This is a genomic window from Rubricella aquisinus (genome assembly GCF_014199445.1).
Lineage (GTDB): Bacteria > Pseudomonadota > Alphaproteobacteria > Rhodobacterales > Rhodobacteraceae > Rubricella > Rubricella aquisinus.
In genome coordinates this window covers 370893-597898 of record NZ_JACIJS010000001.1, presented here as the reverse complement: position 1 = coordinate 597898, position 227006 = coordinate 370893, and the positions used below count along the sequence as shown (strand labels likewise).

Genomic DNA, 227006 nt, shown 5'->3' with positions numbered 1-227006 from the left:
CCCTGATCCGCAGTCCGCAGCAGGCCTCAGACGCCTATGTCGCGATGGTGGAGGAGAATGAGATCCGCGTGGGCCTCTCGTATTTCGAACGCGCCCGCATCGTGGCCCGCGCGGTGGAGGAGGGTGTTTATCCCACCACCAAGGCCGCGTTGCAGGATCTGTTCGCCTCTGCCTCCCGCACCAAACGGTCCAAGATCAAATCGTTTCTCACGGTGGTGGAGGAGTTGGGCCCCGTGCTGACCTTCCCCACCGCCTTGGGGGAGCGGATGGGGCTTGATCTGTCCTCCCGGTTGGAAGAGCCCGGTTTTGCCGCCCGCCTGCGGGAGGCATTGGGCAAGGAAACCCCCGACACCCCGGAGGACGAGGCCAGCATCCTGACCCGCGCGCTGAAGGCAAATGTTTCGCGCGCGAAACAAATGGACCGCCCTGCCCCCGATGAGGTCGCCCCCGGCATCTATGTCAAACCGGTGAAAGACGGGGTGCAGATCACTGGCCCGAACCTGACAGAGGCGCATATCGCGCATATCCGGGCGATCCTTGAGCACAGCTAAAATGTTTCGCGCGCGAAACATTTGGGCGTGGGCCATCCGATCGCCCGCGCCTTGGGGCTGCCGTCCCTCCCTTTGACCGTCGCCCATCACCGCGAGATCACCGCCCGCTTGGGGGAGATGTTTCGCGCGCGAAACAAATGACAGGGCAGGGGTGGCTTTAAAGGGGCGCGCCGGGCAGGGGTGGCCTGCCCGGTATGGGGTGGCCAAATCCCCCAAATGTTTCGCGCGCGAAACATTTGGCAGCGGGCGGGCAGGGCGCAAAACCTGCCAAAAGCCAGTTAAGTCATTGAAAAATTTACATTTTTTCTAAATCAGCACAAAACCCCATTTGTTTCGCGCGCGAAACATTTGGTCTGATCCACCGGGCCAGCGCCTCAGGTCTGCAAGAACCGCGCGCCCGCCGCGCTGACATGCACCGCCGTCAGATGCCCCGTGGCATAAGCACCGGTATCCACCGCGATGCGGCCCTGTTCGGCGCGGGCATGTTCCACGATCGTGTGGCCATGCACGACCCAGATGCCATCCTTGCGCGTAAGGTGACGAAAATCCCGGTGACCCCATTTCAGGACCCGTGGGTCCTGCTCGGTGATCGGCCGGTCCGGGTCGGCGCCTGCATGGACCACCGCGACATTGCCCGATTGCCAATGCGTGGGCAGGGCGCGCAGCCATTCGATCAGATCATCGCCCATCGCGCGGGCAAGCGCGTCGCGCGCGGCGCGCAACTCCGCCCCCCGGCTGGTATCGGACACGCCCCCCACGCCAAAACTCGCCATGGTCTGCAAACCGCCATAGCGCAGCCAGCGCGCGGCGCGGTCCTCTGGCGCGTCGAGGAATTTCAGGAGCATGTCCTCATGATTGCCCGTCAGGAACGTCAGCGGCCGGTCCGGCGCGCGGTCCCAGTCGCGGATGCGGCGCAGCACCGCCGCGCTGTCCTCCCCACGGTCGATATAATCGCCCACCAGCACCACATGGGCGGCAGGGTCCTCGGCGCTGATCTTCTCCATCAGGCGGGTCAGGAGCGCGTTGCAGCCATGCACATCCCCGATGGCATAGAACGGCGCCTCGGGGCGCATTGGTGCATCAAAGGGTGCGGCGGCAGGTTGGGACCGCGCGCCCTTTTTCAGCCAGTCGAGAATGCCCATGGTTTTTTCATCCGTTTGGGGATTAGTTGGTCACGGCGCTTACACCTGTCGTGATAAGCGATGGGATCGATTGGCTGATTGCACGGTTCCAGCGGGTGATCGGCTGTTCGGCCACGAAAATCACGTCATTGGGGCGCAGTTCCATCCGGGTGGCGAGCACGAAATTCGTCGCGTCCTCGGCATCAAGGTGCCAGGCCACGATCTCATCCGCGCGGGCCGGATCGGTGGAGGCGCGCAGCACATAAATCTCCGACGGATCGGCGGTTTCCAGCAATGCCCCGCCCTGATCGTAGAACGCATCGGCGAGCGTCGCCTGACGGCCAAAGGGCAACAGGAAGCGGCTTTGCTGGCGCACCTCGCCCGAGAGATAGACATAATCGCGCGGCACCGCATCGAGCGTCACCTGTGCCTGGAAATTCGCGCGCTGCTCTTCGAGCACAGCGCGGCGCAGATCGACCTCGGTGTTTAGCTCATTGAGCGCCTGAATGCGGGATGACTGGCGGAACTGAGCCAGTTGGATCTGTTCGGTGAAATAGGCCTGCGCCTGTTCCAGCTCGAAATCGGTATCAACGAAAATGCTGTCATCGGCCTGAAGCCGGATCGAATAGCGCGGCAGGTCCCGCAGCGGGAGCTGGTATAGCTGCCCATCGCGGTAGAGCCGGATCGTCACGAAATCCCGGTCCGGGGCCACCACACCGCCCGCCACGGCAAGCACCTCTTGCAGGAACAGGGGCGTCAGCGTGATCGGGGCCACGGTCGGGTTGCGCACCGCCCCCCCGATGGAGACGCGCTTGGAATTAAACTCCGCGATTTCAATGCTGAAGGTGGGGTCGATCTGGCTTTCCACAAGGCGCTGGAACAGGGCGGCTTCGGCCTCCTCCAATGTCAGACCCGCGATCTGGACCCGGCCCACATCAGGGATCGCGATCGCGCCATCATCCTGCACGGTATAGCCCTGCCGGCGGCTTTGCGCGGCCAGAAGGCCCGACAATTCCTCCACCGTGGTGCCGCCCTGACGGGTCGCGAGCACCACCACATCGCCGATGCCGATCTCATAGGGCGTGCCAAGGACGGGCGGCGGCAAGCGGGTCTCGACCGTGCCGGGGCGGCGCTGTTCGCTAAAGGCCGGGCTCGGCAGGCGGCCGGTCTGGGCCTGCATCGCGTTCACATCGCCGGTGGTTTCGAAAAACGCGCCGGGCAGGGCGCGCGGCTGGTAGGGGGTCGCGTTGGCGATCCGCACGCTTTGCGCGGTCAGCGGGATCACGCGCACATTCTCATTCTCGGCAGGTCCGGGCACGGACGGAGAGATATAGGCCGCGCCACATCCGGTCAGAACGAGGCCCAGAGCGAGAAAGAGAGGTTTCATATGGGTATTGCCTTTACTGTGGTCCGCGACGTGATCCGGGCGGGCAGGGGAGAGAGGCCCTCTGCCTGTCTCCGGCCCGGTCTGTTGCATTACCGATAGCAGAGGTCACCCCCCCACGCAAAGGCATAGGCGCGGGAAAACAGGGGTCTGTGGGCCTCTGACGTCAGTTGTCGTAATAGCCCTGATAGTCCTTATAGCCCTTGCCATAGCCATAGCGGCGCATGCCGCGCAGATTGATCTGACCGAGCACAAGGCCGCTGACGCGGATGTTCACACTCTCCAGAGAGCGCAATCCTTCAGACACCTGCTGGCGGGAGGTTTCATCCCATTTCACGGTGTAGAGGATCGCATCCACCCATTGCCCGATCACCCGCGCATCCGGCACGGCGAGCACGGGCGGCGTGTCGATAATGACATAGTCATATTGCGCGCGCATGTCGCGCAACAGGTCCTTGAACCGCTGGGAGGAGAACACATCCGTGGCGTTGATGTTGGATTTCTCACCCGTCAGGATATCGGCGCCAAGCTGGTCATTATGGGTGATCGCCTCATCAAGCGTGACATCGCCCGCCAGCACCGCCAAGAGCCCGTGATCCTTGTCGATGGAGAAATATTCGCTGAACACCCGGCGGCGGATATCGCCCTCAACGAGCAGCACTTTCTTGCCCAGACCCGACAGGTTTTGTGCCAATGCGATGGATTGGGTTGTCTTGCCCTCCCCGGGGACCGACGAGGTGGACATGATGATCTGGGTCGTCTGATCCATATTCGACAGCAGCAGTGAGGTGCGCAGGTTGCGAATGGCCTCGGACGCGGCGGAGGTCGGCTTTTCGCTCAGATAGTCGAGCACGCCGCGCCGGTGCCGGGCTGGGATCTGCGGGATCTGCCCCATCACGGTGATGCCAGTATGGCTTTCCAGATCCTCTGCGGTGCGGAACGTGTTTTGCAACAATTCGCGGATGATCAACCCGGCAGAGGCCAACAGCCCGCCCATCACAAGGCTGATCATCATAAAGACCGAATGCCGCGGGGCGGACGGGCCCCCCGGGATCACCGCGCGCGACAGCACCCGGCTATCGGCCTGCTGGATGCCCTGCTGCACGCTGGTTTCCTTCAGGCGGTTGAGGAAAAACTCATAGATCAGGCGGCTGGCTTCGGCCTCCCGCTCCAATTGCTGCAAGGTCACAAGATCGGCCGATTGCCGGGTGATCTGGTTTTCCAGTTCCGCAATCGCAGTGGTCAGGGTCGCGATCTGCTGGCGCGCGCGGGCCTCTTCTTGGCTGATGCGGGTGCGGATCTGGTCGATGCGGGTCGCGATGGCGGCCTCCGCGCCCTCTTGCCCATTGGCCTGTGCGGTCAGCAACCGGTCAAAGGTGCGGTCTTCGGCGATGCGGGCAATCTCGGTCAGATCGTTCGTGCTGATCGCGGCATTCAGGGTGGTCAACTGCCCCTGTGCGGCCACCTGTGCTGCGCGGATATCGGTCAGGCGGTCGCGCTGTTCCTTGAGCTGGCGGTTCAGCAGCGACAGGGTTTCGGGGCTGATCAGATCGGTTTCGGCGTTGAAATCCTTGACCGCGCCCACGGCATTTTCAAGGGCGGCCTGCAATTCGCTGACCCGGCCAGACAGCCATTCGGTGGCCTGCTCGGTCGCCTGAAACTTTGCCTCCAACTGGTCAAGAATATAGAGATCCGCCAGCGTATTGGCGATCAGCGCGGATTTTTCCGGCGATTGGGTGACGGCGGTGATCTGGAACACATAGCTTTGGCGCACATTGGCGACCGAGATCGTGCCCAGCACGTTATTGACCACGCCATTCAGGATGGTCTCTTCGCTGACCGGCTCTGGATCGTCGTCACTGCCCAGAACCAGCCCGATCACCCCACCGATGGAAAAGCGGCTCGGCTCTTGCAGATAGCCGTTGAATTCCGGGTCGTCGATCAGGCCAAGCTCATCGACGAGTTTGCGGATCAGGCCGCGCGATTGCAGCACCTCAACTTCGGTGTTGATCGTCAACTGATCCCCGCCCAGCCCGGTGACGACACTCTCGATATCGACGACCTGTTCCTGACGGCTTTCCAGCATCACCACGGATGTGGCGGTGTAATAGGGGGTCGCGATCCGCAGCGTGTAATAGCCGCCAAGCGCGAGCCCGATCAGCGCGGCCAGCACAATCCAGAATTTGCCATTCCACAAGGTCTGGAGCAGAGCGGAAATATCCACTTCATCATCAGGCAATGTCGTTGGATTTTCCAAGTCACGCATGGGCGGCTCTGCTTTCGTCGTGTTTTACCGAAATATTTTGCGGCTTTTCCATATTACTGCCCTGAAATCAATGTCTCTTTGGCCGGGCGGGCCGTCCGTCAGGTATAAAATGTCGTGTTATCTATGGTACTTGCCTAAAGGGGGGCGAGTTCGGTAGTTTGGCCTGTGTTGAAAGTGGACCGGCGCGTATGAGGCCGCGGGAAAGGATATCGGACGATGACATTTCCGTCGCCCCTGAATTGGTCACGTCCAACGAAACGGCTGGTGTTTTTGTGCGCGGATACAGCGCTTGTTCCGATCAGCCTCTATCTCACTTTTTCGTTGCGATACGGGACTTTAACACCCTTTCCGATGGTTCAGTCCTCCTGGGCGCTGTTTATGGTGCTGACGATGGCCGCGCCGCTTTTGGTGATTGCCTACCGGACCCATCGAATCAAACTCATCACATTCGAGACCCGCGCGATCATGCAGGTGGGGATGATGGCGCTGTCGCTGGCGCTGGTGGCGGTGCTGACAAGCTATCTGCTGCAATTGTCCGGGCCGCGTTCGGTGCCGATGATTTTCGCCGCGATGTTTTTCCTCGGGGCTGTGTCGCTGCGCATTCTGGGGTTGCAGCTTTTGCTGTTGTGGGACTGGCGCGAAACCAAACGCCAGCCGGTGCTGGTCTATGGCGCGGGGGCGGCGGGCATCCAGCTGGCCTCTGCCCTGCGGCAGGCGCGGGAGGCACGGCCCGTGGCCTTTGTCGATGACAATCCGACATTGCACGGGCTGATGGTGGCAGGCCTGTCTGTTCATGCGCCCAAAGCCCTGCCGTCCCTGATTGCCCGGCACAAGATCGCGCGCATCCTGATCGCGATGCCCTCGGCCAGCACCGCGCGCCAGAAAGAGCTGATCGCAGCGCTTGCGCAACACGGGCCAGAGGTGCAGGTGCTGCCGTCTTATGTGAACATCATGAATGGCGAAACCGGGGGAGAGGCGCTGCGCACCGTCTCCCCGGATGAGCTTTTGGGCCGGGACAAGGTTGATCTCGATATCCCCGAGATCGCCAAGACCTATGCCGGGCGGGTGGTCATGGTCACCGGGGCGGGCGGGTCCATCGGATCGGAGCTGTGCCGCCAGTTGATCAACTGCAAGCCCGCGCGGATCGTGCTCTTTGAGCAGGGCGAGTTTCAGCTTTATTCCATTGACCGGGATCTGCGCCCACAGGCCGAAGCCGCGGGGATCGGGGTCACCACCCGGCTTGGCTCCATCACCAACAAGGCGCGCGTCACCGGCGTGATCGCGGAAGAAGGGGTGGAGATCATCCTCCATGCCGCGGCCTATAAGCATGTGCCGCTGGTGGAGGACAACGAGCTTGAGGGCGCGCGCAACAATGTGCTGGGCACGCAAGTGGTGGCCGAAGCCGCCTATGCCGCGGGGATCGAGCGGTTCATCCTCGTCTCCACCGATAAGGCGGTGCGCCCGACCAATGTGATGGGGGCCACCAAACGCATGGCCGAACTGGTGGTGCAGGATCTGCAAACCCGCTCCCAGACCACGAAATTTGCGATGGTGCGCTTTGGCAATGTGCTGGGCTCGTCAGGCTCCGTGTTGCCGCTCTTTCAAAAACAGATCGAAGCGGGCGGTCCGGTCACCGTCACCCATAAGGACGTGACGCGGTTTTTCATGACGATCCCGGAGGCCGCGCGTCTGGTGCTGCTGGCGGGGTCTTACGCGCGGGGCGGCGATGTGTTCGTGCTCGATATGGGCAAGCCGCGCCGGATCATCGACATCGCGCATCAGATGATCGCGCTCTCTGGCCTGTCGGTGAAAGACCCGGTGAGCGGGCAGGGCGATATCGAGGTCCGGGTGACCGGCCTGCGCCCGGGCGAAAAGCTCTATGAAGAATTGCTCATAGACGATGAGAGCCTGCGCCCCACCCCGCATCCCAAGATCCTGCGCGCCGAAGAGGCGATGCTGTCCCAGATCGAGATCGTGGCGATGATCCGCGATCTGCAAGGGGCCATCACCGAGGCCGACACCGCCCGCCTGCGCCGCCTCATCGAGGCCCGGGTCGAGGGCTATCATGTGCAGGAAATCCCTCAGCCGAGACTGGGATGATCGGACACCATGTCCAGCACTTAGGCGCTGGCGCGATGCAGTACATCGGAGATGACAGCAATGGTTTTGTGCATCTCATCCGCGGTTAGGGTTGGATGGACCAGAAACATTAAGCTCGTGTCCCCCAATTCCACGGCGACGGGCAGGCGCTGGGGCGGGCGTAGGCCAGTATCGTCAAATGCCTTTTCCAGATACATCTCCGAGCAGGAGCCCTGCATCGCGGGCACGCCCGCGCCACTGATCTCTGAAACGATACGGTCGCGGTCCCATCCGGGGGCGAGGTTTTCGGGGCGCACGAAGGCATAATATTTATACCATGCATGGCCGCATCCCGCGCCCGCATCGCATGTGCAGTCCGCACATCGTGGCTGGGGCACGCGGATAGGACCACTCGAGTTGGCAAATGGGGTGAGTGCCTGCGTGATAATGGCTGCATTGGCCGTGCGCGCGGCGTGCCACTCCGACATCCGCGCAAGCTGGATACGCCCGAGCACTGATTGCAATTCGGTCATGCGCCAATTGGTGCCGAAGCTTTCATGCAGCCAGCGAAAGCCGGGCGGGTGCTGGCGCGCGTACACGGCGTCCCAACTTTTGCCATGGTCCTTATAGGCCCACATTTTCTTCCACAGGGCCTCATCATCGCAGGTGACCATGCCGCCCTCGCCGCCGGTCGTCATGATCTTGTCCTGACAGAAAGACCACGCGGCCACATCGCCAAGGCTGCCCACCGGGCGGCCCTTGTAGGTGGCGCCATGGGCCTGTGCGCAATCTTCGATAAGGCGGATATCCCGGTCTCCGATCACGGCGCGGATCGCATCCATATCACAGGGCCAGCCTGCCAGATGCACACACAGGACCGCGCGGGTGTTATCGGTGATTGCGGCCTCCACCGCCTCTGGATCAAGGTTCTGGCTGTCGCGGTCCACATCCGCGAACACAGGCCGCGCACCGGCGGTCACGATGGAGGACGCAGACGCCATGAAGCTGCGCGGCGTCACGATCACCTCATCACTGGCATCGCCGCCATATTGTGCGCCGATGCCTAGCCCCTGAAACGCGAGATCGAGCGCCAGCGTACCATTGGCCAGAGCGATGGCGTGTTTCGTGCCTGCAAAGGTTGCAAACTCACGCTCGAATTCACGGCCTTCCTGCCCGGTCCAGTAATTGACCTTATTCGACAAAAGAACCCGAGAGACGGCATTGGCTTCTTCCTGCGTAAAGGAAGGCCAAGGGGAGAAGGGACCATTCAGCATGTCAAGGAAACCTCTATATCTCGCGTGCGGGCACGCCGCCCACACGGGTACCATCGCTCAGGTCTTTCACCACGGCAGCGCCCGCGCCGACCATCACATCCGCGCCGATCTTTATCCCGTTTCGCACGGCCGCGCCAATCCCGATCCAGGAGCGTGGCCCGACACGGACCCCCCCGCCCAACCGTGCACCAGGGGAGATATGGGCAAACGCCCCGATCTCACAATCATGATCAACACTGCACCCGGTGTTCAGGATCACCCCGCGCCCGATCCGGGCATCTGCGTTCACCACAACACCCGCTGCGATCAGCACGCCCTCTGCGATGGTGGCGGAGGGAGAAACAATAGCCGAAGGGTGGATCAGGCTCACCAACTTGCGTCCGGCGCAAGTGGCCTCCCGGGTGGCATTTGCCCCGATGGCGCAAAACACGTCCCCCCCCGTGATCTGATCAGGTGTGCCGATCACGCGCCATGCGCCGATCTGAGTATGGCCTGGATAACGGCCATCGGCAAAGCACACCGGGCCAAGACCCATGGCTTCGGCCACTTCGGCGGCCACCTTGCCATGTCCGCCCGCACCAATGATCGTCAGCCCGCTCATTTCGAACCCGTAAATTTCGGCATGGTTGCCTCGCCATCGGCAGAGATGCCGTCGCGTTTGAGCACCTTACGCACCGTCAGCCAGAGGATTTTGATGTCCAGCCAGATCGTGCGGTTTTCCACATACCAGATGTCGAGAGCAAATTTCTCATCCCAACTCAGCGCATTGCGGCCGTTGATCTGCGCCCAGCCTGTGATGCCGGGGCGCACATCCATCCGGCGGGCCTGCTCGGGGCTGTAGAGGGGCACATATTCCATCAGAAGGGGGCGCGGCCCCACAAGGCTCATCTCCCCTTTCAGGACGTTCCACAATTCCGGCAGTTCATCCAGCGAACTGGAGCGCAGTTTCGCGCCCAGAGGCGTGATCCGATCAGCGTCGGGCAGGGGCGTGCCATCGGGGCCGATCGCGTCGCGCATGGAGCGAAACTTGACCATCTCAAAAGGCTGCGCATTGCGGCCCGGGCGTACCTGCCTAAACAAGACCGGCTTGCCCATGTCACGCGCAATCTTCCACCACAGCAGGATTAGAACCGGCGAGAGCAGAATGAGCCCGGTGAGGCTGCCTATGATATCAAGAAGTCGCTTCATGTGGTGAGGTCCATATGAGAAATCATCTGCGCGTTCACCAAATCAACATCGTATTTTGCTAGCGCCATCTCATAGCTGGCTTGTCCCATCTGTGCCCGCAGATCCGGGTCTTGAGCAAGCTGTTCCATTGCCGCTTCAAGCCGGGGCACATCGCGCACGGGCACTAGAAGGCCAGTAACACCATTTTGTACCGTTTCCCGGCAACCCGGCGCATTCGTGGTGATCACGGCGCGGCCCATGGCCATTGCCTCCAGAACGGAGCGCGGCGTGCCCTCACGATAAGAGGGCAAAACATAAACGCTGGCTTGCGCGAGGTACGGGCGCACATCATGTGTTGGGCCAAGATATTCGAGCCCTGCCGCGCACCAGCCATCAAGCTCCTTTTGTGTGATCGCATCCAGCCCGTCATCCATATACCCCACCAACAAAAAGCGGGCTTCGGGCATTCTCGCCTTGAGCGCTACCGCCGCGTGGGCATATTCGCGGACGCCCTTTTCCCCCATCAAGCGTGAAATCATTAGGAAAACAGGGGTATTGGGCAGGGGTGCGCGGTCGAAATGGGCCATGTCCACGCCAGAGCCATTGGTCATACGCACCTTGCTGGGATCGCTCAGGCATCCTGATGCGATGAAATCATCCCGGTCATCGGGGTTTTGAAATATGACCCGCGCGTTATAGCGGGTTGCCTGCCGGTAAAGCTGCCGTCCGATGGCGCGAATGATCCGGCTTTTGAGTGGTCCCCCTTTGGCGGAGAACGCATAGCCTAGCCCGGTCACACAGGCGATAGACGGCACGCCCGCCCGTTTTGCGGCAAACGCGCCCCAGATATTAGGCTTGATCGTGTAACTCACGAGAAGATCGGGCGCAATTTCGCGTAACCGTGCTGTGAGTGTCCTGAGGGTATTGATATCTTCCGTCGGGCTGATCCCACGTCGTGAGAGCGGGATATCATAGCATGTTACGCCCCATTCGGTGAGTTGTGAGCGGGTCTGGGCGTCAAACTCAGGCGCAAGTGCACTGACCTGCACGCTCTGCGCGCGCAGGGCCTGAATGAGCGGACCACGAAAATTGATCAGGGATGGGGCAAAAGACACCAATATGGCAACGTGACGGGGTCTCATTCAACTGTCCGCTTATGCAAACGCAGTCGCGCGCGCAGTGCTGTGCGCTCATGTGCATAGCTGCGCGACATCGCGATCAACACCACCACCACAAAAGGAAGCACCATCCATTTCTGACGGGCTGCGAGGCCAAGATTGTAAGTGACATTGCCCAACAGCCACCAACTGATCACGGCATAGGACAACAGAACCATCTTGCCTGGCAGATCAGGGTCATGGCGAAAGCCCTTTCGAGCTTTCAGCAGGATCAGCAGCATAAATGTGACAAGGATCGTGTTCTCGATCCCGGCCACCAATGCGATTGCATTGCCTCCTTCAAAAATCAGCGGTCTGAACAGAAAGGCAAACAGTCGTGCGGGCCATACCATCTCGGACAGGATGATACTGGAGCCGCCCTCAATGATTTCCTGCCGACTTTCGATATATTGCGCAATATCGTTCAAGTCGCTGCCGATGTTGAATAAATCCATCAGTGCGGGCAACAAGAAGGCGACCAAAAGGACACTCAGAAAGGTAAATCCGATCTTTGCTATGAGACTCATCCGCCCAGTCAGTATGTTCCCGACCCCCAATGCGATCAGGAACATCAGTGCCATGTGTGGGCGTACCAATAGCATGATTGTTAAAGCTGAAAGCAGCAGCATCAGGTGCCGCGATGGGTTTTTAGCAAACCACAAGAGCATCCCGGTGGCGAGCATCATCAGAGAATCTTTGCTAATGGATGTGGTCCAAAAATGGAGGGAGGGCATAAAAATGAACACTATTGCGCAAAACTGGACAAACGGACCGCGGCTTTCTGCTAGTGTTCGGATTACCCTGTCTATCAGGATTAACCCGGCGCATGATAGTGCTGCGAATACTATATTGGTCCCCAGGTAGGACAGATCGAATAACTGAACAGGCAGGTAACCCAGCATGGAAATCGCGGGTGTGCCGATACCAAAGACGACATCGCCATCTCGGGCCGATGCGTAGTAAGTTGCAGAATCAACGCCTCCGCGGCTAGTAAATGATGTAAATATCAGACAGAAAAAGCTGTGATAGACATAAATCGCTGTACAACGAATTGTCGATGTCCCGATTTTCTGCCCTAGGAGCATTATCAAGAAACCCCCTAAGATCCAAATAGATGTTGATGTAATTACATCGCCAGGGGTATCAAAGAAATTTAACATACTTTCCCCAAATATTAATTGTCAAAACTGGATTTTAATTAATAAATTTTAATATTTTTTCCATGCCTGAAACATCAGCACGGTCCAAAGTTGGTGATGCCAGCGACGGCGGCCGGTTTTATGTTCTTGCCAGAGTGCGCGCACTGCCTTTGTATCAAGATAACCCGTGTGATTAAGCGCTTCCTCGCTCAGTAGGGTTTCGGCCCAGTCCCGGAGCGGTCCGCTCAACCAATGCTCGATTGGAACGCCAAAGCCCATTTTAGGCCGTTCAAACAGATCGCGCGGGATGTGGCGGGACAACACTTCGCGCAGTGGCCATTTTTGTTGGCCTTGGTTGATCTTCTGCTCCATGGGCATTGACCATGCATATTCAATGACCCTGTGATCCAGCAAAGGCACCCGCGCCTCAAGGCTAACAGCCATGCTCGCCCGGTCCACCTTGGTTAGGATATCTCCTGGCAGATAGGTGAGCGTGTCAAGATACATCATGACCTCGCGGTAATCGGCCAAGTCGGGCCATTCATCCGGTTGACTGAGAAGCGTTTCCGCTTCCACCGCCCCGCGCACAAGCTGCGACGGATTTTGAAACTGGGACACGAGCTCCCGGTAACATGCAGCCCCTTCAGAGTGGGACAGGATATCTCCCAGCTTGCGCAGACGGTCTCCAAGAGCCGGGTAGCGCAGCCGGCGGGGCATGGCCTGCATCATCACGTCAATCGTATGGGCTGGTACGTTGGCCAAGGATAGGGCAATGCCGCGTCGTACCGGCCCCGGCAACCCGCGCAGCCGCCGGTACAGATTATTGCCTTGTTTGTAGCGATTATAGCCGCAGAATAATTCATCTCCACCATCCCCCGATAGGCTGACGGTGACATGTTCACGCGTCATGCGCGATAACAGGAAGGTCGGAAGTTGAGAGGAATCCGCAAAGGGTTCATCATACATATGTGGCAGGTCCGGCACCACATCCAGCACATCCTGAGGAGAGACGTAGATCTCGGTATGCTCAGTGCCCAGATGGGCCGCGACTACCTTTGCGTGTTCTGCCTCGTTATAGCCTGGAACGTTGAAACCGATGGTGAATGTTTTGACCGGTTTGCTGGCTTGCGCCTGCATGAGGGCCACCACGAGGGAGGAATCGATACCGCCTGACAGGAACGCGCCAAGGGGGACATCCGCTTCCATCCTCAGGCCGACCGCGTCCATCAACAGCGCTTCGAGCCCGTCGATTGCCTCTGACGCCGAGCGTACGTGTCTGGGGGCTGTCGCGTGGTCTTTCAGCGCCCAATAGCACAGGGGCTCCTCAACACTGCCCTCCCGGATTTCAACCCAATGGGCCGGGGGCAGTTTGGCGATCCCGCGATAGATGCAATGGGGATCGGGCACATAGCCGTGCCGCAAATAGGAGGCTAAAACAGTGCGGTCAATTTCCCCCGTCCAACTGGGATGCACCGTCATGGCCTTCAGTTCTGACCCGAAAAGGAACGTGTTCCCCGATGTGCCGTAGAAGAGGGGTTTTTCGCCCGCACGGTCCCGTGCGAGGCTCAGCACCCGCTGTGATCTGTCCCAGACAGCAAAGGCAAACATCCCATTGAGGCGCGGTAATGTTCCTTCAACGCCCCAGACCTGAAGCGCGGCGAGCAGGGTTTCGGTGTCGGAATGGCCCCGCCATCCGGCGTCCCAGCCCGTGGCCATAACCTCCTGCCTCAGGGCCGCATGATTATAAATCTCTCCGTTGAACACCAGCACCAGCCGTCCATCGGCAGACATCATCGGCTGATGCCCTGCCTCACTCAGATCAAGGATGGCCAGCCGCCGGTGCGCCAGCACGATTCCGGCTTCCGTATCACTCCAAACGCCTGCACCATCGGGGCCACGATAGGCGATCTGTTTGGCCATATGCCGCGCCAGTGGCTCAGAAACTGCTGTCGCATGATTTATAAATCCGGTGATGCCGCACATTAGTGAACGTCCTTTGTTACGGATCGATACAAAGAGACATAGCGTTCCACCACCGCTTCTATTGAAAAATGAGTGACGATCCGCGCACGGGCGTGCTCTCCCCGCTCTTTCAATGCGGCGGGGGAGGTGGACAGCGCCTCCTGAAGGCAAAGGGCCAACTGCTGTGGGTCGCGGGGTGGGGCGACCCAGCCGGTATCGCTCACGATGCTACGTGCATCCCCCACATCGGTGGTCACGCAAGGCACAGCAGTAGCCATCGCCTCGCCAATCACATTGGGAAAGCCCTCAACCTGAGAAGACAAACAAAGAACATCAAACCCCTGCATGAGAGTTTGGATATCTGTACGCTGACCCAAAAACTTCACGCGGGCTGGATCGAAACCGGGGCGCTCCAGATCACGCCCGACCATCACGAGACAGGCCTTGTCAGCGAGGTGTTGGAGCATCCCAAACGCATCAAGCAGGTTGTCTGGATCCTTATCCGGATGCCTGCGTCCGACAAAGCCGATGATGCGCGTACCAGGTGCGATCCCCAGTTCGGCCCGCAACCGCGTTTTCTCTTCTGGATCCGGGTGCCAGACCGCTGTGTCGAACCCATTGGGCAGATAGTGCGCGTTCGTGTCTGAATATCCGATGCCTACATATTGCGGAATCGCTTTTTGCGCATTGTAGATTACCGCATCCGCAGAACGTGAGATCCGTGCGCCCAGTTTTGTGAGCGCCCGCGTGCTGGCTCTCATACTTTCTATACCTTCCAGAGTGCGTCTGATGTTCCAAATCAAAGCATGCTGGCCAGTGCACATTTTAGATTCAAGACTGGCCGCGATATTACCGTGGATCATCCACCCCTGAAGAATCCCGAAAGGGTGCTCTTTTACCGATTTATGCAACCTCCAAAGTGCTACCGGTGTCGGTCGCCCAGGCTGCATGTTGATGCAAGTCACCTGAATGCCCTGCTCTCGCAACAGGGGGCCATAGTGCCCCATATCAGTGAGGGAGATCACGCGGTTCTCAAACGGTCCCTCCAGCCCATTGGTGAGCAAGTTGAACAAGGCACGCTCGGCCCCGCCCACATTCAGGCCTGTTATGATATGGGTGACGAAGCTCATTTGGCGATCAGCCCCCAGCATTTAGTTTTTTTTGCAGTATACCGCTTAGGATGTTTTTTAGTGTGGTGCGATCCTCAGTCTCCAAAACGAAAATCCACCCTGTACCCGAAATAACCAAAACCCCTGATATCAGGACCAGTTTGGATGACATCCCACTAAATACGGCTTCTGCATATATGGCTACCAATCCAACTCCCATTGTTATGACAAAAATAGATATAATCTGGCCATATTGCCATGGCATCTTATAGCTGCGCTGCGCCAACCAAGAAGCAAGCAGAGCTTTAACGATATGGCCGGCCAGAACCCCCAATCCAACGCCAAGCAATCCATAGATTGGCGCAAGCAACCATATGCCGCTCAGGGTTACGATAATCATCAGGGTATAGGAGTAAATGGTCAGATAGCTACGCTTGGATAGGGTAATCCCTATCTCCGTGATCCAACTGGTCGCCTGCACCACCAGCCCAAACACCAGCGGGAACACCACCACAGATGCGGTAGCATATTTGTCTGTCGCAAGCAGGGTGATCAGGAAATCTGAGATCAGGGTTAGGGTCAGCGCGCCAACACAGGTGATAATTGCAAAAAGCTTCAAAACCAAATTATAGGTTTGTGCAGCATCTGCTTGTTTATAAAGCGAAAGGGAAAATGGACCCCAAGCGGTTTGAAACGCACTTACGATCAGGCCAATCAGCAGGGCAATCTTTGTCGCGACGGCATAAAGGCCCAACTGCTCTGTCCCAAGGAGTGTATCGGTAAGCATTCGTTCCAATGTGGGGGACAATGCCCCTACGACACAAATAATACCAAATGGAATCGCAAACGGCAGCATTTCTCGAAGGAATTTAAAATTTTGTGGCCGCACTAGCCATTTTTTGATCAGCACCAGACCGAGGATGCCAAATACTACACTGTTGATCAGGCTGGCGATCAAGACGCCCGTAACTTCCACTTCGTAGCCATAAAGCGCGATCAAAAGTAGGCCAGCCTGCCCCGCAGTGAATCCCACGGACATGATCAGAAACTTCGTCCGCTCGAAGGTCCATTTCAGCAGGCCTTGGGAAAAGCTGATCAATACCATGAAGGGCAGGTGCAATAGCACGATCCGGAAAAGGGTCGTGCGATCCGGCGCGTCGACCATGAAACCAGTGATCCAGTCCGCAGCAAACCACAAAACAGGTAGAAACCCGACAATGCCCGCCATCTGGAAGGCCAAAGACTGAGAGATCAGCTGCTGACGATCCCGCGTGTCCTCATATTCGTAGTAATAGCGGGCAACCGCACTGTCCTGCCCGAAAACAAACAGAATCGTCAGAAAAACGATCAGGACCATGAAGAAATCGAGCACCCCATATTCCGCCACCGTGAAATGCCGCACCAGCAAGGGTAGGGTGATGAGCGCAAATGCCTTACTCAATGCCGCGGCCCCGCCATAGAGTACGGAATCTTTGAACAGGAATGCCAACCGGCCCTCTTGGCTGAGATGTTCTGGTGTCTTTGACATGGCTTATGCGGCGCCCTTGTCTGTTTTGACACTAGATTTCAAAATGGCTAGCCACTCTTTCGCCAGAGCCAACCCGTTACGAGTGTTGAACCATGTTCGGGATGCCTCTCCGATCTGGCGCGCCTGTACCGGGTCATTGGTGATAGACAGAAGATGGGCCAAAACATCGTCTTTGGTTCTGACCTTCAGAAGCGGTGGAACAGGATAGCCATATTGCTGCTCGAAGGCGTCATCCTCATAGAGATACCCTTGTATCAGCGGCTTACCGGCCGCCAGCGTTTCCCAGCCAGTGCCGCCCCAGATGATTTTCTCCGAATAGAACTCTCCGATCCCGGCATCACACCATGACAGGATAAGTGCGATATCCTTCCGCGCCATGGTGGGCAGCCACAGGACATTGTCTTCAATACCTAGTTGTGTGCAGAGCGCCTTGGACGCTGGGGCGTCTTTCCCATAGTCAAAGGTGATCAAAAGCGGTGATCTGTCCTTTCGCTTTTCCAACAGCGCCGCAAAGGCTTCAAAAACCCAATGATTGTTTTTGCTGGTCTTTGAGTGTTCTTGCGGCGTCATCCCCTTCAGATGTTGCCAGAGATGGCGCGCATGGGACACGAAGGCCACATCATGTTGGCGGATCCGCTCATGGACCGACTGCAAATGGGCGGGGATATCTGCTGGGATGTCCTCCAGATTATAGAACATGGGCAGCGCGAGTGTTTTTCCTTCACGCCCGATGTCTTCTTTAAATGTCTGCAGTGAGGCTTCGCCATCTGGTGAGACAAGCAGTTTTGTCTTTTTGAGCGCTTGTATCTGCCGTTTGCGGCAAAGCTGATAGAAGGGATATGTTGCCCAAAAAGCCAGTTTGGATCGACCAGTGCTCACCTGCTCATCGACACAACCAACCCCTTCCACACCTGTGGAATAGGGGTAAAATATGGTGAGATCCCGACCTGCTTTCGCAAAAATGGCAGGCGCGTAGCCAGAGCCTATCAAGACATCATAGCTTGAGAGCAGCCGCTCAATTTCTTTAGATGCACCGTGTTTTGGTGGCTTGTAAACGACGGCATGTGGGATCTTTTTCACTTTGGCCGCCCAATACATCGCATAAAAAGCGATACGCGCAATCACGTTCCCTCCTAAAACATCGGACATGTGATTGTGGATAGGCGTTCTGGTGATATGGGCGTCGTATTTTTCGGGAAAATGCGTATCGGATGTATGCGCAAAATGCGCCGCAGCAAACCGCCCGTCTTCCTCATAGAGGAACAGATGTGCATCCACGCCCAGATCGCGAAAATACCTCAACATGGCAAAGTTGTTGTTGTTCATATTGCCGATCAGGGCGACTTTCATGGCAACACCTTGCGAAGTGTCTCGGGCGAGGGGAAGTTGACCAAAACCCCCATCCCCTTCTTTTGAAATACGACCGATGCGCCAAGGGCTACGGCAGAGGCGCCACCCTCATGCACCGCTTTTGCGATATCAACAGGGCCAGCAGCGCCGCCATGGGCGATCACGGGGATTGATACGGCGCTGTTGATCTCCTGAATGAGGGGAATGTCAAAGCCGCTCCATGTCCCTTCACGGTCCACCGCTGTCACCAGCAATTCACCCGCGCCAAGCTCCTCCATCTGCCGGGCCCAGTCGACGGGGGTGGTGGATTGCCAGCGTTTTCCGCCATGGGAGACAAGCTGCATTCCCTTCCACAAGTGTTTTTTCACATCCACCGACACCACGACCGCCTGCGCGCCATAGACATTGGCGATCTCGGTGATCAGGGCAGGGTTGGCATAGGCCGCGGTGTTGAGGATGATTTTCTCAAATCCCGTGTCAAACACCCGCTTGGCCATCTCTAGGCTGTCGATCCCACCGCCATAGCTCAAGGGCATGAAGCATTCGGTCGCGATATCGCGCAGCACGTCGAAATCCGGGCCAGAGCGGGTGCGCGCGGCCTTGATATCGAGAAAGCTCAGTTCATCGACCTCCAATTCGTTGAAGATGCGCACCGTATTGGCCGGGTCTCCGATATACTGGTATTTCCCGAAGCGTTCGGTTTTCACCAGGCTTTTGCCATGCAGCAGCAGGGCCGGGATGACGCGGGTTCTCAGCATGGGACCTCCGCAAATCCTTTCAGGAGGGCCATGCCGAATTTATGGCTCTTCTCCGGGTGAAACTGCGCGCCATAGATGTTGCCGCGATGAAGGCCCGCATCGAAATCCAGCCCGTAATGACAGCGCAGCATCACATCCGCCGGATCGTCGGCTTTGACGTAATAGGAATGCACGAAATAAAACCGCGGCTCGGGGGGCAGGGGGGTGGTCAGGGCCGTGGGATGGGTCACGCTGACTTCGTTCCAGCCCATATGCGGCACTTTCAGCCCCTGCACACGGGGAAAGCGCACGGTGTCCGCCGGGATCAGATCAAGCCCCTTGGCGCCCGGGCTTTCTGCGCTGGAGCGGGTGAGAAGCTGCATGCCAAGGCAGATGCCCATGAAGGGGATCTGCTCCTCCAGCGCCTTGGCGCGCAGCACCTCGCGCAGGCCAAGCGCGTCGATCCGGTCCATCGCGGCACCAAATGCCCCCACACCGGGCAGCATGATTTTGCGCGCCTGCCCGATGGAGCGCAGGTCAGAGGCGACCTCGCTTTGCACCCCGATGCGGCGGAACATGTTGATCAGTGAGCCGATATTGCCCATGCCATAATCGACGATGGTGACAACATTTGAGGAGGCCATGGCTCAGCCCTCCGTCTTGGTTGGGAAACAGTATTTCAGATAGAAGGAGCGCGGCACCAGATTGGCATCCGCGAGCACCTTGAACACCGGGCGCATCCGCTCAAACCGCTGTTTATAGGTCGGGAATTCGTGCCAGGATTTCGGCGGCTCCGCCATGATCGAGGCATATTCGTTTTCCGACAGGCCAAGGCGCTTTTGGAAATAGGTGACCAGCTCTTCTTCGATATGGGGCGGCTCGTTATATTTCGCCCATGCCTCCGCGCGGTCCATCTTGCCATTGCGCACCAATGCCGACAGCGTGTTGTTGCGCAGGTCAGACTCGAATTTTTGCGGCATATAGACGGAGTGATAAAACGCCGTCATCCGGTTCTCCAGATGATGCCCACCGTAATATTGCCAGCCATATTCCCGCTCCAACAGCGCGCGGGCGTCTTCCTTGTTATAGTCGAGATACCAGAATGGGCGGATGTTCTTGATCCGTGCGACGATAGTCCAAAATAGGAACCTATTAAAAGTCATCAATGGATAGGACGATGCTGACATCGTGCCAAACATCTTATGGATAGAGGAGATATATTTCCCGTCGAAATAGTTGCGACCCACTGGCGTAATTCCTTCAGTGACGAAGGAACTACCCTCCATCACATAGCGCACTTTATATTGCCATGCTGCCCGGTACATTGTTTCACGTAAGGCAAGATCGGTAGAACCTTCGATCTCAGCCACGGAGGCGCGGAAGAAGGACAGAAAAATGTCATCGGCTTCCTCATTATTCACCACGTGGGTGTATAGATCCACATTTAAGGGAAGCAAAACCTTTGCGATATTCTGTGTGGCAATTGCGGAATTCCATGTGTTGTCATAGTGAACTGCAAGCGGGCGCAGACCCCAATCCGTCACCGCCTTATGTACAAGGTAGGAACTGTCCGTGCCGCCAGAGACGCCGATGATGCAATCGTATTTCTTGCCCCGCCCGGCCGCCTTGATCTCATCCAAAAGGCGCTCGAATTCCGCAGCACCCTCGGGCCGTCCGGTATTGTAATCCTCGACCAGACCATCAAGCTGGCGGCAGTAATTGCACACGCCCGCTGCATCAAAGGAGATCATCGGCACGCGATCATCATAGATGCAGCGCGTGCACACGCGGCGGGTCGGGTCGAGGTCATAGCCAAGCGTCATTGGTCAGCGTCCTTTGGTGCATCAGAAGCGATAAGCCGCGCCGGGCAGCCCGCGAGTTTCGAGCCCGCCGGAAAGCTGCGATTGACGAAGCTTTGCGCGCCCACCACGCAGCCATCGCCAAGGGTCACGCCCTTGGCCACCACCACATTGGGCGCGAGATAACAGTTATTTCCGATCACGGTGGGGGCATGGGTGGCCGGCTCTTGCCCGCCGGATATGGCCCAATTCACCGTATCATGGGTATAGATCTGCACCCCCGCAGAGATCGAACAATGGCTGCCGATCCGCAATCCGCCGCCCGATCCGTCCAGCACCGTGAAAGGGCCGATCCATGTATTCTGCCCCACCGTGACATCGCCAAACACATGGGCGCTGTCATAGATGCTCGTGCCCTCCCCAAAACCGAGCGCGCGTGCCTTTTCCCAGCGATCCGAGATGTAATCGCCAAAGGGCAGCACCCGGTTGAACTGAGATTGCATCTCAGCCCGTCGGTCTCTCAGAAAAGCTAACAATGTGGGGAGGAACAGGCTCATATTGTATGCCCTTGGTGTTTTCTCATCCAAGGAGCCAGCCGGCGGCTTAGCAGCTGATCATCATATCGGGATTGATGACCATCAATGATACCAGCCATAGTTTCATCGAAGGATTTGCCTTTTAAAATATTTCCGACCTTGGGCAACCATCTGGAATTCGAGGCTGTCCAGTCTCGCACCAGAAGACGTCCATCCCCGCAAGAGACCAGAAACTCCCCGGTCAAAAACACTGTCTGGATTGCACCCGGCTCGGCGCTCACCACATCATCAAAAACCTGACAGCGCCAGAGCCGTAAATCCATATCACCAATAGACGTTTGTAGGCCGGGATATGGTCGGGTCAGAGCTCGAGCATGACGAGCAATAGTTCTAGCAGGCAGGTTCCAATCAACCCAGCCATCCTGTGGGCGCCGTTGCGGCAAATAACGTGCCATACCGTTTTGAGGCCGCGCCGTATCGAACATCGCCGGATTGTTTAAAACCTCACAGACCATATCTGCGGTGGCTATCGACGCGCGATAATATGAGACAACAATGTCATCCTGCTCTTCGTAGAAAAAAGATTGCTCCGCGATTACATCGCCTTCATCCACTCCGGGTGTGATCCGGAATAGGGCAATGCTGAACTGACGGCATCCCAGTATGAGGGCCCAGTTCTGAGGAGAACGCCCACGCCCACCTTGAATGCCATCCGGGCTGCCATGGCTGCCCAACGCCCCTAAAGGCGCCATTTCAATCAGCCATTTCGGGATAAGCCGTTGCCACCCAGCCACCCAAATCAGATCGAAATCCAGCTTATCAAACAGCAGGCGATCTCCTTGTTGGGAAAGCGTGTAACTCTGTACAAGATATGCGGGCAGATCATTCTTCGTGCAGAACGAGCGGATATCAACATATCCACTGATAGCCGTAGGATCGGCCTGATCAGGGTGTAGCCCGACAAGCCCAACCACATCATTCGTCTGACTTAGCACCGCCTGAACAGCATCAAGCCCAGTGGATACTGTACACAAGATCAGAATACGGAGAGGACGATGTGTGGTCATGACTGGGCGCCTTGTTCTGCCAAAGCCTCTAAACCAGCGACGAACGCGGCTTGCAGGCTGGCTATGTTACCTTGATTGCCAGACAAGATTGCATGATCAGTCTCCTCAAGGGGGATGCCTGCCTGATTAAGGGATCGCAACAACCCCGCGGCGGCAATCCCATGATACCCAGCAAGCCAAAGGGATGGTAAGCGCGCGGCCTCCTCTCCAGCAAGGATTGCTTCAATCTTATCGATGTTAAGGGGCAACCCGGTTCTATTGATCCGGTTGCCTCGGCGCAAAAGGGCCTGATATCCATCCCAGCAGTCCCTGATACGCTGGTCCATAATCTGACACAGCTTTTCAGCAGGTTCTGCATCTGTTGCGTGCCACCATTCAGGATGCGTCAGCACCTGCAACCGGTCATGGCCTGCTGCAAGAATCGCGTCCCATGTACGGTGAATCCAATAGCCGTTGGAATCAGAAGTATATTCACAAGCATCCTGTAAGATCCCCGCATAAGCATTGCGCAGTCCAGCGTAATGGGAGGCACGGCAGCTCATCGTAAAAGGTGTTGTATTATGAAACGAGAACATCTTGATTTTAGCTGGGCCAGCATCATCTACCAAAAGGCGGCTGAGTATATCAGCTTCCCAGATCAGCGCATCATCCATCTGGGTATCATCGTTGATTTGGTGATAGGCCGCATCGAAATGCAGACCAATGTCGTGACCAAGTGCCCGAATTTCTTGTAAAAGCGCACGGGTCCCGGCCTCAAAAGGGCTGTAGAACTCGCCTGTTAGTAGGACCGTGTATGTCGCGCGCACCCCCAGATCAGCCTCAATCCGCGCTGTTTCCAGAGCCTGCTGAGGAGACATATCAATGTCATGTCGCAAGAGGGCAAACCGCGGTGGCAGGGCCGGTGCGTCTAATACTTCAAACCCGAGACAGGGGTAGGCTGCCGCGGTGCGGGCAACAAAACCACGATAAGCATCCAGCGTCATATCGCTGGTCTGGGGATGGGTGAGTGCTTGCACTGTCATGATATAGCCTCCATCCATTGGTTGACGTTCAGCAGCGACCAGATCAGCAGGCGGCGGTTCTGCTCCCCGTTCAGGTGATCCTGGACCAGCCCGGTCGTGGCCTCGTAATCCAGAAGGTCATAGATCGGGGCGCGTTTGTTGAGCAGACGGTCGCGGACAAAATCAATGCTATCGCCCTTGAACCAGCTTGCATCCGGGGAGGAAAAGCCCTGTTTCGCGGCCTTGGTGATGGTGTCGGGGATATATTTGCCCATCATGTCGCGCAGGATCTGCTTTCCGTCATTGGTTTTCTGGAAATATTTGCCGCGCTTGTCGCCAGGGTCGTTTTCGTTGATGCGCACGACCTCCGCGAGGTTGTTGAGCTTCAGATCGACCGGGCAGCGCATCGCGAACTCGACCAGATCATTGTCCATGAACGGCACGCGCGTTTCCAAGGAATGCGCCATCGACAGCTTATCCTCGACGACAAACAGACCATGCAGGAAGGTCTTTGCCTCGAAATAGAGCGACTGGTTGATATAATCCTCGGGTGTCTCAGGCACGCCCTCATGCGCCTTCAGCACGTCGCGGAAAATGTCGCGGGTCCAGACATTTTCCACATCCCCTTTGATCGGGGCGAACATGCGGTGCAGGTCCTTATTGTCCGCCAGCCGCTGCCAGAAACCGTAATACTGATCGACATAATCGTCGAAATCATTGCACACGACCGCGCGGTAATAGCGCCATGGATAGCCGCCGAACAATTCATCGCCGCCCGCGCCCGACATCACCACCTTGACGAATTTCGACGCCAACTGGGCGGCATAGAAATTCGGGTAGGATTGGCCGACGCGCGGCTCCTCCAGATGATAGGCGAGCCGCGGCAGGCACCGCTCCATATCGCCCGCTTTCAGCACCATCTCGTAATGCTCGGTGCGGAACCGGGCCGACATCGCCTCCGCCGCGACCCGCTCGTCAAAGGCAAGCTCGATGCCCGAGGCGGAGCTTAGGTCAAACCCGCAGGTGAATGTCTTGAGGTCAGGAATGGATTGCGCCGCCACTGCCGTGATGGAGCCAGAATCCATGCCCCCCGACAGATACGATCCCAACTCCACATCCGTGACCAATTGCCGGTTTACCGCTTGCGCGAACAGCCGGTCCAATTCCTCGATATATTCGCGGCGGTCGGCCTTTTCGGTGGGGTTGGTGAAGTTGAAATCCCAGTATTGGGTGGATTTCAGACGCGGCGTATCCTCGCGCGTGTCCAGCACCGCATAATGGCCTGCGGGCATCAGGGTGATGCCTTTGACCAGCGTGCGGTTGGTAAAGAGGTTCTGGAACGTGAAATATTCCAAGAGCGCCTCACGGTCCACGGTGACGGAGGCACCGGGACGGGCCAGAATGGCCTTTTGCTCAGAGCCGAAGGTCAGGCCTTCGGGCGTCTCAGCGATATAGAGCGGCTTGATCCCGTAGCGGTCCCGCGCCAGCGTCAGCGTCTTGTCGGTGCGGTCCCAGATCGCGAAGGCGAACATGCCATTGAGCCGGTCAAGCGCCTTTACCCCCCACGCCGCCCATGCGGTGAGCAGAACCTCGCTGTCGGATTGGGAGCGGAAGGGATACCCCAGCGCCTCCAATTCGGTGCGCAATTCGCGGAAATTGTAGATCTCCCCGTTATAGCTCAGCACATAGCGGTTATCATGGCTCATCATTGGCTGATGGGCGAGGGGCGACAGATCAATGATCGCGAGGCGGCGATGGCCGAAGCCAACGCCCTCCTCGATCCAGTGGCCTTCCCCATCCGGCCCGCGATGCGCGATGGCATCGGTCATGGCCTGCAAAACAGGAGGAGCCACGGGGGCGCCTTTGTAATTCACGATCCCGGCGATGCCACACATGGCGGTGTTTCCTTCGTCTTAGACAGGGGCGGTCGCGCGCACCGTGTCGATCACATGGGCCTTGTCCGCATCGGTCATGCCATGGAACAGGGGCAGGGAGATCGAGCAGTCATTGGCCGCCCGCGCATTGGGGAAATCCTCAGGCTTGAGGTCATATTTCTCCGCATAGAAGCTGAGCATATGCACCGCATGAGTCGCCGGACGGGTGGACACACCTGCCGCCTGCAACGCCTCCATCCAGTCATTGCGCGCGGCGTTCACTGCTGCCACTTGGGCCGGATCAGCCGCCGCCTCGGGCCGGAACAGGCACGGATAGCTTTGATAGCCATGGCCATAGCCATCGGGGGCTTTGGGTGTGCGCAGCCATGCCATATCGGCAAAGGCGGCCTCAAACTCCGCCGCAATCCCGCGCCGCTCGTCGATGATCGCGGGCGCGCGGTCCATCTGCATATTGCCAAGGGCCCCTTGCATATCGGTCATGCGCTGGTTGTAGCCTGCATGGATATGATCGGCCAAAAGGTAAGGTTTCGGCCCCAGATGGCGCTGAAGGTCCGACATCACCGCACCATGATCGCGCAGCTGCTGCACTTTGGTCGCAAGCTCTGCGTCGGCTGTGGTGACCATGCCGCCCTCACCGGTGGTGATGGCTTTGCGCGGGTGGAAGCTGAACGCGCCTGCATTGCCGAAATGGCCCACATGCTGCCCGCCATAGGTGGCGCCAAAGCCGCAGGCCGCATCCTCGATCACCCACAGGCCATGCTTTTTCGCAATCGCCATGATCGGGTTCATATCAGCGGCAAGGCCAAAGAGATGCACAGGCATGATGCCCACCGTGCGCTCGGTGATGAGGCCCTCGATCCGGGCCACGTCAATGTTGAACGTCTCCAGATCAATATCGCAAAACACCGGGGTCGCGCCCTGATGCTCGATCACATTGGCGGTGGAAATCCACGTGAGGGCCGGGACGATCACTTCGTCCCCGGGGCCAAGATCAAGGGCGGCAACCGCGAGATGCATTCCGGTCGTGCAGGATGTCACGGCCAGCGCATGGGGCGCGCCGGTAAAGGCGCACCATTTTTCTTCAAAGGATTTAACCTGCGGGCCTTGCACCAGCCAGCCAGAGCGCAATGGCCCCAGAACACTGGTGATCTCTTCCTCCGTCAGGGAGGTGCGGGCGATTGGGACGGAATGCGCCATGGTTCAGAGCCCCACTTCTTTCCGGCGGGTTTCCACCTCGGCCTTATGGGCCGCGCGCCAGTCGATGAGACGGCGCAGACCTTCATCAAGGTCGATATCCGCGGTAAAGCCGATCTCTTCGGTTGCCTTGACCGGGGAGCCGATACGGTTCTTCACCAGCGTGGCTTGGCTGCGCGGCGCGTATTGGATTTCCTTGTTGCACCCGGTGAGGTTCAACAGCTTTTCCGCCAACTCTTTCAGCGAGGTCCGCTTGCCAGTGCCGACATTGTAGAATTCATCGGTGGCATTGGCTTTCATGCCGCAGACATTCGCCTTGGCGCAATCTTCCACGGCCACGAAATCGAACGCCTCGGAGCCGTCGCCCATGATGGTTGGTGCCTCGCCCCGGTCGATCGCGTCGAGCATCTTCATGATCACGGCGATATAGGCCCCGTGGTAATCCTGACGCGGGCCATAGACATTCATGTAGCGCAGGCCGACATATTCCAGACCATAGCGGTGGTGGAAGGAGCGCAGCATCGCTTCGCCCGCGATTTTGGTCGCACCATAGAAGTTCTTGTTGTTGAACGGGTGGTCTTCTTCCATCGGCTCGGTCACGGCGTCGCCATAGACGGACGCGGAGGAGGACCAGACCAGCCGCTTGATGTCGTTCTTCACGCAGGCTTCCATCACGTTGAAGGTGCCCGCCACATTGGTGTTGAACGCAGAGCGCGGGTAGTCGTGGCACTGCAAGAGCCACAGGGCTGCAAAGTGGAACACACCGTCGATCTTACGATCTTTCATCGCAGCATTCAGGATGTCGGTTTGCAGGATGTCGCCGCCGACCTCATAGACGCTGACGCGCGGGTCTTTGAACGCGTCGGTCAGGTTCTCGGTCCGGCCACGGGTGAAGTTGTCATAGATCGTGACGGAGCCCACATCCTCTGCGAGGAGTTTGTCCACCGTGTGAGACCCGATCAGTCCGGCGCCGCCGATGACCAGAAGGTTCTTGCCTTGAATATCCATGGGTCAGCCTCTCATGCTTGTTGTGTCTGGGGCGCCGCAGCGCTCAATGTGTCGATGATATGGGTCTGGTCTGCCGCCGTGAGATACGGAGAAATCGGCAGGCTCAGAACTTCTTGCGCGGCCTTGTCGCCGACGAGCACATGCGCGTCGCTCGCCACAGCCGGTTGGCGGTTCAGCGCCAATGGGTAATGCACCGCCGTGGCGATGCCCGCCTCTTTCAGGGTGGCTTGCACCCGGTCGCGATCCTGCACACGCACCGTATATTGCGCCCAGGCCGACAGGCGGCCCTCACGCACGGTGGGCGGGATCACGGCATTCGATCCGGCAAAGGCCGCGGTGTAGCGCGCCGCCACAGCGTCCCGGCCTGCGATCTCATCATCAAGGATGTCCATCTTGGCCAACAGCACCGCTGCCTGAATGGTATCAAGGCGCGAATTCACGCCCACCCGGATATGGTGATAGCGCCGGTCCTGCCCGTGGCGCGCGACCTGACGCAAGATCACCGCAAGATCGGGATCATTGGTGAACAAGGCCCCGCCATCCCCGTAACAGCCCAAGGGCTTGGAGGGGAAAAAGCTGGTGGAGCCGATGGTGCTCAGCGCGCAGGATTTGGTGCCATCGGCCTCCCGCGCGCCGAAGCTTTGCGCGGCATCCTCGATCACCGGCAGATTATGGGCGGCTGCCACCGCATTGATCGCCCCGAAATCCGCCACTTGCCCGTAAAGCGAGACGGGGATGATCGCCTTGGTGCGCTTGGTGATCGCATTCTCAAGCTGGGACACGTCGAGCGTATAGGTCGCTGGGTCCACATCCACATAGACGGGCGTGGCCCCCAGAACCGCCACGGTTTCTGCCGTCGCGATATAGGAGAAGGCGGGCGTGATGACCTCATCGCCCGGCCCGACGCCAAGCGCCATCAGCGCGATTTGCAATGCATCCGTGCCATTGGCGCAGGTGATGCAATGGGCCGCCCCAGTATAATCGGCAAGGCGCTCTTCCAACTCGGCCACTTCGGGGCCAAGGATATATTTGCCATGGTCGAGCACGCGGGCAATGCGCGCATCAATATCCGCGCGCAACCGCGCCTGCTGTGCACCAAGGTCAAGAATAGGGATCATGCGGCCTCCGTCATGCTGAGCGTTCCGTTGCGCAAATGATAGGTGGCGCCGGTATGGGGGCAGGTGGTGTCCGCGTCGCCCGTCAGCGGCAGATCAAGCTGTTCGCCATAAGCGCTCATCCAGCCGATCTGCCGCCCCGGCACACCGACCATCAGCGCAAAATCCGGCACGTCTTGGGTGATCACGGCCCCGGCGGCGACAAAGGCGTGATCGCCTATGCGCACGCCACACACGATGGTGCAATTGGCCCCCAGCGTGGCGCCGCGCCCGATGCGGGTATCACGGTATTCGTCTTTGCGCTCGATGAGCGCGCGCGGGTTATAGACATTGGTGAACACCATGGAGGGGCCGCAAAACACGCCCTCCGCCAGATGCACATTGTCATAGACCGACACGTTGTTCTGGATCTTGCACCGGTCGCCAATAGTGACCTTATTGCCCACGAACACGTTTTGCCCCAGCGACACGCCCGCGCCGATCACGGCCCCGCCGCAGACATGGGCGAAGTGCCACACGCGGCTTCCCTCCCCGATCTGGGCGCCGTCATCGACGATGGCGGTGTCGTGTTGGTAATGGCTCATTTTGTCAGCCCTGCAAGGAAGGGATGCGGATCGCTCGGGCTTTCGGTCACCGCGGCATTGCGGATCGTGGAGACGGCCTCGATCGCGGTGCGGTTCTCCTCCAGCCCGAAACCCCGACCCGCGAGGATTTCCTGATAGGACAGGGTGTGCAGATCGGTAAACCCACCGGAGAATTCGATCTCCTCGCCATCCACGGTGATGGAGCGATAGGTGCGCTGCCCTTCCGAGCGCGGCCCCTCGGGCACGTCATTCACATCCAAGGACATGAACCAGCGCACGCGCGCGTGCTCGTATTCCAGATAACCCGCCGCCTTGATGGGGGAGGTGTAATGCACCTCGATCCGCTGCAACGCGCCAAAGAGGAAATGCAGCATGTCAAAGAAATGCACGCCGATATTGGTGGCGATGCCGCCCGATTTGCTCTCATCGCCTTTCCAGCTTTGCAGATACCACTGCCCGCGGGAGGTGACATAGCTCAGGTCCACTTCGGCCTTGGTGTCGCGCGGGCCTGCGGCGAGCTTATCGCGCAGGGCGATGATCGCGGGATGCACGCGCAACTGAAGGATCGTGTTGATCTTGCGGCCCGTGTCGGCCTCGATCTCGGCCAAACCATCGAGGTTCCATGGGTTCAGCACCAAGGGTTTTTCGCAGATCGCATCCGCGCCCGAGCGCAGGGCAAACCGCATATGGCTGTCATGCAGATAATTGGGCGAACAGATCGAGACATAATCAATCGCCTGACCCGCGCGGCGCATCTTGTCCACATGCCGGTCGAACCGCTCGAATTCGGTGAAGAATTGCGCGGTGGGGAAATAGCGGTCGATGATGCCAACACTGTCATTGGGATCGAGCGAGGCGACCAGATCATGGCCGGTCTCATGGATCGCCTGCATGTGGCGCGGTGCGATATAGCCGGCAACGCCGATCAGGGCAAAACGCTTCATCTCGTGGTCTCCTGTCACAGTGTTTGCTAAAGCCGCAGATCGCTGGCGCTGGCGGGGAACATGGATTTGAGGTCGTAGAACACGGCCCCCTCCCGGCCATAGGCGCGCAGGGCTTCGGCCCCGGCTTGGGCATATTCGCTATGGCTCACGGCCAAGATCACCGCGTCATAGGTGCCTGTCTCTGGTGTGCTCACCAGATCGAGCCCGTATTCATGCTGTGCCTCTGCCGCGTCGACCCATGGGTCATGCACATCGACCGACAGGCCGAAGGCTTCCAGTTCCGCGATCACATCGACAACACGGGTGTTGCGCAGATCGGGGCAGTTTTCCTTGAACGTGAGGCCCAGCACCAGCGCGCGGCCTCCGTTGACGGTGAGGCTTTGGCGCAGCATCGCCTTGACGGTCTGGTTCGCCACATAGGCGCCCATCCCGTCATTCAGACGACGGCCCGCGAGGATCACCTCTGGATGATAGCCGATCGCCTCGGCCTTATGGGTGAGGTAATAGGGGTCCACCCCGATACAGTGCCCACCAACAAGACCGGGGCGGAAGGGCAGGAAATTCCACTTGGTGCCCGCAGCCTCCAGCACATCCAATGTATCAATGCCCATCTTGTTGAAGATCAGCGCCAGTTCGTTGACCAGCGCGATATTCACGTCCCGCTGGGTGTTCTCGATCACCTTGGCGGCCTCGGCCACCCGGATAGAAGGGGCCAGATGGGTGCCTGCGGTGATGATCTCCTGATAGAGCGCGTCAACGAATTGACCGATCTCTGGCGTGGAGCCGGAGGTGACCTTCATGATCGTGGGCAGGCGGTGATGCTTGTCCCCGGGATTGATCCGCTCGGGGCTGTAGCCGGCGAAGAAATCTTCGTTGAATGTCAGCCCGGAAGTGGCCGCGACGATGGGCACGCAATCCTCTTCGGTCGCACCAGGATAGACGGTGCTTTCATAGATCACGATATCGCCCTTGGAGATCACCCGGCCCACCGTTTCGGACGCTTTGCGCAGGGGCGTGAGATCGGGCTGGCGGTGCTGGTCGATGGGGGTGGGAACGGTGACGATATAGACGTTGCAGTCCCGCAGATCCTCCAGATCGGAGGTATAGCTCAGATGGGTCGCGGCCCGCAGATCCTCCGGCCCGGTTTCCAGCGTGCGGTCATGACCGCCCTGCAATTCAGCGACCCGGCCCTTATGGATGTCAAACCCGACAGTGGGCAGCTTCTTCCCGAATTCCACGGCAAGCGGCAGGCCCACATAGCCCAGCCCGATCACGGCGATTTTTGTGGTCTCGATCCTGTGCATGAATACTCTCAACAGTCGTAATAGTCGCGATACCACGCGACGAAATTGGCGACACCCTGACGGATATCGGTTTGCGGGCGGTAGCCTGTGAGGCGTTCCAGAAGGGAGGCATCGGCCCATGTCGCGGGCACGTCACCAAGCTGCATCTCCATGTAATTGCGCACGGCTTTTTGCCCCAGCTCCTCCTCGATCGCGTCGATGAAATCCATCAGGCGCACCTTGTCGGAATTGCCGATATTGACCACCCGCCACGGGGCCACGGGCGACAGGCTGTCGCCCTCGGGCACGATGCCATCCGCGGGCGCCTCGGGCACGGCGTCAATCAGACCGCGAATGCCGCGCACCAGATCCTCCACATAGGTGAAGTCGCGGTACATCTCACCATGGTTGTAGATGTCGATCGGGGTGCCCTCAAGAATACCCTTGGTGAACTTGAAAAGCGCCATATCCGGCCGCCCCCATGGGCCATAGACGGTAAAGAACCGGAACATGGTCACGGGCAGGTTGTAGATATTGGCATAGGAATGGCCCATCGCCTCATTTGCCTTTTTGGTGGCGGCATAGAAGGTGAGGGGGGTGTCGGTGTTCTTGCGCTCGTCAAAGGGCATTTCGGTATTGGCGCCATAGACCGAGCTGGTGGAGGCCATCAACAAATGCCCGACGCTGTGCTCCCGCGCGGCCTCCATCACATTGAAGGTGCCCACAAGATTGCTGTCGAGATAGGCGCGCGGGTTCTCAAGGGAATAGCGCACGCCCGCTTGGGCCGCGAGATGGACAATCGCTGTGGGCTTGAAATCCCCGATGAGGCGCATCACCGCGTCCGCATCTTCCAACTGCACCTCATGGGCGCTGAAATTGGGGTTCTGCATCAGCATCTGATGGCGGCGCTGTTTGAGGCGCACGTCGTAATAATCGGTCATCGCATCAAGGCCGCACACGACATGCCCCTCTGCCAGCAACAGCCGGGCCAGATGGAAGCCGATAAAGCCCGCGGTGCCCGTGATAAATACCCTATGGGTGGTTTGCTCGCTCATCTGCCTCTCACTGTTTGATGTGGTCTTGATCGAGCAGGGCCTCTTCGGCCTCCAGCTCTTCGATTTCGGCTTTGATGCTGTGATATTCTTCTTGCTTGCGCTTGAGGAAATCCCGCGTCAGGGCGAGCCGTTTTTGCACGCCTTTGGGGGTCAGCACATAGATGTATTTCATGCGGTTGTCGGAGGTGCGAAAGTTTTCGATCTTCACCTCACCCTTGGCCACGAGCGCTTGCAGACAGTAATTCACCGCGCCCAGACTCCAGCCTGTTTCGCGCGCCAGATCGCGCTGGGACAGCGACGGGTCGCGTTCCAGAAAGCGCAACAGACGAAACGTCTTTTCATCTTGAGAAGAAAGAGGCATAGGGGGGGACACAAGGCGCCTTTGAACAATCTCCTGCTCTTTACGCGCTCTTGACATTACGTTCAATATTGAACGCACTCGACATGCAGATAAATTTCCCCAGATGCAGCTTGCTCACCCCAGACGGGCCGGGCCTACCGGATTTTCCGTAATATTTAACATAATAAACATTATAAGTATTGCTGAAAGTCTCTATGCATCTTAAAAGGCTCAGCCGCGTTGGCAAAATCACCAAAGCCGGGACTGTCCTCAAGATCAGCATCGCCGCCGAATATGGCCGCCGCGATCAGGACGGGAACTTCCAGCAGAACACCTACTGGAACACCATCACCCTCTTCAACGACGCAGCCATCACCTGGGCCGAGGGCAACGTCAAACAGGGCCATCTTGTCCGGGCCACGGGCACCATCCGGGAGACCGCTTACGAGAAGAATGGGGAGACGGTCTACGGGGTCACGCTCGCCGCAAACACCCTCGACGACTACACCCGCGCCGTCCGCAACGCCGACGCCAAAAAGCGGAACTGACACCCGAAAGGCCGCTCTCAAGAGCGGCCTTTTTACCAAGTTAAGCGTGGACCGAGTGTGGACCAAGCGTGGACCACGCCTTTTAACATACTGATATTATGAGGAAAATTTCCTGTACCACCAAATTTTGTGCAAATATCTATATAATCTGTTTATAATCAATGCTTTAGCATTGATTGCGGCTTGCCGCGTTGGTGTCACCCCTTAGACCGGACCAGAGGTCCGGGACATACAATATCAGACTTCTTTGGGGCGCGCAGAGGCACAAAGACGCTTCCCGTCATTTGCGGCAGCATCGTCAAAATCACCGCTGGCACAGCGGGTGGAGGCAGGCGCTTTTGCGACGGCGTCCACGCAGTTTCCTCATCCGCTGCAAAAGCCATCTGAGGACTCTGGACGGCCCTCCTTTTATCCGGCACCCTTGGGACATGACCATCGCTCAACGCACGCTCCGGCCCCTCTCTGTAGCGCTCCTGACCGGGGTTCTCGGCATCCCCGCTCCGGCTCTCGGACAGGGGAGTTCGGTGGAGCGGATCACATCCCTGACCCCGCTTACCGCACCGGAATTTGTGTCCGCCTCCGACTTCGGATTGCAGTCTTTCCAGTGGGGAGAAACAGCGCCGCAGGAGGGTGCAGATCGCGACCAAACCAGCGCAGCACCTGCCCCTTCCCTCCGGCTCGACTTCGCGCCCGCAGCACCGATCTGGGCCGGTCTGCCCACCACCGCCGGACGCTCCCACTATGAAGGCTATGCGGTCAACACGGCCCACATGGCGCCCCCCAAATGGCAAGCACCCTCGCTGAGGCGAAGGCGCTCTGTCGGGCTTGACGCGAGTGCCCGTCAGGCGATCGTTGCGGGGGTGTTGGCATTGGGGTATTGCGGTTTTAAGCAATGACTGGCCTGCTCTCATATGGTGGCCGCAGACCACGCATTAGGGGACACATGGCACCGCATCCTGACCCGGTTGGAAAAGCCCAGTTGTGGCATTTGGTCCGGCGCGCTGCGGTTGTGGCGCTGCTGACGGCGAGCTGTTCCAGTGCCGCACTGGCGGCAGAGCAACCGTTCCTGCCGACGCTTGGCACCTATGGCACGACCGGTCTGATTGACATGCCAACGGCACAGACACAGCCCGATGGGGAACTAACCACGACATTTTCCAACTTCGCGGGCGAGACGCGCTCAACCCTGACCTTTCAGATCACGCCGCGCCTGTCGGGCAGTTTCCGCTATACCATAATCGAGAATTACCAGAATCCGACTGCTACAGCTGGTAGCACTAACTATGACCGCAGCTTCGACATCGCCTATCAGATCATCGACAATTCGCGCTATTTGCCGGACGTTGCCATCGGCCTGCGGGATTTCATCGGGACCGGGCTTTATTCCAGCGAATATATCGTGGCCACACAGCAGGTCGGGCCGCGGCTGGCGATTTCGGGTGGTATTGGCTGGGGCCGGCTTGGCTCGTATCAGAGCTTTACCAATCCGTTCAGCGTCATTTCTGATCGGTTCAATACCCGCCCCGGGCGCTCTATCACCAACAGGGGCGGGACTGCGAACTTCAATCAATGGTTCCGGGGGCCAGCGGCCGCGTTTGGCGGGCTGTCCTATGCGGTGAATGACAAGCTGACGCTCAAGGCCGAATATTCCTCGGACGCCTATCCGCGCATGGCCGCGATCCGAAACAGCTTTAACCGGCGGCATCCGATCAACCTTGGTGCGCATTACCGGATCGACGACGAGATCAGTCTTGCCGCGAGCTATCTGCACGGAGATGCGGTGAGCCTTCAGGCGTCCTTCGCGCTCAATCCGCTGCGCTCGTTCCAAGGGGGGAGCATCGATCCCGCACCTGCCCCGGTCACGCAACGCGCGGACCCGGAGGCGACGCCCGCCTCCTGGACCTCGCGCTGGATGGCCTCGCCTGACGAGATCGCGCAGATCAAGGAGGACGTGAAGCGGCGCCTTGAGGCAGACGAGCAGGTCTTTGAATCCCTGTCGCTGGTGGAGGATCGCGCGGTCCTCTATTTCCGCAACGAAAAATACGACATCGAATCCCAGGCGATCGGGCGCGCGGCCCGTATCCTTGCCGATGTTCTGCCGCCGAGTGTGGAGCGGTTCGTGATCGTCCCGGTCATCAAGGGGATGCCGACCATTGCCGCCGCGATGGACCGCAGCGATATCGAAACGCTGGAATATGATCCCGACGGGACAGAGCGCCTGTTGGCAAACACGATGTTTGGCAGCCCGCTCAGTTTCGCGGACGAAGCCCCGAATGAGACGGAGATTTATCCGCTCACCGAATGGTCATTGTCGCCGTCCTTCTCGGCCAGCCTGTTTGATCCCGACACGCCGTTTCGCGCGGGCCTATCCGCGCGCCTTGCCGGCAGTGTGGAGGTCTCTGACGGGCTGATCCTGTCTGGCGCGGCCATCAAGTCGATTGCGGGCAATCTGGGCACGGTGACACGGACGACCACATCCGCCCTTCCTGCCGTCCGCAGCGATTTCGCCCAATACCAGAACCAGGGCGATCCCGCGATTTTGCGCCTGACGCTCGACAAGTTTGATCGGCCCTTCACCGATATCTACACGCGCGCCACCGTGGGCTATCTTGAGCGGATGTATGGCGGTGTGTCGGGGGAGGTGCTGTGGAAACAGCCCGACAACCCGCTCGCGCTGGGATTTGAGCTGAACTATGTCCAGCAGCGGGATTTCGACGGAATGTTCGGCTTTCAGAGCTATGATGTCGTGACCGGCCACGCCTCGGCCTATTACGATTTTGGCAATGGGTTTGAGGGGCAGGTGGATGCCGGGCAATACCTTGCCGGGGATGTTGGCGCGACCTTTGCCCTGAAGCGGACCTTCCGAAACGGCTGGGAAGTGGGGGCCTTCTTCACGCTCACGGATGTGCCGTTTGCCGATTTTGGCGAAGGCTCGTTTGACAAGGGCCTGACCTTCCGCGTGCCGCTTGGCTGGATGGCGGGCCGGTCAACCCGGACCGAAGCCAATTTCGACCTGCGCCCGTTGACCCGCGATGGCGGTGCCCGCCTGAGCGTGAACAACCGGCTCTACGACATGGTCAAGGATTATCAGACGGATCCCATATCTGACACATGGGGGAGGTTCTGGCGATGAGCATAAAACCCCTTCTTCCGCTTCTGGCGGTGGCGAGCCTCAGCGCCTGTGGAACGGACACGGCGCTCAGCTCCAGCTTTGAGATCACGCAATCGGTGTTCACCTCGGCCCTTCAGAACATGTGGGGGCCAGAGCCAGAGCCGATGCGGCTCAACATCTCCCCGGCGGATATCGCGGCGATTGACTATGATCTGATGCTGGTGCGCGCGGACGAATCGGGTGCCCTTGCCACCCTTCCCGTCGAAGATGCGCCCAATGGCGTGAAAACCTGGGCGTCCGCCGATGGGTTCAGCCTGACCACGCGAGACGGTCAAATCATCGGCACACGCGGATTCGGGGCCGATATTCTCGTAGCGGATGTATCGGCTGCAATCGCCACCCTTACGCCTGAAAGTGATGGCGGCTCTTATTCACGCGTTTATTCTTATCTCGACAGTGAAAATAAGATTTCTGAGGCCGCGCTGGTCTGTGGGTTGGAAAAAATCGGTGATGCGGGCATCAGTATTCTAGGCACACCCCGCGACACGATCCGATTCACCGAAATTTGTGCGGATGAGACCGTTTCCATCACGAATCTATACTGGATCGACCGCAGCGATGGCTTCATCTGGCAATCCAGACAATGGATTTCTCCACAAATAGGATCACTCTCCATACAAATACTATCACGGGACGCCGAGCAGTAGGGCCTGACGCAGCACCTTTTTTTGGCAATATGATGACAATCCCTGCAAAAAAAGGGCTTTCACCGGATCACTGGCGCGTTGACAGGGATAATCGCGGTCTCTATCTTCTGACTTAACGTTATATGGAGTAACCAAACATGACTCGTTTTATCACGATTGCTGCAGCAGCAGCTCTTACCGCTGGCTCCGCATTCGCGGCAGACGATTTTGTCGCACCGGATCAGTTCATTGATACCGCAGCGCTCGACATGAACAGCATCCTGTTTATGCAGGCACCTGCTCCAGCGGCTGGTGTAGGCGCGGGCGGCGGTGCTGGTGCCGGCGCGGCTGGTGCAGGCGCTGGTGCAGGTGCAGGCGCCGCAGGTGCAGGTGCGGCAGCTGGTGCAGGCGCGGCAGCCGGCGCAGGCGCAGGCATTGGTGCAGGACTTGGTGCAGGACTTGGTGGCCTTGCTGGTGCAATCGGTGTTCCCGGTATCGTCGCCGCTGCCTCCGTTGTTGTGACCCAAGTGGTTGCTCAGGAAGCAGAGAACTCTGCCGCCACCACCACCAACTAAGGTTGGGTTCAATATTCTGAAAAAGGCGCGCTTCGGTGCGCCTTTTTTATTTTTGGAAGGTCCGCAAGAATGATCGCGCCTGACATCAGCGGCGCAGCCCGCCCCGGCCTTTGCACGGATTGTGGCATTTCCCGTATCGGGGATGGCAAGGCATGTGGCCGCGCCTGCCAATTCATCCAGCCCGACTATCCCACGCTTGAACGCGCCACGCATGGTCAGCCCACTGACGCGCCGACCGCAGACCACCCATTCTTTGGCCCGCATAAGTCAATGCACCGCGCCCGGCTGAAAACACCCCATCCCGGCGCGCAATGGACCGGCATCACCACGCATATCGCGGCTGAGCTGCTCCGCTCCGGGCGGGTGGATGCGATCCTGACCATGGCACCCGACCCGGACGACCGATGGAAACCGCAGCCCGTCATCGTGACCGACCCTGCTGACCTTGCGAACTGCCGTGGCATGCGCATGGGATACGCGCCCCTTCTGGCGCTGATGGAGCCCGCGCGCGCAGCGGGCCACACCCGGCTCGCCGTGATCGGGATACCCTGTCAGGTCTACGCCCTCCGCGCGCTGGAGGCAGAATGGGGGTTTGAGCGGCTCTATGTCATCGGCACGCCCTGTTCCGACAACACGACGACCGCCAATTTCCACACGTTCCTCAATCTGCTGGACGAGCGGCCAGACACGGTGAGCTACCTTGAGTTTCGCGCCGACTACCAGCTTGAGCTGCGCTTTGACGATGGCCGCCCGGCCCGGACGATCCCTTTCCTGAAGCTGCCTATTTCGGACCTGCCTGCCGATTTCTTTCCCATGACCTGCAAGACCTGCGTGGATTACACCAACAGGCTTGCCGATATCACCGTGGGCTATATGGCCGGGGATGGCGATCAATGGCTGATCGTGCGCAATGATCGCGGGCAGGAATTGCTTGATATGATCCGCGCTGACCTTGCCGAGATGCCGTTCACCAATAAGGGCAAGCGGGACGGCGCGGTCAAAGGCTTCCTCGCCAATACGGAGGCTGCCGCCGGTGGCCTACCCCTGCGGCGGATGCCCGATTGGGTTCGGCCCATTGTTGCCTTCCTCCAGCCGCGCATAGGGCCACGCGGCCTTGAGTTTGCGCGCGCACGGGTGGAGATGAAAGCGATCGAGACGATCCTGCACCTGCGGCGCGCCCATCCCTCCCGGATCAAGAACATGGTCCCCCCGCATGTCTGGGCCGTCGCCGCGCGCTACGGACTGACCCCCACCGCCGAAGAACAGCGCAAGGACTAACCGCCGCTTGCAGCCGCCCGCCTGCTGCCCCATCTTGGCCCCTGACCGAGTTTTCCAAAGGATGCCGTGATGACCAGCACCGATGCTTATGCAGCCCTTATGTCCCATTTCCGTGAAATCGCGGCCCTCGGGCAGGCGGCGATGGTGCTGGGCTGGGATCAGGAAACCACCATGCCGGAGCGGGGCGTCACCCAGCGGGCAGAACAGCTTGGCGTGCTCGAAGGGATCAGCCACCAAAAGCTGACCGATCCGAGGATTGGCGATTGGCTCGCCGTGATTGACCGCGCCGCGCTTGATCCGGTGCAGGCCAAAAACGTGACGGAGGCCGAGCATCGCCACCATCGCGCCACCCGCATTCCTGCCCGCTTGGCCGAGGAAACCGCCCGGCTGTCCGCCCATGCGCAAGGGATCTGGGCCGATGCGCGGGCGCGATCCGATTTCGCGGCCTATGCGCCAACACTCAGCCAGATGGTCGCGCTAAAGCGGGAGGCTGGTCAGGCGCTCCGCGACGCGGATGAAAGTGCGTATGACGCCCTGATACAGGATTATGAGCCGGGCATGAGCGAGCGGGAGCTGTCCCGCATCTTTGGCGATCTGCGCCCGGCCCTCGCGGATCTGCGCGCGCGCATCGCGGACAGCCCGGTCAAAGCGCCACCGCTCAAAGGCCCCTTCGCCAAGGAGGCCCAGATCGCCCTGTCCCGCGAGTTGGCGACCGCTTTCGGCTATGACTGGTCCGCGGGGCGGCTGGATTTTGCGGTGCATCCGTTCTCATCCGGCAACAATGGCGATGTGCGCATCACCACCCGCGTGACGGAGGAGGAGCCGTTCGGCTGCCTCTATTCCACGATCCATGAGGTTGGCCATGCGGTCTATTCCCAAAACCTTGACCCGGCGCTGATGTTCCAGCCCGCAGGGGAGGATGCCGGGATGGGCGTCCATGAAAGCCAATCCCGCAGTTTCGAAAATCAGATCGGCCGCAGCCGCGCGTTTGCCGAATATCTGTTCCCGAAAATGCGCGACGCCTTTGGCGATTTCGGCGCGGCTGACCCGGAGGCGCTTTACCTGCAACTCAACGCGGTAGAGACCGGCTTTATCCGCACCGAGGCCGATGAGGTGCATTACAACCTGCATGTCATGATGCGCTTCGATCTGGAACGCGCGCTGATCTCAGGCGATCTCGATGTCGCTGATCTGGAGGCGGCATGGAACGACCGCTTCACCGCCGATTTCGGCGTCACGCCCCCCGATGCGCGGCGCGGCGTGTTGCAAGATGTGCATTGGGCGCATGGCTTGTTCGGCTATTTCCCGACCTATTCCTTGGGCAATATCTATGCGGGTGAACTGGTCGCAACGCTCCGGCAGGACATCCCCGATCTCGATAGCCAGGTGGCGGGGGGCAACATGTCCCATTTTGTCGGATGGATGAAGGAGAAAATCCACCATCCCTCCCGGCGTTACATGCCGCGTGACCTCATCGAACGGGCGGTCGGCCATGCGCCAAGCTCAGCACCCCTTGTCGCGTATCTGGAGCGAAAGTTCACCGACCTTTACGACCTGTAAGGCAATTCACTTTCTCCAAATATACCCCGCCGGAGGCTTCCGCACTCAGTCAAGCGCGCCTCCGGCCACAGCGGATCACCGCCCGCGGATATGAGGATCGAGCGCATCGCGCAGCCCGTCACCGATATAGTTCACCGACAAAACCGTCAGTGAGATGGCAAGCCCCGGCCAGAACACCCGCTCTGGCGTCAGCGTCAGGAAATCCTTGCCGTCAAACAACAGCCGCCCCCATGTCGGAAAATCGGGCGGAAAACCGAGGCCAAGGAAACTCAGCGCGCTTTCCGTGATGATCGCATTCGCCACGCCCAGCGTCGCGGACACCATGATCGGAGAGATCACGTTTGGCAGGATATGCCGCAGAATGATCCGCCGCGATGGCGTGCCGATGGATCGGGCTGCGAGCACGAATTCCCGCTCTTTCAGCGCCAACACATCACCGCGCACGATGCGCGCGGTCTGCATCCACGACGTGATGCCGATGATGAACACGATGAGAAAGAATATCCCCGTCTCCGGCCCAAAAGCCTGCCGCAACGTGTCGCGAAACAGCATGATGATGACCAGCAGCAGCGGCAATAGGGGCAACGCTAGAAACAGATCGGTAAACCGCATCAGCGGCCCATCAAGCCGCTTATAATACCCCGCCAGCACCCCGATCAGCGCCCCCAGAAACAGCGCCAGAAGCATCGCCGTGATCCCCACGGCAAGACTGACACGCCCGCCCTGCAACACTTGCGCAAAGATATCGCGGCCAAGGTTATCGGTCCCCATCGGATTGGCCCAACTGGGCGGCGCGTTGCGCAATCGGATATTCATGAAACCCGGATCGACCGTGTGGATCATCGGGCCGAAAATGACCGCCAGCACGATAAGGGTAAAGATGACCAGCCCCGCCATCGCCCCGCGATGCACGCGAAACTGGTTCCACACATCACGCGACAGCGAGGATGCTTTCGGCATTTCCTGAAGGGAGGTGTCACTCATAGCGGATCCTCGGATCAAGCATGCCGTAGAGGATATCGGCAATCAGGTTGAACAGCACAATCAGCGCGGCAAAGATGAATGTCAGCGTCTGCACCAGCGGAATATCCGCCCCCACGATCCCGGTGATCAGAAGTTGCCCGATGCCGTTCACCCGGAAAATCTGCTCGGTGATGATCGCACCGCCGAAAATGGTCGGGATGTTCAGCGCGATCACGGTCACGACCGGGATCATCGAATTGCGCAGCACATGAACCAGCAGAACCGTCTGCTCCTTGAGCCCCTTGGCACGGGCAGTACGCACATAATCCTGGTTCAGGTTATCGAGCATGGAGGCGCGCATATACCGGCTGATCTGGGCTGCCGTGAACAGAGCCAGCACCATCGTGGGCATGATCATCTGTTTGATCTGGAACACGAAACTGTCCCAATCCTCAACCACATGATTGGTGTCATAGATCGACGGGAACCAGCCCAAATTGACGGAAAAGATCACGATGAACAAAAGCCCGGTGAAAAACGTCGGCACCGAAAACCCGATCATGGAAAACAGAGTGCCAAGCTGGTCGATCCACGAATACTGCTTATAGGCGGAGATCACGCCAATCGGCACCGCGATCAGCACAGCGATGATCTGGCTCATCCCCACGACCCAGAGCGTTTGCGGCATCCGCTCCGCGATCAGGTCCACCACCGGCGAACGGGTGGCCCAGCTTGTCAGCCGCAGCCGGTCGCCCTCCCCGATGGTGATGCCAAAACTGCTCTCTATGAGGTTCAACGGCTCGGTAATCATGAACTGCTTGAGCCACAGGAAATAGCGGATGATGAACGGCTCATCCAAGCCAAGGGTCGAGCGGATCTGTGCACGCACTTCGGGCGGCACGGTCATCGGGAGGGAGGCCGTCGGATCACCGGGTGCCAGATCGAGAATGGCAAAAATGATGAAACTGATTACCAGAAGCGTCGGGATCGCGAACATCAATCGTCGGATCGTGAAATTCAGCATGGGTGGCGCCTCGGGTTAGCAGTCTTGCAACGAAAATGGGGCGGCGCGAACGCCACCCCAAATGTCAGATTAGTTGGAGCGGGTCCAATCGGCGGCGTTCCACAGCTCGCTGTCCCACTCGTTCATCAAAACACCCTCAAGGGAGTTTGCCCGGGCAGACACACCACCCCGGTGAATAAGCGGAATGATCGCGCCTGCGTTCATCAGCATATCGTTCATCGCGATGGCGATGCGCGCACGCTCCTCCAGTGCAGCGGTGCCGGACAATTCGGCGGCCAGCGCGTCATATTCCTCGGAGCAGAAGCGCGGCATGTTCATGCCAAGCCATGCGTTATCCGGGCTGGGAATTTCGGCGCAGGTCCAGTTGCCCATATAGGCCTCTGGGTCCGTTCCATCGAAATTGTTGGTATACATTTCGATATCGGCAAAGAACTTCTGGAACGTGTCCGGGCTGGACTGATCCCCACCAAAGAACACGGACGCGTCGATGTTGCGCAATTCGGTTTCGATCCCGATGGCTTCCCACATCTGCTTGATCAACGCCTGTGTGCCCTGACGCACAGAGTTGGTGGAGGTCTGATAGAGCACGCTCAGGCGCACGCCGTCCTTGGCGCGCACGCCATCGGACTGCATTTCCCAACCGGCCTCATCAAGGATGCGGTTTGCCTCATCCGGGTCGTAATTCTTGCACCATTCGTTGTTGGGGGAGGCAAACGCCGCAGGTGCCGGGAGCACGTTGCAGGTTTCCTGCCCGGCAGAGCCATAGCCCGCGATCACGAGGATTTCGCGGTCAATCGCGATGGACATCGCGCGGGTCACAGCCGTGTCCGTCAGGAACGGATGTGGATGCGCCACGGTCGCGCGCTCATCGCCCAGCGCCGGGTCAGGATTGGTGAAGTTCACCATAAGACGTTCCACCGAGGTGCCGAATGCGGAGATGATCTCCCCCCGGCCTGCGGCTTCCATCGCGGTCAGGATCTCAGGCTCGACCTGAAGGTTCCACGCATAGTCAAACTCACCCGTTTCCAGAACGGAGCGCGCAGCCGATGCCGCATCGCCGCCACCCTTGAAATTCACGGTCGCGAAGGCGGGCTTGTTCGGATCGCGGTAGTTTTCATTCGCGGCAAAGGTCGCGACATCGTTCGCCTTGAAATCGGTGACGACAAAGGGGCCGGTGCCAATGGGCGCGAAATTCTCATCCGAGCAGGTCACGGCCAGCGTGCCGACGCAGTTTTCAAACTGTGCTTTCTGGATAATCGGGGACTGCGCGCCGACAAACGGGCCATAGGGGAATGGTTTGGGGACGGAGAATGTGATTTTCAGCGTCTGGCTGTCCAGCGCTTCCATGCTCTCAACGTCGGAGAAATTGGTGGCCTGCGCGCAGCCGCCTTCGGGATGCGTACAATACTGCCACGTGAAGATCGCATCCTCAGCCGTCAGCGGCGTGCCGTCGGACCACGTGATGCCATCGGAGATTTTCCAGGTGATCGTCGTCAAATCCTCGGACACGCCGCCGTTTTCCACGGTCGGGATCTCATCAACGAGGAACGGCACCATCTGGCCCACTTCGTTATAGCGCGCGAGCGGCTCAATCACGAGCGACGCGGCTTCCAGTTCTTTGGTGCCGCCCGACAGATACGGGTTCAGCAGGGACGGGGCCTGCCAATAGATGATGTTGAGCTGACCATCGCTGGCACGCTCGGCATGGGCCGACGTCGCAGCGACAAGGGCGGTCGCCCCAATCAGAATGCTTCGAAGTTTCATTTTTTACTCTCCTTGTTGGATAGGTTTGGACGCTTTTGCGCCTCTGGTGGTTATTCAGCGAAATGGCAGGACACAAACCGCCCCGGTTCGATCTCTCGCCAGTCGGGGGACACTTGGTGGCACAGGGGCTGCGCCACCGGGCAACGGGTGCAGAAATTGCAGCCTGTGGGCGGGTTTGCCGGGCTTGGCACGTCGCCCTGAAGGATGATGCGGTCGCGGCGCGATTCCTCTCGCGGGTCCGGCTCTGGCACGGCGGACAGCAGCGCCTTGGTATAGGGGTGTTTCGGGTCGGAATAGAGTTGGCCGGACGGCGCCAATTCCATGATCTGCCCCAGATACATCACCGCGACCCGCGTCGCCAAATGGCGCACCATGCTCAGATCATGGGAGATGAACAGATAGGTCAGCCCCATCTTTTGCTGCAAATCCTCCAACAGATTCACGACCTGCGCCTGAATGGACACGTCAAGGGCCGCAATCGGCTCATCACAGACGATAAACCGGGGCGACAGGGCCAGCGCGCGGGCAATGCCGATCCGCTGACGCTGCCCGCCGGAAAATTCATGCGGATAGCGATTGGCGAAGGTCCGGTTCAGGCCCACCGCATCCATCAACTCCCCCACCCGATCGGACCGCTCTTTGGCCGACATGCCCTTGCGGTGTTCGATCAATGGCTCGGAGATGATCCGCTCCACCGTCATTTTCGGGTTCAACGAGGCCTGCGGATCCTGAAAGATCATCTGCATATCTGTCCGCATCTGGCGCAGATCATCTGTGTTGAGCGACGCAATGTCCGTCCCATCAAGGATCACCGACCCATCCGTCGGATCATAAAGCCGCAGGATCGCCCGCCCGCAAGTGGACTTCCCACAACCAGACTCGCCGACAAGGCCAAGGGTCTCCCCCTCATGCACGGTGAAACTCACGTCATCGACGGCTTTTACCTGACCGACCTGACGGCGCAGGATGCCTTTATAGATCGGAAAATACATCTTGAGGTTTCGCACCTCAACGAGCGGTTTGCCCTCTACATCGTCGCGCATCAGGCAGCCCCCCCCTGTGTCGCGTCCCACCAGCAGGCGACGTCATGGCCTGCTTTCACCTCCCGGCGGGTGGGGTTTTCGCGGTGGCAACGGTCCATCACCTGACGGCAGCGCGCGGCAAACGGGCAGGAGGTCAGCTTTGCACCCAAAATGGGCGGTTGCCCGTCGATGGAGCGCAGACGCTCCGGCCGCTCTCCCGTGAGGCTCGGCAGGGTTTCCAAAAGCGCAATGGTGTAGGGATGCTGTGGGTTTGCGAACAGCTCCTTGACCGGTGCCTGCTCCACGATCTGCCCGCCATACATCACCATCACCCGATCCGCGATCCCGGCCACCACGCCAAGGTCATGGGTGATCCAGACGATGCCCATGCCCATTTTCTGGCGAAGGCCCTTCACCAATTCCAGAATTTGCGCCTGGATCGTCACATCCAGCGCGGTCGTCGGCTCATCCGCGATCAGGAGTTTCGGATCACAGGCAAGCGCCATCGCGATCATCACCCGCTGCCGCATCCCGCCCGAAAACTGGTGTGGGTAATCATTGAGCCGCGCTTTCGCATCGGGAATACCGACCAGCGACAGCATTTCTGCCGCGCGGGCGCGGGCCTCTTTCTTTGATTTCCCCAGATGCGTGCGCAGCGCTTCGGTCAACTGATACCCAACCGTGAACACCGGATTGAGCGATGTCATCGGATCCTGAAACACAAATCCCACATCCCGCCCGCGCAGCACACGCAGCGCGTCGTCGGACATATCGCGAATATTGCGCCCCTCGAAATTGACCGCTTGCGCCTCGACCCGTGCCGAACTGGGCAAAAGCCCCATCAGCGACATCATCGTCACAGATTTCCCTGAGCCACTTTCGCCCACAACGCCAAGCAACTCGCCCGGTGCCACGCTAAAACTCACAGAATTGACCGCGTGGACATCCCCGCCACGGGTCTGAAACACAGTGTGCAAATCCACAACATCAAGAAGTGGAGCGATCTCATCGCGCATATAATCGTCCCTGTCGAACGCCAGGTCGTTTTTGACCGTTTGTTAAAATCAGTAAACACGGCTCTTATCCCTCTGGCAATCTGTAAACGGGCGTTGACCTTACGTCGCGCATGGGGGCAGCTTGGCATCAGATCAACGCGAGGAGCGCGCAAGATGCCCACGGCCTACACACCAAAAGAAATGCTTGAAAAACTGGTCTCTTTTCCGACCGTCTCGGATCAGACGAACCTGCCGCTGATTGAATTCGTGGAAAGCTATCTGGCGGATCATGGCATCACCGCAACGCGTGTGCCCCACCCGACGGAGGACAAAGCGAACCTCTACGCCCATATCGGGCCGGATGTCGCGGGCGGGACGATTCTGTCAGGGCATTCCGATGTCGTGCCCGTCGAAGGACAGGCATGGGACACCGATCCATGGACCTTGGTTGAGCGGGATGGGCGGCTCTATGGCCGTGGCTCTTGCGACATGAAAGGCTTTGTCGCCACCGCCCTCGCGCTCGTCCCTGACATGCTTAAGGCCGGTCTGAAACGCCCGATCCAGATCGCGATTTCCTATGATGAGGAGGTCGGCTGCACCGGCGCACCGCCGATGATCGACCATATGAGGGAACAATTACCGCCCGCCGCCGCTTGTATCGTTGGGGAGCCGACGATGATGAAGGTTGTGACAGGGCATAAGGGCTGTTTAGCGGTCAACACCACGGTGCATGGATATGAGGTCCATTCGTCGATGGTGGATCAGGGCGTGCCGGCGGTCATGGTCGCGGCAAAGCTGATCTGCTGGCTTGATGCGCGAATGGCGGAAAACCGCGCCGCGCCGTTCGATGCCCGCAATGAGGGGTTCATTCCGCCCTACACCACGCTGCACGCAGGCACGATCGCGGGCGGCACGGCGCATAACATCACCGCGAAACACTGCGAATTCATGACCGACATTCGCACCGTCCCGTCAGAGCGGCTGTCCGATTGGCTGATGCGTTATCAGGCAGAAGTCGCCCGGATGGAGGCCGAGATTCAAGCTATCCGCCCAGAGGCCCGCATCGACGTCGATATCGTCGCCATGGTCGAGGGCTGCGCGCCCGAAGAAAACGGCGCGGCGGAGCCACTCGCCCGGCGGCTCACGGGGGATAACACTGACACCCGCGTCGCCTATGGCACCGAAGCCGGGCAATTTCAGGAGCGGGGCTTTTCGACCGTGGTCTGCGGCCCGGGCGATATCGCACAGGCCCACCAGCCCAACGAATTCATAGAGATATCTCAGCTTGATGCGGGAGAGACGTTTATCCGGCGTCTGATTGCGGACCATGCCGCGGCCTGAACCACTGGCTGGATTAGGGTGGCGCGAATGGCGGGTGGTGATCGCCCGCGTCGCGGCGTCCATCGGGCAGAACAGGCTCAACCTGATCTCTGCCGGGATCGCCTTTTTCGCGATGCTCGCGGTGTTTCCCGCAATCGGTGCCGTGATCGCGATCTACAGCTATGTGGCGGATCCGGCGGTGATCCTTGATCATATCGCGATGCTCGCCGCGTTCGTGCCGGAGGAGGTGCATGATCTCCTGACCGCGCAGATGGTGCGCATCCTGCTGAGCGAGCAGGGGAATTCCGGGCTGGCCGGGCTGATTGGTCTGGCCTTTGCGATGTGGTCCGCAAGGGCGGGTGTGGCCGCGCTGATCGACGGGGTGGCGATTGTCCATGGCGGGGCGGAGCGACGCCACTTTTTCGCGCATCTGGCCATCGCGTTTATGCTCACAGGGCTGTTGGTCGGCGTGGTGCTGATCGCCTTGGCCGCTGTTGTGATCACGCCTGCGGTTCTGGCCTTTCTCGCACTTGGCCCGTTTGCGGAATTGGCGGTGCAATTGGTGCGCTGGGCCGTCGCGATCACGGCGATCATCGTGGGGATCGGGGCGCTCTACCAGTTCGGACCGCGCCGCGCGCATCGTGCCTCAGATGTGTGGATCACCCATGGCGCGGTCATGGCGAGCCTGCTTTGGATCGCGGGCTCCATCGCGTTTTCGCAATACCTGTCGAATTTCGGGAATTATAACGAGGTTTACGGCTCTCTCGGGGCGGTTATCGCGCTCATCATGTGGTTTTTCGTCAGCGCGTTTGCCGTGTTGCTGGGCGCGGCTCTGGACGTGGAGATTGCAACGGTGCGCAAATCTAACGCGCAGACGGAACCGGCGCCCGACCTGTCGGGGTCAGCAGAAACGCAGCCCGACCTTCAAACACCACGGGACTGAGCGGCCCGCCAAACGCCGCCCCGGTATCAAGCCCGATGCGCGTGCCATGGTGCACAACCTCCTCCACAGGTGTATGCCCATGCACCACGACCGGCCCATGATCATGGGTGTCCATCAGGAAATCCTCCCTGATCCAGAGCATATCCTCGACCGTCTGCTCCGGGATCGGCACACCCGACCGCAACCCGGCATGGACAAAGAAAAGCTCTCCCATGGCCTGCGTCAGGGGGCGCTCACGGATGAAGTTCACATGAGACTGGGGAACGCGCGCCCGCGCCTCCCGGTGCACATCTTCCGGCGGACCGGTCGGATCAATGCCATAGGAAGCAAGGGTCATCTGACCGCCAAGCCGCTGGTGCAGCCATGAAAGGCCCTCGAAAAGCTTCGGATCATGGCGCGGCTGATCCTCCAGAAACCACGCGAACATCCGGTCATGATTGCCAAGGATCACCCGATTGCGCGGATCGCGGGCCACGGTTTCGATGACGTAATCCATCACCTCGGCACTGTGCGGCCCGCGATCCACCAGATCGCCCAGATGGATCACGGGCGCATCATTGCCCGTCCGATCCCGGTCCGCCGCGATCAGGTCATGGGCCGCGCGCAGCTTATCAAGGTGGCCATGGACATCGCCAATGGCATAGGCGGTGGTCATCGGGAGGGCTGCTTTTGCCGCATCAGAACTCCACGACTGCGCGGATGGATTTGCCCTCATGCATCAGATCAAAGCCGGTGTTGATCTCCTCCAGCTTGAGCTTGTGGGTGATCATCGGATCAATCTCAATCTTGCCGTCCATGTACCAATCCACGATCTTTGGCACGTCCGTCCGGCCCCGCGCGCCGCCAAAGGCCGTGCCGCGCCAGCTTCGCCCGGTGACAAGCTGGAAGGGGCGCGTGCTGATTTCCGCCCCGGCTGGCGCCACGCCGATGATGATCGATTCGCCCCAGCCCTTATGTGCGGATTCGAGGGCCGCGCGCATCACCTGCACATTGCCCGTCGCGTCGAACGTGTAATCCGCGCCCCCTTTCGTCAGCGCCACGAGGTAGGGCACCAGATCGCCCTCTACTTCCGTCGGGTTGACGTAATCGGTCATGCCAAAGCGTGTCGCCATCTCAACCTTGCCGGGATTGATGTCCACGCCGACGATCTGATCCGCACCTGCAAGGCGCAGGCCCTGAATGACGTTGAGGCCAATACCGCCCAGCCCGAATACAATCGCACGGCTGCCGATTTCGACCTTGGCGGTGTTGATCACTGCACCGATCCCGGTCGTCACACCGCAACCGATATAGCAGACCATATCAAACGGCGCGTCCTTGCGAATCTTGGCCGCAGCAATCTCTGGCATCACCGTAAAGTTGGAGAAGGTGGAGGTGCCCATATAGTGGTGGATCGGATCACCATCGAGCGTGGTAAAGCGGCTGGTGCCATCGGGCATCACGCCTTTGCCCTGCGTCTCCCGGATCGATTGGCAGAGGTTCGTTTTGGGATGCAGGCAGTAATCGCATTCCCGACATTCAGGCGTATAGAGCGGAATAACGTGATCACCCACCTCAAGGGAGGTCACACCGGGGCCGACCTCCCGCACGATGCCCGCACCCTCATGACCAAGGATCGCAGGAAACAGCCCTTCCGGGTCAGCGCCAGAGCGGGTGAATTCATCCGTGTGACAGATACCCGTCGCCATAATCTCGACCAGCACCTCACCGGCGCGCGGGCCGTCAAGGTTCACTTCGGTCACTTCAAGCGGTTTTCCGGCCTGATAGGCCACGGCGGCGCGTGTACGCATGGATCGTCTCCCCTAAGTCACTTTTGAATGTAGCGTGGGGGATTTGCGCGCATGGCGCAAGCGGCGATCAGGGTCACGAGCCATTCCCGCCACCCTGATGCTTGCGATGCTAAAGGTCGAAATACAGGACCATCTGATCGAAATGGTCCTCATCCTCGGCATGGGTGACGAATTGAAACTCAACGGGCTTGCCGTCCACCGTCAGGCTGTTGGGGCTGACATGGGTGCTGATATTCTGAAACCCATCCTGATTGCGGATCTGGAAGGCATAGGGGCCAGAGGGCAGCTCATTATTGGTGTAGTTGGCCGGATTGCCGGGGCTGGCCATCCCGTCGAAATACAACGTACCGGACGAGGTGTTTGACCTGAACGACACCTCGACACCGCCAGAATTTCTGGCATCAATCGTGAAACTCACACTTCCCATAACAAACGCTCCTTCTTGTGGGTCAGCGCGACGGTCGCGCGCCACGAGCCTAGGCTATGGGGCCGCTTGGGTGCCGTGAGTTATGAGTGAATAAAGCGTTAAAGCTACGACAGGTCCGTGCCGTAGCGTGCCAGAAACGTTTTGACCGCCTCATGGGCGATCTGGTCCATTTCGACCTCTGTCATGCCATCGCTCATGTTGAGCATGATCTTGTAGAAGCAATCGGATTTGCAAAGCTCGGCAAACTGGTCTGCCGCGACGGCACAATCGTCAATCGCTAACTCCCCACGCTCTATCGCGGCGTCGAAATATTCGATCATCCGCTGGCGGGATCGGCCCGGGCCGGATCTGTAGAACTCATGTCCGATCTCGGGAAAACGCTGGCTTTCCGCGATCACCACCCGAAACATATTGAGCGCGATGGGGGAAGCCAGAAACCGGACGAAGCGTTTTGCCTCCTGCAACAGGGCGGCAGACGGTTTCACGTTGTCATCCACGGCAAAGGTCAGTTGCGCCTGCCGGGCGCATTCCTCCTTCAGCACTGCGATGAACAACAGGCGTTTATCCGGGAAATAGCTGTATAGCGTGGCCTTGGACACATTGGCGACCCGCGCGATGTCATCGACGCTGGCACCCTCGAACCCCTGCTCCATGAACACCTGACGCGCGCCGGCAATCACCTGATCGTGTTTGCGGCCTTTTGGCTTTTCGATATCGGTGTCGGTTGCGGTCATGGCCTTTGGAATTTGTTGCTTGGGCTGACGCGATCACGCCTAGGTGAACACCGTACTGTTCAGTTCAGCATGGGGCAAGCCTTCTCCCACCTCATGAAAAGGCCGGGCACCGTCAGGCGCCCGGCTGGGTCGGATAGTCGGTTGGGAAGCAGATCGAGATCAGTTGTCGAGTGCGATCTTGCGTGCTGCGAGTTCCGCAAGGGAAAGCGTCCCGCACTCCGCGCCGGTCACCTGCACGGACATCTCCAACTGTGTGCAGCTCGCTGAGTCCCGGCCCATGGCCTGTGCGCTTGCGATGGAGGGAACAAGAGTGGCGGCAAAGGCAGCCGTGGCAAGGATTGCAGTCGCTTTGGAAAGGGAAGTCATGGGGTATCTCCTTTTGTTAAACTGAACCGTTTGGTTCGCCGTTCATATATGAACTGTACGGTTTAGTTTATCAAGGAAACACATCGTTTCCATGCGCGACCTTGATTGATCGCGCATCTATCCCCAGTGCAGGAAGATGTGTTCTTAGCCTTTGAATTCTTTGGTTAAAGCGCTGCCAGCGGATGCGATCAACGTATGCTCCGACCCCACAACAAACACGTTTGCCCCAGCACGGCGCCAGCGGCTGGTATCCTCACCCGGCGCACAATAAAGGCCCGTCGCGGCCCCATTGGCCCCTAGAATCGTTTCCGTCATATCGCCAACTTCGGGTGCGAAGAAGTCGTCATACTCATAGGAAACCGCCAGATCGGCCCGCCCCACGAACAGCGCATCAATACCCTCAACCGCTGCAATCGCCGCGTGATTATCGACCCCTTCGGGGTCTTCGATCTGGGCCATCAACGTGACTTCCGCGAGGGGGCTGTCCTTATGCGCCGTGAGGGATCGCGTGGCATATTCCGCCGCGCGGGTTGTTCCGGCAAAACCGCGCCCGCCGGGGCCATACCGGACCTCCCGCACCAGCGCCTCTGCTTGATCGGCGGTCACGACATGCGGCACCATGATCCCCGCAGCCCCCGCATCCAGCGTGTTGAGAATCCATGGCGTCTGCCCCACCGGCACCCGCACGATGCACGGAATACCCGCCGCACGGCCCGCAATCAGGCATGTATCCAGTGTTGTGCGGTCAAACGGCGCATGTTCCGCATCCAGCACCAGAAAGTCGTACCCGGCGAGCGCCATCACCTCGATAATGATCGGATGAGGGGTTTTGATGAACGCCCCGATGACCGGCACGCCGCTTGTGACTTTGGTTTTGAATTCGGCATTCGTGGTCATGATACGCTCCCCGGTGTTTTTGGGAAGCGTAAGCCAATTTTGCACGCGTATGCAATCCGCCCGCTTGGAGCGGTTTCCGCGCTACCCCAACCGCGCCAAGGCCCGCTCCTGCCGCGTGGCCAGCGCCTCGATCTCCGCGATTGTGGCGGCGGAGAGTTTCGGCCCCGGTGCGCGCAGCGCGCCATCTGCAATCGCGCCCCGTTTGGCCAGCGTATATTTGCGAATCGCAAGGCCCAGACCCGGCTGGCTTTCATACCGGACCATCGGCAGATACGCGTCAAAGATATCCCGCGCGCGGTCCATATCGCCCGCATTCGCAGCCTCGACGATCTGCGCCATCATCTCAGGATAGGCAAAGCCGGTCATCGCGCCATCCGCGCCGCGCGCCATCTCTTCGGGCAGGAACAGCGCGCCATTGCCACACAAAATGGAGATGCGGCGCGCGCCCTCATCCGAGGCTTTGCGCAGGGCGCTGATCTTTTCCAGACCGGGCCAATCCTCATGTTTGAGCATCACGCATTTCGGACACTCCTCCACGATTTTCAGGATCACTTTCGGCGCGATCTGCACGCCGGTGACAAGCGGGAAATCCTGCAACACCCATGGGGCATCGCCCACGGCCTTTGCCGCGTTCTGGTAGTACGTGACAATCTGATCATCGGTGCGGACGCTGCCGGGCGGGGCGATCATGACGCCAGCCGCACCTACCTCCATCACCGAGTCCGACAGGGCCGTCATCGACGCAAACCCGGGGGAGGACACGCCCACCACGACCGGAACGTCTGCGCGCGCGACCACGCGCTTGACCACGCTCAGCGATTCCTCTGCCGTCAGCTTCCCCGCTTCGCCCATCATGCCAAGCACAGTGAGCCCGGTCGCGCCCTTTTCCAGATAGAAATCGGTCATCCGATCCACGCTATCCAGATCCAGCGCACCATCGGATGTGAACGGGGTCACGGCGATGGTAAATACGCCCTTTGCAGTTTCATCAAGCATTCTGAACTCCTCCCATCAGCGTCACACGCGTGATCGCCATGCCAACTGCGGCCTGACACGGCTCAATCACCGGCAGGCCAATATCCTGTTCAAGCTGGGCGCGATACCGGGCCATTCCGGCGCATCCCATGATGATGCTGTTCGCGCCATCCGCGCGCAGCCTTTGCCCGACCTCCGCCATGCGGGCCACGGTGCGATCCGCGTCGGCCAATTCGGCCACGGTCAAATCCAGCGGGTAATCCCCGACCAGCCGGTCCAGCACGCCCATCGCCCCGAACGCCCGATAATGGCGCGGCACCGACCGCTCAAGGATCGCAATCACGCCAAACCGTTGGCCCACGGTCAGTGCCTGCATCACCGCGCATTCCTGAATGCCCAGAACGGGCACGGTCATCTCATCCCGCATCGCATGCAGACCCGGATCTCCGAAACAGGCCACGACAAAGGCGGATGCCTCAATCCCCGCCGCCAAGTCGAGCATCGGGGCGATGACCCGGTCTGCCTGCGCCTGCGTCTCAATCCCCGGTGGGCCGTCCTTAAGTGTCACGCATTGGATCGGCACGCCCAGCGCACGCAAGGGATCGACCGCCGCGTCGATCCCTTCTGTCACCTGTTCTGAGGAGTTGGGATTGAGGAGGATGATGGGTTTCATGCGCCGGGCCGTGTTGCCGTCTGTACCTCGATCTGCCAGCCTTCGGGATCGTTGAACACGAAGGCGCGGATGCCGATCTCATCATTCACGAACAGTTCCGACAGGCCATCGACGCCGACCTCCTGCACATAGGCATACCACGCATCCACATCCGGCACGCGGATACACAACTGCACGGGCTTGATCGGCTCGGAATTGTGCATCCCTTTGGTTTCATCGACGAGGCCGACATGCGCGCCGCCGCCGATATGCATGATCTTGGCCCAGCCCTGATCAATGGCGAGCGTAAAGCCCATCACATCGCGATAGAACGCCTCAGCCCGCGCCAAATCCTTGTAATACCAGAATGTAATGGTGAGTTGGACGTCACCTTCGGGGCGTTGTGCCATGGTCAGTCTCCTAATACGGCGCGGGCTTCGCGCGCGGGTGTGCCAAGGGGCTGCGCCCCGGTGCGGGCGCGGTGCAGGAAGTGGCCAGAGCCGGGGGCCGCGTGGCAAGCCCCGTCGGACACGATCACCTCACCGCGCAACAGCACCGTTTCGGGCCATCCGGTGACGCGCCGCCCGTCCCACGGGTTATAGCCCACATTGTCATGCAGATCGTCCGCGCCGTAGGTATGGCTGCGCGTCGGATCCCAGATCACGATATCCGCGTCCTTACCGGGATCGAGCGCGCCTTTATTCTCCAGCCCATAAAGCGCGGCGGGGGCCGTTGACGTCACCTCCACAAACTTTTCCGGGCCAAGGGTGCCATGGCTGACCATCGCGTCAAACATCAATGGTTGGCGGACCTCCAGACCCGGCAAACCGTTGGAGATTTTGTGGAACGGCGCATCCGCCCCCTGCGACAGCTTTCCGGTCTCGTCATACCGGTAGGGCGCGTGATCGGAACTCACCACCTGCAAATCGCCAAGCCGCAGCGCCTGCCAAAGGGCCGCTTGATCTGCCGTCTGCCGCTGGGGTGGGGAGCACATCCATTTGCCGCCATCCGGGTGGTCAAGCACCGTCTCTTCCATGAAAAGGTAATGCGGGCATGTCTCCGCCCAGACGGGCACGCCGCGCCCCCGCGCCGCACGCACGGCAGCCGCCCCTTCAACGGTGGAGATATGGAACAGCATCACCGGCTGGTCGAGGAATTCGGCAAAGCGGCACATCCGCTCCACCGCTTCGACCTCCGCCAATCGGGGATGGGAGAGAGCGTGGGCCGCGGGCTCCGTCCGGCCAGCAACGATCAGCCGGTCCTTTGTCCAGCCGATCAGGCCGTCATTTTCGGCATGAACGCAAACCAGCGCGCCGCGCGCCTTCGCGATGGTCATCACATCCAGAATGGCGCGGTCACTCACCGCAATGTTGTAGGTCGTAAAGAGCTTGATCGAGCGGTGGCCCGCGTCAATCATCGCGGCAAGGTCATCGGCAAAATCCGGCGCCTCCACATCGGAGGCGATCATGTGGAACGCGTAATCCACCAACGCGCCCCGCGCCGCCCGCGCGCTGTAATCGGCCACCACATCGCGCATCCGCATCCCCTTATGCTGCGCGGCAAAGGAGATGACGCTGGTCGTCCCACCCATCGCGGCGGAGCGTGTCGCAGTCTCGAACGTGTCGGCATTCATTTGGCCCATGCCCGACATCTGTTCGATATGGCAATGGGGATCGACACCGCCGGGCATGACCATGCGGCCCGTGGCATCGAGCACCCTCTGACCCTCAAGCCCCGTGCCAATCGCGGTAATCTTTCCATCCGTCACGGCGATATCGGCCATGAACCGGCCCTGTGCCGTCACGACCTCCCCGCCACGCACAACCAGATCGAATGTCATCAGAACCTCCCTGTCACCGGGGGGATGATGTGGCGGGATGCAATCCGTGGCAAGGGGCGGTAGGCTCGCGCCATGAAACGCGTGTTGCTTTTTTGCCTGTTGATACCCGGTCTGGCGCTGGCGCAGAATTTTGTCGGCACGACCGGATCGCTGGCCGGGCAGGGGAGCCTGCAATTCGCGTCGCAGCGCCCGCCCGCGTTCCTTGGCTCGATCCTCACCCGCGATGCGGGGCCGGGGCAGGCCGATCCGATGGTGTTGCGCGGTCTGCGCGATCTGGTGGCGGAGGTCGAGGCGGGGCCTGCGGGCTATAACGCGGTGGTGTTGAGTGCCGTCATCAAACCGCCAAAGCGCCCGACGGAGATGACCCTGCGCGACGTCTTTGCATGGATCGACGCGACACCGGGCCAGAACCACGCAATCGGGCGGTATCAGTTCATCCCCACCACGCTCGACTATTTGGTGCGGCGGACAAAAACGCCATTGTCTGCGCGGTTCTCCCCCGCGTTACAGGATCGGTTCGCGGATATCCTTCTGCATCAGGCGGGCGCGGGGGAGGTGAGCTTCGGGCGGATCAGCAACGACCTTTTCCTCGATCAGCTTGCGCAGGTTTGGGCAGCGCTGCCGATGCGCGACGGGCGGTCAGCCTATCACGGGGTGGGACGGAACAAGGCGCTGATGAGCCGTGCGGAGTATCGCGCGAGGGTGGCCGCGATCCTCGGCTAAGCGCGCGCTTTCGCGATCTGCACCGCGAGAATGCCCGCCATGATGATGACAACCCCGATCAGATCCCGCACCTGCAAAGCCTCCGCCAGGATCAGGGCCGCGATGGCGACGCCGATGAACGGATTGAGGAAATGGAAGGTCGCCGCCCGCGTCGCGCCTACTTCGCGCACAAGAAAGAACCACGTCACCGTCGCCAGCAATCCCGGCACCAGCGTGGTGTAGGTGAAGGCGAGTATCAGCGGCAGGCTCCAGTTGACCACCCATGTCTCCAACAGGAGTGATAGGGGCAACAACGTGGCCGACCCCACCAGCATTTGCAGCCCGACGATCATCAGCACATTGTCGCCCGGGTTCATCCCCCGCAGGGTCAGCGTCGCCATGGTGAGGGCCGCCAACCCCCCGACGCACATCGCGATGCCAATCGGATCGGCCCCGCCCGACAGGCGGTCCCCCATCACGACCAGCACCCCGGCAAGGCCCGCGACCATCCCGACAACACCCAAAAGCGGCAGCCGCTCGCGAAACACGAGGAAGGACGCAAACGCCACGGTGATCGGCAGGGCAGACGCGATGATCACCGCGATAGAGGCGTCAATGGTCTGGACGGCGGCGAAGTTCAGCCCCAGATAAATCGTGTTCTGGCAAATCCCGAACACCACGACCGCGACCCATTGCGCGCGGCTCAACCGGATGCGTTGCCCCATCAGATAGGCTATCCCGACGCCCAGCGCGCCGGAAATCAGGAACCGCACGCCAAGGATCATGAGAGGCGGCGCATAAGCCACCGCGATCTTGGCCGAGGTGAAGGCAGACGCCCACATCGTCACAAAAGCCACGCCCATAAGGATTGCGCGAATGCTCATTCCGTGTCCTTCTACCCCGCGAAACGAGCCGGGCTTATCATGGGGATGGGGGAGTGTCTTGTCCGATCTGAAATCACTTCTGGAGGCGCGGCGGTCCGTCCGGGCCTTTACCGATGAGCCGGTGGATATAGTGCGGCTCACCGCGCTGATCGGGGCGGCTGCCCGCGCACCATCGGGTGGAAATGTGCAGCCATGGCATGTCTATCTGTTGGCAGGGGAGCGGATGACGGAGTTTCGCGCGTTGATGCAGACCCGCATCGCGGATGGGCAGGCCGATACGCCCGAATACCCGGTCTATCCCGCAAAACTGGGGGAGCCGTACCGCTCCCGCCGTTTCAAGGTCGGGGAGGATATGTATGCCCGCCTTGGCATCCCGCGCGAGGATAAGGCAAAGCGGCTCGACTGGTTTGCCCGCAACTGGCAATTCTTTGACGCGCCCGCCGGGCTGTTCCTGTTTGTCGGGCGCGAAATGGGAGCGGCGCAGTGGTCCGACCTTGGCATGTTTCTGCAATCCCTGATGCTGCTGCTGGTGGAGGAGGGATTGGCCTCCTGCCCGCAGGAGGCATGGGCGATGCATCACAGTGCTGTGGCGCGGTTTTGCAACGCGCCGGAGGATCAGATGCTGTTCTGTGGCCTTGCCATCGGATATGAGGACCGGGCGCATCCCGTGAATGACCTGCGCACCACCCGCGCTCCTCTGGATGAATGGCTGACGATCCTATGACCCCTCAAGCTGTCGTGTTCGACATCGGCAATGTGCTGATTGAATGGAATTACGAACCCTATATGCGCGCCCGCTTCGGGGCGGAGCGGACATCGCGATTTCTGGAGGAAACCGGGATCGTGGAAGTGCATTTTCGCACCGATGCCGGAGCACCCTTTAGCGAAACCATCCGCGCACACGCGGCCAACCACCCGGATTTTGCCGACATGATCCACGCCTGGGTCGATCATTGGCTTGATCTGTGCGGGCCTGTGATTGGCGGCATGGCAGAGATCATGGCGGATCTGCGTGCGCGCGGCGTGCCTATCTTCGCGCTCTCGAATTTCGCGGCGGAAAACTATGAATGGACGAAAGAGGCGTTCCCGATCCTGCAAGGGTTCGACCGTGAGTTCATCTCAGGCCGCATGATGATGGCAAAGCCTGATCCGGCGATTTATGCCGCGGTGGAGGACGCAACCGGACTGCGCGGGGATGAGCTGTTCTTCACCGATGACCGGGCGGAGAATATTGATGCGGCCCGCGCGCGCGGCTGGCATGGGCATCTGTTCACCGACGCACCCGGTTTGCGGCAGGAGCTGTCCGCACTCGGATTGCTCTAACTCATATCCGTCAGGGTCAACGTTACCCGATCCCCGGCGAAATGCGTGGTGCCAAATTCCACTGGCGTGCCGTCGAGATCGGCGTTCACGCTGACCGTGCGCAGGATCGGCGCACCGGGTGTGAGCCGCAAATGACGAGCCTGCGTGACATTCGCCGTTTTCGCCGTCAGACGCGTGGAAATGCGGGTATAATCCTTCAAACCACAGATCGCGAGAGCCTTCGTCACGGACCGTGACAGTTCGATCGCGTCGATAAGGCCGGGAAACCGGTCTGCGGGAAACACGCTATGCGTTAGGGCAATCGGCACGCCATTGCCCAGCGACAGCGCCTCAAAACAATGCACCTGCGTGGTGGCGCTGATGTTGAGCACCTCCGCCTCGATCGGCGTCGGGCGGCGGGTGATGAGCTGCAATATCTCCCTAGCGGGCATCTGCCCCGCGGCGGCAAGGTTCTGGTGATACCGGACCCGCTTGCCCAATGGGTATTCCGTCGGGGAGGCAGTCACAAAAACGCCCGAACCGCGCCGGGAATAAACCAGCCCATCCTTGGCCATTTCCGCCAGCGCACGGCGCACGGTGTGCCGGTTCACATCAAAGCGACGCGACAGGTCCGCCTCGGTCGGGAGCTTGTCACCGGGAAGGTGCAGGCCGTCGGCGATCTCCCCGGTCAATTCGGACCGGATCACCTGCCAGATGGGTTGTGTTTGTATGGTCATGGATACTTAGAAAGATAAAGATATGTTGTCTAGTTGTTACATTAACCAGCTTAGTTTAAAAATGCTAACTCCTGCAATCCTAATTAGACAAATTTGTCGTCAATCAAGAAAACGTGAGCATCATTCGTGACGGAAGTTGCATCTAAGACATTCGACAAATCTCCCATCGGGTCGCTCACCCATGAGGCTGAGGCTCGAAACTTTAAGGGTTTTCGGGGTTTTTTCGGCAAAATGCGTCTGTAAAGCCGTCAAATGACGATTATCCGATACCGGCCCGGTCAGCGTGATGTGGAACCGGAACGCCTCCAAAACATGCGGGTATCCCCATTGCTCAAGGTTCTGGCGCAAGGCAGGGCTGAGCCGATCCGGGCGACGGCGGGCGCGATCTTCGTCCGTCAGGGGGGCGCGAAATTTGTCGAGGTGACGCACCGTATCCGCCGCCATGTCGCTCAGATCGGGTTCCTCCTGCTGAGGTGTGAAGGCGAAAAAATTCCCGATCCGCGCAATCCCGATATCAAAGGCGACAGGCGTCCTCCCGGCACAAAACCGGGTGAGGGCCGCGCGCAGATCGGCCTCATCATACGGATCGGCAAGGCGAAACGGTGCCTTGATCGTCGCGTGAAACCCATATTTCCGGGGCCGCGCCGTGATATCGGAAATCTGGGGCACATCTGGTTGAGCGACATCCCGCCCGGCGCGGGCGTCCCAGCCCAGCCACGCCGCCCCCGCGGCTGCGAATTCGGCTGGTTCTGGCATGACATAGACGGCATAGCGGGTATAACGCACAAAGACCCCCTCACTGGTTACGGAGCGCAGCATGTCAGAGCCTGAAACCTTCGCCAATGCGCGACTTGTGTTGCGCGATGAGGTTGTGCACGGCTCCATCCGGGTTGAGGGGGGTCGGATCACCGCACTTGATCAGGGCGGCTCCGTGCCTGCCGGGGCGGTGGATTGTGACGGGGATTTCCTCTGTCCGGGTCTGATCGAGTTGCACACCGACACGCTGGAGCGACATCTGCGCCCACGCCCCGGCGTGCACTGGCCGCACCTGCCCGCCATCGCGGCGCATGACGCGGAATTGGCCAGTGTCGGCATTACTTCGGTTTATGACGCGATCCGCGTCGGCTCCATCAGTGATCGGGCCACAAGGCACTACGGCAAATATGCGCGCGAAATTGCTGATCAGATCGCGCAGATGCGCCGTGCGGGCGCCTTCAAGATCACGCATCATTTGCACCTGCGGGCAGAAATATGCTCGGAAACGCTGCCGGAGGAGTTGGCGGAATTCGGGCCAGAGGATGACATCGGCATCCTGTCGCTGATGGATCACACACCCGGCCAACGGCAATTTCGCGATATCTCCAAATTTGAGGAATATGTCTGCGGCAAGCACAACATGCCCAAGGCGGAATTTGATCCCTATTGCGCCTTTCTGATCGACCTGCGCGCCCGTGTCGGTGCGGCGCATGAGGCCGCCGCGATCAACGCGGCGCAGCGGTTCGGCGCGACGCTTGCAAGCCATGACGACACGACGCGCGCGCAGGTCTCGACGTCCCGCGATCAGGGCATTCGACTTGCGGAGTTCCCCACAACGATTGAGGCGGCGGAGGCCTGCCGCGAGGCCGGGATCGCCATCATCATGGGGGGTCCGAACCTTGTGCGCGGCGGCTCCCATTCAGGCAATGTGGCCGCGATGGATTTGGCGGAGCGCGGTCTGCTCGATATCCTGTCGTCCGATTATGTTCCGTCCTCTCTGTTGCTCGGTGCGGTTATGTTGGGGCAGGCATGGGGGGATATGGCGCGCGGGATCGGCACCGTGACCCATGCTCCGGCGGAGGCCGCGGGCCTCACGGACCGTGCGACATTGGCCATCGGCCAGCGCGCCGATCTGCTGCGCTTCCGGCTGATGGGCGACGTTCCCGTGCCGCGCGGCGTGTGGGTGGACGGGCACAAGGTCGCCTAATTCGCGACGCCAAACACGCCCGATACCGGCGAGGGAGCAAGGCCGCGCTCCACCAGAAATCGGGCAAGGGTCTTGCGGCTGATGGTTGATCCGTTGGGGGGCAGCGCGTCTTTTGACGTGCGATAGGGCCGCTCATCCAAATCATTGAGGAAGCCGCACCGGGCGACAATCACGGTGCAGGGGCAAGTGGACAAGGATTGCTCCATCCGCGCCGCATTTTGCACCACGCGAAACACAAGCGTCCGCAACACCCGATCGAGAAGGCGCGCGGGCGGAAACAGCAGCGCACTTGAGGTGACAATGACGGTGCTGATCCCAGCCCCTTCGACCGCCCGAATGATCGACCGCGCGGATCGCGGATATACCGAAAGCGCCTTTTGCGTCGGGCGACGCCCCCCAAGCGTGGAAATGATGACGTCATGCCCCTGTGCGACTTCGGCCAGAAACGCGGGATCGCAGGGATCACCGACCCGTACGGTCAGGCGCGGATGGTGTGTCGCTGGCTGTTTTGCGTGCGACCGCACAACCGCCGTTACCCGCGCCCCGGCGTCCAGCGCGTAGTCGACCACATGCGCGCCCGTCTGCCCATTCGCACCCAACACCAGCACATGCTTCGTTCCGTCCATCATCATCGCAGCCCCTTGCAGCTTACCGGGTTTTTGCCCGCATCCATGGTGTATCCATGCGTTTTTCGCTGGTAAATTGAGGGAATTTGCAGGATGAGCATACATAAACCGATGACTGGAGCGGTCATGTCCTTCGACTGGAACCATGCAAAAGCCTTTGTCGCCGTGGTCGACGAAGGCTCCCTATCCGCCGCGGCGCGTGTGCTTGGTCAGACGCAGCCAACGGTCAGCCGCCAGATTTCAGCTTTGGAGGAGGCGCTCGACATCACATTGTTTGAGCGGACGGGACGGGCGGTTCACCTGACGGCAGCAGGGGTTGAGCTGTTGGACCATGTCCGAACGATGGCGGCGGGGGCGGATATGGTCGCGCTTGCGGCATCGGGCCAGTCCCAATCCATTGAGGGGCAAGTCAGGGTCACCGCATCCGAAGTGATGTCGGCCTATATCCTACCACCCATCCTAGGCACCATGGCGGAGATCGCCCCGCGCCTGAAGGTGGAGCTTGTCACCGACAACTCGGTCCGGGATCTCACCCGGCGCGAAGCAGATATCGCCATCCGCCACAGCCGCCCCGAGCAACCGAACCTGATCGCGCGGCGCTTGCGCGATCTGGAAATGCGGTTTTATGCCAGCGCGCCATACCTTGATCGGTGCGGGATACCCGAGATGACGGACCTGTCCGGGCATCACATCATCAGCTATGCCGAAGTGGATCAGATGATCGGCTATCTCAGCCCAGCCGGATTTGCCGTCAGCGCGGACCAGTTTCGTCTGTCCACATCCTCCCAATGCGTCGCCTGTGAAATGGCGCGGCGCGGCATGGGCATGATCATCCTGCCCAAACGGGTCGCCGCAGAAATGCCCGACCTCACGGGCGTTTTCTCAGAGGCAGAGCCGTTCACCGTGCCGACATGGCTTGTCACTCATACCGAATTGCGCACCAGCCGCCGGATCAGGTTGGTTTTCGATCATCTGGCCGCGCATCTTTAGGTTAGGCCGATCTGGCGCGCACGATGATGAGCGGCAGCAGCAGGCTCAGCACGATCAGACGAAACACATGGTGAGCGGCGACAAATGCGGGCTCCAGCCCGGTTTCCACGGCAATCGCGGCCATCACCTCGACCCCACCGGGGGCAAAGGCCAACAGCAGCACCGCAGGGGGCAACCCGACCAGTCCGGCGGCGAGCCACGCCCCCACCGCCGCCACCAGACAGGCCACAACCGTGGTGACGATCCCCGCGAGAAACGCCTGACCAAGCCCTTTGCGCTCAATCCCGTGAAACCGTGTGCCGATGAGCGTGCCCATCGCCACGAATGCCGTCAGGGTCAGCCAAGATGGCATCACGCCGGGCGTCAGATCGGCACCATGCCCCACTGCCGACACAAACATCGCGCCCAGCAGGATCGGCGCGGGAATTCCCAACCGCTTGAACACCAGCCCAAGCGCCAACGCGACCGGAAACACCATGAGAAGCGTCAGCGGCAAGATGGTCTGCTGATCGGCAAGGGTCGCCGTGCCCTCCACCCCCCAAAACGCGATCAGAACCGGTACGCAGACCGTCAGCATCAGCACGCGCATCGTCTGCACAAGCGCCAGTTTCGGCACATCCGCCCGCACCTCCGCCGACAGGCCCAGCACATAGCTCAGATGCCCCGGCGTTGCGGCAAGCAGGGCCGTCATCCGGTCATAGCCAAAGCCCCGCATCAAAACCGCCTTGCCGATCAGCAGCACAAAAATGAGCGAGACGGACAAAACGGCCAGCGATAATGGCCATGTCAGCGCAGTGGAGATCACCTCCGGCGTGACCGTGCTGCCGATCTGCACGCCCAGCACCAGAAAAACCGTGTCACGCAGCAAGGGTGGCAGGGACATGCGCAGGCCCAAGAGCGACGCGACCGACACTGCCACCGCAGGCCCGGTCAGCACAGCGACAGGAAAGCCGATCAGCCAAAACAGAGCGGCCCCCGCCGCACCGATCAGCAGCGTCGGGACCGTCTCCCGCCACATCGTTTCAATCGCCGTCATAGGTCCATCTATACTCTGGTGGGGTTGGCCCCTTGTTGCGGCCCCCCTGCTCCATCTGTTCCCATCCATGGGCCAGAATACCGACAGAGCGGGACAATCCGAAAAAGCCGCGTGCCAATGGGGCAGGGCAGCCCAACTCGGCATAGATCACCGCCGTGGCCCCGTCGATATTCATCGGCACCGGTTTGCCGCGTTCTTTGGCAAGGTGGCTCTCTATCGCACGTCCGATCCCGGCATAGGCACCCGACACCGCACCAGCCTCCGCCGCCGCATCAACGAGCGCAAGCAGGCGCGGGGCGCGGGGATCAACGGGTTTGTGAAACCGGTGGCCAAAACCGGGGATGAAACGGCCATGATCGGCACGCCATGCGTTAAGCGTGGGCGGAAGCCCATCCGGCCCGGCGGCCTCGCATTGGCGGTAGAGCGTGATCGCCTGCTCCCCCGCGCCGCCATGCACGTCACCGAGCATGTTCAGCCCCGTGGCCATCACCGATTGCAACCCAATCCCGCAGGTCGCTGCCATCCGCGCTGCACCGATGGAGGGCGCTTGCGGGCCATGATCTACGGCAGACACGAGAGCGGCCTCAAACAGGGCCGCCCGCGGGCCAGAAATCTCCTCCCCCATCACGAGGAGCCAGATCATTTCCGCAAAACCAGTGTTCCCGATCAAATCCTGCACGGGTTTTCCGCGCAGATGGATCCGACCCGGCTCCATGTCGATGATGCGGGTGCGCCACCAGTCGGATACATCGTTTCGGACCGTCATATCACACCTTCATCTGCCAGGGTCTGGCGCTCATCTTCCGTCACGCCCAGCGTTGCGAGCAGGCGCGCGGTGTCCTGTCCCAGTTCAGGGGGTGGCGCGTCCACGGCGGGGCGCTGCCCGTCAAGCATCGCACCGATGGACACAAGATCAATATCACGCGCCACGCCCGGCACATCCTCAAATCGACGGACAAAATCCCGCCCCGTGATCTGCGGATGGGCCAAGACCTCCGGCACGGTCATCACGGCACCAGCGGGCACGCCAAGCGCATTCAACTCCCGCGCCCAGTCGCGCGCGGGCCGCGTGGTCAATACCGTTTCAAGCTCTGCCTTTAGGGGCAGGCGATGGGCGATACGGTCCTGCCGGGTCGCAAATTCGGGGCGGGTCAGGAGGTCCGCCCGGTTCAGATGCGTCGCCAAAAGCTGCCATTGCTCATTCTTGTTGGCGGCAATGTTGATCAGCCCATCTGCGCATTGGAACGCGCCAGAGGGGGCGGATGTGGGATTTTCGTTGCCATTGGCGCGCGGCGCTACCCCGCCCACAAGGTGGTTGGACACGACCCATCCCATCGTCGCCAAAACCGCCTCCAGCATCGAGACGTCGATGAATGTCCCGCGCGGTTTGGCATTCAGGGCGGCGCTGATCGCCATGGCCGCGGTCAATCCGCCGATCGTGTCGGCCAAAGGATAGCCAACGCGCAACGGGGCGCTGTCCGCGCTCCCGGTGATGGACATGACGCCGGACACGCCTTGCACGATCTGGTCATAGGCCGGGCGGTCTTTCCACGGGCCGCTTTGGCCGAAACCCGAAATCGCACAATAGACGAGATCGGGTTTCACCGCCTTGAGCACGTCGTAACCGAGGCCGAGCCGATCCATCACGCCGGGGCGGAAATTCTCTACCAGCACATCGGCGGTCTCCACCAACCGTTTCAAGAGCGCCTTTCCCCGTGGGTCTTTCAGATTAAGGGTGAGGGACGCTTTCCCGGCATTCTGCGCCAGAAAGCTGATCCCCATCCCCTTGGCCGACAGGGCCGGATCGGCACCAAGGTTGCGCGCCAGATCACCGCACCCCACGGCCTCCACCTTGATCACCTCAGCGCCCAGATGGACAAGCTGGTGACAGGCGAACGGGCCTGCGAGCACATTGGTCAGGTCAAGAACGCGGATTCCGGCCAGCGGCGCGGGGCGCGGCTCAGTCCCCATCCGCCACGCCCTCTGCCCGCTTGCGCGCACGCCGCGCCCGGAAGCTGGGCAGCAACACCAGAACCAGCGCCAGCACCAACAGGCCCAGCGTCATCGGCCGCTCGATAATGAAATCAAGCCCACGGTAAAGCTGCATCGACCGGGCGAAGTTGTCCTCCAGCATGGTGCCAAGGATGAAGCCGATCAGGAGCGGTGCCAGAGGATAATCCGCAAACCGCAGGATCGTCGCCATCACACCCAGACCGACCAGCATCAAAAGTTCGGTCGCGTTGTTCTGCCCGATATAGGCCCCCATCAGCGTGAAAAAGAGGATGAAGGGGATCAGGTAATTGCGCGGAATGGCCAGAACCTTGGCGATATAGGGGATCAGCGGCAGGTTCAGGATCAACAGCACAAGGTTGCCGATGAACATGGAGATGATGACAGCCCAGAATACCTCTGGCGTGTCCGTCATCAGGCGCGGGCCGGGTGTCACGTTGAGCGCGATCAGCGCGCCCAAAAGGATCGCCGTGGTGCCCGAGCCGGGAATGCCAAGCGTCAAAAGCGGCACGAAAGAGCCGGTACAGGCGGCATTATTCGCACTTTCAGGGGCGGCAAGCCCCTTGACCGAGCCTTTACCGAATTCCGCCTGCTCCTCCCCCTTGGCGATGTTGCGCTCCACCGCGTAGCCAAGGAAGGAGGCAATCGTCGCCCCGGCCCCCGGCAGCACCCCGATGAAAAAGCCCTGCACGGATTGCCGCCCGATCACGGGCGCCATCGCTTTGGCTTCCTCGCGGGAGAAGCGCAGATTGGTGATCTTGTTCGACGAGCTGCCATCGGCATTCGACCCCCGCGCGGGATTGAGCACCAGCATCAGCGCCTCCGGCAGTGCAAACATCGCCATGGCGAGCGTGATGAAGGAAATACCCGATTGCAAATCCATCATCCCAAGGGTGAAGCGGGGCATGTTGAACAGCGCGCCTTCCCCCACCGTGGCGAGGATCAGGCCAAGGATGGTCATCATCAGCGCCTTGGCCACCTGCCCCGTGCCGGCAAACGCGGCGATGGCCGACAGGCCCACCACCATCAGCGCGAAATACTCCGCCGAATGGAACAGCAGCGCGACAGAGGACAGCGCCGGGGCAAAGATCATCAACAGGATCGCCCCGATTGTCCCCCCGGCAAAGCTGGCCACGGCGGCGATGGTCAGCGCCTTCCCAGCCTGCCCTTTGCGCGCCATCGGATAGCCGTCGAAACTGGTCGCGACCGTACCGGCTACACCGGGGGCGTTCAGGAGGATGGAGGACGTGGACCCGCCAAAGATCGCACCGTAATAGACACCGGCCAATAGGATCAGCGCGGCGGTCGGATCGCCCAGCGTGATCGCGACCGGGATCATGATCGCGATGATCGACATCGGCCCCAGCCCCGGCAGCATCCCGATAAACGTGCCGATCAGGCACCCGGCAACAACCATCAACAGGTTCTGGAGAGAGAACGCGGCCGTCAGGCCAATCATAATACCTTCAAGCATCGCTTAATTCCCCATGAAGAACGGATAAGGCCGCAGGAAAATGCCAAGCACCTCCTGCACGAGATACCAGACACAGCCCGCCGCCAGCACGGAGACGGGGATCATGATGTACCACTTACGCTCCCCCAGAATGGCACTGCCACCCGCAAGGAACAGCGTCGTGGCAAGCAAAAATCCGATGGGCCGCAGCGCCAGCGCATAGGCCACCATCAGCGCGAGCAGCATCACCGCCTGACCGAGCTTGTATTCGTGCAACCGGCTGAGGTTGATATCCGTCGCGGATGGCTCTCCCTGTTCGGTCGGTTTCTCAAGCCCGAGCACAACGATCAGCCCGACGACCACGCCCAACACCGACAGGATTTTCGGGAAGGTGGACGGCCACACCGGATTGCGCTGCATGAAAGGCGGCAAAAGCTGATCCATCGTGAAAAAGGCCAGATAGCCATAGGCGCAACAGAACGCGATAAAGATAAGTGCCAGCCAGCGGTCAAGCGCCATGGCGGTGTCCTCCCCAGGATAAAGGCTGATCTCATGGCACCGCCCACGGATGGGCGATGCCTGAAAGGGCACCCGGCGCGCCTTATGCGTGGCGTTGTGGCGCCGGGTGCGAAAGGTCGTCCTCTTAGAGGAAGCCCAAAGTGCGCATCAGATCACCGATTTCGGTTTCCTGCGCTTCAAGGAAGGCACGGAAATCATCACCGGGGTTCCAGATGTTCACCCAGCCGTTGCGGGCGCGGACAACTTCCCAAGCTTCGGTGTCATACATCGCCTCAAGGGCAGCGATGTATTGCGCGACCTTCTCATCAGAGGTGCCCGGTGCGGCAAAGAACCCGCGCCAGTTCACAAAGGTCGTGTCAATGCCCTGCTCCATGAAGGTCGGGGCAGCGTCATAGGCAGGCACACGCTCGGGCGCGGTCACGCCAAGGATGCGAACCTCGCCCTGCTCAGCCAATGCGATGGCTTCGGAGAAGCCGGTGGACAGCGCGTCGATCTCACCGGACAGAAGCCCGGCCATTGCCTCACCACCCGCGTCATAGGGGATGTAGTTCACGGCAATCGGGTCTTCGCCCGCCGCCTGCATCACCATCGCGGCGACAAGGTGGTCCATCCCACCGGGGACGGAACCGCCGCCCACTGCGAAATCCGGTCCCTGCGCGCGATAGGCGTCCAGCAGGCCCGCCATATCGGCAACGGAACTGTCTGCCGGCACCACGAGCGCCGCGTAATCCCCGATGGTGCCCGCAACCAAGGTCAAATCCCGGAAGCTTTGCGGGAACACCCCGGTCAGGGAGCGGATCACGATCGGGGTGGAATTCACCATCAACGTGTTATCGAGGCTCTCGGCGTTTTCGATCATATAGGCAATCGCCTTACCGCCGCCGCCGCCGGACATGTTCTCATAGCTTGCCGATCCGACAAGCCCAGCGCCGGTCAGCGCCTCACCCGTGCCACGCGCCGTGCCGTCCCAGCCGCCGCCAGCGCCGCCCGGAATCACGAAATGCAATTGGTCGAGCACCTGATGGCCCCCGGCATGGCCAGCCCCGGAAAGCGCGATTACGGTTGCCGCCGCCGCCATCACGGCGCGGCGAGTCATGGTCATTTTCATACTGTATCCTCCCATTTGACAGGCGATCGTCTGCCGCCCATGGTCGTAGATCACCACACAAAGCTGACAGAAGCCTGACACGGGACAATCGGGGGAAACGGGTGCGATACCTTTTAGTGGAGGATAACGTCGAATTGGCGGACGCGGTGGTCAGTCGGCTGGTGCTGGATGGGCACGCTGTCGATCATGCGGCCTGCCTGGCGGATGCGGAGGATTGCCTTGCATCCGCGAAATACGATCTGATCCTCTTGGACGTGATGTTGCCCGATGGGGATGGGCGGGAGTTTCTGGCGCGCAGCCGTGCGCATCTTGAAACCCCGGTGATCGTGCTCACCGCCCGGTCGCATGTGTCGGACCGTGTCGGCGCGCTGGATCAGGGGGCCGATGACTACATCACCAAACCGTTCGATTTTTCCGAGCTAGAGGCCCGCTGCCGTGCAGTGCTGCGGCGAAGGGGCGGTGTTGCGCGAAATGACATCGCGCTTGGGCAGGCGGTTTTCGATCCTCTGGCGGGGACGCTCCGCCACGGCAGCCAAACCATCGACCTGCGCAACCGGGAAATCCGGCTTCTTGAGGTGTTCGCCCGGCATCAGGGACAAATCCTGTCCAAGAGCCACCTGATGGACCGGATGTTTTCCTATGATGCCGAAGTGACGGAGAACGCCATCGAGGTATATGTCGGGCGCCTGCGCCGCCGGATCGAAGGCAGCGGTGTGCGCATCGAAACGGTGCGCGGGCTGGGCTACCGGATGGAGACATCCCAGCCGTGATCGGCACTGGCTCCATCGGGCGTCGATTGACGTTCCTGCTTGCCGGTGTCGCAGCCCTTTTGTCGGTGCTCAGTTGGTGGATGGTCACCGGGCTCGCACGGGAAGCCGCCGAGCGGACACAGGATAACGTGCTTGCCGCATCGGCAACCGCGATTGCGGAAACCCTCCGCTCTGAGCAGGGGGAGGTGCGGCTGGAACTGCCCTATTCCGCCTTTGCCATGCTGGGCGCGATTGGTGAGGACCGGGTGTTTTACCGCGTCATGGCGGGTGACGAATTGCTGACCGGATATGCCGATCTGCCCGCTCTGTCGGATCCGCCCCCACCGGGGCAGGTGCGGTTTGACACCGGCACCTATAGCGGGGAGACGATCCGCATGGCGTCCGTCTCCCGGCTGGTGCTGGCGGGGGCGCAGCCGCTGCCTGTGACGGTGACCATGGCGCAGACCGGCAATGGGGTCAGCACGATTTCTGCTGAGTTGTCGCGGCTCGCGGCGGTCATGGCGGTCGCGTTTTTCGGGGTGGCGGTGATCCTGTCCTTCTTTGCCGCGCGCGCCTCCCTCAGGCCATTGAACGAGATCGCGGCGGCCGTGTCCCGGCGCGGGCCATCCGATCTGCGGCCCCTCAAGCGGGACGCGCCCGCCGAATTGGCCCCCTTGATGACATCACTCAACCGGTTGATGGAGCGGCTTGGCCAGTCCATCCGCCGGTCAGAGGATTTCATCGCCGAAGCCGCCCACCGGGTGCGCACGCCATTGGCCGTGGTCCGCACTCAGGCGGAAATCGCGCTCCGCTCCGTCGAGGATGAAGCGGAAAAGCGCAGGTTGCGCGGGATCATCCGGGCGGTCGATGAAAGCTCCCGCTCGGCGGGGCAACTCCTTGATCATGCGACGGTGACCTACCGGGCGGATGATCTCACGCGCGCGCCCGTCGATCTGGCGACCCTCGTGGAGCAGACCAGTGCCGCACTTGAACCCACGGCAGCGATGAAAGACATCACGCTCACGCGCAACACCATGCCCGCGCAGATCATGGGCGATCCGGTGTTGTTGGACAACGCGCTGCGCAACGTTCTGGACAATGCGATCAAATACTCGCCCGAGGATACCGAGGTGGTGCTTGCCATCACGACAGAGGGGCGCGAGGTGCGGATCACCGTCACAGATGAAGGCCCCGGCCTTGGCGATGGGCCGGTGCGCGCGCTGACCGAACGGTTCCGCCGGGGCAGCAATACGGGCGATATCGTCGGCTCCGGCCTTGGCCTGACAATCGTTGAGGATGTGTTGTCCGCGCATGGCGGGCGGCTCGAACTCCACACAAGAGAAGGAGAACGCGGCGCATGTATCACGCTGGTCTTGCCATTATCCTGACCCTTTGGGCCACCATGGCCCATGCGCTGACGATTGAGGATCACCGGCTTTACCCCGGCACGGGAGATGTGACGTTGCGCATTCTGTCGACCGCCGATCTTGAGGTGTTTGAGCCGTATCTGCTGGCGTTTCAGGCGGAGCAACCCGCCGTCACCATCGACTATTCCGTCGTGTCCTCGGCTGAGTTACACCGCGCAATCACCGATGGCGCGTCCTTTGACCTTGCGCTGTCCTCTGCGATGGACCTTCAGTTTCGGCTGGCCAATGATGGGTTTGCGCAAAGCTATCGGTCGGACGACACGCAGGCGCTGCCGGATTGGGCGCGGTGGCGCGATCTGGTGTTTGCCTTCACTGCCGAGCCAGCGGTGGTGGTGCTCTCGACAGATCGGTTCGAGGGGCTGGAGATCCCGACAACCCGTCAGGAACTCATCACGCTTTTGCGTGAGAATGCAGCGGACTTCGCGGGGGCAGTCGGCACCTATGACGTGCGCGAAAGCGGGCTTGGCTATCTGTTCGCCACCCAAGAATCCCGCTCGACCGATGCGTTTTGGCGGCTGTCGGAAGTGATGGGCCGGCTTGATCCACAGCTTTACTGCTGCTCGGGCCAGATGATCGACGACGTGACGGAGGGGCGGCTGGCGCTGGCCTATAACGTGCTCGGCTCTTATGCGGCGGAGCGGATGGCGCGCGACAGTGGCGGGCGGGTGCAGATCCTCAGGATGCAGGATTTCGCGAATGTCATGCTGCGCACCGCAATCATCCCCAAAACCGCGACGGAACGGGAGGCGGCTGGCGCGCTGATCGACATGCTCGCGCGGCTTGGTCTGCGAGAGGATGCCGGGCAATGGCCCCTGCCGCCGCTCAATTCCGCCGGGCCGGGGGAGGCGCCGGAATATGGGCCGATCCGGCTTGGCCCCGCGTTGATGGTGTATCTTGATCCGCTCAATCGGCGCACCTTCCTGACCGAATGGGAGGACGCGATGGAGCAGCGATAGCGCGGCCCGTCACCGCGCCGCCAGCTTACCCACCGAATAGCGGCGCGCGATCTGCCGGGTGTCGCGCGGATCATAGCGGGGGTCGGCATGAACGCAGCCCACATCACACAACAATTCCGCCGTTTCCCGAATGGGATGAATGAACCAAACCCGCCCCCCCGGCGTGGAAACATACCCATACGTCCCGCCTGCAATATCCCCTTGCAGATCCTGCAAGGACGGCACTTCGGCATCATAGGAGGGCGAATGCGGCCCATGGGTGTGGAACGTCGCAATCACTTCGCTGCCCGGGGCAACCTCCCGCGGCGGGGCACAGGTGGCCTCCATCCCGGTCACAACGCGGGAGGCATAGATATGCCCATCCGACCGCTTGTAGAACACGCCGCATAATTCGCGGTTCTGCGCGAAGGATGACTTTTGCAACTGGTTGAGGATTTTCAGCGCCATGCGGTGCAACACTTTCACATCCCCCGATAGCTGCGCCGCCGCCGGTGAGGCACAGGCCAGCGCGATGAGCACCAAGATCGCGTAACGCATCCGCTCACTCCTCATCAAAAAAGCGGTAGAGTTCGGGCAGGGTGAAGCTGTCCCGGAGCCCGTAATAGACATCCTCGTCATGATTGGGATCGGTCAGCATGCAATAGGGGCCGCATAACAGCTTTGCCCGCTCCTCCACCACATCGAGAAACCACAACCGCCCGCCCGGCGTGGCGATATAGCCATCGACGCCAAATTCCAGATCCCCGATCATATCGTCGATCGAAGGCACCTCGCTTTCCTGATCGGGGTCAAACGCGGCATGGGTGTGGAAAGAGGCCGTTGGCTCAAAATCATCGGGCAATTCGGGTAATTCGCAGGATGTCGCATCCCCGCGCCCGATTTCCGTGATGGAGAGGTACTCGCTGTCCCCCTCAAACCCGATATAGCCGCAAAACTCCACATTCTCGGCAAAACTGGCGGGTTGCAGGTCGTTCAGTATTTCGGTGGCAAGGTCATGCTGGATCGCCAGAAATTCCGCATCATCGTCCTGCGCCCATGCCGCCGTGGCAAACAGAAGGGCTGCGCCTAGGAATACTCTTATCATTAGTTACCCGCCTCTGGCCTTGTTCCAAGGGGCAGCTTAGGCCATGTGAGAAGAATGGAGAACCATTTCGATAAAGCGCGCCTGACCGCCGCCTTGCGGGTCGATACGCATCCGTCCTCGGACTATGATCTGAACCCGGACGTGCTGGACATGCTGCCCAAAGGGCGAAAGCTGCGGGCAGCAGCGGTTCTGATCGCCGTGGTGGAGCGGGAGGACGGGCCGACCGTGGTGTTGACGCGCCGCTCCTCTGCCCTGCGCCACCATCCCGGTCAAATCGCCTTTCCGGGGGGTAAGCTTGATCCGACGGACCCCGACGCTGCCGCCGCAGCATTGCGCGAAGCGCGCGAGGAGGTTGGGCTGGACCCGGCACAGGTCGAAATCCTCGGGCCGTTGCCGCCGCATGAAACGGTGACGGGCTTCACGGTGACACCGATCCTTGCCATGACCACGCCATTCGCTCCGATCCCCGAACCGGGGGAAGTGGAGGAAGTGTTTGAAGTACCGCTCGCCTTTCTCGCGGACCGGTCGCATTTCCATATCCGCCGCCGCCGCTGGCGCGGCGTGGACCGGCATTTCTATGTCGTACCCTATGGTCCCTATTACATCTGGGGGGCGACCGCGCGGATGCTGCGGCAACTGGCGGACCGGCTGGCATGAGGATCACGGCCGATTGGGTCAGCGCGCCCGCCACCCGCGCCGTAATGGCCGCCCTTGCGGATCATCAGGCGCTGTTCGTGGGGGGCTGCGTGCGCAATGCGCTGATTGGCGGGGTCGCGACGGATATCGACATTGCCACCGATGCCCATCCAGACACCGTCATCGCCGCCGCTGAGGCCGCGGGCCTGCGCGCCATTCCGACCGGGATCGACCATGGCACAGTCACCATCCTTGCCGATGGTCAGGCGTTCGAAGTGACGACCTTCCGGCGGGATGTGGAAACGGATGGGCGGCACGCCACGGTCCGGTTCAGTCGTGACACGACCGACGATGCCCAGCGCCGCGATTTCACGATGAACGCGCTCTATGCCCGCGCGGATGGCACGATCCTTGATCCTCTGGGCGGGCTAGCCGATCTGACCGCGCGGCGGGTGCGCTTCATCGGGGATGCCACGGCCCGCATTGAGGAGGACCACCTTCGCATCCTCCGCTTTTACCGCTTCTTTGCTTGGTATGGTGCGGGGGAGGCTGATGGGGCGGGGCGCGCCGCCTGTCGGAAATTGGCACGCGGGATTGACGACCTCTCGGCAGAGCGGATCACGGCAGAACTGCAAAAACTGCTATCCGCCCCGGCGCCCCTGACGGCCCTGATGGCAATGGCCGAGGATGGCGTGTTGGCGCATGTGCTGCCGCAATGCGATCAGCGCATGATGCCCGCGTTTTGCGAGGCTGAGACCGTGCCGGACTGGCGGGCGCGGCTTTTTGCTTTGGGCGGACGCCTGGAGCGGTTGCGCCTGTCGAAAGAGGATCGCAAGGCGTTGGACGCGATGCGCGCCGCGCTGGCGCGTTCGGCAGGTCCGGCGGAGCGGGCCTATCGGTTCGGCCCGCTTGCCGCCCGAACCGCCGCAACGATGGAGGCGGCCCTCCTGAAGCGGGCCACCCGCCCCGATCTGGAGGCGGAGATTGCGCGCGGGGCAGCGGCTCAAATGCCCGTCACAGCCGCTGACCTGATGGACCGGATCGCCCCCGGCCCCGCGCTGGGCACGGCACTGCGCGAGATCGAGGAGGCCTGGATCGCCGGGGATTTCCGGCCCTCCCGCGCGGCGCTGCTGTCATCGTTTCAGACAGGCGAAACCGGCTCCCGCCCGCTTGACTAACCCCTTTGGCCCGGTCACGGTGCAGGTCATAGATAAAGGTCAAATGCAATGACCTAACCCGGGGAGATTTCCGTGACACCAGAAGCGTTGATCGCGCTGTTTGCCTTGGCGCTTGGCACGGTATGGACGCCGGGGCCGAACAACGCGCTGTTGGCGTCATCCGGCGCGCGCTACGGTTTTCGGGCGACCATCCCCCATGCGCTTGGCGTTGCGATTGGTTTTCCAGTGATGGTGTTTGCCACGGCGCTTGGCCTTGGTGAGGTTTTTCGGGCGGTCCCGCTGATCGGGGAGGTGCTGCGCTGGATCGGCGCGGCGCTGCTGATCTGGCTCGCGTGGAAAGTGTTCAACGCCCCCGCCCCCGGCACCCAAAAGGGCAAAGGGCGGCCATGGCGCTTTATCGAGGCGGCTGCGTTTCAATGGATCAATCCGAAAGCATGGATCATGGCGATCAGCGTGATCTCGGTCTTCGTGACCGGAACGGCACCGCTGCTTGAAGCAGCACTTTGCGCGGGGGCCTATCTGCTGGCCGGGTTGTCATCGGCCCATGGTTGGGCCGGATTTGGCGCGGCCCTGCAACGGTTCTTGTCAACACCGATCCGGCTGCGCGCCTTTAACGGCGTGATGGCGGCCCTGATCCTGATGACGGTCTATGGCCTGATGTTTGCGGATTTGACGGCATGATCCTGACGCTTGAACTTTTGCTGTTCGTCTTTGCCGGGTTGTTCAGCCCCGGGCCGAATGTGATCCTGCTCACTGCCTCTGGGGCGCGGTTCGGGTTTCGGCCAACGGTGCCGCATGTGCTGGGCGTGGCCGTTGGCGTGGGTGTCACGGCAGGGCTGACGGGCCTTGGCCTTGGTGCGTTGTTGCAGGCGATGCCCGTGCTGAAGCTGGTGCTTCAGGTCATCGCGGCAGGGTGGATCCTGTGGCTGGCCTATAAACTTTTCCGCTCCACGAGGACCAAGCGGCAGGAGGCGGGAGATAAGCCTTTCACCTTCATCGAGGCGGTGCTGTTCCAATGGGTCAATCCAAAGGTCTGGGCCGTCGCCTTTGCCGCGTCCGCGTTCGTGGCGGATCAGGGGCCGATTGGCGCGGGTGCCGCGTTGGCCGTTGCTTTTGCCGGGATCAATCTGTGCGTCTGCCTGTTCTGGTCGAGTGCGGGGCACCTCCTTGGTCGGCTTCTGGCGGATGAGCGGCTGTGGCGCATTTTCATGACCGTCATGGCGAGCCTGATGGCCTGTTCGGCAGCGTTGATCTTCCTATGACGGGCCGCTGAGGAGCTTCCATTCCAGCCCGCTGCCCCCCGGCACGGCCTGCGCCATGATCCGTCCCCAGCCAAGGTTCCCGACCCGGATATCGCCCTCGACAACCGGGCGGATCGGCCTGCGGGTCCAAGCTTCGCGCTGCGCGGGCGTTACGCGTTTGAGCCGCCGCTGAAGGTGCCGCGCCTCATAGAACACCGGCAAATGCGGGGCATAAACGACAACATCCCGCATCGCATAGGCGCAGCATGTGTCAAAGGCGAGCCCGGTCTCGATTGCCTCCCGCGCGGCATCGGCCCACCGGGCGCGCCCCCTCTCGGACACATAAAGGATCGCGATGGCCCCGCTCATGGAATGCACGCGCAGCCAATCCGCATCCTGAACACTGGCAAGCGTCAGGCCATGGATCACCCGCCGCCCCACCTGCTCCAGATGCGCGGGCGAAGGCGACAGTGCCCCAAACGGGCTGACGCCAAGATAGATGATATCGGCGTCCTTGGGCAACGGCGGCAGGGCGATCCCATCGCCCGTGAGCGCCAGATCGTTTTCCAGCACGATCTGAGGCAATGGCCCGCCCAGCGCACCCAAATGAGCCCGCGCGCAGGCTTCCGCATGATGCGCGCCAGTGGCGCCATCGGTGAAATCTGCGGTCAGGGACAGACCATCCAACAGCGCCTCCATATGCGCGCGGCGGGCGAATGGGGACGGGCCATCAATGACCGTAAGGGAGGCTGATTTGGGATCGAACGGGCTGGCCATGGGCGCACTCTGCCATGGGGCAGAAGGCTTGGCTATTCCGCTGCTTCGGTCCGCAGAAATCCGCCCGATTGGCGTGACCAGAACTCAGCATAAAGCCCCCGCCGCGCCAGCAGATCGTCATGCCCGCCCTGCTCCACGATCCGCCCGTCATCCAGCACAAGGATACGGTCCATCGCAGAGATGGTGGACAGGCGGTGCGCGATGGCGATGACCGTGCGACCCTCCATCAACCGTTCCAGCGCGGTCTGCACGGCGGCTTCGGTTTCTGAATCGAGTGCGGCGGTCGCCTCATCCAGCAGCAGGATCGGCGCATCGGCAAGGATCGCGCGTGCAATCGCGATGCGTTGACGCTGCCCGCCGGACAGCTTCACGCCCCGCTCCCCGAGATGGGCGTCATAGCCGGAGCGCCCGTTGATATCCTCCAACCCCTCGATGAACTCATGCGCTTGCGCAAGGCGGGCGGCGGCGATCACGTCCTCCCGCGATGCACTTGGTCGGCCATAAGCGATGTTGTCATGGGCGGAGCGGTTGAACATCGCGGTTTCCTGCCGGACCATAGCGATCTGACTGCGCAACCCGTCCTGCGTCAGGTCGCGAATATCCGTGCCGTCCATGCGGATCGCACCGTCCTCCACATCATAGAGCCGCAGCAGAAGGGACAGGGCGGTGGATTTCCCCGCGCCGGATCGCCCGACCAAGGCCACTTTTTCACCCGGTTGGATCGACAGGTTAAAATCTGTGAGCGCCGCGCCCTCCCGACCATAGCCGAAGGCGACATGATCGAAGTCGAGCGCCCCGGTGGCCCGCTCCGGCACGATGGCACCCGGCTTATCGGTCAGCGTATGGGGTGGGGAGAGGGTGCGCGCGCCGTCCTCAATCTCCCCCAGATTTGCGAAAATCCCCATGGCAACAAAGCTGATCCAACCGGACATTTGCGCGATCCGCGTGGACAAAAGCCCAGCAGTGGCGATATCGCCCGCCGTCGCCTGCCCCGCCTGCCACAGCCACAACGCCCCGCCGATCAGCAGAACAGGCAGCGCCCCAGCCAGCAGCATCAGACAGCCGCGGAATGTCACCGACAGGATGCCGAAGGACAACGCGCGCTGGCGGTACACCTCCATTGCGTCCTCAGCGGCGGTTTCCTCCTGCCCGACACGGGCAAAGAGCTTGACCGTGGCGATGTTCGACATCGTATCGACGAGTTGCCCGCTGACGACCGCGCGCGCACCGGCCCGCGCCCGGCTACGTTTTCGGATATGAGGTAAAAAGCGGCTGACGAGCAGGGCATAGACCCCCAGCCAAACGGCCAGCACGAGCGCAAGCCGCCCATCAACCTGCCCCATCACAAGGAGGGAGCCAAGCACGACCGAAACGGCAAAGGTCATGGAATTGACGACTTCGTTAAGGATATCGGTCATCGCGCGGGAGGTCTGGATCGCCTTTTGCGCCAAGCGCCCCGCGAAATCATCTTCAAAGAACCGCAGCGATTGCCCCATCGTGTGCCGGGTGATCCGCGACAGGGCAAGCGGGAACGTGTTGGGCGTCAGCGCCACGTTGTTCACCGCCGCGTTCAGCGTCATCAAACCGGGGCGCAGGATAAGGAAAAACGCGGCGACCGACAAAAGCATCGGCCAGTTATTCGCGAAAAAGCCCGCCTGCCCCTCCGCCAAGGCGAAATCCACGATCCAGCCCAAAAGCCATGCGCCAAATGCCTCCGTCAGCCCAACGCCAAGGCCCAGCACTCCGGCAACGCCGACCACCGGCCATGCCTCCCGGATCGCCCAGTTCAGGAACGGACCAAGCCCAGCGGGGGGCGGCGTATCGGTTTTCGCAAAGGGATCGAAAAGGCGGGTAAAGGATCTGTTCATTCCGTGACAGATAGGCACCCTGCCCGGAAAAGCGAGTGTTAGCCCCGAACACGCCGCAGATAGACGTAATAGGCCCCCGTTCCACCATCCTTCCGATGGGCCGGTGTAACCTGCAACACCATCGGGCCAAGCGGCGCGGCGCGCAACCATTGTGGCACGGCATGGCGCAGCACGCCTTGTCGATCGGGCGCGATGGAATCGCCGCCCTTGCGCCCCTTCCCGGTGATGACCAGAACCACACGGTTTCCGCGATGCCGCGCGGCAAAGATGAAGCCGGTCAGCTCTGCTTTTGCCCGATCGGCGGTCATCCCGTGCAGGTCGATGCGCGCATCGGGGATCAGCTTGCCCTTGCGCAATTTGTCGAACAGGCGCCGATCCATGCCGGGATCAGGGCTGGCTGTCGCCTCTATCGGGTCGGGAGCGAGGTCAAACGTGATCCGCGCACCGCTGGAGCGGTGAGGGGAGGGGCGGAGCACCTTGGATTGCGGTTTCGGGATCGGCGGGGGGGGTGACGGGGGCAGGGCCGTCTCGGTTTTCGGCTGCGGTCTGCTGGGAAAGGATTTCGGCGCGCCATCCTGATGCATCGGCATGGGTTTGAGCGTTTTGGCGACGGTGGACCAAAGCGCGCGCTCCTCCTCCGTGAGGCCGCGCCGTTTTCCGCGCCGGGACACCGCTCAATTCCCGCGCAGAAGGCGGTCTGCGGTTGCCACCGGCAAAAGGGTGATCATGCGGCCATCCCCCTTGACCCGCCCGGCCAACTCACCCGCCGCCGCGCCAGAGCCAAGAAACAGATCAGCGCGCTGCGCGCCCTTGATCGCGCTGCCCACATCCTGCGCGATCATCAGTTGCGCCCATGGGCCGGTGCTGATGTTTGTCTCGATCCAGACAGGTGCACCAAGCGGGGTGTAGGCCGGATCAACCGCAGCACTGCGCCGCGCGGTGACAGGCAGGCTCATCGCGCCAATCGGCCCATCCTCCGGCGCGAGGTTCGTGACCTCCCGGAAAAAGATATAGGACGGGTTATGCTGCAAAATCCGGCGGCCATCGCGGGGGTTGCGCTGGACCCATGCACGAATATTCGCCGCACTCGCCTGATGGATCGAAAAGATGCCAAGCTGCGCCATATGCCGCCCGACAGAGCGGTAGGGATGCCCGTTCCGATCCGCAAACCCGACACGCTTTACGCTGCCATCGGTCATCGCAAGCCGCCCGGAGCCCTGTACATGCAAAAAGAACGCATCAACCGGATCGGCCAGCCATGCGATCTCCAGCCCCCGACCCGCGAGAACGCCATTCTCAATCTGCGCGCGGGTCAGCCATGGCTGGTTCAACTCAGGCGGCGGGCGATAGATCGGGTGCTGAAACTCTCCTGTCCGGACCGGGCTGGCGATCAGTTCCGGCTCGAAATAAGCGGTAAACAGCGGGTCTGACCCATCCGTTATGACAACCGGGCGAAAGGCCGCTTCAAAGAAAGTGCGCGCGTCGAACGCATATTCGGCAGCCTTACAGACACCGCGCCATTCCATATCAGTGACAAGGCTGTTGCGCGGGGTCAGACCACAGCTTTTGCGGAAGGTGTCCAGTGCCGCGGCATGGTCATCCTGACCCCAGCCCAGAATCTCGGAAAACCGCAAGGGTTCGTATCGCACCGTTTCCGCCATGCTGGCATGGGGTGCGATCAGAAACGCCAGCGCGGCCAGCGTCGTATGCAGGCCGCGCAAACGCATGAATTACTCGCCCGTCGCAACCAAAAGCCAGTTGGGATTGTCCGACCCCATAACGCGGGAGAAGGTCCAGAGGTCTTTTTGCTTTTTCACGGTATTCGGGTCGCCTTCGACGATGTTGCCATCGCTGTCGCGCACCACGGTCGTCATTTCGCCCACGAACCGGATGGTCAGGTCGCCCACATTGTCCATCTCGTCGAATTGCGCCTTCTTCAGCGTCACTTCGCTGACGCCGATAAACTGCGCTTCGACCTCAAGCCCCTGCTCCTCCCGTGCGTCAACAGCGGCGCGGAACCCGGCATAGACGTCGGGAGCAAGGAATTGCTCAAGCGTGTCGAGATCACCGTTTTCATAAGCCATCAGGATCATTTCATAGGCCCCGCGCGCCCCGCCGAGGAAATCAGACACATGGAAAGACGGCTCCACCCGCTTCATCGCGGCAAGCGCCTTACCATCGTCGCTGTCGGGATCGACGTGATCGGCAATGTCCTGATCCACGCCGCCGCCTTCGATCACCTCGAACGGAGCGGAGCCATCCCCCCGGTCAGAGGCCGGAGCGCGCGTGCGCAATTCATCGGGATTTTGCTCATAGCCCGTCCGTGTTCCCAGAAGCGAACGCAACCGCAGCACAAGAAAAATGGCCACGCCCGCAAGCACCATCAGTTGAACCATAACCCCATCCATCTCTTTTAGCCTTTCGCCAAAAACCGCTTGCGCGCTTCTCACAGCGCCTGTTCATCCCTATCTAAGGTCGCGAGGCGGTTAAGTCCATGTTTGGTGGGTGCGGCGGGCTGTCAGATTGTGAGGAATCATGTGGATTTTCGTGGCGCTGATCGTTGTGCCATTGATTGAGATCGGATTGTTCATCCAAGTTGGTGGGTGGATCGGCCTGTTTCCAACGCTGGTGACGGTGATCTTGACCGCTGTTCTGGGGGCGGCGCTGTTGCGGCAGCAGGGGATGGGCGAGCTTGCAAAACTTCAGGCCAGCCTGAACGAAGGCCGCGATCCGCGCGGGCCATTGGCGCATGGGGCGTTGATCCTCGTGGCAGGGATCGTTCTGCTGACACCCGGCTTTTTCACCGATGCGATTGGCTTTGCCCTTTTGGTGCCGCCGGTGCGCAGTGCGGTGATCAGTTATCTGGCCAAGCGGATTACCTCAAACATACACATGCAGGCTGGTGCCGCGACAGCGGACCGGCATCCGCCCGCATCGGAGGACATCATCGACGGGGATTACCGGGTTGAGCCAGAGGATATTCCCGATGATGGCCCGCGCGGCAGTTCCGGCTGGACCCGCCGGGACTGACCCTGTTGTCGGCCTTGGGCCAACCTGATAAGCCTGCGGCCAACAGTCAGATACACACATTCAGGAGAGACACATGGCAGAGGAAACCCCCGCCGCAAACGGCGCGCAGGCGCAACCGCAACCCCCGCGCATGCAGGTGCGCACCCAGTATATCAAGGACATCTCGTTCGAGAACGTGATCGCCCAGAAATACAAGGCACCGACCGGCGCACCCGATGTGAAAGTGGGCGTCAACCTTGACGGCAAAAAGCTGGAGGACGGCACATTCGAGGTCGTCATGCATATCGAGGTAAAGGCGACCGCCGCGACTGAGCCGATGTTCCTTCTGGAAATGGACTATGCTGGCATCTTCACGATTGAGAATGTGCCGAACGAGCAGCTTCATCCCTATCTGATGATCGAATGCCCGCGCATGTTGTTCCCCTATGTGCGCCGGATCGTGTCGGACGTGACCCGCGACGGGGGCTTCCCGCCGGTGAATGTGGACAATATCGACTTTCTGCAACTCTATCGCAACGAGATCGCGCGCCGTCAGGCTGCGCAAGCCGCACAGCCAGAAGGCACTGCGTAAACGCATCCCGAACGTATTTGGAGAAGGGCGGCCAATGTGCCGCCCTTTTTCATGCGCGCCAGAACGCCTTTTCCCCCAGCGCATCGACAAACGCGTCATGCGCCGCCTTCTCCGCCTCTGTCAGGCGCGAGGGGAGCGGGCGCGGCCGGGCCGGTGGTGTCCAATCCCCGGTGGGATTGGCCGTGGTTGTCAACTGTTGCGCGCCCGACAACCCGAAATCCGGCTGCCGCCCGCCGATCAGCTCCAGATACACTTCCGCAAGGATCTCACTATCCAGCAGCGCACCATGTTTTTCGCGCGCGGAATTATCGACGCCAAACCTGCGGCACAGGGCATCGAGGGAGTTTTGCGCGCCGGGAAACTTCTTGCGCGCAATGGCCAGTGTATCCAGCGACCGGGACATGGGGATCGGCTCGAACCCCAGTTCCTTGAGCTGGTAATTGATGAAATGCATGTCGAAGCTGGCATTATGCGCCACGAGCGTCGCATCCCCGACGAAATCCACGAATTTCTGGGCGATCTGGGCAAAGACGGGTTTGTCTTTGAGAAAGTCGATGCTCAACCCGTGTACGTTAAATGCCTCCTCGGGTATGTCGCGTTCGGGATTGATGTATTCGTGAAATACATTCTCTGTCGGCAGGTGGTTGACCAACTCGATCGCACCGATTTCGACGAGCCTGTGCCCCTCTTCCGGTTTGAACCCGGTGGTTTCCGTATCCCAAACAATCTCACGCATGTGGCACCCCTGTCAGCCGTGCGATCAGAGTGTGCACTGCCGCGCGCGCGGCCTCAATCCCATGGGAGGTGTCGATCACCGTATCGGCCCGCGCGCGTTTGTCCGCATCGGGGGTCTGGCGGGCGAGGATACCATGAAACGCCTCTTCGGTCATGCCGGGGCGGGCCAGAACGCGGCTGCGCTGCACCTCCGTCGGGGCCGTCACCACAACGATATGATCAAGCCAGCCATCCGCGCCGGTTTCAAACAGAAGCGGTATGTCAAACAGCCGGAGCGGGGCGTCCGGCGTACCTGCAATAAAATCCGCCCGGTCTTGGGCGACAAGCGGGTGAATGGCCGCTTCGATCCGGGGCATGAGGCTTTCATCGGCCATGATTGCGGCGCGCAGCTTCGCGCGGTCAACGCCCTCGTCCGTGACCGCATCGGGGCAAAGTACTGCGATTGCCCGCGCGCCACCGCCACCCGGTGCGTAAAGCTGATGCACGGCGGCATCCGCATCCCAGACAGGCACGCCTGCATCGCGGAAGAAGCCAGCCGTGGTGCTTTTGCCCATGCCGATGGAGCCGGTCAGACCGATATTGATGCTCATGCCGACAGGACCGCCGCGCGCAGATCATCATCCACATCGGGCCGCACACCGAACCAATGCTGAAAACCGGGCGCTGCCTGATGAAGCAACATGCCAAGCCCATCCACGGTCACCAACCCGGCCTCCGCCGCGCGGGACAGGAAGGGCGTGATAAGCGGGGCATAGACAATATCGGTGGCAAGCGCCGATTTGGGGGCTGCCTCAAAGGTCAGGTTCAATGGCGGCTGGCCGTCCATGCCCAGCGATGTGGTGTTGATGATCGTTGCGGTGTCGGCCATCGCCCCGGCGGCCATATTCCAATCGACCACTGTGACCCGCGCCCCGAACCGTTCGCGCAGGGCCTCCGCACGGTTGCGGGTGCGGTTGGCGATGCGGATCTCTGGCGCGCCTGCCTGAACCATCGCGGCAACAATCGCCTTTGCCGCGCCCCCCGCCCCCAGCACAAGCGCTGGCCCGGATTTCGCGGACCAAGCAGGCGCGTGATGTTCAAGATTGGAAATGAACCCATAACCGTCTGTATTGTCGGCATAAATTCCGCCATCTTCGCGAAACATGATGGTGTTGGCCGCGCCGATCAACGACGCGCGATCGCTCACCTGATCGGCCATGGACAGGATGGTTTCCTTATAGGGAATGGTCACATTGATCCCGCGAAAGCCGAGCTTAGGCAGGGCGCGGATGCCCGTTTCAAAATGCTCTGGCCGCAATTCGATGGGGATGTAGTGACCTGCAATGCCATAGCGCCGCAACCAGTGGCCATGCAGCGCGGGCGACCGGCTGTGACCGATCGGGTTGCCGACAACACCGGCGAGGAGGGGGGCTTGGCTCATTCGATCAACACCTTTCGTGCCCTCAGAAAACCCAACACTTCAAGCAAGGGCAAGCCGAGGACGCTGAAATAATCCCCCTGCACCCGAGAGAAAAGCTGCGCCCCGCGTCCTTCCAGCCTGTAGGCTCCGACGCAATGGAGGATTTCATCACCCTCCGCATCGAGATAATCCTCCAGAAATGCGTCTGAGAAGGGTCGCATCACCAGTTGCGCCCGCCCGATATGCCGCCAGACAGGGCGACCTGCCTCACTGATGACGGCGGCGGACAAAAGCTCATGGCTTGATCCGTTGAGGTGGCGCAAATGCTCCGCGGCCTCCGCCCGGTTGGCGGGTTTGTCGAACAGGCGGCCTTTATGCACAAGCACCTGATCGCAACCAAGCGTCAACGCCTCCGGGTGCCGGGCTGAGATGCGCAGGGACTTCAACTCCGCCAGTTTGTCGGCAATGTCGCGCGGCGGGGCCTCCTCCGCGAGCATCGCGGCCTTGATGCTCGCCTCATCGACGCGGGGCACATCGACCTCAAAGGTTACACCGGCATTGCGCAGGCTTTCGGCCCGGATTTTGGAACCGGAGGCTAGAATAACGGGCTGTGTCACGGTTTGGCTGCTTTCTTTCGCATCTCTAGCTGCACGGCAGCGGCGGTTTCCTCGATGGAGCGGCGGGTGACGTCGATCACTGGCAGGGAGTGCCGGTCGAAGAACAGGCGCGCCTCTGCGACTTCTTCCTGAATGGTGGCGAGGTCAGCATAATCCACCTGATGCGTACCGCCGAGTGTCTTGAGCCTGTTCTTGCGCACCTGTGCCAGCCGATTGGGCGTTGCGATCAGGCCGATCACGGCGGCACCTGCGCGGATCGCCTCCAGCAAAGCGGGCGGCTGCGGCTGACCCGGGACAAGCGGCACATTCGCGGCCTTCACCCCCTGATAGGCGAGATAAATACAGGTTGGCGTTTTGGACGTGCGGCTGACACCAACAAGGATCACATCTGCGGATAAAAGGTAATCCGCGCTGATCCCGTCATCATGGCTCATGGCAAAATCAATCGCGTTGACCCGCTCAAGATATTGATCATCCACCGTGTGCTGATTGCCGGAGCGCGGGTTCGGCACCTGATCCGTCAAATCGGCCACCGCGTCGATCAGGGGATTGAGAAGGGGCACGAGCGTTATGTTGCGGCGCCCCGCTTCGTCCTCCAAGAGCCCGATCAGGGCGGGATCGGCCAAGGTATAGACAATCAGGCAGGGCGTGGGCGGCAAGCCAGCGAGGATTGCCTCAAGCTGACTGGTGGAACGGATAAAAACATGCCGGTGCTGCGTAAACGGCTTATCATCAAAGAGCGCGAGCGCGGCGCGCACGGCGGCAAATCCCGTCTCTCCGGTCGAATCAGAGAGGATGTGAATGTCGAATTTCGATGCCATCGGCTGCCTCACCCTGCGCTTAACTCTGGGGATAAGTCGTGTATGGCGGGGCGACGTGCGGGGATCAATAGAAGGACGCATGCCGTTTCATCGACACAGCACCCTGTTTCAGCGTTTTTGTGCCGAAACCATCCCGTCCACAGGCAGGCTCAGGGTGGGGAATGATAACTTGGACGCGGCGCCGGATTCCCCAAGCAGAGTTGGTTTGACCGGGCTTGGGCGTTGTGGATAAATCTGTGTGCGAAATACGATGGGATATTCATCCACAGGATTCACAGGCTCTACACCATCATAAAAAATATCTTCGATATTATTTATATAGGAAGCCTGTCTGTAACGGATTGAATGGATGGCGAACCTCCCGTAAAAATAGGGAAACAGAGGGTCCTTATGATTGATATACTGATCACTGCTTATCCATGGATCAAAGCATTCCACCTGATGGCAGTAATTGCATGGATGGCGGGGCTTTTTTACTTACCTAGACTGTATGTTTACCATACGGAACGGGCTTCTGTTGGGTCTGAATTCTCAGAAACATTGAAAGTGATGGAGGCGAAATTGTATCGTCTCATCATGAACCCGTCGATGATCATGACATGGGTTCTGGGCCTGATCCTGGTGGGTATTCCGGGTGTGGTCGATTGGGGATCAGGGTGGTTCTACGTCAAGTTCGCCTGCGTGTTAGGAATGACGTGGTTTCATCATTGGCTTGGTCAGCGGCGGAAGGATTTTGTTGCGGATCAGAACAGCGTGACAGGTCGACATTACCGCCTGATGAATGAGGTGCCGACCGTTCTGATGCTGGTGATCGTGATCATGGTGATCGTGAAACCGATCTAGGCCGCATTGACAAAAGCGCCCTTTAAATCCATATGGGCTACATACGCCGCTGTTCTGGGGCGATTTTTCCGAAGACAGACATTGCACATGTGACACCGTTTCTGGCTTCACCTGTGGTCTATTCTATCAGGCGACTTCATGGATATTGAAAAACTCTCTCTTGCTGAGCTGAAGGCGAAAAGCCCGGCTGAACTCGTGCGCATGGCCGAGGATCTTGAGATCGAGAACGCGCCGTCGATGCGCAAGGGCGAGATCATGTTCGCCATTCTCAAGGAAATGGCCGAGGAAGGCTGCGAAATCTCTGGCGATGGAGTGCTGGAGGTTTTGATGGATGGGTTTGGGTTCCTGCGCTCACCCGAGGCGAACTATTTGCCAGGCCCGGATGATATTTACGTCAGCCCAAACCAGATCCGCAAATTCTCCCTTCGGACGGGAGATACGATTGAGGGTGTGATCCGTGCCCCGAAAGAGGGCGAGCGGTATTTCGGATTGGTCAAGGTATCCGCGATCAATTTCGAGGATCCTGAAAAATCTCGCCATAAGGTGAATTTCGATAACCTCACACCGCTCTACCCAGATGAGCGGCTGATCATGGAAGTGGATGATCCGACGGTGAAGGATCGGTCCGCGCGTGTGATCGACCTTGTCGCTCCTATTGGGAAAGGGCAACGCTGCCTGATCGTCGCCCCGCCGCGCACGGGTAAGACGGTGCTTTTGCAGAACATTGCCCACTCGATCGAGCGCAATCACCCGGAATGCTATCTGATCGTTTTGCTGATCGACGAACGGCCGGAGGAAGTGACGGACATGCAACGTTCGGTCAAGGGGGAGGTGATTGCCTCCACATTTGATGAACCGGCGACGCGGCACGTTGCGGTGTCCGAAATGGTGATCGACAAGGCGAAGCGGCTGGTTGAGCACAAGCGGGATGTTGTGATCCTGCTGGATTCCATTACGCGGCTTGGCCGGGCGTTCAACACGGTTGTGCCCTCCTCGGGTAAGGTTCTGACGGGTGGTGTGGACGCGAATGCGTTGCAGCGGCCAAAGCGGTTCTTCGGTGCGGCACGGAACATCGAAGAGGGCGGATCGCTGACGATCATCGCGACGGCCTTGATCGACACCGGCAGCCGGATGGATGAAGTGATCTTTGAAGAATTTAAGGGCACGGGTAACTCCGAACTCGTCCTGGATCGGAAGGTTGCGGATAAGCGCGTGTTCCCGGCGATGGACATTCTGAAATCCGGCACCCGGAAAGAGGATCTGCTGGTCGACAAGTCCGACCTGACCAAGATGTTCGTTTTGCGCCGGATCCTGAACCCGATGGGGACGACGGATGCGATCGAGTTCCTGTTGTCGAAGCTGAAACAGACCAAGACGAATTCGGATTTCTTCGACTCGATGAACACCTGATCGGGGTTGGATTGGCTTAAGGCGGCTCCGGTCAGGATTGTCCTGCCGGGGCCGTTTGCTTTTGGAGGTGCGGATGGCGGACACGATTTTTGCCTTGGCAACGGCGCGGGGTCGGGCCGGTGTTGCGGTTGTGCGGGTGTCGGGACCGGGCGCGTGGCGGTCGGTTGAGGTGTTTGGGGCGCGGGTGCCTGTGGCGCGACGGGCGGCGTTGCGAACTCTGCGTGATCCGATGGATGGCGCCGTGTTGGACGAGGCGCTCGTGCTGCTGTTTGAGGAAAAGGCGAGTTTCACGGGTGAGCGGGTTGCGGAGTATCAGCTGCATGGCTCGGGCGCGGTGGTATCCTCCGTCCTGCGGGTGCTGAGTGGCATGGATGGATTTCGGCTGGCCGAGCCGGGGGAATTTTCGCGAAGGGCGCTTGAGAATGGCCGGATGGATTTGGCGCAGATCGAGGGTTTGGGCGATCTGATCGAGGCGGAAACCGAAGCGCAGCATCGTCAGGCGATGCAAATCATGCGTGGCGCGTTAAGCAAAAAAACGGATGATTGGCGTACCGATCTGGTGCGGGCGATGGCGTTGACGGAAGCAACGATTGATTTCGCGGATGAGGAAGTACCACAAGATGTCTCTGAAGAAGTGCTTGATCTGATTGAGAAAACACGAATTTCACTGAGAGCGGAGATCGCGGGTGCTGCCATGGCGGAGCGTATACGCGATGGATTTGAGGTGGCGATTGTTGGGCGCCCGAATGCGGGAAAGTCGACATTGCTGAACGCGCTTGCGGGGCGTGATGCGGCGATCACGTCTGATATCGCGGGGACGACCCGTGATGTGATTGAGGTGCGGATGGATTTGGCGGGATTGCCGGTCACGCTGCTTGATACTGCTGGGTTGCGGGAAACGGAGGACGCGGTTGAGGCGATCGGTGTTGACCGGGCACGGGCGCGGGCACGGGATGCGGATTTGCGCATTTTCCTACTTGAGCCGGGGCAGTCGGAGCCTGATCCGGTGCCAGAGCGGCTTTCTGCGGATATCGTGGTTTCGGGGAAAGCGGATGTGACGGGCCGGGGTGTGTCGGGTGTTACGGGGGCTGGGCTTGATGCGCTTATCAGCCGGGTTGGTGAGATTTTGAGCGATCGGGCGCGCGGCGCGTCCTCTGCCATTCGGGAGCGGCACTTGATTGCGATGAACGAAGCGGTTGCCGCTTTAGACTCGGCGGAAATTCATGTAAGGGGTGGTCAGGATTTCGTTGATCTGGCGGCTGAGGAATTGCGGCGTGCGGTGCGTGCGCTTGATTCCGTTTTGGGTCGGGTTGATGTGGAGCATGTGCTGGACGAGATTTTCTCTAGCTTTTGTTTGGGCAAGTGAGGACGTTTCACGTGAAACATTCTGATTTTGACGTGGTGGTGATTGGCGGCGGTCATGCCGGTTCGGAGGCTGCGCAGGCCGCGGCGCGGATGGGCGTGCGCACCGCTTTGGTGACCCATCAATTCGCCAAGATTGGCGAAATGTCCTGCAATCCCGCGATTGGCGGGCTCGGTAAAGGGCATCTGGTCCGTGAAATTGATGCGCTCGATGGCGTAATGGGCCGCGTGGCGGATGCTGCCGGTATTCAATTCAGGCTGCTTAACCGCCGTAAGGGGCCTGCTGTTCAGGGGCCACGATGTCAGGCAGATCGCGCAATTTATCGCGCCGCGATGCAGGCAGAATTTCGGCGTTATGACAATTTGACGGTGATTGAAGGCGAGGTGACCGATCTGCGCGTCATCGACGGCGCTGCAAAAGGCGTGATCCTGCGCGACGGGTCCGAGGTGCGGGCGCAGGCCGTCGTGTTAACCACGGGCACGTTTTTGCGCGGTGTGATCCATATTGGCGACAAATCCCACGCAGGTGGTCGGATGGGAGAGAACGCGTCTATCGCTTTGGCGGAACGGATCGACAGCCTTGGCCTCCCTCTGGGGCGGCTGAAAACCGGGACGCCGCCACGGCTCAACGGCAAGACAATCGATTGGTCAAAGGTGGATATGCAGCCGGGTGATGATGACCCGGTGCTCTTTTCGTTTCTGAACAAGGCACCGGAGGCACGCCAGATCGCCTGCGGTGTCACGCACACGAATGAGCGGACACACGACATCATTCGCGAAAATCTTGACCGATCGGCGATGTATGGTGGGCATATTGATGGTGTTGGTCCGCGCTATTGCCCGTCTATTGAGGACAAGGTTGTACGGTTTGCGGATAAGACCTCTCATCAGATTTTTTTGGAACCGGAAAGCTTGAGTGATGATGTGATTTACCCCAACGGCATCTCTACCAGCCTGCCCGTTGAGGTTCAGCATGAGTACGTGAGGTCGATTAACGGGCTTGAACAGGCTGAGATTCTGCAGCCGGGCTATGCGATTGAGTATGATTACGTTGATCCGCGGGCACTGTCCCATACGCTGGAGTTGCAGGCGATGCCGTGTTTGTACCTCGCCGGGCAGATTAACGGTACGACAGGGTATGAGGAGGCGGCGGCCCAGGGGCTTGTTGCGGCGCTGAATGCGGCTGCGATGGTTCGTGGTGATGGCCCAGTCGTTTTCGATCGGGCTGATGGGTATATTGGCGTCATGGTTGATGATCTGGTGACGCGTGGCGTGACGGAGCCTTACCGGATGTTTACCTCGCGGGCGGAATTCCGGCTGTCCTTGCGCGCGGATAACGCAGACCAGCGATTGACCCCGCGCGGGATTGAGATCGGCTGCGTGGGGGAGGAGCGGCGGCGCATATTCGAATCGAAAGCAGAACGCCTTTCTACTGCTATGAAATTGGCGGAGCAGGTGTCTGTAACACCGTCGGATGCGGCCAAGAAGGGGCTGAAAATCAATCAGGATGGCGTGCGCCGGAATGCGTTGGGGCTGTTGGCGTTTCCCGATATTGAGTTGAGCGATCTACAGCCGATTTGGCCCGAACTTGCCGAGATTGATCAAGATATTGCGGAACAGGTCGTTAGAGATGCTAGATATGCGCCTTATATCGCGCGCCAAGCAAACGATATCGCGGCTATGCGGAAAGAGGAAACACTGATTATTCCGGCTGATATGGATTATCAGAATGTGAGCGGGCTTTCGAATGAGCTAAAGACCAAGCTGTCGAAGATACGACCGGGGTCACTTGGGCAAGCGGCAAGGATTGATGGAATGACGCCAGCTGCGTTGACGCTGTTACTGGGGCAGATTCGGCGCTCTTCGATGAAAACGGCGGTTTGATTTTGAGCGAATTCGCGCTGCCTAAGGGGATCTCTGTTTCACGTGAAACATTGGATCGGCTTCAAGTCTACGCTGATTTATTGGAGCGTTGGCAGGAGAAGATTAACCTTGTTGCGCCGTCTACCATTCCGGATTTATGGGAGCGCCACTTTGTGGATAGCGCTCAGATTTATTCCTATGCGCCACACAACGTACGAAAATGGGTCGATCTGGGCAGTGGTGCTGGCTTTCCGGGTTTGGTTGTCGCAACGCTCGCGCATGAGGCGAACCCGGATATTGCGTTCACATTGGTGGAGAGTGATGCGCGTAAGGGGGCCTTTCTCCGCACCGTTATTCGTGAGTTAGGATTGAATGCCACCGTGTTGACCTCTCGCATTGAAGCAACGGAGCCACAGAAAGCTGATATTGTGTCGGCGCGTGCCCTTGCCCCGCTGGATAAGTTGCTTGGATATGCGTATCCTCACCTAAATGCGGATGGTATCTGCATTTTTCATAAGGGCGCTCGCGTTGGTGAAGAGCTCGTGCAGGCACGAAATCTGTGGTCATTTGACGTTACGCACAAGGAATCGCTAATTGACCAAGAGAGCACTGTGCTTATTTTGTCTGGAATTCATCATGTCTGATCCATCTGCCCGCATTATCGCACTGACCAATCAAAAGGGTGGGGTCGGAAAGACGACAACGGCAATCAACCTGTCAACAGCTCTCGCTGCGGTTGGAAAGCGTGTCCTGCTGATTGATCTTGATCCGCAGGGGAATGCGTCGACTGGCTTGGGCATTGATGCATCGAATCGGGACGTGTCGACCTATGACATGTTGCTTGACGGGCGGTCGTTGGTGGATGTTTCACGTGAAACAATAGTTCCAGGCATGTTTATCGCCCCGGCATCCGTTGATCTGTCATCCGCCGATGTTCAGTTGGCGGAGGATAGGGGGCGACTGCACCGTTTGAAGGACGCAACGGAGGAAGTACGCGGCACCTACGATTATATCCTGATCGACTGCCCACCATCGCTCAACATGCTGACCTTGAATGCTATGGCGGCAGCGGACAGCGTCCTCGTCCCCCTTCAATGCGAATTTTTCGCCCTCGAAGGGTTAACACAACTGATGAAAACCGTCCGTGAAGTGTCCCAAACCGTTAACCGATCCCTTAAAATCGAGGGGATCGTCTTAACCATGTATGACCGTCGAAATAAGCTGTCCTCCCAAGTCGAAGAGGACGCACGCGACACGCTCGGCCCACTCGTTTACCAAACAGTCATTCCCAGAAATGTCCGTTTGTCCGAGGCACCATCCCATGCGATACCGGCATTGCTGTACGATCATGCAAGTTCAGGCAGTCTGGCCTATCAGAAATTGGCAGCGGAATTGCTGTCCCGTCAAAAGTAGAATTCGAGGCAAAGAGAATGGCACGCAAAGTTGAGAAAAAGGGACTGGGCCGCGGACTTTCTGCCTTGTTGGCCGACACTGATACAACAAACCAGCCTCAAGCAAACTCTGGGCAAACCATTGTTCCAATTGAGAAACTCGTAGCCAATCCTGACCAGCCGCGTCGTCATTTCAATGAAACAGACCTTGCTGATCTGACACGATCCTTGAAGGAAAAGGGCATCCTTCAACCGCTCATCGTGCGCCCGGATCCGGCCAAATCTGATCGCTTTCAGATCGTTGCAGGGGAGCGCCGCTGGCGGGCAGCGCAGCGGGCGCAGATCCATCAGGTGCCCGTTGTCATTCGCGACCTGAGTGATACCGATGTGCTTGAGATCGCGATCATCGAGAATATCCAACGCGCCGATCTTAACCCGATTGAAGAGGCGCAGGGCTATCGTCAGCTGATGGATAAATTCGGCCACACCCAGGAAAAGTTATCAGAAGCCCTTGGCAAAAGCCGGTCCCACATCGCCAATCTGCTGCGTCTGTTAACCTTACCCGACAGTGTGCAGGAGTATGTTGTCACCGGCAAATTGTCCGCAGGGCACGCGCGGGCGCTGATCACCTCGGATGATCCGGCGAAATTTGCAAAGCAGGTCATCGACCAGAACCTTTCGGTTCGTCAGACGGAACAGTTGGTCAAGGCGCCACCTGTTTCTAAAGGTCAAAGCAAGTCGCGGGCATCGACGAAAGATGCCGATACCCGCGCGCTTGAGGCTGACCTTACCGCTCATTTGCGGCTCAAGGTGAGTATCGAACACACATCCTCCGGTAAGGGTGAATTGCGCATTCGATACTCCAATTTGGATGAGCTGGACGGGCTGTGCCAGCTCCTCTCACAAGGTTAATGCTTCACACCCCAGCCGCCCCCGCCGGGTGTGTGCATGACAAACACGTCACCAGGGTTAAGTTGCGCCTCATCATTGCCTGACAGGGTGTCAATCTGACCGTTCGCACGACGAACCGAGTTCTGACCCGTCGCACCGGGCGCACCGCCGTCACCGCCAAAAGGTGGCACTGACCGGTGGGATGACAGGGCCGTGGCCGTGACGGGCACAAGGAATTCAACCTCCCGAACGATCCCGTCGCCACCCTGATGCGCGCCCGTGCCGCCAGACCCGCGGCGGATGCCAAACCGTTGAATTCGAACAGGAAATCTTTGCTCCAGAATCTCTGGATCGGTCATTCTTGTGTTTGTCATATGGCTGTGAACAGCGGATGTGCCATCGAATGTCGGCCCAGCACCCGTGCCGCCAGCGATGGTTTCGTAGTTCTGGAAATCATCATTGCCCCAGACGAAATTGTTCATCGTACCCTGACTGCCAGCAATCACCCCCAGCGCGCCAAACAGGCAATCCGCGATGGCCTGACTGACCTCGGTATTGCCTGAAATGACCGCCGCTGGATAAACCGGATTGATCATGGAGCCTTCTGGAATGGTTAATTTAAGCGGCTTCAGGCACCCCTCGTTCAGCGGAATATCCACCCCAACCAGACAGCGGAACACATAAAGCACGACCGCATGCGCAATCGCCTTTGGCGCGTTGTAGTTGCCCGGATGCTGGTCGGATGTGCCAGTGAAATCAATCTCCGCCTCACCCTTCTCCGCATCGACGGCAACGCGCACCTTGATCTGTGATCCGTCATCCAGCGGATAGGTGAATTCCCCGTCCGACAGGCGCCCGATGATCTGCCGCACGCTGGCCTCCGCATTGGCCTGAACATGGCGCATATAGGCCAGCACGGTGTCCAGCCCGAAGGTTTCGATCATCTGGTGCACTTCGCGGATACCGGTCGCATTGGCAGCGATCTGCGCTTCAAGGTCGGCCATGTTCTGATCGACATTGCGGCAGGGATACTGCCCGGATTGCAACAGCTTGCGCGTTTCAGCGTCCCGCAATTTTCCACCCTCGACCAGATGGAAATTGTCGATCAGCACGCCCTCTTCCTCGATATGCTTACTGTCCGGCGGGGCAGAGCCGGGGGTGCGCCCGCCAATATCCGCATGGTGCCCACGGGAGCCGACATAGAACAGGATCTCGGCCCCGTCCTTATCGAACACGGGCGTGATCACCGTGACATCGGGCAAATGCGTCCCGCCGTTGAACGGCGCGTTCAGCATAAAGCTGTCGCCCGGTTTCATCTTACCCGCATTGAGGCGCGCAATCGTCCGCACGCTTTCGGACATCGAGCCCAGATGCACCGGGACATGGGGCGCATTGGCCACCAGATTGCCCTCCGCATCGAACAGGGCGCAGGAAAAATCGAACCTTTCCTTGATGTTAACGGAGTACGCCGTGTTGGCGAGGGTCGCGCCCATCTGCTCTGCAATCGACATAAAGAGGTTGTTGAACACCTCCAGCAGCACCGGGTCAGCATCCGTGCCGAGTGCCACCGCCTGTTTGCGGGCCGCGACCCGCTCAAGGATCAGGTTGCCGCGCCCGTCGATATGGCCAGCCCAACCCGGCTCGATGATCGTGGTGCCTGTCGGCTCACAGACAATCGCGGGACCGGATAGCGGCACATCGGCGGGCAGGGTGCCACGGTCATACACATCGGCCGTATGTTCCGTGCCATCCGCGTATACCGTAACGCGGTCAATCGGGGTGGCTTCGGTGCTGTCAGAACGGATCGGCGCACTGTCCGCCCCGGTTTGGCCAATCGCCTCGACCGTCAGCATCTCAATCAGGACGGTGCGATCATGATTGGCAAAGCCGAACCGTGCGGTATGCGCCTCATCAAACGCGTGGCGCATCTCATCTGCGGTGCCAAATGGCACGGCGAGGCTCTGATGCGAACCGTCATATCGCAGATGCGCGCTTTCCACGGTTTCAATGTCGGACGCGGCGATGCCCTGGCTGCGCACCTCTGCCCGTGCTTCATCGGCAAGCGCGCGTAGGCGTTCGCCCGCTTTGGCTGCGTCACACAGGGGCAGGTCGGATTGCTCCTCCCGCAGGGCGCGAATGTCGGCCAGCCCCATACCAAAGGCGGACAGAACACCGGCAAAGGGATGCACGAACACACGCTCCATCCCCAATGCATCGGCAACGAGGCAAGCATGTTGTCCGCCTGCGCCGCCAAAGCAGTTCAGAGTGTAGCGAGTGACGTCATATCCCCGCTCGACACTGATTTTCTTGATGGCGTTGGCCATGTTCTGCACCGCGATGCTGAGGAACCCTTCCGCCGTGTCGCGGGCGGATTTGCGGGGCGCGCCCGTGCGCAGCGCGATTTCGGCGGCCATTTCCTCGAATTTCGAGTGAACCGCCGCCACATCCAGCGGCTGATCACCGGTTTTGCCGAAAACGGCGGGGAAATGTGTGCCGCTGAGTTTACCAAGCATGACGTTGCAATCGGTCACCGTCAGCGGCCCGCCCCGGCGATAGCAGGCGGGGCCGGGATCGGCACCCGCACTTTCCGGGCCAACCTGATAGCGCCCTTCGCGGAACGACAGGATCGAGCCGCCGCCCGCTGCCACCGTATGAATATGCATCATCGGCGCACGCATCCGCACGCCCGCGACCTCCGTTTCAAAGGACCGCTCATAGGTGCCTGCGTAATGGCACACGTCGGTGGAGGTGCCGCCCATGTCAAAGCCGATCAGCTTGTCAAATCCGGCATCCTCAGCCGTCCGCACCATGCCAACGACACCGCCCGCCGGGCCAGAAAGGATCGCGTCGCGCCCCTGAAACAGCGCGGCATCTGTAAGGCCACCATTGGATTGCATGAAATAAAGCCGCTCACACGCGCCGCCCTTCACATCAATCGCCGTGGCAACCCGATCCACATAGCGCCGCAAAATGGGGGAGAGGTAGGCATCCACCACTGCCGTATCGCCTCGCCCGACCAGCTTGATCAATCGGCTGACATCATGGCTGGGGGTGACTTGGGTGAACCCGATCTCACGCGCAATCTCTGCCGCGCGTTGTTCGTGCTTCGGCTCCAGATAGGCATGCATGAACGCAATCGCGACGGAGCGCAGCCCCTTGTCATAGGCCGCCTGAAGGGAGGTGCGCACGGCCTCCTCATCCATATCAGTGATCACGCTTCCATCTGCGGCAAGCCGTTCGGAGACTTCCGCCACATCGGAATAGAGCAGTTCGGGCAGCCGGATATCGAGGTCAAACAGCTTTGGCCGTGCTTGAGTGCCGATTCGCAACAGATCGCCAAACCCTTCGGTGATCAGCAGGAGTGTTGCTTCCCCTTTCCGTTCCAAGAGGGCATTCGTGGCAACGGTCGTCCCCATTTTCACGGCAGAGATACCGCCGGTGGGAAATGCCTCGCCTTCTGTCAGGCCCATCATCTGCCGGATGCCTTCGACCGCAGCATCCTCATATCGTTCAGGATTTTCCGACAAAAGTTTCTTTGTCACGAGCGTGCCATCAGGCATTCTGCCAACAAGATCGGTGAAGGTGCCCCCGCGGTCGATCCAAAACTGCCATTCTTTTGAGTGCGGGCGCATTTTTGCCTCCATAAATGAAAAAACTGTTGATTTGTTTTCAGAACGCTTGCAATTTGTCAACGTAATGTCACGACGGCAATACCAAAAACCCAACCAGGAGGTTTAAATGCTTCGCTTCGCTCTTCCCCTCGCCGCAGGCCTGTCGCTTGCCGTGTCGGCCCATGCTCAAAGCTGGGACATGCCCACCCCATACGGGGACAGCACGTTCCATACCCAAAACATCGCGCAATTCGCAGCCGATGTGTCCGCCGCAACCGATGGCGGCATGACCATCACCGTGCATTCCGCCGGATCGCTGTTCCCGCATTCCGAGATCAAGAATGCCGTGCGCTCCCGTCAGGTTCAGATTGGCGAGTTTTTCCTGTCGCGCCTGTCGAACGAAGATCTTGCCTACGGCATGGACAGCCAGCCGTTCCTCGCCACGTCTTATGATGAGGCGGAGCGTCTGTGGGCCGCGCAAAAGCCTGTTGTGTCCGCCTTGCTTGAAGAGCAGGGGCTAATGCCGCTCTTCTCCGTGCCGTGGCCCGCGCAGGGTCTTTATACCAATGGGGAGATCGCCACGGTTGATGACCTCTCCGGTCTGCGGTTCCGTGCCTATAACGCGGCTCTTGAGGAATTCGCGACCCTTGCCGGTGCTGCACCGGTGCAGGTCGAAGCCTCCAACATCCCGCAAGCTTTCTCCACCGGTCAGGTGGCCGCGATGATCACTTCGCCGTCCACGGGCGTGAACTCCAAGGCGTGGGATTTCGTCACCCATTACACCCCGATCAACGCATGGGTGCCCAAGAACATCGTCGTCGTGAACAAGCGCGAATTCGACCGTTTGAGCGATGATGTGCAGTCCGCGATCCTCAACGCCGCCGAAGTGGCAGAGCAGCGCGGCTGGGACATGTCCAAGGCAGAAGCATCCCAGCAGACCGCAGCCCTTGCTGAGAATGGCATCGTGGTCTATGAGCCAAGCGCAGAGCTGGTGTCCGGCCTTCAGGCCATCGGCGCCACCATGCTGGAGAACTGGAACGCAAGCGCGAGCGATGACGCGAAAGCGATCCTGTCCACCTACTCCAACTAATTGACGACAGAGCCCGGCGCCGCCATTCCAATTGGCGCGCCGGGTTTCTCTTGTCGTTTTCAGGGGGAAATGGCGATGCGCCGATTTCTTGATCGACTCTACGCGGTGTCGGGTGCGCTGGCTGCACTCTCCATCGTGGGGATCTGCCTTATCGTGACAGCGCAGGTTCTGTTCAATCTCGTGGCGCGGATCATGGGGCCGGGTTGGTCCTATACGATCCCGTCCTATGCCGATTTCGCCGGGTTCATGCTGGCCGCGGCCACGTTCCTTGCGCTGGCCTATACGTTGCGCCATGGCGCGCATATCCGGGTGACGCTGGTATCGCAGACCCTGCCCAAGGCTGGGCAATTCGTGGCCGAGCTTATCTGCTTCGTGCTGGGTCTCATCATCACCGGCTATGCGTTTTATTATTTCGTGCTGCTGGTCTGGGAAAGCTGGCATTTCGGGGACAAATCGCCGGGCATCATCGCGGTTCCGCTGTGGATTCCGCAAACGGCGGCGGCCGTGGGGCTTGGCATTCTTGTCATCGCGTTGATCGACAGCATCGTCGAGAGCCTGCGCGCCAAGGCACCGATCCTTGGTGCTGGTGAGGAGGTTTGAGCGATGTCTGATCCAATGATTGCGGTCGTCCTCTTTGCCGTCATGCTGGTCCTTTTGGCGCTGGGCGTTTGGGTCGCGATGGCGCTGATGCTGGTGGCGCTGGTCGCGATGGTGGCCTTCACCAATGCGCCGGCGGGGCTGGTGCTGGCGACAACGCTTTGGGGCCACAGCCATTCCTGGGCCTTGGCGGCGTTGCCATTGTTCATTCTGATGGGCGAAATCCTCCTCAGATCGCGGCTGGCGGAGGATATGTTTTCCGGGCTTGGTCCATGGCTGGCAAAGGCACCGGGGCGGCTGTTGCATGTCAACGTGTTGGGATGCGCGATCTTTGCCGCTGTGTCCGGCTCGTCTGCGGCGACGGCGGCCACGATCGGGCGGATGTCCGTGCCAGAACTCACCGACCGGGGATATCCCGAACGGTTGATCATCGGCACGCTCGCGGGCTCCGCCACGCTTGGACTGCTTATTCCGCCGTCGATCATCCTGATCGTCTATGGTGTCGCGACGGAGCAATCCATCGCGCGGCTGTTCATGGCGGGCGTGCTGCCGGGCCTGATGCTGGTGCTGTTGTTCTCCGGCTATGTCGCGGTCCGCGCGTGGATGAACCCGGAATTGATCCCGATGGAGGAGATCAAGTCTTCCTTCAAGGACAAGGTGAAAGGCTCCCGCCGGTTGATCCCGGTGGCGTTGCTGATCATTGGCGTGATCGGGTCGATCTATACCGGGATCGCTTCGCCCACGGACGCGGCGGCGCTGGGCGTGGTTCTATCGATCATCCTTGCGGTGTCCACCGGATCATTCAGCTTTGCCGATTTCAAGGACGCGCTGATGTCCGCGACACGTACGTCCTGCATGATCGCGTTCATCCTTGTGGGGGCCGCGTTCCTGTCCATCTCCATGGGGTTCACGGGCATTCCGCGCAACCTTGCGGCATGGATCGGCGGGATGGAGTTGTCGCCCTATGCGCTGCTCGCCGCGCTCACGGTGTTTTTCGTGGTGCTGGGCTGTTTCCTTGACGGTATTTCGGTTGTGGTTCTGACGACCTCTATCGTGATGCCGATGGTCAGCGCGGTGGGCATTGATCCGCTGTGGTTCGGCATCTACCTCGTCATCGTGGTGGAGATGAGCCAGATCACGCCGCCGGTTGGGTTCAACCTCTTTGTGATACAGGGGCTGACCGGGATCAACATCCTGCGCGTGGCGCGGGCAGCATTGCCGTTCTTCCTCTTGCTCGTGCTGGGTGTGGTGTTGATCACCATTTTCCCGGAGATCGTCACGGCGCTGCCCAACGCGATGGGCAACTGACCCATTCGCCCGGCTGTGATGGCCGGGCGTCTACAGGCTGGCGGCGGCGCGGCTGGCCTGATCATACTGCCCCGAAAGGCTGCGCAGATTGGTCGCGATTTCGCGCAACTCATCCCCCGACAGATCCATACGCGACAACCCATCCAACAGGCATTGCCCGCGCACCTTACGATACTGATCGCACAGCGCCTCCCCGGTTGTGGAGGTGCGGTAGAACACTTCCTTGCCCCGCTTTTCAGACGCAAGCAGTTCCAGCTTCATCAGTTTGCGCAGGGCATAATTCACCGTGTGGGTGTCCTCGATGTTCAACAGAAAGCAGATATCAGTCAGCCGTTTGTCCCGCCCGCGATGGTTCACGTTATGCAGCACGAGGATTTCCAGCGGGCTGAGTTCCGCCCCACCAGCGGCCGCCATGCACCGGGTCATCCAGCGGCTGAAAGCGTTATAGGCGATGATCAGCCCATATTCGAATTCGGACGCTTCCCAGCCATCTCCTTCAGCAAGGTGGCGGGAGGAGACGATACGGCGGCGGGTCGGGTCGGACATCTGATTTACCTCAACATAACGCGAATGTTTTTCCAACGTTACGCGGAACAGATCAGGTGAGCAAGCGCCTCAAAACCGCGTTCAAAACTGGCCGACCGGCCTCCGTCACCGCGATTTTGTCACCCGTTTGATCGAGCAATCGGGCGTCCACCAGCTCCGCAATCGCCGCCGTGGGCAGGGTGGCACCCGACAGGGCAGAGTATCGACGCAGCGATGCCCCTTCCCGTAATCGCAGCGCCATCAGCAGGTATTCCGTCCCCTGATCGGCGGGGTCCAGCGCATCCTCAACCGTGACGCCATGGCCGAGTTTCGCCACACGTTCGAGCCACGCTTGCGGTGCTTTCGCGGTATCGGTGGCGATCCGCTGGCCATTGCGCGTGATCCGCCCGTGCGCGCCCGGCCCGATCCCGGCATATTCGCCATAGCGCCAATAAACGAGGTTATGGCGGCTTTCCGCGCCGGGCCGCGCGTGATTGGACACCTCATAGGCGGGCATCCCGGCATCGGTGCAAATCTGTTGGGTCAGATCATACATATCCGCTGCCCGGTCATCCGGGGGCAGATCGCGCAATTTGCCCCGTTCGGCCAGATCGCCAAATCGGGTGCCCGGCTCGATGGTCAATTGGTAGAGCGACAGGTGATCCACCGCCATATCGAGCGCCTGTTGCAGCTCCTCTCGCCATGCGTCCAGCGTTTGCCCCTGCCGCACATAGATCAGATCGAAACTCACCCGGTCGAACGCGTTGCGCGCGATGTCAAATGCCGCCTGCGCCTCCGCAACCGAGTGCATCCGGCCAAGGCGGCGCAGATCCGCATCGTTCAACGCCTGAACGCCCATCGAAATACGGTTCACGCCCGCGTCGCGAAACGCACGGAATTTCCCGGCCTCAACGCTGGTCGGGTTCGCTTCAAGCGACACTTCGGCCCCGTCCGCCATCGGCCACGCGGCGCGGATCGCCTCCAGCACCGAATGCACCGTCTCAGGCTCCATCAGGCTTGGCGTTCCGCCACCGAAAAACACGGTATCAACCCGGCGATCCGGGGTTTGTGCGGCGGTCCATGCGATTTCGCGGGCATAGGCATCGCGCCACGCGGCATGGTCCACCGATTGCGTCACATGGCTGTTGAAGTCGCAATACGGGCATTTGGCAAGGCAATAGGGCCAATGGACATAAACGCCAAAGCCCCCTTCAACCTCAGCCACCAAAGCACCCTTTCACGAGTTTCGCGAACGCGTCGGAGCGGTGGGAAAGGGGTTCTTTCTCGGCATAGGGCATTTCGCCAAAGGTCTGCGTTTGCCCGTCGCGCAGGAACATCGGGTCATAGCCAAATCCCTGATCCCCGCGTGGCGGCCAGACGACGCGACCGGGCGCTTCGCCCCTGAACACTTCATCCGTGCCATCGGGCCACGCAAGGCAAAGCGTGCAGACAAAGCGCGCAGTGCGCGGCTCTGGTGCGTTTGCGGCTTCAAGCTCATTCCAGGTGCGGGTCATCGCCTGCATGAAGTCGCGGCCATTCGGGGTTTCCGCCCAGTCAGCGGTATAGACGCCGGGCGCACCGCCCAGCCCATCAACCTCGATCCCGGAATCGTCGGACAGGGCAGGAAGGCCGGTGGATTTCGCCGCGAAATGCGCCTTGATCCGGGCGTTCCCGGCGAAGGTGTCCTCGGTTTCCTCCGGCTCCTCCAATCCGTGATCGGCGGCGGAGGTGACGGTGATGCCAAACGGCTCCAACAGCGCGGAAATCTCCCGCAGTTTGCCCGCGTTATGGGACGCGAGCACCAATTCGCTGCCGTCGAACCGCCGGGTCATGCCACGGCGGCTTTCTGCGCTGCAACGAGTTCAGCGACGCCCTTTTCCGCCAGATCGAACAGTTTGTTCATCTCATCGCGGGAGAAGGTCGCGCCCTCAGCAGAGCCTTGCACCTCGATCAGGCCCGCGCCGTCGGTCATCACGAAATTGGCGTCGGTGCCCGCTTGGCTGTCCTCGGCATAGTCGAGGTCAAGCACGGGCACGCCGCCCCAGATGCCGCAAGACACGGCAGCGACATGGCTTGTGATCGGATCGTTCTTGATCACACCGGCGGCGAGCAGTTTGTTGACGGCGAGCCGCATCGCGATCCAGCCCCCGGTGATCGCCGCGCAGCGCGTGCCGCCATCGGCCTGAATCACGTCGCAATCCACGGTGATCTGTCGCTCACCCAACGCGACACGATCCACGCCCGCGCGCAGGCTGCGGCCGATCAGACGCTGGATTTCCTGCGTGCGGCCAGATTGCTTTCCGGCGGTTGCTTCGCGGCGGTTGCGGGTGGTGGTGGCGCGCGGCAGCATCCCGTATTCCGCCGTCACCCAGCCCAGCCCGGATTTGCGCATGAAGGGCGGCACGTTTTCCTCGACACTGGCGGCGCACAGAACATGCGTGTTGCCACAACGGATCATGACCGACCCTTCGGCGTGCATAGTGACATTGGTGTCGATCTGGATCGTACGGAGCGCGTCGGTCGCGCGGCCGGATGGGCGCATGGTCTCTCTCCTTTGACTGGTTGCGTCCTCCTACCGTGGCGGGGCGCGGGCGTCTAGCGTCGTGGGTGAACCGTTCTTGGACCGGAATCAAGGCGAAGCCGCCGGTCCAGCGGCCGCCCGCCCCCAGGCGGCCGCTTTGCAACGTTTTGCACAAGCACGCGGGTCGGTCGGGGTTGCGCCATAAACTAAAAAAGCGGCGCTGTTATCGGCGGCCGTCTCGGGCGACCGCTGGACCTGCTTGTGTTTCGCCCCAACCCCGGAATTGACCCCGGCCCCTGCAAAACTTACATCAGTAGCCATGGCAGACAGCCCAAAACCACCATTGGACATGAACGACCGTGCGCGCGCCGTGTTTCGCACGCTGGTGGAGACGTATCTGGAGACCGGAGAGCCGGTTGGCTCCCGTACCCTGTCGCGCACCCTCACCGAAGGGGTTTCCGCCGCGACGATCCGCAATGTGATGCAGGATCTGGAGCATCTTGGGCTTCTTGGCTCTCCGCATGTCAGTGCGGGCCGGATCCCTACCCAAATGGGCCTGCGCCTGTTCGTCGATGGGTTCATGGAGGCCAAGGATATCAACGGCATCGACCGGTCCGAGATTGAGCGCAACCTCAGCGCCACCGATCAGGATATGGGCGATGTGCTGGACCGGGCAGGGTCGGTCCTGTCCGGGCTGACACAGGGCGCGTCCCTGATCCTGTCACCCAATATCGAAGCGCCCATCAAACATATCGAGTTTGTCTCCCTCAGCCCGGATCGCGCACTTGTGGTGCTGGTCACAGCGGATGGCCATGTGGAGAACCGGCTTTTCACCCCGCCTGCGGGCCTCACACCATCCGCGATGCGGGAGGCCGCGAATTTCCTCAACGCCATTCTTGAGGGCCACACGATCAGTGAGGCGCGCAGCATCGTCACCCGCCAGATTGACGCGCGCCGACAGGAGCTTGACGCGCTGGCCGCCCGGCTGATCGAGGATGGCGTCGCCCTTTGGGCGGATCAGAGCCAAGACCCGGATCGCCTGATCGTGCGCGGCACGTCCCACCTCCTTGACAGCACGCAGGCGGAAGAGGACATCGCGCGCATCCGGCAACTGTTTGATGACCTTGAACGCAAACGCGACCTTGCACATCTTCTCGATCTGACAGAAACGGGCGACGGAGTGCGGGTGTTCATCGGGTCAGAGAACAAGCTCTTTTCGTTATCGGGTTCCTCTCTGGTGGTTTCCCCTTATATGAACGCGGACCGCAAGATTATCGGGGCCATCGGTGTGATTGGCCCCACACGACTAAATTATGGACGGATCGTGCCGATCGTGGACTATACGGCCCAACTGGTTGGCCGATTGCTCACCGAACGGCACTGACGCAACGAGGATGAACATGGCAGTGAATAAGGATGAAGAGGCACCGTTCCTCGACGACATCGACGAGATCGAGGAGGAGCTTGAGATCGAAGATGAGGCGGATGACGGCGAATTGTCCTTTGACGATCCAAAGGCGGGCGTTGACCCTGCCGATGACATGGATGCGGTGATCGAAGAACGTGATGCGCTCAAGGATCGGCTGCTGCGCGCGTTTGCCGATCTGGAGAACACCCGCAAACGGGCCGAGCGGGACCGCCGGGATGCGGAAAATTACGGCGGCACCAAGCTCGCCCGTGATCTGCTGCCGGTCTATGACAACCTTGCGCGCGCGCTTGCTGCACTCACCGATGAACAGCGGGAGGCCGCAGGGCCAGTGATCGAAGGGATCGAGTTGACGCAGAAAGAACTGCTCAGCGCGTTTGCCAAGCACAAGATCGCCCGTGTTTCCCCCGAAGTGGGCGAAAAATTCGATCCCAAGATGCATCAGGCAATGTTCGAGGCACCCCTGCCAGGGGCCGAGCCGGGCACCGTCATTCAGGTGATGACAGACGGGTTCACCATCGCGGATCGCCTGATCCGCCCCGCGCAAGTGGGAGTTGCCTCGAAAGGGTAGGCGTCATGAAAATAACGGATGAGGCGGCGCTGCGTGCGCTTTACGGCGAGAAGCTCGGTCGTGCGGTGCGCAAGGAGCAAACGACGCTCGACAGCCATTGCCGGGCGTTCATCGCCGCCTCTCCGTTCATGATGATGAGCACTTTCGGGCCACAGGGGATCGACGTCACACCGCGCGGCGATCATCCGGGTTTTGTCGAGGTTGAAGATGAGGCGACCCTCCTGATCCCCGACCGCCCCGGCAACAAACGGCTCGATAGCCTGACGAACCTTCTCGAAAATCCACAAATCGGCCTGATCTTCATGATCCCGACGGTGCGGGAAACGTTCCGAGTGCGGGGCACGGCAGAGATCATCGTGGATGACGCGCTGAACGCCCGCATGGGGATCAAGGGGCGCCCGGCGCTTGCCGTGATCCGGGTCACGGTTTCCGTCGCCTACATCCATTGCGCCAAGGCGCTGATGCGCTCCCGCCTCTGGGAGCCGGATGCGTGGCCCGACGCGCGCCCATTGCCAACCATGTCAGAAATCATGCGCGATCATGCGCAAGACCATGATAAACCGGTGGAGCCGGAAGAGGAGATGCTCGCCCGGTATCGCAAAGCGCTCTACTAGAAAGGCCCGCCATGTCTGACAAGCCGCAAGGGGTTCTGGCCCTGCAAACCATCGCCATGCCCGCTGATACCAACGCGAATGGCGATATCTTCGGCGGCTGGCTGATGGCGCAGATGGACCTTGGCTCCTCCGTTCTGGCGCGCACACGGGCGCGGGGGCGGGTGGCCACTGTCGCGGTGGAGGCGATGACCTTCTACAAACCCGTCCATGTCGGGGATGTCGTGTCCATCCACGCCGAAATGCTCAAGGAGGGCCGAACCTCGATGCAAATCGAAGTGGAAGTTTGGGTCACGCGCCAGCCAACGGGCGAGCTTCTTAAGATGACAGAAGCCACCTTTACCTTCGTCGCGGTGGATGAGCAGGGCAACAAACGAGTGCTGCCATGAGGCTGCTTCTGGCGGGTCTTTTGATCATGACCAGCATCGCGCGGGCGGAGCCTGTGCCGCAGCTTCCGGTGCTGGTCGATATCTATGGCGTGAGTGAAGGCTCTTATCTCAACATCCGATCAGAACCCCGCCTTGATGCGCCCGTGATCGGGACGTTCCAGCCCGACGATACTGGCATCGAAATCGTCGGATGGGAGCCGACTGCGCGCTGGCTGCAAGTCAATGTGGGGGAGCGGTCAGGCTGGGTATGGCGCAACTATGTCGGATTGAGCGAGACGACCGAACCGCGCCTGCGCTGTTTCGGGACAGAACCGTTCTGGTCCCAGACCGTGACTGAGGATGGCGTGCGCTGGTCCACACCAGCCGAAACCGCCGACGGTCGGTTGATCATCGCGAACTATCCCACCGAACCGGACCCGAGGGGCCTGCCCCGCGCGTTTTATGGGGAGTACCTGGGCAGCGGCAGAGTGATACGCGTGCTGATCCAACACGGACAATGCTCCGACGGGATGTCCGATCAAAGCTTTGCGCTGAGTGCGACGATGACAGTGACCCAATATGGGCAGCAGGGCGCGCCGCAATCCGGGTGCTGTTCCATCGCGCCATAGGAACTGAATCACGCCGGGCACGGTTAACCAGCCATGACCATGACAACGGCATATCCCAAAGTCTCTGAAGTGATTGCAGAGACGCGCAGCGCGACCACTGATGGGCGTGTGAGCATCGGTGTGCTGATGGAGCGTCTCGGGCCAGCCTCCACGGCGGCGTCATTGCTGGTCCCTGCCATGATCGTCGTGACACCCCTGAGCGGCGTGCCGCTCCTGTCCTCATTCTGCGGTTTGATGATCGCGATGATCGCGTTGCAAATGGTTGCGGGGCGTCGGCATGTCTGGTTGCCGGATTGGATCATGCGGCGCAGCGTCGATGGCGCGCGGCTTGATGGGTTTCTGCGGCGGCTGGAAACGCCCGCCGGATTCATCGACCGCCGGACACGGCGACGCCTGTTGTGGATGGTCCGCCCGCCTGGCGCGCTGTTGATCAAGACGGCAGCGATGATGTGCGGGCTGGCGATGCCCTTCCTTGAAGTGTTCCCGATGACCTCATCGCTTTTGGCGGTAGCGGTGTGTTTCTTTGCGATTGCACTTTTGGCGCGGGACGGGGTGCTTGCGCTGATCGGTCTTGCGTTTATCGGGGGGACCGGCTGGGCTGGGTTTTTCCTTGTCAGCACCGCCGTGACGACCGCCGCTACGTTACAACCCGGAGTGTGAGGTTGATCCGTCCGCCATCGGGCAACAGGGGGGAGGAGCCGAATTTGATCCGGTCAATCCCGTGATAAGCCAGGCGCGTCGCGCCCCCCATCACCAGCACATCGCCGGATTTCAGCGCAATGGATTGGGTTTTCCCGCCCCGCTCCGTCCCGCCGATGCGGAAGGTCGCGGTATCGCCAAGGCTGATCGACACGACGGGATGCGCGAAATTGGCCTCGTCCTTGTCCTGATGCAGGCCCATCTTGGCGCCTTCGCAATAGTAATTCACAAGGCAGCATTCCGGGGGCGGGGCGGCATCTGCAACCGCGTCCCAGACGGCAAGGATGGAGCCGGGGATTGCAGGCCACGCGCTGCCGCTCGGATGGGTCGGGATATAGCGGTAGCCCTTCCGGTCGCTCCACCAGCCAAACCGCCCGGCGGAGGTCATCCTGACCCGCATCGGCTTGCCCCATGGGGTCAGCGGCGAAAAGAAGGGTGCTGCGCGGGCGATCCCGCGCACATCCTCCACCATGGCCATTTGCGCATCGCGGGACAACGCACCCGGATAGACAACCGCCCCGCCAACCTGAACCTTCTGTGTAATTTCCATTTCAGACCCCATATGCTCTTTCAGACCCCGAAAGGAGCCTTCCATGACGATAGAGACGCCCACCAAAAATCAAGAGCTTCTTCAGGAGTTCACCGCAGCGCAGCGTGAAGCCGCGTTCAAATCCCTGTCGCCCGATATGATCGCTCATTTGCGAGAGATCGGCACCGTGACGCGCGAAGCCTCCGGAACATGGCTCTATGAGGCAGGGATGGGGGCCTATGACTTCTACGTCGTCGTGTCGGGCATGGTGCATATCATAGATCAGGGCGATCAGGGTGACGGGATCATCGGTAGGGTCGGCTCAAATGCCTTTATCGGGGAGCTTGGGCTACTGATGGGGCAGGCTCCGTTCCTGAGCGCCAAGGTGGTTGAGGATGCGGAGCTGATCCGGCTGACGGGCGACGAAATGCGCGCCGTGATCAATTCCGTGCCGGAAATCGGGGATGTGATCGTCGCCGCTTTTGCTGCGCGGCGGGAATTGCTGATGAAATCGGCGACTGCGAACCTGACCATCATGGGCCCGGAAGGGGAGCCAAGCGTGGTGCGCGCGCTCGAATATGTCAGCCGAAACCGCATCCCGCACCGATGGCTTGATACCCGGCAGGCGGAAGGAGCCGCGCTGGCCGACCGCCTGTCGCTCGATCCTGCGCAGATGAATGTGGTTCTGCGTGGCGATCAGGTGGTCAAGCGGCCCGATAATCCCGGTATCGCCTATGCGCTTGGCATCCCCTTGGATGTGGCGGATGGCACAAGTGTTGATCTGACGGTGATCGGAGCGGGGCCGGGCGGGATCGCGGCGGCGGTTTATGGCGCGTCAGAGGGGCTGAATACGCTCGTGATCGAGAATACCGCGATTGGCGGGCAGGTGGGCACGTCCTCCCGGATCGAGAATTACATGGGCTTTCCCACCGGGATCAGCGGCACCGATCTGGCCTATCGCGGGCAAATTCAGGCGATCAAGTTCGGGGCACGCTTTGCCTCCCCGCGCACGGCGCGCAGTGTCGAGCAGACGGAAGACGGCTGGAACATCAAGCTATGCAATGGCAACGACATCTGCACCCGCTCCATCGTGGTGGCCACGGGCGTGCAATACCGCCGGATGCCGCTACCCCGGTTGGAGGAGTTCGAGCGGGCCGGGGTCTATTATGCCGCGACGGAATTAGAGGCCCGGTTCTGCGCCAATACCGAAGCGGTCGTGATCGGTGGCGGCAATTCCGCCGGGCAGGCAGCGATGTATCTGTCGCGCCACGCAAAGCATGTGCATGTCTGCATCCGCCGTGATGGGCTTGCGGCAACCATGTCGGACTACCTTCTGAAGCGGTTGGAAAGCGATCCGCGCATTACTGTGCATACACTGACAGAGGTAACCGCGCTTCATGGGGACAAAATGCTCAGCGGTGTGACCCTGACGCATAAGGAAAACGGCGATACGCATGTGGACACAAAAGCGCTCTTTATCATGATCGGTGCGGCGCCGAATACCGATTGGCTGGGCGACAAATGCAAGCTGGATGACAAGGGCTTCATCCTGACCGGAGAGGCCGCGGGCGGCTCCACCCCCTTCGCCACGTCCTGCTCCGGTATCTACGCGATCGGTGATGTGCGCAGCGGGTCTGTCAAACGGGTGGCAAGTTCGGTCGGGGAAGGATCGGTCGTCGTGTCGGCGGTGCACGGGTATCTGGCGGGGTTGGAGGCTTAGGGCGGCTTGATATTGGGCCATGTAAGATTCCAACCCCAACGTGCCTTGCACCCCCCGTTTGCCAGCCTTATATGCCACCCGAAAGCGTTGTCCGGTTGTCGGATCAGCGCGGGATAAGTGTGCAGGGGCCATAACGGACCTGCGCCGGAACATCGCCAAGGAGACTGAACATGTCGAAAGTTATTGGTATCGACCTCGGAACCACGAACTCCTGCGTCGCCATCATGGATGGCTCGACCGCGCGAGTGATTGAAAACTCCGAAGGGGCCCGCACCACCCCATCCATCGTTGGCTTCACCGAAGATGAGCGCCTCGTCGGCCAATCCGCGAAGCGTCAGGCGGTGACCAACCCTGAGAACACCCTGTTTGCCGTAAAGCGCCTCATTGGCCGCCCCTATAATGACCCGACGGTCGAAAAAGATAAGGGCATGGTCTCCTACAACATCGTTGAGGGTGCCAATGGCGACGCATGGGTCGAGGCGCGCGGTGAGAAATACTCCCCGTCTCAGGTCTCTGCCTTCATTCTGCAAAAAATGAAGGAAACCGCCGAAAGCTATCTGGGCGAGTCTGTCACGCAGGCCGTGATCACGGTTCCTGCCTACTTCAACGATGCCCAGCGTCAGGCGACGAAAGACGCCGGTAAGATCGCGGGCCTTGAAGTGCTGCGCATCATCAACGAGCCGACCGCCGCGGCACTTGCCTATGGTCTGGACAAGGAAGGCACGAAAACCATCGCGGTCTATGACCTTGGCGGTGGGACATTCGATATCTCCATCCTTGAGATCGACGATGGCCTGTTTGAGGTGAAATCCACAAACGGGGACACGTTCCTTGGTGGTGAAGATTTCGACATGCGGATCGTTGAGTACCTCGCCGATGAGTTCAAGAAAGAGAACGGCATCGACCTGCGCAACGACAAACTCGCCCTCCAGCGCCTGAAAGAGGCAGCGGAAAAGGCGAAGATTGAGCTGAGCTCCTCCAGCCAGACGGAGATCAACCAGCCGTTCATCTCCATGAACCCCGACACGCGTCAGCCGGTGCACCTCGTGATGAAGCTGACCCGTGCCAAGCTGGAAAGCATCGTCGGCGATCTGATCCAGCGCTCGCTCAAGCCGTGCGCGGCAGCGCTCAAGGATGCGGGCCTCGCGAAGGGCGACATTGATGAGATCGTGCTCGTCGGCGGGATGACCCGGATGCCGCGCGTTGTGCAGGAAGTCACCAAATTCTTTGGCAAGGAGCCGAACAAGGGCGTGAACCCGGACGAAGTGGTCGCCATGGGTGCCGCGATCCAGGCGGGCGTTTTGCAAGGCGACGTGACGGACGTTGTGCTGCTTGACGTGACCCCGCTGTCCTTGGGCATTGAGACGCTCGGTGGCGTATTCACCCGCCTTATCGACCGCAACACCACGATCCCGACGAAGAAATCGCAGATCTTCTCCACCGCTGAGGACAATCAGACCGCCGTGACGATCCGCGTGTTCCAGGGTGAGCGTGAGATGGCGACCGATAACAAGATGCTCGGTCAATTTAACCTTGAAAGCATCCCGCCCGCCCCGCGCGGCGTGCCGCAGATCGAGGTGTCTTTTGACATCGACGCGAACGGCATCGTGTCCGTGGGGGCCAAGGACAAGGCGACCAACAAAGAGCAGAAAATCACCATCCAAGCCTCCGGCGGCCTGTCCGACGAGGATATCGAAAAGATGGTGAAAGACGCCGAGGAGAACGCGGAGGCCGATAAGGAACGCCGCGAAATGGTCGAGGCGAAGAACCAAGGCGAAAGCCTCGTCCACTCCACCGAGAAGTCGCTGGAAGAGCACAAGGATCTTGTGTCCTCCTCCACCGTGGAAGTGATCGAAATGTCCATCAAGAACCTCAAAGAGGCGCTTGAAGGCGACGACACCGACGCGATCAAGACCCGGACAAAAGACCTGACCGAGGCCGCGATGAAACTTGGCGAAGCGATCTACAAGGCGCAGGCTGAGTCCGAAGGGGCCGAGGATGAGCCGCAGGCCGCGGATGAGGCGATGAAAGACGGCAATGACGACGATGTCGTCGATGCCGATTTCGAGGAAGTGGACGACGACAAGAAGGCGTCCTGATCCTGACCGGAACCAGCAGCAGGCGGGGCAGGATTGCCCCGCCTGTTTTGCATTGCCTCCTAAAGGTCTGCCCATGATCGCAATCACGGCTCAAGCCTTCCCCCCTGCATCGGGTGGCATCCAAAACCTGATGGCCGGTCTGGCGGAACATATCGCCAAGGCCGGGCATGACACGCTCGTCTTTGCCGATGGAAAGCCGGATGCGCAGGACGCGCGGCTGCCCTACAAAATCCGCCGCTTTGCCGGGTTGAAACCCCTGCGCCGGGTGCTGAAAGCCCGCGCAATCAAGGCCACACCGGGGATCACTGCACTCTATGCCGATAGCTGGAAAAGCCTTGAGCGGTTGCCAAATCGCCTGCCCTATCCGGTGATCGTCTATGCCCATGGCAACGAATACCCGGAGGACGGGCGTAAGGCGGCACGCATCCGTGCAGCCCTGTCCAAAGCGACCCATATGATCGTGGTATCCGAGGAAACACGGGGCCGGTCCGCACCCATGGTGCCGAGCGGCCTGCCCGTGACCACGATCCATCCACCGGTTTATCCTCACACCCCAGCGACAGAGACCGACCACGCCCGCATCGCGGAGATGTGGCCCAGCAGTGGCCCCCGGCTTGTCACCCTGTCCCGGTTGATCGACTGGAAAGGGATTGATCAGGCGATCCGCGCCGTGGCGGCGGTGCGGGCGGCGCATCCGGGCCTTCAGATGCTGATCGGTGGAACGGGTGATGACCTTGACCGGTTGCAAGGGATCGTGGCGGAGCATGACCTTGCCGATGTGGTGAAATTTATCGGGCGGATCGAAGGTGGGGCCAAAACGGCGCTGCTGGAAAGTGCCGATATCTTTCTGCAACCCGGCCGGTCGGTGAATGGCCAGCGTGAAGGCTTCGGAATCACTTATCTGGAAGCGGCCCTCGCAGGCCTTCCGACGATCAGCGGCAACGCGGGCGGCGCGCCGGAGGCATTGCGCCATGGGGAGACGGGCTTTGTGGTGGACGGAACCGACCTGTCTGAGGTCACCAACGCGCTGTCCCAACTGCTGACAAATGAGGCCCTGCGCCACCAAATGGGGGCGGCGGGCCGCGCCCATGGGCAGGCCGCCCTTTGGCAAAACCAGATCGGTGACATCCTCAAGCTGGCAGCACCTATGGAATCTTGAGCCGTGCGTGGCTATATCGCGTGCATACCCTTGGGCCTTCTGGCCCTGTGACAGGGACCAAATGGAAATTTGAATAGAAGGTCAGACATGGCCAAACGTGACTATTATGAAGTGCTTGGCGTGTCGAAAGGCGCGTCTGAAGCGGAAATCAAGAAAGCCTATCGCAAGAAAGCGATGGAGTATCACCCCGATCGCAACAAGGACAAGCCCGAGGCAGAGGGCATGTTCAAGGAAGCGAACGAGGCGTATGACGTCCTGAAAGACCCCGAAAAGAAAGCGGCCTATGACCGCTTTGGCCATGCCGCGTTCGAGGGTGGCATGGGTGGCGGCGGCGGTGGCCCGCGTGGGCCGGGCGGTGCCGATTTCTCCTCCGCGTTCTCGGATGTATTCGACGATCTGTTTGGCGATTTCATGGGGGGTCGTGGTGGCCGCCGGGGTGGCAATCGCGCGACCCGCGGGTCGGATTTGCGCTACAACATGCGCATGACGCTTGATGAAGCCTATGTCGGCAAGCAGGCGTCGATCAGCGTGCCGACCTCAGTTGGCTGTGACACCTGCAACGGAACCGGGGCTGAGGGCGCTTCAGAGCCCGCGACCTGCCCCACCTGCTCCGGCATGGGGAAGGTGCGCGCGCAGCAGGGCTTTTTCACTGTGGAACGGACCTGTCCGACCTGCGATGGCCGCGGCTCTATCATCAAGAACCCCTGTAAGGTCTGCTCCGGCGCCGGGCGGGTCCATAAGGACAAATCGCTCAACGTGAACATCCCTGCCGGTGTGGAAACCGGCACCCGCATCCGGCTCGCCGGTGAAGGGGAGGCCGGGATGCGCGGTGGCCCGACGGGTGACCTCTATATCTTTGTCGAAGTCGCCGATCACCCGATTTTCGAGCGGGAAGGGCCAAACCTGTTCTGCCGTATCCCGGTGCCGATGGCCAAAGCGGCCCTTGGCGGGGATATCGAGGTGCCCAATATCGACGGTGGCCGCAGCCGGGTGAAGGTGCCGCAAGGCGTGCAATCGGGCAAACAGCTTCGTCTGCGCGGCAAGGGTATGCCGCATCTGCGCGGGCAGGGGCATGGTGACCTCTATATCGAATTGGCCGTCGAAACGCCGGTCAACCTCACCCCCCGGCAAAAGGAATTGCTGCGCGAGTTCGAGGAAGAGAGCGAAGCGAACAACCCCGAGAGCGAGGATTTCTTCTCCAAGGTGCGCGGGTTCTGGGACGGGATGCGCGGATGACATTTGCCGCGCTGGAAACGCCCTGCCTGATTTTGGACGAGGGGCGTCTGCGCGCGAATGCCACCCGGATGCTGGATCACTGTGCGGCGCGCGGCGTGATGCTGCGCCCCCATGCCAAGACCGCGAAATCGGTCGAAGTGTCCCTGATCGCGACGGGCGGTCGGCGGTCGGGCCTAACCGTCTCCACCCTTAAAGAGGCAGAGCATTTCGCCCAAGCGGGTTTTGACGATCTGCTCTATGCCGTGGGGATCACCCCCAATAAATTCGCCCATGTCGCGCGGATCAACGCGACGGGCCAGCGCCTGACCCTGATCGTGGACAGCCTCGCCATGGCCCGCGCGATTGCGCAGAGCGACCTGCCCAACCCCGTGATGATCGAGATTGACAGCGGGGAGCATCGCGGCGGCCTGCCCTTTGACGACCCGGCGATTGTGGAGATTGCGCGGGCGCTTGGCGCGCAGCTTCGCGGGGTGATGACCCATGCGGGCCAATCCTATGCCACCGATGATATCCATGATGTCCGCCAAATGGCAGAAGGAGAGGTCCACGCCGCAACCACCGCCGCCGCTGCGATCCGTGCGGCGGGAATGGCGGTGCAGGATGTCAGCATCGGCTCCACCCCCACGGTGATCCACGCACCCAGCCTTGATGGCGTGACAGAGGTGCGGGCGGGCATCTATCTGTTCTATGACCTGTGCCAATACGCCCGGAACATCTGCACGCTAGATGATATCGCAATGACTGTTCTGAGCAGCGTGATCGGCCACAACCGGGCGGCGGGCGTGATCACGCTCGATGCTGGTGCGCTCGCGATGTCAAAGGATATCGGCGCGCAAAAGCACCTGCCGGATGCGGGCTATGGCTGGCTCTGTGATCCCGAGACGATGGAGCGACTGGGCCTGAATATCGCGGTGGTCCATCAGGAACACGGCACCGTCCGCGTCCCCGATGAAAGCTGGTTCGAACGCTTGCCCATCGGGGCGATGGTCCGCGTCCTGCCCGTCCACGCCTGCCTGACCGCCGCAGGTGGCCACGGCAAATACCACCTTCCCGACGGTCGTGTCTGGGATCGGGTGGATGGATGGTAATCACCCCACCTTGCACGCGGCCATAATCGCCATGTTCAGGATGTCGTTCACCGTTGCGGTGGTGGAGCAGATTTTGACCTGACGGTCGATGCCCGTGAGGATCGGGCCGATCACCGTGGCCCCGGCCATTTCCTGCATCATCTTGACCGAAATGGACGCCGAATGCCGCGCGGGCATCACGAGGATATTCGCAGGGCCTGTGAGGCGACAGAATGGGTATTGGGCCATCACCTCCCTGTTCAGGGCCACATCGACGGTCATCTCCCCTTCATACTCGAAATCCACGCCGCGCCCGTCCAGCACGCTGGGCGCATCCGCCATTTTCGTCGCCCTCTCCGACACTGGATAACCGAAATTGGAGAAGGAACAGAACGCCACGCGCGGCACCAGCCCCAGTTTGCGCGCCACGCCTGCGGCCTGTTCCGCGATATTGGCGAGATCTTCGGCGCTGGGCCATTCATGCACCAGCGTATCCGCGACCAGCACCATCCGCCCATTATGCAGCACGGCAGAAATGCCGACCGCGCCATCCTTTGCCTCAGCGTCGAACACCTGATTGATCTGGCTGAGCACCTGCGCCGATTTGCGCGTGGCCCCCGTGATCATCCCGTCGCCATAGCCTTGCTGCAACAGCATCGCGGCAAACACATGCCGGTCCCGGCTGGCAAGGCGATAGCAGTCGCGCTGGTCATAGCCCTGCCGTTGCAGGCGGGCATAGAGGTAATCACCCATCTCCGCCAGATTAGGGACGGTGGCCGCATTGACCACTTCGATATCGTCCACCGCATCTGACATGCCTGCTTCCTTGAGGAATCCTTCGACCTCCTCCTGCCGCCCGACGACAATCGCATGGCCAAGGCCCGAGCGCGCGTAAGAGGCAGCAGCGCGCACGACCCGCGCGTCGTCCCCTTCGGCAAAAATCATCCGCGCCTGTTCCGCCCGCGCCCGGACATAGAGCGATTGCAGGATCGACGCAGTCGGATCGAGCCGGGATTTCAGCGTCAGTTCATACGCCTCCATATCCACGATGGGCCGCCGGGCCACGCCGGTATCCATGCCCGCCTTTGCCACTGCAGGCGGGATCGTATAGATCAGGCGCGGATCAAACGGGGTCGGGATGATGTAATCGCGGCCAAAGCTAAGCTTGGTGCCATAGGCAAGCGCCACCTCATCGGGCACGTCTTCCCGCGCCAATTTCGCCAACGCCTCGGCACAGGCAATCTTCATCTGATCGTTGATCGCGCGGGCATGGATATCGAGCGCACCACGAAACAGATACGGAAAGCCCAGAACGTTATTCACCTGATTGGGATAATCGGATCGGCCCGTGGCAACGATGGCATCCTCGCGCACCGAATGCGCCTCCTCCGGTGTGATCTCAGGGTCGGGATTGGCCATGGCGAAGATCACCGGATTGGGGGCCATGGAACGGATCATATCCTCCGTCACCGCACCCTTCACCGACACGCCAAGGAACACGTCCGCGTCCTGCATCGCCTCCTCCAGCGAGCGGGCCTCCGTCACAACGGCATGCGCCGATTTCCACTGGTTCATCCCGTCAGACCGACCCTGCCAGATCACGCCCTTGGTGTCGCACACGATGCAATTGTTGTGTTGGGCACCCATTGCCTTGATCAATTCGATACAGGCGATGCCAGCGGCCCCCGCGCCATTGAGGACGATCTTGCAGTCCTCAATCTTTTTGCCCGACAGGTGCAGCGCGTTGATCAAACCAGCCGCACAAATCACCGCCGTGCCGTGCTGATCGTCGTGGAACACCGGAATGTCCATCAGCTCCTTCAACCGGTCCTCGATGATGAAGCATTCGGGCGCTTTGATATCCTCAAGGTTGATGCCGCCAAAGGACGGGCCCATCAGCTTTACCGCGTTGACGAATTCGTCCACGTCCTCCGTGTCGAGTTCCAGATCAATGGCGTTCACATCCGCGAATTTCTTGAACAGGACGGCCTTGCCCTCCATCACCGGTTTCGATGCCAGCGCACCGAGATTGCCCAGCCCAAGGATCGCCGTCCCGTTGGAGATCACGGCGACCATGTTGCCGCGTGACGTGTAGTCATAAGAGGTGGCCGGGTCCTCCGCGATAGCCTTCACCGGGACGGCAACACCGGGGGAATAGGCCAGCGACAGGTCTCGCTGGGTGGTCATCGCGGTGGAGGCCCGCACCTCGATCTTTCCCGGGGTGGGGTTGAGGTGGTAGGCAAGCGCCTCTTCATCGGTGATGCGGGTCTTTTGCGGCATGGGGTCCTCCGGGCGCGTGTTTTTCAATGAACTTAGCGGCCCCGTGCGGGGATGGCTATCGGTAAGCCGGGTCAGCGGCCGTCCGAGGGGGTCGCATCCGATTTACGGGCTTCTTGATTTATCTCACCGCCCCGTGGAACTGGCGCGCTCCTTGCGAGCGTGGTGATGCGGCCGCCTGGGGGCGGGCGGCCGCAGGCCCGGCGGCTTCGCCTTGATTCCGGGCCAAGCTGCTTCCCGCTTTTCCCGGCCCCGTTCACACGGTACACAAGGGCGAAAGCTGGAAGGGACCCCCATGAGTGACACCGTCACCCCGATGATGGCGCAATATCTGGAGATCAAGGAGGCGTATCCCGATGCGCTCCTGTTCTACCGGATGGGGGATTTCTATGAGCTGTTTTTCGAGGATGCAGAGGCCGCGTCTGCCGCACTCGACATCGCGCTCACCAAGCGAGGAAAGCACCAGGGCAAGGACATCGCCATGTGCGGTGTCCCTCACCATGCTGCCGAAGGATACCTGCTGACGCTCATCAAGAAAGGCTTTCGCGTCGCCGTGTGCGAGCAGATGGAAAGCCCGGCAGAGGCGAAAAAGCGGGGCTACAAGGCGGTCGTGAAACGGGAGGTCGTGCGGCTCGTCACCCCCGGCACGCTGACCGAGGACACGCTGCTGGACGCGCGCCGCAACAATTTCCTGTGCGCATGGGCGGATATCCGGGGCGATGGTGCGTTCGCGTGGATCGACGTGTCCACCGGGGAGTTTCATGTGACCCCCTGCCCGCGCGTTGTGCTGAACCCGATGATGGCGCGGCTCAACCCGTCTGAAGTGCTGGTGATGGACGGCGACGAAACCCTGCGCGAGCCGATTGAGGAAGCGGGTGCCACCATGACGCCCCTTGCCCGCGCGAGTTTCGACAGCACCGGGGCGGAGGCTCGGCTGGCCGCACTCTTCGGCACCAAAACGCTGGAAGGGTTCGGGCAATTCACCCGCCCGGAACTGGCCGCGATGGGGGCCGTGATCGACTATATCGAGATCACGCAAAAAGGCCGCTTACCGATGATCCGCCCCCCCGTGCGGGAGGAAATGGACGGCGCCGTGCGGATTGACGCGGCGACCCGGCGCAATCTGGAACTCACACATGCGCTCAGCGGCGGGCGGGCCGGATCACTGCTCACCGCGATTGACCGGACCGTGACAGGGCCGGGCGCGCGGTTGCTGGAAGCGCGGCTTTGCGCCCCCTCAACCAACCTTGCCCGGATCACCGCGCGCCATGACGCGGTGGAGGCCTTCGTGACGGATCGGCTGACCGCACAGGATCTGCGCGCTGCCCTACGCCGTGCACCCGATATGGAGCGCGCGTTGGGCCGCCTTTCCGTTGACCGCGCTGGGCCGCGTGATCTGGCGGCGCTGAGGGATGGCTTGACCCAAGCCGACGCAATCGCCCGGATGCTCGGCGCGGACATGCCGGAGGTCATTTCGGAGGCGGCATCCCTGCTTGTCGGGCATGACGCGCTTGCCGGATTGCTTGACCGCGCGCTTGTCGCTGAACCACCCCTGCTGGCCCGCGATGGCGGGTTCGTCGCGGCGGGGTTTGACACGCCGCTTGATGAGGCGCGTACCCTGCGCGATGAGGGGCGCGGCGTGATCGCGCAAATGCAGGGCGAATATCAGGACCTGACCGGGATTTCCTCGCTCAAGGTCAAACATAACAACGTGCTGGGCTATTTCGTCGAAACCCCCTCGACCCATGCCGATAAGATGCTGTCAGAGCCATTGTCCGACACGTTCAAACATCGCCAGACCACCGCCAATCAGGTGCGTTTCACCACGCCCGCCCTGTCGGAGATGGAGACCAAAATCCTCAACGCGGGCGGCACCGCGCTGGGCATTGAGGCGCGGATATTCGCTGAGTTGCGCGCTGCGGTGATGGACAATGCGGCAGAGATTGCGATGGCCGCCCGCGCATTGGCGGAGCTTGATGTGGCAAGCGCGCTCGCGGAATTGGCCGTGTCAGAGGATTGGACCCGCCCGACGCTCGACACCTCCCGCGCGTTCCGCATTTCGGGCGGGCGGCACCCGGTGGTGGAGCAATCCTTGCGCCGCTCCGGTGGTAGTTTCGTGGCAAACGACTGCGATCTGTCAGCGGAGGGGGAGGCGCGCATTTGGCTCCTGACCGGCCCAAACATGGCGGGCAAATCGACTTACCTTCGGCAAAACGCGCTGATCGCACTCCTTGCCCAGATGGGTGCCTTCGTTCCGGCGGCCGAGGCGCATATCGGGCTGGTCGATCAGTTGTTCAGCCGGGTGGGGGCTGCCGACGATCTGGCGCGCGGGCGCTCCACCTTCATGGTGGAAATGGTGGAAACCGCCGCGATCCTCAATCAGGCGGGGGAGCGGGCGCTGGTCATCCTTGATGAAATCGGGCGCGGCACAGCGACCTATGACGGGCTGAGCATCGCATGGGCGACGCTTGAACATCTATATGAAAACAATGGCTGCCGGGCGCTGTTTGCCACCCATTATCACGAATTGACGGCGCTTGCAGGGCGGCTTGATGGCCTCAAGAACGCGACCGTCGCCGTGCGCGAATGGGAGGGCGACGTGGTGTTCCTGCATGAGGTCCGCCCGGGTGCCGCTGATCGGTCCTATGGTGTGCAGGTCGCCAAACTCGCAGGCCTGCCGGAGCCGGTGATCGCGCGGGCGCGCACCGTGCTTGACGCTTTGGAAGAAGGCGACCGGGACACTGGCGGAAAGGCAAAGGCGCTGATTGATGATCTGCCGCTGTTCGCCGCGACACCGGCACCGCAGGCCAAACCCAAAGCAGGGCCATCGCCGCTTGATGCCGCATTGGCGGAGGTGCATCCCGATACACTGACCCCGCGTGAGGCGCTGGACCTTATCTATGCGCTCAAGGCGCTTTCGACCGGTCAGGCAAAAACCTGATCCAGCCCCAGTGTCACTGATTTCACCACCGCATAGATCGGCTGACCGGGACATAGCCCAAGCCTGCCCGCCGATTGGGCCGTGATCCGCGCAAGGATCGGCACGCCGTTGCAGATGACCTGCACATCCACGACGCCCGCGCCCGCTGCCGTGATCGTACCGATATGCCCCGCGAGGATGTTGAGCGCGCTCAACCCTTCGGGTTTCTGGGTGGCCAGCATCACGTCCCGCGCGGGAATACGCAGGCGAAGGGCATGGCCCGGCGCGGCGGTCACTTCCGGCAACAGGATTGGCCCCGCGCCCGTGTCGATCCGGGTCAGCCCCTGTTCGGTCGGGCCAACGGTGCCGGGCAGGAGCGTGCCTGCCTCCGCCGGGCCCATCGGGCTACCCGGTTCGGCCAACAGGGCCGCAGGCGCGCCGGAGGCCGTGATGCGGCCCTGATCGAGCACAATGACGGTTTGCGCCAGCCGGGCGACCTCCTCCACCGCGTGACTGACCAGCAGGATCGGGATGCGCAACTCGTCCCGCAACCGCTCGATATAGGGCAGGATTTCGGCCTTCCGCGCGGCATCAAGGGCAGAAAGCGGCTCATCCAGCAGCAAAACCTTCGGATCGCTCAAGAGCGCGCGACCAATCGCGACACGCTGCGCCTCTCCGCCCGACAGGGCCGCGATGCGCCGGTCCATCAGATGCGCGATGCCGAGCATATCGAGAATGGCACCCTCCTCCGCATGCAGCCCGGCAAACCGCAGGTTCCGGGCAACGCTCAGATGCGGGAACAACCGGCCATCCTGAAACACATAGCCGACCCGCCGTTTGTGTGGCGGCAGGAAGGTGGTGTCGTCCTGCCAAACCGCGCTATCCACGGTGATGCGCCCGCGATCTGGCCGCAAAAGCCCCGCGACCGCGTTGATCATGCTCGTCTTGCCCGCCCCTGATGGGCCGAACAGGGCGGTCACGCCCGTATCCGCCTCAAACCCGGCATCAAGGGTAAAGGTGCCAAATCGGTGGCGGATATCGACGGTCATGCTCATCGCCCGCTCACCCGCTTTTGCGCGCGGCGCGCGAAATATTCAGACGCCAGAAGGGCCGCCATGGCGACGATGACTGCCACGATGGTCAGGCGGAATGCGCCCGCGTCGCCGCCGGGCACTTGCGTCAGGGAATAGATCGCGGCGGCGATGGTGCGGGTCTCTCCGGGGATGTTGGATACGAACGTGATCGTTGCCCCAAACTCCCCCATCGCCTTTGCGAAAGCGAGGATCGCGCCCGCGATGATGCCAGGCAGCGCCATCGGCAGGGTCACGCGAAAGAAAACGGCAAGCGGGGCCGCGCCGAGGGTGCGCGCGGCGTCCTCCAGCTTAGGATCGACCGCTTCGATGGAGAGGCGGATCGCCCGGACCATCAACGGAAATCCCATGATCGCTGCGGCCAGCACCGCACCTGTCCAGCGGAACGCCAACACAATGCCGAACGTATCCTCCAGAAACCCACCGACCGGGCCATTGCGGCCAAACAGCACCAACAGCATGAAGCCGGTGACGACAGGCGGCAGGATCAGCGGGAGATGGACCACGCCATTGAGCAGCGACTTGCCCCAGAAGTCACACCGCGCAAGCACCCATGCGACCGCGATCCCCAGTGGCAGCGAAAGCAGGGTGGCCCAAACCGCGACGCGCAGCGACAGGCGCACGGCGGTCCATTCATCAGGGGTGAGGGACCATTCCATCACGGGGCCGTAAAGCCATGTTGGGCAAAGATCGCTTGCCCCTCCGGCGTCATCAGCGCGTCAAGGAACGCGCGCGCCTCCGTCCCGCCTTGCGCGGTGAGCGCGGCGGGGTAGCGGATCGGATCATGGCCGGTGAGGGTCTCCAACACCGCGACACCGGGATCAATCGCCGCGTCCGTAGCATAGACGATGCCAAACGGAGCCTCCCCACGGGAGACAAACAAGAGCGCCGCGCGCACATTATCCGCCTGAACTGAGCGCGGCGCGAGGGCAGGCCAAAGCGCGGCGGCCTCCAGCGCCTGCCGGGCATATATCCCTGCCGGAACGCTCTGTGTATTGGCCAGCGCAAGCCTGCCCGATCCAAGCCTCTCGGGCAGGTCAAGAAGCCGCGCGTCATGGCCTTTCGCGCCGATCAGCACAAGCGTGTTGCCCGCCACATCGCGGCGCGTGCCCTGTTGCAGATACCCGCCAGCCTCAAGATGATCCATCCATGCCACATTGGCGGAAATGAACATATCCGCTGGCGCGCCCTGTTCGATCTGCCGGGCCAGTGTCCCGCTGCCCGCCAGCACGAATGTCACGGAATGGCCGGTTTCGGCCTCCCATGCCTCCGCCTGTGTTTCGAGCACATTGGCAAGGCTCGCGGCGGCGAAAACCGTGATGTCAGCCGCCCATCCGGGCAGGGGAAACAGGGCAAAAAGGCAGACGAGACAGCGCATCGCGGTGGTCCTTGAGCTTCGCCCCAGACCATATGGCGCGGCCCAGTCGCGGGCAAGGCGCATGGCCTATTCCGCCGCCTCCACCCGCGCCGATTCCCATGCGAGCATCGCGCGTTTGACGGGCAATCCCCAGTGATACCCGCCAAGCCCACCGGATTTGCGCATCGCGCGGTGGCACGGGATCAGCCAGCTGATCGGGTTGCGCCCCACGGCGGTGCCCACTGCGCGCACCGCCTTGGGGGCGCCGATCACGCGGGCGATTTCCCCGTAGGTGGTGACATGGCCGGTGGGGATGGTCAGGAGCGCCTCCCACACCTTGATCTGGAAGGGGGCGCCAATCATCAAAAGCTGCGCCTCCCCACCCTCGCCGAATGCGGCGCGGACCCAGTGCTCAATCGCTGATGGGTTCGGGACATAGGCGGCCTCCGGCCAGCGGCTTTGCATATCAGCCATCGCCGCATCGCGCCCGGTTTCGGCGGTGAACGCCAGCCCGCACAGCCCCCGATCCGTGCCCATCGCCAGAGCCTCCCCGAAGGGTGTGTCGAAAAAGCCGTAGGAAATGGTCAGCCCCGCGCCTTTCGCGGCATAGGCACCGGGGCTCATCGCCTCCCACCGCACGAACAGGTCATGCAGCCGACCGGGGGAGGACATGCCCGCCTCATAGGTCGCGTCAAGCACGGTAAACCTGTCCCGCAGCAAGGTTTTCGCGTGATCCAGCGCGAGGTATTGCTGATACCGTTTGGGGCTGACGCCAACCCATTGACTGAACACCCGCTGGAAATGCGCAGGCGACATGCCAATGGCGGCGGCCACTTGATCCAGTGACGGATTGTCCTCCGCGTGATCCTCCAGATACCGCAGGGCTGCGGCCATCAGGTCATAGTGAAAGGCATTTGGGCTTGCGTCGGTCATGGCTGTGCTCCGGTCTGTCTGCCCTCAATGTGACGATTGGGGCCGCTCAGAACCACCCGGTTCTTGCGCTAGGGCGTGGAGTTGACCCGCGCCATGAGTTTTTCGGCACTCTCCACCCGTTCGCTATACCGATCCACCAGATGCTCACGGATGTCGCGGGTCAGGAGCGTGAATTTCACCAACTCCTCCATCACATCCACGATCCGGTTGTAATAGGGGGAGGGTTTCATGCGCCCGTCGCTGTCAAATTCGCTCCACGCCTTCGCGACGGAGGATTGGTTGGGGATCGTCAACAGCCGCATCCAACGTCCAAGGATGCGCAACTGGTTCACCGCGTTGAACGATTGCGAGCCGCCATTGACCTGCATCACCGCCAGTGTTTTGCCTTGGGTCGGGCGCACTGCCCCCAGCGACAATGGGATCCAGTCGATTTGCGCCTTCATGATCCCGGTCATCGCGCCGTGCCGTTCGGGGGAGCACCAGACCATCCCGTCGCACCATGTCACCAGATCGCGCAATTCCTGCACCTTTGCCTGGCTCGCGTCGGTTTCGTCGGGCAGGGGCAGGCCGCTTGGGTTGAAAGTGCGAGTTTCCGCGCCGAGCTTTTGAAGGATGCGCGCGGCCTCCTCACTGGCGAGGCGGCTATAGCTGACCTGCCGGAGGGAGCCATACAGGAGCAAAATCTTCACGGGTTGGGTGCCGGGCGCACCGGGAAAGAGCGCGTCAGGGTCAGGCGCGCGAAACAGCGTCTCGTCAAGCTGGGGAGTGTCGGTCATGTCGGGTCCGGTAGGGAGTTAAGCAGGGGGCGGCACTGGTCGGGATTGCCGCCGCAACAATCCTGCATGAGATAGGTGATGATCCCGCGCATACCCGCCCAGTTTACGGAATAGCGGATGACCCGCCCGTGCCGCGTGTTCTGGATCAGGCCCGCCTGCACGAGGATCGACAGGTTCGTCGAAAGCGTGTTTTGCCGGGCATCAAGCGCGCGGGCGATATCGCCTGCCGCCATGCCCTCTGGCCCGGCTTCGATCAAAAGGCGCAGGGCGCGCAGGCGCATCTCCTGACTGAGGGCGGCGAAAGCGGTGAGGGCATCAGATGTTTCCATATATCGAGAAATATCGAAATAATTTGCCCATGGCAAGCCGCGTCTGTCTGCGCACTCAGACCCGCGCTTGCAGCATCGCGCGGTCCATTACGGGGGTCAGTGCCAAGAGCGATTTGGTATAATCCGCTTGCGGCGCGGCATAGATATCTTCTGTCCGGCCAATCTCCTCGATCCGTCCGTTGCGCAAAACCGCCGTGTCATCGGCCATCTGCCGCACCACCGCGAGGTTATGGCTGATGAACAGGATCGTCAGACCGAATTTCGCCTGCAAGTCTTTCAACAGGTTCAGGATTTCCGCCTGAATAGACACATCAAGCGCCGAGGTCGGTTCGTCACAGATCAAAAACCGGGGCCGGGCCAGCAGGGCGCGCGCCACCGCGATTCGCTGCCGTTGCCCGCCAGAGAATTGATGCGGATATTTGTCGATCGCATCGGGTGGCATCCCGACGAGCGCAAGCATCGACTCGGCGAGCCTTTCGCGGGCCTCTGCCTCTTTCACGAAGCCATAGAACCACAACGGCTCTGACAGAATATCGCGGATGCGGTGCCGTGAATTCAGGCTCGAATAGGGATCCTGAAACACCATCTGCACCAATTGGCGGGACGGATGGTTGCGCGGGCGGGCCTTGCCTCCGGGCAGGACCGCATCGCCAAGGGTCATCGTGCCGCCGCTGGGCCTGACCAAGCCGGTCACCACCTTGGCCAGCGTGGATTTGCCCGAACCGCTCTCCCCCACCAAGCCAAGGATCGAGCCGGGCCGCACCGTGAGTGTCACATCATCAAGTGCGACGTAAGGCTCCGGCTTGCGCAACAGGGAGGTGCGCGGCCCCGCGAATTTCACGCTCAGATTTTCGAGCATCAGGCCGGTTGACGCGCCGCGCACACCCTCCAAAAGCCAGTCTTCGGCATGTTGGCCAAGTGCGTCTTCGACCTCCGCGCCCTCTTCCTGCGGGACGCGGAAGCGGTCGATCTTGTGATCGAGTGGCGGCACGGCATCCATCAGCGCGCGGGTATAGGGGTGTTTCGGGGCACCGAGCACTTGCGCCGTGTCGCCCGTCTCCATCACCCGACCTTTGCGCATCACGGTGACCCGATCCGCGATCTGGGCAATCACGCCGATATCGTGGGTAATGAGCATGAAGGCGATCTTGCGATCCTTAGCGAGCCGCTGGATCAGCTTGAGCACCTGCGATTGCACTGCCACATCCAGCGCGGTTGTCGGCTCATCCGCGATGATCACATCCGGGTCTGTGCAAATGGCGAGCGCGATGACCACGCGCTGCCGCATCCCGCCGGAGAACTGGTGCGGATACGCCTTGATCCGTTCAGAGGCATTCTTGATCCCGATCTCCTCCAGCAGATCAACGGCCCGCTGCCGGGCGGCGCTGGTGCTGACATCGGAATGGGCCTGAATGGTCTCGATCAACTGGTCTTCGATGGTCATCAATGGGTTCAGGCTGGTTTGCGGATCCTGAAAGATCATCGAAATGCGGTCGCCGCGCATGGCATGGGCCTGCTCCGGGGTCAAAGCGCGCAGGTCCATATCCCCCAGTTTAAGGGTGCCGCTGGCGATATAGCCCGGCGACTGCAACAGTCCGATCACGGCGGCGCCGACGGTGGATTTTCCCGCGCCGCTTTCCCCGACCAGCCCGTGAATTTCCCCCGGTTGGATGACCATATCGACGTCTTCGATCGCGGTGAATGCGCCAAAGCGGGACGGGAATTTCACCGACAGGTTTTCGATCGTCAGCATCTAGCGCAACCTCGGATTAAACACGTCCCGCAGGAAATCGCCCAGAATGTTGATCGACACCACGAGGGCCACCAGAAACAGCGTCGGTATCCACAAAATCCACCACTCCCCCGACAGAAGGAACTGCATCCCGATGCGGATCAATGTGCCAAGGCTGGGGCTATCGGCAGGCAGGCCGATCCCAAGGAAAGACAGGGTCGCTTCCAACAGGATCGCAGAGGCCAGATCGACCGTCATGATCACCAAAAGCGGGCCAAGGATATTGGGCAGGATATGCACGAACATCACCCGCACCGGATGCTGGCCCATCATGATGGCGGCTTGCACATATTCCTTGTTCATCTGAACAAAGGTGGAGGCGCGCGCGGTCCGCGCGAAATTCACCCAAAGGGACAACGCGATGGCGAGCGTCAGCACCGCAACCCGCAAATCCTGCTGCACTGACGGCGGCAGAACACCGCGCGCGATCCCGTCGATCAGGAGCGCGGTCAGGATCGCGGGCAGGGCCAGTTGCACATCTGCGATGCGCATGACAATCGCGTCAAACCGCCCGCCATAATACCCCGCCGCCAGCCCAAGCCCAACGCCCAGCACCGCCGCTATCGCCAAGGCTGACATCCCGATCACCAGCGACAATCGCGCGCCGTAGAGGATGGAGGAGATCATGTCCCGCCCCTGATCATCCGTCCCCAGCAGGTATTTCGGGTTCGCGCCGTCCTGCCAGACCGGCGGCAACAGCCCGTCAAACAGGCTGAAGGACGCAAGATCATACGGGTTCACCAGCGCCAGCCACGGCGCGAACACAGCGCCAAGGATAATCAGCGTCGCCACGATCGCCGCAATGATCGCGGCAGGCGAATGCACAAACAGCCACAGCCCTTCATACCGTTTGAGGAAAGCGATCATTGCACGTCCCTCACCCTGAGCCGTGGATCAATCGCGACATAAAGAAGGTCCACGATCAGGTTCACCAACACAAAGAAAAACGCGATCACGACGAGGTACACGCCCATCACCGGGATATCGACAAACCGGATGGATTCAAGGAACAAAAGGCCCATGCCCGGCCACTGAAACACGCTCTCCGTCACGATGGAGAAGGCAATTACGCCGCCGAACTGCAAACCGATGATGGTGATCACCGGCACCATCGTGTTGGACAGCGCATGGCGGTAATGCAGCTTGTTCATCGGCACGCCCCGCGCGATGGCAAAGCGGATATAGTCGGTGCGCATGACCTCCATCATCTCTGCCCGGACGAGGCGCATGGTCAGGGTCAACTGGTACACGCCAAGCGTGATCGCGGGCAGCAACAGCGCGCGCCATCCCTCTACCGTGAAAAGTGAGCTTTCCCAGCCGCCGATCTGGACCGTGCCGCCCCGGCCAAAGGTCGGTAACCAGCCCAGTTGCACCCCAAAGATGAAGATCAGCATGATCCCGATCACGAAAGTGGGGATAGACACGCCCACAAGCGTTGTCATCAGGATCGCTTGCGTTGCGATCCCGCGCGGGCGCAGCGCGGTATAGACCCCAGTCGGAATGCCAACGATCAGCGATATCAGCAGGGCCACAACGCCCAGTTCCAGCGTCGCCGGGATGCGGTCCGCGATCATCTCTGCCACGGGTTGGCGGGTGCGGTAGGAAAAGCCGAAATCGCCCTGAACCATGTCCGAGGTGAAGCGGGCGAATTGCAGGATGAACGGGTCATTGAGCCCCAGTTCCTCGCGCAGGCGTTCCTGATCTTCGACCGAGGTTTCCACCCCCGTCATCTGACTGATCGGATCCCCGACAAAGCGGAACAGGGAAAAGGCCAGAAAGGCGACGGCCAGCATCACAAACACCGACTGCACGAGCCGTTTGAGAATGAAATAGACCATCGCCTTTCTGCTTATTCTGTCAGGATCAGTTCACCGTCACCCAACGCAGCATGAAGAAGTTATCCGCACGCTGGGTGAGATCCACGTTCTCCTTCGCAGCCCAGATCAGCGGCTGGGTGTAGAGCGGGATATAGGCAACCTCGTCCTGCGTGATCGACACGACCTCGTCGATCATGGCCTGACGGGCAGCCGGATCAATCTCCTGCTGGATTTGCGGCAGCAATTCATCAACGCGCGCGTTCGAGTAGTTGCCGAAATTCCAGGAGCCAAGGCGCTTTTCATCATCCTGGCTGTGCAGGAGGAAGCGGATCGGATGCTCCATGTCGAAGGTGCCCGGCGACCAGCCCAACAGGTACATGTCGAAGTCATCCGCGCGAAGCTGTGGCCAGTAGTCACGCACCGGACCGGTGCTCAGTTCCGCATTCAGGCCAACAGCGGCAAACATGGATGCCGCCGCACGGCAGAGCGCCTCATCATTGATGTAACGATCATTGGTGCATTTCAAACCAAAGGAGAAACCGTTGGGATAGCCCGCCTCGGCCAGCAATTCCTTGGCCCGCTCGGGGTTGTAGTCAGGGCGGTCGGAATTGGCTTCGGAGTAGCCGGAGATCCCCGCCGGGACAAGCTGGCTCGCCGCTTCGATCTTGCCGCGGAACAGCACTCGGTCGATGGAGGCGATATCAAGCGCATGGGCCGCCGCAAGCCGCACACGCGGATCAGTGAACGGATTGGCGTCCGTTACGTCGGAGGAATACAGGAGCGTGTCATGCTCATGGCCAAAGCCGAACATGATGACGCGGGTTTCTTCACCCTCCAGCACCTTGAACCCGTCGCGTCCTTCGACCTGCGCCACATCCTGAAGCGGGATCGGCTGGATGAAGTCGATCTCACCCGACAAAAGTGCGGCAAGGCCGGTGGCGGAATTGCCGATTGGCGTGAAAATCGCCTCGGTCACGTTATGCTCGGCCTCATCCCACCAGTTTGCATTCGGGACAAGCGTGGTGCGCACGCCCGGATCGCGACTGGCAACGGTGAAGGGGCCAGTGCCGTTCACGTTCATCGTTGCAAAGTTTTCCGCGTCGCGTGCAGGCAGGGCCGCGTCATTGCTTTCGGCCCAGTCCTTATCGAGGATCATGAAATTCGCGATCGAGTCGGGAAACAGCGGGTTCGGCGCGGTGGTCACGAAATCAATCGTGAAGTCATCAACCACGCGGACCTCAGACACCGGCGCAAACCATGAGCGCACATCGGCAGCCTCATTCGATGCACGCTGGTAGGAGAACATCACATCCTCAGCGGTAAAGGCCGCGCCATCCTGAAAGGTCACACCCTGCCGCAGATTGAATCGCCAGCCGTTCTCACCCTCAAGCGGCTCCCATGATGTGGCCAGAGACGGCTCGATGGACATGTCCTGCCCACGACGCACCAGCCCCTCATAAACATTGTTCAAGAATGACAGAACAGGGGCGGAGTTGACCGCGTGCGGGTCCATTGTTTGCGGATCCGTGGTAGAGGCCCAGCGCAGCGTTTCCGCAGAAGCACCCAACGCACACAGGCTGAGTGCGCCGCCCAACAGGGCAGCTTGGCGCAGATTTCGTCGTGTCATGATGTATCCCTTCCGGCGCGTTTTTGAGGGCTCCACACTGGGTCAATCTGCCACGGCGTCAAGCGATTTCGACCGATTGGTCAAGATATGTCGATACAAATTTTCTTGAGGTCGGGGTGCGGATGCCCTCTTTGGCTCGCCAAATGCGCGCGGGATTTACTGCGCTTTTGCCGGGCCATTCCCGCCCGCAAAAGGGCCACGTCGGGGGCTTGATCGGCCCGCAATCTGGGGGACGGATCAGGGCCACCTACATGGGCGACTGCCTTCGCGCGCAAAGTTTTTTCGCGCGATGCATTTTCCCTCTTGCGCGGAATCGCAATTGGCCACATATGCGCGCTTAGACGCCAAAACGCACGCGCCTCTGGCCGGGTCTTCCAACACCTGAGTTTATGCAGCGACGTCGAACGTCCCTTTATCAATCCGTCCGGGCCTCAGAATCCGGGATCGCTATGGGGAATGCCCGATGTTTGCTACCAATGTTGGGGACGCAGTGCGCGTTCCCGTATCCCGACGCCGTTCCGAATTTCCGCAGTCCCGCCTCACGGGCAAGCTGGCTGCGCATTTTGCGGACCATTCCTATGATGACCCGACGGTCGTGATCGACCTCGATATTGTTGAGGCGCAGTATCGCGCGCTGGCACAGGGCCTTGCCCCTGCGCATATCCACTACGCCGTGAAAGCCAACCCCGAGCCCGCGATTGTCCGCACGCTCGTGCGCGAAGGCTCCCGGTTTGACGCGGCATCTCGGGCAGAACTGGAACTGTGCCTGTCTGAGGGAGCCGCTCCTGAAGACTTGTCGTTCGGCAACACCGTCAAGCGGGTGCGCGACATTGCGTGGGCCCATGCGCAGGGGATCGACCTCTTTGCCGCCGATGCCGAAGAAGAGCTGGAAAAGATCGCGATGCACGCCCCCGGCGCCCGCGTCTATATCCGTTTCCTCGTTGAAGAATCGCAAGCCGACTGGCCGCTGAGCCGCAAATTCGGCGCGCCCGCCGCGCAGATCATTCCGCTGATGGACCGCGCTGTTGCGCTGGGCCTGCGCCCGGTCGGGATCAGCTTCCATGTGGGCAGCCAAACCCGCGAGGCGATGATGTGGGTCGGTGTGCTCAACGAAGTGGCGGCCGTTTGGCACGCCGCGATCGCGCATGGCCATGACCTGTCCGTCCTCAATATCGGCGGCGGTTTCCCCGCGTTCTATGGCGATCCGATCGAGGCACCGCTGTCTTATGGTCAGACCGTGATGCGGCTGGTGCGTGAGCGGTTCGGTGACGTGCCCTATGTGATGGCAGAGCCGGGCCGTGGTCTGGTCGCCGAAGCGGGCGTGCTGGAATGCGAAGTGCTCCTTGTGTCGCGCAAGCGGCCCGACGACATCGCGCGCTGGGTGTATCTGAGCATCGGCAAATTCTCCGGCCTTGCCGAAACGATTGACGAGGCGATCCGCTACCAGTTCGACACCACGGCGGATGACGGCGTGAACGGTCCGTGCATCCTTGCCGGGCCAAGCTGCGACAGCGCCGATGTGCTCTATGAGCAGCGCCCGATGCAATTGCCGATGGGCCTGCGCGCGGGGGATAAGGTGCACATCCTGTGCACGGGCGCCTACACGACGAGCTATGCCTCTGTCGGGTTCAACGGCTTCCCGCCGCTTGCGTCTGTCTGCATCTAACGGCTCGCCCACAAGAACGAAAAGACGTGCCGCTTCCCTCCGGGGTGAGCGGCATGTTTCGTTTTGCGCTAAGTCCGATCTGCTTTGACGAAAATCTCGTCCACCCCGATACAGGCGACACGGTGATAGCCGTGCCGTGCCATCAGCGCGCGCAAATCCCGCGCGTTGAGGTTCATCTCTATCGACAGGGCGTGAACGTCGAACGCGTCAAACGGAAAATCACGCAGCGCCTCCCATTCGCCGCCCTCAATATCCAGTGACAGGTAGTCCACTCGGTGCAGATCATGTGCCCGCAGCAGCGTATCAAGCCGCATCGTGTCCACTGGCACCACTCGTGACTGCCCCAGACGCCCCGTTTCAAACGCCCGAACCATGTTGCGATCCAGCGTGGACATCAGCCCGCCCATCATCTCCAGCCCGTCTTGTATCTCCAAAAACGCCTCGGTCCCGTCCCGCCCGCTGATTGCTGCGCCGATGGTCGGGACGGACCGGTTTTCGCGGCACTGGGCCGCGTGTTTCGGGGACGGCTCCACCAACAGCCCGGTCCAGCCCTTGAACGCCTCGAAATGGAGTGTGTTCGAACCCGCCACCCCGTCAAACGCGCCGATATCGACAAACACACCATCCCGTTTGCCGCGAAAGATCGCCTTGTCCAGATAGTGATCCTGCCCCGATTGCGAGGCATAGGCGGGGAACGCGCCCATCATCTTCGCGATGTGCCATTTGTCATCCAAAAGCATGCCGCGCTGTCGGCCTTCGGGCGTCGCGCGGATTTGCTCGATCAGCCGCGCTTCGGTGCGCTGCAAGAGGGGGAGCAGTCTATTGTGATATGGTGTGCGGCGCATTTACTTACCATATGCTGACAGAGCGGCGGTGCAAACGGCCAAACCTCTTGCGCCTGTGCCGATTTGCTCGGAAAAGGGGCCATGCCCAAGCAACTGCCCTATCACACGATCCACGAGATTTTCTCCCGCTTTCAGGCCGCCGAGCCTGAGCCGAAGGGGGAGCTGAACCACACCAATGCCTATACGCTGCTGGTGGCTGTGGCGCTCAGTGCGCAGGCGACCGATAAGGGCGTCAACCGCGCGACCGAAGGCCTGTTCAAGGTGGCCGATACCCCCGAAAAGATGCTTGCCCTCGGGGAGGATGCGCTGATCGAGCATATCAAGACGATCGGCCTTTACCGGAACAAGGCGAAGAACGTCATGAAGATGGCGCGCATTCTGGTCGATGAGTATGACGGTCAGGTGCCCTCGTCCCGCGCGGCTTTATCCAGCCTGCCGGGGGTGGGGCGCAAAACCGCGAATGTCGTGCTGAACATGTGGTGGCAGTTTCCCGCGCAGGCGGTCGATACGCATATCTTTCGCTTCGGCAACCGGTCTGGCGTGGCCATGGGCAAGGATGTCGTGGCGGTGGAGCGCGCGATTGAGGACCACATACCGGCAGAATTCCAACAGCATGCACATCACTGGATGATTTTGCACGGACGGTATATCTGTCTCGCACGCAAACCCCGCTGTGTGGATTGTCTGATCCGAGATCTTTGTGAATTTGAGGAAAAGACGGAATGAGTAAGAAATATCAGGTTGTCGGGATCGGCAATGCGGTCGTCGATGTGCTGAGCCAGAACGATGACAGTTTCCTCGATCATATGGGGATCACGAAGGGCATCATGCAGCTGATCGAACGGGAGCGTGCCGAAACGCTCTATGCCGCGATGAAAGACCGTGTGCAGGCTCCCGGCGGGTCATGTGCCAACACCATCGCGGGTCTGGGCAATCTGGGGATGCGCACCGGGTTTATTGGCCGGGTGAAAGACGACGCACTTGGCCGGTTCTATGCGGATGCAATGCAAACGAGCGGCACCGATTTCGTGAACCCTCCGGTCGCAGGTGGCGATCTGCCGACCTCCCGCTCGATGATCTTTGTGACGCCAGATGGCGAGCGGTCGATGAACACCTATCTCGGCATCTCCGCTGACGTCAGCCCGCAGGACGTGGCCGAAGAGGTCGCGTCTGACGCCGATATCATCTTTCTCGAAGGGTATCTCTACGACAAACCCGACGGAAAGGCGGCGTTCGAGCAGGCGGCTGCCTTTTGCCGGTCTACCGGTGGGCGGACTGGGATCACCCTGTCGGACCCGTTTTGCGTCGATCGTCACCGCGATGACTTCCGCAAGCTGGTGAAAGGGCATCTGGATTTCGTGATCGGCAATGAGCACGAACTGCAATCGCTTTACCAGACGGGAACGCTTGACGAGGCGCTGGCGCAAGCCGCACAGGACTGCCCGATGGTTGTGTGCACGCGCTCTGGTGATCCTGTGGTCATCTTGCGGGGCGAGGAGCGTGCCGAGGCGCCCGTGCAGCGGATCACCCCAGTTGACGCAACCGGCGCGGGCGATCTGTTCGCGGCTGGTTTCCTCTTTGGTTATGCACATGACGCATCGCTCGAAACCTGTGGGCGGATGGGCAACGTGGCGGCAGCAGAGATCATCAGCCATTTCGGCGCCCGCCCTGAGACTGATCTGAAGACACTCTTCAAATCCGAAGGGCTGATCTAAAAAAGGCTCTCCCGCACGTCGGCTTCGCCTCCCTTTGGGGTGAGGGCGAAAGACAAACGCTGCGGGGCAGCGTTTGCGCCCGAACGCGCGGAATGAAATGAAGCGCCGGGAAAGGCCGGCGCTGCGCGCCGGTTCAAGACTGCGCTGAGGTGTTTGAGGAACAGGTCTGTTCCTCAAATCACCCGTTCAATTGTGGGTGTTACGATTCGCCCGCGCGTCAAGGTCGCTCGTTCCTCGGACCTTGACCCACGGCCGAATCGCGGGGGCTTCTCTTGCTCCACTAATTCCAATTCACTTTCTTCAAATATACCCCGCCGGAGGCACCGCCGCGCCGCAAGGCGCGGCGCCTTTCCCGGCGCTCCATTCCATTCCGAGCGTTCGGACGCAAACGCTGCCCCGCAGCGTTTGTCTCTCGCCCTCACCCCAAAGGGAGCGGTCATATCTTTGATATGGCTGCGACGTGCGGGAGCGCTACTCGGCGGCGACCGGGGCGGGCGATACCAAATCGACAATATCGAGCATGATCCGGTTCAGCTCAAAATCCTTGGGCGTATAGACCTTGGCCACGCCGAAGCCCCGCAGGATCTCTGCATCTTCGTCCGGGATGATGCCGCCCACGATCACCGGCACATCGTCGAGGCCCGCCTTTCGCATCCGCTCCATCACCTCTTGCAGCAATGGGACATGGGAGCCGGACAGGATCGACAGGCCGACCACATGCACCGATTCCTCCAATGCTGCATTCACGATCTGCGCGGGGGTTAGGCGGATGCCTTCATAGACCACCTCCATGCCGCTGTCGCGGGCGCGCACGGCGATCTGTTCCGCGCCGTTGGAATGCCCATCGAGGCCGGGCTTGCCGACCAGAAACTTGATCCGGCGGCCAAGCGCGTCGGATGCCAAGTTGACCGACGCTTGTACCTGATCCAGCCCATCCGCGCTTGCCACGGCGGATTTACCAACCCCGGTGGGCGCGCGGTATTCACCGAACACCTCACGCATCACAGCACCCCATTCGCCGGTTGTCACCCCGGCTTTGGCCGCCGCGATCGAGGGGGGCATGATGTTTTCCCCGCTTTGGGCCGCCGCGCGCAGGCCCGCAAGGGCGGCCTCAACGGCTTGCGCATCGCGCCCCTTGCGCCACGCATCGAGCCGGTCGATCTGGTCCTGCTCCACCGCCGGATCGACCGTCATGATCCCGCCATCGCCCGCGGTCAGCGGGCTAGGCTCGCCTTCGGTATATTTGTTCACGCCGACCACGGTGGTTTCTCCGCGTTCGATCCGGCCCAGCCGTGCGGTGTTGGCCTGCACCAGCGCCGATTTCATGTAGTCGATGGCCGCCACCGCGCCGCCCATCTCATCAATCCGGGCGAGTTCGGCGCGCGCGCCCTCTTTCAGCGCGGACACTTTCGCATCGACCGCCGGGTTCCCGTCAAACAGGTCGCCAAATTCCAGCAGGTCCGTCTCGTAAGCCATGATCTGCTGCATCCGCAGGGACCATTGTTGATCCCATGGGCGCGGCAGGCCGAGCGCTTCGTTCCACGCGGGCAGTTGCACGGCACGGGCGCGGGCGTTCTTGCTCAGGGTCACGGCTAGCATCTCAATGAGGATGCGGTAGACGTTGTTTTCGGGCTGTTGCTCCGTCAGGCCAAGCGAATTGACCTGCACGCCATAGCGGAACCGCCGTTGTTTTGGATCGGTCACGCCATAGCGTTGCTCGCAAATTTCGTCCCAGAGTTCGGTGAAGGCGCGCATTTTGCACATCTCCGTCACGAAGCGGATGCCAGCATTCACGAAAAAGCTGATCCGGGCGACGAGGCCGGGGAAATCCGCCTCCGCCACACGCGGGCGCGCCTCATCCAGAACCGCGACCGCCGTTGCGAGTGCGAAGGCCAATTCCTGCTCCGGCGTCGCACCCGCTTCTTGCAGGTGGTAGGAGCAGACGTTCATCGGGTTCCATTTCGGAACCTCGGTGTAGCAATACTCCGCAATATCCCCGATCAGGCGCAGGCTGGGCGCGGGGGGAAATACATAGGTGCCGCGCGACAGGTATTCCTTGATGATGTCGTTCTGCACCGTGCCCTGAAGCGCCGATACATCCGCCCCCTGCTCCTCCGCCACGGCGATATAGAGCGCGAGCAGCCACGCCGCCGTCGCGTTGATCGTCATGGAGGTGTTCATCTGATCCAGCGGGATGTCATTAAAGAGCGCACGCATGTCACCCAGATGCGCCACCGGCACGCCGACCTTGCCCACTTCGCCCCGCGACAGGACGTGATCCGAATCGTAGCCCGTTTGCGTGGGCAGATCGAAGGCGACGCTCAGGCCCGTTTGCCCCTTGGCGAGGTTGGAGCGGTAAAGCTCGTTGGATTTCGTGGCAGTCGAATGGCCCGCATAGGTCCGAAACAGCCATGGGCGGTCTTTTTGAGGGGTGGTCATCTGGGCCTCCGAGTGCTGTTGCGGTGCAGCGCGCGAATGGTGCGCTGCGACAATCCATGAAAGCGATATAATATTTCGCGAAAGCAAATTCAAACGGAATTTAATGACGCGCCCTGCGATCATCTTCCCTTTGACCCCGCCGCCCATGTGCCGCATGGTCAGGCGCAATGACTTCAACCGTGACACTTCCCCTTTGGATCGTGATCCTTGGCGCATTGGCGCTGGCGCTGCTGATTATCCAGCGGGCGTTGGTCCCCAGCGTGCGCTGGTTCTTTCGCGGGCGGGTCGAGCGGGCGTTCGAGGAGTTGAATGAGCGGCTCCAACTCAAAATCCCTGCCTTCGCCATTACCAAGCGGCGCGTGCTGGTCGATCGGCTGGAATATGATCCCGACGTGATGGCGGCGGTCGAGGCTGAGGCCGATTCGACCGGAGAGCCGCGTGAGGTCGTCGCCCAGCGCGCCGGGCGCTATGCGCGCGAGATTGTCCCCTACTTCTCCCCCATGGCGTATTTCGGTTTTGGCACCCGGTTGTCGAAGTTTATCGCGCAGGCGTTTTACCGGGTGCGCTTGGGCTATGCCGATGATGAGGCGCTGGCAGAGATTGATCCAAATGCGACGGTGATTTTCGTGATGAACCACCGTTCCAACATTGATTATCTGTTGGTCACATATCTGGCGGCGGAGCGGTCGGCGCTGAGCTATGCTGCGGGCGAATGGGCCCGTGTGTGGCCGCTGGAACAGATCGCCAAGGCGATGGGCGCGTTCTTCATCCGCCGCAAATCCCACAACCCGCTCTATCGTCGGGTGCTGGCCCGTTATGTCCAGATGGCGACAGAGGGCGGCGTGACCCAAGCGGTGTTTCCCGAAGGTGGATTGAGCCGGGACGGGAAGCTGGGCCTGCCGAAACTCGGCCTGATTTCCTATGTGCTGGAAGACTTCGATCCGGCGAAATCGCGCGATGTGGTGTTTGTGCCGGTCGGCCTCAATTATGACCGCGTGCTGGAGGACCGTGTTCTGACCGGTGCACAGCTTGATGAAAACGGGCGGCCCCGGTTCCGCGCGGGCATCGGCACCTCCGTCAAATTCTTCTCCAAGCAGCTTTGGCTGCGGATGCGCGGGAAGTTTCACAAATTCGGCTATGCCTGTGTGAGTTTTGGCACGCCTGTGTCGCTGCGCGCTTTTGTGGCCGAAAACGGGAAAGATATGCAGGCGGTGCAGGCGCTGGGCCGCACGCTGATCCGTGAGGTCGGTCAGGTCGTGCCGATCCTTCCGGTCGCGCTTGTCGCCACGGTGATGCAGCGGGTGGACGGTGCGATTGCGGAGGGCGATCTGCACCGGCAGGCTGCCGAATTGCGCGCGGAACTGGAAGCGCGCGGCGGCCATTTCCACCTTCCCCGGCTGGATTTCGACTACACGCTCAAGGTCGGCCTGCGGATGCTTAAGGAGCGCCGCCTGATGATCGAAGAGGATGGCCATTGGCGGGTGAACCCCGACCAGCGCCACCTGATCGACTATTACGCGAATTCCATCGCGCATCTCTGACAACCCCTCATTCTGATATTCCGCACTGCAACAGCCTGCCTGTTGCAAAAAGAGATTTTTGCCGCAGTGCAAAATTTCTGCTTGCATGGTCACGCAATGACGTTACATAAGAACACATCAAAACGAACGATTGTTGCGCAAAGAGATTCGCGCCGCAGAGAGGAGACAGGCCATGGCCCCGCTTGAAGCCCCGATTTCGGAGACGGAAATGAAAGACCTTTATGACGTGGGTGAAATCCCACCCCTCGGCCATGTGCCCACGAAAATGCATGCCTGGACCATCCGGCGTGAGCGCCACGGCAACCCGGACACGGCGATGCAGCTTGAGGTCGTGGACACGCCGCAGCTTGACAGCCATGAGGTGCTCGTCCTCGTCATGGCCGCTGGCGTCAACTATAATGGCGTTTGGGCCGCTCTTGGTCAGCCGATCAGCCCGTTTGATGGCCATGGCCAGCCGTTCCATATCGCGGGCTCTGACGCGTCCGGCATAGTCTGGGCCGTGGGCGACAAGGTGAAGCGCTGGAAGGTCGGGGATGAGGTCGTCATCCATTGCAATCAGGACGATGGCGATGATGAGGAATGCAATGGCGGCGACCCGATGTATTCTCCCTCGCAGCGGATCTGGGGCTATGAGACGCCAGACGGCTCTTTCGCGCAGTTTACCAATGTGCAGTCGCAGCAATTGATGCCGCGCCCCAAGCATCTGACTTGGGAGGAAAGCGCGTGCTATACCCTCACGCTCGCCACCGCATACCGGATGCTGTTCGGGCATGAGCCGCATGACCTCAAGCCCGGTCAGAACGTGCTGGTCTGGGGCGCGTCGGGCGGTCTTGGCTCCTATGCGATCCAGTTGATCAACACCGCAGGGGCGAATGCGATCGGCGTGATCTCTGATGAGAGCAAGCGGGATTTCGTGATGTCGCTGGGCGCCAAGGGTGTTCTGAACCGCAAGGATTTCAACTGCTGGGGCCAGATCCCCACGGTGAACACGCCCGAATATGCCGAATGGTTCAAGGAAGCGCGCAAATTCGGCAAGGCGATCTGGGACATCACCGGCAAGGGCAACAATGTCGATATGGTGTTCGAGCATCCGGGCGAGTCGACCTTCCCTGTGTCCACGTTCGTCTGCAAAAAGGGCGGCATGGTCGTGATCTGCGCGGGCACCACCGGGTTCAACTGTACCTTTGACGTGCGCTATATGTGGATGCATCAAAAGCGCCTTCAGGGCAGCCATTTCGCGCATCTCAAGCAGGCTTCTGCGGCGAACAAGCTGATGATCGAGCGGCGTCTTGATCCGTGCATGTCCGAAGTGTTCGAGTGGAAAGCCCTGCCCGAGGCGCACATGAAGATGCTCCGCAACGAGCATAAGCCCGGCAACATGGCCGTGCTGGTCAACGCACCCCGCACCGGCCTGCGCACGGTTGAGGATGCGCGCGAGAGTTAAGCATTAGAACACCACCCCACCACTCAGGTGTTCTATATGCCCCGGCGGATCGTCCCATCCGCCGGGGTTTTTCGTGGCTGGGTCAGGCCATCCGCGACGGCCATGATATTCGCTGCTGGACGTGCCGAAGCGGCAATCTATACTCGCGGTCAGATCATTCCTCCCAATGCCAAAGGGTCCGCCGTGCCGCCAAAACCCCCGACAGGAGCCATCCCCCGCGCCGCCCGCCGAAAGGCGCAAGCCGGGGGGAAGTCCGGTGCATTGACCTATGAGGAACTGGCCCGGCGGATCGACCGTGCCCGGCTCAAGGGCGCAGGCAAAACGCTGGAGCCACGGGTCAAGCGGGTTGTGATGTCCTATCTGCAAAGTGCGCAGACCCATGGCTTGCCGCTCAAACAGGTTGTCACTGAATTGGCGAATGGGCAGGCGGCGTGGCGGCTGGGCGGTGCGGTGCGCGACGCGATCTTGCAACAGCCCCCCGAAGCCGTGAAAAACGCCGCCTGCGGCCAAGGCTGCGCGTTTTGTTGCATTCTGACCGGGGGTGATGGCGGCCTGATCACGGAGGCAGAGGCCCGCCGCCTTCATGCCGCGCTCACCCCGTTGCAGGGAGAGGTCGATGGCCGGGCATGGCATCCTTCGGCCTGCCCCGCGCTGAACCCCGACACCCGCGCATGTCGGGTCTATGACGCGCGACCGACGATTTGCCGGTCGTTCCTGTCCACCGACGCGGCGGCCTGTGAGGCCAATGCCAATGGCGCCACGGATCAGGGCGCGGGGCTGTTGGGCAGTCATCTCGATTATCTCTTCGTCCAGTCCCTGTGCCGACAGGCGCTCAAGGGGATCACGCAGGTCTCAACCTACAGCATGGCGCAAATCGCGGCCGCCGCCCTTGACGGACAGGACGTCGAGCAGGCGCTGGCGCGCGCGCGCCACCGCTCCAAAACGCTGGATGACACCGCACAGGATGCAGCCCGCGCCGCGCATATCTGACACGATCCCCTGCGAAAAGGCGTGTGATGGCCCGGTGAACACGGTATAAGAGCGCCCATGACCACGCCCTCCATAGATGTGCTTTATGACACGCCCCGCGCGCCCAATCCGCGCCGCGTGCGCCTGTTTCTTGCTGAAAAGCGGCTGTCGCTGCCGACGGAAGTGGTGACGATCATGGATGGCAGCCATTTCCGCCCGGAATACCGCGACAAGGTCGGCAGCTTTCACGTCCCGGCGCTTGGCTTGTCGGATGGCACGATCCTGACGGAAACGGTGGCGATCTGCCGCTACATCGAAGCGCTGCATCCAGAGCCGAACCTGATGGGCACCGATCCGCTGGAGAAAGCGGTGGTGGAAATGTGGGGTCGGCGCGTGGAATTCCAGCTTCTGCTGCCGATTGCGCAGGTTCTGCGCCATGGCAACCCGGCAATGGCCGTTCTGGAAAACCCGCAATGCCCCGAATGGGCAGAGGTGAACCGCCCGCGCGTGGTTGCTGCACTCGATTGGCTTGAAGGGATCCTTGCGCAGACGCCCTATATCGCCGGTCAGCGGTTCACGATTGCCGATATCACGGCGCTTGTTGCGGTCGAATTCATGCGGGCGATCCGGCAGGCGCTGCCGGAGACACATACCGCGACCCATGACTGGCTGACCCGGTTGCGCGCGCGCGAAGGCTATGTCGAATGAGTGTCGCGGAGGATTGGTACGCCCTGCGCGCGGCGTTGCAGGTGCAACTTGATGCCGGGGCCGATGAGGCCATTCTGGATGCGCCGGTGGATCGGTTCACCCTGCCGGAGCCGGAGCGGGCCACCCCACCGTCGCGCGCTGCCGCCGCGCCCGTTTCAGCGCCTGAGCCTGCCCCCGTCAGCGTGGATACCGCCGCGCTCGCACGCGGCTGTCAAACGCTCGACGAATTGCGGGCGGTGATGGCGGCGTTCGACGGCTGCGCGCTCAAAAAGGGGGCGCGCAATTTCGTGTTCAGCGATGGGCGGCCCGGCGCAGGGCTGATGATCATCGGAGAAGCGCCCGGCGCGGAGGAGGACCGGCAAGGCAAGCCTTTCGTCGGCCCATCGGGACAATTGCTCGACAAAATGCTGGCCGCGATCGGCCTTGCCCGTGATGCGGAGGATGCAGCACAGGCGGCCTATATCACCAATGTGATCCCATGGCGCCCCCCCGCCAACCGCGACCCATCGACCGATGAAATCGCGATGATGCGCCCGTTTCTGATGCGCCATATCCAACTCGCCCAGCCACGCGCGCTGTTGCTGTTGGGCAATCCGTCGATGAAAACGGTGTTGCAGACCAAGGATGGCATCACCCGGATGCGCGGCACATGGGCGGAGGTTGAGGGCATCCCGGCGATCCCCAGCTTTCACCCCGCCGCCCTGTTGCGCGACCCGACGAAAAAGCGGTTCGCTTGGGCCGATCTGCTGGCGCTCAAGAAACGATTGGATGGGGCATGACGTGGCGCGCCGTGCCTACAACCGGGATCGAGGGATGAGAAATGAGCCGAATTGACGAAAGCCGCGCCTTTATTCCCTGTCGGATCGCTGTTCTGACTCTGTCGGACACGCGCACACTGGCGGAGGATCGGTCGGGCGATACGCTGGTGCAGCGCCTGACCGATGCGGGTCATATCCTTGCCGACCGTAAAATTTTGCCTGATGACCGCGCCGTCATCGCGGATCAATTGCGGGCATGGATTGCGCGGGAGGACGTGGATGTCGTGATCTCCACGGGGGGGACCGGCCTTACCGGGCGCGATGTCACGGTGGAGGCGCATCGCGACGTCTATGAGAAAGAGATCGACGCGTTCTCGACCCTGTTTACCATGATTTCCTTTCAGAAAATCGGCACATCCGCTGTGCAGTCGCGTGCCTGTGCTGGTGTCGCGGGCGGGACGTACCTGTTTGCGCTGCCCGGCTCGACCGGGGCATGCAAGGATGGCTGGGACGAGATTTTGCGCTGGCAACTCGACTACCGGCACATGCCCTGCAACTTCGTCGAAATCTTCCCCCGGCTCGAAGAACACAAAAAGCGGAAATAGCCGCGACGGAATCCCGTTCGTGTTTCGTGAAATCAATACTATATCCTGACCATGACCCTGTTTGCGGGTCGTTTGGAAAGTGACATATGCGATTTCTGTTGCGCGGGTTGACCGGCCTGTTTCTGATGAGCGTCACGCTGGGCCTGTTGGTTTTCGGCGCAGGGCTGCTGCGCTCTGACGAGGCGGAAGAGCCGTCCCAGCGATTTGGCCGCCCCGGCGGGGAGCGCAGCTTTTCCGTCCCGGTGGAGACGGTCGCCCTGACTGAGGCCACGCCGGTAATTACGACATTCGGCACTGTGGATAGCGCGCGCATACTGGAATTGCGCGCCCCGCAGGGCGGCCCGGTCACCGAACTGTCAGCAGCCTTCCGCGATGGCGGTGAGGTCGCGCAAGGGGAGGTGTTGTTGCGCATCGACCCGGCGGAGGCGCAGGCGGCGCGGGATCGTGCCGCCGCTGAACGGCAGGACGCGGCAGCCACCCTGACGGAGCGGCGCGCGGGCCTCGTTCTGGCGGGGGATGAGTTGACCGCAGCGATTGCCCAGCGGGATTTGCGGGCGCGCGCATTGGCGCGGCAACAGGATTTGCGGGCGCGGGGCGTTGGCACTGATGCCACGGTGGAGGCGGCAGAGCTTGCGCTCAGTCAAGCGGACCAAACCGTGCTGACCCGCCGACAGGCGCTGCTGAGTGCGGAGGCCGCCGTGCCGCGCGCGCAGATCGCGCTTGACCGTGCCGATATCGCCCTGCGGGAAGCCGACCGCGCCTTGCAGGAGACCGAGATCACCGCCCCCTTCGCCGGAGTTCTGACGGAGACGAGCGCCGCCCTTGGCCGCCGTGTCAGCGCCAATGAGCGGCTTGGCCTGTTGATCGACCGCAACGCGCTCGACGTAGCGTTTCGTGTGACGAACGCGGAATTTGCCCGATTGGTCGCGCGCGATGGCACGATGCGCAGTGACCGGGCGACGGTGACGCTTGACCTTGACGCGGTGCCGTTCTCCGCCCCTGCGACGATAGAGCGGACGGGCGTCGCGACCGGAGAGGGAGAGACGGGACGACAGCTTTTCGCGCGCCTTGGCTCAAGTGCGGCCAATGTGATGCGCCCGGGCGATTTCGTGACCGTCACGGTGGCGGAGCCCGCGTTGGGCGGGGTTGCCGTGCTGCCCGCAACGGCCCTGACGGCCGATGGCCGGGTGCTGATCGTCACGGCGGATAACCGGCTGGAGGAGGTGCAGACCGAAATGCTGCGCCGTCAGGGCGATGATGTGATCCTGCGCGGTCTGGCGGAGGGGCTCCGTTTCGTGGTGGAGCGTCAGCCGCAGCTTGGCCCCGGCATCCTTGTCACGCCTTTGGTGACGGAGGAGACAGCAGCAACCACGCCGGAGCCTGCCACGATCCGCCTTGATGATACGCGCCGCGCGGCACTGCGTGCTTTTGTCGAGGGCAACAATCGGATGCCCGCGCAGGCAAAACAGCGCCTCCTTGCCGCACTTGAGCAGCCGGATGTGCCGGTGGAGATGGTCAACCGGCTTGAACAGCGGATGGGGGGCTGACCGATGCGCGGGATGCTCGCCTATTTCGTACGGCACCGGACGGCGGCAAATCTGATCCTTGTGATCATGATCGCGCTGGGCCTTGCGGCGGCGACGCAGCTTCGCGCGCAATTCTTCCCCGATGTGGTGGTCGAGAATGTGCGCGTGTCCGTGGCATGGGATGGCGCTGGCCCGGATGACATGGACCGGGGCGTCGTGTCGGTACTGGAGCCAGCGGTGGCCGCCGTGGAGGGCGTGGAAGGCACGCTGTCCACCTCCCGCGAGGGCAGCGCCAGCATCCGCATTGATTTTGAGCCGGGCTGGGACATGGCGCGCGCGGCAGGCGACGTGGAAACCGCCGTTGGCCAAGTCTTGAACAGCCTGCCCGATGGCGCGGATGATCCGGTGATCACGCGCGGCGCGTGGCGCGACCGGGTGACGGAGGTGGTGATTTCCGGCCCGGTGGGGGTGGAGCAATTGTCATCCTATGGCGATGAATTCCTCGCCCGCCTGTTCCGCGAAGGGGTCACGCGCACCAGCATGTCGGGGGTTGAGGGCCGCTCGATCCTTGTGACGGCGACGGAGGCGAGCCTGATCCGCCATGACGTGACCCTGCGCCAGATCGCCAATGCCATTGGTGCCGGGGCCGAAACCCGCCCCGCCGGGGATGTGGGCAGCGGCGCGCGGCTGCGCACCGGGGTTGAGAAACGCACAGCTGAGGAGATCGCGGCCATCGTCGTCCGCTCCGACGCGCAGGGCCGCACGCTCACGGTGGGCGAGGTCGCCGAGGTGCGCGAGGAGGGCATCACCCGCAACCGGGCCTATTTCCGAGGCGATTTTCCGGCGGTGCAAATCAACGTGGACCGCAGCGCGGCGGGGGACGCCATCGGCATTCAGAACACCGTCGAGCAGATCGCGACAGAGATGGAAGCAACCCTGCCCGAAGGTGTCACCATCGAATTGATCCGCACGCGGGCAGAGGCGATTTCTGACCGGCTCAATATCCTGTTGTCGAACGGGCTGATGGGATTGGCGCTGGTGGTGGGGTTGCTGTTTTTGTTTCTGTCCGCGCGCACTGCGTTCTGGGTCGCGGCGGGGATACCCGTGGCGATGCTCGCGACGCTGGCGCTGATGTTCGCGTTCGGGCTGACGCTCAACATGATCTCCCTTTTTGCGCTGCTGATCTGTTTGGGGATCGTGGTTGACGATGCGATTGTGGTGGGGGAGCACGCGGATTACCGGCACCGCGAATTGGGCGAAAGCCCGGTGCTCGCTGCGACCAACGCGGCGGAGCGGATGTCGTTACCGGTTGTCTCCGCGACGATCACGACCGTGATCGCCTTTGCCGGGTTGGCGGTGATTTCCGGGCGGTTCGGGCAATTGATCGCGGATATTCCGTTCACCGTGTCGGTGGTGCTGTTGGCGAGCCTGATCGAATGCTTCCTCATCCTTCCGGCCCATATGCGCCACGCGCTTGAAGCGCAGGAGCGGGCGGCGCGGGGGCATGTGCTGAGCCTTTTTGCCGGGCTTGCGCTGATCCCGGTGGCGATCGGGTTGGCGGTGGCGGGGCTTGCAGGCTTGCAGCCCCGGTTTGAGGGTGATTGGGCATTGATCGGGGAGGCATGGGAGGTCTTTCCGATGCTGACGGTCGGCTATGCCTTCCCCGGCTGGTCGCTTCCCTTGGGCGCGACGCTGGTGTCCGCACTTGGCCTGTTGGTGCTGGTGATCCTGTCGGGCCGGGTGCGCGCGACCCTTGCCGGGCCATGGTATGACGCGCCGAGCCGCGTGGTGAATCGCGGCTTTGAGGCCCTCCGGCGCCGGGTGTTCCGCCCGTTCATCGCGCTGGTGATCCGCGCGCGCTATCCCGTACTGGCCCTGTCTTTCGTGGCATTGGCCGGGGCGATCAGTCTGTTTCAGCAGGGCGACGTGACATGGCGCTTTTTCAACAACCCGGAGGAAAATTCGGTCAGCGGGAATATCGCCATGCTGCCCGGCACCCCGCGGGAGGAGACCCGCGCGATGGTCCGCGAATTGGACCGCGCGACCAATGCTGTGGGCGCACGCTTCGCGCAAGAGACCGGGGTGAACCCCATCGTGTTCGTGATGACCCAAGTGGGTGGCACCACCGGGCGCGGCCTCTCGGGCGCGGATCAGAAAGAGCCGGACGAGCTTGGCTCCATCACCATCGAGCTGCTGGATGCCGATTTGCGGCCCATGTCCTCCCGCGATGTGGTGTCGGCCATTCAGGATGAGGTGCGCCGCGCCCCCAATCTGGAGACATTCAGCTTCCGCCGCTGGGGTGGCGGGCCGGGTGGCGATAACCTCGACGTCAAATTCTATGGCTCCGATATCGGCACGCTCAAGGCCGCGTCACAGGCGCTGATCTCCCGCATGGGTCAGTTTGGCGAAGTGTCGGGGCTGGAGGACACGCTGCCCTATGACAAATCCGAACTGGCACTGGAACTGACACCGCGCGGGGCGGCGTTGGGCTTTACCATTGACGGGGTCGGCACGACGCTGCGGGACCGGCTTGCTGGGATAGAGGCCGCCCGCTTCCCCGAAGGCACCCGAAACGCGACCGTCACCGTCCGCCTTGATCCCACGGAACTGACGGCGGATTTTCTGGATAAGACCCATGTGACCGGGCCGGATGGCGCATTCGTCCGCCTGTCGGAGGTGGTGTCGGTGCGCGAGTCGCTCGGCTTTGCGTCGATCCGGCGGGAGGATGGGTTGCGGGTCGTGACCGTGACCGGCGAAATCTCCGAGGATGACCCGGCGCGGGCTGACGAAATCTCCACCCTCATGCGCAGTGAAATCCTGCCCGACATCGCCTCCCGCTATGGGGTGGAATATGTCGAAGGGGGGCTTGCCCAGCAGGAGCGTGATTTCCTGAGCGAGGCGATGATCGGCTTTGCGCTGTGCCTGCTGGGCATTTACCTGACGCTTGCATGGATTTTCTCCAGTTGGCTGCGGCCCATCGTGGTGATGGCGATCATTCCCTTTGGTCTCGTCGGGACGATCTGGGGCCATTACATCTGGGATGTGCCGCTGTCGATGTTCACGGTGGTGGGGCTGATTGGCATGACCGGGATCATCATCAACGATTCCATCGTGCTGATCACCCGGATGGATGAGCGGGCCAAGGGCCGCGCGATCGTGCCTGCGGTGATTGATGCGGTGTCGGACAGATTGCGTGCCGTGCTGCTGACGACCCTGACAACGGTGCTGGGGCTGGCGCCGCTCTTGTATGAAACGAGCCAGCAGGCGCAATTCCTCAAACCGACCGTGATCACGCTGGTCTATGGGCTGGGGTTTGGCATGGTGCTGGTGCTGGTCATCGTGCCGTCGCTGGTGATCGTGCAGCGCGACGTGGGCCTCGCGCTGCGCGGGTTGCGGCGGATGGGGCGCGGCACGCATGTGCCCGCGCGGGCGCGCTGGATCATGGGCTTGACCGGGGTTGGCATGGTGGCCGTGATCGCGGCGACGGTTGGCGCCTATGGGCTGACCGGGGCGATGCCGTTTGGCTTCGGTCTGCCGGGTGCAATGGGCGCGCTGGTCGCGATGGGGCTTGGCCTGATCGGGGTGTTCACGCTCGCGGTGCTGATGGGCTGGATCAGCAGCCGTTCTGTTCGTAGACGCGCCCCGGCGTGAGAAGGCTGATGCGGATCTGATCGCGCTGGGCGGAAAACGCCCCTTCCCCGAAATAATCGACCCGTGCGGTGGCGGTGAAGCCTGTGTCGTCGCGCGTGGTTTCGCTTGGCCCGATCCAGATATCACCCGCCATATGCGCGATTTCGAACACCGTGACCGGATCGTCCACCGGGATGTCGGCAAAGGCAAGTCTGGCTGTGAGGCTCAGCGCGCCATCGGGCAGGAGGGTGAAGTCGCACATGGCCTCCGTCAGGCCCATATCGGCGGCCTCGGCCGGGCCATGCGCCATGATCCGAGTGATCGCATCGACATTATGCACCTCATCGCGGGGCAGAACCACGCTGAGCGAGGCATCCGCCGGGATACATACGTCAAGGCACACGCCAATCGAAAGATCGAGCGTCGCGGCAATCGGCCCATCGCCCGTGGGTGTCATGACAAGGGGAAACACGACCTGATTTTCATATCCGACCGATCGCATCCCATAGGTATAATACACCTCCGGCGTCGGCCAGATCACATCGACCCGCTCAAGATTGTCCGACCCGGACCAATCGAAAAGCGGTGGAATGCCGCCCTCCCCCGGACTGCGCCAATAGGTTTTCCACCCCGGCTCAAGGGCGATGCTGAGGGCAGCGATATAGGTGCCGTCCGGCTCTGACCAGCCGGGGACAAGGCGGATGTCGCGCACGGCATCTTGCGCCATGGCGGTGGTGCCACAACATACGAGCAGGGCAGCGGTGAGGGGACGGGTCATATTCATACCCCCTAGATAAACAGGATGACGGGCAATGACACTCACGTTTACGCGACATCACAGATGCTTGACCCCGGTGCGGTTACCCCCACTTTAGTGTTCATGGAAAACGAAGTGAAAGATGCCTTTCTCGGGGGGCAATTGCTGGTGGCGATGCCGTCCATCGGGGATGGGCGGTTCGCGCAATCGGTGATTTTTCTGTGGTCCCATGATGCCGAGGGCGCGATGGGTCTGATCGTGAACAAGCCGATCACGGGCCTGCGCCTGTCGGATATCGTGTCGCAAGTGGGCGTCGATGCGCTTGATCCGGCGCGGGATATGGATGTGCATACTGGCGGCCCGGTGGACAAACAGCGCGGTTTCCTTCTGCACAGCGCCGATTATCAGGGCAAAGACACGCAAGAGGCCGAACATGGGGCCTTCGCACTGACCGCCACGATTGATGCGCTGAAGGATGTGGCCACCGGGCAGGGGCCCGCGCATGCCCTTCTTGCCCTGGGCTATGCGGGCTGGGGCGCTGGGCAATTGGAGCAGGAATTGCAGGAAAACGCATGGCTGATCGCGCCCGCGACGCCCGATCTGGTGTTCAGGACGGAGAAGGCTCAGCTTTGGGAAACGGCGCTTGCGACATTGGGCGTTGATCCGCGCCTTTTGTCCGCGACGGGCGGGCAGGCCTAGACGCGGCGGGAGATCAGCCCGCCCGCGTGCCGATCAATCTGCCCGGCAAGTTCCATATCCATGAGCGCGGTCACAACCTGCGGCACCGGCAGGCCAAGATGCCGGATCAGCGTATCCTCCGGCACCGGGGCGGTCGTGATCAGGTCATGCAGCATCTGATGCAGGCGGTCGGGCAGCGGTTCCTCCCCCATCCAATGACCGGTCTGGTCGTGAAATCCGTTGGTCCTGAGCGGGGTTTGACGGATAGGCGTATCAAGGGCTTCAAGCACGTCGGCCGCATCCCGGATCAGCGCCGCGCCCTGCCGGATCAGCGCGTTACAGCCCGCCGCGCGCCCGTCAAGCGGATTGCCCGGCACCGCCATCACGTCCCTCCCCTGTTCGAGTGCCATTCGCGCGGTGATGAGGGAGCCGGACCGCTCCGCCGCTTCGATCAGGACAGTGGCCTGTGACAGACCCGCGATGATCCGGTTGCGTTTGGGGAAATGCCGGGCGAGCGGTTGCAAGCCCATTGGTGCTTCTGACAGCAGAAGGCCCCTTGTGCTGAGGGCTGCTGCGAGATCGCTGTTTTGCCGGGGATAGACCACGTCCACCCCACCTGCGAGCACGGCGATGCTGCCGGTCTCAAGGCTTGCCATATGGGCCGCGCGGTCGATGCCGCGTGCCATGCCGGAGACGATCACCTGCCCCGCCGCTCCGAGCTCTTTAGCCAAGTTGGCGGCCAGTCGCTGGCCCAATGCGGACGCGTTGCGCGCGCCCACCAGTGCGACGGTTGGCCGATGGGCCAGCGCGCAATCCCCCAGCGCCCAGAGGATCGGCGGCGCATCGTCAATCTCGGCCAGTCGCGCAGGGTATCCCGGATGCCCCAAAAGGAGAGGGCGCGCGCCTGCTGCGCTGGCGCGCGCGATCTCTTCCTCGATCCGGTCCTTTGGCGCCGGGCAATAATCCGCCTTGCCACTGCGGGACACCCGATGGGGCAGCGCCTCAAGCGCGCGCTCAGCCGTGCCATATTCCGCCATCAACCGCTGAAAAGTCGCCGTGCCGACGCGTGGGGAGCGCGCGAGGCGCACATGGCAAAACAGCTCCTCCCCCGGATCGGGGAGAGGCGGCTGATCACCGTCAATGAAGCCGAATCCATCCATGCGCGCACCTTTCGGGGGTGAGCATGGCGCGGCCGGGGTTAACGAATGGTAAACGGGCTATTTGCCCTTGCCGATTTTCGGCTCCGTCCCGGCAAGGATGCGGCGGATATTGGCCCCGTGCCGGATCCAGACAAGCGCGCCCAACAGGATCGACAGCCAGATCAGTGGCTCCTGCCCAAACACCCAAAGCCAAACGGGGGTCAGCGCCGCCGCCATCAGCGCGGACAGCGACGAGATTCGCATCACCACCGCCGTGGCCAGCCATGTGCCACAGGCGGCAAGCCCAACGGGCCACGAAAAGGCCAGCATCAGGCCAAGAAAGGTCGCCACGCCCTTCCCACCCTTGAACCCGAGCCACACCGGAAAGAGATGCCCCAAAAACGCGCCCAACCCGGCCAATTGCCCCGCCAGACCGCCATAAAGGCTGGTTGCGATCAGCACCGCGACCGCCCCCTTGCCGCCATCCAGAAGCAGCGTCAGCGCGGCCGCCGCCTTGTTCCCGGTGCGCAGCACGTTGGTGGCACCAATATTACCGGACCCGATCTTGCGCACGTCGCCCATGCCAAAGGCGCGGGTGATCAGCACGCCAAACGGGATCGACCCGATCAGATAACCACTCACCAGCATCCCAAGAAGCCACGGCCATGCCTGCTCCCATCCCAGAATATCGGGCAGCCATGCGCTCATGCCGTGACCTCCTGCCCGCCGACCCAAGTGCGCAGCACCTTGCCTTGCATCAGGCGCAGATCGTAGGGTGTGTTTTTGGATTTCGAGGCGAGCGTCGCGCGGTCCAGCCGGTAGGGCGTGTCCGGGTCAAACAGGATCAAATCGGCCGGCGTGCCCGGTGTGAGCCGCCCTTGCGCCAAGCCCAGCAGATTGGCCGGATTGAGGCTGAGAAAGCGGAACAGCTCCGGCAGGGTCAAATGCCCGGAATGCACAAGTTGCAGCGCTGCGGGCAGGAGCGTTTCCAATCCGACCGCACCCGAGGCGGCCTCCTCAAAGGGGAGGCGTTTGCTTTCCTCATCCTGCGGCGTGTGCATGGAGGAGATCACGTCGATCTGCCCGTCTTGCAGCGCAAGGATCAGCGCCTGCCGGTCCTCCTCACTGCGCAGCGGAGGCTTGACCTTGAAGAAGGTGCGGTAATCCGCGACGTCATATTCGTTGAGCGTGAGATGGTGGATCGAGGTGCCCGCTGTCACGCGAAGGCCCGCCTTGCGCGCACGATCAAGGATCGGCAGGGCAGCGGCGGTGGTGATCTGATCGGCGTGATAGCGCACGCCCGTGGCCTCCACCAGCGCGAGGTCACGCTCCAGCCCCATCCGCTCCGCCAAGGTGGAGACAGCGGGCAGGCCCAGCTTGGTGGCGAACTGGCCGGAGGTCATGCAGGCCCCCGCGCTCAGGATCGGCTCCTGCGGGTGGCCGATGATCAGCGCATCGAGCCCTTTGGCATAGGTCATGCAGCGTTGCAGCACCTTGGTGTCGCGCACCGGATTGTCGCAATCGGTAAAGGCGACCGCGCCCGCGTCCTTCAGAAAGCCGATTTCGGTCATTTCGCGGCCCGCGCGCCCCTTAGTCAGCGCGGCCATGGGCAGGACGCGGACGGGGGCGAATTCGGCGGCGCGGCGGATATGGAATTCGAGCGTTTCGGGCGTGTCCATCGCCGGGTCGGTATCGGGGCGCGTGACCATGGTCGTCACCCCGCCGCGGACCGCCGCCATCCCACCGGAGCGGAAGGATTCCTTATGCCGCTCACCCGGCTCACAGATTTTCACGCCAATGTCGATGATGCCGGGGGCAAGGCATTTGCCGCCACAATCAATCACCTCCGCCGTCCGGGGGGAGGCATCGCGCGCCGCGATCACGCCCCCATCAATGACGAGCGAACCGAGCGTATCCGTGCCGGTTTCCGGGTCGATCAGGCGGGCATTTGTCAGGTGCAGGGTCATGCGCCCCGTATAGCGGCGTTGGATCGGGTCGCCTAGGGGGTTTCGATCAGCGGATGCGGCGCGGTGCGGCCTCTTGCGCCTTGAAAATCACCTCCCGCAACAGGGCGGGCGCACGGACATATGGCACGGTCAGGGTATAGCCGCTGCGGCCATGCAGGGTGAGCGTGGTCAGAAAAACGTCGATCCGGTCGAGATCGCGGAAAGACATCCGGCCCTTATCGGTTTCCACACCTTCCGTCGTGATCAGGAAATGCCGTGGCGGGAGCAGATAGGCGGCTATGGCGATCCCAAGCGCGGGCAAGCCAAAGGTCAGCACCAGCATCCCGAACCCGCCGGAATGCACGCCCGACATCAGCGCGATCAGGTTGAACACGATCAGGCCCAGCGCCAACAGCAGGCTTTCGGAATAGAACCGCGCATCCCGATCCCCCCAGCCCTCAAGCAAGGTCTGCGGGGGCAGCGTGCAGCGTCGCCGGGTCACGGGCTTTCCATCGGTCCAGAGAGTGATCATCGCGGGCCTCATCCACCATGTGCTGATCAGAGGATAATCGTCCTTTCGCGTCTGAGGCTAGTCACGAATGTGTTGAAGGGGGGTTAAAGGCAACGAAGCCTATAGCTGAGCCGGGCGGTCGGCGGACCGGGGGCAGACGATCCGAAGGGTAAGCTGCGCGATTTATGGCTGCAAAGAGGACCGCGCGTTCTGCTTTATGTTTGATCCGCAAAATCGTCGGCCCGTGGGGCCGGTCCGACGATCGCCCGGCGCCTTCGGCTTTGCTCCGGGCGAATTGGGTGCTTCAGGCTTTGATATTCCGTGCCAGCAAATCCATCGCGGCCATGCGCACCGCGACGCCCATTTCCACCTGCTCTTGGATCACCGAATGGTTGATGTCGTCGGCCAATTCGCCGTCGATCTCTACCCCGCGGTTCATCGGGCCGGGATGCATGACGATGGCGTCGGGCTTGGCGGCGCGCATCTTGGCCGCGTCCAGCCCGAACCGGTGGTAGTATTCGCGCACACTGGGAATGAACGCGCCGTCCATCCGCTCTTTTTGCAGGCGGAGCATCATCACCACATCCGCACCGTCCAGCGCCTCATCCATGTTTTCGGTGACTTCCACGCCAAACTTGTCGATGCCCGCGGGCAAAAGGGTCCGTGGGCCGCACAGGCGCAGGCGGTTTTCCATCTTGCCAAGCAGCATGATGTTCGACCGGGCGACGCGGCTATGGGCGATGTCGCCGCAAATCGCGATGGTCAGGCGGTGGAGCCGCCCTTTCCGCCGCCGGATCGTCAAGGCATCGAGCAGCGCCTGCGTGGGATGTTCATGCCGCCCGTCGCCCGCGTTCAGCACCGCGCAATTCACCTTTTGCGCCAACAGCGCCACCGCACCCGAATTGGGATGCCGCACGACCAGCAGATCAGGGTGCATCGCATTGAGGGTCATCGCCGTGTCGATCAGCGTCTCCCCCTTTTTGATGCTGCTGGCCTGCATCGCCATGTTCATCACATCCGCGCCGAGCCGCTTTCCCGCGATCTCGAAACTGGCCTGTGTGCGGGTGGAGTTCTCAAAGAACATGTTGACCTGCGTCAGCCCGGCAAGCGCGTCTGAGTGTTTCGCCGTGCTGCGGGACTGGTCCACATAGGTGTCCGCGAGATCAAGAATGGTGGTGATGTCAGCGGGGCTGAGATCTTCGATGCCAAGAAGGTGCCGATGGCTGAACATGTCCACTCCGATCCGGTTTTCGCCGTTATACAAGCCGCACCAATCGGGGCAAGAGGTCGGGTGTGCGGTATTCCGCAGGGCGTTTTCCGGTTTTCTGGCGATTTTCTTCATATCGGGGCGCGGCCGGCTGCCCCTAGCCTGCAAAAAGAGGCCCCGACAGAGGGCCCGGTATCCAGGGGAAGGAATTGCTATGACGCTGATCCGCACACTATCCGCATGTCTGATGATTGCGTGGGCAAGCCCGGCACTGGCCACCTGTGATGAGGGGGAAGAGGTGATCCGGTTCACCCATGTGGTTTCTGCTGTGGGGCACCCGAAAGGGGAGGCAGCAACCGCACTCGCTGATGAGGTGAACCGGATCTTGCAGGGACGGGCCTGCATGATCGTCCACCCGAATGCCGAAGCGTATAATGACGATCAGAAGATGTTTGACGCGCTTCTGGCGGGGGAGGTCCATCTGGCCGTCCCGACATTTTCGAAATTGGGGGGTGTATCGACACGGTTCAGGGTGTTTGACCTGCCGTTCCTGTTCCGCGATCTGGAGCATGTGATCGACTACACCTACCTGCCAGAGGTGGAGACGCTGCTCGAAGCGGGGCTTGATAAGGGCTATCGCGGGTTGGCGTATTGGATGACGGGCATGAGCCAAATGTCTGCCATCCATCCCTTGGTGCGGCCGCAAGACGCTCAGGGGCTCCGCTTTAGAATACAAGGCTCACCTGTCGAGCAGGCAGTCTTTAACACTCTCGGTGCCGAGGCCGAGACGTTGGCCTTTCGCGATGTGCTCTCCTCCCTGCAATCGGGAAAGGTCAACGCCCAGGCGAATACCTGGACGAATATCTGGCTCAGGGAATTCTACACCGCGCAGGATGGGGTGACGGCGACGAACCATGGGCTTGTCGCATCCATGGTCATCACGTCGGACGCATGGTGGCAGAGCCTTGCGCCGGATGTGCAGGCCGACCTGTCCTTTGCCATCCAACTGACCACGCATGAGCGCAACCGCTTTGCCTACCAGCTCAATGAATTGGCGCAGAACAATCTGCGGGACGCGGGCGTGCCGATTCGCACCCTGTCAGAGGACGCGCGGGCGGAATGGGTGCGCACGCTCGCCCCGGTTTGGGACCAGTTTCGCGACGAAATCGGCTCTGACCTGATCAGCGCGGCGGTCCAGTCGGGCGGCACGTCCTGACCATGGGTCGGGATGGGGGCATTCATCACAACCTTCATGGGTAGAATGCTCCCCATCCCCGACACTTTTTGAGGCTCCCCGGCAGAAATACCGGTCACAGAGGTTGAGCCAGCCCCACATCGCCGCGCCATAGTCCTTGCAATGCCACCGGATCCATCCGGGGCGCTGTCAGGGAGAGACGATATGCGGTCCATGTTTTTGGGGCTGATCGCGGCCATTTTGGCCCCGACCCTTGCCATTGCAGCCTGTGATCCGGGTGAGGAGCGCATCCGCTTCAGCCATGTCACCGCCGCGCAGGGCCATCCGAAAGGAGAGGCAGCACTCCTTCTGGAACAACGGATTAACAGGGAGCTGAATGGCCGCGCCTGTATGGAAGTGTTTGCCCGCTCCACGCTGTTCAACGATGACGACGTGCTGCCCGCCATGCTGCGGGGTGAGGTCGAGATGGCCGCGCCGTCCCTGTCGAAATTCGAGGCCTATACCCGCAAATTCCGCGTGTTCGACCTGCCCTTCATGTTTGAGGACGTGTTCGCGGTGGAGGAGTTTCAATACTCGCCCGAGGGCGAAGCACTCAAACGCTCGATGGAGGCACAGGGCCTGATCGGGCTGGAGTTTTGGCACAACGGGATGAAGCAAATCTCCGCCACGCGACCGCTGATCTCCCCAACCGATGCGGCGGGCATGAAATTCCGCATCCAGCCCTCCCCCGTTCTGAATGCGCAGATGGAGGCGCTTGGCTCTGCGGGGGTCGCGATGCCCTTCTCCGCCGTCTATGAGGCGCTGAAGAATGGGGAGGTGCAGGGGCAGGAAAACACTTGGTCCAACATCTATACCCAGTCATTTCACACCGTGCAGGATGGGGTCACGGAAACCAATCATGGCATCATCGATTATCTGGTCGTGACCTCTGCTGACTGGTGGAATGGGCTTGAGCCGGGCTTGCACGCGGATTTGGCGCAGATCCTTCTGGAAGTCACCCATGAGCGGAACCGCTTTGCCTTTGAGATCGGGGAGATGAACCGCTCCCGCATCATGGCCGACGGGGGTGTCATTCGGGAGTTAACGCCAGAGCAGCGTGCCGAATGGGTCGCGGCCTTTGCGCCGGTCTGGGATCAGTTCCGGGGGGATATCGGGGATGATCTGATCGCGGCAGCAGAACGGGCACAGGGCGGCTTCTGATCGGGGCAACGTGGGGGGTGGGGCGCAGGCGGCATTGACTTGCCGCCTGCGCTCTCCCATGTTCCGGGCCAGTCTTCATCAGGAGTATTTACATGGCCGTAGTTGTTGTCGAGAGCCCGGCAAAGGCGAAAACGATCAACAAATACCTCGGCAAGGATTATACCGTCCTTGCATCCTATGGCCATGTCCGGGACTTGCCGCCCAAGGACGGCTCGGTCGATCCCGATCAGGATTTCGAGATGAAATGGGAGGTCGGCAGCGACAGCGCCAAGCATGTCCGCGCGATCACCGAGGCGCTGAAAGAAGACGATACCCTGATCCTCGCCACCGACCCTGATCGGGAGGGGGAGGCTATTAGCTGGCACCTGCAAGAGGCGCTGACCAAACGCCGCGCGATCAAGAAAACCACCAATGTCTCCCGCGTGGTGTTCAACGCGATCACCAAAACTGCCGTCACCGAGGCGATGAAAAACCCCCGCCAAGTCGATATGGAACTGGTGGAGGCGTATCTGGCGCGGCGCGCGCTGGATTATCTGGTGGGCTTCAACCTGTCGCCGGTGTTGTGGCGCAAACTGCCCGGTGCAAAATCCGCGGGCCGGGTTCAATCTGTCACCCTGCGCCTGATCGTCGAGCGGGAGATGGAGATCGAGGCGTTTCGCCCGCGCGAATACTGGTCGGTAAAAGCGGTGCTCGAAACCCCGCGCGGCCAGACATTCGAGGCGCGGCTCACGAGCCTTGCCGGGAAGAAGATCGACAAATACGACCTTGCCACCGCCGATCAGGCGGACTGGGCTGTGTCCGCCGTGCAATCGCGCGATCTGTTCATCGACAAGGTTGAGGCCAAACCGGGCACCCGCAACCCCTCCCCGCCCTTCATGACCTCCACCTTGCAGCAGGAAGCGTCGCGCAAATTCGGCTTTGGCGCGCGGCAGACCATGCAGGTCGCGCAGCGTCTCTATGAAGCGGGGCACATCACGTACATGCGGACCGACGGCATCGACATGGCACCCGAGGCCGTTCATGCCGCCCGCGACGCGATCAAGGATCGCTACGGCGCGAAATACGTTCCCGAAAAACCCCGCTTTTACAAAAACAAGGCGAAGAACGCGCAAGAGGCCCATGAATGTGTGCGCCCGACCGACATGGCCAAGGCGGCGGAGGATCTGAACCTCGAGTCTGACCAGCGCAAACTCTATGACCTGATCTGGAAACGCGCGGTCGCAAGCCAGATGGAAAGTGCGCGGCTGGAACGCACCACGGTCGATATCTCCTCGAAAGATGGGGAAGTTACCTTGCGCGCCAACGGGCAGGTCGTTGCCTTTGACGGGTTCCTCAAGATTTATGAGGAGGGGCGCGACGATGTGGAGGACGAGGATGCCAACCGCCTGCCACAAATCCATGAGGGCGAACCGGCCAAGAAACACGCAAACGGGATGCAGGCGGCCTTTGCCAAGCTGTTGAACGACGATGAGGTCGTCGATACGGGCAGCGGGCGGCGCGCGGATAACGCGATGCTCGATACCTCTGGCGCAGTGCTCGGCCAGCAGCATTTCACCCAACCCCCGCCCCGCTATACCGAGGCAACGCTCGTCAAACGGATGGAAGAACTCGGCATCGGGCGCCCTTCGACCTATGCCTCTATCGTGACGACGATTCAGGATCGCGGCTATGTCCGAAAGGACAAGAACCGCCTGTTCCCGGAGGATAAGGGGCGGCTCGTGACCGCGTTCCTTGAAAATTACTTCACGCGTTATGTCTCCTACGATTTCACAGCGAAGCTGGAGGAGGAGCTGGATAACGTCTCCGCCGGGGCGGAGGACTGGAAAAAGCTGCTGGATCGGTTCTGGCGCGATTTCCGCGCGGCACTCGATGAAACGGCGGAATTGCGCATCACCGAAGTGCTCGACAAGATCAACGAAGTGCTTGAGCCGCACCTTTTCCCCGAAAAGGAGGACGGCACCCCCCGCCGCCAATGCCCGAAATGTGGTGAGGGGCTGTTGAGCCTGAAAACGGCCCGGTCCGGTGGGGCGTTTATCGGTTGCGGGAACTATCCCGAATGCCGCTATACCCGCCCGCTTTCCGGTGAGTTGGAAGGGCAGGAATTCGACGGAAAGCTGTTGGGTTATTGCCCCGAAACCGGGCTGCCGGTCACCCTGCGCGCGGGCCGGTTTGGCCCCTATATCCAATTGGGCGAACCGACGGAGGAAAATCCGAAACCCAAACGCGCCAGCATCCCCAAAGGCATGGCCCCCGAGGCGGTGGAACTGGAGCGTGCGCTGATGCTCCTGTCCCTGCCGCGCACCGTGGGTGAGCATCCCGATGGCGGCCCGATTGAAGCCGCGATTGGCCGGTTTGGCCCCTATGTTCTGCATGTGAACGGAGAGGGGAAAAAGGTCTATGCCAATCTGGAGGATTCGGAAGAAGTGTTCACCATCGGTCTGAACCGCGCGGTGGACCTGATCGAGCATAAACGCGCCAATCCGGGGCGCGGGCGCACGGTGGCAGAACCGCTCAAACAATTGGGCGATCACCCGGATGGCGGTGCGATTGCGGTGATGAAGGGCCGCTATGGACCTTACGTCAAATGGGAGAAGGTCAACGCAACTATTCCCAAAGATATTCAGCCAGAAGACGTCACTGTTGAACAAGCGTTAACCTGGATCGCGGAGAAAGCAGCCAAGTCACCCAAAGCTGCGGCAAAAAAACCTGCTGCAAAGAAAAAGCCAGCCGCTAAAAAGAAGTCTGGAGCAAAAAAGAAAACACCTGCGAAAGACTAAATATGATTGAAACAGCCTTCACGCCCTACCAGTCGTTAATTGGTGGGGCATTGATTGGTCTGTCTGCCGTATTTCTGATGTCAAACATCGGGCGGATTATGGGCGCGACCGGAATTCTCGCAGGGGTCGTCTGGCCCAGTAATTTCAGGGAATGGATTTGGCGCGTCGTGGTGCTGGCCGGAATGGCGACAGCCCCGTTTGTGATGATGCTCGTCACTTGCACTCTGCCGGAAGTGCAGGTTCCGGTATCCCTGCCAATGCTCATTGTCGGTGGGTTGATCGTGGGTGTCGGCGTAACCTTGGGCGGCGGGTGCACATCAGGGCACGGGGTGTGTGGCATCGCGCGGCTCTCGACCCGCTCGATCATCGCGACGATCACTTTCATGGTGACCGCCTTTGCCACGGTTTATGTGATCCGGCATGTGGTGGGCTTGTGATGATGCGATTTGTGACCGCCTATATCGCGGGGCTGATTTTCGGGATCGGGATTGTATTGTCCGGCATGGCGAACCCGGCCAAGGTGCTGAATTTCTTTGATATTGCAGGGACATGGGATCCGAGCCTCGCCTTTGTCATGGGCGGCGCGCTTGCCGTGACGATGCTGGGCTATCAAATCGTGCTGCGCCGCGACCGGCCCCGGTATGCGCGCATCTTCCACCTGCCCTCCGCACGGGAGATCGACCCGAAGCTGGTGGGCGGAGCCGCCCTGTTCGGGATCGGCTGGGGGATCGCCGGGTTCTGCCCGGGTGGCGTGCTGCCCGTGATCGGTTTGGGACGGATAGAAATATTTGCATTCGTTGCCGCACTGGTTGCTGGTATCCTTCTGACCAAGCTCGCCATGAGGGCACGCACATAACGGGAGGTTTCTATGCACTATCCAGTTGATTTGACGGTGAAGCCCGAGGTCACGGCCTTTTTCGACGAGGCGACCAACACGATCAGCTATGTGGTGCGCGATCCCGGCTCAAAAACCTGCGCGATCATCGATTCGGTGATGGATATCGACTATGCCGCCGGGCGGATCACCCATGAGGGCGCGGATCGCATGATCGCCTTCATCCGGGAACAGGGCCTGCGGCTGGAATGGATCATTGAGACCCATGTGCATGCCGATCACCTGAGCGCCGCGCCCTATCTCCAGCAGGAATTGGGCGGCATGATCGGCGTCGGGGAAAAGATCATGGTGGTGCAGGAGGAATTCGGCAAAATCTTCAACGAAGGGACCGAGTTTCAGCGCGATGGCAGCCAGTTTGACGCGCTCTTCATCGACGGTGACACCTATATGATCGGCGGGATGACCTGTTTTGCCATGTACACGCCCGGCCATACGCCGGCCTGTATGGTGCATGTGATGGGTAACGCCGCCTTTGTGGGTGACACGCTGTTCATGCCTGATGGCGGCTCCGCGCGCTGCGATTTTCCCGGCGGTTCGGCCGAAGATCTGTACGATTCGATCCAGAAAGTGCTGAGCCTGCCCGATGAGATGCGGCTCTTTATGTGCCACGATTACGGCCCCAACGGGCGCGCGATCCAGTGGGAAACCACAGTGGGAGAGCAAAAGGCGAGCAACATCCATGTGGGTGCGGGCAAAACGAAAGAGGATTTCGTGAAATTCCGAACGGAGCGGGACGCCCAGCTTTCGATGCCGAAACTCATCATCCCCGCCTTGCAGGTGAACATGCGCGCGGGCGAAGTGCCAAAAGACAAGGATGGGCGCCCGATGCTGAAAGTGCCTGTGAACGGGCTTTAGGCACACGCAACCTTAGCCGGTCCAGCGGCCGTCCGAGGGGGCCCGTCCACCGCTTCTGCTGCTCGCTTTATGGTGTAAAATCTGAATGGTTTTGCGCGATGGTCAACGTTTAAAAGCGGCCGCCCTTGGGGGCGGACGGCCGCTGGACCGGCGCCTTCGGCTTGATTCCGGTCCATGGATGGAAAGCGCTTTTGCCAAGCCTCCTAACGCGTGATACACGCCGCCCATGTCAAACCTGCCCAGCAAAGACCAGATCGTTGAATGGCTCAGCGCCCATCCCGGCCAATCCGGGAAGCGTGAGGTCGCGCGTGCCTTTGGCATCAAAGGGTCCGACCGCATTCCGCTCAAACGAATGCTGCGCGAATTGGAGGCCGATGGCGTGATCGCCCGCGGCCCACGGCGCAAATTGTTGCCCGCGGGCGATCTGCCGCCGGTCGCCGTGTTGCGCGTGCTGCCGCCTGATGCCGATGGCGATCTTTGGGCGAGCCCGGAGCAGTGGGAGCACACGACGCCCCCGCCCCGCATCCACATCACCCTAAAGCGCGGCGATCCGGCACCTGGCGCGGGCGACCGTGTCCTGACGAAAATCCACAAAGCGGACGATGGCTGGACTGGCCGCGTCATCCGCAAGATCGGCAGCGGCCCGACGAAGGTCGTCGGCATTTACCGTCACGGGGTGGAGGCTGGGCGGATCGTGCCCGTCGATAAAAAGTCCGATACCGAATACCTGATCGCACCGGGCGACCGGAACGGCGCGCGTGATGGCGAATTGGTCGAGGGGGAGCGCGTCGGTCCGAAAAACCGGCTTGGCCTGCCGCGTGCGCGGATCATTGAGCGGCTGGGCGATCCCGGCGCGCCCAAATCCGTCTCTCTCATTGCAATTCATGAGCATGGCATCCCCGACGCCTTTCCCGAGTCGACGGTGAAGGAGGCGCTGCGCGCCCGCCCCGTGCCGCTGGGCAAACGCGAGGATCTGCGCGATCTGCCGCTGATCACGATTGACCCATCCGACGCGCGCGACCATGACGATGCGGTCTGCGCCATGCCGGACCCGGAGAACGACGGCGGGCATGTGGTCTGGGTCGTGATTGCGGATGTTGCCCATTACGTCACCCCCGGCAGTGCCTTGGATCAGGAAGCCCGGCGGCGAGGCAACTCCACCTATTTCCCGGACCGTGTGGTGCCGATGCTGCCAGAGCAGTTGTCAGGTGATCTGTGTTCTCTGCATGAGGGCGTGGACCGACCGACAATCGCGGTGCGGATGCGGTTTGGCCCTGATGGGCGCAAACTTGGCCATTCCTTTCACCGTGGCCTGATGCGCAGCCCGGCGAGCCTGTCCTATGAACAGGCGCAGGCCGCGATAGATGGCCAACCCGATGAGGCGACCGCCGATCTGTTGGACCCGGTGCTCAGGCCGCTTTGGGCCGCGTATCGCGCCGTGTTGCAGGCCCGCGCGACCCGCGCGCCCCTCAACCTTGATCTGCCGGAGCGCAAGATCGTGCTGTCAGACGCGGGGGAGGTCACTTCCGTCGCGTTCCGCGACCGGTTCGACGCGCATAAGCTGATCGAAGAATTCATGATCCAGGCGAATGTCTGCGCGGCAGAAACGCTGGAAGCAAAGAAATCCGCGCTCCTTTACCGTGTGCATGAGGAGCCAACGGTCGAAAAGCTCGATGCGCTGCGCGAAATCGTGGCCGCCTGCGGGCTGACACTGGCCAAGGGGCAGGTGCTGCACACGCGCCACCTCAATGCGCTGCTGGATGGGGCGGCGGGGACGCAGAACGCGGAACTCGTCAATCTGTCAGTGCTGCGATCCATGACGCAGGCCTATTACGCGCCGGAGAATTTCAGCCATTTCGGGCTGAACCTGCGGCGGTACGCGCATTTCACCTCTCCCATCCGGCGCTACGCTGACCTCATTGTGCATCGGGCGCTGATCACGGCGCATGGCTGGGGCAAGGATGGGCTGAGCCATGAGGAAACGCTGATCCTCGATCAAACGGCGGAGCATATCAGCCAAACCGAGCGCCGCTCGATGCTGGCGGAGCGGGACACGACGGATCGGTATCTCGCGGCGTTCCTCGCAGAACGGGTTGGTCAGGAATTCGCGGGCCGTGTGTCGGGCATCGCGCGCTTTGGCCTGTTTGTGAAGCTGGACGAGACGGGGGCCGATGGCCTGATCCCGATCTCCAAGCTTGGCACGGAGTATTTTCGCCACGACCCCGACGCGCAAACCCTCACGGGGGAGCGGTCGGGCACTGTGATCGGCCTTGGCCAGCCTGTGACCGTCCGGCTGGCGGATGCGGTGCCGGTGACGGGCGGTTTGTTGTTGGAACTGCTGTCACTCGACGGCACGGCACTCGCCCGCCCGCGTCAGGGCAAGGGGCGTGGTGGCAAAGGCGGTGCCCCGAAACGGGCGCTGGCAAAGGCCAAGATCCGCCGCAACAAATCCCGGAAATCGCGCGGCTAGGACACGGGTTTTGGCATTAACAGCGCGCCTATGATCATGCACAGGGCTGCCGCAACCGCGATCCAGCCGAAATACCAGACCTGCCCGGCAAACGCGTCCTCGGCATAGGACGCGGCGAACCGCATCTTCCCCCACGCCGCACTGACACCCGCGAGCGGCAGCATCAAAACCGCGACAAGCCGCAACCACCGGCGCGGCACCCCGCTAAGGAACGCGCCGATCAGCGCCACCGCCCCCGCGATCCCACCAATCCAGCCGATATCCATCGCCCAGAATGGATGTGCCCCCAGCGTGGCCGTCGCCCCGGAAAATCCGAAACCAACGGCCACGGCCACCCCCACCAAAACGGCTATTAGATTGCGCATATGCACCTCACTTCCCTTTCTGGAAGATGAGCCCATGACCGCTCACGGGGCAAATGACAGGTGTTCACACTTGCGTGGATCAGTCCGTCGCAACAGCGCGGATCAGTTTGCGCTCCAAAACCCGCAGCACGGTTTTCAGGTCATGGCCACGCTTGAGGATATGCCCGTCCATCCCGATCACGACATACATTCCTTGCGCGCGTGCGAGTTTCGGGCGTTTCTCGATCCGGTAGAGCGGATATTCCGCCGTGCGGCGAAAGACGGAAAAGACCGCAACATCCTTGAGGTGGCTGATCCCGTAATCCCGCCACTCCCCCGCTGCCACCATTCGGCCATAGAGTGACAGGATGACCGCCAGCTCGCTCCGATGGAACGCGACCGCGTTTGGGGCGGAAGATTGGCCAATGCCGGGTGTGGGAACGAATGCATCCATCGTTGGAAAGAGTAAGCGCTCCCCCGTGATTGACAAGAGCAAACGCACAATGTGGCAAGCCTGCCTCAAACTGCCCCACAGATTCCAATTTGATGTCCATTCTCCGCCCGAATCTGTGGCCAGATTAACTATGGCGCGCAGGGGACGATCCTTTTTCAAGCCCCCAAACTGATTTCGGGTTTACCCTGTGCGCTACCCCCCCCACCCAGAAATGAGCATGTGAGCCATTGCCGCGCGCGGGCTTGCGCCCTACCGTCCCGTCAGATTGCGTGATGGGGAGAATAGGATGCGTGATTTTCACTTGCCGGGCCGCTCGGCCGTTTATGCCACCAACGGGATGTGCGCGACCTCCCATCCGCTGGCCGCGAAAGTCGCCGTGCAGATGCTGGAGGAGGGCGGCAACGCCGTCGATGCTGCCATCGCGGGCGCGGTGCTGCTGGGACTGCTGGAGCCGCAGATGACCGGGATCGGCGGAGATTGTTTCGCGCTCATCAAACCAGCTGGATCAGAGGATATCGTGGGCCTCAACGGCTCAGGGCGCGCACCTGCCGCCCTGTCAGCCGAAGCGCTGCGCGCGGAGGGGCACAAGGACATGCCGCTTTACGGCAGCCCGCATTCGGTCACGCTGCCCGGTGCGATTGATGCGTTTGACCGGATGATGAACGATTACGGGACCATGGGCCTTGCCCGCGTGCTGGCCCCGTCGATCCGTTATTTCGAGGAGGGCGCGCCGGTCGCCCCGCGTGTCAGCAGCGATTGGGCCGCATCGCAGGGCAATCTGTCAGGCCGCGCCCGCGACTTGTTCATGGTGAACGGAGCCGCCCCGCGCCCCGGGCAGATGTTCCGCGCAGAAGGGCAGGCCGAGGTGCTGCGCCGAATCGCGGCGGAGGGGCGCAAGGGCTTTTATGAGGGCGAAGTGGCCGAGGATATGGTCGCCTCGCTTCAGGCCATGGGCGGTGTGCACACGATGGACGATTTCGCCGCCGTCGCCTGCGATTATGTCGATCCGATCAGCGGCACCTATCAGGGCGCGGAGCTGGTCGAATTGCCGCCCAACGGGCAGGGGGCCACGGCCATTCTGATGGCCAATATCCTTGAGCAGTTCGACGTTGCGTCGCTTGACCCATGGGGTGCCAAACGGGCGCATCTGGAGGCAGAAGCGGCAAAGCTCGCCTATGACGCGCGCAACCGGTTCATCGCGGACCCGGACAAGGCGGATGTGAAGCTCGCCCATATGCTGAGCGACGACACGGCCAAGGCGCTGGCCAAGCTGATTGACCCGGAGCGCGCGATGACCAGCGCCACCGAGATCAGCGAAGCGGTGCACAAGGACACCATCTATATCACCGTGGTAGATAAGAACCGGATGGCCGTCAGCCTGATCTATTCGATTTTCCACAGCTTCGGCTCTGGCCTTGCATCGGACAAGTTCGGGATCAATTTCCAGAACCGCGGCGCGGGCTTTACCCTTGATGCGGGTCATCCGAATGAGGCGGCGGGGGGCAAACGCCCGATGCACACGATCATTCCCGCGATGCTCAAGGAGGATGGCCGCGTGACCATGCCGTTTGGCGTGATGGGCGGGGCGTATCAGCCGAATGGGCATGTGCGGTTCCTTAGCAATCTAAGGGATTTCGGCATGACCTCTCAGGCGGCCATTGATGGCCCGCGCTGTTTTGGTGCGATGGGCGCGATGGACATCGAGAACGGCTATGACCGGTCCGTCTGGGATAAGCTGACGGCGATGGGCCACCGCTGCAAAACGCCCCAAACGGCCATTGGCGGCGCACAATCCATCTGGATCGGAGAGAACGGCGTGCTCGTCGGTGCGTCCGACCCGCGCAAGGATGGCTGCGCGCTGGGCTATTGATAAATATTTCAAACGACCCGTACACTCCCTGATGGTTTGGGGAGTGTACGCGTATGAAAAACATCGTTGTCTTTTGTGACGGTACTTGGAATTCACCAAAGACGTCGCGGCAAACGCATGTCACGCGGCTCTATAATATTGTGCGAAAGAACGACGACCCGGACAAGCAGGTGTCGATTTACCAGCTTGGGGTCGGGTTGGGCCGTGGGGAGACCTTCATCGAACGCGCGACCGATGTCGTCGGCGGTGGGGCGTTCGGCTGGGGGCTGTCGCGCAATATCGTGGAAGCCTATGAAAAGATCATTGATGTATATGACCCCGGCGACCGGCTGTTCCTGTTCGGGTTCTCACGCGGGGCCTATACTGCGCGCTCGCTTGCCGGCCTGATCCGGGCCTGCGGCATTCCCCATCTCGACCAAAAACACCGCGTGCCAGAGGCGATGGCCTGGTATCGCAGCCGCGATCCCAAGACGCACCCCGCCGATGATCGCAGCGCCGCGTTCCGGTTTGACTTCGCGCCCGCTGTCACAACCGGGGATGAGGAGCGGGAATGGAGAGCGAAAAACGGAAAGCCCGCAGGCATCCCCCTCACCGTCACTTACCTTGGCGTTTGGGATACGGTGGGTGCGCTGGGCGTGCCGGGTTTTCTTGGCATGTTCGCAAAGTTGTTCAACGCGAAATACGCGTTTCATGATCACAAACTGTCCCGCTCCGTCCAGAGTGGTCGTCATGCCGTATCCGTGGATGAGCGCAGGCGGCTTTATGAGCCGACGCTCTGGGTCAATCCCGAATTGCTTGAATCCGATCTGACCGCCCGGCGGTACAAGCAGCAATGGTTTGCGGGCGATCACGGCGTTGTCGGTGGTATGGGGGAGGATTTGGGCCTTGCCAATTATGCGCTGAACTGGATCGCGGAGGGCGCGGTAGACGTGGACCTCGCCCTTGATCTGGAAGCGCTGCGGGCGGCGTTCCCGGAAAATGCCGACCGCCCGGTGAGCAATTCAAAACCGAATGCGCTTTTGTCCCTGATATCCAGAGATCGGGAGTTTAAAGGGACCATGGCGGATGTGGCCCAAGGGACCGTCGATAAAATAGCACTTGGCCATTACGATCCCAAACCGCTGGAGGCCGTGCGCGATCAGATCGCTGCGGCCATTGTGAAACGGACGACGGGTTTCGGCTGAGGCTTAGTGAAACTGCCCCGCGGGCACATATTTCTGGTCGCGCAACTCGCCGAACATCTCCCCCACTTCGGGGTGGTCGATCGGGTCGCCGGATGTGTCCAAAAGCAGGTTCTGCTCAGACACATAGGCGACGTAATAGCTCGTCTCGTTCTCCGCAAACAGGTGGTAGAACGGCTGATCTTTTGATGGCCGGTGCTCTTCGGGGATGGAATTCCACCACTCATCCGTGTTGTCGAACACCGGATCAATATCGAACACCACACCGCGGAACGGGTGGATGCGGTGGCGCACCACTTGGCCGATGGCATATTTTGGCGTCGCGATCACGGTCATGGTCTGAGTCCCTTGGTCATAGAGCCTATCTAGTGATGCGTTGACTTCCTGTCCACCGGGGGCAAAAACCTGTCATTGAAATGTGAAAGGCTCAAGATGGACACGTTGCTGCAAGTTCTCCAGATCACGGCACCCGTGTTTATCCTTGCCTCCATCGGCTATGGTTGGGTCAAGATCGGGTGGGATTTCAACCTTCAGTTCGTCACCCGGATCGCGATGACGATGAGCATCCCGTGCCTGATCTTCATGTCCCTTATGCGGGCGGAGATTGAGCCAAGCGCGCTACAGGCGCTCGTCTATGCCTCCCTTGCGGCCTATGCGGGTGTGGCGGTGGTCATGGCGGTGATCGTTGCGGTCACACGGCTGGACCTGCGGACCTATCTCGCGCCGCTGATATTCGGCAATACCGGGAATATCGGCCTGCCTGTGGCGTTGTTTGCCTATGGGCAGGACGGGCTGGCGCTGGCAGTGGTGGTGTTCGCGATCATGGCGATCTTGTCCTTCACCATCGGGATCTGGATGGTGGCGGGGGCCGGATCGCCCCTGACCATGCTCAAGGAACCGATGGTGCACGCCACGTGGGCGGGCGGGCTTTTCCTCTATATGGGATGGAGCGTGCCGATTTGGGTCGGCAATACGCTGGACCTGATCGGGCAGATGGGCATTCCGCTGATGCTGATCACGCTGGGGGTGGCCATCGCGCGCTTGAAGCCCGGCAGCATGGGCCGCGCGGTCGTTTTGTCCGTCGTCAAATACGGGGTCTGTATCGCTGTTCCCGCTTATGCCGCGATCTATTTCGGGCTGTCGCCTATGGCGACCGGGGTGCTTGTTCTACAGGTTGCGATGCCGGTGGCCGTGACCTCCTATATGTTGGCCGCGAAATATGAGGCCAAGTCGGAGGACGTGGCTGGCATGGTCGTTGTGTCAACACTTCTTGCGATTTTCGCGATTCCGGCTATCCTGTCGTTTGTAGTCTGAATATGTGAGGCGTGAAAACACGCCCGTTCGAGCAGGACATACAGGTGTTTACATGACCTATCCTTGGGCTTTCCGAGGGCTGTTGATGGGCGTTTTCGCGCTGGTGCTGGTGGCGTGTGGATCGCCCCGCCCAACGGAGATTTCGTATAACGGCCCCACTGGCGAACCGCAGCCGCGGAACGTCAATGATGTGTGCGAGATTTTCGCGCAATATCCCCATTGGCGCACCGCAGCAGAGGCATCAGCCCGGCGGTGGGGCACGCCGATTGAGGTCAAGATGGCGATCATGTGGCGCGAGAGCCATTTCCGCGCCAATGCAAGCCCCGGAACATCCTCTGCCTACGGCTTTGCGCAGGCCGTGAATGGAACATGGGATTGGTATCGCGACTCGACGGGGCGCAAAAGCGCGCGGCGGGACAATTTCGCGGATGCCTCCGATTTCGTCGGCTGGTACATGGACCGTACGCGGCAGGCGAATGGCCTGTCTTTCTATGACCCTTACCGCCAATACCTCGCCTATCACGAAGGGCACACGGGCTATAAACGGGGCAGCTATGCCGCCAAACCCCGCCTTTTGAGTGCCGCGCAAGAGGTTCAGACCATGGCCGCGAAATTCCGCGGGCAATTGGCGCGCTGTAGCTGAACAAAAGGTTTCCGCCACTCTATTGAGTTAACAATCCGCGACACTATCTGCCATTAACGACCAATCAGGAAACGGAGTGGCAGATGGACCGGCTGGCAGAGATGGAAGCGTTTATCGCGGTGGTGGACCATGGCGGCTTCACCGATGCAGCGCGTAAGCTCGGCGTGTCCAAATCGGCAGTGTCCAAGCATGTCTCCTCCATGGAGGCCCGGCTGGGCGCGCGGCTCCTCAATCGGACAACCCGCCGTGTCAGCCCGACAGAGATCGGCCTTGCCTATTACGATAAGGCCGCGCGCGTGATCGCTGACGCGACGGAGGCCGACGCGATGGTCAGCGCCATGCAGTCAGAGCCGCGCGGGGAATTGCGCGTGTCCGTCCCGGTGAGTTTTGGCACCACCCATTTGGCCGGGGCCGTGGGCGAGTTCCTCAAACAATACCCCGAAGTGTCCGTGCATATGGTCATGGATGACCGGTTCGTGGAATTGGTGTCCGAAGGGTTCGATATCGCGATCCGCATTGGCGAATTGCCCGACAGCACGCTGCGCGCGCGCAAGATCGCGGAAGGGGTGGGAAAGATCGTGGCATCCCCCGCCTATCTTGAAGAACATGGCACGCCGACCTGTGTGGATGACCTGCAAGGGCATACGCTGTTGCATTATTCCAACCTCGCCACCGGGAATTTCTGGCGGCTCAAAGGGGCCAATGGGAATGAGCGGCAGGTCCGCGTCGGCGGGCGGCTCACGGCCAATAATGGTGAGGCGCTGCTGCGCGCGGCGGAGGCGGGGCTGGGCATCTCCCTTGTGCCGAGTTTCATCATCCGCGACTCGATCAAGGCCGGGCGCGTTGTGTCCCTGATGGATCAGTGCATGGATCAGAAGCTTGGCATTTTCGCCGTGTACCCGCCGGGCCGGTTCCCGCAGCCGAAATTGCGCGCGTTCATCGAATTTCTGGTGGCGCATTTCAAAGCGCAGGGCGACGTGATCTGGTGATCCGCTACTCGATCCCGCGATCCTGATTGGCCCTTACCGCAAATTCGATCAGCAATCCCAGCACGAACAGCGCGATGGTGAAATAGATCGGATAGGTCATGTTGGAATTGCGCGGCAGATAGTTGATGAACGCCTCCCCCCGCGCCTGATCAATACAGTGAAACAGCGGGTTCCACTGGAAAAAGGGCAGCATCCCGGCGGGCACCATGTTTCCCAACAGCATCTTCCCGCTCGAAAACATCTGAAGTCGTCGGTAGAATTGCCACAGGCGCGGCATCAGCCATGGCACCACAGGCGTCAGCGCCATGAACATCATTCCCGCCGCCAGCCCGCTGGCCCACGCGATGAAGAACGGCAGCAGCAGGCCCGACGGATTATACACCTCCAGATGCCCCCGGATCAGGTAGGACGTCCCCATGATCACGATGATCGCAAGGATATTGAGGTAAAGCTGGTACAGCGCCCCCGACATGATGCTCAGGATCGTCGAGGCTTTCGCATAAAAGATCATCCCCTTCATCGAATGGGACGTATTGCGCAGCTTGGTCACCGCCTTGATATGCATCAGATACATCATGATGCCGGTCATCATGAACAGAAGGAAATCCCCTCGCACGATCACCGCCCGCCCGACGACCTCATAGATCAAGTAGAACAGCAGGAAAATCAGCAAGGGCTGCGCGATCGCGGAAAAGAACGACATGATCGCGCCACCGTTTTCGGTGCGGAATTCGCGGACGATGCTCACATAGAGCAGATCGAGAAAGCTGAGTGCTGCTTCCCAATGCGTCCTGTTCCGCTGGTATCGCTGCATCCGTTCCATCGGAGTGCGTCCTTTGCCTTGCCATGATCGGGCAGAACCGCGCATAACGCGATCACCCTCAACACACGGTTAATACCGGAAAGTTATGCCATGGACTACGCCCATATCACCGCAACCTTTCGTGACCTCGCGCTCAAGGCCGGGGCGGAGATCATGGCCGTTTATGCCAGCGATGATTTCGGGGCGGAGGCAAAGGCGGATGACAGCCCGGTGACCCGCGCCGATCTGGCAGCGGACCGGGTGATCTGCGCAGGGCTGGCCAGCGCGCTGCCGGGTATTCCGGTGGTGACCGAAGAACAGGCTGCCAGCCATCAGATCGATGCTGACACCTTCATCCTTGTCGATCCGCTGGACGGGACCAAGGAATTCATCAAGCGGCGTGGCGAATTCACGGTGAACATCGCGCTGGTCGAGCAGGGCGTGCCGACGCGCGGTGTGGTCTATGCTCCGGCAAAGGAGCGTCTGTTCTACACCCAGCCCGATGGTCAGTCGGTCGAGGAGATTGGCGGCGCCCCGCGCGCGCTCACCGTATCCGTGCCGGATAACGACGCGCTGATCGTCGTTGCCTCCAAATCGCACCGGGATCAGGCGACGGATGATTATATCGCGCGCTACCGCGTGGCCGATATGCGCTCTGCCGGGTCATCGCTTAAATTCTGTCTGGTCGCGGCGGGGGAGGCGGATTTCTACCCGCGCCTTGGCCGCACGATGGAATGGGACACCGCTGCGGGCGACGCCGTTTTGCGCGGCGCGGGCGGGCGGATGATCCGGTTCGATGACCATACCGACTATGTCTATGGTAAGCCGGGATATGAAAACGTGTTCTTCATCGCGACCGCCCCTGGTGTCGCGCTTCAGAAAGGGTGAGCCATGTCCGTCCTGATCGTTATTCCCGCCCGCTATGCCTCCACCCGGTATCCGGGCAAACCGCTGGTTGAATTGACCGGCGCGAATGGCGTCGCGCGCAGCCTGATCCGCCGATCCTGGGATGCGGCGAATGCCGTGGCCGGGGTGGACCGGGTTGTCGTCGCCACCGATGACCGGCGCATCGCGGATCACGTCAAGGATTTCGGTGGAGAGGTCGCGATGACATCCGACACCTGCCGCAACGGGACAGAACGGTGCGCTGAAACCATCGAAACGCTCAAAGGTTACGACATCATCGTCAACCTTCAGGGCGACGCGCCCCTGACCCCGCCATGGTTCGTCGAGGCGCTGATCGACGCGATGAAAGCCGATCCCGATTGTCCCGTCGCCACCCCGGTTTTGCGCTGTGATCACGCCGCCCTCAATGGGTTCTTGGAAGATCGCGCAGCGGGCCGTGTCGGCGGTACGACGGCGGTGTTCGATACGGCGGGCTATAGCCTTTATTTCTCGAAAGAGGTCATCCCCTATACGGGCCGCAAATTTGCCGAAGGGGAGGAAACCCCGGTCTGGCACCATGTCGGCGTCTATGCCTACCGCCCCGATGCGCTGACGGCCTATACTGGCTGGGGCGAGGGCAATCTGGAGAAATGGGAAGGGCTGGAACAGCTCCGTTTCATGGAGAACGGCGTGCACGTGCGCGCCGTGCCCGTGGAGGCAAAAGGCCGCGCGTTTTGGGAACTGAACAACCCCGTCGATGTCCCCCGGATCGAAGCGATGCTCAAGGCACAAGGGCTCGACTGACCGGATGGATCGGGTCACGGTCATCGTCCCGAACTGGCAGCGTGACCCGACGCTGACACTGACCGGGCTGTCCTTGCAGCGGTTTCGCCCGTTCGAGACGGTGCTGGTATCCGACACGCCGCCGCCCGCGCGCTTCGCCACTCAGGTGAGGTGGATCGAGATCGGAGAAGCGAACCTTTCCGCTGCGCGCAACGCTGGGGTGCAGGCAGCGGGCGGTGATCTGTTGGCTTTCATCGACGATGACGCGGTGCCAGAGCCGGATTGGCTCGGTGCGCTGGTGTCGGGCATCGGGCAGGCGGCCCTTGCCGGTGGGCCAGTGATCGGGCCAACGGGCGTCCGGTTGCAATGGGACCGACATGCCTTTAACCGGTTCGGAGAGGATGTGCCGGAGACAGCGTCGGATGCCGTCGCGACCAAGGTCAACGGCACCAATATGATCCTGCGTCGCGCAGCCCTTGCCCAGATTGGTGGCTTTGACGAACGGTTTGCCTATTTCCTTGAGGAAACGGATGTGGCGATGCGGCTCCACAAGGCGGGCCATTCGATTGGCTGGGTGCCGGGCGCGCTGGTGCATCACGGATTTGCCAAATCCGGCCACCGCACCGCGCGACGGGTGCCGGAGGATCTGCGCGTGAAGGGCCGCTCCATCGCCTGCTTCCTGTTCTCTCATGCGCCGGAAGCTGAATGGCCAAGCGCGTCCATCCGCTATCAAGAGCGTGAATTGCGCCGCCTGATGCGGTTTCACCGGCTGGGGCTGATTGATGGGGGGCGGATCGGTCATTTAATGGATGGGTTGCGCGCGGGCCTGAGTGCCGCCATCTTAGCCCCGATGATCCCTCGGATCGCACCAGCCCCCGCCCCGCAGAACGCCCAAGCGGATACGCCGCCCCCCTCGGACTTGCGGGTCGTGATCGTGCCAACGCTGCTGACCCGCCGCCGCGCTTGGGACGATGCGCGGCATTTGCGCAGCCTCGGTGCGGAAGTGACGCTGATGGAATACCGCTACAGCCCCCGTCCGCTGCGGGTCACGCTAACCGATGATGGCATCTGGCGGCACCTTGGCGGCACGCTCAACCTTGGTGGTGAGGGTGGCCTGCCCCCCCTCCGCCTGCGCCATGCCGCAAGCCGCGACATGCGTCGTGTCGCAGCGTCACGGCAATTTACCCATGTGTTGGGCTACGATCTTGCCAAAAATCGCCACATTTGGCGGTTTCCTAGGAACGAAGCGCGGCTTGAGCGCGTTTTTGACATGACATCTGTTGTGTGGGACGGGCGGACATGGCCTGCTGCCCATGGACCAATAGAACAAGACCAATAATCCAAGCCGCCAGTCCCATGGCGCAAACATGAGTGAGCCGTATGAAGCGTAAAGTATCCAAGGCCGTCTTTCCTGTCGCGGGCCTCGGCACCCGGTTCCTGCCTGCCACGAAATCCATCCCGAAAGAGATCATGACCCTCGTGGACCGTCCGTTGATCCAATACGCGATTGATGAGGCACGGGAAGCCGGGATCAAGGAATTCATTTTTGTCACGGCAAAAGGGAAATCCGCGCTTGAGGATTATTTCGACGGTGCGCCCGAATTGGAAAAGACGCTCCGCAAGAAGGGGAAGGATGACCTGCTGCGCGAATTGAAGCGTACGGATATGGACAGTGGTGCTATCGCCTATATCCGCCAGCGGGAGGCGCTTGGCCTTGGTCATGCGGTCTGGTGCGCGCGCCGTCTGATCGGGGATGAACCCTTTGCCGTGGTTCTGCCCGATGACGTGATCATGGGGGAGCCGGGCTGTCTAAAGCAGATGGTCGATGCCCATGAGGAAACCGGCGGCAACATCGTCGCCGCGATGGAAGTGCCGCGTGAAAACATCTCCTCTTATGGTGTGCTGGATGTGGACAGCACCGAAGGATCGGTCCTGCGGGTCAATGGCATGGTCGAAAAGCCCCCGATGGAGGAGGCCCCGTCCAACCTCGCTGTGATCGGGCGCTATATCCTGACGCCCGAAGTGCTCCAGCAACTCAATAAGAAAGAGCGCGGCGCGGGGGATGAGATCCAGTTGACCGACGCTATCGCCCGCGAAGTTGGCGGTGATCGTGGCGTTTATGGCCTGCGCTTTTCGGGAGAGCGGTATGATTGCGGCTCCAAAGCGGGGTATTTGCAGGCCACGGTCCGGTTTGGCCTGTCGCGCCCGGAATTGCGGGACGAATTGGCAGAATTTATCCGCGACATTGCCAGCACATTGGACATGCCCGAGCAGTAAGCGATGCGGCGTCCGATCCTGCTCGACATCACGCGCAGCCTGCAACGGCAGGCGCGCGGGGCGGCGACGGGGATCGACCGGGTGGAGGCCGCGTATAGCGCGGCGCTGGAGGCGCATTACCTTTACCAATCCGCGCGGCTTTGGGCTGTGTTGGACGCGGACGGCTTGTCGCGGCTAAGGGCAGAGACGCCCCAGCTTGACCTAAAGGCGCACCTCACCCCATGGCGGGACCGTTCGCGGCGGCAAATCGAAGCCGCACTTCGCCGTCACGCAGTGTGGTATGGCGCGGGCAGCGACGGGCTGACTTTGCCCGCCGGGACGGCCTGGCACTACATCAATGTGGGCCATACCAGCCCGCTGGCGGATGATCTGAGCCGGATGCGGGCGCGCGGCGTGGCTCAAATCACGGTCATGATCCATGACGTCATTCCGATCCTTTACCCGCATTGGTGTGATGCCGGGGCCGCTGCCCGCTTTGCCGCGCGGTTGCGGGCGGTGGCGGCCCATGCGGACCGAATGCTTTACGTCTCCCAGCCCGCACGGGGGGAAGTTGAGGCGATCATGTCGGCGTGGGGTGATGTGCTAGACGGGCATGTCATCCCCCCCGGCATTGACGTGCCACCGATAACCCGTGTGCCGGAGCGGGGACGGTTCCTGATGCTTGGCACCGTGGAGCCGCGCAAGAACCTGTCCCTCCTGCTGGATATCTGGCCCGATCTGGCGGCGGAGGGAGCGGTGCTCGATGTGGTGGGTCACGCGGGATGGGGCAGCGCGCCGCTCGTGTCCCGCTGTCGGGCGACGCCGGGGGTGACCTATCACGGCGCGCTGCCAGATGCGGAGGTCCATGCGCTCTTGGCGCGGGCCGATGCGCTGCTGTTTCCGTCACTGGCAGAAGGGGCGGGCCTGCCAGTGGGGGAGGCGCTGGGCATTGGCCTGCCGGTGATCGCGCATGACCTGCCCTGCCTGAAAGACCTGTTCGGAGAGGCCCCCCACTACGTTTCCGCGCAAAATCCTGCCGAATGGGCCGATGCGCTCCGCTCACGTTTTCGTGAGCATTCCGCGACAAAACCTGCATATGAGGCATCAAAGCTGGAAATGCCGCTGCCGACATGGCAAACGCACTTTAACGTGTTGGAAAGGTTACTGGAATAATCCCGTTGCCATGACACGGCAGGGTGCGTAATCGATGCGATCTATTATCAGGCGTCTTTTCCTCCGCTTGCGCAGGCGCAGGCTACAACTGCGCGCGCTGCTGAAATCGCGTGAGTTGACGCTGGTGTCTGACCGCACGGGGCAGATTGAACGGTCTGATATCCTCTTGGTGTGTACGCTTCGCAATGAGCGGCCGATCCTTCCTTATTTCTTTGATTATTATCGGAAAATCGGGATTGGACACTTCCTGTTCATCGACAATGGCTCGACCGATGGCACGGCGGAATTCCTCGCCGATCAGCCCGATAGCTCGGTTTGGCGCAGCACAGCGAGCTACAAAAAATCGCGGTTCGGGATGGATTGGGTCAACCATATCCTTGCCCGCTATGCGCAGGATCATTGGGTGCTGACCGTCGATGCGGACGAATTTTTCGTCTACCCGCACAGCGATGTGCGCCCCCTGCGCGCGCTGACGGACTGGCTCGACAATTCGTCGATCAAGTCTTTTGGTGCGCTTTTGCTGGATATGTATTCCGAAAAACCCATCGAGGAAACGGAATATGTGCCGGGAACAAATCCCTTTGACACGTTGTGCTGGTTTGATTCTGGTAACTATATGATCCGGAAAAACGCACTTTTCGGGAATTTGTGGATACAAGGGGGGCCACGAATGCGCGCGTTTTTTGCCGACCGGCCCAACCAGGCGCCGGCGTTGAATAAAACGCCGCTTGTTCGCTGGAAACGTGGGTACGTCTATTACAGCTCAACCCACAGTTTATTACCACGGGGATTAAACCGTGTTTATGACGAATGGGGGGGTGAAAAAGCGTCCGGCTGCCTTCTTCATGCCAAATTTTCCCATTTACTCAGGGGGAAGGCTTTGGAGGAGCTGGAGCGGCGGCAACATTACGCAGCGTCCAGGGAGTATCGGGCTTATCGCGATGGAATGGATCGCGGAACAGTATTATGGACCGACCAGTCTGAACGCTATGTGGGGTGGCGTCAGCTTGAAGGGCTAGGGCTAATGTCCACGGGTGGGTGGATCTGAGGGTGAGAGCGGGATGACAGTTGGCATCTGCATATTGGCGCACAGCCACCTGTACCGGGTGGAACAACTCGTGCACCATTTTGCCGCGCGGGATTTCCGCGTTGCCGTTCATGTCGATAGCGCCACCGATCAGGATGAATTCGATACTTTTGCGGCGGCGGTCAGTGATCTGCCGAATGTGGTGCTTGCCCCCCGGCAGCGCTGCGAATGGGGGACGTTCGCGCTCCATGCCGCGGCCCTTGATACCGCCGAAGTGCTGATCGACCGGTTTCCCGAAGTCAGCCACGTTTCTCTTATCAGTGGGTCGTGCCTGCCGATGCGCCCGGTGGAGGAATTGCAGGCCTTCCTTGCCAAACATCCGAACACCGATTTCGTCGAAAGCAAGCGGCTTGGTCAGGATCGTTGGGTGCAGGAGGGGCTGGAGGAAGAACGCTTCACGCTCTACCACCCGTTCAAATGGCGCCGCCAGCGGCTCGCCTTTGACCTGTCGGTGGAGCTTCAGCGCAAGCTGCGTGTCAAGCGGCGCGTGCCTGAAGGGCTTGAGCTGGCCATGGGGTCGCAATGGTGGACACTGACCCGCCGCACGCTGCGCCGGATCATCAATGACCCGCGTCGCGCGGAATGGGAGCGGTTTTTCAAGCGGGCCTGGATCGTTGACGAAGCCTATGTCCAAACGATGGTGCGCCGTCACTCGCTCGATTGGCAAGATGTATCGCTGACGCTGACGGAATTTGATCCGCAGGGTAAGCCGTTCACCTTCTATGACGATCATTCGCAGATCCTTGCGAAGACGAACAAGTTTTTCGCTCGCAAAATCTGGCATGGGGCGAATGCACTCTATAACCGCTATCTGTTCGGGGCGGAGCCATTGGCGGCTGCGCGGCGTCAGGATGCGATCCCGGAAGTGGCCGCGATGGTCGAAACCGGGCGGGAGCGGCGCTGCCGTGGTCGCGCGGGCCTGCTGTCGCAAAGCCGCTTCCCCTGCCGTGGGTTTGAGGATCAGCACGCGACGCCAAACCGCTATCTCGTGCTCAATGGTTATGATTTCGTGTTCGGCGGGATGGAGCAGTGGCTGCACGCGCGCGGCGTTGATTATGCCCATGGCCGCTTGTTCCGGCAGGGTCGCGTTGAGTTTGCGCATGACCGGTCGGTGATGCCCGGCGCGCTGACCGCTGATCCGCGGGTTCGTGACTGGCACCCGGTGCAATTCCTGACCAACCTGCTCTATCAGGGGCGCGACGGGTTCCACAGCTTCCAGTTCACCGCGTCCGACAATCGGCCAGTGTCCAAATTCATCCTGAAAGACCCGAACGCCGTGATCTTTTCGATCAGCGGGGCGTGGATGCTCGATCTTCTGCCCTCGATGGGTGAGGAGCAGGACGCATTCCGCCGCCGCGCGCAGCATTTGCAGCGGGTCGAGCAGAAATTCGAGCAGGCATTGACCGCCGAAACCACCCGCGCGAGCGTTTATCAGTTCACGCTTGAGGACGTTCTGGCCGCCCCGGCCGTCGCGGCCCATGCGATTGAAACCATGCTGCCCGCGACGGAAAAGGTCGTGTCCATGATGAACGCGACGCCGCAGGTCCATGGCAATCTCAAAATTGACGCCTTGCGCGACCGGTTACACTCCGCCGGGATTGCAACGGACAGCTTCAATGTTCTACCCTCACGTGTAGCAAAATCGCAGCAAATCATGCCGCGTGTGCTCCGTGAAATGGGTAAATGACGCAACAAAAGTTCAAGTATTTTGTCATCTATGGCGTGATGCGGACAGGGTCGAACCTGCTCGAGCATTTCCTCAATCAATTTGATGCTTTTCAGTCATATGGGGAGGTGTTCAACCCCTCCTTCCTTGGCAAACCGGGCAATGACACGATGCTCGGTATCGGGCGGGCAGAGCGGGAGCAGCGCCCGGTTGCCCTGATCGAGCGGATGATCGCGGATGCCGCCCCTGCCTTGCCCGGTTTTCGTCTGTTTCAGGGGCATGACCCGCGGATCCTGCGCCGAACCCTGATCGACGACAGTTGCGGAAAGGTGATCCTGCGCCGCAATCCGCTCGATAGTTTCATCTCCTTGAAAATCGCGCAGCAGACTGACCAGTGGATGCTGCGCAACATCAACAAGCGGCGGCAGGCGAAAGTGCATTTCGATCTGGCTGAGTTCCTGCGCTATAGCGAGGAAACCGACGCTTATTATGCCCAAATCAATCGTCTTTTGCAGGAGCATGGGCAGACGGCCTTCACCATCGCCTATGACGATGTGAAAGATCCCGCCGTCTTGCACGGCCTTGCCCGATACCTCGGCACTGACGAGCACCTTGCCGCGCCGAAAGAGGGGATCACCCGGCAAAATCCCGGCCCGCTGTCGGAAAAGGTCGAGAATTACGATGAGATGATCGCGGCGCTGGAAACCCAGCGCGACACCACCGTCAGTGCCGAGCCACGCGCGGCGGAGCGGGGCGGCTTACGCTTCCTCACCGCATGTACCCGCGCGCCGGTCCTGTTTGCCTGCATTCCGGCGGGTCCAGAGGAACGGATTTTGCGCTGGATGCACACTGTCGATGGTGGCGATCCCCTGCGGGATGATTTTCATGATGCGTTGGAAAGCGAAACGCTTTTTACCCAATTCGGCAATCGCAAGGCGCTGCGCCTGTGGCTCGATGAGCGCCCGGAACGGGTGTGTTTTGCGATCGTCCGTCATCCGCTGTTGCGCGCCTATGAGGTGTTTGAAAAACGGATTCTGCCCGGCGGTGACGATGGGTTTCCGATGATCCGGGAGCATCTGCGCACCCGCTACGGTATGGCGATGCCGGATGAGGACCGTTGCGCGGGCCAGGATCGCGCAGGGCTGGAACAGGCGGGCTATACAGCCGATAAACACCGCGCGGCGTTCCAGATTTTTCTGGAGTTCATCCGCGAAAACCTCAGCGGGCAGACCAGTATGCGCACCGATGGCGAATGGGCCCCGCAGCGGGCCTTCGTGGATGGATTCAACGATCTTTTGCCGCTTGATCTGGTGGCAAAGGAGTCAAAACTGCTCCGCGTTGCGGCCTATATCAGAAACAATCTCAACCTTGGGGCGACAAAAAACGCGGTGTTCAAGCAATCGCTAGAAGACGGCCATATCATTCCGTTGAGTGAAATCTATACCGAAGCGCACGAATCAGAAGCCCGCAATGCCTATCGGGAGGACTATGCGAGCTTCGGGTTCTTACCCTATCCTAAGGAGTATTCTTAGGCGGCGCGGGAGGCTTCTGCCTCCGTCAGGATCGAATAGATCGCGGACGGATCATTGGTCGAGCGCAGCTTTGCACAGACATCGCCATTGCGCAGCGTGCGGGACACGCGAGCGAGCGCGCGCAGGTGTTCCGCCCCGGCTTCCTGAGGGGCCAGCAGCATAAACACGAGGTCCACGGGCTGCTGATCGACGGCATCGAAATCAATCGGTTTCGCGACTGTCGCAAAAATTCCGATAACCTTATCAAGAGCTTCCAGCCGCGCATGGGGGATGGCGACACCGCCCCCCATACCTGTCGGCCCGAGCGATTCACGCTCTTGCACCGCATCGAACACCGCGCCTGATTTCAGGCCGTGCTCTGCTTCTGCAATCTCTGCCAGTTCCTGAAGCAAGCGCTTTTTACTGCTTGCCTTCAGGCCCGCGCGAACGGATTTGGCATCAAGGATGTAGGTCAGCTCCATGAAGAGCTCCCGAATGATTAAAACCGGTGACGGTGGTCTTTTACGGCGTTTTGCGTGGGTCTATCCACCCAATGTTTCCGTCTTCGCGGGTGTAAACCACATTCACGCCGCCATGTGAAGAGTTGCGGAACACAAGGAAAGGCTTGCTCGCCAATTCCATCTGCATGACCGCCTCCCCGACGGAGAGTGTCTGCACCGGCGTTTCCATTTCCGCAACAATAACGGGGGTGAGCGTTTCCGGCTCCTCCTCCTCCGAATGGGCGGCCAGAACGTAGGATGGCGCGCCAATCGTCTCAATCGGATCAACGCGATCCTTGTGGTGATCCTTGAGGCGGCGCTTGTAGCGGCGCAATTGCTTTTCCATGCGATCAGCCGCTTGATCGAACGCGGCGTAGATTTCAACGGCGTGGCCCTTGGCCTGTGTCTGCATTCCGGTGCTCAAATGCACGGAGGCATCACATACAAATTCGTGGGCGTCGCGGGAAAAGGTGACAGTGCCGTCCGTGGCGCGGCCGCCATACTTTTCGGTCACATCCTGCAAGCGCTCCATCACATGGGTGCGCAGGGCTTCGCCGGTGTCGATTTGTTTGCCGTTGATCTGAAGTCTCATGGCGTCTCCAAAGTATTATGGCGGCTGGGCCGCGCGTGTCAGACCATCCCAGGATGATCCGGGGTGTCCGTGTGACCTCAGGTGGCAAGGGGGGCGGTGGTTTTCCGTCCCCTCAAAGCGCAGGCCCGGCTATTTGCCGGATTTCTGACGCCGCCGTTGTACCGAGGACAGGATACCCATGCCTTCACGATATTTCGCAACGGTCCGGCGCGCAACATTCATGCCATCTGCTTTGAGGATTTCTGCAATCTTGTCATCCGACAGGGTTTTTGCCGGATCTTCGGCATCAATCAGCTTAGAAATGCGGGTCTGGATGGCTTTTGCCGCGTGTGCTTCCGCGTCATCGCCCTGCCCGCCGACGGCCTGCCCAAAGAAAAAGCGCAGCTCAAACGTGCCGCGCGGGCAGTGCAGAAACTTTCCATTCGCCACGCGGGACACGGTCGATTCGTGCATCCCGATTTCATCCGCGACCGTCTGCATAGTCAGCGGGCGCAGCGCCGCGACGCCCTCCCTGAAGAACGCATCCTGATGCGCGACGATGCGGGAGGTAATCTTGAGGATCGTGTTGGCGCGCTGCTCCATCGCGCGGATCAGCCAATTGGCCCCCGCGGTGCATTCGGTGATGAAACTGGCGACCTCCTCCCCCTTGGCGGACAGGTCGGCTGCGTATTTCTCATTCACCAGCACACGCGGCAGGGTGTCGGTGTTCAATTCCACGCGCCAGCCATCATCCGCCCCCGGCAGGATGAACACATCCGGCACCGCCTGCACCACCGGGTCAAGCGACAGGGTCGCGCCCGGCTTCGGGTCAAGGTCGCGCAAGGTTGCGATCATGCGGGCAAGGCGCGCGTCGGACACCTCCACCACCTTGGCCAGCACGTCCCGTTTGCCAGAGGCAACGAGCGGCAGATGTTGCAACAAAAGCGCAAAGGCCGGGTCAAACAACCCCCGGTCCTTGAGTTGCAGGGTCAGGCATTCCGCCAGATCCCGCGCGCCGATCCCGGCAGGCTCACAGGCCTGAAGGGCGGTCAGCGCCTCTTCCAGTTTCGGGACGCTCATCCCGTAGCGATCCGCGATCTCGAACAGCGGAGCGTCAAGGTATCCGCGCCCGTCCAATTCATCGACAAGGGCGGCGGCGGCAAGGCGCACATCATCCGCCAGATGCGCCTCCATCCCGATTTGGCTGAGCAGGCTTTCGCGCAGGGTTTCAGGCCGGGACAGGGGCGTTTCGGCGTCAAGCGGCGCGCCATTAAGGGATAGGTCCGCACCCATCCGCGCGGCCCTATCCGCCGGTGCCTCGTCATAGAGGTTTTCGCGCCCGGTTTCGAACACGGCTTCTGCCACGGTGGGATTGTCTGCACTGATCTGAGTGTCCACGCCACGCGCGATGGTTTCCCGCGCCTGCCCGGCACTGTCGCCCATCCCCTCCTGCACATCCAAAAGCGGATTGCGCTGCAATTCTTCATTCAGATGCGCGGCAAGTTCGAGGTTGTTCATCTGCAACAGCCGGATGGCCTGTTGCAATTGGGGGGTCATGACCAGCTTTTGCTGCTGGCGCTGCTCTAAACGTGGGGAAAGCGCCATGGCGCTACCTCTTGCCCATCACAGCCGGAACCCTTCGCCCAGATAGACGCGGCGCACGTTTTCATCGCCCACCACGTCCTCCGGCGTGCCCGCCATCAGCACATGGCCGTCATGCAGGATGTAGGCCCGGTCGATAATTTCCAGCGTTTCGCGCACGTTGTGATCCGTGATCAGGACGCCGATCCCGCGATCCTTAAGGTGGCTGACCAGCCCGCGAATTTCACCGACCGCAATCGGGTCAACCCCCGCGAAAGGCTCATCCAGCAGGACATAGGACGGGTTCCCGGCAAGGCAGCGCGCAATCTCCACCCGCCGCCGTTCCCCGCCCGACAGCGCAAGCGCAGGCGCGCGGCGCAGATGGGTGATCGAAAATTCCGCGAGCAATTCATCCAGCGCGCGCTCCCGCTTCGTGCGGTCGCGGTGGCGCAATTCGAGCACGGCGCGGATATTGTCCTCCACCGACAGCCCGCGAAAGATCGACGCCTCCTGCGGCAGATACCCAACCCCCAGTTTCGCGCGGCGATACATCGGCAATCCGGTCACATCGCGCCCATCGACGGTGATCGTGCCCGCCTCCGGCATCACGAGGCCCGTCACGGCATAAAAGCAAGTCGTCTTGCCCGCGCCATTCGGCCCCAGAAGGCCAATCACCTCACCCCGGTGCACCTCAAGCGAGATGTCGCGCAGGACCGGGCGGCGCTTATAGCTTTTGCCCAGATTGCGGACATAAAGCCCCTCCGACCCTTCCTCGACCCGCAATGTGCTGGCTTTGGTCATGGATCAGTTATCCCCGCTCGGGGTGAATACGCTGCGCACGCGCCCGGTGAACTGGCCCCGGCCATTTTCGATGTCGATCTCCGCGCGGTTGGAGGACAGGATATTGCGGTCCTGAACCATGCGCACATTCCCGGTCATGATCAGCATTCCATCCTCGACATTGTAGTCTCCCTGATCCGCCTCCACCGTTTCGGTTTCGCTGATGAGGGAGACATTGCCGGTGGCCAAAATCCGCTCGATCCCGTCATCCGTAGGCTCGTCCGTGGTGCTGTCGGTGACGGTGGCGTCTGTTGGTGCCTCAACCGGTTCTTCTTCGGTTTCGGTATAGAACACCTCAACCACATCGCCCGACATCCGCAGATCGCCCTGAATGATCACGACATTGCCGCGAAAAACCGCCATGTTGATATTCTGGTCAATCTCAAGACTGTCCGCCTCAACGAGGATCGGTTCTTCCTTATCCTGCTGAAAGCTGGAAAACGGAGCCGCCGATTGGCCAAGTGCCGCGCCAGCGCAAAGGCATCCTGCCAAGCTCAATATGTATAGCGCGTGGCGCATCCAATCTTACTCCTGATCCGGGGTGGCGCGGTCAACCAGCACCATGCGGACATTTCCTTCAAACCGTATTAATCCTTTTTGCCCCTCCGGCGCATCGGCTGCAACAGGTTCGATGATGAGCCGCTCCGCAGAAATGGTACCCTGTTCGAGCGTCAGGACCACCGCGCCAGTGAAGGTGCCGCTTTCCGTTTCCACATTCAGCCGCGCGGTCGTGGCCTGAATGCGGCTTCCAGCACTGGTCGCGGCATCCACATTGCCATCCAATGTCAGAACGCCCGTTTCATCGTCAAACGTGCCGATATTGGCAGAGGCATTCGTGATGTCGCCAGCGGCATCCTCCAGTTCCAACGCGGGATCAACGATGCGGTAGCGTTGCGCATCCCGGTCGATCAGCGTGATTTCTTCCGCGCGCATCCGGTAGGGCAGGCCATTGGCGCGCACCCCGGTAAACCGGGCGTCCTGCGCGCCGTTGTCCAGAAACGTGCCCTCCGCCAGATCATCCAGCAGGTCGAGCGGACTGTCGAGCGTGTCATCCTCCCCCACCAGAAAGATGGTGCTGAGCAGGGCGATGGCCAGAAGTGGCAATCCCACCCGCAGCACACGGACCATCCGGGAATAGGCACCGCCCGCCGCCATCGCGTCAGCTCACTCCGGCGCGCAGGCAGTCATGGACATGCAAAATCCCCAATGGCTTCCGGTCGTCGGACAACACGAATAGGCTCGTGATCTTGCGCGTGTTCATCATATGCAGCGCCTCGGCGGCCAGTGCGCCGGGATTGATTGTCAGCGGATTTGGGGTCATCACCTCGCCTGCGGTGCGGGTCAAAAGCCCATCCATGTGGCGCCGCAAATCCCCATCCGTGATGATCCCGATCAGCGCGCCCTCCGGCCCCGTCACGCCAGCGACGCCCGAGTTTTGCGCCGACATGGCAAGGAGCGTGTCGGTCATCGCATCCGCCGCACCCACCAAAGGCAGCATGTCATCATGCATCAGATCGCGCACCGTCAGCAGCCGCGCGCCGAGTTTTCCGCCGGGATGGAACACCCGGAAATTCTCCGCCCCGAAGGACCGCTCCTCCATCAACGCCACAGCCAGCGCATCGCCAAGTGCGAGCGTCAGCGTCGTGGAAGTCGTGGGTGCCAGCCCGTTCGGGCAGGCTTCTGGCGCGCGCGGCAGGACCAGCGCGATATCGGCCTGTTTCAGCAGCGTGCTCTCTGGCTTTGACGCAACACCGATCAGCGGAATGGCGAACCGTTTGGTATGCGCGATAATGTCAGCAAGCTCCGACGTTTCACCCGAATTGGACAGCACGATCACCGTGTCGGCTTCTGTCACCATGCCCAGATCGCCATGGCTGGCCTCTGCCGGATGGACGAACTGCGCCGGTGCCCCGGTGGAGGCAAAGGTCGCTGCGATCTTCTTGCCGATATGGCCGGATTTGCCCATGCCGGACACGATGATGCGCCCGCGTGTGTTCAACAGCGCCTCCACCGCATCGCTGAACGCTGCTCCCAATTGATCGGCAAACAGGTTGAGCGCGTCCGCCTCGGTCGTCATGACGCGGCGGCCTGCTGCGATGCGGCGGCTGGTCTGGTCGGTGTCTTGGGTCATGGCAGCCATCAGTGAGAGAAAATGTCGGTTTCGGGCCAGCCTTCAAGGTCCAGCCGCGCCCGCATGGGCAGGAAATCAAACGCGGCCTGCGCGATCTCCGTCCGGCCCTCGCGGGCGAGCATCTCGTCAAGGCGGGATTTGAGCCGGTGAAGGTACAGCACATCCGACGCGGCATAGGCGATCTGCGCGTCAGACAAAGTGTCAGCGCCCCAATCGCTTGATTGCTGCTGTTTGGAGATATCGACGCTCAAAATCTCTTGCAGCAGGTTCTTCAGCCCATGCCGGTCGGTATAGGTGCGCACCAGTTTTGACGCGATCTTGGTGCAATAAACCGGTGCGGTGGTCACGCCGAATGTGTGCAACAGCACCGCGATATCGAATCGCCCGAAATGGAACAGCTTGATCACGTTCGGATCGGTCAAAAGCCGCGTGAGGTTCGGGGCCTCTGTCTGCCCCTGCGCAATCTGGACAAGATGCGCGGTCCCGTCCCCGCTGGACAATTGCACGACGCAAAGCCGATCACGATGGGGGTTAAGGCCCATGGTCTCACTGTCGATCGCCACGATCGGGCCAAGGTCAAGCCCATCGGGCAGATCGTTCTTGTGCAGTTGATGCGGTGCCAATGCCATGCGTCCTTTCCTGGATCATCCCAAGGCCGGGTGATCGGGTCATTGCGGGGCTTATACGCCCAGTGCCACAAAATTGCCAAGCGACCGTGCGCCAAGGGCCAAAGACAGGCCGTCAATCATTTGTTAACCATCTAGGGAGACTGTTTGCCAAAGCCACAAACTCAATAGGGTCGTATTAAATTGATTTATCCCGTTCTTCTTGCCGGCGGTTCTGGCACGCGGCTTTGGCCCGTATCGCGCAAAAGCTACCCTAAGCAGTTTTCCCTACTGGTAGATGACCGGACGCTGTTCCAATCATCGCTGGAGCGGTTCTCCGGTCCCGCATTTGCCGCCCCCCTAATTGTCACTTCGGAGCCGTTTCGCTTTGTCGTTGCTGAACAAGCGCGGAACGCTGGCATTCAGCCAAGAAGCATTATGCTAGAGCCATACCCTAGAAACACAGCTGCATCAGCTCTGGTTAGCGCGCTTCAATTAACATCAAGACATTCAAATGCGCTGATGCTCATTTGTCCATGTGACCACACCTTTGCCGATCCTGAAGCATTTTCTAGGGCCATCATGGCTGGAATTCCTACAGCGCAGTCGGGTCGGATTGTCACCTTTGGTGTGCGCCCTGATCGTCCCGAAACTGGCTATGGATACTTAGAGGTGGTTGATCTGGACGAGGGTAGCACTGTCATCCCCCTTCAAAGGTTTGTAGAAAAACCGGATCGAGCCACAGCGCAAGACATGCTCAGTTCCGGCAACTTTTTTTGGAACTCAGGTGTATTTCTGGCGAAAGCTGATGTGATCGTTGCCGAGTTTGTTCGCCAGCTGCCCGAGATGGTTGCTCAAGTTCGTGCTGCGATGAGTGATGCGATTGAAGACCTAGATTTCATTCGGCTGGCTGAAGAGCCGTGGAAAGAAATTCAGGATATCTCAATCGACTACGCCATTATGGAAAAGGCCCCCAACCTGAGTGTCGTGCCCTATGACGGCGCGTGGTCAGACCTTGGTGATTGGCAAGCAGTCCATCGCGAAAGCGCGCCTGATGCGGACGGGAATGTTATTCAGGGCTCAGCGATAGCATTGGACTGCGCGGGATCCTTGTTGCGGTCGGATGACCCTGACACGCGAATCGTTGGGTTGGGATTGACGGACGTGATCGCTGTGGCCACCGGGGATGCTGTGCTGGTCGCGGATGCAGCCCGCGCGCAGGACGTGCGCCTTGTCGTTGAGCGGCTTCAGGCGGAGGGCGCGCGGGACGCGGATGACTTTCGTCGAACCTACCGCCCTTGGGGGTGGTACGAAACACTGGCGCTCGGCCCCCGGTTTCAGGTCAAGCGCATTGTGGTGAAACCGGGTGGTATCCTTTCGCTGCAAAGTCACCAGCATCGGGCTGAGCATTGGGTGGTGGTCGAAGGCACGGCGACGGTCACCATCGGGGGCGACACGCGGCTCGTGACGGAAAACGAATCCGTTTACGTCCCGCTTGGTGCCAAACATCGGATGGAGAACGCGGGAAAGATGCCCATGGTCCTGATCGAGGTGCAGACCGGCGGCTATCTGGGGGAGGATGATATCTCCCGTTTTGAGGACATATACGGGCGCGGGTAGCGGGCTGCGGCCACACTGCCCCTTGTCCCGCGCATCCAGCCCAAGTATTGAAGGCCAACGGTTCTGGATGGAGACCTTCTTATGGCACAGCACGCACCTCTCGTGACGATCTTTGGCGGCTCCGGCTTTGTCGGGCGGTATATCAGTCAGGCGATGGCGCGGGCGGGATGGCGTGTGCGTGTGGCGGTCCGGCGGCCCAATGACGCGCTGTTCGTGCGGACCTATGGGGTTGTGGGACAGGTTGAGCCTATTCAGGCCAATATCCGCGATGATGCATCGACCCGCGCGGCCATTCAGGGCGCGGATGCGGTCATCAACTGTGTCGGTATCCTCTACAAGGACGGCAAGCAGACCTTTGAGGCGGTGCAGAACCACGGCGCGACCCGGATCGCCCGGATCGCGGCAGAGGAGGGGGTGGGCAATTTCGTCCACCTCTCCGCCATTGGGGCCGATCCAGAAAGCAAAAGCGACTATGCCCGAACGAAGGCGCTGGCCGAAGCCGCGATTACCGATGCGTTCCCGGGTGCAGTGATCCTGCGCCCCTCCATCATCTTTGGCTCCGATGACGGGTTCTTCAACCGGTTTGCCGCGATGACCCGGATCAGCCCGGTGATCCCGGTGGTGGGGGCCAACACGAAATTCCAGCCGGTCTATGTCGATGACGTGGCCGATGCCGCAGCGCTTGCCGCGCAGGGCAAGGCAGAACCGGGCGTCTATGAGCTTGGCGGCCCGGATGTGGAGACATTCCGCGAACTGATGGTGCGGATGCTTGGCATCGTGCGTCGCCGCCGTCTGCTGCTGGCGATCCCGTTCTGGGCCGCGCGGTTTCAGGCAAAGGTGCTGAACCTGTTGCCGATCTTCACGCTTGGCCTTGTCCCCAACAGCCTGCTGACGCCCGATCAGGTGAAGCTGTTGGAGGTGGATAACGTGGTGAGCGATGGCGCGCGCACGCTGGAAGACCTCGGCCTGACCCCGCGGGACATGGATGCGATCCTTGAAAGCTATCTCTACCAGTACCGCCCGCAAGGACAGTTCACGGCGATGACCGAGTCGGCGAAAGTACTGAAATAAACGCGCCTACCGGACCGAATAGCGCCGTAAGCATTCAGCTATACGCGTAGATCAGCAATCCGATGCCAAGGATCACGCGGTAGATCACATAGGGCGTGAAGCTGACGCTCGCCAAGAGTCGCATCATCAGCGCAAGCGCGCCCAAGGCCGCGAAAAACGCGAATGCGGCGGCGATCCCGGCGTCTTTCAACAAGGCCCAATCGGCCTCCCCCACGACATCGAGGCCAAGCAGCGCGCCCGAGGCGATGATCGTCGGGATCGACATCAGCATCGCCAGTTTTGCAGCGTCATGCCGCTCATATCCCAAAAGCCGCGCGCCCGTAATTGTGATCCCCGCGCGTGACGTTCCGGGAATGAGCGCTATAACCTGCCATAGTCCCATGATCAGAGCGTCTTTCAAAAGCCAGCCATCGGCGTGCTTGACCTCTGGTTTTGTCTTGTCCGCCCAGTAAAGGAACAGTCCGAACACCAGCATTGTCCAACCGATGACCTCCACCGATCTTAACGCCTCGTTAAGGCCGGTGATCTTAAGAATGAACCCCGCGATGACGACCGGCACGGTCGCCACGATCAGGCACAGCGCCAAAAACCCGTCCGCGTTGCTGATATTGCCGCGCAGAACCTGGCCAAAGCCTCGCGTTGCCCGCCACACGTCATGCCAAAAGTACAACACCACCGCAAGGAGGGATCCCACATGCACCGCAACATCCAAAGCAAGCCCCTGATCCGCACTTCCCATGAGGGTCGGCAGCAGGATCAGATGGCCCGAGGACGAAATCGGCAAAAACTCGGTCAGCCCCTGAATCAGGGCCAGAATAACAAGATCGAACAAGGGCATATGGTTTCCGCACGGCTCCGCGAATCAGGGTTTCGGGGACATTACTAGGGCTTTGAAAAACAGGATATGTCACTTATGCTGACATAAAATATCGCCCTAAATGGGTAAATTACCGGGCCGCGACAAAAAAACCTCATAATAGGTCAGCTTATATGACTTTATTATCGCGCGCGGCTCGTATAGCACGTCGCTAAACGATGAAACCCTTGGGGGAGGAGCATAGCCATGTCCAAGCAAAAGATGCTCAAGTTTACCGACGTACCGCGCCTGATGCCGGAAAAGCGCACCGCCGAGGCCCGGCGTGAGGATTTCAACGAAATCTACCGCGAATATGCCGATGAAAAGGCGGCGGAGCAGGCCAGCCGGTGCTCCCAATGTGGCGTACCCTATTGCCAGTCCCATTGTCCGTTGCACAACAACATCCCTGATTGGCTGAAACTCACCGCTGAGGGGCGGTTGCAGGAAGCCTATCAGATGTCTCAGGCGACCAACACATTCCCCGAAATTTGCGGCCGCATCTGCCCGCAGGATCGTCTGTGCGAAGGCAATTGCGTGATTGAACAGTCGGGCCACGGCACGGTCACCATCGGCTCGGTCGAGAAATACATCACCGATACCGCATGGGAAGAAGGCTGGGTCGAGCCGATCCGCCCTCACGCCGAACGCCCCGAAAGCGTCGGCATCATCGGCGCGGGCCCCGGCGGGTTGGCGGCGGCGGATATGCTGCGCCGTGCGGGCGTTCAGGTCACCGTATATGACCGCTATGATCGCGCGGGCGGTCTGCTGACCTATGGTATTCCGGGGTTCAAACTCGAAAAGCCGGTAGTGATGCGCCGGAACAAGCAGTTTGAAGAGGGCGGCGTTCAATTCGTCCTGAATTGCAATGTGGGTGAGGATATCTCCTTCGCGGAAATCCGTGAAAAGCATGACGCCGTGCTGATCGCCACGGGTGTTTATAAATCCCGCGATCTGGGCGGGCCGGGCGCTGGGCTGCCGGGGATCGTGCGCGCGCTTGATTTCCTCACCGCGTCCAACCGCAAAAGCTTTGGCGATGAGGTGCCCGAATTCGACAGTGGCGAGCTGAATGCCAAGGACAAGCGCGTTGTCGTGATCGGCGGCGGTGATACCGCGATGGATTGCGTGCGGACCGCGATCCGGCAGGGGGCCACGTCGGTCAAATGCCTTTACCGGCGGGACCGCGCGAACATGCCCGGCTCCCAGCGGGAGGTGCAGAACGCCGAAGAAGAGGGCGTGGAATTCGTCTGGCTTTCCGCGCCCAAAGGATTCACCGGGGATGACGCCGTTACGGGCGTGAAGGTGGTCAAGATGCGCCTTGGCGCACCCGATGCGACGGGTCGTCAATTCCCCGAAGAAATCCCCGGCTCGGAATATACCGAGGACGCCGATATCGTGATCAAGGCGCTCGGGTTTGAGCCTGAGGCGCTGCCATCCCTGTGGAACACGCCGGAGCTGGAAGTCACCCGCTGGGGCACGGTCAAGGCGAAGTTCAACACCCATGAGACCGACCTGCCCGGCGTCTATGCCGTGGGCGATATCGTGCGGGGTGCATCGCTGGTCGTTTGGGCGATCCGCGATGGGCGTGAGGCAGCCGAAGCGATGCTCGCCAAGTTCAACGAAGCCTCCGCATCGGTTGCTGCCGAATGACGGCGCGGATCGCTGGCAAATGCCTATGCGGCGCTGTCACGATTGAGGCGACACCCGTGGGTGAGCACCTGACCGCGTGCCATTGCGGCATGTGCCGGGCATGGGCGGCTGGTGTGTTCCTGTCGGTGCATGTGCGTGACGTGGACGCAAAGGGGCCAATCCGCACGCGCCAGACCTCAGACTGGGCGGAGCGGGGTTGGTGCGACGAGTGTGGCAGCGTGATCTGGTATCGCCTCACCGGCGATGGTCCCTATGCAGGCATGTACGGCCTGTCCGCTGGTCTATTCCCGGATGGCGCAAATCAGCCGCTGGGATTGGAATATTATATTGATCTGAAGCCGAAAGGCTGGTCATTCACGGGCAACCATACCCGGATGACCGATGCAGAGGTGCAGGCGTATTTCGCCGCTCCCCCGGAAGGAGACATGACATGACCAAATTCGATCAAGCCTGGGTCGAGGGCTATGAAGCCCGTGCCGCACATCTCGCGGAGCACGGCATGTATTTGCCCGAGGAGGAGAAAGCCAATTGCGGCGTCGGCCTCGTTGTGTCCATCGACGGGAAACCGCGCCGTCAGGTCGTGGAGAATGGCATCGCAGCGCTCAAGGCGATCTGGCACCGCGGGGCGGTCGATGCTGACGGGATGACAGGCGATGGCGCGGGCATCCATGTGCAAATCCCGGTCGCCTTCTTTCAGGATCAGATCGAGCGTACAGGCCACGCCCATAAGGGTGAGATGATCGCGGTTGGTCAGGTGTTCCTGCCCCGCTCCGATTTTGGCGCGCAAGAGACCTGCCGTACGATCGTTGAAACCGAAGTGCTGCGCATGGGCTACACCATCTATGGCTGGCGTCATGTTCCGGTAAACACCCATGTGCTCGGCGAGAAGGCAAACGCGACCCGGCCCGAGATTGAGCAAATCCTGATCTCCAACGCGAAAGGCATGGAGGAGGACGCGTTCGAGCGCGATCTCTATGTTATCCGTCGCCGCATTGAGAAGGCCGCCGCCGCCGCGCAAATCCCGCAACTCTACATCTGTTCGCTGTCCTGCCGGTCGATCATCTATAAGGGCATGATGCTGGCAGAGCAGGTCGCGGAATTTTATCCCGACCTCAAGGACGCGCGGTTCGAGAGCGCGTTCGCGATCTATCACCAGCGCTATTCCACCAACACGTTCCCGCAATGGTGGCTGGCGCAGCCATTCCGTATGCTCGCCCATAACGGCGAGATTAATACGCTCAAGGGCAACCTCAACTGGTTGAAATCCCATGAGATTCGGATGGCGTCCAACTATTTTGGCGATCTGGCCGAGGACATCAAACCGATCGTCGCCAATGGCGCATCCGACTCCGCCGCCCTTGATGCGGTGTTTGAGGTGATGGTGCGCGCGGGCCGCAACGCCCCCATGGCCAAGACGATGCTGGTGCCCGAGGCATGGTCGAAAACCGCGACCAAAATGCCCGAGGCGTGGCGCGATATGTACGCCTATTCCAACTCCGTGATGGAGCCGTGGGATGGCCCCGCAGCGCTCGCCATGACCGATGGCCGCTGGGTCGTCGCCGGGCTTGACCGCAACGGCCTGCGCCCGATGCGCTATGTCGTGACGGGCGATGGGCTTGTGATCGCCGGGTCCGAGGCGGGTATGGTCCCTGTGGATGAGATGAGCATCGTGGAGAAGGGCGCGCTTGGCCCCGGCCAGATGCTCGCCGTGGATATGGCCGAAGGCCGCCTTCTGCACGACACGGAAATGAAGGACGAGCTTGCCGCCGCTGAACCTTTCAGCGAGTGGGTGGAGCGGGTCACCGACCTTGAAGAAACCACATCCACCGCCACCGAGGGCGCTGTTTATCAGGGCGACGACCTGCGCAAGCGGCAGATCGCGGCGGGCTATTCCATCGAAGAGCTGGAACAAATCCTGCACCCGATGGTGGAGGACGCGAAAGAGGCGCTGGTGTCCATGGGCGACGACACGCCATCTGCCGTGCTGTCCGAAAAGTATCGCCCACTGAGCCACTTCTTCCGCCAAAACTTCTCTCAGGTGACGAACCCGCCGATTGACAGCCTTCGCGAACACCGCGTGATGAGCCTCAAGACCCGGTTCGGCAACCTCAAGAACGTGCTGGATCAAACCGGCGCACAGACGGAGATTCTGACCCTCGACAGCCCGGTCGTGACCAACGCCCGCTTTGAGGAGATGCAGAAGTATTTCGGCGACACCGCAGCGGAGGTCGATTGCACCTTCTCCGCCAATGACGGCAATTTGCGCAAAGCATTGGAGCGGATCCGCCATGAGGCGGAGCAGGCCGTGCGTGCCGGGGCCAACCACCTCATCCTCAGCGACATGAGCCAGAGCGATCTGCGCGTGCCGATGCCGATGATCCTTGCCACATCGGCGGTGCATAGCTGGCTGACGCGTAAGGGGCTGCGCACCTTCTGCTCCATCAATGTGCGCTCCGCCGAATGTATCGACCCGCATTATTTCGCGGTGCTGATCGGTTCGGGGGCGACGACCGTGAACGCCTATCTCGCGCAAGACAGCATTGCGGATCGGATCGACCGTGGCCTGCTTGACGGCCCGCTCTCTGCGGCGATGACCCGGTATCGGGAGGCGGTCGATCAGGGCCTTCTCAAGATCATGTCGAAGATGGGGATCAGCGTTGTGTCCTCCTATCGCGGCGGCCTGAATTTCGAGGCCGTGGGCCTCAGCCGTGCGATGTGCGCCGAATATTTCCCCGGTATGCCCAGCCGCATTTCCGGCATCGGCATCAGCGGGATCGAACAATCGGTGCGCAAGGTGCATCAGCGCGCGTGGCGCTCTGGCACCAATGTGCTGCCCGTCGGTGGCTTTTATAAAGCGCGCCGATCTGGGGAGGCTCACGCCTGGGAAGCGCAGTTGATGCATATGATGCAGGCGGCCTGTGACCGGGGCAGCTATCAGCTTTGGAAAGAGTATTCCAAGGGCATGACCAGCCGCGCGCCGATCCACCTGCGTGACCTTCTGGATTTCAAGCCGGTGAACAAGCCTGTTGCATTGGAGGAGGTGGAAAGCATCACCTCCATCCGCAAGCGCTTTGTGACGCCGGGCATGTCGCTGGGCGCGCTCAGCCCGGAGGCACATAAAACGCTCAACGTCGCGATGAACCGCATCGGCGCGAAATCCGACAGCGGCGAGGGGGGCGAAGACCCCAAGCATTTCCACCCCGAGCCGAACGGCGACAACCCGTCGGCAAAGATCAAGCAGGTCGCCTCTGGCCGGTTTGGCGTGACGGCGGAATACCTCAACCATTGCGAAGAGCTTGAGATCAAGATCGCACAGGGCGCCAAGCCCGGTGAAGGGGGCCAGCTTCCCGGCTTCAAAGTGACGGAGATGATCGCGAAACTGCGCCATTCCACACCCGGCGTGACGCTCATTTCGCCGCCGCCGCACCACGATATCTATTCGATCGAGGATCTCGCGCAGCTCATCTATGACCTCAAGCAGATCAACCCGGATGCAAAGGTCTGCGTGAAACTGGTCGCGCAAACCGGTGTCGGCACGATCGCCGCGGGCGTGGCGAAGGCAAAGGCCGATGTGATCCTGATCTCCGGCCATAACGGCGGGACAGGTGCATCGCCCGCGACCTCCATCAAATTCGCGGGTCTGCCGTGGGAGATGGGAATCACCGAGGCGCATCAGGTTCTGACCCTGAACAACCTGCGGGATCGCGTGACGCTGCGCACCGATGGTGGCCTGCGCACGGGTCGCGACATCGTGATCGCCGCGATGATGGGGGCCGAAGAATACGGGATCGGCACCGCCGCCCTCATCGCGATGGGCTGCATCATGGTCCGCCAGTGTCAGTCCAACACCTGCCCTGTGGGCGTGTGTACGCAGGACAAAGCCCTTCGGGACAAGTTCACCGGCGACGCGGATAAAGTCGTGAACCTGATCACCTTCTATGCGCAGGAAGTGCGCGAGGTGCTCGCCTCCATCGGCGCGAAGTCGCTGGACGAGGTTGTGGGCCGCACCGATCTGCTCACACAGGTCAGCCGTGGCTCTGCCCATCTGGATGATCTTGATCTGAACCCGATGCTGATCACGGTGAACGAGGGCGAGCGCGTGGCGCTTGACCGCAATCGCCCGCGTCAGGCCGTGCCAGATACGCTCGATGCGCAGATCGTCGGGGACGCGCAGCCGTTCTTCAAGGACGGTGAGAAAATGCAATTGTCCTATGCCGTGCAGAACACGGACCGGACGGTCGGCACCCGCGTGTCCAGCCACATCGTGCGCCGCTTTGGGATGCGCAACAGCCTTCAGCGCGACCATCTGACGATCAAGCTCAACGGCTCTGCCGGGCAGTCGCTTGGGGCCTTTGCGGCTCCGGGGCTGAAAATCGAAGTGTCGGGCGATGCGAACGACTATGTGGGCAAGGGCCTGTCGGGCGGCATCATTGTCGTGCGACCCCCGCTTGGTGTGCCGCTCAACGCGGCGGAGAACACGATCATCGGCAACACGGTGCTCTACGGTGCGACCGGCGGGCAGTTGTTCGCCAATGGTCGCGCGGGGGAGCGGTTCTGCGTGCGGAACTCCGGTGCGGATGTGGTCGTCGAGGGCTGCGGTTCTAACGGGTGCGAGTATATGACGGGCGGCACCGCCGTGATCCTTGGCCGCGTGGGCGATAACTTTGGCGCGGGCATGACGGGCGGCATGGCCTTCATCCTTGACGAGGATGGCAGCTTCATGGAGCGAATGAACGCGGACACGATCACCGCGCAGCCGATCCAGGCGGCCTATTGGGAGGAAAAGGCGCTGGACCTGATCCGTGCCCACGCGATGGAAACGGGCAGCCCCCGCGCGCAGGAAATTCTGCGCGACTGGGACATGTATCGTGACCGGATGGTGCAGGTCGTCCCGAAAGAGATGCTGACCCGCCTGCCCCACGCGCTCAACGACGCAGAGACGGCGCAAACGGCGTAAGCGTCACATACGCACAACGATAGCCGGTCCAGCGGCCGCCCGAGGGGGCCGCTGGATCATATGGGCTTGCGCGATTTATGTCGCCAAGTCTGCTGACCTATTGCCTATGACGACCGTCGAAAAGCGGCCGCCTTGGGGCCGGGCGGCCGCTGGACCGGCGGCTTCGCCTTGATTCCGGTCCAAATCGGAAACCTCCGACCGCGCGCTTGACCCCGCCCCGAGTTTCGCGGCACAAAACAGCACCCTTTGAGGAGTGCAGTCCAGTGATCCACGGTCCCCGGTAATCCGGCATCCCCCCGATCCAACCCCGCCATGACGCGGGGCCTGACTGCATTTCCAAACTGAAAGGGTCCATCCATGCGACCTGTGATTTATGACGTGGCCGTCACGCTTGACGGCTTTATTGCGGCACCTGACGGCGATTTTTCGATGTTTCCGGGTGAGGGGCCGCATCTGCAACCCTATTTTGACCGCCTGATGACCTATGACGCCGTGGTGATGGGCGCGGCGACCTATCGCGTCGGGCTGGATGCCGGGTTGGCGCATGGCGCGCGGGCCTATCCGCATATGCACCATGTGGTATTCAGCCAAACCTTGCCCGATGTGCCGGATGGCGCCATTGAGCTCTGCCGGTCCGATCCGGCGACCCGGGTTGCCGCGCTCAAGGCTGAGGCAGGTGGCGCGATCTATCTGTGCGGGGGCGGGCAGCTTGCCTCAGCACTGCTTCACGCAGGGCTGATCGACCGGGTGCGGATCAAGCGCGCGCCAATCGTGCTTGGTCATGGCATCCCGCTTTTCACCACAGGACGGGCAGAAATGACGCTTGTGACTTGCGAGCCTTATGCCAATGGCGTTGTCTATCTGGATTATGAGGTGAACAGGGGGTGACATGCGGGTGATCTGGCGCGGAATGCGGCTTTTGATCCGCAGTGTGCTTTTGTTGGCCGTGGCCTTTGTGCTGCTGGTCGCGGCGGGGCGCTGGATCACCCCACCCATGTCCGTGCTGATGGTGCAAGAGCGGCTGCGCCTTGGGCAACTGGATCAGACATGGGTGCCGCGCGAACGGATCTCCCCCCATCTGATGCGCGCCGCCATCGCGGGGGAGGACGCGCAGTTCTGCGCGCATTTCGGCTTCGACATGGAGGCGATACAGGAGGTGCTGGATACCGGCCAATCGCGCGGGGCTTCCACCATCTCCCAACAGGTGGCCAAGAATGCCTATCTTTGGCCCGCGCGCAGTTGGGTCCGTAAAGGGGCAGAGGCCGGCGTGACCCTGATCATCGAGGCGACATGGCCGAAAGCGCGGATCATGGAGGTCTACCTTAACGTCGCGGAAATGGGCGAGGGCGTGTTCGGGGCGGAGGCCGCCGCGTGGCATTGGTACGGCGTGCCCGCGCGGGATCTGTCCTTGCGCCAGTCCGCGCAGCTTGTCGCGATCCTCCCCAATCCGCGCGCGCGTGATCCCAAGAACCCACCTCCCAGCCGCGCCCGGCGCGTGGCGCAGATCATGGATGGGGCAGAGACGATCCGGCGGGATGGTCGGGCGGCGTGCGTTGATCCGGAGTGAGGCCTTGGACCGATCAGCGCCGAAGGCGCCGGTCCAGCGGCCGCCCGCCCCCAGGCGGCCGCTTCTGCGACGTGGGCCATAAGCGGAAAGAGTTAGAGTTTCTTCGCAGATAAAGTGTTTAGCGGCGGGGTATCAGCGGCCCCCTCGGGCGACCGCTGGACCGGCTTTGGTCTCACACCCTGACAAATGTCAGGTAATGGGGTGTGCGGCCTTCCCGCAGGGCCTTCGCCTCATAGCGGGTGCGGTGCCAGTCGGACCATGGCTGCCGCCAGTCCGCCGCACTGTCCGCCGTCCACGCAAATTCCGGCATCTGGTGGATCACTTCGAGCGTTTGGCGCACATAATCCTCGATATCCGTGGCCACATGGAAACGGGTGCCGGGCTTCATCGCGCGGGCGAGCGGGCGGAGGTTCTCCTCGATCACGAAGCGGCGGCGGTGATGGCGCGCTTTCGGCCAAGGATCGGGATAGAGCAGGAACGCGCGATCCAGCGTCGCCTCCGGGATCACGTCGAGCATGTCGCGCGCATCCCCGGCGAGCACGCGGATATTGTCCACCTGCTCCCGCTCCACCTTTGAGAGGCACGCGGCCACACCGTTCACATAAGGCTCACAGCCGATGATGCCGACGCCCGGGTTCGCCTGTGCCTGCGCCACCATATGCTCCCCCGCGCCAAAGCCGACCTCCAGCCAGACGGGGCAATCGCGCCCGAACAAGGCGGCCATGTCGATGGGGGTGCGGTCGGGGTTTTCTTCCCAGCTTACGCCTTTGGGGCTGATCGTGGGCAAGAAATGCTCCAACAGATCGGCCTGCCGTCCGCGCAGGGTCTTGCCAAAGCGGCGGCCATAGAAATTGCGCCACGGGGCGCCGGTCGGGTGGGTGTCGGATGTATCGCTCATAGGGCGGAGCGTTAGCGTCTCCGCCCGCCGGGATCAAGCGATGCTGAACGTCACGCTGCCCAGATGATCGAAATCAGCGGCGTAGTGATCGCCCGTCGCCAAGGGCAGAACCGGCGTGAGCGAGCCGGTGATGACGATCTGCCCGGCGCGCAACGGCTCCCCAATGGCGATCAACGCATCCGCGAGCCAGCCCAGCGCGTTCAGCGGATGATCAAGACAGGCCGCCCCCGTGCCAGTGCCGACCTCATCCCCATTCCGCATTGCCCTGACGCCGAGCGTGGTAAGGTCAATCCCCTCCAGCGCCACCTGCCGGTCGCCAAGGATCACGCGCGCGCTCACCGCGTAATCCGCGATCATGTCAGGCAGGGCAAAGCCCCAATCGGTGATCCGGCTGTCCACAATCTCAATCGCGGCGGTGACATGCGTGATGTGTTTGGTGAGTGCCGCGCGGGACAGGCCCGGTTCGGTTACATCCTGTGAGAAGGTGAAGGCCAGTTCCGGCTCCACCTTTGGGGCGATAAACGCCGCCGCGTCGAGCGTGACGCCAGAGCGCAGCACACGATCCACGAAAATCGGGCCATGCACCGGCTCATGCACGCCAAGCTGCTCTTGCACCAGTTTCGAGGTCAGCCCGATCTTCCGCCCGGCAAGGGCGCGCCCATCCTGCATGGCGCGCGCGATAAGCTGCCGCTGGATCGCATATCCCCGCTCCGGCGTGCCGATGTCAGCGGCAAGGGTCGCGATCGGGGTCGCGTCCCGTTCGGCATGATAGATGCGGTTGGTGAGGCTCTCGATATCCATAGTCGCAGCATTGCGACAGGTGCGCTTACGCGTCAAGCGTGCCGCTGCCTGAGAGGTGAGGAGCCTCCGGCGGGAGGTATTTGGGGAAAAAAGAAAACGGGCGCGCCGAGGGATCAGCGCGCCCGACAAGGACAGAGAAAGACGTCTTAGGCCAGCTTTTTCAGCGCATCCACGAGATCGGTCTTTTCCCAGGAGAAGCCGCCATCTGCCTCTGGCGCGCGCCCGAAATGGCCATAGGCCGCGGTGCGCTGGTAAATCGGGCGGTTCAGGTCGAGGGTTTCGCGGATGCCGCGCGGGGTCAGGTCCATCGCCTGCGCGACGGCCTTTTCGATCACGCTCTCATGCACTTCGCCCGTGCCATATGTGTCGGCATAGACGGAAAGCGGCTTTGCCACGCCAATCGCGTAGGACAGCTGGATCGTGCATTTCTTGGCCATGCCTGCGGCCACGACGTTTTTCGCCAGATAGCGCGCGGCATAGGCGGCAGAGCGGTCCACTTTCGTCGGATCCTTGCCGGAGAACGCGCCGCCGCCATGCGGGGCCGCGCCGCCATAGGTGTCCACGATGATCTTACGCCCCGTGAGGCCCGCATCGCCATCAGGGCCACCGATCACGAATTTGCCGGTCGGGTTCACATGCCATTCGGTGGCGTCGGTGATCCAGCCTTCGGGCAGGGTTTCGCAGATATAGGGCTCGACAATCGCGCGCACATCATCGCTTGACAGGTTTGGGTCGAGGTGCTGGGACGAGAGCACGATGGAGGTCACGTCGCGCGGCACCCCATCCACATAGCGGATGGAAAGCTGGCTTTTCGCGTCGGGGCCAAGTGCCGGCTCCGTCCCGTTTTTGCGCACTTCAGCAAGGCGGCGCAGGATCGCGTGGCAATACTGGATCGGGGCGGGCATCAGTTCGGGCGTTTCATCGGTCGCATAGCCGAACATGATCCCCTGATCGCCCGCACCATCGGTGCCAACACCCTGCCAGATATGGGCGGATTGTTCGTGCAGCAGGTTGGTGACTTCGCAGTTCTGCCAGTGGAAGCCGTCCTGCTCATAGCCGATGTCGCGGATGCAATCGCGCGCGATACTGTCGACCTTGTCGAGCATGTTTTTCAGGTTGGCCTGATCGGCAAGCCCGACCTCCCCACCGATCACCACGCGATCAGTCGTTGCGAAGGTTTCGCAGGCGACACGGGCATTTGCCTCTTCCGCGAGGAAAGCGTCGAGGATCGAATCCGAAATGCGGTCACAAACCTTATCGGGATGACCTTCCGAAACGGATTCGGACGTGAAGATATAGTTCTGGCGGGACATGCAGCGCTCCGAATTAAAGGATACAATCCGGTGAAGCAGGAAGCCGCCGCAGCCGGAAGGATAGGCAAGATTACCTACAGCGCGCGTTGATAACGGACTTGAGCAAAAACGCAATCCCTTCACCCCATGATCCGAGGGGGCGAAGTTGCGGCATAGTGTACGAAAGATGAACGCAAAACGCCCCGGCGGATAGGCCGGGGCGCAGAAAACAATTGGATCCGTCGCTTATGCCAGCGACGGATCAATCTCTTTACAGGCCGCGACAAGGCCCTTCACCGCGTTGACGGAATTGTCGAACATTGCCTGTTCGTCCTCGTTCATCGCGATCTCGACGACCTTTTCGATGCCGCCCGCGCCGATCACGGTCGGGACGCCAACATAAAAGCCGTTGAGGCCATAGGCGCCATCAACATAGGCCGCGCAGGGCAGCAGGCGCTTTTGATCGTTGAGATAGGCTTCGGCCATCTGGATTGCGGAGGCGGCCGGAGCGTAGAACGCGGAGCCGGTCTTGAGCAAGCCCACGATCTCTGCGCCGCCATCACGGGTGCGCTGCACGATGCTGTCGAGCCGCTCTTGCGTGGTCCAGCCCATTTTCACCAGATCGGGCAGCGGAATGCCTGCAACGGTGGAATAACGCACCAGCGGCACCATCGTGTCGCCATGCCCGCCCAGAACGAAGGCGGTCACGTCCTTGCGGGACACGTTGAATTCCTCGGCAAGGAAATGACGGAAGCGTGCGCTGTCCAGAACGCCCGCCATGCCAACGACCTTCTCGGTCGGCAGGCCGGAGAATTCGCGCAGCGCCCACACCATCGCATCCAGCGGATTGGTGATGCAGATCACGAACGCGTCGGGCGCGTGGGCTGCGATGCCTTCGCCGACGGATTTCATGACCTTGAGGTTGATACCAAGAAGGTCATCGCGGCTCATGCCGGGCTTGCGCGCCACGCCAGCGGTGACGATGCACACATCCGCGCCCGCAATGGCCGAGTAATCATTCGCGCCGGAGAAATCCCCGTCCAGCCCGTCAACCGGGCCGCTTTCCGCAATATCGAGTGCCTTACCCTGCGGGGTGCCTTCCGCGATGTCGAACAGGACGACGTCGCCCAATTCCTTGATCGCGGCGAGGTGCGCCAGCGTTCCGCCAATTTGACCCGCACCGATAAGTGCAATCTTTGCTCGTGCCATGGAAAATCTCCTTTTGGGACCGATGAGATGGCGTTTCCCTACTCCCATCAGCCCCGTTTCGCAACGATTCACACACAGATGCGTCATTAAGGCATACAATTGTGTACAGTCGTGACATCTCGTGGGTAGGTAGATAGACCGGATGTCATGGAAATGGACCTCACATTCTTTGCCATGGCGATCCCGGCGGTGATCTTTGCCGGGATATCGAAGGGCGGGTTCGGGTCGGGCGCTGCGTTTGCGGCGGCCCCGTTTCTGGCGCTGGTGTTCGATCCGGCAACCGCCGTGGCATTCATGCTGCCCTTGTTGATGCTGATGGATGTGAGTGCCCTCAAACCCTATTGGCGCAAATGGAGCTGGCCGGATGCGCGTGCGCTGATGATCGGCGGCATTCCGGGCGTGGGTCTGGGTGTGGTGTTCTTCAATGTGACGGATGCGGATGCCGTGCGGCTTTTGATCGGGCTGATCGCGCTTGGCTTCGTGGCGTTTCAACTGGCGCAGGGGCAGGGCTGGATCAGGGTGGCGGAGCGGCCCTTCTCCAACCTGCGGGCCGGGGTCTGGGGCATGGTGGCGGGGTTCACCAGTTTTGTCAGTCATGCCGGCGGGCCACCCGCCGCCGTGCATCTTTTGGGTCAGCGGCTGAGCAAGGAGCAGTATCAGGCGACCACCGTGATCGTGTTCTGGTGGATCAATCTGGTGAAATTTGTGCCCTATGCCGCACTTGGCCTGTTCACCTCAGCCACGGTGATGGCAAATCTGGTGATGATCCCCTTCGCGCTGTTTGGCGTCTGGGCCGGGATCGCGTTGCATCACCGGATTTCGGCAGTGTGGTTTTTCCGCGTGACCTATGTGCTGTTGACCCTGACCGGGACGAAGCTGGTGTTTGACGCGGTGACGTGAGGGGTTTGACAGAGGGTCGCGCCCTCCCTCGGGTGGGCGCGCTTTCTATTCCGCTAAACGTTTTATGGTGCGGACCATTCGGTCGCTGACGCGGGTTGATACGTTGAAATGCGCCCTCCCATGGGGGAGGGAGGGCGCGACCCGGCGGCTTCGCCTTGATTCCGGGTCATTACACATACCGGTTGACGATATTCTCCAGCGCCTCTTGCCTGCCGGAGCGGGGTTGCGGGTCGATCCCTTCCGACACCACCCGCTCGAAAATCGCGTCGAGTGAGGTGTCGAGCAGCCCTTGCTCCCCGTCCCATCCGGCATAGCGGGCACGCCGCGCGTCCTCCAGCTTGCCGTCCTCCAGCATCGCTGCTGCGGCCTTTAGCCCCCGGGCACACACATCCATCCCGCCGATATGCGCAATCAGCAGATCCTCGGGATCAAGGCTTTGCCGCCGCAATTTCGCGTCGAAATTGGTGCCCCCGGTGGTAAATCCACCACCGCGCAGGATCTCGTAGTAAGCGAGTGCGACTTCAGGCACGTTGTTGGGAAACTGGTCGGTATCCCAGCCGGACTGGTAATCGTTGCGGTTCATGTCGATGGACCCGAAAATACCGAGCGCATTCGCAAGCGCGATCTCATGCTCAAATGAATGCCCTGCCAGGATCGCGTGACCCTGTTCGATATTCACGCGCACCTCATCCTCAAGCCCGTAGCGTTTCAGGAAGCCATAAACGGTGGCCACGTCGTAATCATACTGATGCTTGGACGGTTCCTGCGGTTTCGGTTCGATAAGGATCATGCCTTCAAACCCGATCTTATGCTTGTACTCGACCACCATGTTGAGGAACCGGCCCATATGATCGAGTTCCTGCGAAAGATCGGTGTTGAGCAGCGTCTCATAGCCTTCGCGTCCACCCCAGAGCACATAATTTTCTCCCCCGAGTTTCAGCGTCGCATCCATGCAGGTTTTCACGGTCGCGGCGGCATAGGCGAACACATGCGGGTCAGGATTGGTCGCTGCACCCGACATCCAGCGCCGGTCGGAGAACATGTTGGCCGTGCCCCACAGAAGCTTGCGCCCCGTCTCCGCCTGCTTTTGCGCGAACAGATCGACCATGGCCTCAAGGTTGCGCGTGCTTTGCGCAAAACTGTCCCCTTCGGGCCGCATGTCTACATCGTGAAAGCAGTAATACGGCGCGCCAAGGATGCGGAACATGTCAAAGGCCACATCGGCCTTGAGCCGCGCATCCTCCATCGTGCCGCCGAACCATGGCCGGTCAAACGTGCGCCCGCCAAAGGGGTCGCCGCCCTCCCACGCGAAATTGTGCCAATAACACACGGCAAAACGCAGGTGATCCTCCATCCGTTTGCCCATCACCACCTCATCGGGGTTGTAATGGCGGAAGGCCAGCGGGTTGTCGCTGTCCGGGCCTTCATACTGAATGGGGGCGATGTCGCCGAAGAATGCGCTCATGGCTCAAAACTCCTTGAGGGCGGTATAGGCCGCTTTGAATGTTTGATGTTTGTCCGCAAAAGCGGTGATCAGCTCCGCGTCGGGTTTTATGGTGCGGGCGATTTTTGGGGCGGTCGCCACATCGGCCACATCCGCGCCGGTCGCGGCACAAAGCCCGAGCCGTGCCGCGCCAAACGCGCCGCCGAAATCCCCCGCTTCGGGCAAATCGACCGGAATGCCGAGCGTGCTGGCCAGAACCGCGCACCAATACTCTGATTTGGAGCCGCCGCCGACCGCCGTCACCCGCTCAAGTGTGGTGCCCGCCGCCGCCAGCGCGTCCCTGCAATCGGCAAAGGCGAAGGCAACGCCTTCCATCACCGCGCGGGCAAGCGTGCTGGCGTCATCCGCATGATCAAGCCCGATCATCGCACCGCGCGCACCCGCATCATTATGCGGCGTCCGCTCCCCCCCCAGATAAGGCAGGAACAGCGCGCGCCCCGGCGCTTGAAGCGGGCCAAGCGGCGCGGTGAGCGCCTGCGCGTCAGATCCCGCCACCTTGGCAAACCAATTGAGCGCATCGGTCGCCGCCAAAATCACGCCCATCTGGTGCCACCGATCCGGGGCGGCGTGGCAGAATGTGTGCACCGCACTCGCCGGGTTGGGGCGGTAGGCGTCATTCGCGGCAAACAGCACACCGGACGTGCCGAGGGAGGCAAATGCCTGTCCTTCCTCAAGGCATCCCATCCCGATGGCGGAGGCGGCGTTATCGCCCCCACCGCCTGCAACGATGATCCCTTTGGGCAGGCCGAACCTGTCGGCCAGCGTGTCACGCAGCGTGCCGCTCGGTGCGGACCCTTCGACAAGGGTGGGCATATGTTCGCGTGTCAGGCCGGTTTCGGCCAACAGATCATCCGACCAGTCACGCGCGGCCACATCCAGCCACGCGGTGCCCGCCGCGTCGGACATCTCCGACACATGCGCGCCCGTCAGCCAGAGCCGCAGATAGTCCTTGGGCAGCAGCACCTTCGCGACTTTGGCAAAGAGGGCAGGCTCATGGTTGGCGGCCCAAACGAGTTTTGGTGCGGTAAAGCCGGGGAAAACGATGTTGCCTGCGATCCGCTGAAACTGCGGATCGCCGTCGAGCATTTCGGCCTCTGCTGCAGCACGGGTGTCATTCCACAGGATACAGGGGCGCAGCACATTGTCCGCGCGGTCCAGCAGGGTCGCGCCGTGCATCTGCCCGGATAGCCCGATCCCCTTGAGCGTGCTGAGATCATGCGCCTGCCCGAGGGCCGAAAAGACCGCCTCACAGGCGGTGATCCAATCGGCGGGGGCCTGTTCCGACCAGCCGCTTTGCGGGCGGCTGACCGTGAGGGGCGCTGTGGCCTGACCGATGATGGTTTGACCATCATCAATCAGCAGCCCCTTGATCCCGGACGTGCCGAGGTCCAGCCCAAGGAACATTACGCCGCCTGACCGGGCTTTTTCCCGAGGATGATCATGCCGAGGATGTCGTCATCGGTCACGTCCTCCACCCGTTCCGTCCCGACAAGCTGCCCGTTCTTCATCACCGACACGCGGTCGCACAGGTCCATCACATCGTGAATGTCATGGCTGATGAGGAAAATGCCCAAGCCCTGCTTTTTCAGCTCTTGGATCAGTTCCGCGACCATCTTGGTCTCTTGCGGGCCAAGGGCGGCGGTCGGCTCGTCCATGATAAGGATCTTGGCGTTGAAATAGACCGCCCGGGCGATGGCCACGGATTGCCGCTGACCGCCCGACAGGGCCGAAACCGGCTCCGCGAATTTTTGGAAGTTGGGGTTGAGGCGGGCCATGATCTTGCGCGTTTCGGCCTCCATCTGCCCATCATCGACAAGCCCGAATGGTGTGACCAATTCACGGCCCAAGAACAGGTTGGATGCCGCATCAAGGTTATCTGCCAGCGCGAGCGTCTGATAGATCGTCTCGACGTTATAGCGGCGGGCATCGCGGGGGGAGTTGATCGTCGCCTCCTCCCCGTTGATGAAAATCTTGCCGCTATCGGCCTTATAGGCACCGGACAGAACCTTGATCAGCGTGGATTTGCCCGCGCCATTATGGCCCAATAGGCCCACGACTTCCCCCGGATACAGATCGACAGAGACGTGATCGACCGCCTTGATCCCCCCGAAAGAGATCGAGATGTCGCGCATTTCAACAAGGGGCGTCGTCATATCTTTGCTCCTGTCCGCTTCCGGTAGATGATGTCGATCAGAACGGCGGCGACCAGCACCGCGCCCACCACGATATTTTGCAACGGCGCGTCCACGCCAACCATGGCCATGCCCGATTGCAGGGATTGCATGATGAGTGCGCCAAGGATCGCGCCATAAATGGTGCCAAGCCCTCCGGCGAGCGCCGTGCCGCCGATGACGGCAGCCGCGATCACGCGCAACTCATCCAGCGTGCCGATATCGTTGGAATGGTTCGACAGGCGGGCCGAGGCGACGATGGCCGACAGCGCACACAGCGCGCCCATCAGGGCAAACACCTTTACCGTCAGCATCCGCGTGTTGATGCCCGACAGTTCCGCCGCATCCGGGTTGCCACCCGTGGCAAAGATATACCGGCCAAGCCGCGTGCGCTGGGCGATCACGGTCATCCCGATGGCAACGATGATCAATAGCAGCACGGAAATCGGCATCCCGTAGGAGGCGGTGAAGCCTTCGGGCATAATCTCGCCCCGGTCCTCGAACATCCGTTCAAGACGGCGAGACGGGATTTCATAGGCGTTGAGCGTGGCGACAAACCCCATGATCGCAGCGACCACGATGCCGGAGATCGTCACTTCGGCCCACATCGGCTTTACCGGGAAGCCATGCGCGCTTTTCTTGCGCCGGGATTGGAACAGGATCGCGACGGCGGCGGCTGCCGCGATGGCGCCGACGATCCAGGACCATGTTTCGCCCAGCGTGCCGTTTGTGCCGCCAAAAATGAGGAAGGTCGGATCAAGCGGCCCGATCGTCTGACCATTGGTCAGATACCACGCCACGTTGCGCCACACGAGCAGCCCGCCAAGGGTCACGATGAAGGCTGGGATCGACAGATAGCCAACAAGCCAGCCATGAAACGCTCCGATCAATGTGCCGGTCAGCATCCCGGTGATCGCGGCGAGCACCCAGATCATCGGGTGGCCCAGCGGCAGACCGATCACATCGGGCAGGATCGCGGTTTGCATCATCGCCATCACAGCAGAGCAGGTCGCGAGCAATGCGCCGACGCTCAGGTCGATATGGCGGGTAACGATGATAAACACCATGCCCGTCGCCATGATCGCCACCGAAACCGTCTGGATCGTGAGGTTGAACACATTGCGCGGGGTCAGGAAACGGCCATCCGTGAACACGTTGAACACGATACACAGCACGAGAAACGCGCCGATCATGCCCAAGAGGCGGGTGTCTATTTCCAGGGTGTCAAGAAGGCTCCGGCGCTTTGCAGCGCCCGGTACGGGGTGCGATGTATCGGTCATGATATGTGTGTCCGTTGCTGACGGTCAGTGTCGCGGCACGCTGAAAACAGGAAATCAGCGTGCCGCGGGAAAGGCAGGCGGTGCGTATTTGGCCCTGCACCGCCTACCGATGGGTCAAGCCCGTGGGCTTAGTTGCACGGCGCCGGGCCGTTGCTCACACCCTGGCAGAGCGACTCTTGGGTGATCCAGCCAGCATCGACGACGACAGTGAGGTTGTCAGCGGTGACAGGCACCGGCTCAAGGAAACGTGCATACATTTCCGTACCACCCGGGGAGGTCCAAAGACCCGCACCCGCAACGGCGGACATATCCGCACCACCCGCAAGAGCGGCTGCGATTTCACCGGCGGCGCGGCCCAGATCACGCGCGTCTTTCCAGACGGACACGGTCTGCGTGCCTTTGGCAACACGGTTCAGAGCGGCATGATCACCATCCTGACCGGAGACGGGGATGCCGTCCATGCCCTGAGCGGCGAGGGCTGCAACCGCACCACCTGCGGTGCCGTCATTGGAGGCAACAACCGCATCGACGTTGTTGTCCTGCGCGGTGAGGATCTGCTCCATGTTGCGCTGGGCGTTCGCGGGCAGCCAGCCATCGGTATAGGCTTCTGCCACGATGGTGATTGCGCCGCTGTCGATTGCCGCTTGCAACACTTCCTGCTGACCACCACGGAGGAAATCCGCGTTCGGGTCGGTCGGGGAGCCCTTGATCATGACGTAGTTGCCGGAAGGCTGTGCTTCCAGAACCGCGCGTGCCTGCATCCGGCCCACTTCAACGTTGTCAAAGGTGAGGTAGAACGCGCGCGGATCTTCGATCAGGCGGTCATAGCCGACAACCGGGATACCTTCATCATCTGCGGCCTGAACAGCCGGGCCAATGGCCTGCGCGTCCTGCGCAAGGATGATGAGCGCGTCAACGCCCTGTGCGATGAGGCTTTCGATGTCGGAAAGCTGCTTTGCCGAAGAGGACTGCGCGTCGGCGGACACATAGGCCGCACCCGCTGCTTCAAGCGCCGCTTTGATCGCCGCTTCGTCAGTCTTCCAGCGCTCTTCCTGGAAATTGGACCAGCTCACGCCAACCGTGATGTCCTGTGCAAGTGCGGGCGCGGTCAAACCGGCGGCAAGCACTGCTGCGAGCATTACACTCTTATGCATTCAAGTATCCTCCCTTGGATGGTCATTCCGGAGTCCCCGCAAAACGCAGCCCCGGTGATTGCAGGAGGAGAATGACAGATTAATTTCATTTGTCAAAATTAATTTGACGACATGTCGCACCCTCACTAGGGTTTCAGGGGCTGCGGGTGGCTATGCGAAACCAAAATCGTTATTCAAACCGGTTTTAATTTCGGAAATCGAATAAAATGCTGCACTGCAATAGAACGACTTGGCCCTGGGGAGGTGCCTGACATGACTGGATACGGCCCGCTGATTCCGCCCGACTCCTATGAACAGCGCCCGTTGCGCCAGCAGGTTCTGGAGCGGATTCGCGCCACCGGGCAGGCCGCGCGAATCGACATTGCCAAGAGCCTGAACATCAGCCCCGGCACCGTGACGCAGATCACATCCGACCTCATTTCAATGGGTCTGATTGAGGAGGTACAGGCCGCCGATACCGGGATCGTGCGGGGGCGCCCGCGTGTGGCGCTTGGTATGCGGGCGGATGCGCATCTGGTTGTGGGGATCAAGCTCAGCGATGTGCTCGACAGTGCGGTGATCGTCGATTCCACGGGCAAAACGCTGGCAGAGGCCGCACTGCCCTGCCGCCCGACGCTCCATAGCACCGAAGATATCCTTGCCCGCACCGCGCGGACGCTCGATGCCGTTCTCTCCGTGGGCGGATTGGAGCGGGGCGATATTTCCGCCATCGGCTTGGGTCTGCCGGGCTTCATCGACAACGTATCGGGCTTTGTCCATTGGTCGCCCATCATGATGGATCGTGGGGTCGGTTTGCGCGACATGGCGCAAAAGCATCTGGGCGTATCCGTCCATATCGACAACGATGCCAATCTCGTGGCGCTCGCCGAATTGTGGTTCGGGACGGAGCGGGAGCGGTCGGATTTCGTTGTGGTAACGATCGAGCACGGCCTTGGCATGGGTGTTGTCTTGAACCACCGCCTCTATCGCGGCGCGCGCGGCTGTGGCCTTGAGTTCGGTCATACCAAGGTGCAGCTTGACGGGGCGCTCTGCCGCTGTGGCCAGCGCGGTTGCCTTGAAGCCTATGTCGCGGATTACGCACTGGTGCGGGAGGCCGCGACGGCGCTGGGCTGGCTTGGCGATCCGTCGTTGGCCTCTGGTCAGGTGCTGGAGCAGTTGTTCGAGCAGGCGAAGGCCGGGAACATGGCCGCGCGCTCCATCTTTCACCGGGCGGGGCGGTATCTGGCGCTGGGCTTGGCCAATCTGGTCAACCTGTTCGATCCGAGCCTGATTATCCTGTCGGGGGAGAGGATGGATTATGACTACCTTTATGCAGAGGAAGTGATCGCGGATATGCGGCGCAGCTCCATCCATCTCGAAACGCCACCGCCCGAGATACGCACGCACCGCTGGGGCGATCTGTTATGGGCCAAAGGGGCCGCTGCTTTGGCGATGTCGGGCCTGTCCGAAGAGATCATCAGCATGGCGTCGGAGGCGGCTGAATGAGGCTGTTGTCTTGCGCCCTGCTGGCGGCGAGCCCCGTGTGCGCGCAACCGTCCTTTGTGAACCGGATGCCGGAGCAGGGCTTCACCCATCAATATAGCGGCGGATGGGAGCATTTCGTGGGCGGTGGCGTGGCTGCGTTTGACTGCAACGGCGATGCGTTCCCCGAACTCTACGTCGCGGGTGGGGAGACGCCGGCCAAGCTGCTGCGCAACGACACCACGACCCCCGGCGGCCCGCTGCGCTTTGCCGTTGCGGATCAGATGGCGTTGACGGGTGTGACCGGGGCCTATCCGCTCGATATCGACAGCGATGGGCATCTTGACCTGATGATCCTGCGCGTCGGTGCCAATCAGATTTGGCGCGGGCTGGGCGATTGTCAGTTTGAGCGTGCCGATTGGGGATTTGACGGGGGGGACCGCTGGTCCACCGCCTTCAGCGCGACATGGGAGCCGGGACAGGACTGGCCGACGCTTGCCATTGGCAATTATGTGGACCGGACCGATCCCGATGGCCCGTTTGAGGCGTGCGACGTGAACGAATTGCACCGCTGGGACGGCACCCGCTACCGGATGGAAGAATTGGAGCCGGGATTTTGCGCGCTGTCAGTGCTGATCTCCGACTGGGCGCGGGAAGGGCGGCGCGATTTGCGCGTGTCCAATGATCGCCACTACTATGTGCGCGGTGGCGAGGAGCAGATGTGGCGCTTGGATGAGATGCGCCTTCTGACCGAGGCGGACGGCTGGCGCAAAACGGTGATCTGGGGCATGGGCATCGCCAGCCGCGACATCACCGGGGATGGGCGGCCCGAGGTGATGCTCACCTCCATGGGCGATCAGAAACTGCAATATGTCGAGGATGGCCCGCGCCTGCGCGATGCGCCCTTCTCCAGCGGCACCGCTGCGCAACGCCCGTTTTTTGGCGATGATGGTCGCCCATCGACAGGCTGGCATGCCGAATTTGGCGATGTGAATAATGACGGGCTGAGCGATTTGTTCATCGCCAAGGGCAATGTGGATCAGATGCCGTCGAACGCGATGAAAGACCCCAACAATCTACTGATTCAGGGCGCGGATGGCGTGTTTACCGAGGCGGCGGATGTGGCCGGGATCGCCACCGTGGACCGGGCGCGCGGCGCGGTCGTCACCGACCTCAACCGGGATGGACGGCTCGATATCGTGGTGGTCAACCGCCGGGCGGAGCTGGAATTGAACGAAAACCAGACGGAGGGCGGCAATTGGCTGACGGTGGATTTGCAGCAGCGCGGTGCCAATTCACGCGCGGTTGGCGCATGGATCGAGATGCGCAAAGGCGGCGCAGTTGAGGCGCGGGAAGTGACCGTCGGCGGCGGGCATGTCAGCGGCTGGTCCGGGCCGCAGCATTTCGGGCTGGGTCGCGCGGAGATGGCGGAGCTTCGCGTGATCTGGCCCGATGGCACCGCTGGTGACTGGCAGATGCTGGACGCAGGAACGCATCATATCGTGACCCGCGATTAAGCGGGACACGACGCCAGCCTCAAGCCGGTTACATCGGATCAGACGCCGATGAACCGAATATCGTTGAGTGTGAAGGGAACCGTGCTGAACACGGTCAGGTAATTCGTTGCCTCGCCCGCCGTTTCTGTCGCTGCGAAGGTCAGCTTGATTGAGGATTTGAACATGCCGTTCTCCTCCACCTGCTCCATCTCTGCGGTGGCATTGCGATCCTCGGAATCGGCGTTCTGTTCCACCTCGATCACGAGATTGTCTTTGGCCGGATCGAAATCGGTGACCGTGATGAAGCGGCCCTCCATCACGTCCTCGGGTTCCTCGTTTTCGATGGTGTTCATTTGATAGGTGATGTTGAACGTGTCCGCCCCTTCACCCCCGGTGACTTCGACGCCCCCCATATCCGGTTGGAAGTCTTCCGGCACAATGGCGGGTGCGCGCACATTGAGCGTATCATCCCCGTCGCCGCCATCGGCGATCCCGGTTTGACCCTGATCATAGGTTCCGTGATTGAAGTTGATCACGTCATTCCCAGCGCCGCCGTAAAGCTTGTTGCTGTCATCCCCGGTCAGCACATCATTGCCCGCTTCGCCAAGCAGGGTGGTCAGCACACCGTCCGCCCGGAGCGTATCATCGCCCTCACCCCCCCGACACAGTGACAGGGGACGTCATCTCAATATGCGCGGTGTCATTTCCGCCAAGAAGGTTGATCTGATCCGGCTCAAGCGTCGCATCCTGCCCCGCCGGGAGCGTGTCATTTCCTTCGGTGCCGTTCAGAACGTCAGACCCGTCAAACCGAATCTCCTGCCCGTCTTCTTCCTGAGGAGGAGGTGCGGTGTCGTCCTCTTCATCCCCAATAAGATCAAGGGCAACGGTCCCTAGTACTGTTGTCCCAATAAGACCAAATAGAAGTAAGCTCATCACTTTCACCAATCATTTTTATGAAAATGAATGAAAAAAGTTCAATACGTCAACCCGAAATTGACATGCAAAACGATGCATGAACCCGGACGTACTAATAAACTGGGCTTCCCTAACAATAAGATTCGTTTAATTCATTTAAAAAGAGATCACATTTACAGCTGGGCTCCGCTTACCGATCCACAGGCAGGCCGCTCGGGACAGTGTGCGGGATGCCAAATCGGCCGTTGATCGCGGCTTGATCCTCCAGCGATGAGAGGAATGCCAGCAGCGCCGTGACCTCTGCCTCAGTCAGGGGCGTCGCGGGCCGGGTCGCGCGGGCAATGGCTGCGGTTTCCTCTGCATCGGTCAGCAGGGTGAAATCGGGCTTTGGAACATCGCCTGCGGGAAACACCGCCTGCGCCGGGTCATAAGCAGACAGGGCCGTGCCGCTAGTGTGGTGTTGCAGATAGAGCCGCAAATCGCTGATCGCGCCTGCGTGGCCCCATGGGCCGGTCTTTGTGACATTGCGCAAGGACGGTGTGCGGAACGCATAGGCATCCTCCGCGCGGCCCGTGACCCGCATCCGGCCTGTGTCCTGCGAATGGCTCTCAAACCGGTCGGCCTTTCCCGGCCCGATCTGCGGGTCGCCCATCGCGTGAAAGGCGTGATCCGTCAGGAAGGGGCCGCTATGGCATTCCGCGCAGCCCGCCGGGCCGTAGAACAGCGCGGCACCCTCTGCCGCTGCGCCCGTCAGGGGCGTGCCGCGCAGGGCCGCATCAAACCGGCTGGTATCCGACCGCCACTCATGCGCGATGAAGGCCGCGATCGCGTTGGAGATATCGGTGAAATGGATCGCCCGCCCGGCCGCGATGTCCGGCTCGATTTGTGCGAAGCGGTCGGCATATTCGGGGATTGCCGCGACGCGAGCGGCTATCAGATCCCACGCGCCCCCCTCTCCGGTCAGTCGCCCTTGCCGCACGGCCTGTGCCACTTCGTTTTCGCTGTAATGCCCCGCCATCTCATCGCTGCTGAGCACGGGAAACATGGTTTGGGCGGACAACACATTGTCAAAGCCCATGACCATCTCATCCTCCAACGGGGTGCGCAGGCCGGAGGGGCGGTTTGGATCGGCCTCCAGACGCCCATCGTGGAACATCACGGTAAACTCACGCGCGCCAAGGTTGAACAGCGCGGGCGCGTTGCGGGGGATGCGCTGCTCTGGCGCGTTTTCGGGGTCAATGCGCCGCTCAGGGCCAAGCCCGACACCCCCCTCGCCAAAAGACAGAGACACCCCATCCCCAGTGCCAAACCGCGGATGGTGGCACGTCCCGCAGGAGATATTGCGGTTGCCCGACAGGATCGGATCCCAGAACAGAAGCTGGCCAAGTTTGGCCTCCTCCATGTCCACGGGGAGGTAATCGGCATCGGTCACGGGCGGAGGCAGATCAGCCACCGCCGGGAGGGGCAGCGCGGTCAGCGCAAGGGTCAAGAGCAGCTTTTTCATGTCCGAAATCGTGGCCCGGCCCGCGCGCATGTGCAAGCGGGAAGGTTTCATTTCACGATGATTTCCGCCCCTTGCCCGGCGCGGCCATTCGTGATCCACCCAAGGGCATGACACGGTTTGACACGATCATCATTGGCGCGGGGGCCGCAGGGCTGATGTGCGCGGCCCATGCCGGGCCAAATACGCTCGTGATCGACCATGCCAAAGCACCGGGGGAGAAGATTCGCATCTCCGGCGGGGGGCGGTGCAACTTCACCAATATGTATGCCGCGCCAGAGAATTTCCTGTCGCAGAACCCGCATTTCGCCAAATCCGCGCTCAGCCGCTACACCCAATGGGACTTTATCGACCTCGTGGCACGGCATGGCATCGCCTATCATGAGAAAACGCTGGGGCAGTTGTTCTGCGACCATTCCGCGAAGGACATCATCGCGATGCTGCTGGCCGAGATGTCCCCCGCGTCGCTGTGGCTGAATACCACGGTGAAGGAGATCACGCGGAACGATGGCTACACCCTGCGGCTTGATCGGGAGGGGCGGGACGTGACCGTGACCGCGCCCAATCTCGTGGTGGCCTGTGGCGGCAAGTCGATTCCCAAGATGGGCGCGACGGGCTTTGGCTATCAGATCGCCGCGCAATTTGGTCACGACGTGACCGAAACGCGCCCGGCGCTTGTGCCGCTCACCTTCGGCGATCAGCAGAAGGAGGCGTTTCGCGCACTGGCCGGGGTTGCCTGTGATGCGCGTGTGTCGGGTGGGGGCACGGCGTTTGAGGAGGCCGTTTTGTTCACCCATCGCGGGCTGTCTGGCCCCGCGATCCTGCAAATCTCCTCCTATTGGCGGGAAACCGAAGCGATCCGCGTAAACCTTGCCCCCGGTGTGGATGTGTTCGGTGGGTTGCGGGATGTGCGCCAGTCACGGGGCCGCGTCGCACCCGCGACCGCCTTGGCCGAGGTGTTGCCCAAACGGCTCGCGCAGGATGTGGCGGAGCGGGCGGGGGCGCAGGGCAATATCGCGGATATGAACGACACGGCGCTCCGGTCGCTCGCCGATGCGGTCGAGGCGTGGGAGCTTTACCCCATCGGCACCGAAGGCTACCGCACCGCCGAAGTCACCCTTGGGGGCGTGGACACGGATGGCCTCAATGCCCGCACAATGGAGAGTAAATCGGTCCCCGGCCTCTATTTCATCGGGGAGGTCGTGGATGTGACCGGGTGGCTGGGTGGATATAATTTCCAATGGGCGTGGTCGTCTGGCTGGGCGGCGGGGCAGGCGATCCGCGCGACGCTTGCCTGAACCGGCGGCCTGTCCCATGCTGGCGGGATGACAGAATTCAGCGATATTCCGGTGATCGACATCTCCGCCCGCCATGGGCCGGAGCGCGCATCCTTAGCCCAGCGATTTGTAGAGGTTTATGGCAGCGTGGGCTTTGGCTATATCACCGGGCATGGCATTCCCAATGCCCTGATCGACGGCGTATTCGAGGCATCGCGCGCGTTCCACGCCTTGCCGCGTGAGGCGAAGATGGCGGTGGAGTTGGACGCGAACCACCGTGGCTTTATCCCCATCGACACGTCCACGGATGTGAATTCAACACTGGCGGAGGTCACGAAACCCAACCAGTCCGAAAGCTTCATGATGATGCGGGAGGACGCGGCGGGCACGCCCGGCTATCTGTCCGGTCCGAACCAATGGCCCGATCTGCCCGGTTTTCGGGACGCGCTGGAGGCATATAACGCAGCACTCTCGGCGCTGGGTGCGGAGATGATGGTGCTGGTTCTTGAAGGGCTTGGCGTGCCGCCCGGCCCGGTGATGGACGGCTTTGCACCGCCGACGACATGGCTGCGGCTCTTGCACTACCCGCCCCGGCCCGCGGATGCGGCGGAGGATTTATACGGCTCTGCCCCGCATACCGATTTCGGCTGCCTGACCATCCTCGCGCAGGATGGGGTGGGTGGCTTGCAGGTGCAAACCCCCGCCGGGGCATGGGTGGATGCGCCCCGAATTGAGGGATCATTCGTGGTGAATGTGGGTGATATGCTGCACCGGATGAGCAATGGGCGGCTGAAATCGACGCCCCACCGGGTGATCAACCGATCCGGGCAGGAGCGGTATTCCTGCCCGTTCTTCTATGACCCGCATGTCAGCTATACCGTCGCCCCGCTGCCGGGGCAGGGCGGGCCCGGGTTTGAGCCGCTGGTGTTTGGCGATTTCCTGCGCGCTGAATTGACAGCCGGGTATCAGGCCCATCAGGACGAAAAGGGCTGACCCTACTGGACCGGAATCAAGGCGAAGCCGCCGGCCCCTGCTAGGAATTGGTCACATGAAACGCGAAACAGAGGTCCGCGCCCTCCCTCGGGTGGGTGCTGTGACGGCTCCGATACGCGCTTTATTCCCGCCATGCGCATCTAACCCGTGTGCCATTTGAACCTGTGCAAAGCGCCCTCCCATGGGGGAGGGAGGGCGCGGACCGGCGCGCTGCGCGCTTTATTCCGGTCCGATTGGGCTCACTGCACCTCAGGCACCAGAATGTCCCGTTTGCCGACCTTGTTGGATGGGCTGACCACACCGTTTTCTTCCATCTGCTCCACAAGACGCGCGGCCTTGTTATACCCGATGGCAAGTTTGCGCTGGATGTAGCTGGTGGAGCATTTGCGGTCCCGTGCCACGATCTGCACGGCCTGATCGTAGAGCGCATCCTCCCCGCCCGTGTTCCCGCCAAGGCCGAGCACCGCGTCGATATCGGCGCTTTTCTCCTCATCGGGGCCTTCGGTCACGCCGTTCACATATTCTGGCACGCCTAGGGATTTGAGGTGGTTGACGATTTCCTCCACCTCCTCATCGCTCACGAACGGCCCGTGCACACGGGTGATCCGCCCGCCGCCTGCCATGTAGAGCATATCGCCCTGACCCAGCAGTTGCTCCGCGCCCTGTTCGCCCAGAATGGTGCGGCTGTCGATCTTGCTGGTGACCTGAAAACTGATCCGCGTCGGAAAGTTCGCCTTGATCGTGCCCGTGATCACATCGACGGAGGGGCGCTGTGTCGCCATGATCAGATGGATGCCGGAGGCCCGCGCCATCTGCGCAAGACGCTGGATGCAGGCTTCGATCTCTTTCCCGGCGACCATCATCAGATCGGCCATTTCATCGACCACGACGACGATGAACGGCATCTTTTCCGGCTCGAATTCCTGTGTCTCGAAAATCGGCTCGCCGGTATCCTCGTCAAATCCGGTTTGCACGGTGCGTGTAAACGCCTCCCCGTTTTTCAGCGCCTCGGCCACGCGGCCATTATAGCCGTCGATATTGCGCACGCCCATTTTTGACATCTTGCGGTAGCGCTCTTCCATCTCCGCCACGACCCATTTCAGCGCCACGACGGCCTTTTTCGGGTCGGTCACAACGGGAGACAGAAGGTGCGGGATGCCGTCATAAACGCTGAGTTCCAGCATCTTGGGGTCAATCATGATCATCCGGCATTCCTCTGGCCCCAGCTTGTAGAGAAGGCTCAGGATCATGGTGTTGATCGCGACGGATTTACCCGATCCGGTCGTCCCCGCGATCAGAAGGTGCGGCATCCGCGCGAGGTTCGCCACCACGGGCTCCCCGCCGATATCCTTACCCAACGCAAGCGGCAGGCGATGCGCGCTGTCGCCATAGGCGCGGGCGGAGAGGATTTCGCGGAAATGCACCTTTTCGCGCAGATCATTGGGCAATTCGATCCCGATCACGTTGCGCCCCGGCACGGTGGACACACGCGCGGCCAGCGCCGACATGCTGCGCGCAATATCATCCGCCAAGCCGATTACGCGGGAGGCTTTGAGGCCCGGCGCTGGCTCCAACTCATACATCGTGACAACGGGGCCGGGTTTGACCGCCTCGATCGTGCCGCCGATGCCGTATTCGTCCAGCACCGATTCCAAGAGCTTCGCGTTTTGGCTGAGCGCCTCATCACTCGCGGCGGGGCGGCGAATGTCGAGCGGGGCCTCCAGCAGGGACAGGGGCGGCGCGTCATAGCCATCGTCATTGTCGGCAAAGAGTTTGGGCTGCTCCTCCGCCATGGCGCGCTTGGATTTCGCGGCCTTCTTGGGATGGGGGTGCTGCACGACGGTCCGGGGGGCCGGGCGCGGCTCTGGCTCTGGGTCGCGCAGGTCGGCGGAGAGTGGCGGTTCTGCCACTGCTTTCACCGGCTCTGCCTCCCGCGCCAGCGCGCCGGTGAGCCGTGCCATCAGGCGGGAGCGGCCGCGCTCTTCCTCCTCCGCTTCGGTCGGATCAGCGGGCATATCGGCGTCAAACCGTGGCTCCATCCGCGTGTCGATTACGTCCTCATCGGGGGTGCTGCGGTCGGCGCGCTGCCGCATCATGCTGTGCAGGATCGCGCCAATCACAATCCGTACCCCTGCCCACAGAAGCGCCAGAATGATGACCCCACCGCGCAGCGCCGTGCGCAAGCCGCGCCAGAACCGGCGCATCCCGGCGGCAAATTCCATCCGGTCCACCCCAAGGGAGATCAGCCCAACCATGACGGTCAGCACGCCAATGGCCAGCGTCAACAGGTTCACGCCCATCGCAGTTTGCAGCGGCCAAAGCGGGAGCAGGCGGATGATGGCCTCGTCCCCGATGATCCCGCCAAGGCCCACATCCCCGAGCCAAGTGATCGGCGGCACATGAAGGGCTGCGAATCCTGCGCCAAGGATCACCGCCACCGGCACCAGACCAATGGACAGAACCCGGCTTGCCCCGCGCAAAAACGCCATGCGCCCGCCCCAGACAACCAGCGCAAGCACCAGACCCCACGCAGCCCAACCCAAAAGGCGCAGCATCAGGTCAGAGCCATAGGCACCAGCAAGGCCAAGCGCGTTGCGCGGGCTGGCGCTCACCGCGTTGAAAAAGCTTGGATCGCGCGGATCATGGGTCAACAGCATCGCGGCAAGGGCCGCGCCCACCAGCATCAGCGCGACGCCAACCCCGCGCAGGATCGCCTTGCGCGCGGTTTCCTTCATGCGGTTCTCAACCAGCGGATCGGCGTTGCCGCCAAGGGTGAAGAAGGTCATGTCTGGTCCTCCGATCCTGAGGTGAGCAGGTCCGCGATGGCCTCTAGCCCGCGTGTGATTTCGTCTTTGGGTGCGACAAGCGCCGCGCGGATATAGCCCGCACCGGGATTGCCTCCGCCAAGCCGCGCATCCGTGTCCCGCGCCAGATAGCGCCCGGGCAGCACACGCACGCCATGATCTGCCCATAGTGCTTTTGTCGCGGCCTCATCATCCGTGACCTTGAGCCACAGGAAAAATCCGGCTTCGGGCGCGTGATAGCCACGGCAGTTGCCCAGAATATCGTCGGCCAGAGCGAACTTTTCCTGATAGAGCGCGCGGTTCTCCACCACATGCGCCTCATCGGCCCAGACGTGCGCGGCAGCCATTTGTGCGGGCAGCGGCAGGGGAGCGCCGGTGTAGTTGCGAAGCTGGCGCATCTGCGCGATGGCCCCACGCCCTCCGGCGGCAAAGCCCGAGCGCAGGCCCGGCAGGTTCGACCGCTTGGAGAGGGAATGAAACACCACAACACGCTCCGGGTCCGTCCCCTTGGCCTGTGCCACTTCAAGCGCGCCTGCGGGGGGCGTGTCGCGGTAAATCTCCGAATAGCATTCATCAGCGAAGATGCGGATGTCATGCGCCTCCGCCAAATCCATCAGCCTGCCCCACCACGGCGCATCCGCGACGGCCCCTTGCGGATTTGACGGTGAACACATGTAGATGATCGCAGCTCGGCGCAGCAGGTCTTTGGGCAGGCCGTGGAAATCGGGCATGAAGCCCGTCTCTGCCGTCGCGGGCACGAAAACAGGCTCCGCCCCGGTGGCAAGGGCGGCCACCGCATAGCACTGATAAAATGGATTGGGCAGCAGCACCGTTGGCCGCTCCCCGTTTTTTGCCTCGGGGCAGAGCGCCATGCAGGCGGCAAACAGCCCCTCTCGCGTGCCATTAAGCGCGATGATCTCATCCGCGTCTTTCGTCACCCCATACCGGCGCGCGATCCAGCCGCTGATCGCCTCCAGCAACTCCGGCGCGCCCTCATTCGTGGGGTATTTCGCGTAAAGATGGGCGTGCTCCGCCAGCACCTCTGTCACGAAATCAGGGAAAGGATGGCGCGGCTCCCCAATCGACATGGAGAGCAATTCACCCCCTTGGGGCGTGTCCTGCAACAGGCGGCGCAAACGCGGAAATGCATATTCGGGCAGGTCGGCGAACCGATCTGGATACTGCATACTGGCCTCATCTCAACCGGGGTCTAACGCCCCGTGTTAGGATGAAGATACACTGGTAACGGCCGATTGGTCCACGAAAAAAGGCTTATGGCCTCAGCGCTGCTTCAATCGCTGCACCAATGCGGAGCATTTTGCGGTCCGTCCCCCCCGACCCAAGCGCCATGATCCCGCAAGAGGGCACCCCCGTGGGGATCGTGATCCCGCAGCAGCCCATCATGTTTCCGATCCGGGTGTTGCGCAGCGCCATCAGGTTTTCCGAGGTGAAAAACGCTGGATCCGCCAAAAGCGCCTCCACATTCGGCGGCAGGATCGCGGAGCTTGGCAGCAGCACCGCGTCATATCCCGCAATCGCCGCGTCAAAGCCCGCGCGCAATACGTGCAGCCGGTCCCAGCCGCGAATATAGTCGCTGGCGGAGAACGCCTTGCCTGCCTCAAACCGTTCGCGCACGGGGGCAAACATCTTCTCCGGGGCGGTTTCGATCACTGCACCGCATTCCGCCCATGCTTCGGCCACGATGGTCGGGGCGGAAAGGGTCATGGCTTCCGCGACCTCGGGGATCGCGCCCCGGCTGATCGTGGCACCAGCCTGCCCGATCCGGTCAAGGGCGGTGATGAACGCCTCCGCCGGGGTGGGGTGGCAGTCATCCAGCGCGACCGTCTCCAGCACCAGAAACCGCATGCCGCTGACATCCGCGCCCGTAAGGTTCACCGCGCTGTCGCCCGCGAGCACCGCATGGATCAGGGCTGCGTCCTCCACGTTTCGGGTCAGCGGCCCGATCGTGTCGAAATTCGGGGCGAGCTTTACTGCGCCATCAAGCGGCACCAGCCCGGCGGTCGTTTTGAACCCCACCAGATCGTTCCACGCGGCGGGCAGCCGGACGGAGCCGCCTGTGTCCGAGCCGATCCCGGCAGCAGCGAGGCCAAATGCCACCGATGCAGCAGCACCCGAGGACGACCCACCCGGCGCGGCCTCTGGATCGTTCACATTCGGGGCAGTCGCGGTGTTCGGGTTTACGCCTAAGCCGCTGAACGCCAACTCGCTCATATGGGTCTTTCCAAGGCAGATCATACCTGCCTCTGTCGCGCGTTGCAGCACGAGTGCATCCCGGTCCGGCACCCGCCCGGCAAGGAGCTGCGAGCCAGCCATCGTTTCCGTCCCGGCGCTGTCGAACAGGTCTTTCCACGAGATCGGCACACCGTCGAGCGGCCCCCGCCGCGTGCCGGCCTGCGCGCGGGTCGCTGCGGCCTGCGCCTCGGCCATCGCGCGATCGCGGGTCAGGGTGGTGTAGATGCGCGGCGTGATCGGATCGGCCTCCGCCCGGGTGAGGAAATGCTCCGTCAGGGCCACCGGGTCAATCTCCCCCGCGGCAATGCCCCGTCCCAGATCGGCGGCGGTCATTTCGTGCCAAGCCATTGCTGTCTCCCCCTGTCACGTCTCTCCTGCGACACGCTATCGCTCCGCCTCACCATGGACAATGGGCAAGGGAGACCCCACAACATCTGTATGACTTTTGACAGCGATATCCTGATTGTCGGCGGCGGCCTGAATGGCCCCGCGCTGGCGCTTGCCCTGTCTCAGGCCGGTCTGAGCAGCACCATCATCGACGCGCAGCCCTTGCCCACGGTGCTGGAGCCTGAATTTGACGGGCGCGCCTATGCCGTGGCGCTTGGCTCCAAACGGCTGTTGCAGGGTTTGGGCATCTGGGACGCGGTGGAGGGACACACGCAGCCGATCCTCGACATCGTGGTCAGTGACGGGCGGGAGGGCGAAGGCGCCTCGCCGCTCTATGTCCATTTCGACCATCGGGAGATTGAGGAAGGGCCGTTCGGCGCGCTTCTGGAGGATCGCTATCTGCGCGCGGCCTTGTTGGGCGCTGTGGCGGCGGAGGAGCGGATCACCCATCTGACGGAGCAGACGGTTGTCGCACAGGCGGCCAAACCGGGTGGCGTGGATGTCACCCTCGCGGATGGATCGGTGTTGACCGGGCGGCTGCTCGTGGGCTGCGATGGTCGCCGCAGCGGTGTGGCGGAGCGGGCGGGCATTCGCAGGGTCGGCTGGGACTATGGACAAACCTCGCTGGTCTGTGCCGTTGATCATGCGCTGCCCCATAACGGGATCGCACATCAGATGTTCCTGCCAGCCGGGCCGCTCGCGATCCTGCCCCTGACGGGCAATCGGTGCAGCATCGTCTGGACCGAAACGACCCAAAACGCGGCTGAGATCATGGCCCGTGACGACGCGGGCTATATGGCCGCACTCCGCCCCCGTTTTGGCGATTTTCTGGGGGATATCGCGCTTGCGGGTGGGCGCTATGCCTATCCGCTGAATCTGACGCTGGCGCAGCGGTTTACCGGCGCGCGGCTGGCGCTGGTGGGTGACGCGGCCCATGGCATCCACCCGATCGCGGGGCAGGGGCTGAACCTTGGCCTGCGCGATGTGGCAGCTTTGGCGGAGGTGTTGGCGGATGCAAAACGCCGGGGCGAGGATATCGGGACAAAGGGCGTGCTGGATCGCTACCAGTCATGGCGCGGCTTTGACACGTCCGTGCTCGCGGCGGCGACCGATGGGATCAACCATCTGTTCTCGAACGACAATCCCCTGTTGCGCATGGTCCGCGATATTGGCCTTGGCGCGGTCAACGCGACGCCCGCGCTCCGCCGCAGCTTCATGCGCGAAGCGGCGGGGATCACGGGCGACGTGCCACGCTTAATGCAGGGCAAACCCCTTTAGCCCGCCGCGCCTTACCGCTATGGCATCGCGCGCGCCCTGCTATTTCTTTTTTCCTCAAATACCTCCCGCCGGAGGCTTCCCCGCTTTCAAGCAGCGATCCCGGTTGCTCAATCGCTCAGTTTGCGCGCCTCATCGACCAGCATGATCGGAATGCCGTCGCGAATGGGAAAAGCGAGCGATGCCCCTTCGGAGATCAACTCCCCCTTTGCGCGGTCGTATTTCAGAGGGCCGCGCGTCAGCGGGCAGACAAGCGCTTCCAGAAGCTTGCGGTCGATCTGGTCGTTCATTTCGGTCATTGGATCGGCGTATCCTCGTCGCCTGCGCGCATCGCGAACTCCATCAGTGTAACGAGCGTTTCGCGGCGGGTGGACAGGCTTGGCGCTTCCAACAGCGCTTGCTTATCCTCCCCGTCAAACGGGCAGAGCATCGACAACGTGTTGATGAGCAATTCGGTATCGGCGTCCTTCAGGCTGTCCCAATCCGACGAAATCCCCACAGACGTGAAATAGCGGCGCAACAGGTCAAGGAACCCATCGCGGTTGAACGCGGGATCGGTTTCCTCTCCGCGCAAATCCCGCTCGAAACTGGACCAATCCACCGCCGCGCGGCGATAGGGGGTGAAGCCGTCCTCCTCCGACAGGATGCGGAACCGGCTGATCCCGGTGAGGGAGATGATGTAGCGGCCATCTTCCGTCTCTGAAAAGGAGGTCACACGCCCCACGCATCCGATCTGATGCAGGCGGGTGGCGTCCCGTTTGCCCCCCGGGCCCTCCATCGGCTGGATCATCCCGATGAAGCGTTCGGGGGTTTTCAGCGCGTCCTCCAGCATCGCCAGATAGCGCGGTTCAAAGATATTCAGCGGCAATCGCGCCCGCGGCAAAAGAAGCACACCTGACAGCGGAAAAATCGGAATTACGCCCGGAAGGTCCGCCAGATTATAGCGCTTCACCATGTGCTCCTTGCTCCCCCTTCGCGCGTTAGGCGAAGATCATGGACGACAACCTCCGCCGACCGGATGCCACGAGCGGGTCTTTCGGCCCAAGAGCATCGAACAGTTTGAACAGCGTCTCCTTGGCGGCGCTGTCCTGCCATTCCCGATCCTGCCGGAACAGTTCCAGAAGCATGTCGATCGCTTCGTCGTTCTGCCCCGCCCCGATCAGCGCGTTTGCGTAGTCTAGCCGTGCCTGTTTGTCCGTTGGATCAGATGTAACCCGGTCGGACAGTTCGGCAAGCTCCCCTGCCGCACCCGCATTGGCGGAGAGCGCGATTTGTGCGCGGACTGCCGCGATTTCCGGGTGGCTGGCGTTATGTTCTGGCACCGCGTCGATGATCGCTTGCGCCTTATCCGTCTCGCCCATGGCGAGGTACACGCGGGCAAGACCGGCCTGCGCATCAAGGTTATCAGGCACTTCACCAAGGATCGCTGCAAAGGTTTGCGCCGCATCCGCGACAGCACCCTGATCCAGCATTTCATTGGCCATCGCGATGGCCTCCTCAATACCGCCGCCCTGCGCCCCGCCGCCTGCTTTCACCACGCGGTCGATGAATTGCTTGACCTGCGATGCGGGCAGCGCGCCCTGAAAGCTGTCCACCACTTGCCCGCCAACGACGGCGATCACGGTGGGGATGGATTGAACCTGCGCCTGTGCGGCGATCCGCTGGTTTTCATCCACGTTGATTTTTACCAGCTTGACCGCGCCGCGCGCGTTCTTGACCTCCCCTTCGATCACGGGGGTGAGGGTTTTGCACGGGCCGCACCATGGCGCCCAGAAATCGACGATCACCGGCACCTCGTTCGACGCCTCGATCACATCCGCCATAAAGGTCGCCTCAGACCCGTCCTTGATGAGGTCAGCGGGCGCTGTGCCCTGTCCCAATTCGATCATGTCATTCGTCCTTACGATGTGCCGCTAGCCGGAAACGGCGCGGGCCTGTTCTTCGAGCGCGTCGAAATCCACTTCTTGGGGCGCGTGGCCCGTCGCGGTGAAAAAACGCCTCATGTCAGCAATGGAAATGGCGACCGTGGCCGCGTTGTGCAATGGGTGGCAGTTGAGGATATCGGCCTGCATCAT

The 227006-nt window shown here is 61.2% G+C and carries 213 protein-coding genes (2 of these 213 cut by a window edge); 92 read left to right on the top strand and 121 right to left on the bottom strand.

Annotated elements, in window-relative coordinates; translation table 11 throughout:
* Positions 1-551, top strand: partial view of a ParB/RepB/Spo0J family partition protein gene (locus FHS89_RS02825; RefSeq protein ID WP_184008250.1) — the 3' portion only. 451 nt of this gene lie to the left of the window's left edge; 551 of the gene's 1002 nt are visible here — the last part of the coding sequence; the start codon falls outside the window, past its left edge; its stop codon occupies positions 549-551.
* Positions 552-925: 374 nt separating this feature from the next.
* Here FHS89_RS02825 and FHS89_RS02820 read toward each other — a convergent pair whose 3' ends face one another.
* From FHS89_RS02820 to FHS89_RS02810, 3 genes are all read right to left on the bottom strand, one after another.
* Positions 926-1693, bottom strand: coding sequence for a metallophosphoesterase (locus FHS89_RS02820; RefSeq protein ID WP_246413523.1), 768 nt, complete (start codon positions 1691-1693; stop codon positions 926-928).
* 22 nt (positions 1694-1715) lie between these two features.
* The gene (locus FHS89_RS02815) at positions 1716-3059 is read right to left on the bottom strand and encodes a polysaccharide biosynthesis/export family protein (protein WP_184008248.1); all 1344 of its coding nucleotides are present in this window, start codon (positions 3057-3059) and stop codon (positions 1716-1718) included.
* A gap of 163 nt (positions 3060-3222) precedes the next feature.
* Positions 3223-5322: a GumC family protein gene (locus FHS89_RS02810; protein WP_184008246.1), complete on the bottom strand. Its 2100-nt coding sequence runs from the start codon at positions 5320-5322 to the stop codon at positions 3223-3225.
* Between the two features lie 351 nt (positions 5323-5673).
* On the opposite strand from FHS89_RS02810, the gene FHS89_RS02805 reads away from it, so the two are divergent.
* Positions 5674-7422, top strand: a complete 1749-nt coding sequence (locus FHS89_RS02805; RefSeq protein ID WP_246413521.1) for a polysaccharide biosynthesis protein — start codon at positions 5674-5676, stop codon at positions 7420-7422.
* A gap of 20 nt (positions 7423-7442) precedes the next feature.
* On the opposite strand, the gene FHS89_RS02800 is transcribed toward FHS89_RS02805, so the two are convergent.
* From FHS89_RS02800 to FHS89_RS02685, 24 genes are all read right to left on the bottom strand, one after another.
* Complete coding sequence (locus FHS89_RS02800) at positions 7443-8675, bottom strand: DegT/DnrJ/EryC1/StrS family aminotransferase (protein WP_184008242.1); 1233 nt, start codon at positions 8673-8675, stop codon at positions 7443-7445.
* A 13-nt stretch (positions 8676-8688) separates the two neighbouring features.
* Complete coding sequence (locus FHS89_RS02795; RefSeq protein ID WP_184008240.1) at positions 8689-9276, bottom strand: acetyltransferase; 588 nt, start codon at positions 9274-9276, stop codon at positions 8689-8691.
* Positions 9273-9863 (bottom strand): sugar transferase, encoded by a 591-nt coding sequence (locus tag FHS89_RS02790; RefSeq protein WP_184008238.1) that lies wholly within the window; start codon positions 9861-9863, stop codon positions 9273-9275. Before FHS89_RS02790 ends, FHS89_RS02795 begins: the two co-directional genes overlap by 4 nt.
* Entirely contained in the window at positions 9860-10984 is a 1125-nt protein-coding gene (locus tag FHS89_RS02785; RefSeq protein WP_184008236.1) for a glycosyltransferase family 4 protein, read from the bottom strand. The genes FHS89_RS02790 and FHS89_RS02785 overlap by 4 nt, the downstream gene beginning before the upstream one ends.
* Positions 10981-11685 (bottom strand): hypothetical protein, encoded by a 705-nt coding sequence (locus FHS89_RS02780; protein ID WP_184008234.1) that lies wholly within the window; start codon positions 11683-11685, stop codon positions 10981-10983. Before FHS89_RS02780 ends, FHS89_RS02785 begins: the two co-directional genes overlap by 4 nt.
* Positions 11686-12207: 522 nt before the next feature.
* Positions 12208-14121 carry an asparagine synthase (glutamine-hydrolyzing) gene (asnB, locus tag FHS89_RS02775; protein WP_184008233.1) on the bottom strand — a complete coding sequence of 638 codons (1914 nt, stop codon included), beginning with the start codon at positions 14119-14121 and terminating at the stop codon, positions 12208-12210.
* Positions 14121-15230, bottom strand: a complete 1110-nt coding sequence (locus FHS89_RS02770) for a glycosyltransferase (RefSeq protein ID WP_184008231.1) — start codon at positions 15228-15230, stop codon at positions 14121-14123. The genes asnB (FHS89_RS02775) and FHS89_RS02770 overlap by 1 nt, the downstream gene beginning before the upstream one ends.
* Before the next feature lie 7 nt (positions 15231-15237).
* Entirely contained in the window at positions 15238-16737 is a 1500-nt protein-coding gene (locus tag FHS89_RS02765; RefSeq protein ID WP_184008229.1) for a lipopolysaccharide biosynthesis protein, read from the bottom strand.
* 3 nt (positions 16738-16740) lie between these two features.
* Positions 16741-18087: a glycosyltransferase family protein gene (locus FHS89_RS02760; RefSeq protein WP_184008226.1), complete on the bottom strand. Its 1347-nt coding sequence runs from the start codon at positions 18085-18087 to the stop codon at positions 16741-16743.
* Positions 18084-18845, bottom strand: coding sequence for an AglZ/HisF2 family acetamidino modification protein (locus FHS89_RS02755; RefSeq protein ID WP_184008224.1), 762 nt, complete (start codon positions 18843-18845; stop codon positions 18084-18086). The genes FHS89_RS02760 and FHS89_RS02755 overlap by 4 nt, the downstream gene beginning before the upstream one ends.
* The gene (hisH, locus tag FHS89_RS02750) at positions 18839-19468 is read right to left on the bottom strand and encodes an imidazole glycerol phosphate synthase subunit HisH (protein WP_184008222.1); all 630 of its coding nucleotides are present in this window, start codon (positions 19466-19468) and stop codon (positions 18839-18841) included. Before hisH ends, FHS89_RS02755 begins: the two co-directional genes overlap by 7 nt.
* Before the next feature lie 3 nt (positions 19469-19471).
* Positions 19472-20647 (bottom strand): N-acetyl sugar amidotransferase, encoded by a 1176-nt coding sequence (locus FHS89_RS02745; RefSeq protein ID WP_184008220.1) that lies wholly within the window; start codon positions 20645-20647, stop codon positions 19472-19474.
* The gene (locus tag FHS89_RS02740) at positions 20644-21180 is read right to left on the bottom strand and encodes an acyltransferase (RefSeq protein ID WP_184008218.1); all 537 of its coding nucleotides are present in this window, start codon (positions 21178-21180) and stop codon (positions 20644-20646) included. Before FHS89_RS02740 ends, FHS89_RS02745 begins: the two co-directional genes overlap by 4 nt.
* Complete coding sequence (locus tag FHS89_RS02735) at positions 21177-22226, bottom strand: methionyl-tRNA formyltransferase (protein ID WP_184008216.1); 1050 nt, start codon at positions 22224-22226, stop codon at positions 21177-21179. Before FHS89_RS02735 ends, FHS89_RS02740 begins: the two co-directional genes overlap by 4 nt.
* Positions 22223-23248, bottom strand: coding sequence for a hypothetical protein (locus FHS89_RS02730; RefSeq protein WP_184008214.1), 1026 nt, complete (start codon positions 23246-23248; stop codon positions 22223-22225). Before FHS89_RS02730 ends, FHS89_RS02735 begins: the two co-directional genes overlap by 4 nt.
* Positions 23245-25122 carry an asparagine synthase (glutamine-hydrolyzing) gene (gene asnB, locus FHS89_RS02725; protein WP_184008212.1) on the bottom strand — a complete coding sequence of 626 codons (1878 nt, stop codon included), beginning with the start codon at positions 25120-25122 and terminating at the stop codon, positions 23245-23247. The genes FHS89_RS02730 and asnB (FHS89_RS02725) overlap by 4 nt, the downstream gene beginning before the upstream one ends.
* Positions 25123-25140: 18 nt before the next feature.
* Positions 25141-26319 carry a DegT/DnrJ/EryC1/StrS family aminotransferase gene (locus FHS89_RS02720; RefSeq protein WP_184008210.1) on the bottom strand — a complete coding sequence of 393 codons (1179 nt, stop codon included), beginning with the start codon at positions 26317-26319 and terminating at the stop codon, positions 25141-25143.
* Between the two features lie 3 nt (positions 26320-26322).
* Complete coding sequence (locus tag FHS89_RS02715) at positions 26323-27324, bottom strand: NAD-dependent epimerase/dehydratase family protein (RefSeq protein WP_184008208.1); 1002 nt, start codon at positions 27322-27324, stop codon at positions 26323-26325.
* Positions 27325-27335: 11 nt separating this feature from the next.
* Entirely contained in the window at positions 27336-28442 is a 1107-nt protein-coding gene (locus tag FHS89_RS02710; RefSeq protein WP_184008206.1) for a DegT/DnrJ/EryC1/StrS family aminotransferase, read from the bottom strand.
* Positions 28439-29023: an acyltransferase gene (locus FHS89_RS02705; protein WP_184008204.1), complete on the bottom strand. Its 585-nt coding sequence runs from the start codon at positions 29021-29023 to the stop codon at positions 28439-28441. The genes FHS89_RS02710 and FHS89_RS02705 overlap by 4 nt, the downstream gene beginning before the upstream one ends.
* On the bottom strand, positions 29020-29967 hold the full coding sequence (locus FHS89_RS02700) for a Gfo/Idh/MocA family protein (RefSeq protein WP_184008202.1): 948 nt from the start codon (positions 29965-29967) through the stop codon (positions 29020-29022). Before FHS89_RS02700 ends, FHS89_RS02705 begins: the two co-directional genes overlap by 4 nt.
* Positions 29968-29993: 26 nt before the next feature.
* Positions 29994-31271, bottom strand: a complete 1278-nt coding sequence (gene tviB, locus FHS89_RS02695; protein WP_184008200.1) for a Vi polysaccharide biosynthesis UDP-N-acetylglucosamine C-6 dehydrogenase TviB — start codon at positions 31269-31271, stop codon at positions 29994-29996.
* A gap of 8 nt (positions 31272-31279) precedes the next feature.
* Positions 31280-32305 (bottom strand): GDP-mannose 4,6-dehydratase, encoded by a 1026-nt coding sequence (locus tag FHS89_RS02690; protein ID WP_184008198.1) that lies wholly within the window; start codon positions 32303-32305, stop codon positions 31280-31282.
* A 7-nt stretch (positions 32306-32312) separates the two neighbouring features.
* Positions 32313-32666 carry a MarR family EPS-associated transcriptional regulator gene (locus tag FHS89_RS02685; RefSeq protein ID WP_184008196.1) on the bottom strand — a complete coding sequence of 118 codons (354 nt, stop codon included), beginning with the start codon at positions 32664-32666 and terminating at the stop codon, positions 32313-32315.
* A 194-nt stretch (positions 32667-32860) separates the two neighbouring features.
* Here FHS89_RS02685 and FHS89_RS02680 point away from each other — a divergent pair, with 194 nt between their 5' ends.
* The 7 genes from FHS89_RS02680 to FHS89_RS02650 all read left to right on the top strand — a co-directional run bounded on the left by FHS89_RS02680 (position 32861) and on the right by FHS89_RS02650 (position 40404).
* The gene (locus FHS89_RS02680; RefSeq protein WP_184008194.1) at positions 32861-33193 is read left to right on the top strand and encodes a single-stranded DNA-binding protein; all 333 of its coding nucleotides are present in this window, start codon (positions 32861-32863) and stop codon (positions 33191-33193) included.
* A 428-nt stretch (positions 33194-33621) separates the two neighbouring features.
* Positions 33622-34089: a hypothetical protein gene (locus FHS89_RS02675; protein WP_184008192.1), complete on the top strand. Its 468-nt coding sequence runs from the start codon at positions 33622-33624 to the stop codon at positions 34087-34089.
* Positions 34090-34136: 47 nt separating this feature from the next.
* Positions 34137-36326 (top strand): YjbH domain-containing protein, encoded by a 2190-nt coding sequence (locus FHS89_RS02670; protein WP_184008190.1) that lies wholly within the window; start codon positions 34137-34139, stop codon positions 36324-36326.
* Positions 36323-37012 (top strand): YjbF family lipoprotein, encoded by a 690-nt coding sequence (locus tag FHS89_RS02665; RefSeq protein WP_184008188.1) that lies wholly within the window; start codon positions 36323-36325, stop codon positions 37010-37012. Before FHS89_RS02670 ends, FHS89_RS02665 begins: the two co-directional genes overlap by 4 nt.
* Positions 37013-37149: 137 nt before the next feature.
* Positions 37150-37566 carry a hypothetical protein gene (locus tag FHS89_RS02660; protein ID WP_184008186.1) on the top strand — a complete coding sequence of 139 codons (417 nt, stop codon included), beginning with the start codon at positions 37150-37152 and terminating at the stop codon, positions 37564-37566.
* Positions 37567-37635: 69 nt separating this feature from the next.
* Positions 37636-38844, top strand: a complete 1209-nt coding sequence (locus tag FHS89_RS02655) for a Coenzyme F420 hydrogenase/dehydrogenase, beta subunit C-terminal domain (protein WP_184008184.1) — start codon at positions 37636-37638, stop codon at positions 38842-38844.
* A gap of 69 nt (positions 38845-38913) precedes the next feature.
* Positions 38914-40404, top strand: a complete 1491-nt coding sequence (locus tag FHS89_RS02650; protein WP_184008182.1) for a carboxypeptidase M32 — start codon at positions 38914-38916, stop codon at positions 40402-40404.
* A 75-nt stretch (positions 40405-40479) separates the two neighbouring features.
* On the opposite strand, the gene FHS89_RS02645 is transcribed toward FHS89_RS02650, so the two are convergent.
* From FHS89_RS02645 to FHS89_RS02625, 5 genes are all read right to left on the bottom strand, one after another.
* Positions 40480-41388 (bottom strand): ABC transporter permease, encoded by a 909-nt coding sequence (locus FHS89_RS02645; RefSeq protein WP_184008180.1) that lies wholly within the window; start codon positions 41386-41388, stop codon positions 40480-40482.
* On the bottom strand, positions 41381-42391 hold the full coding sequence (locus FHS89_RS02640) for an ABC transporter permease (RefSeq protein WP_184008178.1): 1011 nt from the start codon (positions 42389-42391) through the stop codon (positions 41381-41383). Before FHS89_RS02640 ends, FHS89_RS02645 begins: the two co-directional genes overlap by 8 nt.
* 69 nt (positions 42392-42460) lie before the next feature.
* Positions 42461-44155: a peptide ABC transporter substrate-binding protein gene (locus FHS89_RS02635; protein WP_184008176.1), complete on the bottom strand. Its 1695-nt coding sequence runs from the start codon at positions 44153-44155 to the stop codon at positions 42461-42463.
* Positions 44156-44205: 50 nt separating this feature from the next.
* On the bottom strand, positions 44206-45198 hold the full coding sequence (locus FHS89_RS02630; RefSeq protein WP_184008173.1) for an ABC transporter ATP-binding protein: 993 nt from the start codon (positions 45196-45198) through the stop codon (positions 44206-44208).
* Complete coding sequence (locus FHS89_RS02625) at positions 45198-46193, bottom strand: ABC transporter ATP-binding protein (protein WP_184008171.1); 996 nt, start codon at positions 46191-46193, stop codon at positions 45198-45200. The genes FHS89_RS02630 and FHS89_RS02625 overlap by 1 nt, the downstream gene beginning before the upstream one ends.
* A 153-nt stretch (positions 46194-46346) precedes the next feature.
* Here FHS89_RS02625 and argE point away from each other — a divergent pair, with 153 nt between their 5' ends.
* Entirely contained in the window at positions 46347-47513 is a 1167-nt protein-coding gene (gene argE, locus FHS89_RS02620) for an acetylornithine deacetylase (RefSeq protein WP_184008169.1), read from the top strand.
* Complete coding sequence (locus tag FHS89_RS02615; protein WP_184008167.1) at positions 47500-48435, top strand: YihY/virulence factor BrkB family protein; 936 nt, start codon at positions 47500-47502, stop codon at positions 48433-48435. Before argE ends, FHS89_RS02615 begins: the two co-directional genes overlap by 14 nt.
* Here the strand turns inward: FHS89_RS02615 and FHS89_RS02610 are convergent.
* From FHS89_RS02610 to hydA, 10 genes are all read right to left on the bottom strand, one after another.
* Positions 48356-49090 (bottom strand): metallophosphoesterase, encoded by a 735-nt coding sequence (locus tag FHS89_RS02610; RefSeq protein WP_184008165.1) that lies wholly within the window; start codon positions 49088-49090, stop codon positions 48356-48358. The genes FHS89_RS02615 and FHS89_RS02610 overlap by 80 nt on opposite strands.
* A 22-nt stretch (positions 49091-49112) precedes the next feature.
* Positions 49113-50225: an S-(hydroxymethyl)glutathione dehydrogenase/class III alcohol dehydrogenase gene (locus FHS89_RS02605; RefSeq protein WP_184008163.1), complete on the bottom strand. Its 1113-nt coding sequence runs from the start codon at positions 50223-50225 to the stop codon at positions 49113-49115.
* A 109-nt stretch (positions 50226-50334) separates the two neighbouring features.
* Positions 50335-50652 (bottom strand): hypothetical protein, encoded by a 318-nt coding sequence (locus FHS89_RS02600; protein WP_184008161.1) that lies wholly within the window; start codon positions 50650-50652, stop codon positions 50335-50337.
* A gap of 104 nt (positions 50653-50756) precedes the next feature.
* Positions 50757-51386, bottom strand: coding sequence for a TetR/AcrR family transcriptional regulator (locus tag FHS89_RS02595; protein WP_184008159.1), 630 nt, complete (start codon positions 51384-51386; stop codon positions 50757-50759).
* 159 nt (positions 51387-51545) lie between these two features.
* Complete coding sequence (locus FHS89_RS02590) at positions 51546-51752, bottom strand: hypothetical protein (RefSeq protein WP_184008157.1); 207 nt, start codon at positions 51750-51752, stop codon at positions 51546-51548.
* Positions 51753-51896: 144 nt separating this feature from the next.
* Complete coding sequence (locus FHS89_RS02585; protein WP_184008155.1) at positions 51897-52649, bottom strand: HpcH/HpaI aldolase family protein; 753 nt, start codon at positions 52647-52649, stop codon at positions 51897-51899.
* 81 nt (positions 52650-52730) lie between these two features.
* Positions 52731-53645 carry a dihydrodipicolinate synthase family protein gene (locus FHS89_RS02580; RefSeq protein ID WP_184008153.1) on the bottom strand — a complete coding sequence of 305 codons (915 nt, stop codon included), beginning with the start codon at positions 53643-53645 and terminating at the stop codon, positions 52731-52733.
* Entirely contained in the window at positions 53638-54297 is a 660-nt protein-coding gene (locus tag FHS89_RS02575; RefSeq protein ID WP_184008150.1) for an aspartate/glutamate racemase family protein, read from the bottom strand. The genes FHS89_RS02580 and FHS89_RS02575 overlap by 8 nt, the downstream gene beginning before the upstream one ends.
* Positions 54294-54686, bottom strand: coding sequence for a VOC family protein (locus FHS89_RS02570; RefSeq protein ID WP_184008148.1), 393 nt, complete (start codon positions 54684-54686; stop codon positions 54294-54296). The genes FHS89_RS02575 and FHS89_RS02570 overlap by 4 nt, the downstream gene beginning before the upstream one ends.
* 2 nt (positions 54687-54688) lie before the next feature.
* Positions 54689-56116 (bottom strand): dihydropyrimidinase, encoded by a 1428-nt coding sequence (hydA, locus tag FHS89_RS02565; RefSeq protein WP_184008146.1) that lies wholly within the window; start codon positions 56114-56116, stop codon positions 54689-54691.
* Between the two features lie 72 nt (positions 56117-56188).
* Between hydA and FHS89_RS02560 the strand changes: the two genes are divergently transcribed.
* A complete protein-coding gene (locus FHS89_RS02560; RefSeq protein ID WP_184008144.1) occupies positions 56189-56839 on the top strand; it encodes a lysozyme family protein in 651 nt (216 codons plus the stop codon).
* On the opposite strand, the gene FHS89_RS02555 is transcribed toward FHS89_RS02560, so the two are convergent.
* Complete coding sequence (locus FHS89_RS02555; RefSeq protein ID WP_184008142.1) at positions 56836-57702, bottom strand: DMT family transporter; 867 nt, start codon at positions 57700-57702, stop codon at positions 56836-56838. The two genes, FHS89_RS02560 and FHS89_RS02555, sit on opposite strands and share 4 nt — an antisense overlap.
* Positions 57703-57760: 58 nt before the next feature.
* On the opposite strand from FHS89_RS02555, the gene FHS89_RS02550 reads away from it, so the two are divergent.
* Complete coding sequence (locus FHS89_RS02550) at positions 57761-58426, top strand: nitroreductase (RefSeq protein ID WP_221229203.1); 666 nt, start codon at positions 57761-57763, stop codon at positions 58424-58426.
* On the top strand, positions 58423-59025 hold the full coding sequence (locus FHS89_RS02545) for an HAD family hydrolase (RefSeq protein WP_184008138.1): 603 nt from the start codon (positions 58423-58425) through the stop codon (positions 59023-59025). Before FHS89_RS02550 ends, FHS89_RS02545 begins: the two co-directional genes overlap by 4 nt.
* Here FHS89_RS02545 and phnF read toward each other — a convergent pair.
* Positions 59022-59741, bottom strand: coding sequence for a phosphonate metabolism transcriptional regulator PhnF (phnF, locus tag FHS89_RS02540; RefSeq protein ID WP_184008136.1), 720 nt, complete (start codon positions 59739-59741; stop codon positions 59022-59024). The two genes, FHS89_RS02545 and phnF, sit on opposite strands and share 4 nt — an antisense overlap.
* 120 nt (positions 59742-59861) lie before the next feature.
* On the bottom strand, positions 59862-60560 hold the full coding sequence (locus FHS89_RS02535; protein ID WP_184008134.1) for a DUF1045 domain-containing protein: 699 nt from the start codon (positions 60558-60560) through the stop codon (positions 59862-59864).
* Here FHS89_RS02535 and FHS89_RS02530 point away from each other — a divergent pair.
* The gene (locus FHS89_RS02530) at positions 60559-61704 is read left to right on the top strand and encodes an alpha-D-ribose 1-methylphosphonate 5-triphosphate diphosphatase (RefSeq protein WP_184008132.1); all 1146 of its coding nucleotides are present in this window, start codon (positions 60559-60561) and stop codon (positions 61702-61704) included. The two genes, FHS89_RS02535 and FHS89_RS02530, sit on opposite strands and share 2 nt — an antisense overlap.
* Here FHS89_RS02530 and FHS89_RS02525 read toward each other — a convergent pair.
* Complete coding sequence (locus tag FHS89_RS02525) at positions 61701-62333, bottom strand: NAD(P)-dependent oxidoreductase (RefSeq protein WP_184008130.1); 633 nt, start codon at positions 62331-62333, stop codon at positions 61701-61703. The two genes, FHS89_RS02530 and FHS89_RS02525, sit on opposite strands and share 4 nt — an antisense overlap.
* Positions 62334-62441: 108 nt before the next feature.
* Between FHS89_RS02525 and FHS89_RS02520 the strand changes: the two genes are divergently transcribed.
* Entirely contained in the window at positions 62442-63320 is an 879-nt protein-coding gene (locus tag FHS89_RS02520) for a LysR family transcriptional regulator (RefSeq protein ID WP_184008128.1), read from the top strand.
* A gap of 1 nt (position 63321) precedes the next feature.
* On the opposite strand, the gene FHS89_RS02515 is transcribed toward FHS89_RS02520, so the two are convergent.
* The 6 genes from FHS89_RS02515 to FHS89_RS02490 all read right to left on the bottom strand — a co-directional run bounded on the left by FHS89_RS02515 (position 63322) and on the right by FHS89_RS02490 (position 69446).
* The gene (locus FHS89_RS02515) at positions 63322-64356 is read right to left on the bottom strand and encodes an AbrB family transcriptional regulator (RefSeq protein ID WP_184008126.1); all 1035 of its coding nucleotides are present in this window, start codon (positions 64354-64356) and stop codon (positions 63322-63324) included.
* Positions 64343-65122: a citryl-CoA lyase gene (locus FHS89_RS02510; protein ID WP_184008124.1), complete on the bottom strand. Its 780-nt coding sequence runs from the start codon at positions 65120-65122 to the stop codon at positions 64343-64345. The genes FHS89_RS02515 and FHS89_RS02510 overlap by 14 nt, the downstream gene beginning before the upstream one ends.
* Positions 65119-66327 (bottom strand): CaiB/BaiF CoA transferase family protein, encoded by a 1209-nt coding sequence (locus tag FHS89_RS02505; protein ID WP_184008122.1) that lies wholly within the window; start codon positions 66325-66327, stop codon positions 65119-65121. The genes FHS89_RS02510 and FHS89_RS02505 overlap by 4 nt, the downstream gene beginning before the upstream one ends.
* The gene (locus FHS89_RS02500; protein WP_184008120.1) at positions 66317-67840 is read right to left on the bottom strand and encodes a tripartite tricarboxylate transporter permease; all 1524 of its coding nucleotides are present in this window, start codon (positions 67838-67840) and stop codon (positions 66317-66319) included. The genes FHS89_RS02505 and FHS89_RS02500 overlap by 11 nt, the downstream gene beginning before the upstream one ends.
* Positions 67841-67843: 3 nt before the next feature.
* Entirely contained in the window at positions 67844-68338 is a 495-nt protein-coding gene (locus FHS89_RS02495; protein ID WP_184008118.1) for a tripartite tricarboxylate transporter TctB family protein, read from the bottom strand.
* 124 nt (positions 68339-68462) lie between these two features.
* Entirely contained in the window at positions 68463-69446 is a 984-nt protein-coding gene (locus FHS89_RS02490; protein ID WP_184008116.1) for a Bug family tripartite tricarboxylate transporter substrate binding protein, read from the bottom strand.
* A 101-nt stretch (positions 69447-69547) separates the two neighbouring features.
* Here FHS89_RS02490 and FHS89_RS02485 point away from each other — a divergent pair, with 101 nt between their 5' ends.
* The 3 genes from FHS89_RS02485 to FHS89_RS02475 are packed head-to-tail and all read left to right on the top strand — an operon-like array spanning position 69548 to position 72578.
* Entirely contained in the window at positions 69548-70216 is a 669-nt protein-coding gene (locus tag FHS89_RS02485) for a response regulator (protein ID WP_184008114.1), read from the top strand.
* Positions 70213-71583 carry a sensor histidine kinase N-terminal domain-containing protein gene (locus tag FHS89_RS02480; protein WP_184008112.1) on the top strand — a complete coding sequence of 457 codons (1371 nt, stop codon included), beginning with the start codon at positions 70213-70215 and terminating at the stop codon, positions 71581-71583. The genes FHS89_RS02485 and FHS89_RS02480 overlap by 4 nt, the downstream gene beginning before the upstream one ends.
* The gene (locus tag FHS89_RS02475) at positions 71553-72578 is read left to right on the top strand and encodes an ABC transporter substrate-binding protein (RefSeq protein ID WP_184008110.1); all 1026 of its coding nucleotides are present in this window, start codon (positions 71553-71555) and stop codon (positions 72576-72578) included. Before FHS89_RS02480 ends, FHS89_RS02475 begins: the two co-directional genes overlap by 31 nt.
* A 9-nt stretch (positions 72579-72587) precedes the next feature.
* On the opposite strand, the gene FHS89_RS02470 is transcribed toward FHS89_RS02475, so the two are convergent.
* A complete protein-coding gene (locus FHS89_RS02470) occupies positions 72588-73115 on the bottom strand; it encodes a DUF4329 domain-containing protein (protein ID WP_184008108.1) in 528 nt (175 codons plus the stop codon).
* 4 nt (positions 73116-73119) lie between these two features.
* Positions 73120-73662, bottom strand: a complete 543-nt coding sequence (locus tag FHS89_RS02465) for a DUF4329 domain-containing protein (protein WP_184008106.1) — start codon at positions 73660-73662, stop codon at positions 73120-73122.
* Between the two features lie 54 nt (positions 73663-73716).
* On the opposite strand from FHS89_RS02465, the gene FHS89_RS02460 reads away from it, so the two are divergent.
* From FHS89_RS02460 to FHS89_RS02445, 4 genes are all read left to right on the top strand, one after another.
* Positions 73717-74319, top strand: coding sequence for a CoA pyrophosphatase (locus FHS89_RS02460; protein WP_184008104.1), 603 nt, complete (start codon positions 73717-73719; stop codon positions 74317-74319).
* Positions 74316-75476: a CCA tRNA nucleotidyltransferase gene (locus tag FHS89_RS02455; protein WP_184008102.1), complete on the top strand. Its 1161-nt coding sequence runs from the start codon at positions 74316-74318 to the stop codon at positions 75474-75476. Before FHS89_RS02460 ends, FHS89_RS02455 begins: the two co-directional genes overlap by 4 nt.
* A gap of 72 nt (positions 75477-75548) precedes the next feature.
* The gene (locus tag FHS89_RS02450) at positions 75549-76157 is read left to right on the top strand and encodes a LysE family transporter (protein ID WP_184008100.1); all 609 of its coding nucleotides are present in this window, start codon (positions 75549-75551) and stop codon (positions 76155-76157) included.
* Complete coding sequence (locus FHS89_RS02445; RefSeq protein WP_184008098.1) at positions 76154-76738, top strand: LysE family translocator; 585 nt, start codon at positions 76154-76156, stop codon at positions 76736-76738. The genes FHS89_RS02450 and FHS89_RS02445 overlap by 4 nt, the downstream gene beginning before the upstream one ends.
* On the opposite strand, the gene FHS89_RS02440 is transcribed toward FHS89_RS02445, so the two are convergent.
* The 5 genes from FHS89_RS02440 to FHS89_RS02420 are packed head-to-tail and all read right to left on the bottom strand — an operon-like array spanning position 76733 to position 81758.
* Positions 76733-77494 carry a hypothetical protein gene (locus FHS89_RS02440; RefSeq protein ID WP_184008096.1) on the bottom strand — a complete coding sequence of 254 codons (762 nt, stop codon included), beginning with the start codon at positions 77492-77494 and terminating at the stop codon, positions 76733-76735. The two genes, FHS89_RS02445 and FHS89_RS02440, sit on opposite strands and share 6 nt — an antisense overlap.
* Before the next feature lie 32 nt (positions 77495-77526).
* Complete coding sequence (locus FHS89_RS02435; protein ID WP_184008094.1) at positions 77527-79362, bottom strand: ABC transporter ATP-binding protein; 1836 nt, start codon at positions 79360-79362, stop codon at positions 77527-77529.
* A 38-nt stretch (positions 79363-79400) separates the two neighbouring features.
* A complete protein-coding gene (locus FHS89_RS16405; RefSeq protein ID WP_343051319.1) occupies positions 79401-80033 on the bottom strand; it encodes a Smr/MutS family protein in 633 nt (210 codons plus the stop codon).
* Between the two features lie 3 nt (positions 80034-80036).
* A complete protein-coding gene (gene mltA / locus FHS89_RS02425) occupies positions 80037-81083 on the bottom strand; it encodes a murein transglycosylase A (protein WP_425502771.1) in 1047 nt (348 codons plus the stop codon).
* A gap of 9 nt (positions 81084-81092) precedes the next feature.
* Positions 81093-81758 carry a Tim44/TimA family putative adaptor protein gene (locus FHS89_RS02420; RefSeq protein WP_343051318.1) on the bottom strand — a complete coding sequence of 222 codons (666 nt, stop codon included), beginning with the start codon at positions 81756-81758 and terminating at the stop codon, positions 81093-81095.
* Positions 81759-81897: 139 nt separating this feature from the next.
* Between FHS89_RS02420 and FHS89_RS02415 the strand changes: the two genes are divergently transcribed.
* Positions 81898-82392: an FxsA family protein gene (locus FHS89_RS02415; RefSeq protein WP_184008088.1), complete on the top strand. Its 495-nt coding sequence runs from the start codon at positions 81898-81900 to the stop codon at positions 82390-82392.
* Between the two features lie 73 nt (positions 82393-82465).
* The gene (gene secB, locus FHS89_RS02410; protein ID WP_184008086.1) at positions 82466-82963 is read left to right on the top strand and encodes a protein-export chaperone SecB; all 498 of its coding nucleotides are present in this window, start codon (positions 82466-82468) and stop codon (positions 82961-82963) included.
* A gap of 49 nt (positions 82964-83012) precedes the next feature.
* Here the strand turns inward: secB and dnaQ are convergent, their stop codons facing one another.
* The 5 genes from dnaQ to FHS89_RS02385 are packed head-to-tail and all read right to left on the bottom strand — an operon-like array spanning position 83013 to position 86535.
* Entirely contained in the window at positions 83013-83699 is a 687-nt protein-coding gene (gene dnaQ, locus FHS89_RS02405) for a DNA polymerase III subunit epsilon (protein ID WP_184008084.1), read from the bottom strand.
* On the bottom strand, positions 83692-84288 hold the full coding sequence (gene coaE, locus FHS89_RS02400; protein ID WP_184008082.1) for a dephospho-CoA kinase: 597 nt from the start codon (positions 84286-84288) through the stop codon (positions 83692-83694). Before coaE ends, dnaQ begins: the two co-directional genes overlap by 8 nt.
* Positions 84285-85118, bottom strand: coding sequence for a shikimate dehydrogenase (locus FHS89_RS02395; protein WP_184008080.1), 834 nt, complete (start codon positions 85116-85118; stop codon positions 84285-84287). The genes coaE and FHS89_RS02395 overlap by 4 nt, the downstream gene beginning before the upstream one ends.
* Positions 85115-85714, bottom strand: coding sequence for a Maf family nucleotide pyrophosphatase (locus FHS89_RS02390; protein ID WP_184008078.1), 600 nt, complete (start codon positions 85712-85714; stop codon positions 85115-85117). The genes FHS89_RS02395 and FHS89_RS02390 overlap by 4 nt, the downstream gene beginning before the upstream one ends.
* The gene (locus FHS89_RS02385; protein ID WP_184008076.1) at positions 85711-86535 is read right to left on the bottom strand and encodes a pyruvate, water dikinase regulatory protein; all 825 of its coding nucleotides are present in this window, start codon (positions 86533-86535) and stop codon (positions 85711-85713) included. The genes FHS89_RS02390 and FHS89_RS02385 overlap by 4 nt, the downstream gene beginning before the upstream one ends.
* A gap of 345 nt (positions 86536-86880) precedes the next feature.
* Between FHS89_RS02385 and hemJ the strand changes: the two genes are divergently transcribed.
* From hemJ to FHS89_RS02350, 7 genes are all read left to right on the top strand, one after another.
* Entirely contained in the window at positions 86881-87378 is a 498-nt protein-coding gene (gene hemJ / locus FHS89_RS02380; protein ID WP_343051317.1) for a protoporphyrinogen oxidase HemJ, read from the top strand.
* 138 nt (positions 87379-87516) lie between these two features.
* Positions 87517-88788: a transcription termination factor Rho gene (gene rho, locus FHS89_RS02375; protein WP_184008072.1), complete on the top strand. Its 1272-nt coding sequence runs from the start codon at positions 87517-87519 to the stop codon at positions 88786-88788.
* Positions 88789-88861: 73 nt separating this feature from the next.
* Positions 88862-90154, top strand: a complete 1293-nt coding sequence (gene mnmE, locus FHS89_RS02370) for a tRNA uridine-5-carboxymethylaminomethyl(34) synthesis GTPase MnmE (protein WP_184008070.1) — start codon at positions 88862-88864, stop codon at positions 90152-90154.
* A gap of 11 nt (positions 90155-90165) precedes the next feature.
* A complete protein-coding gene (mnmG, locus tag FHS89_RS02365; RefSeq protein ID WP_184008462.1) occupies positions 90166-92034 on the top strand; it encodes a tRNA uridine-5-carboxymethylaminomethyl(34) synthesis enzyme MnmG in 1869 nt (622 codons plus the stop codon).
* A 2-nt stretch (positions 92035-92036) separates the two neighbouring features.
* Positions 92037-92657 carry a 16S rRNA (guanine(527)-N(7))-methyltransferase RsmG gene (gene rsmG / locus FHS89_RS02360; RefSeq protein WP_246413518.1) on the top strand — a complete coding sequence of 207 codons (621 nt, stop codon included), beginning with the start codon at positions 92037-92039 and terminating at the stop codon, positions 92655-92657.
* The gene (locus FHS89_RS02355) at positions 92650-93426 is read left to right on the top strand and encodes a ParA family protein (protein ID WP_184008068.1); all 777 of its coding nucleotides are present in this window, start codon (positions 92650-92652) and stop codon (positions 93424-93426) included. Before rsmG ends, FHS89_RS02355 begins: the two co-directional genes overlap by 8 nt.
* A gap of 17 nt (positions 93427-93443) precedes the next feature.
* On the top strand, positions 93444-94316 hold the full coding sequence (locus FHS89_RS02350) for a ParB/RepB/Spo0J family partition protein (RefSeq protein WP_184008066.1): 873 nt from the start codon (positions 93444-93446) through the stop codon (positions 94314-94316).
* On the opposite strand, the gene FHS89_RS02345 is transcribed toward FHS89_RS02350, so the two are convergent.
* Positions 94313-97927 (bottom strand): hydantoinase B/oxoprolinase family protein, encoded by a 3615-nt coding sequence (locus FHS89_RS02345; RefSeq protein WP_184008063.1) that lies wholly within the window; start codon positions 97925-97927, stop codon positions 94313-94315. The genes FHS89_RS02350 and FHS89_RS02345 overlap by 4 nt on opposite strands.
* Positions 97928-98033: 106 nt before the next feature.
* On the opposite strand from FHS89_RS02345, the gene FHS89_RS02340 reads away from it, so the two are divergent.
* The 3 genes from FHS89_RS02340 (at position 98034) to FHS89_RS02330 (ending at position 100901) form a co-directional block, all read left to right on the top strand.
* Positions 98034-98996, top strand: coding sequence for a TRAP transporter substrate-binding protein (locus tag FHS89_RS02340; RefSeq protein ID WP_184008061.1), 963 nt, complete (start codon positions 98034-98036; stop codon positions 98994-98996).
* A 75-nt stretch (positions 98997-99071) separates the two neighbouring features.
* A complete protein-coding gene (locus FHS89_RS02335) occupies positions 99072-99596 on the top strand; it encodes a TRAP transporter small permease (protein ID WP_184008059.1) in 525 nt (174 codons plus the stop codon).
* A gap of 3 nt (positions 99597-99599) precedes the next feature.
* Positions 99600-100901 (top strand): TRAP transporter large permease, encoded by a 1302-nt coding sequence (locus tag FHS89_RS02330; protein ID WP_184008057.1) that lies wholly within the window; start codon positions 99600-99602, stop codon positions 100899-100901.
* 30 nt (positions 100902-100931) lie between these two features.
* Here FHS89_RS02330 and FHS89_RS02325 read toward each other — a convergent pair whose 3' ends face one another.
* From FHS89_RS02325 to rph, 4 genes are read right to left on the bottom strand one after another with little or no spacing between them, the layout of a single operon-like run.
* Positions 100932-101447 carry a winged helix DNA-binding protein gene (locus FHS89_RS02325; RefSeq protein ID WP_184008055.1) on the bottom strand — a complete coding sequence of 172 codons (516 nt, stop codon included), beginning with the start codon at positions 101445-101447 and terminating at the stop codon, positions 100932-100934.
* A 52-nt stretch (positions 101448-101499) separates the two neighbouring features.
* Positions 101500-102651, bottom strand: coding sequence for a radical SAM family heme chaperone HemW (gene hemW / locus FHS89_RS02320; RefSeq protein WP_343051316.1), 1152 nt, complete (start codon positions 102649-102651; stop codon positions 101500-101502).
* The gene (rdgB, locus tag FHS89_RS02315; protein WP_184008051.1) at positions 102644-103258 is read right to left on the bottom strand and encodes an RdgB/HAM1 family non-canonical purine NTP pyrophosphatase; all 615 of its coding nucleotides are present in this window, start codon (positions 103256-103258) and stop codon (positions 102644-102646) included. Before rdgB ends, hemW begins: the two co-directional genes overlap by 8 nt.
* Positions 103255-103968 (bottom strand): ribonuclease PH, encoded by a 714-nt coding sequence (gene rph / locus FHS89_RS02310; protein ID WP_184008049.1) that lies wholly within the window; start codon positions 103966-103968, stop codon positions 103255-103257. Before rph ends, rdgB begins: the two co-directional genes overlap by 4 nt.
* 298 nt (positions 103969-104266) lie before the next feature.
* Here rph and hrcA point away from each other — a divergent pair, with 298 nt between their 5' ends.
* From hrcA to FHS89_RS02280, 6 genes are read left to right on the top strand one after another with little or no spacing between them, the layout of a single operon-like run.
* The gene (hrcA, locus tag FHS89_RS02305) at positions 104267-105331 is read left to right on the top strand and encodes a heat-inducible transcriptional repressor HrcA (RefSeq protein ID WP_184008047.1); all 1065 of its coding nucleotides are present in this window, start codon (positions 104267-104269) and stop codon (positions 105329-105331) included.
* A 16-nt stretch (positions 105332-105347) separates the two neighbouring features.
* Positions 105348-105944: a nucleotide exchange factor GrpE gene (locus tag FHS89_RS02300; RefSeq protein WP_184008045.1), complete on the top strand. Its 597-nt coding sequence runs from the start codon at positions 105348-105350 to the stop codon at positions 105942-105944.
* Positions 105945-105949: 5 nt separating this feature from the next.
* Positions 105950-106558 carry a pyridoxamine 5'-phosphate oxidase family protein gene (locus FHS89_RS02295; protein ID WP_184008043.1) on the top strand — a complete coding sequence of 203 codons (609 nt, stop codon included), beginning with the start codon at positions 105950-105952 and terminating at the stop codon, positions 106556-106558.
* A gap of 11 nt (positions 106559-106569) precedes the next feature.
* Positions 106570-106944, top strand: a complete 375-nt coding sequence (gene yciA / locus FHS89_RS02290) for an acyl-CoA thioester hydrolase YciA (protein ID WP_184008041.1) — start codon at positions 106570-106572, stop codon at positions 106942-106944.
* The gene (locus tag FHS89_RS02285; protein WP_184008039.1) at positions 106941-107552 is read left to right on the top strand and encodes an SH3 domain-containing protein; all 612 of its coding nucleotides are present in this window, start codon (positions 106941-106943) and stop codon (positions 107550-107552) included. Before yciA ends, FHS89_RS02285 begins: the two co-directional genes overlap by 4 nt.
* A gap of 39 nt (positions 107553-107591) precedes the next feature.
* Positions 107592-108212 carry an exopolysaccharide biosynthesis protein gene (locus FHS89_RS02280; protein ID WP_184008037.1) on the top strand — a complete coding sequence of 207 codons (621 nt, stop codon included), beginning with the start codon at positions 107592-107594 and terminating at the stop codon, positions 108210-108212.
* On the opposite strand, the gene FHS89_RS02275 is transcribed toward FHS89_RS02280, so the two are convergent.
* Positions 108190-108801 carry an alpha-ketoglutarate-dependent dioxygenase AlkB family protein gene (locus FHS89_RS02275; RefSeq protein ID WP_184008035.1) on the bottom strand — a complete coding sequence of 204 codons (612 nt, stop codon included), beginning with the start codon at positions 108799-108801 and terminating at the stop codon, positions 108190-108192. The two genes, FHS89_RS02280 and FHS89_RS02275, sit on opposite strands and share 23 nt — an antisense overlap.
* 43 nt (positions 108802-108844) lie before the next feature.
* On the opposite strand from FHS89_RS02275, the gene FHS89_RS02270 reads away from it, so the two are divergent.
* From FHS89_RS02270 to FHS89_RS02250, 5 genes are all read left to right on the top strand, one after another.
* Entirely contained in the window at positions 108845-110500 is a 1656-nt protein-coding gene (locus FHS89_RS02270; protein WP_184008032.1) for an FAD-dependent oxidoreductase, read from the top strand.
* 170 nt (positions 110501-110670) lie between these two features.
* A complete protein-coding gene (gene dnaK / locus FHS89_RS02265; RefSeq protein ID WP_184008030.1) occupies positions 110671-112599 on the top strand; it encodes a molecular chaperone DnaK in 1929 nt (642 codons plus the stop codon).
* Positions 112600-112672: 73 nt separating this feature from the next.
* Positions 112673-113758, top strand: a complete 1086-nt coding sequence (locus FHS89_RS02260) for a glycosyltransferase family 4 protein (protein WP_184008028.1) — start codon at positions 112673-112675, stop codon at positions 113756-113758.
* A gap of 87 nt (positions 113759-113845) precedes the next feature.
* Positions 113846-114994: a molecular chaperone DnaJ gene (gene dnaJ, locus FHS89_RS02255; RefSeq protein ID WP_184008026.1), complete on the top strand. Its 1149-nt coding sequence runs from the start codon at positions 113846-113848 to the stop codon at positions 114992-114994.
* Positions 114991-116082, top strand: coding sequence for an alanine racemase (locus FHS89_RS02250; RefSeq protein WP_184008024.1), 1092 nt, complete (start codon positions 114991-114993; stop codon positions 116080-116082). The genes dnaJ and FHS89_RS02250 overlap by 4 nt, the downstream gene beginning before the upstream one ends.
* Here the strand turns inward: FHS89_RS02250 and FHS89_RS02245 are convergent, their stop codons facing one another.
* A complete protein-coding gene (locus FHS89_RS02245) occupies positions 116083-118341 on the bottom strand; it encodes an NADP-dependent malic enzyme (protein WP_184008022.1) in 2259 nt (752 codons plus the stop codon).
* A 292-nt stretch (positions 118342-118633) separates the two neighbouring features.
* Here FHS89_RS02245 and mutS point away from each other — a divergent pair, with 292 nt between their 5' ends.
* Entirely contained in the window at positions 118634-121279 is a 2646-nt protein-coding gene (mutS, locus tag FHS89_RS02240; protein WP_184008020.1) for a DNA mismatch repair protein MutS, read from the top strand.
* Here mutS and modC read toward each other — a convergent pair.
* From modC to FHS89_RS02190, 10 genes are all read right to left on the bottom strand, one after another.
* Positions 121264-122313, bottom strand: coding sequence for a molybdenum ABC transporter ATP-binding protein (gene modC, locus FHS89_RS02235; RefSeq protein WP_184008018.1), 1050 nt, complete (start codon positions 122311-122313; stop codon positions 121264-121266). The two genes, mutS and modC, sit on opposite strands and share 16 nt — an antisense overlap.
* The gene (gene modB / locus FHS89_RS02230; protein ID WP_184008016.1) at positions 122310-123008 is read right to left on the bottom strand and encodes a molybdate ABC transporter permease subunit; all 699 of its coding nucleotides are present in this window, start codon (positions 123006-123008) and stop codon (positions 122310-122312) included. Before modB ends, modC begins: the two co-directional genes overlap by 4 nt.
* Positions 123008-123727: a molybdate ABC transporter substrate-binding protein gene (gene modA, locus FHS89_RS02225; RefSeq protein ID WP_184008014.1), complete on the bottom strand. Its 720-nt coding sequence runs from the start codon at positions 123725-123727 to the stop codon at positions 123008-123010. Before modA ends, modB begins: the two co-directional genes overlap by 1 nt.
* Positions 123728-123793: 66 nt before the next feature.
* Positions 123794-124639: a methylated-DNA--[protein]-cysteine S-methyltransferase gene (locus tag FHS89_RS02220; RefSeq protein WP_184008012.1), complete on the bottom strand. Its 846-nt coding sequence runs from the start codon at positions 124637-124639 to the stop codon at positions 123794-123796.
* A 68-nt stretch (positions 124640-124707) separates the two neighbouring features.
* Entirely contained in the window at positions 124708-125415 is a 708-nt protein-coding gene (arsH, locus tag FHS89_RS02215; RefSeq protein ID WP_184008010.1) for an arsenical resistance protein ArsH, read from the bottom strand.
* On the bottom strand, positions 125412-125744 hold the full coding sequence (locus FHS89_RS02210; RefSeq protein WP_184008001.1) for an ArsR/SmtB family transcription factor: 333 nt from the start codon (positions 125742-125744) through the stop codon (positions 125412-125414). Before FHS89_RS02210 ends, arsH begins: the two co-directional genes overlap by 4 nt.
* A 55-nt stretch (positions 125745-125799) precedes the next feature.
* A complete protein-coding gene (locus FHS89_RS02205) occupies positions 125800-127497 on the bottom strand; it encodes a dipeptide ABC transporter ATP-binding protein (protein ID WP_184007999.1) in 1698 nt (565 codons plus the stop codon).
* Positions 127498-128403 carry an ABC transporter permease gene (locus tag FHS89_RS02200; RefSeq protein WP_184007997.1) on the bottom strand — a complete coding sequence of 302 codons (906 nt, stop codon included), beginning with the start codon at positions 128401-128403 and terminating at the stop codon, positions 127498-127500. It abuts the gene before it with no gap.
* Positions 128400-129374 carry an ABC transporter permease gene (locus FHS89_RS02195; RefSeq protein ID WP_184007995.1) on the bottom strand — a complete coding sequence of 325 codons (975 nt, stop codon included), beginning with the start codon at positions 129372-129374 and terminating at the stop codon, positions 128400-128402. Before FHS89_RS02195 ends, FHS89_RS02200 begins: the two co-directional genes overlap by 4 nt.
* Before the next feature lie 25 nt (positions 129375-129399).
* Positions 129400-130980 carry an ABC transporter substrate-binding protein gene (locus tag FHS89_RS02190; RefSeq protein WP_184007993.1) on the bottom strand — a complete coding sequence of 527 codons (1581 nt, stop codon included), beginning with the start codon at positions 130978-130980 and terminating at the stop codon, positions 129400-129402.
* Between the two features lie 463 nt (positions 130981-131443).
* Here FHS89_RS02190 and FHS89_RS02185 point away from each other — a divergent pair, with 463 nt between their 5' ends.
* Positions 131444-132646: a type III PLP-dependent enzyme gene (locus FHS89_RS02185; RefSeq protein WP_184007991.1), complete on the top strand. Its 1203-nt coding sequence runs from the start codon at positions 131444-131446 to the stop codon at positions 132644-132646.
* Positions 132647-132714: 68 nt separating this feature from the next.
* On the opposite strand, the gene FHS89_RS02180 is transcribed toward FHS89_RS02185, so the two are convergent.
* Positions 132715-133491, bottom strand: coding sequence for an FkbM family methyltransferase (locus FHS89_RS02180; protein WP_184007989.1), 777 nt, complete (start codon positions 133489-133491; stop codon positions 132715-132717).
* 81 nt (positions 133492-133572) lie between these two features.
* Here FHS89_RS02180 and nth point away from each other — a divergent pair, with 81 nt between their 5' ends.
* On the top strand, positions 133573-134217 hold the full coding sequence (gene nth, locus FHS89_RS02175) for an endonuclease III (protein ID WP_184007987.1): 645 nt from the start codon (positions 133573-133575) through the stop codon (positions 134215-134217).
* Positions 134214-135206 carry an adenosine kinase gene (locus tag FHS89_RS02170; RefSeq protein ID WP_184007985.1) on the top strand — a complete coding sequence of 331 codons (993 nt, stop codon included), beginning with the start codon at positions 134214-134216 and terminating at the stop codon, positions 135204-135206. Before nth ends, FHS89_RS02170 begins: the two co-directional genes overlap by 4 nt.
* Positions 135207-135677: 471 nt before the next feature.
* Here the strand turns inward: FHS89_RS02170 and FHS89_RS02165 are convergent, their stop codons facing one another.
* Entirely contained in the window at positions 135678-137645 is a 1968-nt protein-coding gene (locus tag FHS89_RS02165; protein ID WP_184007983.1) for a protein meaA, read from the bottom strand.
* 179 nt (positions 137646-137824) lie between these two features.
* On the opposite strand from FHS89_RS02165, the gene FHS89_RS02160 reads away from it, so the two are divergent.
* The 8 genes from FHS89_RS02160 to FHS89_RS02125 all read left to right on the top strand — a co-directional run bounded on the left by FHS89_RS02160 (position 137825) and on the right by FHS89_RS02125 (position 148847).
* Positions 137825-139186, top strand: a complete 1362-nt coding sequence (locus FHS89_RS02160; RefSeq protein WP_343051315.1) for a 1-acyl-sn-glycerol-3-phosphate acyltransferase — start codon at positions 137825-137827, stop codon at positions 139184-139186.
* A gap of 172 nt (positions 139187-139358) precedes the next feature.
* A complete protein-coding gene (ccrA, locus tag FHS89_RS02155; RefSeq protein WP_184007980.1) occupies positions 139359-140630 on the top strand; it encodes a crotonyl-CoA carboxylase/reductase in 1272 nt (423 codons plus the stop codon).
* A 102-nt stretch (positions 140631-140732) separates the two neighbouring features.
* A complete protein-coding gene (locus FHS89_RS02150; protein ID WP_184007978.1) occupies positions 140733-141620 on the top strand; it encodes a YkgJ family cysteine cluster protein in 888 nt (295 codons plus the stop codon).
* 57 nt (positions 141621-141677) lie between these two features.
* Complete coding sequence (locus tag FHS89_RS02145; RefSeq protein ID WP_184007976.1) at positions 141678-142307, top strand: glutathione S-transferase; 630 nt, start codon at positions 141678-141680, stop codon at positions 142305-142307.
* Positions 142304-143086, top strand: coding sequence for a uracil-DNA glycosylase (locus tag FHS89_RS02140; protein WP_184007975.1), 783 nt, complete (start codon positions 142304-142306; stop codon positions 143084-143086). The genes FHS89_RS02145 and FHS89_RS02140 overlap by 4 nt, the downstream gene beginning before the upstream one ends.
* 41 nt (positions 143087-143127) lie before the next feature.
* On the top strand, positions 143128-143670 hold the full coding sequence (gene moaB / locus FHS89_RS02135) for a molybdenum cofactor biosynthesis protein B (protein WP_184007973.1): 543 nt from the start codon (positions 143128-143130) through the stop codon (positions 143668-143670).
* Positions 143671-143756: 86 nt separating this feature from the next.
* Positions 143757-145217: an efflux RND transporter periplasmic adaptor subunit gene (locus FHS89_RS02130; RefSeq protein ID WP_184007971.1), complete on the top strand. Its 1461-nt coding sequence runs from the start codon at positions 143757-143759 to the stop codon at positions 145215-145217.
* Between the two features lie 3 nt (positions 145218-145220).
* On the top strand, positions 145221-148847 hold the full coding sequence (locus FHS89_RS02125; RefSeq protein WP_184007969.1) for an efflux RND transporter permease subunit: 3627 nt from the start codon (positions 145221-145223) through the stop codon (positions 148845-148847).
* Here FHS89_RS02125 and FHS89_RS02120 read toward each other — a convergent pair.
* A complete protein-coding gene (locus FHS89_RS02120; RefSeq protein ID WP_184007967.1) occupies positions 148810-149604 on the bottom strand; it encodes a protein-disulfide reductase DsbD domain-containing protein in 795 nt (264 codons plus the stop codon). The two genes, FHS89_RS02125 and FHS89_RS02120, sit on opposite strands and share 38 nt — an antisense overlap.
* Before the next feature lie 102 nt (positions 149605-149706).
* On the opposite strand from FHS89_RS02120, the gene FHS89_RS02115 reads away from it, so the two are divergent.
* A complete protein-coding gene (locus FHS89_RS02115; protein ID WP_184007965.1) occupies positions 149707-150282 on the top strand; it encodes a YqgE/AlgH family protein in 576 nt (191 codons plus the stop codon).
* Here the strand turns inward: FHS89_RS02115 and dprA are convergent.
* The 5 genes from dprA to FHS89_RS02090 all read right to left on the bottom strand — a co-directional run bounded on the left by dprA (position 150279) and on the right by FHS89_RS02090 (position 155088).
* On the bottom strand, positions 150279-151421 hold the full coding sequence (gene dprA, locus FHS89_RS02110) for a DNA-processing protein DprA (protein WP_184007963.1): 1143 nt from the start codon (positions 151419-151421) through the stop codon (positions 150279-150281). The genes FHS89_RS02115 and dprA overlap by 4 nt on opposite strands.
* A gap of 57 nt (positions 151422-151478) precedes the next feature.
* On the bottom strand, positions 151479-152048 hold the full coding sequence (gene plsY, locus FHS89_RS02105) for a glycerol-3-phosphate 1-O-acyltransferase PlsY (protein WP_184008458.1): 570 nt from the start codon (positions 152046-152048) through the stop codon (positions 151479-151481).
* 56 nt (positions 152049-152104) lie between these two features.
* Complete coding sequence (pyrC, locus tag FHS89_RS02100; protein WP_184007961.1) at positions 152105-153367, bottom strand: dihydroorotase; 1263 nt, start codon at positions 153365-153367, stop codon at positions 152105-152107.
* A gap of 46 nt (positions 153368-153413) precedes the next feature.
* The gene (locus FHS89_RS02095) at positions 153414-153878 is read right to left on the bottom strand and encodes a hypothetical protein (RefSeq protein WP_184007959.1); all 465 of its coding nucleotides are present in this window, start codon (positions 153876-153878) and stop codon (positions 153414-153416) included.
* A gap of 283 nt (positions 153879-154161) precedes the next feature.
* Positions 154162-155088, bottom strand: coding sequence for an aspartate carbamoyltransferase catalytic subunit (locus FHS89_RS02090; protein ID WP_184007958.1), 927 nt, complete (start codon positions 155086-155088; stop codon positions 154162-154164).
* A 190-nt stretch (positions 155089-155278) separates the two neighbouring features.
* Here FHS89_RS02090 and dctP point away from each other — a divergent pair, with 190 nt between their 5' ends.
* The 7 genes from dctP to rnr all read left to right on the top strand — a co-directional run bounded on the left by dctP (position 155279) and on the right by rnr (position 164456).
* The gene (gene dctP / locus FHS89_RS02085; protein WP_184007956.1) at positions 155279-156280 is read left to right on the top strand and encodes a TRAP transporter substrate-binding protein DctP; all 1002 of its coding nucleotides are present in this window, start codon (positions 155279-155281) and stop codon (positions 156278-156280) included.
* Positions 156281-156463: 183 nt separating this feature from the next.
* Positions 156464-157459, top strand: coding sequence for a DctP family TRAP transporter solute-binding subunit (locus FHS89_RS02080; protein ID WP_281376637.1), 996 nt, complete (start codon positions 156464-156466; stop codon positions 157457-157459).
* Between the two features lie 92 nt (positions 157460-157551).
* Complete coding sequence (gene topA, locus FHS89_RS02075) at positions 157552-160236, top strand: type I DNA topoisomerase (RefSeq protein WP_184007954.1); 2685 nt, start codon at positions 157552-157554, stop codon at positions 160234-160236.
* Between the two features lie 2 nt (positions 160237-160238).
* The gene (locus FHS89_RS02070; RefSeq protein ID WP_184007952.1) at positions 160239-160673 is read left to right on the top strand and encodes a YeeE/YedE family protein; all 435 of its coding nucleotides are present in this window, start codon (positions 160239-160241) and stop codon (positions 160671-160673) included.
* A 2-nt stretch (positions 160674-160675) separates the two neighbouring features.
* Positions 160676-161092: a DUF6691 family protein gene (locus tag FHS89_RS02065; protein WP_184008453.1), complete on the top strand. Its 417-nt coding sequence runs from the start codon at positions 160676-160678 to the stop codon at positions 161090-161092.
* A gap of 12 nt (positions 161093-161104) precedes the next feature.
* Positions 161105-161986 carry an MBL fold metallo-hydrolase gene (locus FHS89_RS02060; protein ID WP_184007950.1) on the top strand — a complete coding sequence of 294 codons (882 nt, stop codon included), beginning with the start codon at positions 161105-161107 and terminating at the stop codon, positions 161984-161986.
* Positions 161987-162212: 226 nt separating this feature from the next.
* Positions 162213-164456, top strand: a complete 2244-nt coding sequence (gene rnr / locus FHS89_RS02055; protein ID WP_184007947.1) for a ribonuclease R — start codon at positions 162213-162215, stop codon at positions 164454-164456.
* Here rnr and FHS89_RS02050 read toward each other — a convergent pair.
* Together FHS89_RS02050 and FHS89_RS02045 are read right to left on the bottom strand one after the other, a co-directional pair.
* Complete coding sequence (locus FHS89_RS02050) at positions 164453-164821, bottom strand: hypothetical protein (protein ID WP_184007945.1); 369 nt, start codon at positions 164819-164821, stop codon at positions 164453-164455. The genes rnr and FHS89_RS02050 overlap by 4 nt on opposite strands.
* 79 nt (positions 164822-164900) lie before the next feature.
* Positions 164901-165254 carry a DUF2794 domain-containing protein gene (locus FHS89_RS02045; protein ID WP_184007943.1) on the bottom strand — a complete coding sequence of 118 codons (354 nt, stop codon included), beginning with the start codon at positions 165252-165254 and terminating at the stop codon, positions 164901-164903.
* A gap of 286 nt (positions 165255-165540) precedes the next feature.
* Between FHS89_RS02045 and FHS89_RS02040 the strand changes: the two genes are divergently transcribed.
* Together FHS89_RS02040 and FHS89_RS02035 are read left to right on the top strand one after the other, a co-directional pair.
* Positions 165541-167124: a gamma-glutamyltransferase family protein gene (locus tag FHS89_RS02040; protein ID WP_184007941.1), complete on the top strand. Its 1584-nt coding sequence runs from the start codon at positions 165541-165543 to the stop codon at positions 167122-167124.
* 53 nt (positions 167125-167177) lie between these two features.
* Positions 167178-168308 (top strand): DUF2235 domain-containing protein, encoded by a 1131-nt coding sequence (locus FHS89_RS02035; RefSeq protein WP_184007939.1) that lies wholly within the window; start codon positions 167178-167180, stop codon positions 168306-168308.
* A 3-nt stretch (positions 168309-168311) separates the two neighbouring features.
* Here the strand turns inward: FHS89_RS02035 and hspQ are convergent, their stop codons facing one another.
* Positions 168312-168641, bottom strand: a complete 330-nt coding sequence (hspQ, locus tag FHS89_RS02030) for a heat shock protein HspQ (RefSeq protein ID WP_184007937.1) — start codon at positions 168639-168641, stop codon at positions 168312-168314.
* A 96-nt stretch (positions 168642-168737) separates the two neighbouring features.
* Here hspQ and FHS89_RS02025 point away from each other — a divergent pair, with 96 nt between their 5' ends.
* The 3 genes from FHS89_RS02025 (at position 168738) to FHS89_RS02015 (ending at position 171251) form a co-directional block, all read left to right on the top strand.
* Positions 168738-169619 (top strand): AEC family transporter, encoded by an 882-nt coding sequence (locus tag FHS89_RS02025; protein WP_184007935.1) that lies wholly within the window; start codon positions 168738-168740, stop codon positions 169617-169619.
* A gap of 52 nt (positions 169620-169671) precedes the next feature.
* Positions 169672-170262 carry a transglycosylase SLT domain-containing protein gene (locus FHS89_RS02020; protein ID WP_246413516.1) on the top strand — a complete coding sequence of 197 codons (591 nt, stop codon included), beginning with the start codon at positions 169672-169674 and terminating at the stop codon, positions 170260-170262.
* A gap of 83 nt (positions 170263-170345) precedes the next feature.
* Positions 170346-171251, top strand: coding sequence for a LysR family transcriptional regulator (locus FHS89_RS02015; RefSeq protein WP_184007933.1), 906 nt, complete (start codon positions 170346-170348; stop codon positions 171249-171251).
* Positions 171252-171255: 4 nt separating this feature from the next.
* On the opposite strand, the gene FHS89_RS02010 is transcribed toward FHS89_RS02015, so the two are convergent.
* Positions 171256-172074, bottom strand: a complete 819-nt coding sequence (locus FHS89_RS02010) for an ABC transporter permease (RefSeq protein WP_184007931.1) — start codon at positions 172072-172074, stop codon at positions 171256-171258.
* Positions 172075-172164: 90 nt separating this feature from the next.
* On the opposite strand from FHS89_RS02010, the gene cysQ reads away from it, so the two are divergent.
* The 8 genes from cysQ to FHS89_RS01970 are packed head-to-tail and all read left to right on the top strand — an operon-like array spanning position 172165 to position 181435.
* Positions 172165-172941 carry a 3'(2'),5'-bisphosphate nucleotidase CysQ gene (gene cysQ, locus FHS89_RS02005; protein ID WP_184007929.1) on the top strand — a complete coding sequence of 259 codons (777 nt, stop codon included), beginning with the start codon at positions 172165-172167 and terminating at the stop codon, positions 172939-172941.
* Between the two features lie 3 nt (positions 172942-172944).
* A complete protein-coding gene (kdsB, locus tag FHS89_RS02000) occupies positions 172945-173742 on the top strand; it encodes a 3-deoxy-manno-octulosonate cytidylyltransferase (RefSeq protein WP_184007927.1) in 798 nt (265 codons plus the stop codon).
* A gap of 4 nt (positions 173743-173746) precedes the next feature.
* Positions 173747-175060 carry a glycosyltransferase family 2 protein gene (locus FHS89_RS01995; protein ID WP_184007925.1) on the top strand — a complete coding sequence of 438 codons (1314 nt, stop codon included), beginning with the start codon at positions 173747-173749 and terminating at the stop codon, positions 175058-175060.
* 41 nt (positions 175061-175101) lie between these two features.
* The gene (gene galU / locus FHS89_RS01990; protein WP_184007923.1) at positions 175102-175998 is read left to right on the top strand and encodes a UTP--glucose-1-phosphate uridylyltransferase GalU; all 897 of its coding nucleotides are present in this window, start codon (positions 175102-175104) and stop codon (positions 175996-175998) included.
* 3 nt (positions 175999-176001) lie between these two features.
* Positions 176002-177150 (top strand): glycosyltransferase, encoded by a 1149-nt coding sequence (locus FHS89_RS01985; RefSeq protein WP_184007921.1) that lies wholly within the window; start codon positions 176002-176004, stop codon positions 177148-177150.
* Positions 177151-177184: 34 nt separating this feature from the next.
* Positions 177185-178198, top strand: coding sequence for a glycosyltransferase family 2 protein (locus FHS89_RS01980; protein ID WP_184007919.1), 1014 nt, complete (start codon positions 177185-177187; stop codon positions 178196-178198).
* Positions 178199-178211: 13 nt separating this feature from the next.
* Positions 178212-179924 carry a DUF5927 domain-containing protein gene (locus FHS89_RS01975; RefSeq protein WP_184007917.1) on the top strand — a complete coding sequence of 571 codons (1713 nt, stop codon included), beginning with the start codon at positions 178212-178214 and terminating at the stop codon, positions 179922-179924.
* Positions 179921-181435 (top strand): hypothetical protein, encoded by a 1515-nt coding sequence (locus tag FHS89_RS01970; protein ID WP_184007915.1) that lies wholly within the window; start codon positions 179921-179923, stop codon positions 181433-181435. Before FHS89_RS01975 ends, FHS89_RS01970 begins: the two co-directional genes overlap by 4 nt.
* On the opposite strand, the gene ptsN is transcribed toward FHS89_RS01970, so the two are convergent.
* From ptsN to FHS89_RS01930, 8 genes are all read right to left on the bottom strand, one after another.
* On the bottom strand, positions 181432-181896 hold the full coding sequence (gene ptsN / locus FHS89_RS01965; protein WP_184007913.1) for a PTS IIA-like nitrogen regulatory protein PtsN: 465 nt from the start codon (positions 181894-181896) through the stop codon (positions 181432-181434). The two genes, FHS89_RS01970 and ptsN, sit on opposite strands and share 4 nt — an antisense overlap.
* A gap of 40 nt (positions 181897-181936) precedes the next feature.
* A complete protein-coding gene (hpf, locus tag FHS89_RS01960; RefSeq protein ID WP_184007911.1) occupies positions 181937-182506 on the bottom strand; it encodes a ribosome hibernation-promoting factor, HPF/YfiA family in 570 nt (189 codons plus the stop codon).
* 129 nt (positions 182507-182635) lie between these two features.
* Positions 182636-184090: an RNA polymerase factor sigma-54 gene (gene rpoN, locus FHS89_RS01955; RefSeq protein ID WP_184007909.1), complete on the bottom strand. Its 1455-nt coding sequence runs from the start codon at positions 184088-184090 to the stop codon at positions 182636-182638.
* Between the two features lie 18 nt (positions 184091-184108).
* On the bottom strand, positions 184109-184867 hold the full coding sequence (gene lptB, locus FHS89_RS01950) for an LPS export ABC transporter ATP-binding protein (RefSeq protein WP_184007907.1): 759 nt from the start codon (positions 184865-184867) through the stop codon (positions 184109-184111).
* Positions 184868-184870: 3 nt separating this feature from the next.
* Complete coding sequence (locus FHS89_RS01945; RefSeq protein ID WP_184007905.1) at positions 184871-185404, bottom strand: LptA/OstA family protein; 534 nt, start codon at positions 185402-185404, stop codon at positions 184871-184873.
* 27 nt (positions 185405-185431) lie between these two features.
* Positions 185432-186061 carry an LPS export ABC transporter periplasmic protein LptC gene (gene lptC, locus FHS89_RS01940; protein WP_184007902.1) on the bottom strand — a complete coding sequence of 210 codons (630 nt, stop codon included), beginning with the start codon at positions 186059-186061 and terminating at the stop codon, positions 185432-185434.
* A 4-nt stretch (positions 186062-186065) separates the two neighbouring features.
* Entirely contained in the window at positions 186066-187046 is a 981-nt protein-coding gene (locus FHS89_RS01935) for a KpsF/GutQ family sugar-phosphate isomerase (RefSeq protein ID WP_425502764.1), read from the bottom strand.
* A complete protein-coding gene (locus tag FHS89_RS01930; protein WP_425502763.1) occupies positions 187046-187666 on the bottom strand; it encodes a ribonuclease D in 621 nt (206 codons plus the stop codon). Before FHS89_RS01930 ends, FHS89_RS01935 begins: the two co-directional genes overlap by 1 nt.
* Positions 187667-187846: 180 nt before the next feature.
* On the opposite strand from FHS89_RS01930, the gene FHS89_RS01925 reads away from it, so the two are divergent.
* Both FHS89_RS01925 and FHS89_RS01920 read left to right on the top strand, forming a co-directional pair.
* Positions 187847-189262, top strand: a complete 1416-nt coding sequence (locus tag FHS89_RS01925) for a mannose-1-phosphate guanylyltransferase/mannose-6-phosphate isomerase (protein WP_184007898.1) — start codon at positions 187847-187849, stop codon at positions 189260-189262.
* Between the two features lie 81 nt (positions 189263-189343).
* On the top strand, positions 189344-190333 hold the full coding sequence (locus FHS89_RS01920) for a complex I NDUFA9 subunit family protein (RefSeq protein ID WP_184007896.1): 990 nt from the start codon (positions 189344-189346) through the stop codon (positions 190331-190333).
* 34 nt (positions 190334-190367) lie between these two features.
* Here the strand turns inward: FHS89_RS01920 and FHS89_RS01915 are convergent, their stop codons facing one another.
* Positions 190368-191171, bottom strand: a complete 804-nt coding sequence (locus FHS89_RS01915; RefSeq protein ID WP_184007894.1) for an undecaprenyl-diphosphate phosphatase — start codon at positions 191169-191171, stop codon at positions 190368-190370.
* 225 nt (positions 191172-191396) lie between these two features.
* Between FHS89_RS01915 and FHS89_RS01910 the strand changes: the two genes are divergently transcribed.
* The 5 genes from FHS89_RS01910 (at position 191397) to mtgA (ending at position 199360) form a co-directional block, all read left to right on the top strand.
* The gene (locus tag FHS89_RS01910) at positions 191397-192836 is read left to right on the top strand and encodes an NAD(P)-dependent oxidoreductase (RefSeq protein ID WP_184007892.1); all 1440 of its coding nucleotides are present in this window, start codon (positions 191397-191399) and stop codon (positions 192834-192836) included.
* A complete protein-coding gene (locus FHS89_RS01905) occupies positions 192833-193270 on the top strand; it encodes a GFA family protein (protein WP_184007890.1) in 438 nt (145 codons plus the stop codon). The genes FHS89_RS01910 and FHS89_RS01905 overlap by 4 nt, the downstream gene beginning before the upstream one ends.
* Entirely contained in the window at positions 193267-197793 is a 4527-nt protein-coding gene (gene gltB, locus FHS89_RS01900; RefSeq protein ID WP_184007888.1) for a glutamate synthase large subunit, read from the top strand. Before FHS89_RS01905 ends, gltB begins: the two co-directional genes overlap by 4 nt.
* Positions 197794-198150: 357 nt before the next feature.
* Positions 198151-198681: a dihydrofolate reductase family protein gene (locus FHS89_RS01895; protein WP_184007886.1), complete on the top strand. Its 531-nt coding sequence runs from the start codon at positions 198151-198153 to the stop codon at positions 198679-198681.
* Position 198682: 1 nt separating this feature from the next.
* Complete coding sequence (mtgA, locus tag FHS89_RS01890; protein WP_184007884.1) at positions 198683-199360, top strand: monofunctional biosynthetic peptidoglycan transglycosylase; 678 nt, start codon at positions 198683-198685, stop codon at positions 199358-199360.
* Positions 199361-199532: 172 nt separating this feature from the next.
* Here the strand turns inward: mtgA and trmB are convergent, their stop codons facing one another.
* The 4 genes from trmB to mdh form a co-directional block, all read right to left on the bottom strand.
* Positions 199533-200258, bottom strand: coding sequence for a tRNA (guanosine(46)-N7)-methyltransferase TrmB (gene trmB, locus FHS89_RS01885; RefSeq protein WP_184007882.1), 726 nt, complete (start codon positions 200256-200258; stop codon positions 199533-199535).
* Positions 200259-200291: 33 nt separating this feature from the next.
* Complete coding sequence (locus tag FHS89_RS01880) at positions 200292-201059, bottom strand: 2-keto-4-pentenoate hydratase (RefSeq protein WP_184007880.1); 768 nt, start codon at positions 201057-201059, stop codon at positions 200292-200294.
* A gap of 146 nt (positions 201060-201205) precedes the next feature.
* A complete protein-coding gene (gene metK / locus FHS89_RS01875; protein WP_184007878.1) occupies positions 201206-202372 on the bottom strand; it encodes a methionine adenosyltransferase in 1167 nt (388 codons plus the stop codon).
* Positions 202373-202597: 225 nt separating this feature from the next.
* Positions 202598-203560 (bottom strand): malate dehydrogenase, encoded by a 963-nt coding sequence (gene mdh / locus FHS89_RS01870; RefSeq protein ID WP_184007876.1) that lies wholly within the window; start codon positions 203558-203560, stop codon positions 202598-202600.
* Between the two features lie 153 nt (positions 203561-203713).
* Between mdh and FHS89_RS01865 the strand changes: the two genes are divergently transcribed.
* Complete coding sequence (locus tag FHS89_RS01865; RefSeq protein ID WP_425502761.1) at positions 203714-204460, top strand: sulfite exporter TauE/SafE family protein; 747 nt, start codon at positions 203714-203716, stop codon at positions 204458-204460.
* Between the two features lie 169 nt (positions 204461-204629).
* Here the strand turns inward: FHS89_RS01865 and xylA are convergent, their stop codons facing one another.
* The 5 genes from xylA to xylF form a co-directional block, all read right to left on the bottom strand.
* Positions 204630-205925 (bottom strand): xylose isomerase, encoded by a 1296-nt coding sequence (gene xylA / locus FHS89_RS01860; protein ID WP_184007873.1) that lies wholly within the window; start codon positions 205923-205925, stop codon positions 204630-204632.
* A gap of 3 nt (positions 205926-205928) precedes the next feature.
* Positions 205929-207368, bottom strand: a complete 1440-nt coding sequence (xylB, locus tag FHS89_RS01855; RefSeq protein WP_184007871.1) for a xylulokinase — start codon at positions 207366-207368, stop codon at positions 205929-205931.
* Entirely contained in the window at positions 207368-208117 is a 750-nt protein-coding gene (locus FHS89_RS01850; protein ID WP_184007869.1) for an ATP-binding cassette domain-containing protein, read from the bottom strand. The genes xylB and FHS89_RS01850 overlap by 1 nt, the downstream gene beginning before the upstream one ends.
* Positions 208114-209415 (bottom strand): sugar ABC transporter permease, encoded by a 1302-nt coding sequence (locus tag FHS89_RS01845; RefSeq protein WP_184007867.1) that lies wholly within the window; start codon positions 209413-209415, stop codon positions 208114-208116. Before FHS89_RS01845 ends, FHS89_RS01850 begins: the two co-directional genes overlap by 4 nt.
* Before the next feature lie 128 nt (positions 209416-209543).
* Positions 209544-210554 carry a D-xylose ABC transporter substrate-binding protein gene (gene xylF, locus FHS89_RS01840; RefSeq protein WP_425502770.1) on the bottom strand — a complete coding sequence of 337 codons (1011 nt, stop codon included), beginning with the start codon at positions 210552-210554 and terminating at the stop codon, positions 209544-209546.
* Between the two features lie 267 nt (positions 210555-210821).
* Between xylF and FHS89_RS01835 the strand changes: the two genes are divergently transcribed.
* Together FHS89_RS01835 and FHS89_RS01830 are read left to right on the top strand one after the other, a co-directional pair.
* Positions 210822-212054: an ROK family protein gene (locus FHS89_RS01835; RefSeq protein WP_184007863.1), complete on the top strand. Its 1233-nt coding sequence runs from the start codon at positions 210822-210824 to the stop codon at positions 212052-212054.
* Positions 212051-213547: a CRTAC1 family protein gene (locus FHS89_RS01830; protein ID WP_184007861.1), complete on the top strand. Its 1497-nt coding sequence runs from the start codon at positions 212051-212053 to the stop codon at positions 213545-213547. Before FHS89_RS01835 ends, FHS89_RS01830 begins: the two co-directional genes overlap by 4 nt.
* A gap of 38 nt (positions 213548-213585) precedes the next feature.
* Here the strand turns inward: FHS89_RS01830 and FHS89_RS01825 are convergent, their stop codons facing one another.
* The 3 genes from FHS89_RS01825 to FHS89_RS01815 form a co-directional block, all read right to left on the bottom strand.
* Positions 213586-214149 (bottom strand): hypothetical protein, encoded by a 564-nt coding sequence (locus FHS89_RS01825; protein WP_184007859.1) that lies wholly within the window; start codon positions 214147-214149, stop codon positions 213586-213588.
* Positions 214150-214177: 28 nt separating this feature from the next.
* Positions 214178-214459, bottom strand: coding sequence for a hypothetical protein (locus FHS89_RS01820; RefSeq protein ID WP_184007857.1), 282 nt, complete (start codon positions 214457-214459; stop codon positions 214178-214180).
* 172 nt (positions 214460-214631) lie between these two features.
* Positions 214632-215945 (bottom strand): cytochrome-c peroxidase, encoded by a 1314-nt coding sequence (locus FHS89_RS01815; RefSeq protein ID WP_184008447.1) that lies wholly within the window; start codon positions 215943-215945, stop codon positions 214632-214634.
* Between the two features lie 107 nt (positions 215946-216052).
* Between FHS89_RS01815 and FHS89_RS01810 the strand changes: the two genes are divergently transcribed.
* Both FHS89_RS01810 and FHS89_RS01805 read left to right on the top strand, forming a co-directional pair.
* Positions 216053-217240, top strand: a complete 1188-nt coding sequence (locus tag FHS89_RS01810) for a BaiN/RdsA family NAD(P)/FAD-dependent oxidoreductase (protein ID WP_184007855.1) — start codon at positions 216053-216055, stop codon at positions 217238-217240.
* A gap of 27 nt (positions 217241-217267) precedes the next feature.
* On the top strand, positions 217268-218212 hold the full coding sequence (locus FHS89_RS01805; RefSeq protein WP_184007852.1) for an isopenicillin N synthase family dioxygenase: 945 nt from the start codon (positions 217268-217270) through the stop codon (positions 218210-218212).
* A gap of 239 nt (positions 218213-218451) precedes the next feature.
* Here the strand turns inward: FHS89_RS01805 and FHS89_RS01800 are convergent, their stop codons facing one another.
* From FHS89_RS01800 to FHS89_RS01790, 3 genes are all read right to left on the bottom strand, one after another.
* Positions 218452-220998, bottom strand: coding sequence for a DNA translocase FtsK (locus tag FHS89_RS01800; RefSeq protein WP_184007850.1), 2547 nt, complete (start codon positions 220996-220998; stop codon positions 218452-218454).
* On the bottom strand, positions 220995-222203 hold the full coding sequence (locus FHS89_RS01795; protein ID WP_184007848.1) for an aminotransferase class I/II-fold pyridoxal phosphate-dependent enzyme: 1209 nt from the start codon (positions 222201-222203) through the stop codon (positions 220995-220997). The genes FHS89_RS01800 and FHS89_RS01795 overlap by 4 nt, the downstream gene beginning before the upstream one ends.
* An 85-nt stretch (positions 222204-222288) precedes the next feature.
* Positions 222289-223617, bottom strand: a complete 1329-nt coding sequence (locus FHS89_RS01790) for an amidase (protein ID WP_246413513.1) — start codon at positions 223615-223617, stop codon at positions 222289-222291.
* A gap of 90 nt (positions 223618-223707) precedes the next feature.
* Between FHS89_RS01790 and FHS89_RS01785 the strand changes: the two genes are divergently transcribed.
* Positions 223708-224934, top strand: a complete 1227-nt coding sequence (locus FHS89_RS01785) for an FAD-dependent monooxygenase (RefSeq protein WP_184007846.1) — start codon at positions 223708-223710, stop codon at positions 224932-224934.
* Between the two features lie 107 nt (positions 224935-225041).
* Here FHS89_RS01785 and FHS89_RS01780 read toward each other — a convergent pair whose 3' ends face one another.
* The 4 genes in view from FHS89_RS01780 to FHS89_RS01765 are tightly spaced (at most 25 nt apart) and all read right to left on the bottom strand, a layout consistent with a single transcriptional unit that may run on beyond the window.
* Positions 225042-225230, bottom strand: coding sequence for a Trm112 family protein (locus tag FHS89_RS01780; RefSeq protein WP_184007844.1), 189 nt, complete (start codon positions 225228-225230; stop codon positions 225042-225044).
* Positions 225227-225886 (bottom strand): LON peptidase substrate-binding domain-containing protein, encoded by a 660-nt coding sequence (locus FHS89_RS01775; protein WP_184007842.1) that lies wholly within the window; start codon positions 225884-225886, stop codon positions 225227-225229. Before FHS89_RS01775 ends, FHS89_RS01780 begins: the two co-directional genes overlap by 4 nt.
* Positions 225887-225911: 25 nt before the next feature.
* Positions 225912-226820, bottom strand: a complete 909-nt coding sequence (trxA, locus tag FHS89_RS01770; RefSeq protein WP_184007840.1) for a thioredoxin — start codon at positions 226818-226820, stop codon at positions 225912-225914.
* Between the two features lie 24 nt (positions 226821-226844).
* Positions 226845-227006, bottom strand: the 3' end of a protein-coding gene (locus tag FHS89_RS01765) for a prolyl-tRNA synthetase associated domain-containing protein (RefSeq protein ID WP_184007838.1). It continues 384 nt past the right edge of the window; the window shows 162 of its 546 coding nt (coding positions 385-546); the start codon falls outside the window, past its right edge — the gene reads right to left on this strand; its stop codon occupies positions 226845-226847.

What these genes read in the sequence shown, in the direction of transcription:
- FHS89_RS02820 (WP_246413523.1), bottom strand. Translation starts at nt 1,693, where the DNA reads ATGGGCATTCTCGACTGGCTGAAAAAGGGCGCGCGGTCCCAACCTGCC.
- FHS89_RS02815 (WP_184008248.1), bottom strand. Translation starts at nt 3,059, where the DNA reads ATGAAACCTCTCTTTCTCGCTCTGGGCCTCGTTCTGACCGGATGTGGC.
- FHS89_RS02810 (WP_184008246.1), bottom strand. Translation starts at nt 5,322, where the DNA reads ATGCGTGACTTGGAAAATCCAACGACATTGCCTGATGATGAAGTGGAT.
- FHS89_RS02805 (WP_246413521.1), top strand. Translation starts at nt 5,674, where the DNA reads ATGGTTCAGTCCTCCTGGGCGCTGTTTATGGTGCTGACGATGGCCGCG.
- FHS89_RS02800 (WP_184008242.1), bottom strand. Translation starts at nt 8,675, where the DNA reads ATGCTGAATGGTCCCTTCTCCCCTTGGCCTTCCTTTACGCAGGAAGAA.
- FHS89_RS02795 (WP_184008240.1), bottom strand. Translation starts at nt 9,276, where the DNA reads ATGAGCGGGCTGACGATCATTGGTGCGGGCGGACATGGCAAGGTGGCC.
- FHS89_RS02790 (WP_184008238.1), bottom strand. Translation starts at nt 9,863, where the DNA reads ATGAAGCGACTTCTTGATATCATAGGCAGCCTCACCGGGCTCATTCTG.
- FHS89_RS02785 (WP_184008236.1), bottom strand. Translation starts at nt 10,984, where the DNA reads ATGAGACCCCGTCACGTTGCCATATTGGTGTCTTTTGCCCCATCCCTG.
- FHS89_RS02780 (WP_184008234.1), bottom strand. Translation starts at nt 11,685, where the DNA reads ATGATGCTCGCCACCGGGATGCTCTTGTGGTTTGCTAAAAACCCATCG.
- asnB (WP_184008233.1), bottom strand. Translation starts at nt 14,121, where the DNA reads ATGTGCGGCATCACCGGATTTATAAATCATGCGACAGCAGTTTCTGAG.
- FHS89_RS02770 (WP_184008231.1), bottom strand. Translation starts at nt 15,230, where the DNA reads ATGAGCTTCGTCACCCATATCATAACAGGCCTGAATGTGGGCGGGGCC.
- FHS89_RS02765 (WP_184008229.1), bottom strand. Translation starts at nt 16,737, where the DNA reads ATGTCAAAGACACCAGAACATCTCAGCCAAGAGGGCCGGTTGGCATTC.
- FHS89_RS02760 (WP_184008226.1), bottom strand. Translation starts at nt 18,087, where the DNA reads ATGAAAGTCGCCCTGATCGGCAATATGAACAACAACAACTTTGCCATG.
- FHS89_RS02755 (WP_184008224.1), bottom strand. Translation starts at nt 18,845, where the DNA reads ATGCTGAGAACCCGCGTCATCCCGGCCCTGCTGCTGCATGGCAAAAGC.
- hisH (WP_184008222.1), bottom strand. Translation starts at nt 19,468, where the DNA reads ATGGCCTCCTCAAATGTTGTCACCATCGTCGATTATGGCATGGGCAAT.
- FHS89_RS02745 (WP_184008220.1), bottom strand. Translation starts at nt 20,647, where the DNA reads ATGACGCTTGGCTATGACCTCGACCCGACCCGCCGCGTGTGCACGCGC.
- FHS89_RS02740 (WP_184008218.1), bottom strand. Translation starts at nt 21,180, where the DNA reads ATGAGCCTGTTCCTCCCCACATTGTTAGCTTTTCTGAGAGACCGACGG.
- FHS89_RS02735 (WP_184008216.1), bottom strand. Translation starts at nt 22,226, where the DNA reads ATGACCACACATCGTCCTCTCCGTATTCTGATCTTGTGTACAGTATCC.
- FHS89_RS02730 (WP_184008214.1), bottom strand. Translation starts at nt 23,248, where the DNA reads ATGACAGTGCAAGCACTCACCCATCCCCAGACCAGCGATATGACGCTG.
- asnB (WP_184008212.1), bottom strand. Translation starts at nt 25,122, where the DNA reads ATGTGTGGCATCGCCGGGATCGTGAATTACAAAGGCGCCCCCGTGGCT.
- FHS89_RS02720 (WP_184008210.1), bottom strand. Translation starts at nt 26,319, where the DNA reads ATGGCGCATTCCGTCCCAATCGCCCGCACCTCCCTGACGGAGGAAGAG.
- FHS89_RS02715 (WP_184008208.1), bottom strand. Translation starts at nt 27,324, where the DNA reads ATGGATATTCAAGGCAAGAACCTTCTGGTCATCGGCGGCGCCGGACTG.
- FHS89_RS02710 (WP_184008206.1), bottom strand. Translation starts at nt 28,442, where the DNA reads ATGATCCCTATTCTTGACCTTGGTGCACAGCAGGCGCGGTTGCGCGCG.
- FHS89_RS02705 (WP_184008204.1), bottom strand. Translation starts at nt 29,023, where the DNA reads ATGAGCCATTACCAACACGACACCGCCATCGTCGATGACGGCGCCCAG.
- FHS89_RS02700 (WP_184008202.1), bottom strand. Translation starts at nt 29,967, where the DNA reads ATGAAGCGTTTTGCCCTGATCGGCGTTGCCGGCTATATCGCACCGCGC.
- tviB (WP_184008200.1), bottom strand. Translation starts at nt 31,271, where the DNA reads ATGCACAGGATCGAGACCACAAAAATCGCCGTGATCGGGCTGGGCTAT.
- FHS89_RS02690 (WP_184008198.1), bottom strand. Translation starts at nt 32,305, where the DNA reads ATGAGCGAGCAAACCACCCATAGGGTATTTATCACGGGCACCGCGGGC.
- FHS89_RS02685 (WP_184008196.1), bottom strand. Translation starts at nt 32,666, where the DNA reads ATGCCTCTTTCTTCTCAAGATGAAAAGACGTTTCGTCTGTTGCGCTTT.
- FHS89_RS02680 (WP_184008194.1), top strand. Translation starts at nt 32,861, where the DNA reads ATGCATCTTAAAAGGCTCAGCCGCGTTGGCAAAATCACCAAAGCCGGG.
- FHS89_RS02675 (WP_184008192.1), top strand. Translation starts at nt 33,622, where the DNA reads ATGACCATCGCTCAACGCACGCTCCGGCCCCTCTCTGTAGCGCTCCTG.
- FHS89_RS02670 (WP_184008190.1), top strand. Translation starts at nt 34,137, where the DNA reads ATGGCACCGCATCCTGACCCGGTTGGAAAAGCCCAGTTGTGGCATTTG.
- FHS89_RS02665 (WP_184008188.1), top strand. Translation starts at nt 36,323, where the DNA reads ATGAGCATAAAACCCCTTCTTCCGCTTCTGGCGGTGGCGAGCCTCAGC.
- FHS89_RS02660 (WP_184008186.1), top strand. Translation starts at nt 37,150, where the DNA reads ATGACTCGTTTTATCACGATTGCTGCAGCAGCAGCTCTTACCGCTGGC.
- FHS89_RS02655 (WP_184008184.1), top strand. Translation starts at nt 37,636, where the DNA reads ATGATCGCGCCTGACATCAGCGGCGCAGCCCGCCCCGGCCTTTGCACG.
- FHS89_RS02650 (WP_184008182.1), top strand. Translation starts at nt 38,914, where the DNA reads ATGACCAGCACCGATGCTTATGCAGCCCTTATGTCCCATTTCCGTGAA.
- FHS89_RS02645 (WP_184008180.1), bottom strand. Translation starts at nt 41,388, where the DNA reads ATGAGTGACACCTCCCTTCAGGAAATGCCGAAAGCATCCTCGCTGTCG.
- FHS89_RS02640 (WP_184008178.1), bottom strand. Translation starts at nt 42,391, where the DNA reads ATGCTGAATTTCACGATCCGACGATTGATGTTCGCGATCCCGACGCTT.
- FHS89_RS02635 (WP_184008176.1), bottom strand. Translation starts at nt 44,155, where the DNA reads ATGAAACTTCGAAGCATTCTGATTGGGGCGACCGCCCTTGTCGCTGCG.
- FHS89_RS02630 (WP_184008173.1), bottom strand. Translation starts at nt 45,198, where the DNA reads ATGCGCGACGATGTAGAGGGCAAACCGCTCGTTGAGGTGCGAAACCTC.
- FHS89_RS02625 (WP_184008171.1), bottom strand. Translation starts at nt 46,193, where the DNA reads ATGCGCGATGAGATCGCTCCACTTCTTGATGTTGTGGATTTGCACACT.
- argE (WP_184008169.1), top strand. Translation starts at nt 46,347, where the DNA reads ATGCCCACGGCCTACACACCAAAAGAAATGCTTGAAAAACTGGTCTCT.
- FHS89_RS02615 (WP_184008167.1), top strand. Translation starts at nt 47,500, where the DNA reads ATGCCGCGGCCTGAACCACTGGCTGGATTAGGGTGGCGCGAATGGCGG.
- FHS89_RS02610 (WP_184008165.1), bottom strand. Translation starts at nt 49,090, where the DNA reads ATGACCACCGCCTATGCCATTGGCGATGTCCATGGCCACCTTGATAAG.
- FHS89_RS02605 (WP_184008163.1), bottom strand. Translation starts at nt 50,225, where the DNA reads ATGCGTACACGCGCCGCCGTGGCCTATCAGGCCGGAAAACCGCTTGAA.
- FHS89_RS02600 (WP_184008161.1), bottom strand. Translation starts at nt 50,652, where the DNA reads ATGGGAAGTGTGAGTTTCACGATTGATGCCAGAAATTCTGGCGGTGTC.
- FHS89_RS02595 (WP_184008159.1), bottom strand. Translation starts at nt 51,386, where the DNA reads ATGACCGCAACCGACACCGATATCGAAAAGCCAAAAGGCCGCAAACAC.
- FHS89_RS02590 (WP_184008157.1), bottom strand. Translation starts at nt 51,752, where the DNA reads ATGACTTCCCTTTCCAAAGCGACTGCAATCCTTGCCACGGCTGCCTTT.
- FHS89_RS02585 (WP_184008155.1), bottom strand. Translation starts at nt 52,649, where the DNA reads ATGACCACGAATGCCGAATTCAAAACCAAAGTCACAAGCGGCGTGCCG.
- FHS89_RS02580 (WP_184008153.1), bottom strand. Translation starts at nt 53,645, where the DNA reads ATGCTTGATGAAACTGCAAAGGGCGTATTTACCATCGCCGTGACCCCG.
- FHS89_RS02575 (WP_184008150.1), bottom strand. Translation starts at nt 54,297, where the DNA reads ATGAAACCCATCATCCTCCTCAATCCCAACTCCTCAGAACAGGTGACA.
- FHS89_RS02570 (WP_184008148.1), bottom strand. Translation starts at nt 54,686, where the DNA reads ATGGCACAACGCCCCGAAGGTGACGTCCAACTCACCATTACATTCTGG.
- hydA (WP_184008146.1), bottom strand. Translation starts at nt 56,116, where the DNA reads ATGACATTCGATCTGGTTGTGCGTGGCGGGGAGGTCGTGACGGCACAG.
- FHS89_RS02560 (WP_184008144.1), top strand. Translation starts at nt 56,189, where the DNA reads ATGAAACGCGTGTTGCTTTTTTGCCTGTTGATACCCGGTCTGGCGCTG.
- FHS89_RS02555 (WP_184008142.1), bottom strand. Translation starts at nt 57,702, where the DNA reads ATGAGCATTCGCGCAATCCTTATGGGCGTGGCTTTTGTGACGATGTGG.
- FHS89_RS02545 (WP_184008138.1), top strand. Translation starts at nt 58,423, where the DNA reads ATGACCCCTCAAGCTGTCGTGTTCGACATCGGCAATGTGCTGATTGAA.
- phnF (WP_184008136.1), bottom strand. Translation starts at nt 59,741, where the DNA reads ATGACCATACAAACACAACCCATCTGGCAGGTGATCCGGTCCGAATTG.
- FHS89_RS02530 (WP_184008132.1), top strand. Translation starts at nt 60,559, where the DNA reads ATGTCAGAGCCTGAAACCTTCGCCAATGCGCGACTTGTGTTGCGCGAT.
- FHS89_RS02535 (WP_184008134.1), bottom strand. Translation starts at nt 60,560, where the DNA reads ATGCTGCGCTCCGTAACCAGTGAGGGGGTCTTTGTGCGTTATACCCGC.
- FHS89_RS02525 (WP_184008130.1), bottom strand. Translation starts at nt 62,333, where the DNA reads ATGATGGACGGAACGAAGCATGTGCTGGTGTTGGGTGCGAATGGGCAG.
- FHS89_RS02520 (WP_184008128.1), top strand. Translation starts at nt 62,442, where the DNA reads ATGACTGGAGCGGTCATGTCCTTCGACTGGAACCATGCAAAAGCCTTT.
- FHS89_RS02515 (WP_184008126.1), bottom strand. Translation starts at nt 64,356, where the DNA reads ATGACGGCGATTGAAACGATGTGGCGGGAGACGGTCCCGACGCTGCTG.
- FHS89_RS02510 (WP_184008124.1), bottom strand. Translation starts at nt 65,122, where the DNA reads ATGACGGTCCGAAACGATGTATCCGACTGGTGGCGCACCCGCATCATC.
- FHS89_RS02505 (WP_184008122.1), bottom strand. Translation starts at nt 66,327, where the DNA reads ATGGGGACTGAGCCGCGCCCCGCGCCGCTGGCCGGAATCCGCGTTCTT.
- FHS89_RS02500 (WP_184008120.1), bottom strand. Translation starts at nt 67,840, where the DNA reads ATGCTTGAAGGTATTATGATTGGCCTGACGGCCGCGTTCTCTCTCCAG.
- FHS89_RS02495 (WP_184008118.1), bottom strand. Translation starts at nt 68,338, where the DNA reads ATGGCGCTTGACCGCTGGCTGGCACTTATCTTTATCGCGTTCTGTTGC.
- FHS89_RS02490 (WP_184008116.1), bottom strand. Translation starts at nt 69,446, where the DNA reads ATGAAAATGACCATGACTCGCCGCGCCGTGATGGCGGCGGCGGCAACC.
- FHS89_RS02475 (WP_184008110.1), top strand. Translation starts at nt 71,553, where the DNA reads ATGTATCACGCTGGTCTTGCCATTATCCTGACCCTTTGGGCCACCATG.
- FHS89_RS02470 (WP_184008108.1), bottom strand. Translation starts at nt 73,115, where the DNA reads ATGCGTTACGCGATCTTGGTGCTCATCGCGCTGGCCTGTGCCTCACCG.
- FHS89_RS02465 (WP_184008106.1), bottom strand. Translation starts at nt 73,662, where the DNA reads ATGATAAGAGTATTCCTAGGCGCAGCCCTTCTGTTTGCCACGGCGGCA.
- FHS89_RS02460 (WP_184008104.1), top strand. Translation starts at nt 73,717, where the DNA reads ATGGAGAACCATTTCGATAAAGCGCGCCTGACCGCCGCCTTGCGGGTC.
- FHS89_RS02455 (WP_184008102.1), top strand. Translation starts at nt 74,316, where the DNA reads ATGAGGATCACGGCCGATTGGGTCAGCGCGCCCGCCACCCGCGCCGTA.
- FHS89_RS02445 (WP_184008098.1), top strand. Translation starts at nt 76,154, where the DNA reads ATGATCCTGACGCTTGAACTTTTGCTGTTCGTCTTTGCCGGGTTGTTC.
- FHS89_RS02440 (WP_184008096.1), bottom strand. Translation starts at nt 77,494, where the DNA reads ATGGCCAGCCCGTTCGATCCCAAATCAGCCTCCCTTACGGTCATTGAT.
- FHS89_RS02435 (WP_184008094.1), bottom strand. Translation starts at nt 79,362, where the DNA reads ATGAACAGATCCTTTACCCGCCTTTTCGATCCCTTTGCGAAAACCGAT.
- FHS89_RS02420 (WP_343051318.1), bottom strand. Translation starts at nt 81,758, where the DNA reads ATGGTTCAACTGATGGTGCTTGCGGGCGTGGCCATTTTTCTTGTGCTG.
- FHS89_RS02415 (WP_184008088.1), top strand. Translation starts at nt 81,898, where the DNA reads ATGTGGATTTTCGTGGCGCTGATCGTTGTGCCATTGATTGAGATCGGA.
- secB (WP_184008086.1), top strand. Translation starts at nt 82,466, where the DNA reads ATGGCAGAGGAAACCCCCGCCGCAAACGGCGCGCAGGCGCAACCGCAA.
- dnaQ (WP_184008084.1), bottom strand. Translation starts at nt 83,699, where the DNA reads ATGCGTGAGATTGTTTGGGATACGGAAACCACCGGGTTCAAACCGGAA.
- coaE (WP_184008082.1), bottom strand. Translation starts at nt 84,288, where the DNA reads ATGAGCATCAATATCGGTCTGACCGGCTCCATCGGCATGGGCAAAAGC.
- FHS89_RS02395 (WP_184008080.1), bottom strand. Translation starts at nt 85,118, where the DNA reads ATGAGCCAAGCCCCCCTCCTCGCCGGTGTTGTCGGCAACCCGATCGGT.
- FHS89_RS02385 (WP_184008076.1), bottom strand. Translation starts at nt 86,535, where the DNA reads ATGGCATCGAAATTCGACATTCACATCCTCTCTGATTCGACCGGAGAG.
- hemJ (WP_343051317.1), top strand. Translation starts at nt 86,881, where the DNA reads ATGGATGGCGAACCTCCCGTAAAAATAGGGAAACAGAGGGTCCTTATG.
- rho (WP_184008072.1), top strand. Translation starts at nt 87,517, where the DNA reads ATGGATATTGAAAAACTCTCTCTTGCTGAGCTGAAGGCGAAAAGCCCG.
- mnmE (WP_184008070.1), top strand. Translation starts at nt 88,862, where the DNA reads ATGGCGGACACGATTTTTGCCTTGGCAACGGCGCGGGGTCGGGCCGGT.
- FHS89_RS02355 (WP_184008068.1), top strand. Translation starts at nt 92,650, where the DNA reads ATGTCTGATCCATCTGCCCGCATTATCGCACTGACCAATCAAAAGGGT.
- FHS89_RS02350 (WP_184008066.1), top strand. Translation starts at nt 93,444, where the DNA reads ATGGCACGCAAAGTTGAGAAAAAGGGACTGGGCCGCGGACTTTCTGCC.
- FHS89_RS02345 (WP_184008063.1), bottom strand. Translation starts at nt 97,927, where the DNA reads ATGCGCCCGCACTCAAAAGAATGGCAGTTTTGGATCGACCGCGGGGGC.
- FHS89_RS02340 (WP_184008061.1), top strand. Translation starts at nt 98,034, where the DNA reads ATGCTTCGCTTCGCTCTTCCCCTCGCCGCAGGCCTGTCGCTTGCCGTG.
- FHS89_RS02335 (WP_184008059.1), top strand. Translation starts at nt 99,072, where the DNA reads ATGCGCCGATTTCTTGATCGACTCTACGCGGTGTCGGGTGCGCTGGCT.
- FHS89_RS02330 (WP_184008057.1), top strand. Translation starts at nt 99,600, where the DNA reads ATGTCTGATCCAATGATTGCGGTCGTCCTCTTTGCCGTCATGCTGGTC.
- FHS89_RS02325 (WP_184008055.1), bottom strand. Translation starts at nt 101,447, where the DNA reads ATGTCCGACCCGACCCGCCGCCGTATCGTCTCCTCCCGCCACCTTGCT.
- rdgB (WP_184008051.1), bottom strand. Translation starts at nt 103,258, where the DNA reads ATGACCCGGCGGTTCGACGGCAGCGAATTGGTGCTCGCGTCCCATAAC.
- rph (WP_184008049.1), bottom strand. Translation starts at nt 103,968, where the DNA reads ATGCGCCCATCCGGCCGCGCGACCGACGCGCTCCGTACGATCCAGATC.
- hrcA (WP_184008047.1), top strand. Translation starts at nt 104,267, where the DNA reads ATGGCAGACAGCCCAAAACCACCATTGGACATGAACGACCGTGCGCGC.
- FHS89_RS02300 (WP_184008045.1), top strand. Translation starts at nt 105,348, where the DNA reads ATGGCAGTGAATAAGGATGAAGAGGCACCGTTCCTCGACGACATCGAC.
- FHS89_RS02295 (WP_184008043.1), top strand. Translation starts at nt 105,950, where the DNA reads ATGAAAATAACGGATGAGGCGGCGCTGCGTGCGCTTTACGGCGAGAAG.
- yciA (WP_184008041.1), top strand. Translation starts at nt 106,570, where the DNA reads ATGTCTGACAAGCCGCAAGGGGTTCTGGCCCTGCAAACCATCGCCATG.
- FHS89_RS02285 (WP_184008039.1), top strand. Translation starts at nt 106,941, where the DNA reads ATGAGGCTGCTTCTGGCGGGTCTTTTGATCATGACCAGCATCGCGCGG.
- FHS89_RS02280 (WP_184008037.1), top strand. Translation starts at nt 107,592, where the DNA reads ATGACAACGGCATATCCCAAAGTCTCTGAAGTGATTGCAGAGACGCGC.
- FHS89_RS02275 (WP_184008035.1), bottom strand. Translation starts at nt 108,801, where the DNA reads ATGGAAATTACACAGAAGGTTCAGGTTGGCGGGGCGGTTGTCTATCCG.
- FHS89_RS02270 (WP_184008032.1), top strand. Translation starts at nt 108,845, where the DNA reads ATGACGATAGAGACGCCCACCAAAAATCAAGAGCTTCTTCAGGAGTTC.
- dnaK (WP_184008030.1), top strand. Translation starts at nt 110,671, where the DNA reads ATGTCGAAAGTTATTGGTATCGACCTCGGAACCACGAACTCCTGCGTC.
- FHS89_RS02260 (WP_184008028.1), top strand. Translation starts at nt 112,673, where the DNA reads ATGATCGCAATCACGGCTCAAGCCTTCCCCCCTGCATCGGGTGGCATC.
- dnaJ (WP_184008026.1), top strand. Translation starts at nt 113,846, where the DNA reads ATGGCCAAACGTGACTATTATGAAGTGCTTGGCGTGTCGAAAGGCGCG.
- FHS89_RS02250 (WP_184008024.1), top strand. Translation starts at nt 114,991, where the DNA reads ATGACATTTGCCGCGCTGGAAACGCCCTGCCTGATTTTGGACGAGGGG.
- FHS89_RS02245 (WP_184008022.1), bottom strand. Translation starts at nt 118,341, where the DNA reads ATGCCGCAAAAGACCCGCATCACCGATGAAGAGGCGCTTGCCTACCAC.
- mutS (WP_184008020.1), top strand. Translation starts at nt 118,634, where the DNA reads ATGAGTGACACCGTCACCCCGATGATGGCGCAATATCTGGAGATCAAG.
- modC (WP_184008018.1), bottom strand. Translation starts at nt 122,313, where the DNA reads ATGAGCATGACCGTCGATATCCGCCACCGATTTGGCACCTTTACCCTT.
- modB (WP_184008016.1), bottom strand. Translation starts at nt 123,008, where the DNA reads ATGGAATGGTCCCTCACCCCTGATGAATGGACCGCCGTGCGCCTGTCG.
- modA (WP_184008014.1), bottom strand. Translation starts at nt 123,727, where the DNA reads ATGCGCTGTCTCGTCTGCCTTTTTGCCCTGTTTCCCCTGCCCGGATGG.
- FHS89_RS02220 (WP_184008012.1), bottom strand. Translation starts at nt 124,639, where the DNA reads ATGACCGACGCAAGCCCAAATGCCTTTCACTATGACCTGATGGCCGCA.
- arsH (WP_184008010.1), bottom strand. Translation starts at nt 125,415, where the DNA reads ATGACCGACACTCCCCAGCTTGACGAGACGCTGTTTCGCGCGCCTGAC.
- FHS89_RS02210 (WP_184008001.1), bottom strand. Translation starts at nt 125,744, where the DNA reads ATGGAAACATCTGATGCCCTCACCGCTTTCGCCGCCCTCAGTCAGGAG.
- FHS89_RS02205 (WP_184007999.1), bottom strand. Translation starts at nt 127,497, where the DNA reads ATGCTGACGATCGAAAACCTGTCGGTGAAATTCCCGTCCCGCTTTGGC.
- FHS89_RS02200 (WP_184007997.1), bottom strand. Translation starts at nt 128,403, where the DNA reads ATGATCGCTTTCCTCAAACGGTATGAAGGGCTGTGGCTGTTTGTGCAT.
- FHS89_RS02195 (WP_184007995.1), bottom strand. Translation starts at nt 129,374, where the DNA reads ATGGTCTATTTCATTCTCAAACGGCTCGTGCAGTCGGTGTTTGTGATG.
- FHS89_RS02190 (WP_184007993.1), bottom strand. Translation starts at nt 130,980, where the DNA reads ATGACACGACGAAATCTGCGCCAAGCTGCCCTGTTGGGCGGCGCACTC.
- FHS89_RS02185 (WP_184007991.1), top strand. Translation starts at nt 131,444, where the DNA reads ATGTTTGCTACCAATGTTGGGGACGCAGTGCGCGTTCCCGTATCCCGA.
- FHS89_RS02180 (WP_184007989.1), bottom strand. Translation starts at nt 133,491, where the DNA reads ATGCGCCGCACACCATATCACAATAGACTGCTCCCCCTCTTGCAGCGC.
- nth (WP_184007987.1), top strand. Translation starts at nt 133,573, where the DNA reads ATGCCCAAGCAACTGCCCTATCACACGATCCACGAGATTTTCTCCCGC.
- FHS89_RS02170 (WP_184007985.1), top strand. Translation starts at nt 134,214, where the DNA reads ATGAGTAAGAAATATCAGGTTGTCGGGATCGGCAATGCGGTCGTCGAT.
- FHS89_RS02165 (WP_184007983.1), bottom strand. Translation starts at nt 137,645, where the DNA reads ATGACCACCCCTCAAAAAGACCGCCCATGGCTGTTTCGGACCTATGCG.
- ccrA (WP_184007980.1), top strand. Translation starts at nt 139,359, where the DNA reads ATGGCCCCGCTTGAAGCCCCGATTTCGGAGACGGAAATGAAAGACCTT.
- FHS89_RS02150 (WP_184007978.1), top strand. Translation starts at nt 140,733, where the DNA reads ATGATATTCGCTGCTGGACGTGCCGAAGCGGCAATCTATACTCGCGGT.
- FHS89_RS02145 (WP_184007976.1), top strand. Translation starts at nt 141,678, where the DNA reads ATGACCACGCCCTCCATAGATGTGCTTTATGACACGCCCCGCGCGCCC.
- FHS89_RS02140 (WP_184007975.1), top strand. Translation starts at nt 142,304, where the DNA reads ATGAGTGTCGCGGAGGATTGGTACGCCCTGCGCGCGGCGTTGCAGGTG.
- moaB (WP_184007973.1), top strand. Translation starts at nt 143,128, where the DNA reads ATGAGCCGAATTGACGAAAGCCGCGCCTTTATTCCCTGTCGGATCGCT.
- FHS89_RS02130 (WP_184007971.1), top strand. Translation starts at nt 143,757, where the DNA reads ATGCGATTTCTGTTGCGCGGGTTGACCGGCCTGTTTCTGATGAGCGTC.
- FHS89_RS02125 (WP_184007969.1), top strand. Translation starts at nt 145,221, where the DNA reads ATGCGCGGGATGCTCGCCTATTTCGTACGGCACCGGACGGCGGCAAAT.
- FHS89_RS02120 (WP_184007967.1), bottom strand. Translation starts at nt 149,604, where the DNA reads ATGACCCGTCCCCTCACCGCTGCCCTGCTCGTATGTTGTGGCACCACC.
- FHS89_RS02115 (WP_184007965.1), top strand. Translation starts at nt 149,707, where the DNA reads ATGGAAAACGAAGTGAAAGATGCCTTTCTCGGGGGGCAATTGCTGGTG.
- dprA (WP_184007963.1), bottom strand. Translation starts at nt 151,421, where the DNA reads ATGGATGGATTCGGCTTCATTGACGGTGATCAGCCGCCTCTCCCCGAT.
- plsY (WP_184008458.1), bottom strand. Translation starts at nt 152,048, where the DNA reads ATGCTGGTGAGTGGTTATCTGATCGGGTCGATCCCGTTTGGCGTGCTG.
- pyrC (WP_184007961.1), bottom strand. Translation starts at nt 153,367, where the DNA reads ATGACCCTGCACCTGACAAATGCCCGCCTGATCGACCCGGAAACCGGC.
- FHS89_RS02095 (WP_184007959.1), bottom strand. Translation starts at nt 153,878, where the DNA reads ATGATCACTCTCTGGACCGATGGAAAGCCCGTGACCCGGCGACGCTGC.
- FHS89_RS02090 (WP_184007958.1), bottom strand. Translation starts at nt 155,088, where the DNA reads ATGTTCAGCCATCGGCACCTTCTTGGCATCGAAGATCTCAGCCCCGCT.
- dctP (WP_184007956.1), top strand. Translation starts at nt 155,279, where the DNA reads ATGACGCTGATCCGCACACTATCCGCATGTCTGATGATTGCGTGGGCA.
- FHS89_RS02080 (WP_281376637.1), top strand. Translation starts at nt 156,464, where the DNA reads ATGCGGTCCATGTTTTTGGGGCTGATCGCGGCCATTTTGGCCCCGACC.
- topA (WP_184007954.1), top strand. Translation starts at nt 157,552, where the DNA reads ATGGCCGTAGTTGTTGTCGAGAGCCCGGCAAAGGCGAAAACGATCAAC.
- FHS89_RS02070 (WP_184007952.1), top strand. Translation starts at nt 160,239, where the DNA reads ATGATTGAAACAGCCTTCACGCCCTACCAGTCGTTAATTGGTGGGGCA.
- FHS89_RS02065 (WP_184008453.1), top strand. Translation starts at nt 160,676, where the DNA reads ATGCGATTTGTGACCGCCTATATCGCGGGGCTGATTTTCGGGATCGGG.
- FHS89_RS02060 (WP_184007950.1), top strand. Translation starts at nt 161,105, where the DNA reads ATGCACTATCCAGTTGATTTGACGGTGAAGCCCGAGGTCACGGCCTTT.
- rnr (WP_184007947.1), top strand. Translation starts at nt 162,213, where the DNA reads ATGTCAAACCTGCCCAGCAAAGACCAGATCGTTGAATGGCTCAGCGCC.
- FHS89_RS02050 (WP_184007945.1), bottom strand. Translation starts at nt 164,821, where the DNA reads ATGCGCAATCTAATAGCCGTTTTGGTGGGGGTGGCCGTGGCCGTTGGT.
- FHS89_RS02045 (WP_184007943.1), bottom strand. Translation starts at nt 165,254, where the DNA reads ATGGATGCATTCGTTCCCACACCCGGCATTGGCCAATCTTCCGCCCCA.
- FHS89_RS02040 (WP_184007941.1), top strand. Translation starts at nt 165,541, where the DNA reads ATGCGTGATTTTCACTTGCCGGGCCGCTCGGCCGTTTATGCCACCAAC.
- FHS89_RS02035 (WP_184007939.1), top strand. Translation starts at nt 167,178, where the DNA reads ATGAAAAACATCGTTGTCTTTTGTGACGGTACTTGGAATTCACCAAAG.
- hspQ (WP_184007937.1), bottom strand. Translation starts at nt 168,641, where the DNA reads ATGACCGTGATCGCGACGCCAAAATATGCCATCGGCCAAGTGGTGCGC.
- FHS89_RS02025 (WP_184007935.1), top strand. Translation starts at nt 168,738, where the DNA reads ATGGACACGTTGCTGCAAGTTCTCCAGATCACGGCACCCGTGTTTATC.
- FHS89_RS02020 (WP_246413516.1), top strand. Translation starts at nt 169,672, where the DNA reads ATGACCTATCCTTGGGCTTTCCGAGGGCTGTTGATGGGCGTTTTCGCG.
- FHS89_RS02015 (WP_184007933.1), top strand. Translation starts at nt 170,346, where the DNA reads ATGGACCGGCTGGCAGAGATGGAAGCGTTTATCGCGGTGGTGGACCAT.
- FHS89_RS02010 (WP_184007931.1), bottom strand. Translation starts at nt 172,074, where the DNA reads ATGGAACGGATGCAGCGATACCAGCGGAACAGGACGCATTGGGAAGCA.
- cysQ (WP_184007929.1), top strand. Translation starts at nt 172,165, where the DNA reads ATGGACTACGCCCATATCACCGCAACCTTTCGTGACCTCGCGCTCAAG.
- kdsB (WP_184007927.1), top strand. Translation starts at nt 172,945, where the DNA reads ATGTCCGTCCTGATCGTTATTCCCGCCCGCTATGCCTCCACCCGGTAT.
- FHS89_RS01995 (WP_184007925.1), top strand. Translation starts at nt 173,747, where the DNA reads ATGGATCGGGTCACGGTCATCGTCCCGAACTGGCAGCGTGACCCGACG.
- galU (WP_184007923.1), top strand. Translation starts at nt 175,102, where the DNA reads ATGAAGCGTAAAGTATCCAAGGCCGTCTTTCCTGTCGCGGGCCTCGGC.
- FHS89_RS01985 (WP_184007921.1), top strand. Translation starts at nt 176,002, where the DNA reads ATGCGGCGTCCGATCCTGCTCGACATCACGCGCAGCCTGCAACGGCAG.
- FHS89_RS01980 (WP_184007919.1), top strand. Translation starts at nt 177,185, where the DNA reads ATGCGATCTATTATCAGGCGTCTTTTCCTCCGCTTGCGCAGGCGCAGG.
- FHS89_RS01975 (WP_184007917.1), top strand. Translation starts at nt 178,212, where the DNA reads ATGACAGTTGGCATCTGCATATTGGCGCACAGCCACCTGTACCGGGTG.
- FHS89_RS01970 (WP_184007915.1), top strand. Translation starts at nt 179,921, where the DNA reads ATGACGCAACAAAAGTTCAAGTATTTTGTCATCTATGGCGTGATGCGG.
- ptsN (WP_184007913.1), bottom strand. Translation starts at nt 181,896, where the DNA reads ATGGAGCTGACCTACATCCTTGATGCCAAATCCGTTCGCGCGGGCCTG.
- hpf (WP_184007911.1), bottom strand. Translation starts at nt 182,506, where the DNA reads ATGAGACTTCAGATCAACGGCAAACAAATCGACACCGGCGAAGCCCTG.
- rpoN (WP_184007909.1), bottom strand. Translation starts at nt 184,090, where the DNA reads ATGGCGCTTTCCCCACGTTTAGAGCAGCGCCAGCAGCAAAAGCTGGTC.
- lptB (WP_184007907.1), bottom strand. Translation starts at nt 184,867, where the DNA reads ATGACCAAAGCCAGCACATTGCGGGTCGAGGAAGGGTCGGAGGGGCTT.
- lptC (WP_184007902.1), bottom strand. Translation starts at nt 186,061, where the DNA reads ATGGCGGCGGGCGGTGCCTATTCCCGGATGGTCCGTGTGCTGCGGGTG.
- FHS89_RS01935 (WP_425502764.1), bottom strand. Translation starts at nt 187,046, where the DNA reads ATGGCTGCCATGACCCAAGACACCGACCAGACCAGCCGCCGCATCGCA.
- FHS89_RS01930 (WP_425502763.1), bottom strand. Translation starts at nt 187,666, where the DNA reads ATGGCATTGGCACCGCATCAACTGCACAAGAACGATCTGCCCGATGGG.
- FHS89_RS01920 (WP_184007896.1), top strand. Translation starts at nt 189,344, where the DNA reads ATGGCACAGCACGCACCTCTCGTGACGATCTTTGGCGGCTCCGGCTTT.
- FHS89_RS01915 (WP_184007894.1), bottom strand. Translation starts at nt 191,171, where the DNA reads ATGCCCTTGTTCGATCTTGTTATTCTGGCCCTGATTCAGGGGCTGACC.
- FHS89_RS01910 (WP_184007892.1), top strand. Translation starts at nt 191,397, where the DNA reads ATGTCCAAGCAAAAGATGCTCAAGTTTACCGACGTACCGCGCCTGATG.
- FHS89_RS01905 (WP_184007890.1), top strand. Translation starts at nt 192,833, where the DNA reads ATGACGGCGCGGATCGCTGGCAAATGCCTATGCGGCGCTGTCACGATT.
- gltB (WP_184007888.1), top strand. Translation starts at nt 193,267, where the DNA reads ATGACCAAATTCGATCAAGCCTGGGTCGAGGGCTATGAAGCCCGTGCC.
- FHS89_RS01895 (WP_184007886.1), top strand. Translation starts at nt 198,151, where the DNA reads ATGCGACCTGTGATTTATGACGTGGCCGTCACGCTTGACGGCTTTATT.
- mtgA (WP_184007884.1), top strand. Translation starts at nt 198,683, where the DNA reads ATGCGGGTGATCTGGCGCGGAATGCGGCTTTTGATCCGCAGTGTGCTT.
- trmB (WP_184007882.1), bottom strand. Translation starts at nt 200,258, where the DNA reads ATGAGCGATACATCCGACACCCACCCGACCGGCGCCCCGTGGCGCAAT.
- FHS89_RS01880 (WP_184007880.1), bottom strand. Translation starts at nt 201,059, where the DNA reads ATGGATATCGAGAGCCTCACCAACCGCATCTATCATGCCGAACGGGAC.
- metK (WP_184007878.1), bottom strand. Translation starts at nt 202,372, where the DNA reads ATGTCCCGCCAGAACTATATCTTCACGTCCGAATCCGTTTCGGAAGGT.
- mdh (WP_184007876.1), bottom strand. Translation starts at nt 203,560, where the DNA reads ATGGCACGAGCAAAGATTGCACTTATCGGTGCGGGTCAAATTGGCGGA.
- FHS89_RS01865 (WP_425502761.1), top strand. Translation starts at nt 203,714, where the DNA reads ATGGACCTCACATTCTTTGCCATGGCGATCCCGGCGGTGATCTTTGCC.
- xylA (WP_184007873.1), bottom strand. Translation starts at nt 205,925, where the DNA reads ATGAGCGCATTCTTCGGCGACATCGCCCCCATTCAGTATGAAGGCCCG.
- xylB (WP_184007871.1), bottom strand. Translation starts at nt 207,368, where the DNA reads ATGTTCCTTGGGCTGGACCTCGGCACGTCCGGGATCAAGGGGCTGCTG.
- FHS89_RS01850 (WP_184007869.1), bottom strand. Translation starts at nt 208,117, where the DNA reads ATGACGACGCCCCTTGTTGAAATGCGCGACATCTCGATCTCTTTCGGG.
- FHS89_RS01845 (WP_184007867.1), bottom strand. Translation starts at nt 209,415, where the DNA reads ATGACCGATACATCGCACCCCGTACCGGGCGCTGCAAAGCGCCGGAGC.
- xylF (WP_425502770.1), bottom strand. Translation starts at nt 210,554, where the DNA reads ATGCTCGCAGCAGTGCTTGCCGCCGGTTTGACCGCGCCCGCACTTGCA.
- FHS89_RS01835 (WP_184007863.1), top strand. Translation starts at nt 210,822, where the DNA reads ATGACTGGATACGGCCCGCTGATTCCGCCCGACTCCTATGAACAGCGC.
- FHS89_RS01830 (WP_184007861.1), top strand. Translation starts at nt 212,051, where the DNA reads ATGAGGCTGTTGTCTTGCGCCCTGCTGGCGGCGAGCCCCGTGTGCGCG.
- FHS89_RS01820 (WP_184007857.1), bottom strand. Translation starts at nt 214,459, where the DNA reads ATGAGCTTACTTCTATTTGGTCTTATTGGGACAACAGTACTAGGGACC.
- FHS89_RS01815 (WP_184008447.1), bottom strand. Translation starts at nt 215,945, where the DNA reads ATGAAAAAGCTGCTCTTGACCCTTGCGCTGACCGCGCTGCCCCTCCCG.
- FHS89_RS01810 (WP_184007855.1), top strand. Translation starts at nt 216,053, where the DNA reads ATGACACGGTTTGACACGATCATCATTGGCGCGGGGGCCGCAGGGCTG.
- FHS89_RS01805 (WP_184007852.1), top strand. Translation starts at nt 217,268, where the DNA reads ATGACAGAATTCAGCGATATTCCGGTGATCGACATCTCCGCCCGCCAT.
- FHS89_RS01800 (WP_184007850.1), bottom strand. Translation starts at nt 220,998, where the DNA reads ATGACCTTCTTCACCCTTGGCGGCAACGCCGATCCGCTGGTTGAGAAC.
- FHS89_RS01795 (WP_184007848.1), bottom strand. Translation starts at nt 222,203, where the DNA reads ATGCAGTATCCAGATCGGTTCGCCGACCTGCCCGAATATGCATTTCCG.
- FHS89_RS01790 (WP_246413513.1), bottom strand. Translation starts at nt 223,617, where the DNA reads ATGGCTTGGCACGAAATGACCGCCGCCGATCTGGGACGGGGCATTGCC.
- FHS89_RS01785 (WP_184007846.1), top strand. Translation starts at nt 223,708, where the DNA reads ATGACTTTTGACAGCGATATCCTGATTGTCGGCGGCGGCCTGAATGGC.
- FHS89_RS01780 (WP_184007844.1), bottom strand. Translation starts at nt 225,230, where the DNA reads ATGACCGAAATGAACGACCAGATCGACCGCAAGCTTCTGGAAGCGCTT.
- FHS89_RS01775 (WP_184007842.1), bottom strand. Translation starts at nt 225,886, where the DNA reads ATGGTGAAGCGCTATAATCTGGCGGACCTTCCGGGCGTAATTCCGATT.
- trxA (WP_184007840.1), bottom strand. Translation starts at nt 226,820, where the DNA reads ATGATCGAATTGGGACAGGGCACAGCGCCCGCTGACCTCATCAAGGAC.